At 72.7% G+C, this 230,686-nt stretch carries 196 protein-coding genes, 2 tRNA genes and 1 riboswitch (2 of these 199 running past the window's edge); of the genes, 69 read left to right on the top strand and 129 right to left on the bottom strand.

What is annotated here, in order from left to right; translation table 11 throughout:
* Positions 1–245, top strand: the 3' portion of a protein-coding gene (locus FVE25_RS05495; protein WP_157245236.1) for an ABC transporter permease. 496 nt of this gene lie to the left of the window's left edge; only the last 245 of its 741 coding nucleotides appear in the window; its start codon lies off the left edge, out of view; its stop codon occupies positions 243–245.
* A 109-nt stretch (positions 246–354) separates the two neighbouring features.
* Here the strand turns inward: FVE25_RS05495 and FVE25_RS05490 are convergent, their stop codons facing one another.
* From FVE25_RS05490 to lon, 9 genes are all read right to left on the bottom strand, one after another.
* Positions 355–1,575: a S1C family serine protease gene (locus tag FVE25_RS05490; RefSeq protein ID WP_157245235.1), complete on the bottom strand. Its 1,221-nt coding sequence runs from the start codon at positions 1,573–1,575 to the stop codon at positions 355–357.
* Between the two features lie 151 nt (positions 1,576–1,726).
* Positions 1,727–3,262: an AMP-binding protein gene (locus FVE25_RS05485; protein ID WP_157245234.1), complete on the bottom strand. Its 1,536-nt coding sequence runs from the start codon at positions 3,260–3,262 to the stop codon at positions 1,727–1,729.
* A gap of 17 nt (positions 3,263–3,279) precedes the next feature.
* A complete protein-coding gene (locus FVE25_RS05480; RefSeq protein ID WP_157245233.1) occupies positions 3,280–4,311 on the bottom strand; it encodes a C39 family peptidase in 1,032 nt (343 codons plus the stop codon).
* 106 nt (positions 4,312–4,417) lie between these two features.
* Positions 4,418–5,251, bottom strand: coding sequence for a MetQ/NlpA family ABC transporter substrate-binding protein (locus FVE25_RS05475; protein ID WP_157245232.1), 834 nt, complete (start codon positions 5,249–5,251; stop codon positions 4,418–4,420).
* Between the two features lie 12 nt (positions 5,252–5,263).
* Positions 5,264–5,920, bottom strand: a complete 657-nt coding sequence (locus tag FVE25_RS05470) for a methionine ABC transporter permease (RefSeq protein WP_181019452.1) — start codon at positions 5,918–5,920, stop codon at positions 5,264–5,266.
* Complete coding sequence (locus tag FVE25_RS05465; RefSeq protein WP_157245231.1) at positions 5,917–6,864, bottom strand: methionine ABC transporter ATP-binding protein; 948 nt, start codon at positions 6,862–6,864, stop codon at positions 5,917–5,919. Before FVE25_RS05465 ends, FVE25_RS05470 begins: the two co-directional genes overlap by 4 nt.
* A gap of 280 nt (positions 6,865–7,144) precedes the next feature.
* Positions 7,145–8,413: an MFS transporter gene (locus FVE25_RS05460; RefSeq protein ID WP_219825311.1), complete on the bottom strand. Its 1,269-nt coding sequence runs from the start codon at positions 8,411–8,413 to the stop codon at positions 7,145–7,147.
* 36 nt (positions 8,414–8,449) lie between these two features.
* A complete protein-coding gene (locus FVE25_RS05455) occupies positions 8,450–8,833 on the bottom strand; it encodes a hypothetical protein (RefSeq protein WP_181019451.1) in 384 nt (127 codons plus the stop codon).
* 124 nt (positions 8,834–8,957) lie between these two features.
* The gene (lon, locus tag FVE25_RS05450) at positions 8,958–11,318 is read right to left on the bottom strand and encodes an endopeptidase La (protein WP_157245230.1); all 2,361 of its coding nucleotides are present in this window, start codon (positions 11,316–11,318) and stop codon (positions 8,958–8,960) included.
* A 153-nt stretch (positions 11,319–11,471) separates the two neighbouring features.
* Here lon and FVE25_RS05445 point away from each other — a divergent pair, with 153 nt between their 5' ends.
* Together FVE25_RS05445 and FVE25_RS05440 are read left to right on the top strand one after the other, a co-directional pair.
* The gene (locus tag FVE25_RS05445; RefSeq protein ID WP_157245229.1) at positions 11,472–12,737 is read left to right on the top strand and encodes a sensor histidine kinase; all 1,266 of its coding nucleotides are present in this window, start codon (positions 11,472–11,474) and stop codon (positions 12,735–12,737) included.
* Complete coding sequence (locus FVE25_RS05440; RefSeq protein ID WP_157245228.1) at positions 12,734–13,393, top strand: response regulator; 660 nt, start codon at positions 12,734–12,736, stop codon at positions 13,391–13,393. The genes FVE25_RS05445 and FVE25_RS05440 overlap by 4 nt, the downstream gene beginning before the upstream one ends.
* Positions 13,394–13,460: 67 nt before the next feature.
* Here the strand turns inward: FVE25_RS05440 and FVE25_RS05435 are convergent, their stop codons facing one another.
* The 6 genes from FVE25_RS05435 to FVE25_RS05410 form a co-directional block, all read right to left on the bottom strand.
* Positions 13,461–15,395: a CBM35 domain-containing protein gene (locus tag FVE25_RS05435; protein WP_157245227.1), complete on the bottom strand. Its 1,935-nt coding sequence runs from the start codon at positions 15,393–15,395 to the stop codon at positions 13,461–13,463.
* Positions 15,396–15,626: 231 nt separating this feature from the next.
* Entirely contained in the window at positions 15,627–16,619 is a 993-nt protein-coding gene (locus tag FVE25_RS05430) for a LacI family DNA-binding transcriptional regulator (protein WP_157245226.1), read from the bottom strand.
* Positions 16,616–18,511 carry a glycoside hydrolase family 36 protein gene (locus FVE25_RS05425; protein ID WP_219825310.1) on the bottom strand — a complete coding sequence of 632 codons (1,896 nt, stop codon included), beginning with the start codon at positions 18,509–18,511 and terminating at the stop codon, positions 16,616–16,618. The genes FVE25_RS05430 and FVE25_RS05425 overlap by 4 nt, the downstream gene beginning before the upstream one ends.
* Positions 18,508–19,317 carry a carbohydrate ABC transporter permease gene (locus FVE25_RS05420; RefSeq protein WP_157245225.1) on the bottom strand — a complete coding sequence of 270 codons (810 nt, stop codon included), beginning with the start codon at positions 19,315–19,317 and terminating at the stop codon, positions 18,508–18,510. The genes FVE25_RS05425 and FVE25_RS05420 overlap by 4 nt, the downstream gene beginning before the upstream one ends.
* Positions 19,314–20,195 carry a carbohydrate ABC transporter permease gene (locus tag FVE25_RS05415; protein ID WP_219825309.1) on the bottom strand — a complete coding sequence of 294 codons (882 nt, stop codon included), beginning with the start codon at positions 20,193–20,195 and terminating at the stop codon, positions 19,314–19,316. The genes FVE25_RS05420 and FVE25_RS05415 overlap by 4 nt, the downstream gene beginning before the upstream one ends.
* Positions 20,192–21,523, bottom strand: a complete 1,332-nt coding sequence (locus FVE25_RS05410) for an ABC transporter substrate-binding protein (protein WP_157245224.1) — start codon at positions 21,521–21,523, stop codon at positions 20,192–20,194. The genes FVE25_RS05415 and FVE25_RS05410 overlap by 4 nt, the downstream gene beginning before the upstream one ends.
* Before the next feature lie 140 nt (positions 21,524–21,663).
* Between FVE25_RS05410 and FVE25_RS05405 the strand changes: the two genes are divergently transcribed.
* From FVE25_RS05405 to FVE25_RS05385, 5 genes are all read left to right on the top strand, one after another.
* A complete protein-coding gene (locus tag FVE25_RS05405; protein ID WP_157245223.1) occupies positions 21,664–23,007 on the top strand; it encodes a phenylacetate--CoA ligase family protein in 1,344 nt (447 codons plus the stop codon).
* Between the two features lie 1,374 nt (positions 23,008–24,381).
* On the top strand, positions 24,382–25,023 hold the full coding sequence (locus FVE25_RS05400) for a biliverdin-producing heme oxygenase (RefSeq protein ID WP_157245222.1): 642 nt from the start codon (positions 24,382–24,384) through the stop codon (positions 25,021–25,023).
* A 27-nt stretch (positions 25,024–25,050) separates the two neighbouring features.
* The gene (locus tag FVE25_RS05395) at positions 25,051–25,635 is read left to right on the top strand and encodes a TetR/AcrR family transcriptional regulator (RefSeq protein WP_157245221.1); all 585 of its coding nucleotides are present in this window, start codon (positions 25,051–25,053) and stop codon (positions 25,633–25,635) included.
* A gap of 89 nt (positions 25,636–25,724) precedes the next feature.
* A complete protein-coding gene (locus tag FVE25_RS05390; protein WP_157245220.1) occupies positions 25,725–26,054 on the top strand; it encodes a hypothetical protein in 330 nt (109 codons plus the stop codon).
* Between the two features lie 22 nt (positions 26,055–26,076).
* Positions 26,077–27,492 (top strand): DUF6745 domain-containing protein, encoded by a 1,416-nt coding sequence (locus tag FVE25_RS05385; RefSeq protein ID WP_219825308.1) that lies wholly within the window; start codon positions 26,077–26,079, stop codon positions 27,490–27,492.
* 391 nt (positions 27,493–27,883) lie between these two features.
* Here the strand turns inward: FVE25_RS05385 and FVE25_RS05380 are convergent, their stop codons facing one another.
* From FVE25_RS05380 to FVE25_RS05360, 5 genes are read right to left on the bottom strand one after another with little or no spacing between them, the layout of a single operon-like run.
* Positions 27,884–28,750 carry an STM4011 family radical SAM protein gene (locus FVE25_RS05380; RefSeq protein WP_157245219.1) on the bottom strand — a complete coding sequence of 289 codons (867 nt, stop codon included), beginning with the start codon at positions 28,748–28,750 and terminating at the stop codon, positions 27,884–27,886.
* Positions 28,737–30,035 (bottom strand): STM4012 family radical SAM protein, encoded by a 1,299-nt coding sequence (locus FVE25_RS05375; protein ID WP_157245526.1) that lies wholly within the window; start codon positions 30,033–30,035, stop codon positions 28,737–28,739. Before FVE25_RS05375 ends, FVE25_RS05380 begins: the two co-directional genes overlap by 14 nt.
* Positions 30,036–30,058: 23 nt before the next feature.
* Positions 30,059–30,859, bottom strand: a complete 801-nt coding sequence (locus FVE25_RS05370) for an STM4013/SEN3800 family hydrolase (RefSeq protein ID WP_157245218.1) — start codon at positions 30,857–30,859, stop codon at positions 30,059–30,061.
* On the bottom strand, positions 30,856–31,995 hold the full coding sequence (locus tag FVE25_RS05365) for an STM4014 family protein (RefSeq protein ID WP_219825307.1): 1,140 nt from the start codon (positions 31,993–31,995) through the stop codon (positions 30,856–30,858). Before FVE25_RS05365 ends, FVE25_RS05370 begins: the two co-directional genes overlap by 4 nt.
* Entirely contained in the window at positions 31,992–32,924 is a 933-nt protein-coding gene (locus FVE25_RS05360) for an STM4015 family protein (protein WP_157245217.1), read from the bottom strand. Before FVE25_RS05360 ends, FVE25_RS05365 begins: the two co-directional genes overlap by 4 nt.
* 61 nt (positions 32,925–32,985) lie before the next feature.
* Between FVE25_RS05360 and FVE25_RS05355 the strand changes: the two genes are divergently transcribed.
* Entirely contained in the window at positions 32,986–34,410 is a 1,425-nt protein-coding gene (locus tag FVE25_RS05355) for an MFS transporter (RefSeq protein WP_157245216.1), read from the top strand.
* On the opposite strand, the gene FVE25_RS05350 is transcribed toward FVE25_RS05355, so the two are convergent.
* From FVE25_RS05350 to FVE25_RS05340, 3 genes are read right to left on the bottom strand one after another with little or no spacing between them, the layout of a single operon-like run.
* Entirely contained in the window at positions 34,401–36,941 is a 2,541-nt protein-coding gene (locus FVE25_RS05350; protein ID WP_157245215.1) for a hypothetical protein, read from the bottom strand. The two genes, FVE25_RS05355 and FVE25_RS05350, sit on opposite strands and share 10 nt — an antisense overlap.
* Complete coding sequence (locus FVE25_RS05345; RefSeq protein WP_157245214.1) at positions 36,938–38,704, bottom strand: HSP90 family protein; 1,767 nt, start codon at positions 38,702–38,704, stop codon at positions 36,938–36,940. The genes FVE25_RS05350 and FVE25_RS05345 overlap by 4 nt, the downstream gene beginning before the upstream one ends.
* A gap of 43 nt (positions 38,705–38,747) precedes the next feature.
* Entirely contained in the window at positions 38,748–40,010 is a 1,263-nt protein-coding gene (locus FVE25_RS05340) for a cytochrome P450 (RefSeq protein WP_219825349.1), read from the bottom strand.
* 34 nt (positions 40,011–40,044) lie between these two features.
* Here FVE25_RS05340 and FVE25_RS05335 point away from each other — a divergent pair, with 34 nt between their 5' ends.
* Positions 40,045–41,433, top strand: coding sequence for an FG-GAP and VCBS repeat-containing protein (locus tag FVE25_RS05335; RefSeq protein WP_157245213.1), 1,389 nt, complete (start codon positions 40,045–40,047; stop codon positions 41,431–41,433).
* Positions 41,434–41,624: 191 nt separating this feature from the next.
* On the opposite strand, the gene FVE25_RS05330 is transcribed toward FVE25_RS05335, so the two are convergent.
* The 4 genes from FVE25_RS05330 to FVE25_RS05315 form a co-directional block, all read right to left on the bottom strand.
* Entirely contained in the window at positions 41,625–43,118 is a 1,494-nt protein-coding gene (locus FVE25_RS05330) for an alkaline phosphatase D family protein (RefSeq protein WP_157245212.1), read from the bottom strand.
* Positions 43,119–43,225: 107 nt separating this feature from the next.
* On the bottom strand, positions 43,226–44,311 hold the full coding sequence (locus FVE25_RS05325; RefSeq protein WP_157245211.1) for a hypothetical protein: 1,086 nt from the start codon (positions 44,309–44,311) through the stop codon (positions 43,226–43,228).
* 32 nt (positions 44,312–44,343) lie between these two features.
* Positions 44,344–44,931 (bottom strand): HAD family hydrolase, encoded by a 588-nt coding sequence (locus FVE25_RS05320; protein ID WP_157245210.1) that lies wholly within the window; start codon positions 44,929–44,931, stop codon positions 44,344–44,346.
* Positions 44,928–45,743 (bottom strand): hypothetical protein, encoded by an 816-nt coding sequence (locus FVE25_RS05315; protein WP_157245209.1) that lies wholly within the window; start codon positions 45,741–45,743, stop codon positions 44,928–44,930. The genes FVE25_RS05320 and FVE25_RS05315 overlap by 4 nt, the downstream gene beginning before the upstream one ends.
* Positions 45,744–45,882: 139 nt before the next feature.
* Between FVE25_RS05315 and FVE25_RS05310 the strand changes: the two genes are divergently transcribed.
* Positions 45,883–46,131: a helix-turn-helix domain-containing protein gene (locus FVE25_RS05310; protein WP_157245208.1), complete on the top strand. Its 249-nt coding sequence runs from the start codon at positions 45,883–45,885 to the stop codon at positions 46,129–46,131.
* Here the strand turns inward: FVE25_RS05310 and FVE25_RS05305 are convergent, their stop codons facing one another.
* Positions 46,132–46,782 carry a hypothetical protein gene (locus FVE25_RS05305; protein WP_157245207.1) on the bottom strand — a complete coding sequence of 217 codons (651 nt, stop codon included), beginning with the start codon at positions 46,780–46,782 and terminating at the stop codon, positions 46,132–46,134. It abuts the gene before it with no gap.
* Between the two features lie 261 nt (positions 46,783–47,043).
* Between FVE25_RS05305 and arfB the strand changes: the two genes are divergently transcribed.
* A complete protein-coding gene (gene arfB / locus FVE25_RS05300; protein ID WP_157245206.1) occupies positions 47,044–47,451 on the top strand; it encodes an alternative ribosome rescue aminoacyl-tRNA hydrolase ArfB in 408 nt (135 codons plus the stop codon).
* Between the two features lie 12 nt (positions 47,452–47,463).
* Here arfB and FVE25_RS05295 read toward each other — a convergent pair whose 3' ends face one another.
* From FVE25_RS05295 to FVE25_RS05275, 5 genes are all read right to left on the bottom strand, one after another.
* Positions 47,464–48,498 (bottom strand): S66 family peptidase, encoded by a 1,035-nt coding sequence (locus tag FVE25_RS05295; protein WP_157245205.1) that lies wholly within the window; start codon positions 48,496–48,498, stop codon positions 47,464–47,466.
* Positions 48,495–50,456: an ABC1 kinase family protein gene (locus tag FVE25_RS05290; protein ID WP_157245204.1), complete on the bottom strand. Its 1,962-nt coding sequence runs from the start codon at positions 50,454–50,456 to the stop codon at positions 48,495–48,497. Before FVE25_RS05290 ends, FVE25_RS05295 begins: the two co-directional genes overlap by 4 nt.
* 8 nt (positions 50,457–50,464) lie before the next feature.
* Entirely contained in the window at positions 50,465–51,394 is a 930-nt protein-coding gene (locus tag FVE25_RS05285) for an acyl-ACP desaturase (protein WP_157245203.1), read from the bottom strand.
* An 85-nt stretch (positions 51,395–51,479) separates the two neighbouring features.
* Entirely contained in the window at positions 51,480–52,106 is a 627-nt protein-coding gene (locus FVE25_RS05280) for a hypothetical protein (protein WP_157245202.1), read from the bottom strand.
* Positions 52,107–52,141: 35 nt separating this feature from the next.
* A complete protein-coding gene (locus tag FVE25_RS05275) occupies positions 52,142–52,921 on the bottom strand; it encodes an HAD-IIA family hydrolase (protein ID WP_157245201.1) in 780 nt (259 codons plus the stop codon).
* 60 nt (positions 52,922–52,981) lie between these two features.
* On the opposite strand from FVE25_RS05275, the gene FVE25_RS05270 reads away from it, so the two are divergent.
* Complete coding sequence (locus FVE25_RS05270; protein ID WP_157245200.1) at positions 52,982–54,178, top strand: M20 metallopeptidase family protein; 1,197 nt, start codon at positions 52,982–52,984, stop codon at positions 54,176–54,178.
* Positions 54,179–54,224: 46 nt separating this feature from the next.
* Here FVE25_RS05270 and FVE25_RS05265 read toward each other — a convergent pair whose 3' ends face one another.
* On the bottom strand, positions 54,225–54,536 hold the full coding sequence (locus FVE25_RS05265; protein WP_157245199.1) for a hypothetical protein: 312 nt from the start codon (positions 54,534–54,536) through the stop codon (positions 54,225–54,227).
* A 69-nt stretch (positions 54,537–54,605) separates the two neighbouring features.
* Here FVE25_RS05265 and FVE25_RS05260 point away from each other — a divergent pair, with 69 nt between their 5' ends.
* The 8 genes from FVE25_RS05260 to FVE25_RS05225 all read left to right on the top strand — a co-directional run bounded on the left by FVE25_RS05260 (position 54,606) and on the right by FVE25_RS05225 (position 63,130).
* Complete coding sequence (locus FVE25_RS05260; protein WP_157245198.1) at positions 54,606–55,388, top strand: aminotransferase class IV; 783 nt, start codon at positions 54,606–54,608, stop codon at positions 55,386–55,388.
* Positions 55,364–56,371, top strand: a complete 1,008-nt coding sequence (locus FVE25_RS05255) for a zinc-dependent alcohol dehydrogenase family protein (RefSeq protein ID WP_157245197.1) — start codon at positions 55,364–55,366, stop codon at positions 56,369–56,371. Before FVE25_RS05260 ends, FVE25_RS05255 begins: the two co-directional genes overlap by 25 nt.
* A gap of 131 nt (positions 56,372–56,502) precedes the next feature.
* A complete protein-coding gene (locus tag FVE25_RS05250; RefSeq protein WP_181019450.1) occupies positions 56,503–58,332 on the top strand; it encodes an ABC transporter substrate-binding protein in 1,830 nt (609 codons plus the stop codon).
* Positions 58,333–58,339: 7 nt separating this feature from the next.
* Positions 58,340–59,347: an ABC transporter permease gene (locus FVE25_RS05245; protein ID WP_157245196.1), complete on the top strand. Its 1,008-nt coding sequence runs from the start codon at positions 58,340–58,342 to the stop codon at positions 59,345–59,347.
* A complete protein-coding gene (locus FVE25_RS05240; RefSeq protein WP_157245195.1) occupies positions 59,344–60,237 on the top strand; it encodes an ABC transporter permease in 894 nt (297 codons plus the stop codon). The genes FVE25_RS05245 and FVE25_RS05240 overlap by 4 nt, the downstream gene beginning before the upstream one ends.
* Positions 60,238–60,239: 2 nt before the next feature.
* Entirely contained in the window at positions 60,240–61,250 is a 1,011-nt protein-coding gene (locus FVE25_RS05235; RefSeq protein WP_246266626.1) for an ABC transporter ATP-binding protein, read from the top strand.
* Positions 61,247–62,257 (top strand): ABC transporter ATP-binding protein, encoded by a 1,011-nt coding sequence (locus FVE25_RS05230; RefSeq protein WP_157245194.1) that lies wholly within the window; start codon positions 61,247–61,249, stop codon positions 62,255–62,257. The genes FVE25_RS05235 and FVE25_RS05230 overlap by 4 nt, the downstream gene beginning before the upstream one ends.
* 6 nt (positions 62,258–62,263) lie before the next feature.
* Entirely contained in the window at positions 62,264–63,130 is an 867-nt protein-coding gene (locus FVE25_RS05225; RefSeq protein ID WP_157245193.1) for a GNAT family N-acetyltransferase, read from the top strand.
* Here the strand turns inward: FVE25_RS05225 and FVE25_RS05220 are convergent.
* Positions 63,109–64,227, bottom strand: coding sequence for an exo-beta-N-acetylmuramidase NamZ family protein (locus tag FVE25_RS05220; protein ID WP_157245192.1), 1,119 nt, complete (start codon positions 64,225–64,227; stop codon positions 63,109–63,111). The genes FVE25_RS05225 and FVE25_RS05220 overlap by 22 nt on opposite strands.
* A 57-nt stretch (positions 64,228–64,284) precedes the next feature.
* Here FVE25_RS05220 and murQ point away from each other — a divergent pair, with 57 nt between their 5' ends.
* Positions 64,285–65,187 (top strand): N-acetylmuramic acid 6-phosphate etherase, encoded by a 903-nt coding sequence (gene murQ, locus FVE25_RS05215; RefSeq protein ID WP_157245191.1) that lies wholly within the window; start codon positions 64,285–64,287, stop codon positions 65,185–65,187.
* 104 nt (positions 65,188–65,291) lie between these two features.
* Complete coding sequence (locus FVE25_RS05210; RefSeq protein ID WP_181019449.1) at positions 65,292–66,347, top strand: serine hydrolase domain-containing protein; 1,056 nt, start codon at positions 65,292–65,294, stop codon at positions 66,345–66,347.
* Between the two features lie 17 nt (positions 66,348–66,364).
* Here FVE25_RS05210 and FVE25_RS05205 read toward each other — a convergent pair whose 3' ends face one another.
* Positions 66,365–67,249 (bottom strand): TIGR03619 family F420-dependent LLM class oxidoreductase, encoded by an 885-nt coding sequence (locus FVE25_RS05205; protein ID WP_157245190.1) that lies wholly within the window; start codon positions 67,247–67,249, stop codon positions 66,365–66,367.
* A gap of 47 nt (positions 67,250–67,296) precedes the next feature.
* Between FVE25_RS05205 and FVE25_RS05200 the strand changes: the two genes are divergently transcribed.
* Together FVE25_RS05200 and FVE25_RS05195 are read left to right on the top strand one after the other, a co-directional pair.
* On the top strand, positions 67,297–68,154 hold the full coding sequence (locus FVE25_RS05200; RefSeq protein WP_157245189.1) for a phosphotransferase family protein: 858 nt from the start codon (positions 67,297–67,299) through the stop codon (positions 68,152–68,154).
* A gap of 46 nt (positions 68,155–68,200) precedes the next feature.
* Complete coding sequence (locus tag FVE25_RS05195) at positions 68,201–68,467, top strand: TFIIB-type zinc ribbon-containing protein (protein ID WP_157245188.1); 267 nt, start codon at positions 68,201–68,203, stop codon at positions 68,465–68,467.
* Between the two features lie 58 nt (positions 68,468–68,525).
* Here FVE25_RS05195 and FVE25_RS05190 read toward each other — a convergent pair whose 3' ends face one another.
* The 5 genes from FVE25_RS05190 to FVE25_RS05170 all read right to left on the bottom strand — a co-directional run bounded on the left by FVE25_RS05190 (position 68,526) and on the right by FVE25_RS05170 (position 74,417).
* Positions 68,526–69,482 carry a hypothetical protein gene (locus FVE25_RS05190; protein ID WP_157245187.1) on the bottom strand — a complete coding sequence of 319 codons (957 nt, stop codon included), beginning with the start codon at positions 69,480–69,482 and terminating at the stop codon, positions 68,526–68,528.
* A gap of 56 nt (positions 69,483–69,538) precedes the next feature.
* Positions 69,539–71,125 carry an ABC-F family ATP-binding cassette domain-containing protein gene (locus tag FVE25_RS05185; RefSeq protein WP_157245186.1) on the bottom strand — a complete coding sequence of 529 codons (1,587 nt, stop codon included), beginning with the start codon at positions 71,123–71,125 and terminating at the stop codon, positions 69,539–69,541.
* Positions 71,126–71,350: 225 nt separating this feature from the next.
* Complete coding sequence (locus FVE25_RS05180) at positions 71,351–72,160, bottom strand: carbohydrate ABC transporter permease (protein ID WP_157245185.1); 810 nt, start codon at positions 72,158–72,160, stop codon at positions 71,351–71,353.
* On the bottom strand, positions 72,160–73,062 hold the full coding sequence (locus tag FVE25_RS05175) for a carbohydrate ABC transporter permease (RefSeq protein WP_157245184.1): 903 nt from the start codon (positions 73,060–73,062) through the stop codon (positions 72,160–72,162). Before FVE25_RS05175 ends, FVE25_RS05180 begins: the two co-directional genes overlap by 1 nt.
* Positions 73,059–74,417, bottom strand: a complete 1,359-nt coding sequence (locus FVE25_RS05170) for an extracellular solute-binding protein (RefSeq protein WP_157245183.1) — start codon at positions 74,415–74,417, stop codon at positions 73,059–73,061. Before FVE25_RS05170 ends, FVE25_RS05175 begins: the two co-directional genes overlap by 4 nt.
* 62 nt (positions 74,418–74,479) lie before the next feature.
* On the opposite strand from FVE25_RS05170, the gene FVE25_RS05165 reads away from it, so the two are divergent.
* Positions 74,480–75,697, top strand: coding sequence for an ROK family transcriptional regulator (locus FVE25_RS05165; protein ID WP_157245182.1), 1,218 nt, complete (start codon positions 74,480–74,482; stop codon positions 75,695–75,697).
* Here the strand turns inward: FVE25_RS05165 and FVE25_RS05160 are convergent.
* Positions 75,687–76,208: a CGNR zinc finger domain-containing protein gene (locus tag FVE25_RS05160; RefSeq protein ID WP_157245181.1), complete on the bottom strand. Its 522-nt coding sequence runs from the start codon at positions 76,206–76,208 to the stop codon at positions 75,687–75,689. The genes FVE25_RS05165 and FVE25_RS05160 overlap by 11 nt on opposite strands.
* A gap of 25 nt (positions 76,209–76,233) precedes the next feature.
* Here FVE25_RS05160 and FVE25_RS53720 point away from each other — a divergent pair, with 25 nt between their 5' ends.
* Complete coding sequence (locus tag FVE25_RS53720) at positions 76,234–76,392, top strand: hypothetical protein (protein WP_181019448.1); 159 nt, start codon at positions 76,234–76,236, stop codon at positions 76,390–76,392.
* A gap of 69 nt (positions 76,393–76,461) precedes the next feature.
* Entirely contained in the window at positions 76,462–78,216 is a 1,755-nt protein-coding gene (locus FVE25_RS05155) for an AMP-dependent synthetase/ligase (protein WP_157245180.1), read from the top strand.
* On the opposite strand, the gene FVE25_RS05150 is transcribed toward FVE25_RS05155, so the two are convergent.
* From FVE25_RS05150 to FVE25_RS05130, 5 genes are read right to left on the bottom strand one after another with little or no spacing between them, the layout of a single operon-like run.
* Positions 78,204–78,833, bottom strand: a complete 630-nt coding sequence (locus FVE25_RS05150) for a phosphatase PAP2 family protein (protein WP_246266624.1) — start codon at positions 78,831–78,833, stop codon at positions 78,204–78,206. The genes FVE25_RS05155 and FVE25_RS05150 overlap by 13 nt on opposite strands.
* A gap of 31 nt (positions 78,834–78,864) precedes the next feature.
* Complete coding sequence (locus FVE25_RS05145; RefSeq protein ID WP_157245178.1) at positions 78,865–79,392, bottom strand: hypothetical protein; 528 nt, start codon at positions 79,390–79,392, stop codon at positions 78,865–78,867.
* Between the two features lie 48 nt (positions 79,393–79,440).
* On the bottom strand, positions 79,441–80,511 hold the full coding sequence (locus FVE25_RS05140; RefSeq protein ID WP_157245177.1) for an acyltransferase family protein: 1,071 nt from the start codon (positions 80,509–80,511) through the stop codon (positions 79,441–79,443).
* Positions 80,508–81,119 (bottom strand): TetR/AcrR family transcriptional regulator, encoded by a 612-nt coding sequence (locus tag FVE25_RS05135; protein WP_157245176.1) that lies wholly within the window; start codon positions 81,117–81,119, stop codon positions 80,508–80,510. Before FVE25_RS05135 ends, FVE25_RS05140 begins: the two co-directional genes overlap by 4 nt.
* A 39-nt stretch (positions 81,120–81,158) precedes the next feature.
* A complete protein-coding gene (locus FVE25_RS05130) occupies positions 81,159–82,658 on the bottom strand; it encodes an MFS transporter (RefSeq protein ID WP_157245175.1) in 1,500 nt (499 codons plus the stop codon).
* A 115-nt stretch (positions 82,659–82,773) separates the two neighbouring features.
* Between FVE25_RS05130 and FVE25_RS05125 the strand changes: the two genes are divergently transcribed.
* Entirely contained in the window at positions 82,774–83,589 is an 816-nt protein-coding gene (locus FVE25_RS05125; RefSeq protein WP_157245174.1) for a TetR/AcrR family transcriptional regulator, read from the top strand.
* Here the strand turns inward: FVE25_RS05125 and FVE25_RS05120 are convergent.
* The 5 genes from FVE25_RS05120 to meaB form a co-directional block, all read right to left on the bottom strand.
* Positions 83,586–84,524 carry an acyltransferase domain-containing protein gene (locus tag FVE25_RS05120; RefSeq protein ID WP_181019447.1) on the bottom strand — a complete coding sequence of 313 codons (939 nt, stop codon included), beginning with the start codon at positions 84,522–84,524 and terminating at the stop codon, positions 83,586–83,588. The genes FVE25_RS05125 and FVE25_RS05120 overlap by 4 nt on opposite strands.
* 6 nt (positions 84,525–84,530) lie before the next feature.
* Positions 84,531–86,597: a CehA/McbA family metallohydrolase gene (locus FVE25_RS05115; protein ID WP_157245173.1), complete on the bottom strand. Its 2,067-nt coding sequence runs from the start codon at positions 86,595–86,597 to the stop codon at positions 84,531–84,533.
* Between the two features lie 136 nt (positions 86,598–86,733).
* Positions 86,734–87,162, bottom strand: a complete 429-nt coding sequence (locus FVE25_RS05110) for an acyl-CoA thioesterase (RefSeq protein ID WP_246266622.1) — start codon at positions 87,160–87,162, stop codon at positions 86,734–86,736.
* A gap of 2 nt (positions 87,163–87,164) precedes the next feature.
* Entirely contained in the window at positions 87,165–87,794 is a 630-nt protein-coding gene (locus tag FVE25_RS05105) for a TetR/AcrR family transcriptional regulator (RefSeq protein ID WP_157245172.1), read from the bottom strand.
* A gap of 90 nt (positions 87,795–87,884) precedes the next feature.
* A complete protein-coding gene (gene meaB, locus FVE25_RS05100) occupies positions 87,885–88,844 on the bottom strand; it encodes a methylmalonyl Co-A mutase-associated GTPase MeaB (protein ID WP_157245171.1) in 960 nt (319 codons plus the stop codon).
* 57 nt (positions 88,845–88,901) lie between these two features.
* Between meaB and FVE25_RS05095 the strand changes: the two genes are divergently transcribed.
* On the top strand, positions 88,902–89,681 hold the full coding sequence (locus tag FVE25_RS05095; protein ID WP_157245170.1) for an enoyl-CoA hydratase/isomerase family protein: 780 nt from the start codon (positions 88,902–88,904) through the stop codon (positions 89,679–89,681).
* 14 nt (positions 89,682–89,695) lie between these two features.
* The gene (locus FVE25_RS05090) at positions 89,696–90,730 is read left to right on the top strand and encodes a methyltransferase (RefSeq protein WP_157245169.1); all 1,035 of its coding nucleotides are present in this window, start codon (positions 89,696–89,698) and stop codon (positions 90,728–90,730) included.
* 9 nt (positions 90,731–90,739) lie between these two features.
* Here FVE25_RS05090 and FVE25_RS05085 read toward each other — a convergent pair whose 3' ends face one another.
* Complete coding sequence (locus tag FVE25_RS05085; protein WP_219825306.1) at positions 90,740–92,290, bottom strand: amidohydrolase family protein; 1,551 nt, start codon at positions 92,288–92,290, stop codon at positions 90,740–90,742.
* A 228-nt stretch (positions 92,291–92,518) separates the two neighbouring features.
* On the opposite strand from FVE25_RS05085, the gene FVE25_RS56175 reads away from it, so the two are divergent.
* The 5 genes from FVE25_RS56175 to FVE25_RS05060 all read left to right on the top strand — a co-directional run bounded on the left by FVE25_RS56175 (position 92,519) and on the right by FVE25_RS05060 (position 97,899).
* On the top strand, positions 92,519–93,868 hold the full coding sequence (locus tag FVE25_RS56175; protein ID WP_181019446.1) for a serine/threonine-protein kinase: 1,350 nt from the start codon (positions 92,519–92,521) through the stop codon (positions 93,866–93,868).
* Positions 93,869–95,665, top strand: coding sequence for a serine/threonine-protein kinase (locus FVE25_RS54285; RefSeq protein ID WP_219825305.1), 1,797 nt, complete (start codon positions 93,869–93,871; stop codon positions 95,663–95,665).
* The gene (locus tag FVE25_RS05070; RefSeq protein ID WP_157245167.1) at positions 95,662–95,832 is read left to right on the top strand and encodes a hypothetical protein; all 171 of its coding nucleotides are present in this window, start codon (positions 95,662–95,664) and stop codon (positions 95,830–95,832) included. The genes FVE25_RS54285 and FVE25_RS05070 overlap by 4 nt, the downstream gene beginning before the upstream one ends.
* Entirely contained in the window at positions 95,833–97,350 is a 1,518-nt protein-coding gene (locus FVE25_RS56170) for a serine/threonine protein kinase (protein ID WP_281367808.1), read from the top strand.
* 66 nt (positions 97,351–97,416) lie between these two features.
* Complete coding sequence (locus tag FVE25_RS05060; protein ID WP_157245166.1) at positions 97,417–97,899, top strand: GNAT family N-acetyltransferase; 483 nt, start codon at positions 97,417–97,419, stop codon at positions 97,897–97,899.
* Positions 97,900–98,058: 159 nt separating this feature from the next.
* Here FVE25_RS05060 and scpA read toward each other — a convergent pair whose 3' ends face one another.
* The 5 genes from scpA to FVE25_RS05035 form a co-directional block, all read right to left on the bottom strand.
* Entirely contained in the window at positions 98,059–100,224 is a 2,166-nt protein-coding gene (gene scpA, locus FVE25_RS05055) for a methylmalonyl-CoA mutase (protein WP_157245165.1), read from the bottom strand.
* Positions 100,221–101,915, bottom strand: a complete 1,695-nt coding sequence (locus tag FVE25_RS05050; protein ID WP_157245164.1) for a methylmalonyl-CoA mutase subunit beta — start codon at positions 101,913–101,915, stop codon at positions 100,221–100,223. The genes scpA and FVE25_RS05050 overlap by 4 nt, the downstream gene beginning before the upstream one ends.
* A gap of 61 nt (positions 101,916–101,976) precedes the next feature.
* On the bottom strand, positions 101,977–102,741 hold the full coding sequence (locus FVE25_RS05045; RefSeq protein WP_157245163.1) for a peptidoglycan recognition protein family protein: 765 nt from the start codon (positions 102,739–102,741) through the stop codon (positions 101,977–101,979).
* A gap of 90 nt (positions 102,742–102,831) precedes the next feature.
* Positions 102,832–103,770, bottom strand: a complete 939-nt coding sequence (mtnA, locus tag FVE25_RS05040) for an S-methyl-5-thioribose-1-phosphate isomerase (protein ID WP_246266620.1) — start codon at positions 103,768–103,770, stop codon at positions 102,832–102,834.
* A gap of 8 nt (positions 103,771–103,778) precedes the next feature.
* Positions 103,779–105,644 carry a CASTOR/POLLUX-related putative ion channel gene (locus FVE25_RS05035; RefSeq protein WP_157245161.1) on the bottom strand — a complete coding sequence of 622 codons (1,866 nt, stop codon included), beginning with the start codon at positions 105,642–105,644 and terminating at the stop codon, positions 103,779–103,781.
* 92 nt (positions 105,645–105,736) lie between these two features.
* Between FVE25_RS05035 and FVE25_RS05030 the strand changes: the two genes are divergently transcribed.
* Positions 105,737–107,140: a serine/threonine-protein kinase gene (locus tag FVE25_RS05030; protein ID WP_157245160.1), complete on the top strand. Its 1,404-nt coding sequence runs from the start codon at positions 105,737–105,739 to the stop codon at positions 107,138–107,140.
* Here FVE25_RS05030 and FVE25_RS05025 read toward each other — a convergent pair whose 3' ends face one another.
* Positions 107,141–108,334, bottom strand: a complete 1,194-nt coding sequence (locus FVE25_RS05025) for an amidohydrolase (protein WP_157245159.1) — start codon at positions 108,332–108,334, stop codon at positions 107,141–107,143.
* Positions 108,335–108,414: 80 nt separating this feature from the next.
* Between FVE25_RS05025 and FVE25_RS05020 the strand changes: the two genes are divergently transcribed.
* Positions 108,415–109,494 carry a DUF5925 domain-containing protein gene (locus FVE25_RS05020; protein WP_157245158.1) on the top strand — a complete coding sequence of 360 codons (1,080 nt, stop codon included), beginning with the start codon at positions 108,415–108,417 and terminating at the stop codon, positions 109,492–109,494.
* On the opposite strand, the gene FVE25_RS05015 is transcribed toward FVE25_RS05020, so the two are convergent.
* From FVE25_RS05015 to FVE25_RS05000, 4 genes are read right to left on the bottom strand one after another with little or no spacing between them, the layout of a single operon-like run.
* Positions 109,491–110,756: a M20/M25/M40 family metallo-hydrolase gene (locus FVE25_RS05015; RefSeq protein WP_157245157.1), complete on the bottom strand. Its 1,266-nt coding sequence runs from the start codon at positions 110,754–110,756 to the stop codon at positions 109,491–109,493. The genes FVE25_RS05020 and FVE25_RS05015 overlap by 4 nt on opposite strands.
* Positions 110,753–112,606 carry a prolyl oligopeptidase family serine peptidase gene (locus FVE25_RS05010; protein WP_181019445.1) on the bottom strand — a complete coding sequence of 618 codons (1,854 nt, stop codon included), beginning with the start codon at positions 112,604–112,606 and terminating at the stop codon, positions 110,753–110,755. Before FVE25_RS05010 ends, FVE25_RS05015 begins: the two co-directional genes overlap by 4 nt.
* 4 nt (positions 112,607–112,610) lie before the next feature.
* Positions 112,611–113,606, bottom strand: coding sequence for a C39 family peptidase (locus FVE25_RS05005; protein ID WP_246266618.1), 996 nt, complete (start codon positions 113,604–113,606; stop codon positions 112,611–112,613).
* Between the two features lie 44 nt (positions 113,607–113,650).
* Complete coding sequence (locus FVE25_RS05000) at positions 113,651–114,238, bottom strand: TetR/AcrR family transcriptional regulator (RefSeq protein WP_157245155.1); 588 nt, start codon at positions 114,236–114,238, stop codon at positions 113,651–113,653.
* Between the two features lie 78 nt (positions 114,239–114,316).
* Between FVE25_RS05000 and FVE25_RS04995 the strand changes: the two genes are divergently transcribed.
* A complete protein-coding gene (locus tag FVE25_RS04995) occupies positions 114,317–115,627 on the top strand; it encodes an MFS transporter (protein WP_219825303.1) in 1,311 nt (436 codons plus the stop codon).
* Positions 115,628–115,631: 4 nt separating this feature from the next.
* Here FVE25_RS04995 and FVE25_RS04990 read toward each other — a convergent pair whose 3' ends face one another.
* Genes FVE25_RS04990 through FVE25_RS04980 form a run of 3 tightly spaced genes read right to left on the bottom strand, consistent with a single transcriptional unit; the run spans position 115,632 to position 117,945 of the window.
* Positions 115,632–116,543 (bottom strand): helix-turn-helix domain-containing protein, encoded by a 912-nt coding sequence (locus FVE25_RS04990; protein ID WP_157245154.1) that lies wholly within the window; start codon positions 116,541–116,543, stop codon positions 115,632–115,634.
* Positions 116,544–116,592: 49 nt separating this feature from the next.
* On the bottom strand, positions 116,593–117,309 hold the full coding sequence (locus FVE25_RS04985) for a DUF427 domain-containing protein (protein WP_219825302.1): 717 nt from the start codon (positions 117,307–117,309) through the stop codon (positions 116,593–116,595).
* A gap of 51 nt (positions 117,310–117,360) precedes the next feature.
* The gene (locus FVE25_RS04980) at positions 117,361–117,945 is read right to left on the bottom strand and encodes a hypothetical protein (protein ID WP_157245152.1); all 585 of its coding nucleotides are present in this window, start codon (positions 117,943–117,945) and stop codon (positions 117,361–117,363) included.
* A 98-nt stretch (positions 117,946–118,043) separates the two neighbouring features.
* On the opposite strand from FVE25_RS04980, the gene FVE25_RS04975 reads away from it, so the two are divergent.
* A complete protein-coding gene (locus FVE25_RS04975; RefSeq protein ID WP_157245151.1) occupies positions 118,044–119,003 on the top strand; it encodes a helix-turn-helix transcriptional regulator in 960 nt (319 codons plus the stop codon).
* Here FVE25_RS04975 and FVE25_RS04970 read toward each other — a convergent pair.
* On the bottom strand, positions 118,992–119,420 hold the full coding sequence (locus FVE25_RS04970) for an ATP-binding protein (protein WP_157245150.1): 429 nt from the start codon (positions 119,418–119,420) through the stop codon (positions 118,992–118,994). The two genes, FVE25_RS04975 and FVE25_RS04970, sit on opposite strands and share 12 nt — an antisense overlap.
* 161 nt (positions 119,421–119,581) lie before the next feature.
* Between FVE25_RS04970 and FVE25_RS04965 the strand changes: the two genes are divergently transcribed.
* From FVE25_RS04965 to FVE25_RS04945, 5 genes are all read left to right on the top strand, one after another.
* Positions 119,582–120,049, top strand: a complete 468-nt coding sequence (locus FVE25_RS04965; protein ID WP_246266617.1) for an adenylyltransferase/cytidyltransferase family protein — start codon at positions 119,582–119,584, stop codon at positions 120,047–120,049.
* 143 nt (positions 120,050–120,192) lie between these two features.
* Positions 120,193–121,368 (top strand): threonine--tRNA ligase, encoded by a 1,176-nt coding sequence (gene thrS, locus FVE25_RS04960; RefSeq protein ID WP_157245149.1) that lies wholly within the window; start codon positions 120,193–120,195, stop codon positions 121,366–121,368.
* 102 nt (positions 121,369–121,470) lie between these two features.
* On the top strand, positions 121,471–123,432 hold the full coding sequence (locus tag FVE25_RS04955) for a TRAP transporter permease (RefSeq protein WP_219825301.1): 1,962 nt from the start codon (positions 121,471–121,473) through the stop codon (positions 123,430–123,432).
* Entirely contained in the window at positions 123,429–124,373 is a 945-nt protein-coding gene (locus FVE25_RS04950; protein WP_157245147.1) for a TAXI family TRAP transporter solute-binding subunit, read from the top strand. The genes FVE25_RS04955 and FVE25_RS04950 overlap by 4 nt, the downstream gene beginning before the upstream one ends.
* Positions 124,374–124,441: 68 nt before the next feature.
* Positions 124,442–124,921 (top strand): DUF1850 domain-containing protein, encoded by a 480-nt coding sequence (locus tag FVE25_RS04945; protein ID WP_157245146.1) that lies wholly within the window; start codon positions 124,442–124,444, stop codon positions 124,919–124,921.
* Here FVE25_RS04945 and FVE25_RS04940 read toward each other — a convergent pair.
* The 5 genes from FVE25_RS04940 to FVE25_RS04920 all read right to left on the bottom strand — a co-directional run bounded on the left by FVE25_RS04940 (position 124,816) and on the right by FVE25_RS04920 (position 129,856).
* Positions 124,816–125,784 (bottom strand): magnesium transporter CorA family protein, encoded by a 969-nt coding sequence (locus FVE25_RS04940; protein WP_157245145.1) that lies wholly within the window; start codon positions 125,782–125,784, stop codon positions 124,816–124,818. The genes FVE25_RS04945 and FVE25_RS04940 overlap by 106 nt on opposite strands.
* 20 nt (positions 125,785–125,804) lie before the next feature.
* Positions 125,805–126,998 (bottom strand): kynureninase, encoded by a 1,194-nt coding sequence (kynU, locus tag FVE25_RS04935; RefSeq protein ID WP_157245144.1) that lies wholly within the window; start codon positions 126,996–126,998, stop codon positions 125,805–125,807.
* A gap of 109 nt (positions 126,999–127,107) precedes the next feature.
* Positions 127,108–128,337, bottom strand: a complete 1,230-nt coding sequence (locus FVE25_RS04930) for a YibE/F family protein (RefSeq protein ID WP_157245143.1) — start codon at positions 128,335–128,337, stop codon at positions 127,108–127,110.
* A gap of 66 nt (positions 128,338–128,403) precedes the next feature.
* Positions 128,404–129,366, bottom strand: a complete 963-nt coding sequence (locus FVE25_RS04925; RefSeq protein ID WP_157245142.1) for an NAD(P)-dependent alcohol dehydrogenase — start codon at positions 129,364–129,366, stop codon at positions 128,404–128,406.
* Between the two features lie 43 nt (positions 129,367–129,409).
* Positions 129,410–129,856, bottom strand: coding sequence for an AAA family ATPase (locus FVE25_RS04920; protein ID WP_157245141.1), 447 nt, complete (start codon positions 129,854–129,856; stop codon positions 129,410–129,412).
* Positions 129,857–129,897: 41 nt separating this feature from the next.
* On the opposite strand from FVE25_RS04920, the gene FVE25_RS04915 reads away from it, so the two are divergent.
* Positions 129,898–130,761 carry a MerR family transcriptional regulator gene (locus FVE25_RS04915; protein ID WP_157245140.1) on the top strand — a complete coding sequence of 288 codons (864 nt, stop codon included), beginning with the start codon at positions 129,898–129,900 and terminating at the stop codon, positions 130,759–130,761.
* 115 nt (positions 130,762–130,876) lie between these two features.
* On the opposite strand, the gene pruA is transcribed toward FVE25_RS04915, so the two are convergent.
* The gene (gene pruA, locus FVE25_RS04910) at positions 130,877–132,502 is read right to left on the bottom strand and encodes an L-glutamate gamma-semialdehyde dehydrogenase (protein WP_157245139.1); all 1,626 of its coding nucleotides are present in this window, start codon (positions 132,500–132,502) and stop codon (positions 130,877–130,879) included.
* The gene (locus tag FVE25_RS04905) at positions 132,503–133,420 is read right to left on the bottom strand and encodes a proline dehydrogenase family protein (protein ID WP_157245138.1); all 918 of its coding nucleotides are present in this window, start codon (positions 133,418–133,420) and stop codon (positions 132,503–132,505) included.
* A gap of 76 nt (positions 133,421–133,496) precedes the next feature.
* Here FVE25_RS04905 and FVE25_RS04900 point away from each other — a divergent pair, with 76 nt between their 5' ends.
* From FVE25_RS04900 to FVE25_RS04890, 3 genes are read left to right on the top strand one after another with little or no spacing between them, the layout of a single operon-like run.
* Positions 133,497–134,567 carry a PucR family transcriptional regulator gene (locus FVE25_RS04900; RefSeq protein WP_157245137.1) on the top strand — a complete coding sequence of 357 codons (1,071 nt, stop codon included), beginning with the start codon at positions 133,497–133,499 and terminating at the stop codon, positions 134,565–134,567.
* A 22-nt stretch (positions 134,568–134,589) separates the two neighbouring features.
* On the top strand, positions 134,590–135,762 hold the full coding sequence (locus FVE25_RS04895) for a FecCD family ABC transporter permease (RefSeq protein WP_246266616.1): 1,173 nt from the start codon (positions 134,590–134,592) through the stop codon (positions 135,760–135,762).
* The gene (locus FVE25_RS04890) at positions 135,759–136,829 is read left to right on the top strand and encodes a FecCD family ABC transporter permease (protein ID WP_157245136.1); all 1,071 of its coding nucleotides are present in this window, start codon (positions 135,759–135,761) and stop codon (positions 136,827–136,829) included. Before FVE25_RS04895 ends, FVE25_RS04890 begins: the two co-directional genes overlap by 4 nt.
* Here FVE25_RS04890 and FVE25_RS04885 read toward each other — a convergent pair.
* Positions 136,816–137,847 (bottom strand): ABC transporter substrate-binding protein, encoded by a 1,032-nt coding sequence (locus tag FVE25_RS04885; RefSeq protein WP_157245135.1) that lies wholly within the window; start codon positions 137,845–137,847, stop codon positions 136,816–136,818. The genes FVE25_RS04890 and FVE25_RS04885 overlap by 14 nt on opposite strands.
* A 79-nt stretch (positions 137,848–137,926) precedes the next feature.
* Here FVE25_RS04885 and entS point away from each other — a divergent pair, with 79 nt between their 5' ends.
* On the top strand, positions 137,927–139,177 hold the full coding sequence (gene entS / locus FVE25_RS04880) for an enterobactin transporter EntS (protein WP_157245134.1): 1,251 nt from the start codon (positions 137,927–137,929) through the stop codon (positions 139,175–139,177).
* A gap of 145 nt (positions 139,178–139,322) precedes the next feature.
* Here the strand turns inward: entS and FVE25_RS04875 are convergent, their stop codons facing one another.
* The 7 genes from FVE25_RS04875 to FVE25_RS04845 all read right to left on the bottom strand — a co-directional run bounded on the left by FVE25_RS04875 (position 139,323) and on the right by FVE25_RS04845 (position 159,054).
* Positions 139,323–139,532, bottom strand: a complete 210-nt coding sequence (locus FVE25_RS04875; protein ID WP_157245133.1) for an MbtH family protein — start codon at positions 139,530–139,532, stop codon at positions 139,323–139,325.
* On the bottom strand, positions 139,529–150,934 hold the full coding sequence (locus FVE25_RS04870; protein ID WP_181019443.1) for a non-ribosomal peptide synthetase: 11,406 nt from the start codon (positions 150,932–150,934) through the stop codon (positions 139,529–139,531). The genes FVE25_RS04875 and FVE25_RS04870 overlap by 4 nt, the downstream gene beginning before the upstream one ends.
* Positions 150,931–153,975, bottom strand: a complete 3,045-nt coding sequence (locus FVE25_RS04865) for a non-ribosomal peptide synthetase (RefSeq protein ID WP_157245131.1) — start codon at positions 153,973–153,975, stop codon at positions 150,931–150,933. The genes FVE25_RS04870 and FVE25_RS04865 overlap by 4 nt, the downstream gene beginning before the upstream one ends.
* Complete coding sequence (locus tag FVE25_RS04860) at positions 153,972–155,258, bottom strand: lysine N(6)-hydroxylase/L-ornithine N(5)-oxygenase family protein (protein WP_157245130.1); 1,287 nt, start codon at positions 155,256–155,258, stop codon at positions 153,972–153,974. The genes FVE25_RS04865 and FVE25_RS04860 overlap by 4 nt, the downstream gene beginning before the upstream one ends.
* Entirely contained in the window at positions 155,252–155,824 is a 573-nt protein-coding gene (locus FVE25_RS04855; RefSeq protein WP_157245129.1) for a GNAT family N-acetyltransferase, read from the bottom strand. The genes FVE25_RS04860 and FVE25_RS04855 overlap by 7 nt, the downstream gene beginning before the upstream one ends.
* Positions 155,825–156,019: 195 nt before the next feature.
* Positions 156,020–157,129, bottom strand: coding sequence for a glycosyltransferase (locus FVE25_RS04850; RefSeq protein ID WP_157245128.1), 1,110 nt, complete (start codon positions 157,127–157,129; stop codon positions 156,020–156,022).
* Between the two features lie 98 nt (positions 157,130–157,227).
* Entirely contained in the window at positions 157,228–159,054 is a 1,827-nt protein-coding gene (locus FVE25_RS04845; protein WP_157245127.1) for a SpoIIE family protein phosphatase, read from the bottom strand.
* A gap of 60 nt (positions 159,055–159,114) precedes the next feature.
* On the opposite strand from FVE25_RS04845, the gene FVE25_RS04840 reads away from it, so the two are divergent.
* Complete coding sequence (locus FVE25_RS04840) at positions 159,115–159,813, top strand: ANTAR domain-containing response regulator (RefSeq protein WP_157245126.1); 699 nt, start codon at positions 159,115–159,117, stop codon at positions 159,811–159,813.
* Here FVE25_RS04840 and FVE25_RS04835 read toward each other — a convergent pair.
* Positions 159,810–160,139: an STAS domain-containing protein gene (locus tag FVE25_RS04835; protein ID WP_157245125.1), complete on the bottom strand. Its 330-nt coding sequence runs from the start codon at positions 160,137–160,139 to the stop codon at positions 159,810–159,812. The genes FVE25_RS04840 and FVE25_RS04835 overlap by 4 nt on opposite strands.
* 172 nt (positions 160,140–160,311) lie before the next feature.
* Here FVE25_RS04835 and FVE25_RS04830 point away from each other — a divergent pair, with 172 nt between their 5' ends.
* Genes FVE25_RS04830 through FVE25_RS04820 form a run of 3 tightly spaced genes read left to right on the top strand, consistent with a single transcriptional unit; the run spans position 160,312 to position 162,976 of the window.
* On the top strand, positions 160,312–161,082 hold the full coding sequence (locus FVE25_RS04830) for a SigB/SigF/SigG family RNA polymerase sigma factor (protein WP_157245124.1): 771 nt from the start codon (positions 160,312–160,314) through the stop codon (positions 161,080–161,082).
* Between the two features lie 13 nt (positions 161,083–161,095).
* On the top strand, positions 161,096–161,512 hold the full coding sequence (locus FVE25_RS04825; protein ID WP_157245123.1) for an ATP-binding protein: 417 nt from the start codon (positions 161,096–161,098) through the stop codon (positions 161,510–161,512).
* 3 nt (positions 161,513–161,515) lie between these two features.
* Positions 161,516–162,976: an NAD(P)/FAD-dependent oxidoreductase gene (locus FVE25_RS04820; protein WP_157245122.1), complete on the top strand. Its 1,461-nt coding sequence runs from the start codon at positions 161,516–161,518 to the stop codon at positions 162,974–162,976.
* Positions 162,977–162,995: 19 nt separating this feature from the next.
* Here FVE25_RS04820 and FVE25_RS04815 read toward each other — a convergent pair whose 3' ends face one another.
* The 7 genes from FVE25_RS04815 to FVE25_RS04785 all read right to left on the bottom strand — a co-directional run bounded on the left by FVE25_RS04815 (position 162,996) and on the right by FVE25_RS04785 (position 168,631).
* Complete coding sequence (locus tag FVE25_RS04815) at positions 162,996–163,553, bottom strand: hypothetical protein (protein ID WP_157245121.1); 558 nt, start codon at positions 163,551–163,553, stop codon at positions 162,996–162,998.
* On the bottom strand, positions 163,543–164,112 hold the full coding sequence (locus FVE25_RS04810) for a hypothetical protein (RefSeq protein ID WP_246266614.1): 570 nt from the start codon (positions 164,110–164,112) through the stop codon (positions 163,543–163,545). Before FVE25_RS04810 ends, FVE25_RS04815 begins: the two co-directional genes overlap by 11 nt.
* 51 nt (positions 164,113–164,163) lie before the next feature.
* Positions 164,164–164,589: a helix-turn-helix domain-containing protein gene (locus FVE25_RS04805; RefSeq protein WP_157245120.1), complete on the bottom strand. Its 426-nt coding sequence runs from the start codon at positions 164,587–164,589 to the stop codon at positions 164,164–164,166.
* Between the two features lie 177 nt (positions 164,590–164,766).
* Positions 164,767–166,125, bottom strand: coding sequence for a PepSY-associated TM helix domain-containing protein (locus tag FVE25_RS04800; RefSeq protein ID WP_157245119.1), 1,359 nt, complete (start codon positions 166,123–166,125; stop codon positions 164,767–164,769).
* 332 nt (positions 166,126–166,457) lie between these two features.
* Complete coding sequence (locus FVE25_RS04795) at positions 166,458–167,030, bottom strand: hypothetical protein (RefSeq protein WP_157245118.1); 573 nt, start codon at positions 167,028–167,030, stop codon at positions 166,458–166,460.
* Positions 167,031–167,372: 342 nt separating this feature from the next.
* Positions 167,373–167,591 (bottom strand): hypothetical protein, encoded by a 219-nt coding sequence (locus tag FVE25_RS04790; protein ID WP_157245117.1) that lies wholly within the window; start codon positions 167,589–167,591, stop codon positions 167,373–167,375.
* A gap of 29 nt (positions 167,592–167,620) precedes the next feature.
* Positions 167,621–168,631, bottom strand: coding sequence for a GTPase family protein (locus tag FVE25_RS04785; protein ID WP_181019442.1), 1,011 nt, complete (start codon positions 168,629–168,631; stop codon positions 167,621–167,623).
* A gap of 106 nt (positions 168,632–168,737) precedes the next feature.
* On the opposite strand from FVE25_RS04785, the gene FVE25_RS04780 reads away from it, so the two are divergent.
* Entirely contained in the window at positions 168,738–172,175 is a 3,438-nt protein-coding gene (locus tag FVE25_RS04780; RefSeq protein WP_181019441.1) for an AAA family ATPase, read from the top strand.
* Here FVE25_RS04780 and FVE25_RS04775 read toward each other — a convergent pair.
* The 11 genes from FVE25_RS04775 to FVE25_RS04725 form a co-directional block, all read right to left on the bottom strand.
* Positions 172,172–172,948 (bottom strand): ABC transporter ATP-binding protein, encoded by a 777-nt coding sequence (locus FVE25_RS04775; protein ID WP_157245114.1) that lies wholly within the window; start codon positions 172,946–172,948, stop codon positions 172,172–172,174. The two genes, FVE25_RS04780 and FVE25_RS04775, sit on opposite strands and share 4 nt — an antisense overlap.
* A complete protein-coding gene (locus FVE25_RS04770; RefSeq protein ID WP_157245113.1) occupies positions 172,945–173,979 on the bottom strand; it encodes a FecCD family ABC transporter permease in 1,035 nt (344 codons plus the stop codon). Before FVE25_RS04770 ends, FVE25_RS04775 begins: the two co-directional genes overlap by 4 nt.
* Positions 173,976–174,950, bottom strand: coding sequence for an ABC transporter substrate-binding protein (locus tag FVE25_RS04765; RefSeq protein WP_157245112.1), 975 nt, complete (start codon positions 174,948–174,950; stop codon positions 173,976–173,978). The genes FVE25_RS04770 and FVE25_RS04765 overlap by 4 nt, the downstream gene beginning before the upstream one ends.
* A 32-nt stretch (positions 174,951–174,982) precedes the next feature.
* A riboswitch (cobalamin riboswitch) is annotated at positions 174,983–175,189 on the bottom strand.
* Entirely contained in the window at positions 175,190–175,804 is a 615-nt protein-coding gene (gene narJ, locus FVE25_RS04760; RefSeq protein WP_157245111.1) for a nitrate reductase molybdenum cofactor assembly chaperone, read from the bottom strand.
* A 117-nt stretch (positions 175,805–175,921) separates the two neighbouring features.
* The gene (locus tag FVE25_RS04755) at positions 175,922–176,173 is read right to left on the bottom strand and encodes a hypothetical protein (protein ID WP_157245110.1); all 252 of its coding nucleotides are present in this window, start codon (positions 176,171–176,173) and stop codon (positions 175,922–175,924) included.
* A gap of 329 nt (positions 176,174–176,502) precedes the next feature.
* A complete protein-coding gene (locus FVE25_RS04750) occupies positions 176,503–179,205 on the bottom strand; it encodes a fumarate reductase/succinate dehydrogenase flavoprotein subunit (RefSeq protein WP_157245109.1) in 2,703 nt (900 codons plus the stop codon).
* Positions 179,206–179,940: an ABC transporter ATP-binding protein gene (locus FVE25_RS04745; RefSeq protein WP_157245108.1), complete on the bottom strand. Its 735-nt coding sequence runs from the start codon at positions 179,938–179,940 to the stop codon at positions 179,206–179,208.
* A complete protein-coding gene (locus FVE25_RS04740) occupies positions 179,937–180,698 on the bottom strand; it encodes an ABC transporter permease (protein ID WP_157245107.1) in 762 nt (253 codons plus the stop codon). The genes FVE25_RS04745 and FVE25_RS04740 overlap by 4 nt, the downstream gene beginning before the upstream one ends.
* On the bottom strand, positions 180,695–182,065 hold the full coding sequence (locus FVE25_RS04735; protein WP_157245106.1) for an ABC transporter substrate-binding protein: 1,371 nt from the start codon (positions 182,063–182,065) through the stop codon (positions 180,695–180,697). The genes FVE25_RS04740 and FVE25_RS04735 overlap by 4 nt, the downstream gene beginning before the upstream one ends.
* A gap of 11 nt (positions 182,066–182,076) precedes the next feature.
* Complete coding sequence (locus FVE25_RS04730; RefSeq protein WP_157245105.1) at positions 182,077–182,304, bottom strand: 4Fe-4S dicluster domain-containing protein; 228 nt, start codon at positions 182,302–182,304, stop codon at positions 182,077–182,079.
* A 2-nt stretch (positions 182,305–182,306) separates the two neighbouring features.
* Positions 182,307–183,026: a GntR family transcriptional regulator gene (locus FVE25_RS04725; protein ID WP_246266612.1), complete on the bottom strand. Its 720-nt coding sequence runs from the start codon at positions 183,024–183,026 to the stop codon at positions 182,307–182,309.
* 488 nt (positions 183,027–183,514) lie between these two features.
* Here FVE25_RS04725 and FVE25_RS04720 point away from each other — a divergent pair, with 488 nt between their 5' ends.
* Positions 183,515–184,168, top strand: coding sequence for a PepSY domain-containing protein (locus FVE25_RS04720; protein WP_157245104.1), 654 nt, complete (start codon positions 183,515–183,517; stop codon positions 184,166–184,168).
* An 89-nt stretch (positions 184,169–184,257) separates the two neighbouring features.
* On the opposite strand, the gene FVE25_RS54280 is transcribed toward FVE25_RS04720, so the two are convergent.
* Together FVE25_RS54280 and FVE25_RS04710 are read right to left on the bottom strand one after the other, a co-directional pair.
* Positions 184,258–185,496: an NAD(P)H-dependent flavin oxidoreductase gene (locus FVE25_RS54280; protein WP_246266610.1), complete on the bottom strand. Its 1,239-nt coding sequence runs from the start codon at positions 185,494–185,496 to the stop codon at positions 184,258–184,260.
* Between the two features lie 2 nt (positions 185,497–185,498).
* The gene (locus FVE25_RS04710; RefSeq protein ID WP_157245103.1) at positions 185,499–186,098 is read right to left on the bottom strand and encodes a flavodoxin family protein; all 600 of its coding nucleotides are present in this window, start codon (positions 186,096–186,098) and stop codon (positions 185,499–185,501) included.
* Between the two features lie 50 nt (positions 186,099–186,148).
* Here FVE25_RS04710 and FVE25_RS04705 point away from each other — a divergent pair, with 50 nt between their 5' ends.
* Entirely contained in the window at positions 186,149–186,706 is a 558-nt protein-coding gene (locus FVE25_RS04705) for a TetR/AcrR family transcriptional regulator (RefSeq protein WP_157245102.1), read from the top strand.
* Here FVE25_RS04705 and FVE25_RS04700 read toward each other — a convergent pair.
* Positions 186,698–187,255, bottom strand: coding sequence for a TetR/AcrR family transcriptional regulator (locus FVE25_RS04700; protein ID WP_157245101.1), 558 nt, complete (start codon positions 187,253–187,255; stop codon positions 186,698–186,700). The genes FVE25_RS04705 and FVE25_RS04700 overlap by 9 nt on opposite strands.
* 62 nt (positions 187,256–187,317) lie before the next feature.
* Here FVE25_RS04700 and FVE25_RS04695 point away from each other — a divergent pair, with 62 nt between their 5' ends.
* The 3 genes from FVE25_RS04695 to FVE25_RS04685 are packed head-to-tail and all read left to right on the top strand — an operon-like array spanning position 187,318 to position 190,954.
* Positions 187,318–187,803, top strand: coding sequence for a (2Fe-2S)-binding protein (locus FVE25_RS04695; RefSeq protein ID WP_157245100.1), 486 nt, complete (start codon positions 187,318–187,320; stop codon positions 187,801–187,803).
* Positions 187,800–188,777 (top strand): FAD binding domain-containing protein, encoded by a 978-nt coding sequence (locus FVE25_RS04690; RefSeq protein WP_157245099.1) that lies wholly within the window; start codon positions 187,800–187,802, stop codon positions 188,775–188,777. The genes FVE25_RS04695 and FVE25_RS04690 overlap by 4 nt, the downstream gene beginning before the upstream one ends.
* Positions 188,774–190,954, top strand: a complete 2,181-nt coding sequence (locus FVE25_RS04685; protein WP_157245098.1) for a xanthine dehydrogenase family protein molybdopterin-binding subunit — start codon at positions 188,774–188,776, stop codon at positions 190,952–190,954. Before FVE25_RS04690 ends, FVE25_RS04685 begins: the two co-directional genes overlap by 4 nt.
* Here the strand turns inward: FVE25_RS04685 and FVE25_RS04680 are convergent.
* The 3 genes from FVE25_RS04680 to FVE25_RS04670 are packed head-to-tail and all read right to left on the bottom strand — an operon-like array spanning position 190,947 to position 194,805.
* Positions 190,947–193,199 carry an ATP-binding cassette domain-containing protein gene (locus tag FVE25_RS04680; RefSeq protein ID WP_157245097.1) on the bottom strand — a complete coding sequence of 751 codons (2,253 nt, stop codon included), beginning with the start codon at positions 193,197–193,199 and terminating at the stop codon, positions 190,947–190,949. The two genes, FVE25_RS04685 and FVE25_RS04680, sit on opposite strands and share 8 nt — an antisense overlap.
* Positions 193,196–193,999, bottom strand: a complete 804-nt coding sequence (locus FVE25_RS04675; RefSeq protein WP_157245096.1) for an ABC transporter permease — start codon at positions 193,997–193,999, stop codon at positions 193,196–193,198. The genes FVE25_RS04680 and FVE25_RS04675 overlap by 4 nt, the downstream gene beginning before the upstream one ends.
* Positions 193,996–194,805, bottom strand: coding sequence for an ABC transporter ATP-binding protein (locus FVE25_RS04670; RefSeq protein WP_246266609.1), 810 nt, complete (start codon positions 194,803–194,805; stop codon positions 193,996–193,998). The genes FVE25_RS04675 and FVE25_RS04670 overlap by 4 nt, the downstream gene beginning before the upstream one ends.
* A 59-nt stretch (positions 194,806–194,864) precedes the next feature.
* Here FVE25_RS04670 and FVE25_RS04665 point away from each other — a divergent pair, with 59 nt between their 5' ends.
* From FVE25_RS04665 to FVE25_RS04650, 4 genes are all read left to right on the top strand, one after another.
* Complete coding sequence (locus FVE25_RS04665) at positions 194,865–195,626, top strand: TetR/AcrR family transcriptional regulator (protein ID WP_157245094.1); 762 nt, start codon at positions 194,865–194,867, stop codon at positions 195,624–195,626.
* Positions 195,627–195,722: 96 nt separating this feature from the next.
* The gene (bioB, locus tag FVE25_RS04660; RefSeq protein ID WP_157245093.1) at positions 195,723–196,784 is read left to right on the top strand and encodes a biotin synthase BioB; all 1,062 of its coding nucleotides are present in this window, start codon (positions 195,723–195,725) and stop codon (positions 196,782–196,784) included.
* The gene (locus tag FVE25_RS04655; protein ID WP_157245092.1) at positions 196,777–198,072 is read left to right on the top strand and encodes an adenosylmethionine--8-amino-7-oxononanoate transaminase; all 1,296 of its coding nucleotides are present in this window, start codon (positions 196,777–196,779) and stop codon (positions 198,070–198,072) included. Before bioB ends, FVE25_RS04655 begins: the two co-directional genes overlap by 8 nt.
* Before the next feature lie 53 nt (positions 198,073–198,125).
* Positions 198,126–198,824 (top strand): ankyrin repeat domain-containing protein, encoded by a 699-nt coding sequence (locus FVE25_RS04650; RefSeq protein ID WP_157245091.1) that lies wholly within the window; start codon positions 198,126–198,128, stop codon positions 198,822–198,824.
* Here the strand turns inward: FVE25_RS04650 and FVE25_RS04645 are convergent.
* Positions 198,806–199,522, bottom strand: a complete 717-nt coding sequence (locus FVE25_RS04645; protein WP_157245090.1) for a heme oxygenase-like domain-containing protein — start codon at positions 199,520–199,522, stop codon at positions 198,806–198,808. The two genes, FVE25_RS04650 and FVE25_RS04645, sit on opposite strands and share 19 nt — an antisense overlap.
* Positions 199,519–200,376: a hypothetical protein gene (locus FVE25_RS04640; RefSeq protein ID WP_157245089.1), complete on the bottom strand. Its 858-nt coding sequence runs from the start codon at positions 200,374–200,376 to the stop codon at positions 199,519–199,521. The genes FVE25_RS04645 and FVE25_RS04640 overlap by 4 nt, the downstream gene beginning before the upstream one ends.
* Positions 200,377–200,555: 179 nt before the next feature.
* On the opposite strand from FVE25_RS04640, the gene FVE25_RS04635 reads away from it, so the two are divergent.
* Entirely contained in the window at positions 200,556–201,179 is a 624-nt protein-coding gene (locus FVE25_RS04635) for an AAA family ATPase (protein ID WP_157245088.1), read from the top strand.
* 16 nt (positions 201,180–201,195) lie between these two features.
* On the opposite strand, the gene FVE25_RS04630 is transcribed toward FVE25_RS04635, so the two are convergent.
* The 9 genes from FVE25_RS04630 to FVE25_RS04590 are packed head-to-tail and all read right to left on the bottom strand — an operon-like array spanning position 201,196 to position 212,657.
* Positions 201,196–203,193, bottom strand: coding sequence for an alpha/beta hydrolase family protein (locus tag FVE25_RS04630; protein WP_157245087.1), 1,998 nt, complete (start codon positions 203,191–203,193; stop codon positions 201,196–201,198).
* The gene (locus FVE25_RS04625; RefSeq protein WP_157245086.1) at positions 203,190–204,563 is read right to left on the bottom strand and encodes a serine hydrolase domain-containing protein; all 1,374 of its coding nucleotides are present in this window, start codon (positions 204,561–204,563) and stop codon (positions 203,190–203,192) included. The genes FVE25_RS04630 and FVE25_RS04625 overlap by 4 nt, the downstream gene beginning before the upstream one ends.
* Positions 204,539–205,543: an ABC transporter ATP-binding protein gene (locus FVE25_RS04620; RefSeq protein WP_157245085.1), complete on the bottom strand. Its 1,005-nt coding sequence runs from the start codon at positions 205,541–205,543 to the stop codon at positions 204,539–204,541. Before FVE25_RS04620 ends, FVE25_RS04625 begins: the two co-directional genes overlap by 25 nt.
* Positions 205,540–206,493 (bottom strand): ABC transporter ATP-binding protein, encoded by a 954-nt coding sequence (locus FVE25_RS04615; RefSeq protein WP_157245084.1) that lies wholly within the window; start codon positions 206,491–206,493, stop codon positions 205,540–205,542. The genes FVE25_RS04620 and FVE25_RS04615 overlap by 4 nt, the downstream gene beginning before the upstream one ends.
* On the bottom strand, positions 206,490–207,365 hold the full coding sequence (locus tag FVE25_RS04610; RefSeq protein ID WP_157245083.1) for an ABC transporter permease: 876 nt from the start codon (positions 207,363–207,365) through the stop codon (positions 206,490–206,492). Before FVE25_RS04610 ends, FVE25_RS04615 begins: the two co-directional genes overlap by 4 nt.
* On the bottom strand, positions 207,362–208,330 hold the full coding sequence (locus FVE25_RS04605; protein WP_157245082.1) for an ABC transporter permease: 969 nt from the start codon (positions 208,328–208,330) through the stop codon (positions 207,362–207,364). The genes FVE25_RS04610 and FVE25_RS04605 overlap by 4 nt, the downstream gene beginning before the upstream one ends.
* Entirely contained in the window at positions 208,327–209,988 is a 1,662-nt protein-coding gene (locus FVE25_RS04600) for an ABC transporter substrate-binding protein (protein ID WP_157245081.1), read from the bottom strand. The genes FVE25_RS04605 and FVE25_RS04600 overlap by 4 nt, the downstream gene beginning before the upstream one ends.
* Positions 209,989–210,004: 16 nt before the next feature.
* Positions 210,005–211,579 carry a hydantoinase/oxoprolinase N-terminal domain-containing protein gene (locus tag FVE25_RS04595; protein WP_157245080.1) on the bottom strand — a complete coding sequence of 525 codons (1,575 nt, stop codon included), beginning with the start codon at positions 211,577–211,579 and terminating at the stop codon, positions 210,005–210,007.
* Positions 211,566–212,657 (bottom strand): S-methyl thiohydantoin desulfurase family protein, encoded by a 1,092-nt coding sequence (locus FVE25_RS04590; RefSeq protein ID WP_157245079.1) that lies wholly within the window; start codon positions 212,655–212,657, stop codon positions 211,566–211,568. The genes FVE25_RS04595 and FVE25_RS04590 overlap by 14 nt, the downstream gene beginning before the upstream one ends.
* A 73-nt stretch (positions 212,658–212,730) precedes the next feature.
* Here FVE25_RS04590 and FVE25_RS04585 point away from each other — a divergent pair, with 73 nt between their 5' ends.
* Complete coding sequence (locus FVE25_RS04585; protein WP_157245078.1) at positions 212,731–214,218, top strand: PucR family transcriptional regulator; 1,488 nt, start codon at positions 212,731–212,733, stop codon at positions 214,216–214,218.
* Between the two features lie 123 nt (positions 214,219–214,341).
* Here the strand turns inward: FVE25_RS04585 and FVE25_RS04580 are convergent, their stop codons facing one another.
* From FVE25_RS04580 to FVE25_RS04560, 5 genes are all read right to left on the bottom strand, one after another.
* On the bottom strand, positions 214,342–215,826 hold the full coding sequence (locus tag FVE25_RS04580) for an amidohydrolase (RefSeq protein ID WP_157245077.1): 1,485 nt from the start codon (positions 215,824–215,826) through the stop codon (positions 214,342–214,344).
* Entirely contained in the window at positions 215,823–216,419 is a 597-nt protein-coding gene (locus FVE25_RS04575) for an FMN-binding negative transcriptional regulator (RefSeq protein ID WP_157245076.1), read from the bottom strand. Before FVE25_RS04575 ends, FVE25_RS04580 begins: the two co-directional genes overlap by 4 nt.
* 83 nt (positions 216,420–216,502) lie before the next feature.
* Positions 216,503–217,087, bottom strand: a complete 585-nt coding sequence (locus FVE25_RS04570) for a hypothetical protein (protein ID WP_157245075.1) — start codon at positions 217,085–217,087, stop codon at positions 216,503–216,505.
* A 147-nt stretch (positions 217,088–217,234) separates the two neighbouring features.
* Complete coding sequence (locus tag FVE25_RS04565; RefSeq protein ID WP_157245074.1) at positions 217,235–220,195, bottom strand: NACHT domain-containing protein; 2,961 nt, start codon at positions 220,193–220,195, stop codon at positions 217,235–217,237.
* Positions 220,196–220,435: 240 nt separating this feature from the next.
* Positions 220,436–221,650, bottom strand: coding sequence for a sodium:proton exchanger (locus tag FVE25_RS04560; protein ID WP_157245073.1), 1,215 nt, complete (start codon positions 221,648–221,650; stop codon positions 220,436–220,438).
* 115 nt (positions 221,651–221,765) lie between these two features.
* Here FVE25_RS04560 and FVE25_RS04555 point away from each other — a divergent pair, with 115 nt between their 5' ends.
* Both FVE25_RS04555 and FVE25_RS04550 read left to right on the top strand, forming a co-directional pair.
* Positions 221,766–222,371 carry an acyl-CoA-like ligand-binding transcription factor gene (locus FVE25_RS04555; RefSeq protein WP_157245072.1) on the top strand — a complete coding sequence of 202 codons (606 nt, stop codon included), beginning with the start codon at positions 221,766–221,768 and terminating at the stop codon, positions 222,369–222,371.
* 19 nt (positions 222,372–222,390) lie between these two features.
* Positions 222,391–223,893, top strand: a complete 1,503-nt coding sequence (locus tag FVE25_RS04550; protein ID WP_157245071.1) for an FAD-dependent monooxygenase — start codon at positions 222,391–222,393, stop codon at positions 223,891–223,893.
* 54 nt (positions 223,894–223,947) lie between these two features.
* Here FVE25_RS04550 and FVE25_RS04545 read toward each other — a convergent pair whose 3' ends face one another.
* On the bottom strand, positions 223,948–224,709 hold the full coding sequence (locus FVE25_RS04545; RefSeq protein ID WP_157245070.1) for a hypothetical protein: 762 nt from the start codon (positions 224,707–224,709) through the stop codon (positions 223,948–223,950).
* A 143-nt stretch (positions 224,710–224,852) separates the two neighbouring features.
* Between FVE25_RS04545 and FVE25_RS04540 the strand changes: the two genes are divergently transcribed.
* Entirely contained in the window at positions 224,853–225,878 is a 1,026-nt protein-coding gene (locus FVE25_RS04540) for a serine hydrolase domain-containing protein (protein ID WP_157245069.1), read from the top strand.
* Position 225,879: 1 nt separating this feature from the next.
* On the opposite strand, the gene FVE25_RS54275 is transcribed toward FVE25_RS04540, so the two are convergent.
* The 5 genes from FVE25_RS54275 to FVE25_RS04510 all read right to left on the bottom strand — a co-directional run.
* Positions 225,880–227,436: an SDR family NAD(P)-dependent oxidoreductase gene (locus FVE25_RS54275; RefSeq protein WP_219825300.1), complete on the bottom strand. Its 1,557-nt coding sequence runs from the start codon at positions 227,434–227,436 to the stop codon at positions 225,880–225,882.
* A gap of 2 nt (positions 227,437–227,438) precedes the next feature.
* Positions 227,439–227,511: transfer RNA gene (locus tag FVE25_RS04525), tRNA-Gly, on the bottom strand.
* Between the two features lie 9 nt (positions 227,512–227,520).
* Positions 227,521–227,592, bottom strand: a tRNA-Asp gene (locus FVE25_RS04520).
* The gene (locus FVE25_RS04515) at positions 227,577–229,670 is read right to left on the bottom strand and encodes a bifunctional copper resistance protein CopD/cytochrome c oxidase assembly protein (protein WP_157245068.1); all 2,094 of its coding nucleotides are present in this window, start codon (positions 229,668–229,670) and stop codon (positions 227,577–227,579) included. Before FVE25_RS04515 ends, FVE25_RS04520 begins: the two co-directional genes overlap by 16 nt.
* A 54-nt stretch (positions 229,671–229,724) precedes the next feature.
* Positions 229,725–230,686 carry the 3' portion of an esterase-like activity of phytase family protein gene (locus FVE25_RS04510; protein ID WP_246266607.1) on the bottom strand. 205 nt of this gene lie beyond the right edge of the window, so only the last 962 of its 1,167 coding nucleotides appear in the window; its start codon lies off the right edge, out of view; its stop codon occupies positions 229,725–229,727.

Below are 230,686 nucleotides of genomic sequence, written 5' to 3'. Positions count from 1 at the left end.
AGGTGGCCTTCTTCCCCCTGGCCATCCTGGGCGGAATCCTGCTGCCGATCCAGGCGATGCCCGGCTTCGTCCAGACCCTCTCGCTCTACCTGCCCAGCCGGGGCAGCGGCGAGCTGATGTGGTGGGCCATCGCCGGGATATCGCCCGACCCCGTCGCGCTGGCGTCCCTGGCCGTCTGGACCGTGGTCATCGCCGCCCTCGCCGTCTGGGCCTACCGGCGCGACGAGGGCCGTCGCTTCTCCTGACGGTACGGCGGGCGGAAACGGGGGCACCGCCCGCCCGGCCGTACCAACGGGTGGGGTGCGCCGCCGAGTCCGCAGCGATCTCGACGGCGCACCCGTCCGTGAGGGGGCTCTATTTCTTCTCTTCGAGAGTAACGGTCGCTTCGCTCTGCGTCCCGCCCCTCATATATGTGATCTTGACCTGTTGGCCCGGTTTGAAACCTCTGACCTGTCCGACCACAGTATCTCCACCATCGACGGCCTTGTCGCCGATCCTGGTGATGAGGTCGCCTTCTTTCAGTCCGGCCTTGGCGGCGGGGCTGCCGGCGGTCACCTGGCGCACCAGCGCCCCGGGCACGTCGCCGGTGGCGTCGGTCACGCTCACCCCCAGGAAGGCATGCCGTACCTTGCCGTCGGTGCTCAGCTGGTCGGCGACCTGCTTGGCGGTGTTCACCGGGATGGCGAAGCCGAGGCCGATGCTGCCGTTGCTGCCGTTGGTGGCGATCGCGGTGTTGATGCCGACGAGCTGACCGGCCGCGTTCACCAGCGCGCCGCCGGAGTTGCCGGAGTTGATCGAGGCGTCGGTCTGGATGGCGCCGCCGATCGTGGCGGGCGGCGCGGAGTCCTGGCCCTGGCCCTGGCCCCAGCCGGGCGGCATCTGCTGCTGCTCGCCGCCGACGTTCAGCGTGCGGTCGAGTGCGCTGACGATGCCGGAGGTGACGGTGCCGTCGAGGCCGAGCGGGCTGCCGATCGCGAGTACGGCGTCGCCGACCTTCAGCTGGTCGCTGTCACCGAGCTCGGCCGGAACCAGGCCGGAGACGCCCTCGGCGCGGATCACGGCCAGGTCCGTGGACGGGTCGGTGCCCACGACGGTGGCCTTGGCGGTCTTGCCGTCGCTGAACTTGACCGACAGCTCGCCGCCCTGGCCGTTGGCGGCGACGACGTGGTTGTTGGTGAGGATGAGGCCGTCCTTGGACAGCACGACCCCCGAGCCGCCGGCCTGGCGGCCCTGGATCATGACGACCGACGGCTGCACCTTGGTGGCCACGTCGGCGATGGTCATCGCGTTGGCGGCCGGCTTGAACGACGGGCTCGGCGCCGACTGCACGATCTGCGGCGCCTGGAAGGCGTTGGCGATGGCCGCCCCCGCGACGCCCCCGCCCAGCGCCATGGCCGCCAGGGCGAGTCCGGCGATTGCCTTCTGCCCCCCGGTGAATCCCGTCTTCTTCCCCTCCGCCGGCGGCGGGGGCGGTGGGGCCAGGATCGCCGTGTCCTGCTGGGGGAAGCCCCCGGCGGCCGGCGGCTTGGCGCCGAACTGGGTCCAGCCCTGCTCGCGAGGCTCGTTCGCGTCCATCGTCATCTCCCTGAAGTCCCGATGACTCAAGGGTGCCAACTCCGCTGTTAAGGCAGGTTAAGGCCGTGATCGGGAGATCGGGAACGGGCTGACGCGGGCTTTATCGGCGCTGGTCGGGCAGGTACCCGGAGGGGGCATTGCCAGGGAATTTTCAGCTTTTCGCGGGCCGGTATTCGTCGCGGAGCAATCGTTTGTAGAGCTTGCCGGTGGGGTGGCGGGGCAACTCCGCGCGGAAGTCCACGGATCTGGGGCACTTGTAGTGGGCGAGGCGGTCGCGGCAGTAGGCGATGAGCTCGGCCGCCAGCCCCGGTCCGGCGTCCTCCGGGGAGACCGGCTGCACCACGGCCTTGACCTGCTCCCCCATCTCCTCGTCCGGGATGCCGAAGACGGCCACGTCGGCCACCTTGGGGTGCATGGACAGGATGTTCTCCGCCTCCTGCGGATAGATGTTCACCCCGCCCGAGATGATCATGTAGGAGCGGCGGTCGGTGAGGTAGAGGTAGCCGTCCTCGTCCAGGTAGCCGATGTCGCCGAGCGTGGTCCAGCCGCGTCCCCGCGGATCCCCGGCGGCGGCGGTCTTGCCCGGGTCGCCGTGGTACTCGAACCTCGGGCCGTCGGCGAAGTAGACGGTGCCGTGCTCGCCGGGCGGCAGATCGTTGCCCTCCTCGTCGCAGATGTGCACCGTGCCCAGCAGCGAACGGCCCACCGTGCCCTTGTGCGCCAGCCAGTCCTGCGAGCCGACGTAGAGGAACCCGTTGCCCTCGGTGCCCGCGTAGTACTCGTGGACGATCGGCCCCCACCACTCGATCATCCGCTCCTTGACCGGCACCGGGCAGGGGGCGGCGGCGTGGATGGCGCAGGTCAGGCTGGAGACGTCGGGCTTGAGCCGGTCCTCCTCCGGCAGCTTGAGCATTTTGATGAACATGCTCGGCACCAGCTGGGTGTGCGTGACCCGGTACTTCTCCACCAGTTCCAGGTAGCGAACCGGCTCGAACCTCTCCATCACCACGATCGTCGCGCCGAGCCGCTGGAAGGTCATGCAGTAGCGCAGCGGCGCCGCGTGGTAGAGCGGGGCGGGCGAGAGGTAGACGCTGTCGTTCCCCGGCGCGAACAGGAACGAGACCAGCTTGAACAACGCCCCCGGCTCCTCCAGCGCGACATGGGAGAGCCTGGACTTGACGCCCTTGGGCCGGCCCGTGGTGCCGGAGGAGTAGAGCATGTCGGCGCCCTGCGACTCGTCCGCGATCGGCGTGTACGGCTGGGCCGCGACGGCCTCCTCGTAGGAGTCGAAGCCGTCGGCCACGCCGTCCAGCATGAGGCGCAGCCGTACCCGCGGGGTTCTCGCGGTGATCGCCCCGGCGACGCCGGCCAGTTCGGCGGCGGTGATGAAGACCTGCGCTTCACAGTTGTCGATGATGTAGGCCAGTTCGTCGGCCTGCAGCCGGGAGCTGACGGCCGTGTAGTAGAGCCCCGACCGATGGGCCGCCCAGGCCACGGCCATGAAGAGGGGGTGGTTGGGCAGCATGAAGGCGATGTGGTCGCCCGGTCTGAGCCCGGCGGAGCGGAACAGATGGGCCAGCCGGTTCGACTCCTCGTCCAGGCGGCGGTAGGTGACGACCTCCCCGGAGCCCGCCATGATCACAGCGGGCTTGTCGGGGGTGACTGCTGCGATGGCTCCCGGATGCATAACCGAACGATATTCGGTTAGCTGTGCGCCCGGAAGGGCCTGATGACGTAGGCCGTGCCGGTGCTGGAGCGCTGCCAGGCGCGCTCGAAGGCGGCGCGCGGGTACACGGCGCGCACGCCGCGGGCGGCCGGATCGTTGACGACGACGTCGCCGTCGCGGGTGAACCCGGTGATCACCATGAGGTGACCGCCGGAGGCGTAGCCGAGCTCCTCACGGGTGAAGGCCAGCGAGGCCGCCACCGGCGTCTCCGCCGCGATCAGCGCCTCGGCCTCGGCCAGCGAGCGCAGCCGGGTCACATGGGCGTCCAGCCCGAACGTCCCTGCGTAGGCGGTGTTGAAGGCCCAGTTGCCGGTGCCGCGGTAGGCCCTGTCGTAGACGTGCCGGGCCGCGTGGTCGACCGCCGGATCGGGGTCCCCGGGCGGCGCCCAGGTCATCTCCTCCGGCCGCGGCCCCTTCTTCCAGTAGGCCAGGATCATGGCGGTGGCGGTCGGGCTGCACCACGCCCTGCCGCCGTGGCCGGCGTGGGCCAGTTGCGACTTGCGTGGCACCGCCAGCTCACGCCCCCACGCCACACCGCCGCGCGCCCGCGCCCCGCCGGGCCGCGAGGCGACCGCGCCCAGCGTGCTCACTCGGGGCGGCGGTGCTCCCGGTCTGCGGTAGAGGGAGACTCGGAGCCGGTAGGCGGTGACCGTGCGCCGGGCCCGGAAGACGTCCACCGCGACGCTGCCCCGGTCGCCGGCCTGGCCGGGCACGCTGGTCCGCACGCCGGCGTACGACCAGCGGCCCATGGTGTACCACGGCGATCCGGGCACCCGCAGGTCCACCCGGATCCAGGTGCCGGGCGGGGTCTCGGCGGTCCACGACGGCACGATCTCGGTGGCGGCGAAGCCGATGCGCCGCAGGGGCCCGGTCCAGCGGGCCACCTCCCACGCGCCCTCACGGGTGAAGGTCGCGGCGGTCACGGGAGCCTCACGCCGGTAGGCGACCTGCCCCTCCCCCGCCATCCCCTGTCCCGGCATCGCCAGAAATATCGTGATCAGAATGCGCATGCCGTGATAGGTCGCCCGGTCCGGGCATGGAGCAACCCGGGATTTCGTCCGGGTACGGCGAAGCCGCGACCCCGTTCTCCGGGATCGCGGCTCCGTGAAGCGGGGACTACTGGGCCGGGATGACCGCGCCCTCGTACTTGCTCTTGATGAACTCCTTGACCTTCGGGTCCTGCAGCAGCTTGCCCAGGGTCACGACGTTGGCGTCCTTCTCGTGCCCGGTCTGCACGACGAGCCCGTTGACGTACGGGTTGCCCTCGGTCTTCTCCAGCACCAGCGCCTGCGAGGCCGGCTTCAGGCCCGCCTCGATGGCGTAGTTGCCGTTGATGACGGCGGCGTCGACGTCGCCGAGCGCGCGCGGCAGCAGCGGAGCCTCCAGCGGCTTGAAGGTCAGCTTCTTCGGGTTGCCGGTGACGTCACGCTCGGTCGCGGCGGTGCCCACACCGTCCTTCAGCGTGATCAGGCCGTTGTCGGCGAGCAGCTTGAGCGCGCGGCCGAGGTTGGTGGCGTCGTTCGGCACCGCCACGGTCGCCTCGTTCGGCAGCGCCGCCACGTCCGTGAGCTTCTTGGAGTACAGGCCCAGCGGCTCCAGGTGCACCGGGGTGACGAAGCTCAGCTTGGTGCCCTTCGACTTGTTGAAGTCGTCCAGGTACGGCTTGTGCTGGAAGAAGTTGGCGCCGAGCTGGCCCTCGTTCAGCTGCACGTTGGGCTGCACGTAGTCGGTGAACTCCACCACTTCGAGGTTCAGCCCGGCCTGCTTGGCCAGGTTGTCCTTCACGAAGGTGAGGATCTCCCCGTGCGGCACCGGGCTGGCGCCCACCTTCAGCACGGTGTCGGCCGACTCGGCGGCCGGCTTGGCGGAGCCGGTCGCGGACTGCGACGTTCCGCATGCGGCGAGCAACAGGGACAGAGCGGCGACGCCCGCGAGAGCACGAATCTTCATGGTGTGGTTCCTTTACTTGTGTGACAGGCGCCGGGCGACGAGGTCGCCGAGGCTCTGGATGAGCTGCACGATCACGATGAGCACCACGACCGTGGCGATCATGACGGGCACCTCGAAGCGTTGGTAGCCGTAGCGCACGGCCAGGTCGCCGAGGCCGCCGCCGCCGATGGTCCCGGCCATGGCCGAGTACCCGATCAGCGCGACCACGGTGACGGTGATCCCCGCGATGATCCCGGGCAGCGCCTCGGGCAGCAGGACCTTCCTGACGATCGTCAGCCGCCCGGCGCCCATGGCCTGGGCCGCCTGGACGACGTCGCCGCCCACCTCGCGCAGCGAGGTCTCGACCAGCCGGGCGAAGAACGGCACCGCGCCCACGGTCAGCGGCACCACCACGGCCGTGGTGCCGATGCTGGTGCCCACGACGAACTGGGTGAACGGAATGATCGCGATCATCAGCACGATGAACGGCAGCGACCGCCCGACGTTGACGACGACCCCGAGGACGCTCTTGAGCGCGGGCAGCGGCTTGAGTCCCCCGCGGTCGAAGGCGACCAGCGCGACGCCGAGCGGCAGGCCGAGCAGCACGGTGAACACCGTGGACAGCCCCACCATGGCCGCGGTCTGCCCGGTGCCCTCCCACAGCAGCGGGGCGATCTCGTCCCAGGTCACGATGCCACCTCCACCAGCAGTCCCTTGTCACGCAGGTAGTCCAGGGCAGGGGCGGGGTCGCCCGAGAACGTCACGCGCAGCCGTCCGACCCGCGAGCCGGCGAGATCCTCGATCGCGCCGCCGAGCACGTTCACGTCGGTGTCGAACTTGCGCACGACCTCCGAGATGACGGGCTCGTCCGCGTGGCCGGTGAACGTCAGCGTGATGTCGCCCGGCGCCGGGGCGGGCAGCGGGAAGATCTCGCGGGTGAGCCGGGCGCCCGGGGTGCGGATGAGCTCGGCGATGGTCCCGGACTCCTCGATCCGGCCGCCGGACATGATGGCGACCGAGTCGCAGACCGCCTTCACCACGTTCATCTCGTGGGTGATGAGCAGGATGGTCAGGCCGAGCTCGCGGTTGAGCCGCTTGAGCAGGTCCAGGATGGAGGCGGTGGTGGCCGGGTCGAGCGCCGAGGTGGCCTCGTCCGACAGCAGCACCGAGGGGTTGCCGGCCAGCGCGCGGGCGATGCCGACCCGCTGCTTCTGCCCGCCGGACAGTTGGTTCGGCCGGTCCCCGCCGCGTCCGCCGAGCCCGACCAGGTCGAGCAGCTCGGCCACGCGTCGCTCGCGCTCGGCCCTGGCGACCCCCATGACCTCCAGGGGAAAGGCCACGTTGCCGGCCACCGTACGCGAGGACAGCAGGGCGAAGTGCTGGTGGATCATGCCGATGCGCTGGCGGGCCTGGTTGAGCTCGCGGTCGCCGAGCCGGGTGAGGACCTGGCCGTCCACCGTCACGGTGCCGGCGCCGGGCCGCTCCAGAAGGTTGACGCAGCGCAGCAGCGTGCTCTTGCCGGCGCCGCTCTGGCCGAGCACGCCGAAGATCTCGCCCCTGCGCACGTGCAGGTCGACGCCGTCGAGCGCGACGGTGTCACCGTACTGCTTGCGCAGGCCGGAAGCCTGGATCACGAAATTTCCCCATCAAGCGGAGTTGCCGACAACAAGCGGTGAGCGGGGGAAGGGCTAGCGCGTGCCGGGGTGGAAGGGCAGGTGGCTGAGCCTGCGCAGCACGTAGCTGGGTGCGATCATGTGGGTTTCGACCTTCATGGAGAACGGGGCGGGCGGTTTCGCTCAGCGGGCCTGACAGGCCATCGCCGGCATTCGGCGCATGCCGCGGCACATGACGGCGCCCATGGCGGTCATGTCGTTCGCATATGCCTCGTTCACGCTGGTGACAACGACCCCTTTACTACGCCCTATTCCCGACATTTCCTGTGATGTGACTCACGGCTCCCCGCGTCCTCCCGAACACCAGCACCGCCAGCGCACTGACCAGCGCGACCGCCGCCGCCACCGCCAGAGGTACGGCGAAGCCGCCCGTAGCCTCCCGCAGCCGCCCGGTCACCATCGGCCCGAAGATCGCCCCGATGTGCGCCAGCGAGTTCACCAGCGCGATCCCCGCCGCCGCCGCGCGCCCGGACAACATCAGCGTCGGCAGGGTGTAGGTCACCGGCACCATCGCATGCCCGCCCACGGCCGCCAGCGTCAACGCCCCCAGTACGAGCAAGGGCTGCTGCTGCACCACCGCGGCCAGCGCGAACCCCATGGCGCACAGCAGCGCGGGCAACGCCACATGCCAGATCCGCTCCCCCGACCGATCCGAGTGCCGCCCCCAATACACCATGGCCACGGCCGCGAAGCCGTACGGAATGGCGGACGTCAGCCCGACCGCGGTCGCCCCCGCCTCCGGCCAGAGCTGAGCGATCATCTGCGGCAGGAAGAGGCTGAGCAGATAGGCCGCGTGAACGGTCCCGGAAGCCACCACGGCGATCAGCAGCACCGGCGTGCTGACCAGCGTGCGCCGGACCGCCACCGCCGGCGGCGCCTCGGCCGCCAGCTCCACGGTCAGCAGCTCGCTCTCCCGCTGCGTCAGCCACCGCGCGTTGACCGGCCGGTCCGGCAGCACCCGCCACACCACCACGCCCAGCACCACCGCCGGCAGCCCCTCGACCACGAACATCGCCTGCCACCCGGCGTGCTCCACCAGCCACCCGGACAGGGGATTGGCGATCAGGAACGACACCGGGATCCCCGCCATGAGCAACGCGATGATCCGCGCTCGCTCCCGCTGCGGAAACCAGTACGTGAAGTACAGGATGATCCCCGGATAGAACCCCGCCTCGGCCAGCCCCAGCAGGAACCTCACCAGATAGAGCCCCTGAGGACTGCCGACCAGCGCCGTCGCCGCTGACAGAAGCCCCCAGGTAACCATGATCCGGGCAATCCACACCCGCGCCCCCACCCGGTGCAGGATGAGGTTGCTGGGCACCTCGAACACCACGTACCCCACGAAGAACGCCGCCGCCGCCAGCCCGAACCCCGCCGGCCCGAGCCCGAGGTCCGCGCCCATCGTGAGCTGGGCCATGCCGATGTTGGTCCGGTCGACGAAGCAGATGACGTAACAGGCGACGATCAGGGGCAGGATGCGACGGCGGGCCTTGGCGAGCGCAGTGTCCACGGAAGTCCTCTACCTGGGGAGATCACCGACAGTGACTTACCCGGTACTGCGGTAGGGATCACGCGGCGGCCCCCGCCTTTCGGCGAACTCCGCCTTGATGGCCGCCATCCGCGGCCCGGGCGCGTAGAAACGCCCTCTTGGGGTACGGCGCAGCCACCGGTTGACGAAGACCTCGTACAGGGCGGATACGACACGAGGGTTGAGGCCGTCCACCTGTTCTTCCAGGAGCGCCCAGACCTCCTCCGCCTCACGCAGCCGCTGAGCCTGCGTGTGGTGGGCCCGCAGGCAGAATCGGACCCAGGGCAGGGTGCTGCCGTGCGGGCTCCACCACTTCCGGCCGACCTCGCCGAGAACGGCGTAGTACTCGCGTTGAGCAGACCTACGTCGTAGATGAGCCTCCCGGCCTCTGGCGGCCGGCACCGGGCGGCACCTGTGCCAGGTCCTGCCGCATGTCCTCGAGGTCCCGCAGCACGGCGATTCGTCCGCATAAAGCTGCCCCGCCGTACCAGATCCAGCTGGCACGGCGGGGCAGGCGCGGGAGGCGTCAGGCAGCCGCGGAGGCGGCGACCTTGGCCGGGGTGAGGGCGATGTCCAGGACCTCGCGCACGTCGCCGACCGCGTGGATGGTCAGCTCGTCGCGGATCTCCTTGGGCAGGTCGTCCAGGTCGGGCTCGTTGCGGGCCGGGATGAGCACCGTGGTGATGCCGGCCCGGTGGGCCGCGAGGAGCTTCTGCTTGACGCCGCCGATCGGCAGGACCCGCCCGGTGAGGGAGATCTCGCCGGTCATCGCGACGTCGTTGCGGACCAGGCGCCCGGACAGGAGCGAGGCCAGGGCCGTCGTCAGCGTGACGCCCGCGGACGGGCCGTCCTTCGGGACGGCGCCGGCCGGGAAGTGCACGTGGATCGAGCGGTCCTTCAGGGCGGTGACGGGGAGTTCGAGTTCGGCGCCGTGGCTCCTCAGGTAGGACAGGGCGATCCTGGCCGATTCCTTCATCACGTCGCCGAGCTGGCCGGTCAGGGTCAGGCCGGTGTCGCCGGTCTCGGGGTCGGCCAGGGACGCCTCGACGTAGAGGACGTCGCCGCCGGCTCCGGTGACCGCCAGTCCGGTGGCCACGCCGGGCACCGAGGTGCGCTGCTTGGACTCCGGCAGGGACGACTCGGGGACGAAGCGCGGGCGGCCGAGGTAGTCGACGAGGGACTCCGCGGTGACCGTCACCGGCACCTCGTCCTTCGCGGCCACCTTGCGGATGACCCGGCCCACCGAGCGCTCCAGGGAGCGGACGCCGGCCTCGCGGGTGTACTCGGCGGCCAGGCGGCGCAGCGCGCCCTCCTCGAAGGTGATCTCCTCGGTCTCGAAGCCGGCCTGCTTCAGCTGCTTGGGCAGCAGGTGGTCGCGGGCGATGGCGAGCTTCTCGTCCTCGGTGTAGCCGTCGAGCGTGACGACCTCCATGCGGTCGAGCAGCGGCCCCGGGATGGCTTCCAGGACGTTGGCCGTGGCCAGGAAGAGCACGTCGGACAGGTCCAGCTCGACCTCGAGGTAGTGGTCGCGGAAGGTGTGGTTCTGCGCCGGGTCCAGGACCTCGAGCAGGGCGGCGGTCGGGTCGCCGCGGTAGTCGGCGCCGACCTTGTCCACCTCGTCGAGCAGGACGACCGGGTTCATCGAGCCGGCCTCGCGGATCGCGCGGACGATGCGGCCGGGCAGCGCGCCGACGTAGGTGCGCCGGTGGCCGCGGATCTCCGCCTCGTCCCGCACGCCGCCGAGGGCGACGCGGACGAACTTGCGGCCCATCGCGCGGGCCACCGACTCGCCGAGCGAGGTCTTGCCGACTCCGGGAGGACCGGCCAGGGCGAGTACGGCTCCGCTGCGCCGGCCGCCCACCACGCCGAGGCCCTTGTCCTGGCGGCGCTTGCGCACGGCCAGGTGCTCGATGATGCGGTCCTTGACGTCGTCGAGGCCGGTGTGGTCGGTGTCCAGCACCTCGCGGGCGCCGGAGATGTCGTAGGTGTCCTCGGTCCTGGTGCTCCAGGGGATGTCCAGGACGGTGTCCAGCCAGGTGCGGATCCAGCCGGTCTCGGGCGACTGGTCGGAGGTGCGCTCGAGCTTGTCGACCTCCTTGAGGGCGGCCTCGCGCACCTTGTCGGGCAGGTCGGCGGCCTCGACGCGGGCGCGGTAGTCCTCCTCCTCGCTCTCGGCGGAGTCGCCCTTGAGCTCGCGCAGCTCCTTCTGGACGGCGGCCAGCTGCTGGCGGAGCAGGAACTCGCGCTGCTGCTTCTCCATGCCCTCCTGGACGTCCTTGCGGATCGTCTCGGCCACGTCGAGCTCGGCCAGGTGCTCGCGCGACCACTCGACCAGCTTGTCCAGCCGGTCGGCCGGGTCGGGCGACTCCAGCAGCTCGACCTTCTGGGCGGTGCTCAGCCAGGGGGTGTAGCCGGAGCTGTCGGCCAGCACGGAGGGGTCGTCGATCTGGTTGACCTGGTCGACGACCTGCCAGGCGCCGCGCTTCTGCAGGATGGTCGTGGCCAGCGCCTTGTACTCCCGGGCCAGTTCCTGGGCGCGCTCGCCGGCCTCCACGCGGTCCACGGTGTGCGCCTCGACCCACAACGCCGCGCCGGGGCCGGTGGTGCCGGTGCCCACGCGCACCCGGTTCACGCCGCGCACGACCGCCGCGGGCTCGCCGCCGGGCAGGCGTCCGACCTGCTCGACAACCGCCTGCACGCCGATCGCGCCGTATCGGCCGTCGATCCGGGGAACGAGAAGGACCCGCGGCTTGTTGCCACCGGATGCCTGGGCCGCGTCGATGGCAGCCCGCACCTCGGAGTCGGACAGGTCCAGCGGTACCACCATTCCGGGCAGGACGACCTCGTCGTCCAGCGGAAGCACCGGAAGGATCAGGCTCTCACTCATGCGAACTCCAAAGGGTTGAGTTATACGGACTCAATTCATTGGAGCCCGTGAATGTTCCCAAGCTTGCCGGTGTTCGCTCACGGCGATCGTAATCATGTAAGTCACCCTTGAGAGTGACGTCGGCTACCCCTGGCCCCCCTTAGGGTCGTGATGATGTTCCCCGCCCTGGTGCGGCCGCTCAAGCTCGCACTGTTCACGGGCACGGCCGATCCCGCCCCGCTCGCCGGCCGCCGCCTGCGCTACGCCGCGCCGGAGGCCGTCTTCCCGTTCACCTTCGACGCGGTACGGCTGGCGGACGCGATACTCGCGCTGGTCATCTACCTGACCACCTCCTCCGACCTCTGGGCCAGGCTCGAGGAAAGGGGCATCACCCAGCCTCCGCAGCTTCCCTTCATCCTCACGACGCTGTGCTACTCGCTGCCCGTGCTCGTGCGCGATCGCTGGCCGATGGCCGCCTGGCGCCTCGCGATCGGGCTGCTGCCGGTGGCCCTGTACCTGGACAGGTGGATCGACGGCTTCAGCCCCCAGGGCATCACCTACACCTGGCCCATGATCACGATGTACGTGCTGGTCCTCTACACCGTGGCCTCCAGGACCGAGATGCCCGTCGCCGTCGCCACCTGGGTCGTGTCCATCGTCTTCCTCGCCTCGATCAACGTGTACGTGCTGGCGGTGGGCGGGATCATCTTCGCCGTGCCGATCGTGCTCGGCTACAACGTGCGGGCCCGGCGGCAGGCCGCCGTCAAGTTGGCCGAGGAGGAGAAGCTCAAAGGGGCGGCGGAAGGGGCGCAGGCCGTCCTGGAGGAACGCGCGCGCATCGCCCGCGAGCTGCACGACGTGGTCGCGCACCACATGTCGGTGATCGCCATCCAGGCGGAGGCGGTGCCGCTCAAGGCCCGCGGGAACGCCAAGCAGCTGGAGGAGGGACTGGCCGAGATCCGCGCGCTCTCGCTGGAGGCCATCGCCCAGCTCCGCCAGGTGCTCGGCGTGCTGCGTGACGCCGACGGCCGCAAGGAGACCGCGCCCCAGCCCGATCTCGAGCGCGTGAACGAGCTGGTGGCCAACGCACGGGCGGCCGGGCTGGCCGTACTCTTCAGAAGATCGGGAACCACGGAAGGGGTGCCGCAGGCCGTGGCGCTGTCGGCGTACAGGATCGTGCAGGAGTCCCTGAGCAACGTGATGCGGCACGCGCCGGGCGCGACCGTGTCCCTGGAGGTGGCGCGGACCGGGAGCGAGCTCGTGGTCCGGGTCGCCAACGGGCCGTCGAAGCATCCCGTCGCCCGGCCCGCGGCGAAGTCCGCCGGGCACGGGCTCGTGGGCATGCGCGAGCGGGTGGAGATGCTCAGCGGGAGCCTGGAGGCCGGGCCCATCGACGACGGGTTCGAAGTGGTCGCGCGGCTTCCGGTGGGTGCGGCGTGATCCGGGTTCTCATCGCCGACGACCAGGGCATGGTCAGGACCGGCTTCACGGTCTTCCTCAGCGCGCAGCCGGACATCGAGGTGGTGGGCGAGGCGGCCGACGGGCGGGAGGCCATCGAGCGGGCCGTCGAGCTGCAGCCGGACGTGGTGCTGATGGACATCCGAATGCCGGTGATGGATGGCCTGGAGGCGACACGCCGGATCTCCGAGCACGCCGAGATTTCGGCGAAAATCCTGATCCTGACGACGTTTGATCTGGATGACTACGTGTACGAGGCGCTGCGGTCCGGGGCCAGCGGGTTCCTGTTGAAGGACGCCTCCGCCGTTCAGCTCGCCGAGGCGGTCCGGGTGGTGGCCGCCGGCGAGGCGTTGCTGGCTCCGGCCGTCACCCGGCGGCTCATCCGGGAGTTCGCCCGGCTCGGCGGGCCGCGCGCCCCGTCCGCCCGGCGGCTGGGCGAGCTGACCGAGCGGGAGACCGAGGTGCTCGTGCTGGTCTCGCGGGGGCTGTCCAACCAGGAGATCGCCGGCAAGCTGGTGTTGTCGGAGCAGACGGTCAAGACCCATGTGGGGCGGTTCCTGACCAAGCTGGGGCTGCGCGACCGCGCTCAGGCCATCGTCTACGCCTACGAGAGCGGGCTCATCCGGCCGGGCGACTGAGACCCGGACAACCCGGCACGGGCGGGCGGCGGGTTGCGTTCTGCCCGCCCGTGCCCGGCGTGGGGTGTCAGCTCGCGACGGTGACGTTCGTGCTCCGGCCGTCGGGGACGTTGACGACGGTCACGGTGTACGTGACGCCGTCGATCACCTTCTGGGTGCCCGGCTTGCGCCGGCCGTCGACGGTCAGCCACCGGTGCCCGGCGGGGAAGCGGGCCTCCCAGGCGATCTTGGCGCCGGTGCGGTTGGTGAACGTGGTCGAGGCCCGGCCGTCGTGGCGGACGTCCACGGTGCCCGCGCCGACGGGGATCGCGGCCACCTGGAGCCAGGGGATGTCGCCGGGCAGGCGGGACTGCGTGGCGACGGCTCGCCTCGGGGCGTCGGGCTGGACGCCCATCAGGCCCTCGACCGTCTGGCTGACCAGGGTGAACGGAACCTCCGGGTAGTCGCCGTTGAGGCCCTGGCGGTTGCTGACGTGGCGGGTTTCACGCTCGTCGTAGACGTGCTGCATCCACTTCCAGGCCGTCTCGTTGCGGTTGTGGCGGAAGAAGGTGTCGGGCAGGTAGGTGATGGCCTCGATGTTGGCCGGCCGCCCTGCGCCGGTGGCCTCGGTGTCGATGAAGTCCAGGTACGCCTCGTTGCGCGGGCCGGCCTCGACGATGCCCTTCATCGGCATGAACCAGCTGTTCTCCTTGCCGAAGCCGGTCAGCGGGGTGCCATCGATGGTGTAGGCGCGGACGAACTCGCCGGTGCCCGGCTTCACGCTCCAGGTCTGGTTGAAGTACCGCTTGAGGTCCGTGGCCTGCCGGGCGGTCGTGCGGGCAAGCCGTACCTCGTGCTTGTCCTGCGCCATCTCGGCCAGGGCGCGGAATGCCTGGTACTGGGCGCCGATGCCGTCGCCCGCCTCGGCCAGGGGCTCCCGGCTGACCTCGTTGTAGCTGGCCACGCCCTGGAAGATGCCCTTGCCGGTGCCCTCGGCCACGCCGTTCGGCCTGGCGCCGTCGTGCTGGGCGACGAAGCCGGTGGTGGCGTTGCGGTAGTAGTCCCAGAAGACCGGGTCGTCGAGGTAGGAGCGGTCGCCGGTCCAGCGGAATGCCTGGTTGGCCTTCTCGACCAGTTCGAAGGTGGCCGGGACCTCGCGCACGAAGTTGACCGGGGACTTGTAGTCGATGGTGTGCCAGGTCTTGGCGTCGAAGTTGATCGCCCACACCGGGTAGTACTTGTGCTCGGGCGTGGCGGAGGCGGCGAAGGAGCGCAGCATGTTCTTGTTCTCCGCGGAGAAGCCCAGAATCTGGGCGCCGGCGAGCTGGTGGGCCAGGTCGCGGGAGTAGTAGGCGGTGCGGTGGGCGTAGCCCGCCCAGTAGGTCGGGGTGTACGGGGCTTCGCCGGGGTCGACCGGGTTCGTGGCGCCGATGTTGATGGGGCCGACGACGCCGTCCTGGTGGACCCAGCTCGCCGCCTTGGCCTTGGCCCAGTCGAACATCGCGACGATCTTGGTGTTGCCCGAGGTGATCACCGGGCTTGCCGGGGCGGCCGGGGAGATCATGAGGTCGTCGGCGTTGACCCAGCCGTTGCCGGAGCCGAAGGCGATCTCCAGGGTGTCGCCCGCGGTCAGACTGAGGCCGGTCAGGGTGTAGCGGCTGTAGATGCTGCGGGCTGGGAGGGTCACGGAGTCCGCCTGGGCGCCGTTGACCGTGGCGGTGAAGGTGCCGCCCGCGCCGCCGGTGGCGATCCAGGCGGAGATCGAGTAGCGGCCGGTGGCGGGCACGGTGATCGTCTGGCGGACGCTCTTGCCCGGGCCGGAGTCGAGGTAGATGAGGCGGGTGCCGCCGTGCGGGTTGTTGGTGGCCACGCCGGTGCCGGGGGTGAAGGTCCAGGCTTCGGCGCCCTTCTCGAAGCCGGGGTTGAGGATGACGAGCGGGGGTGTGGCGGTCCGGGCCTGGGCTTGGGCGGGGGTGACGAGGGCGGCGGCGAGCAGGGTGGTGGTTAACACGATGCGTTTCATGGGGTCTCCCGATGATCGGATGAATCGTGCGTGTATCAGAGGTCTGGATATGTCGCTCTATGTCGTGTTCGTGGCGCTTATCTGGGCGTAGGGCGGTTAGCTGGGCATAGGGCGGTTAGCTGGGCGTAGGGCGTGCTCGTGGTGGTGGTACGGCGTGGCCGCGCCGTACCGGCTGTGCGGACGGCCGTGCCATGCCGGCTGACTGGCCGCGCCGTACCGGCTGCGGGGACGTCAGGCGCGCGGCGGGGCCGTGGAGCCGCGCACGACCAGGTCGGGGCTGAACAACAGCTCGCCCGAGGGCACCTCGCGGTTGCTCACCAGGGCGACCACGCCCCTGGCGACCTCCTTGGCCAGGCGGTCCACCGGCTGGCGGACCGTGGTCAGCGGCGGGTCGGCGAACTCCATGATCATGGAGCCGTCGTGGCCGACGACCGAGAGGTCCGCGGGCACCGACAGGCCCTCGCGGCGGGCACCGCGGATCACCCCGAGCGCCATGAAGTCGCTGGCCGCGACGATCGCGGTGACGTCCTGTTTGAGCAGGCTGAGCGTGGCCGACTGGCCGCCCTCGATGGTGTAGTGCTGGCGCACGATCCACGGCTCGCAGTCGGGCACGCCGCGCCGGGCCAGCGCCGCGCGGAAGCCCTTGACCCGCCGGTCGGCGGGCTGGTTGCCGGCCGGGCCCGAGGCGATGCCGATCCGCCGGTGGCCCAGCGCCCACAGGTGGTCGACGGCCAGTTCGGCCGACTGGTAGTCGTCCGTGGAGTACACCGGCGCGTCGTGGCCCTCGAAGCCGCCGTTGACGCCGACGAACGGGATGCGCCGGGCGGCGAGGATGTTGAACGTTTCGGGGTCGGCGCCTTCGACGGTGTTGCTGGCCGACAGGAACACCACCGCCGCGACCCCGTGGTCGGCCAGCGAGGTGACGAACTCGCGTTCCTGTATGCCGCCGGGCAGCGCCGGGCAGAGCACTCCCTTGAGCCCGTGGGGCGCGAGCGCGGCCTCCATCAGCTCGGCGGCGTCGGAGAAGAACGGGTTGGACAGCCAGGGCGTGATCACGGCGACGATCTGGCCGCGGGTGGAACGTTCGTATCCGAGCTCGTTCATGGCCCGCTCGACGGCCTCGCGGGTCTTGGCGGCGACGCCGGAGCGCCGGTTGATCACCCGGCTGACCGTGGCCTCACTCACGCCCGCCCGGGCGGCCAGCTCGGTGATGCCGATCTTCACGGGGTCCCCTCCAGAATCGCCAGCCCCGAGGGTGGCACGCTCAGCACGCTCAGGCCGGGCTCGAGCCGCCGCTCCGCCCGCTCGATGATACGGCCGGCGGCGTCGTGGACCACGGTCGCGAAGGCGCCTCCCGGCCCGGTGACCTCGAGGACGAGCCGTGGCGCCGCCGTACCGTTGACCAACGTGATCTTACGGTGCCGCGCGGTGTCCAGGGCCGCCACGCGCGCGGCGCTCACGGTGATCACGCAGGCGTCGCCGCGCTCGGCCCGCACCACCGGATACAGCTCGTCGGGCCGCCCCGGCTCCACCTCGCCGTCCAGCAGCAGCGGGCGCAGCCGCCGCCACTGCGCGAGCCAGAAGCGCAGCATCGCGCGGTGGTCCGCGCTGAGCCCCGCGAGCCGCGCGGAGATCTGCGGTACGGCGTGCAGCGCGCCGATCAGCTGCCTGGCGGCGCTCGCGGGCGGCGCGGCCGGGTCCCACATGAGCATGTCGGCGTGGACGGCGCCGCCCACGGCCAGCAGCCCGACGTCGATCGTGCGCACCCGGTTGGCCACGGCGTCGGCCGGGCAGTCGTCGGCCCGCAGCATGGTGCCGAACCCGGCCATGCCGGGCCCGGTGTACGGCTGGCGCAGCTCGGTGAGCTTCCCCGGCCCGAGCGCCTGCCGTACCTCGGTGAGCAGGAGGCGCATGGCCACGCCCACGTCGGTGACGTCGCCGTGGGCCGGTTTGCCGGCGTAGACCATGGCCTCGTCGAGAAAATCGATTTTCAGGCCGTCGAGGCCGTAGTCGCGTACCAGCCGGGCACAGGTCTCCACGACGTGGCGGCGGACCTCGGGGTGGCGGGGGTCGAGAACGCGGGCGCCGGGCGAGCCGCCGGACGCCGGGGCATACTGGGCAAGCCGGTCGAAGCAGTCGGCCTCGGCGCCGAGCAGCAGGGGCGCCACCCAGAGCATGTAGGTGAGCCCGAGCGCCTGGACCCGGGCAACATGCCCCGCCAGATCCGGAAATTTCGTGACATCCGGACGCCAGTCGCCTACGCCCGCATAACCGCGCCCGTTCCCCTTCTCCTGCCACCCGTCGTCCACGATGACCACACCGCACCCCAGCTCGGCGGCCAGCCGCGCCTCCTCCTCCACGGCCGCCGCCTCGACCGCCTGGCTGAAGCCGTACCAGGTCGAGTAAACCGGCACCCGAGCCGCCTCAGGCACCGGCGCACGCCCCGCCCCCGCCGTCTCGCCCGCGAGTCCAGCCCGCGGCACCGCCGTCCCAACCGCAAGCCCCGGCGGGCCCTCCGCAAGCCCCGGCGGGCCCTCCGCAAGCTCCGGCGGGCCCTCCGTAAGCCCTGGCGGGCCCCCCGCAAGAGCCGCTGGCCCCTCCGCAAGACCCGCTAGCCTCTCCGCGAGTTCCGACCGCAGGAGCCGCATCGCCGTCGCCACGCTCGCCGCGCGCGGCGCCAGCAGCAGCCGGTACGGCAGGCCGCCCGGAACCCTCAGGTGAACCACGAAGACCTTGTTCTCCTCCGACACCCCGAAGCGCATCGAGGATTCCGGCACCGGGTCGGCGGCGGCGAAGGTCAGCATGGTTTCCCCTGCGCTGTCGTACAGGCACCCCGCGGCCGCCCCCTTGACCAGCGACGTCTCGGCCCGTCCCGCCCAGTCGGCGACGATGGTGCGGCTCCAGCGGCAGTCGGGGTGCCAGAAGCCCACCGCGTCCCCCAAGGGGACCGACAGCCTGATCTCCAACTCCTCCTCGGAGTGGATCTCGAGGACGGCGGCGCCTCCGGGCCCGGGCGTCAGCTCCCAGCGGGCGGAGGCGGGCAGGACCGCCAGCCGTACGTCGTCGAGCAGGGGCGCGGTGGGCGCGGGGGCCAGCCCGGCCGTGGTGACGCTCACTCTTTCACAGCTCCAGCGAGAAGTCCGGACACGAAGTGTCGTTGCAGCAACAGGAACAGCACGGCCATCGGCAGGGCGGCCACGGCGGTGCCGGCGAGGATCTGGCCGTAGTCGGTCTCGGTGGCGCCCTGCAAGGAGGCGATGGCGAGGGGGATGGTGTAGGCGTCCTTGGTCCGCAGGGCGATGAGCGGCCAGACGAAATCGTTCCACTGGTAGAGGAACAGGTAGATGCCCAGGGCGGCCAGCGCCGGGCGCATCGGCGGCAGCACGATCCGCACGAACAACCGCAGCTCACCGCAGCCGTCGGCGCGCCCTGCGGCCAGCAACTCGTCCGGCAGGGCGGACATGCTCTGCCGCATCAGGAAGATGCCGAACGGCAGCGCCAGGTTCGGTAAAACGATCGCCTGGTAGGTGTTGAGCCAGTCGAGCGCCAGCATCATCTTGAACAACGGCACCAGCGTCACCTGGCTGGGGATGACCAGGCCCAGCATGAGCAGGCCGAAGAGCGGTTCCCTGCCCCTGAAGGAGTACTTGGCGAAGCCGTACCCGGCCAGTGTGCAGACCGCGCCGGACAGCACCGTATAGACGAGCGAGATCAGCAGGGAGTTGAGCACGGTCCGGCTGAAGCCGATGCCCTGTTCCAGGTTGGCGAGGTTGTCCAGGAGGTGGCCGCCGGGGAGCAGGGGCGGCGGGCTGCCGAAGATGTCGCCGGTGTCGTGCGTGGCGCCGACGGCCAGCCAGTAGAACGGCACCAGGACGACGGTGACCGTGATGAGCAGCGACGAGGTCAGCATCACCCTTTTCATGATTTGTCACCCAGGAACCTGAACTGGACGATGCCGAGGATCGCGATGATGACGGCCAGCGCGTAGGCGATGGCCGAGGCGTAGCCGAAGTCGAAGTAGCGGAAGCCGTTGACGTACAGGTACATGCCGAGCGTCAGAGTGGCGTTGTCGGGGCCGCCGCCGGTGAGCACGTACGGCTCGTCGAACAGCTGCAGGGTGCCGATCGTGGACATCACCACCGTCAGCAGCAGCACCGGCCGCAGCCCAGGCAGCGTCACGTGCCGGAACCGCCGCCAGGCGCCCGCCCCGTCCACGGCCGCCGCGTCGTAGTGGTCCTTGGGCAGCGACTGCAGCCTGGCCAGGTAGATGACCGCGTTGTAGCCGGTGTAGTGCCAGGTCAGCGCCAGGCCCACGGCGATGCGCGCCCACAGGGTGTCGGTCAGCCAGGGCACCGCGGGGATGCCGAGCAGCCCGAGGAACCAGTTGACCAGCCCGCCCTGCGGGTTGAGCAGGACGCCGAACAGGATCCCGTACGCCACCAGCCCGGTCACCATCGGCAGGAAGAAGCCCAGCCGTAGAAACGATTTAAGCGCGAGCAGCCGGGAATTGAACGCCACCGCCAGCCCGATCGCGATGCCCAGCATGACCGGCACCTGCACAACGAGGATGAGCGCGGTGTTGCGCAGCGCCGTCCAGAACAGCGGATCGTTCACCAGCCGCGCGTAGTTGGCCCCGCCGGCGAACGTCTGCAGCGCGCCGTCGGTCCGGAACAGGCTCAGCACGAACGACCAGGCGATCGGATACAGCTTGAAGATCGCGAACAGCGCCACGGCCGGCAGGACGAACAGGTACGGCGCCGCCTTCCACACGGCGGGGCGGCGCGCGGCGAACGCCGTCACCGGAGGACCTTCCTGCCGGTCTGCTGGCCGATCAGGTCGGCCGCCTCCTTGAGGACCGCGGCCGGGTCGGCGCCCTTGAGCAGCACCTTCGTCTGGGCGTCGGTGACCGCCTTGAGCGCGCGGGGGTAGTCGGCGGAGTAGTTGGTGACGTACGAGGGCTGCTTGAGCGCGCCGAGGAAGATCTCGCCCTTCTTCTGGCCGCCGAAGAACGCCGACTCCTCGTGGAAGACCGGATCGTCGTAGGCGGCCATGAGCGCGGGGGCGATGCCCTTGCCCTTGTAGATCGCGACCTGGTTGCCGGGGCGGGTCAGCACGTACTCGGCGAAGGCGAAGGCCGCCTCCCGGTGCCTGCTGGTGCCGGCCACGGCCAGGTGGGTCGAGTTCACCACGGCCGCGACCTTGCCTCCGGCGGTGACGGCCGGCGGCAGCCGTACCCTCCATTTGCCCTTCTCGGCGGGGACGGTCTCCTCGATGATGCCGCCGAACCACGTGGGCATCGGCTGGACGGCCACGCTGCCCTTCTTGATCGAGCCGATCATCGCCTCCCAGCCGCCGCCGTAGTCGGCGACCAGGCCGGCGTCGTTGAGCTTCTTGACGATCGTCATCGCGGTGACGCCGGCGGGCGAGTCGAGGGTGATGTTGCCCTGCATGTCGAAGTAGAAGGCGTCCTGGAGCTGCATGAGCGCCTGGAAGAGGTTGGCGGAGTCGGCCTGGGTGGCGGCCTTGTCGATGCCGAGGAGCTGGACTCCGGTCTTCTCCTTGAGCTTGGCGCCGGCGTCGATCAGCTCGTCCCAGGTGGCGATGGCCTCGACGTCGACGCCGGCCTTCTCGAAGAGGTCGGCGCGGTAGTAGAAGCCGGCCGAGTTCGCCTCCCAGGGCAGGGCGTAGACCTTGCCGCCGCGGCTGACGGTCTCCCACATGCCCTGGGCGAACCCGGTCTTGTGCCGGCCGGCGCCGAGGGGGGTGAGGTCGGCGAGGCCGTCCGGAAATTTCTCGATATACGCGGGCAGATAGTCGACGCCGATGTGCAGCACGTCACCCAGCCCCTGCCCGCCCGCCGCCAGCCCGGTCGTGATCTTGTCCCAGATGGCCGGGTTGCCGATGTCCTGGACGTCCACCTTGATCCTGGGGAACTCCTTGGTGAACGCCGGGACCAGCTCCTTCATCATCGCCGCCGGCCCCTGCCAGCTCCACACGGTGATCTCGCCGGACGCGGCGGTGCCCGTGGGACCGGGCCGAGCCGATTGACCGCCGCCTCCCCCGCACGCACTGAGCAGAGTGCCCCCGGCGGCCAGGGCGCTGAGCTGGAGGAAACGGCGACGGTCCATGGGCGTGTCTCCTGTGGGGGTGCGAGAGGACGTGCCGGGGACGCTACCGGGGCATTTCCGGACTTGCAATCCTTCAATGAAAGTTTTCGTGATTCTGTGACTGCCACACCGCAAGCCACCGGTGGCGTACAGTCGGCTTCGTGGATCCGGTCGAGCTGTTCCATGACGTGGCCGCAACCGTGCCCGCCTACCGCGCCTTCCTGGCCGAACACGGCATCGACCCCCACAACACGGCCTTCCACGACCTCCCCCTGACCGGCAAGGACGCCTACACCCGCCGCCACCCCCTGCCCGACCTGTGCCGGGGCGGCGTGCTCGGCGACATGATCGCCGTTTCCTCCGGCTCCACCGGCGAACCGTCGTTCTGGCCCCGCTCGGCCGCCGACGAACGCGTCATCGCCGACCGCTTCGCCGAGGTCTTCGACACCTTCGACGGCCGCTCCCGCCGCACGCTCGCCGTGATCTGCTTCGCCCTGGGCACCTGGGTGGGCGGCCTGTTCACCCTCAACTGCCTGCGCCACCTGGCCGAACGCGGCTATCCGATCACCGTCGTCGCCCCCGGCAGCGACAAACGGGAGATCCTTCGCGTCATCCCGCCCCTGGCGCCCTGCTTCGACCAGGTCGTCCTGCTCGGCTATCCGCCGTTCCTCAAGGACGTCATCGACGCCGGCACCGGCTGGGACGCATGGGACCTCAAGCTCGTGACCGCGGGCGAGGTGTTCAGCGAGGAGTGGCGCACGCTGGTGTGCGAGCGCGCCGGCATCGCCGACCCCGTGCGCGGCACCGCCAGCCTGTACGGCACGGCCGACGCGGGCGTCCTGGGCAACGAGACGCCGCTGTCCATCGAACTACGCCGCTTCCTGGCCGCCCGGCCCTCGCTCGCCCGGTCGCTGTTCGGCGAGTCCCGCCTGCCCACGCTGGTGCAGTACGACCCCGGGGTGCGCTACTTCGAGGAGATCGACGGCACCTTGGCGTTCACCGGGGACAACGGCATCCCGCTCATCCGCTACCACATCGCCGACGAGGGCGGCGTCATCCCCTACGCCGACATGCTGCGATTCGCCGCCGGCCACGGCTTCACGCCCGCGTCCACCGGCCCGGAACGCCCCTTCGTCTACGTCTTCGGCCGCAGCCATTTCACCGTGTCGTACTACGGGGCCAACATCTACCCGGAGAACATCGCCGTCGGCCTGGAGCAGCCGGAGATCAGCGGGTCGGTGACGGGCAAGTTCGTGATGGAGATCGTGGAGGACGGCTCCCACGACCGCCACCTGACCATCACCGTCGAACTCGCCCCCGGCACCGCGCCCTCCACCGACCTCGCCACCCTGGCGGGGACGTCCATCCTCACCCAGTTGCGGCGCCTGAACAGCGAGTTCACGGCGTATGTGCCGGCCGTCCACCAGAACCCCTTCATCCGCCTGCGCCAAACAGCCGACCCCGAGTATTTCCCGCCGGGCGCCAAACACCGCTACACCCGGTAGCTGCGCGCACCTGATTGGCTGCGCCGTTAATGTCGGCGCGTTTCTTGCGGCGCGTTTCTTGCGGCGCGTTGTTTCAAGCGTTGTTACGGCGGAGCCGAGCAGACGCCACCCGCCGTCGCGGGCGGGCGCCGATCGTGGGGGTCGCTTCTCACGTCGGACGTGGTCCCCGCCGTCACGGCCCCCGTCGGCCACCCACGGGGTTTCCTCCTCCTGACCCGTGGCTTGGCACGTGCCAACAGCCGACCAGCCCCGAGGGCGTACTGGACCGGAGGCGTACTGGCTGAAGGCGTGCCGGCAGGGGGCGCTGAGCGGCAGTGTGGCGAGCCCTGGCCGAGTGGGATCGGGAGCCGAGTGGGATCGGGAGCCGGGTGAGGTGGGAGCCGGGTGAGGTGGAAGCCGGGTGAGGTGGAAGCCGGGTGAGGTGGGATCGAAGTAGGTGGGTGAGCCGGTGGCGGGGTGGTGGGTAGGGGGTTCGGGGCCGGGGAGTCCGGGGATGGGGAGGCAGGTGGGGTGGGGCGCCGGTCGGGGCGGTGGCGGGCGGCGCGGCCCCGCGGGGGGATGGACGCCCGGTGCCGGGAGCGTGCCTGGGCGGTGGGGTGTGCGGCGATGGGGTGTGCGGCGGTGGGGTGGGGCGGGGTGAGGTGTGAGTTCGGCAGGGCATGTCAACCGCCGGCGCCGCTCCGGCGTCTCCTGACGAGCAGTGGCCATTGCCCTTACCTGTCAAGGAGTTCACCGGGGTTCCGGTCGACTCCTGAGCCGGAACCGGGCATCCTGGGGACCGGGCGGGTGACCGTACGGGCACCTTGGGCGAGCCTCGGGGTTGCGCGTAACAGGGCAACTGCTCGCGATGATGAACATCTGACGATGATGTTTCGTCATCACTCGACTCCTTACCTTCACTTTGGTGAGTCGAAGGGACGAGAGGGTCCGCGTCGTCCTGCGGGAACAGCACGCCGCGGGTGTTTCCCTCTCGTCCCCTAAGGGGTACTGGGGCCCCGAAATGTGAAATCGAGAAATCGCCCCGAGGTTTCTTCCCGGGGTGATTCTTCGGGTGGGAGCGCGGCCTGGGACGCGGTCGTTCTCACGTCTGCCGTGCGCGCTTGAGCCAAGAGCGTATCCGACTTCTCCATGCCACGGTGTTCAGAGGCGACACCCCACTGGTCGACAAATATCTCCCGCGTCACTCGGCATGCGAAAGTAAGGAGTGATCTTTTTCGTGGGGCATTCGCCGGCGCGCTTCTGGAATGCGACTCGGCAGTTTTCCGCGGCGGGAGCCGTACCGGCCAGGGGTTAATGACACAGTGTCAGCTTGACGACGGCCCCGCAGCTTTGTGACACTGTGTCGTGAAACATCAGTCCAGTGCGGGGTGAGCCGTGACGTCGTTCTCCGAGATCCTGAAGACCGCCACCTGGGCCGACCACGAGTCGGCCGAGGACGAGAGTTACCTCAAGGAACTCATGGGCGGGCGCCTGAGCACGGAGGAGTACGGCGAGATGGTCGCCCAGCACTACTTCGCCTACCTGGCCCTCGACGGGGCGTCCAAGGCACTGGCCGGGCACCCGGTCGCGGGGCGGTTCGTCTTCCCCGAGCTCTACCGGCAGGAGGCGCTCGAGCGCGACCTGCACACCGTTTACGGGCGTAACTGGCGGGCGCGAATCGGACCGTCGATGGCCACCCAGACGCTCGTGGCCCGGATCAACCAGGTCGCCTCCTGGCCGGGCGGGTACATCGCCCACCACTACACCCGGTACATGGGCGACCTTTCCGGCGGCCAGTTCATCCGGATGGAACTGCAGAAGATCTACGGGTACGGCAGGGACGGCGGCGTCGACTTCTACATCTTCGACGAGGTAGGCAGCCTGCCCCGGTTCAAGAACGAGTACCGGGCTCGGCTGGACGCCCTTGACCTGGACGAGCGCGAGCAGCAGCGGATCATCCGCGAGGTGAAGCTGGCGTACCAGCTCAACACCGAGGTTCTCGCCGAGCTACTTCACTCGGTCAAGGCGGCGGCCTAGGCCGCGCCGTACGCCTAACATGAGCTTATGCCCCGGATATCCGCCGCGACGATCGGTGAACACCGCGCCCAGACGCAGGACCGCATTCTGCAGGCGGTTTCTCGTCTCTCCAGGGTGCAGGGAATCGACGCCATCTCGATGACGGACGTGGCCGGCGAGGCGGGGATCACCCGTACCGTGCTGTACAACTACTATCCGGACAAGGCGGCGCTGCTGCTGGCGTTCACGGAGCGGGTCACGCAGTACTTCCTGGACAGCTACGAGCGTGAGCTGCCCGAGGACGCCTCGCCCGCCGACCGGCTGCGGGCCTTCATCCGGCTGCAGCTCGCCGGGCTGCTCGCCCACCCGCATCCCGGCGCCGCCGATCTGAGCGCGACCCTCGGGCCCGACGCCTACCAGCAGCTGGCCGAGCACGTGGCGCCGATGCAGCGGGTGCTGGAGGAGATCCTGGACAGCCGGGCCTTCCAGGTCGGCGACGTGGCGGCGACCGCGCGGATGATCCTGGCGGTGATCGGGGCCGAGCGGGTGCCGCTGCTGTCGGGGGCGCTGACCCTGGACGAGGCGGAGAAGCTCGTGTCCGGCTTCGTGCTGAGGGCGCTGGGCTCCGCCTAGAACGCTCTGACCTGGCCCTCCTCCGCGATCGCGGAAACTGTCGTACCTCCTCGCTACCGTTCCCGGTAGATCATCGCAGAGGAGGTTCCATGTTCCGCCAGGGTGACATCCTGATCTTGCCGGTGGCCGAGGACTCGGTGCCGGAGCACGTGCGATCGACGCCGCCGGAGGCTCGCGACGCGCGGGGGCGGCTGGTGCTGGCGCTGGGCGAGGCCACGGGGCACGCGCACGCCATCCCCGGCCCGGGCACGCTCGTGCTCGAGCGCGACGGCGGCGGCTTCCTCCACCTGCCGTCCGGCGGCCGCCTCGTGCACGAGGAACACTCCGCCATCGCGCTGCCCAAGGGCTGGTTCCAGGTGGTCAGGCAGCGTGAGTACGTTCCCGGAGCCGTCCGTTCCTTCCAGTACGTCGCCGACTGAGCATCGCCGGAGCCCCCCTTCCATGACCGACATCCTGTCCCTCGACGCCGAGGCCGCCCTGGTCCGGGCCGCCTCCGCCTGGGAGACCACCGCCTTCGCCACCGGCCCGGCCGCCCGCGCGGAGGCCGAGTCCGCGGTCCGCGCCGCCTACCGGGCCGCCGGCCTTCCCGGACCCGAGCGCATCCTCTGGTTCGGCTCCCCCGCCCGCGCCGCCGTCGCCGCCGCCGTCCTGTCGGGAGGCGCCGAGGCCGTCGCCACCCTGACCGCCGCCGGCCTGAACGCCCTAGTCACCGAGATCCTGACCCGCCTGACCACCACCGACGTCCACACGCCCGGCCGCCCGGTCCGCGACCTCGTCCGGACCCGGCCCTGGGAAGCGGCCCGCGCCAAGGCAGCGGCGGCACTGGGGCCCGCCGCATGGTCCCGCGTATGGGCGCTGACCGGAGGCCACCTCTGGCCGGACGTCAACCGGCTCACCACGCAACTCCGCACCGCCATCGGCGACCAGGCCGCCCCCGGCGTCCGGGACGCCGGCGTCCCGGACGCCGGGGTAGCGGTCACCGGGGCGGATCCGACCGTCGCGGTGGCCGGGCAACCGGGTCCGAGCGCCGCCGGGCAGAGGCCAGGCGGAGCCGGGCAGCCGGGTCCAGGGGCGGCCGGGCAGCTGACGGGCGGAACCGGAGTCGGCCGAGGGGAGCAGCCCACCGACGAGGCGGTCGAGGAGGCCGAGAGGTTGCTGCGCCAGGCCACTCTCGACGCCGTCCTGGGCCAGCACGAGGCCGCGTGGCTGTCCACATTCGACGGCCTCGAGCAGCTGACCGCCACGACCACGTGGGATCCGGGCGAGGGCCGGGCTTCGGCCGTGGGCCGGGTGCCGCGCGGGGGCGGGGAGGCGGTGGCGCTGGAGGCGGTGGCCCAGGTGGCGAGGGCGGCTGGGTGGTGGTGGCCGTTCGAGCGGGTGGCGCTGATGTCGGAGCGCCCCGTGTGCCTGCACCGCGACGACCTGGGCCGCCTGCACCGTGCGGACGGCCCGGCCATGGCCTACCCCGACGGCTTCGCGCTGCATGCCTGGCACGGGATGCCGGTGCCGTCCTGGTTCGGGGAGACGATGACCGGGCTGGACGCGAAGCGGATCGCGAGCGAGCGCAACGCCGAGCTCAGGCGCGCCATGGTCGAGCACTACGGCATCGACCGCTATCTGGCCGAATCGGGCGCACGGCCGACACATCGCGACGCGACCGGGGTGCTGTGGAGGGTGGACATGCCCGACGATGAGCCGATCGTCACCGTGGAGGTCATCAACGCCACCCCGGAGCCCGACGGCACGAGCCGCACGTACTTCCTCCGGGTCCCGCCGTGGGTTCAGACCGCCCGCCAAGGGGTCGCCTGGACCTTCGGCCTCACCGAGGAGACCTACCAGCCCGACCAGGAGACCTGACCCGCTTCCCCCGGGCCAGGCCCCGATGCCGCCATCCAGCCGTTCCCGCGCCCCACCGCTCCCGTCCCGGGGTGTCCCGGCCAGCAGGGCCGGCCACTACGCGGTCACACGTCCCCGCCGCGTCCCCCGGGACGGGTCCTTCCACGCGACCGGGGCAACCTTGGCCCTACGGAGCCACGGCCCGGGGCGGCCCGGCAGAGGGCGGGGCCAGCGGGTAGACGGCCAGGTAGCGCCTGGTCGTGGGCGGTGGCCGACTGGAAACACGTGGTCGAGGACGGGGCCGGTCATGGGGGCCGGTCGGGAAGCAGGATGCCGGGGCAGGGGTTACGCCGCGGTGGGCCAGATGGGAAAGCTCTCGGCTGAGGACCGGTGGTGGGCGGGTGATTAGGGGTTAGGTCGTGGGAGGCCAGGTGGCGGGGATGCGTTCCAGGATGCCGCCGGCGAAGGTGTCGTACAGGCCCAGCGGCTCCAGATGCACGTAGCCGATGTGGCAGTCGCACGTCTCCAGCGGGCAGGTGCGCGGGCGGAGGGCGGCCAGGGCGGTGCCGTCGTAGAGGTTGCCCAGGCGCCGGGGGACGAAGTGGCAGCGCCGTACCTCGCCGTCGCCGTCCACCGAGATCACGGTGTCTCCGGTACGGCAGGCCAGGCCGAGGCTGCGGTGGGGATGGCGGCTCAGGGGAAACAGGGGGTCGAGGGCGGTCCATTCGGCGGCCTCGTCATCGGTGTAGGTGTGGCCCTCGGCGGCGTTGATCCAGAGGTAGGTCGACGGGGGCAGAGCGGTGCGCAGGTGGCGGGCGGCGGGCAGGTGCTCGGGGAGGCCGACCACGCCTACGCTGAAACGCACTCCTTGCCCCGCCAAGTCGTGAGATTTCGCGATGAAGCGGTCAGCGGACACCTGGCCCGGATGGTAGGTCGCCCACAAGGCGAGCTTCGACAGGTCCGCCCCGGCCAGCCACGTGGTCCGGCCGCTCAGGTTCGTCTGGATGGCGACCCGGCGCACGTGGTCCAGGTGACTCAGCTCGACCATCGCCTCCCGGTACCACGACCGGACCAGCCCTTCACCCCAGGGCGTGAACAACACCGACACCTCTCTGCCCGCCGACGCGGCCCACGCGGTGAACCGTCCCAGCGCCGCGCGGTCGGCCCGCAACTGCGCGGGCGTGTCGCGGCGCTTGGCGAACGGGCAGTACGGGCAGTCGTAGTCGCAGCTGGCCAGCGGCCCCCGGTACAGGATGGTGAGGTGGTCAGCGGTGGTCATAGGCGTCCATCAGCTCCCTGACCCGGCCGGAGAACAACGCGGGCCCGATGGCGTCGGAGTGGGCCAGGCCCTCCGGGGTGAGGCGGACCGTCTCGGCGTCGTCCTCGAGCCAGCCGGCGGCGGCCATGCCGTACAGGTCGAAGTCGTCGAGCACGTCGGCGCCGAAGCTCTCCTTGTACAGCGCGCGGTCGAGCCCTTCGGCCTGCAGGAGCGACTGCAGCAGGTGGCGGCGGCGCCGCTCGCCGTCGTCGAGGCGGAAGCCGACGTTGGCCCGGGTGAAGTCGGCGGTGGCGACGTACTCGTCGATGATCGCCCGCACATGGCGCACGCCCACGGCGTACTCGAAGGAGTAGTGCAGGTCACGGGTGTAGGAGCGGGCGCCGCAGCCGAGGCCCAGCATGCCGTCGCGCTGGCAGTGGTACTCGGTCCCGGCGCCGGTCCCCGGCAGGCGGAACATGCGCATGGAAACCTGCTCGTACCCGGCGGCCAGCAGGTGGTCGCGGCCCTGGCGGTACAGGGTCAGGCGCTGATCGTCCCAGTCCCGGTCGCGGCCGCGCAGGCCGAGGCCGGTCAGCGGCCGGACGTACAGCGGGTAGAGGTAGAGCTCCTCGGGCCGCCAGGCCAGGGCGGCGTCGAGGGAGTACCGCCAGGAGGCGGCGTCCTGGCCGTCGATGCCGTAGATCAGGTCGATGTTGAGCGCGGCGGTCGTGGTGTCGCGGATGGCGGCGAGGGCGGCCTCCACCTCGGCGCGGCGCTGGGGACGCACCGCGGCGCGGGCTTCGGCGTCGATGAAGCTCTGCACCCCGATCGAGATCCGGCTCACCCCCCGCTCCCGCAGTACGGCGAGGCGGCCGGGCGTGGCGGTGGCCGGGGAGGTTTCGATGCCGATGGGGATGCCGGGCGGCAGGCCGGCGAGGTCGAAGAGGCGTTCCAGCTCGGCGGGCGCCAGGTAGGTGGGGGTGCCGCCGCCGATGGCCGCGGCGGCGAAGCGGGCCCCGGGCACGGCCTCGCGGGCGGCGGCGGCCTGGCGGGCCAGGGCGTCGAGGTAGGCGGTGACGAGTTCCTCCGGCGCGCCGGTGCGGGTGAACAGGTTGCAGAAACCGCAGCGCATCTCGCAGAACGGGATGTGGAGGTAGAGGAAGAGCGCGCCGGTGCGCTCGCCTGACCACACGTCGGTGAGCGCGGGGCGGTCCTCGAGCGGCCGGTAGGCCGTCTTGTGCGGGTAGGCGTAGACGTAGCCCTGGTAGGGCCCGGCCGCGCGAGCCTCATCCGGGCGCTCGGCCATCTTGCCCTGGTACGGCCCGGCGGTCACGGCCGGCCTCCCTTCGGGATCACGAACTCGGCGTAGGGCACGGTCCAGACGACCTCGTGGCCGATGCGGTGGCCGGTGTGGCCGTCTTCCCCGTAGGCGGTGCCGTGGTCGGAGCAGACGATGGCCAGGCACGGGCGGCGCTCGCTCATCAGGGCGAACAGTTCGCCGATGTGCCGGTCCACGTAGGCGAGGGCGGCGGCGTGGCTGTCCAAGCCGTCGTGGCCCGAGCGGCCGGGCAGGTAGAAGTGGTTGGGCTGGTGGAGGGCGGAGACGTTGACCAGGAGGAAGACGGGCTCCTGCCGGGCGGCCACGGCCCCGCGGGCGCAGGCGATCTGCCGTTCGAAGGAGTCGGGGGCGGTGACGCCGAAGCCGGGTTCCCAGTGGGACTCGGCGAACAACGACGGCAGCGCCGTACCCAGCGGGGTGAGCTTGTTGAAGAAGCCGACACCGCCCACGCACACGGTGTGGTACCCGGCCCGGGCGAGGCCGGTGGGCAGGTCGGCGGCGGCGAACCGCCAGGTGCCGGGGGCGGTGGTCTCGCTGCCGGGGAAGTCGGCGGCGAACAGCCTCGGGTGCGGCCCTGGCGCGGCCGGGGTGGGCAGGAACCCGGCCAGCATCGCGGCGTGGGCGGCGTAGGTGAAGCTGCCCGGGGTGTGCCGGCGTTCCCAGACGCCGCCGGGCAGGAACCGGGCCAGCGTGGGCAGGCGGCCGTCGGCCAGCAGGCGTTCGGCGACGTCGTAGCGCAGGGTGTCGAGCGTGACGAGCAGCAGGTCGTGGGTGCCGATGACGGCGTTCATGTCCCGCACATGACCTCCGCACCCGGAGAGCACACGACCTCCGCATTCGGAGAGCACGAGACCTCCGCGCCAGGCAAGCGGGCCACCTGCGCGTCGTAGGTGTCCAGGCCCTCGGCACCGCTGCCGGGCAGGCCGGTCAGCCCGGGGAGCAGGTCGCCGAAGGCGTTGACCTCGGCGACGGCGAAGCGGCGCAGGTCGCTCCCGGCCATGAGGTCGACTCCGACGGAGGGGGCGGCGGGAAAGCACGCGGCCGCGCGGGCGCACACGCGCAGCGCCCGCGCCCAGCGCTCCGGGCCCAGCGCGGCGCGGAACGCGGCCAGGTCGCCGCGTGAGCCGCCGAGGTGCAGGTTCGTCATCGGGCTCGCCGAGGACCGGACGACGGCATGGGTGGGCACCCCGCCCACCACCACGACCCGTAGATCGACCACCCGCCCGCCCAGGGACGCCTTGGGGAACCACCGCTCCACGTGCAGCCCCTCGGGGGCCAGCGCGTCCACGATGGCCGCGACCTCCCGCTCACCGGTGTAGGAGCGCACCCGCAGCGAGTTGTGCAGTTCCCCGGAGGAGTCGAGCTCCACGGACGTGGTCGCCTTGAGCCGCGCCCCCGCCGCCTGGAAGGCGAGCACCCCGGAGGCCGAGGACCCGTGGGCGGGCTTGACGAACACGCGGTTCCACCCGGCGGCGGCCATCCCGGCCCGCAGATCGGCGTAGCCGCCCACGGGCCCCGGCAGGGCGGGGGGAACGGGCACCCCGGCCCCGGCCAGGAGCGCGTGGCAGCGCCGCTTGTCGAACAGCACCCCGATCTCCGCCACGTCCCCCAGCAGCCGGGCCCCGGGGGTGGCCGCGACCGCCCGCCGTACCGTGTCGAGGGCCCGGAGGAAGGCGAGGTACCAGGCCCGCCCGCCCCCGGCCCGCGTGGCCGGGCCGGGACCGCGCAGCAGCGCGCCGGTCGCGGCGTCCTCGCCCGGCGACTCGACGCGCACGAGCGCGCCCGGGGGCAGCGGCGGCATCCCCTCGGTCAGGACCTGCCGCCACGCCACCACCAGGGGTACGGCGTGGCCGCCCCGGACCAGCGCCTCGCCGAACAGCCGCACCCGCCGATCCCCCGGCACGCCGACCACGACCACCGGCGTCACTCCGACACCGCGATGTACCGCCAGCCGTCATCGTCGTCCCCGTCCTGCGGATCGCCGAGATCGACCTCGACGCCGTCGAGGGCGGCGAGGAGGCGCTTGCGCATGGCCTCGGAGACGTAGTGGTGGCTCAGGTCGAGCCTGCGCAGGTGGGTGAGCGGCTGCCCGGACAGCAGCGCCTCGGCGCCGGCGTCGGTGAGGATGCCCATGGACAGGTTGAGCTCCTCCAGCCGGGCCACGATCGGCGCGGCCGCCACGGCGGCGGCCACGTCGTCCTGGATCTGGCTGTCCTGCAGCCCGAGCTCGACCAGCGCGGGCAGCCCGGCCCCGGCCAGGACGCCCGCCCAGTCCTCGGGCCGGGAATCGCCGCCGTAGTTCTCCTCGCCGAGCCACATCTCCAGGGTGCGCAGCACGGGGAGGTCGCTCTCCCCGACGGCCCGCACGACGCGGCCGGGCAGCCCGCCGGACTCGAAGCGCAGCACCTCCAGCGCCGCATGCCGGACCGGCCGCAGCACCAGCCCGGAGCCTCCGCGCACCTCCAGCCGCCGCAGCCGCGGGAAGGACTCCAGCAGCGGCGTGATGTCGCCGTGCTCGATCCAGGAGATCTCGGACTCCTCGCTGGTGATGTCACCGAGGAAGATCGCCTCCAGCGCGGTCAGCCGCGAGGCGGCGCCGGTCAGCGCCGAGACGGCCACGCTGGAGGTCACGTTCTCCCATCCGGGCCCCCAGTAGCCGATCACGAGCGCCTTGACCCGGCCGGGATCGAGCTGGGACAGAGTCTCGTCCAGGGCGCTCTGGAAGCTCTGCCCCGACTCCTCGAGGGAGTCGGTCGAGATCCCCCAGGCGGCCTGATCGGACGGCGGCGCGCCGGGATCGCCCGCCATGTGGACGGGCAGGCCGTGGAAGGTTGTCAGGTGCTCGTGGATGGACAACGGATCTCCTCGTGGCGGGGGGAGACCAGGTGTACCAGATACCGATGACAAGATTGGCAACATGGACAACGGCCTTATCACTCTCAAGTCCGCTCAAGGCAGGTGGATCCTCGCGGCGACCGTGCTCGGCTCGGGGCTGGCCATGCTCGACAGCACCGTGGTCAACGTCGCCCTCCCCCGCCTGGGCGACGAGTTGAAGGCCGACATGGCCGGTCTCCAGTGGACGATCAACGCCTACACGCTCACGCTGGCCGGCCTGATCCTGCTCGGCGGCTCCCTCGGGGACCGCTACGGCAGGCGCAAGGTCTTCCTCATCGGCACGGTCTGGTTCGCGCTGGCCTCCGCCCTGTGCGGGCTGGCGCCCAACATCGAGGTTCTCATCGCCGCCCGTGCCCTGCAGGGTGTCGGCGGCGCCCTGCTCACCCCCGGCTCACTGGCGATCATCCAGGCGTCGTTCGTCCGCGGCGACCGGCCCCGCGCGGTCGGCGCCTGGTCGGGGCTGGGCGGCGTGGCCAGCGCGATCGGCCCGCTGCTGGGCGGCTTCCTGATCCAGACGGCCGGCTGGCGCTGGGCCTTCCTCATCAACCTGCCCTTCGCCGCGCTGGTGGTGCTGGTGACGCTGCGGCACGTGCCCGAGACCCGCGACGAGCAGGCGGCGGGCCGCTTCGACGTGCTCGGCTCCGTGCTGGCGGCGCTCGCGCTGGCCGGCATCACCTACGGGCTGATCGAGACGGGCATGCCGATCCCGCTGATCGCCGGTCTCGTGCTGGGCGCCGCGTTCGTCTGGGTCGAGGTACGGCGCTCGCCGCAGGCACTCGTGCCCGTGGGGATCTTCCGCAACCACGTGTTCACCGCGATCAACGTGGTCACGCTGATCATGTACGCGGCGATGGGCGTGGTCTTCTTCCTGCTGGTGGTGCAGCTCCAGGTCGTCTCCGGCTTCAACGAGATCGCGGCCGGGTCGGCGATGCTGCCGGCGACGATCCTCATGATGCTGCTGTCGGCGCGGGCCGGCGAGGTGGCCAAGCGCGTGGGGCCGCGCTGGCCGATCACGATCGGCATCCTGGTGTCCGGCGCCGGCTTCCTGTGGATGGCCACGATCGGCGAGGGCTCCTCCTACTGGCTGCACGTCATCCCGGCCGTGTCCGTCTTCGGCCTGGGCCTGTCGGCCGCCGTGGCGCCGCTGACCGCGACCGTGCTGGCCACCGCGGACGAGCGCTATGCCGGTACGGCCAGCGGCGTGAACAACGCGGTGGCCAGGACCGGCAGCCTGTTCGCGGTGGCCGCGATCCCGCCCGCGGTGGGGCTGGTCGGGAACGCGTTCAAGGACAAGGCGCTCTTCGACGCCGGGTTCGAGAAGGCGATGCTGATCAGCGCGGTCATGATGGGCGTGGCCGCGCTGATCACCGTCGTGTCGATCCGGCAGAACGTCCTGGCGGCGGACGAGCCCGCCGCCCGGCCGAGTCCCGCGAAGGGTCAGATGTAGCCGAGCAGGTCGGTGGCCGCCTCGGCCAGGTCGGGAAGGCCGAGCGCGGTGAAGGCGGCGGCCGCCTGCCCGGCCCGCTCGGCGGCCTCCTCCCCGCGCTCCTGCGACAGCAGCATCCTGGCCTCGTCGTAGTCGAGCGCGGCCCGTTCGAAGGGGGCGTCCGGGCCGTCGAGCGTGCGCAGGAACTCCCTGACCGGCTCGACCGCCTCCAGCGCCGCCGCCGTCTTGCCCGACCAGTGCAGCGCCGACAGCTGCCGGCGCATCGCCGCGCCCGCCTCGTCCCGGGCGCCGGCGGCCAGGTATGCCTCGACGGCGTCGCGGAAGCCGGCCGCGGCCTCGTCGTCGCGATCCAGGTCGGACAGGATGACGGCGGCCGACTCCCGCGCGCGGGCGACGCGCAGCGGCTCGGCGTAGCGCCCGGCCAGCTCGGTGAAGTCGGCCAGTGCCGCCTCCATCTCGCCGAGCGCACGCCGGGCGCAGGCCCGCAGCCACTGGACGTTGACCCGGTTGTCGTAGTCGTCCGGGTCGAGCAGGCCGAGCGCCTCCTCGGCGGTGATGGCCGCCTCGACCGGCCGGTCCGTGGCCAGATAGGCGGCGGCCAGGTCCACCCGGGCCAGGGCGGCGTTGCCCGTGCTGCTCAGCGCGGTGAACAGGGCGACCGCCTCGATGAGGTCCTCGGCGGCCTCCTCCTCGCGCCCGGCGGCGACCAGCAGCTCGCCCCGCACGGCCAGGGCCACGGCCCGCTGCTCGGGGTTGGCGGTGACCGCGGCCGCCTCGGCGTAGGCGCCCGTCACCTCCTCCGGGTCCGGTTCGGCCAGGCCGTCGGCCGCCAGGCGGCGCAGCAGCTCGCCGTGCGCCAGCGCGGCGTCGGCGAGCTGGACGTGGACGCCTTCCGCGCGCAGCGCCGCGCGCGCGAGCGGCAGCGTCGCGGCGGCCGTGACCGGGTCCTCCATCCGGGCGCGCAGGAACAGCAGCATCCCGTCCTCGGCGCCGGCCAGCAGGTCGAGCGCCTCCTGCCGGCGCCCGGCCGTCACGTACGCCTGCGCCAGCCGCGACAGCGCGGCCGGGCGCTGGCCGGGGGCGCCGTGGGCGAGGAGGTAGCGCGAGGTCTCCTCGACGACCGCCAGCCCGTCCGGCCCGGCCATCGCGGCCCGCCCGCGGGACGCCTGCCGCCGGGACTCGTCACCGGCCCGCCGGTGCAGCTCGGCCGCGTGCTCCCAGTGCTTGGCCGCCGTCTCCAGGTCGCCCTGGGCCGCCGCGGCCAGCCCGTGCCCGTCGGTCCTGCGGCCGCCCGGCTCGCCGCCCGCCTCGTCGTAGCGCTCCCACGCGGCCAGGGCCGCCGCGTGCTCACCGCGCCGCCAGGCGTCCTCGGCCGTGTCCAGCAGCTGCTCGGGCGTCTCGTGCGGCGCCGCCTGCGCGGGCGGCCGGGCCGTACCGGGGAGGGTGGTACGGCGGGCGTGCGGGACCAGCGGCAGGTGCTCGGCCAGCGGCTCGGCGGCCAGCCTGGCCTCCACGCGGGCGCTCTGCTCGCCGGTGCCGTTGCGGGCGTCGAAGGCGGCGGCCAGCTCGCGCGCCCGCCGGGTGGTGTCGTCGCGCAGGGCGGCGACCGTGGTCTGCCCGACGGGCAGGCCGCCGTGGCCCGTCTCCTCCAGGCGGCGCAGCAGCAGCCCGGCGGCGCTCAGGAACGTCATCAGCGTGTGCGGCGCGGCCCGCTCCTCCAGGCGCGGCAGCTCACGCTGCAGGATCTCCAGGCCGCGGTGCTCGTTGCCGGTCCTGGCCAGGAACTCCAGGTGGAGGTCCAGGTCGCTGGTGTAGTGCGGCAGCGCCTGGATGAGGCGGTACGCCTTCAGGTGGGCCTGGGCGGCCTCGGCGTGCCGACCGGTGCGCACGTACGGCAGCAGCAGGCAGCTCAGGATGCTCTGCGGCTGGTTCTCGCAGGTCAGGTGCCCGGCGACGACGGGCGCGGCCAGCTCGACGGCCTCCTCGTCGCGGCCCGTCCAGGCCAGGTGGACGACCTTGCCGTCGGGGTCGCAGCCCTCGCAGTCGGACATCTCGTCGCGGGGCGTGGTGCTCCAGCGGTGGAAGTGCTCCTCGGCGGCGGCGCGGTCGCCCACGTGCTCGGCGACCGCGCAGCGCTGGGCGTGGACGGCGTGCAGGCCGACGCCGGCCGCGCGGTAGCGGCGCTCCATCTCGGCCAGCGCGTCGTGGGCGCGGCTGAGCGGGATCTGCGGGAAGTCGCGCATGGAGTCGACGATCCACTTGTACTGCCACAGCAGCGTGTGGGTCTGCCAGTCGTCGAACAACCCGGGGTCGGCGTCGTAGTCGGCCACGCAGCGGGAGAACGTGGCGAACGACTTGGCCGGCTCGGAGCCGAACTGGTACGCCTCGGTCAGCTCCATGCGCACGGTGAGGACCTGGCCGCGGTCGCCGCCCGTCTCCGCCTGCCGCAACGCCTGCTCCAGCAGCAGGGTCTTGGCCTCGCCGTAGGGCAGGTCGGCGGCTTCGTCCATGAGGTCGTCGAGATCGATCACGAGGTGGCCCAATCGAGGAGTCCGAGGAAGGAGCGGTTGAGGGCGGCGCTGTCGGCCGGGCGCAGGGGGTGGTGGCCGTGCAGCAGCGCCATGCCGTACAGCGCCTCGACGGCGGTGCCGGCGAGGTTCAGGTCGCTCAGCGACAGCACCTTGCGCACCAGCGGGTTGCGGTGGTTGAGCACCAGGCGGGGACGGTCGGCGGCGAGGGAGCGCTCCATCGCGCCGAGCACGTCGGCCCACAGCTCGTCGCCGGCCTCCTTGGCCTCCAGCAGCTGGGCGTGGTGCGCGGCGGCGCGGCTGGTCAGGTAGAGGGCCGAGAGCGAGGCGGGGTCGAAGTCGCGCAGCACGACCTCGCAGCCGAGCGGGTCGAGGGCGCGGGCGGCGGCGTTGAGGAAGGGGCGCGCGGCCAGCTCGGCGGCCGGGTCCACGGGGGCGAGGTGGGTGGCCAGCTCGGCCGGGTCGAGCGGCTCCAGGCGGACGCCGGGGTCGATGCGGGTCAGGGCGCGCAGGATCTCGCTGTCGTAGACGTAGCCGCCGTTGATCAGGCCGACGCCCTGGGCGCCGGAGACGCCGGCGAGCTGGCGGAACTCGTCGACGCTGGCGGTGAAGCGGCCGCGCGGGTGCAGGGCGCGGAACTGGGCGAGGGTCATCGGGCCCGAGCTGGTCTCGTACTCCAGCCAGCGGTCCACCAGGCGGAGCATGTCGTCGTCGTGCAGGGCCAGCGCCTTGACGCCGAGGTGGTGCAGGCGCAGGAAGGCGCGCAGGCCGTCGGGGTCGGTCTCGGCCAGCCGTACCAGCCACTCGCGCAGCTGTCGGCCGAGCTGCTCGCGCACGTGCTCGAGCAGGTCGTCCTCGTACAGCGCCTCGCGGGAGGCGGTGGGGCGCAGCTCGCCGGCGTCGACGACGCAGCGGGCGAAGAACGCCCAGCCGGGCAGCAGTCCCTCGGCGTGCTCGGTGAGGAGCATGCGCTTGAGGTAGACGCGGTGGGCGCCCTTGACGGCCGGGTTGGCCTGGGTGGGCAGGATGAACGCGACGCCGGTGAGCCCGGCTTCCGGGACGTTCAGGTCGAGGACGTCGAACGGGGTGAACCCGAACAGGTCGCGGCCGTAGCCGAGCAGGGCGGCCCGGCGCTCGGCCGGGTTGCCGTGGCGGGCCAGCCACGGCGGGCCGGCGACGGTGGCGGGGCGGCCGTTGACGGTGACCTCGACCGGCAGCAGCGAGCCGTAGAGCGCGGCCAGCTCGGCGACGGTGCGCTCGGTGACCCATTCGGCGGCGTCCGGGCGGACGGCCAGCGTGACGGTGGTGCCCGGCTCGGCTCGCTCGGCCGCGGCCGGTTCGACCTGGTAGACGCCGTCGGAGCGGCCGGTCCACACGACGGTGGGGGCGCCGGTGACGGACCTGGTCTCGACCCGGATCTCGTCGGCCACGAGGAAGCCGGACAGCAGGCCGATGCCGAACTGGCCCAGGAACTCGTGGCGGGCGAAGCCGAGCTCGTCGCGCTTGGAGGAGCGGCCGATGGTGGCCAGCAGGATGTGCACCTCGTCCTCGGTGAGGCCCACGCCGCTGTCGCTGACCTGGATCCGCCCGTCGGCGACCTCGATCGTGACCTCGGCCTTGGCCCCGGGGTCGCCGGTACGGCGGGCGGTGATGGCGTCGGCGGCGTTCTGCAGCAGCTCACGGACGTAGACGCGTGGGCTGGAATACAGGTGACGGCTCAGCAGATCGACGACACCGCGCAGGTCAACTTGAAAGGCGTTCTCCACGCCCAGTCACCCTAGTTGCCCCAGGGGACAAAGTCCGAATTGTTTAGTATGTAAACGCTTGCCTTCGGACACTGTTATCGAAATTGGACAGCAGCAGCTCCGGCTCCCCCACCGACCGGATCTCCGGCAGCCGCGTGAACAACTCCCTGAACATCGTGCGCATCTCCTGCCTGGCCAGGTTCGCGCCCAGGCAGAAGTGCGGCCCCGGGCCGCCGAACCCGACGTGCGGCTTGGTGTCGCGGGTGATGTCGAAGACGTCCGGGTCCGGGAAGACGCTCTCGTCCCGGTTGGCCGAGCCGTAGAAGAGCACGACCTTGTCGCCCTTGCGCAGGTGCAGGCCGCGCAGCTCGTAGTCCTCGGTGACCGTGCGGCGGAACTGGATGATCGGCGAGACGTGCCGCACCATCTCCTCGATCGCCCCGCCGATGTGGCCGTCGAAGTCGGCCCGCAGCAGCTCGCGCTGCGCCGGATGCTCGGTGAGCAGCTTGATGCCGTGGGCCATCGTGTTGCGCGCGGTCTCGTTCCCGGCGACCAGCAGCAGCGAGAAGAACGAGCCCAGCTCTTTGTCCGTGAGCCGCTCGCCGTCGGGATTGGCGTTGACCAGCAACGACACCAGGTCGCCTGCGGGCTCGCGCTGGCGCTCGTGGCCGAGCCGGATGACCAGGCGCTGCAGGGCCAGCAGGGCGAGCATGTTCTGCCCGGCCAGCGTGACGCTGCGCAGCAGGCTCGGGCGCACGCCGGTGTAGGCGGTGGAGACGTCCACGTGCTCGTGCACCTTGGCGCGGTACTCCGCGGGGATGCCCATCATGTCGCAGATGACGTGAATGGGGAGCCGGGCCGCGACCTGGCCGACGAAGTCGTGCGGCCCCTCGGCCTGGAGGTCGTCCACGATGCGGGCGCAGGCGGCCGCGATGTCGTCCTGCAGCCGCTCCAGCATGCGCGGGCTGAAGGAGCGGGTGACGATCCGGCGCAGCCGCGCGTGCCGGGGATCGTCCATGTTCACCATGGACTCGCCGAAGACGTGCTTGACCCAGCCGGGCGGCTCCGGGTTCGTGACCGCGGGCTCGCTGGAGAACACCTTGGCGTTCCGGCTGGCCTCCACCACGTCGGCGTGCCGGACCAAGGCGTAGAAGCCCGTGCCCGAGCGCAGGAACGGAACCTTTTTCTCCGGGAAGAACACCGGCCGCTCCTCCTGGCGGAGCCGGGCGAACGCCTCATGGCGTTCTTTCAGGGGTCTGCGCCAGAAGTCCAGGTCCGCGAGGTCGATGGCCACGTGCCTATCGTGGCACGTTCCCGCCCTGTTCATACCGGGTTCGGCCGGTGCGGACATGACTGGATACATGAATGCCTTGGTGGCCGCATGCCTGGTCATGCCCCTGCTCTCCCCTGCCTCGGCGGGCGCCGCCCCCGGGTGCGGCGGCCGGCCCGCCGACTTCGACGACGACGGCCGCGCCGACCTGGCGGTGGCCGCGCCGTACACCGGCTCCAGGGCCGGATCCGTGACCGTGCTCTACGGCTCCGGCCGCAAGGCCACCCTGCGCCAGGACGGCGCCGAGCGCGGCGACTCGTTCGGCTCGGCGCTGGCCGCCGGCGACTTCGACGGCGACCGCTGCGCCGACCTGGCCGTGGGGGTCTCGGAGGAGTTCTCGGGTACGGCCCGGCCCGGCGCGGACGGCGACGGGGCCGTGCAGCTCTACCGCGGCGGCCCGCGCGGCCTCACCCCCTGGCGGCAGCTCACCCCCGCCCGCCCCGGCGGCGACCGGTACGGCGCGGCACTGGCGGCCGGCGACCTCGACGGAGACGGCGACGACGAGCTCGCGGTCGGGGCTCCCGGGCAGGGGCGAGGTGGCGGGGTCACGGTGCACTTCCTCGGGAAACGCAAGCCGTATCAGATCACTCAGCAGGCCGGGTGGGTCGGGCAGCGGGGGAACGCCACCGACCAGTGGGGGGCGGCCCTGGCGACCGGCGACTTCGACGGGGACGGCCGGGCCGAGCTGGTCGTGGGTGCGCCGGCCGACAGTGTCACCACCGACGGGCAGGGGTCCGTCACCGTCCTGGACCCCCTGCGGAAGCGGGCGTCGTTGCTCACTCAGGACAGTCCCGGGATCAAGGGGTCCGCGGAGAAGTGGGACGCGTTCGGCGCCTCCCTCGCGACCGGGGACTTCAACGCCGACGGGCGGGCGGATCTGGCCATCGGGGCGCCCGGGGAGGGGCTCAGCGCCAACCAGCGGGCCATGGATTACGGGGATGGGATGGTTCATGTCGTCTACGGGACGGGCTCGGGGTTGCGGACCACGCGGAGCGAGGCGTGGACGCAGCGGGTTCTCCAGGGGGAGCCCCGGTACTACGACCGGTTCGGGGCCGCGCTGGCCGCCGGGGACTTCAACGGGGACGGGGATTCCGAGCTGGCGATCGGGGTGCCCGGGGAGCGGGCCGTCCAGGTGCTGGCCGGGACCCGGTCCGGCGGGCTCACGCGGAAGGGGAACCTGCTGATCACGGGCAAGGGGCGGGACTTCGGCTCTTCGCTGGCGGCGTTGGGCGCCGCGCCTCGGTATCGGCTCCTCGCCCGTTCGCGGCCGGTGTTCGGGCTGGTGGTGGCGGCGCCCGGGGACGGGGTGCTCACGCTGGTGCCCGGGGGGCGGCGGCCCGGGGCATATCCGGGGCTGCGTGCCGGGGAGGCCAGGAAGTTGAGCTCCGGGTCTGGGCTGTACGGGTATGCGTTCGGCTGAACCGTCGTGAGATATCCGGATACGCTCGCCGGATGGCACTCGCCGGGGGAACCGTCAGTGGTCTCATCGTCGACGTCATCAGGCTGACGGTGCAGCGGCGGCTCGGCATCGACGCCGAGCTTGCCCCCTCCCGGTCGGTCCGGTCATGCAAGAGCTGTTCATCAGCTGGGCCTGCCAAGAGATCAGCTTCGTCAACGAGCAGCCGTCGGAACCGTGACCCGGTGCGTCGTCCTGGCCGGAGCCCCCTTGCGCGAGATGTACTCCAGCGTCCGGAACTCCGCCGAGAGCTCGGTCAAGGTCAGCCGGGCCATGATGTACCCCCGCCGCTGGTCGATGTACGAAATATGCGGATTCTCCGCCAGTCCCTCGGCGATCCACACCTTGTCCCGATACCCGTCCCCGTCACTGGCGATGGACGACGTGACGAGCTCGGGAGCGATCACCGGCGAGTCCGGGTCGTCGAAGTCGAGCTTGAGCGAGGCCGAGTGGTGCATGTGGGCGTCGCCGGTCAGCACCACGGGGTTCGAGGTCCCGCGCATCAGCTCCAGCAGCCGGGTGCGCTCGGCCGCGTAGCCGTCCCACGCGTCCAGGTTGACCTCGCGCCCCGGCCCCCGCTTGTAGTCACGCTGCATCATGAGGATCTGCTGGCCCAGCAGGTTCCACTGGGTGTCGGACGAGGCCAGCCCCTCCGACAGCCACCGCCACTGATCGCCCCCCAGCAGGGTCCGCTTGGCCGACAGCCGCTCGTCGCACCCCGCCCGCACCCCGTCCAGGCACGCCTGGTCGTCGCGGAACTGCCGCGTGTCGAGGATGTGGAAGCGCGCCAGCTTCCCCCACGAGACGCGCCGGTTCACCCGGAGCACCGTCCCCTGCAGCGTCTCGCGGCGCAACGGCATGTTCTCGTAGTACGCGCGGAACGCGCTGGCCCGGCGGCGGGCGAAGGCGGGGGCGCCGGTGCTGGAGACGGGGCCGGCCCAGTTGTTCTCCAGTTCGTGGTCGTCGAAGGCCACCAGCCAGGGCGCGGTGGCGTGGGCGCGCTGCAGGTCGGGGTCGCTCTTGTACTGCGCGTGGCGCAGCCGGTAGTCGGCCAGCGTGGCGCACTTGCCCGGCGTGTGGGTGCGGACCCGGCCGGCCAGGGCGCTGTATCCGCTGGGGCCGTATTCGTAGAGGTAGTCGCCGAGGAAGAGCACCAGGTCGGGCTCCTGCTCGGCGAGGCGGCGGTAGGCGGTGTAGAAGCCGTGCTCGTAGTGGGCGCAGGCGGCCACGGCGAAGGCCAGCGGCTGGGTGGCGCCGGTCGGCGTGGTTCTGGTACGGCCGGCGGGCGAGACCCGGCCTTCCGCGCGGAAACGGTAGAAGTACTCCCGGCCCGGCTCCAGGCCCTTCAGCTCCACGTGGACGCTGTGGGCGTCCTTCCAGCGGGCGGTAGCCGTACCGGATGTGGTGATTTTCGCGAAGCGTTCGTCCGTGGAGACCTGCCACTCCACGTCGAGGTCGCGGGAGGGCATGGCGCCGCGCCCGTTGGCGCCCAGGGGGTCCTGGGCCAGGCGGGTCCAGAGCACGAGGCCGTCGGCGGACGGGTCGCCCGAGGCGACGCCCAGGGTGAAGGGGTCGCGGGCCAGCGTGCGGGAGGTGGCGGGGAGGGCGAGGGTGGCGGCTGCCGCTGCGAGGAAGGATCTGCGGTCCACAATCCAGATATGTCCGGCTCCGCTGACCCGGCCGTGACTGCGGAGTCAAGGCCAGATGAACAGCGTCGGTCGTCCTCTGGCCGGGTGAGCGGGGATGACCCCGGCGTTCACCGCGGTGCCGGCGGGAGCCGGTCGGTGTACGGCCGGGCCGCCAGGACCCCCTCCAGCTCGCGGGTGTGTTCACCGGTGCCGTTGCGGGTGTCGAAGGCGGCGGCGATCTCCCGGGCGCCCGCCTCCATCGACGCCCGCAGCGCGGCGACCGGGACGTCGGCCTCGCCCCGCCGGATCGGGGTCCCGGCGTGGCCCAGTTCCTCCAGCCTGGCCAGGAGCACCGCGGCGCCGGCCATGAAGGAGCCGGCGGCGCTGGGCGAGGGCGGGCGCTCCAGCAGGGGCAGTTCCCGTTGCAGGAGCTCCAGGCCGTGCGCCTCGTTGCCGGTCAGGGCCAGGAACCGCAGGTGCGTGCCCATGTCGTCGAGGTAGGCGGGCTTGCCCCGGGTGATCTGGTACGACCGCCGGTGGGCGGAGGCGGCGTCCTCCAGGCGGCCGGTGCGCAGGAACGGCAGCAGCAGGATCTCGAGGATGGAGTGCGGCTGCGACGTGCACGACATGTGACCGGACAGGACGGGCGCGGCCAGCTCGATGGCCCGCTCGTCGTCGCCGACCCAGGCCAGGTAGGAGACGACGCCGCCCACGTCGCAGGCGGCGCAGTCGGACAGGTCGTCGCGCGGGGTGGTGGTCCAGCGGTGGTACCACTCCTCGGCCGCCTCCCGGTCGCCCACGTGCTGGGCGATGTGGCAGCGCCGGGCGTAGACGGCGTGCAGCCCCTCACCGGCGGCGCGGTAACGGCGTTCCATGTCGTCCACGCCGTCGAGGGTGCGGCGCAGCGGGATCTCGGGGAAGCGCCGGAGGGTCGCCACGATCCACTTGTACTGCCACAGCAGCCGCCACAGCTCCCGCTCGCCGAACCTGCCGGGGTCGCGGTCGTGGTCGGCGAGGTTGCGGGTGAAGACCGCGAAGGACTTGGCCTGCTCGCCGCCGAAGTGATAGGCGCTGGTCAGCTCGAAGCGGGCGCGCCGGATCAGGTCGTGGTCGCGGGCCGCCTCGGCCGCCCGCAGCGCGCGCTCGGTGAGCACGGTCCTGGCCTCGCCATACGGCATGCCGTCCGCTTCCTCGAGCAGGCTCTCGACGTCCATGGCGGCCACCCTAGATCATTCTGCGCACTGGCCTACAAGAGCGGCGCCAGGTCGGCGCGCAGCGTCTCCGGGTCGCGGTAGTGCAGCCCGGTCATGCCCGCGCGCTCGGCTCCGGCCACGTTGAGCTCGCGGTCGTCGATGAAGACGATCTCGTCCGGGGCCGCGCCGAGCCGCCCGGCCATCTGGTCGAAGATCTCGCGGTCCGGCTTCACCAGCCCGAGCCGGCCGCTGAAGAAGCGCCGCTCGATCGCGGCGATCCACGGCAGCCGCTCCAGCCCGTCGCCCATGGAGGCGGGGGCATTGGACAGCAGCGCCACGTTCCGCCCTTCGGCCAGCAACTCCCCCAGCAGGGTCACCGTACCCTCGCACGGGTGCGACCAGCTGGCCACGTCGAGCGCGACCAGCCGGGTCACCTCCCCCGCGCCGGGCTCGCGCCCGAGCACCTGCTCCCAGTACTGCTCGTCGCTCAGCGCGCCGCGGTCGAACTCCAGCCGGTGGGCCCAGTAGCCGCGCGTGAAGGTGTCCAGATCCTTGCGCGCGGCCCGGGCCAGGGCCTCGACCTCGGCGTCCGGCTGCGGCGTGGACAGGACGTCACCGTAGTCGAAAACTATCCAGTTCATGCCAGATAGGGTCGCAGATACGGGCCGATCGCCTCGCAGCCGAGGTACTTGCCCGCGGTGTGGAAGTCCAGCCAGTCCAGGTTGACCAGCCGCTCCTCGTCGATGCCGGCGAAACTGTCGCACAGCTCGGGCGGGATGGCGGCGATGTCGTCCTTGTCGGCGATGTTCACCCAGCGGCCGACGCCCGGCGGCCGCTCGCCCCTGCCGTTGACCGGCGCCGGCAGTAACCGCTCGAAGATGACGTTGCGCATCCCGAGCGGGCTGCCGAGGGTGATGAGCAGGTCGGTCTCGAGGTCCGGGTTGGCCCAGAACGCCTCGTAGGCGACGACGCTGCCCAGCGAGTGCGCCACGACGACCCCGGGCCGGCGGCGGCGGATCACCTCGGCCACGACCTGCCGCGCCTTCTGCCGGCGGGCGGAGTCGGTGAGGTAGACGGCCACCTCGGGGCAGAACAGCTTGGCGAAGGCCGACGCCCGCCCGTCGAGGCGGCCCAGCAGCCAGCCGGCGAACGCCTTGAGCGCCCCCGTCAGGTGCTCGCCGACGCCGAGTTCCTTGGCCCATCCGGCCAGCACCATCTGCGCGGGCGCCGACAGGGGCTCGGCCTCGGGAGCCTCGGGCGGGCGGGGGTCGTTGATCAGGTGGGCGAAGTAGGCGATCTCGGCGAAGTACGGCTTGGCCTCGCCCCCGATGGCCGCGTGCAGGTAGCGATCCCACTTGACGCGCATCGCCTCCGCCGCGCGAGCGACGTCGTTCCCCGCCTCCAGGTAGTAGCGGAACTTCCCGATTCCGTGCACGCCGACGATAGCCGTCACAGCGCCTCCCCACTCAGCCCCGTTGTGTTTGCCGGAGATCGTGGCATAAGTGGCTTGCAGTTGGATTAACCACCTTTAGGGTTGCCTAAAGGTTTAGGTAGAGCTAAAGTGAGGACAGACGGCAGAGAGTGAGCCCAAGATGGCGACGAGACACGAGGACACCTCGACGTTCGCGCAGGACGTAGTGGACGAGATCACCTGGTACATGCGGGAGCACAAGATAACCCGCGCCGATCTGGCGGCCACGATGGGTGTGTCCGCGGGCCGCGTCAGCCAGATCCTGTCCGGGGACGAGAACCTCACGTTGCGCACTCTGGGCTCCGTCATCACGGCGCTGGGCGCCCGTCTCGACTTCACGCTGTCCGACGCCGAGGACCGGCAGCCCTAGCTACGGATGCGAGCGCAGGCTCTCCGCCGCCGGCCGGCGGGAGGGCGGCGTGAAGCGGGGCAGTGAGCGATAGCCGGCGCGATAGGCGGCGGCCAGCAGGCGCAGCAACTCGCGTTCCGCGTCGTGGCGCAGGTTGCCGTGCAGGCGGTTCAGGTCGTTCAGGTAGCGCTCGTAGCGGGCCAGGCGGGTGTGGCGGGAGCCGTTCAGCGCGGTGACGACCTTGGCACGCGGCGCGCCGTCCTCGATCAGCGCCGCCACGTCGAGTTTGCGGTCGATGGCCTCCAGCCGCACGTTGATCCGCTCGCGGCGGCGCTCCTCGGGGTTCAGCCGCTCGCCGATGCGGTCGTGGTAGCGGTGGGCCGCCAGGCTCAGCTCGTAGATGCTCCACTCGTCCTCGATACGGCGTTCGCACCAGATCCACTGGTCTTCGGCCATCGCCTGGTCCAGCCTGGCCAGCAGGGTCACCAGCCAGAACGTCGCCGCCTCCCGGCCCAGCGAGCGTTTCTCGTCCTCGCGCGAGCGCACCTGGCTCAGCCACAGTCCGCTCGGCGCCACCGCGCCGAGCGCCGTGGCCAGCATGTCGTCGAGGAGCGTGCCGAACACCAGGGCCACCGCGGCCGAGATGGTCCCGGTCAGCAGCACGATCGTCACCGCCAGCCGGCGCCCCCCGGGACCGAACGGCCGCCCCTTGCCCTGACATCGCAAGAGCAGAAAGCCTGTCGCCGAAACCACCGCTAATCCCACCGTCAGAGCAATTTGCCCGGCCAGGCCCATGGAATCCGCCTCTCCCGCTGAGCGTTCATCCCATAGTCACATGACCACCCCGTTCAGCACATCCGAAAAATCCCTTGCTGGCGGCATGTGCCAGTCTCATACTCGGATCCGGCCCGAAGACACGAAGGAGCACCCGTCATGCCCGCCCCGCTGGTCGTCAACGACTCGGTCGTCATCCCGGACGCCGAGCTCGTCTGGCGTTTCTCCCGCTCGTCGGGGCCGGGCGGCCAGGGCGTCAACACCACCGACAGCCGGGTCGAGCTCACCTTCGACGTGGCCGCCACCGGCGCCCTGCCGCCCGCGCTGAAGGACCGCGCGCTGGCCCGCCTCGGCCACTCCGTCATCACGATCGCCGCCTCCGAGCACCGCTCCCAGCTCCGCAACCGCGAGGCCGCCGTCCAGCGCCTGGCCCAGCGCCTGCGCGAGGCCATCGCGCCCCCGCCCAAGCGGCGCCGCCCGACCAAACCCAGCAGGGGCTCGGTCGAGCGCCGCCTGGCCGCCAAGAAGGCCCGCGCCGACGTCAAGCGCCTGCGCCGCGAACCCTGACCGCGGACGTCTTCAGTAGGTGACGGTGATGGACCTGGCGGCGCCGTCCACCCGGATCTGCCCGCCGTACGGGATGACCACCTGCGGGTCGGTGTGGCCGAGGTCGACGTCGAAGACGGCCATGGCCGCGGGCGCGTACTCCCCCAGTGCCTTCAGTACGGCGGCGCGCTGGTCACGGGCGTAGGCGGCCTTCTCCTGCGGGGAGGTGCGCCGGTGCAGCGACCACGCCTTGGCCCGGCCGACGAGGACAGCGGGGAAGCGGGCGAGCAGGCCGCGTTCGCCCATGGTGCGCAGGATCCTGAACACCTCCTCGGCGGAGGGCAGTTCCTCGCTGGTCTCGATGACGAGCACCATCCCGTCGTAGGCGGCGGGGGCCTGGACGCCGCGGTCGGCCATGAGCAGCCAGGACAGGATCTCCAGGTTGCCGCCCCAGGTCCGGCCCTCGACGACCGCGCCGGGGTTGTGCCAGAACCAGCCCTCGCACGGCTGCTCCGGCGGGGCCGTGGTGAAGGAGGCGGGGTCGTCCCACGGCAGATCGACGTCGCTGTAGGAGAACACCTGCGGGAGCGTGTACGGGCCCGAGGTGAACATCGCGGCGCGCAGCGAGCCGGCGCTGACCGGGTGCATGCCGCCGCACCGGCCGAACTGGCACATCACCGAGCCGCCGTGGTAGGCGACCAGGCCGAGGTTCCACAGGTGCACGAGCAGGTTGGTGTTGTCGCTGTAGCCGAAGAACGGCTTGGGGTTGGCCCGGATGACCGCGTCGTTGAGGTGCGGGGTGACCGTGATCTGGTCGTCGCCGCCGATGCTGGCGACGATCGCCTTGATCGACGGGTCGGCGAAGGCGGCGTTGATGTCGTCGGCCCGCCGCCGGGCGCCGGCCCCCATGACCCGGGTGACGGGGAACTCCACCGGCACCAGCTCGAACTCCTCCCGCAGGGCCCGCAGCCCCGCGTCGAAGGGCAGCGGCAGGATGCCGGGCAGGCCCGCGGAGGTGGACAGGACCGCGATCTTGTCGCCGGGCCGCGGTTTGGGCGGATACATCATGACGGGGATTCCTCTCGGCGGCGGAAGATCAGGACCAGCACCCGCAGCACCAAGATCGCGCAGATGACCAGCAGGTTGTAGCCGATGAGCTCGAACAGGCTCAGGTCCAGCGCCGCCACCGCCACCGGGCCGCCGTCGGTGCCCAGCAGCATGACCGCCATCAGGCCCGCGGTCGCGCCCAGCACGGTCAGCAGGATCTGATGCAGGATCCCGGTGAGGTAGCGCCGGTCGCGATCGTCGTTGAAGAGCCGGACGTTGACCGTGAAGCGCCCGTGCTCGGCGGCGCTGGCGATGCGCTCGATGCGGCGCGGCAGGCGGCGCACCATCGGCAGCAGCGCCACCGCCTCCTGGGCCACCGCCTCCTTCAGGCCGGTGCCCGACATCTGCTCGGCCAGGTAGCGGCCGGCGAAGCTGCGCGCCTCGGCGATGAGGTTGAAGCCGGGCGCCAGCCGTACCAGCGTGCCTTCCAGCGTGGCCAGCGCGCGGAAGACGGCGGCCACCTCCGGCGGGATCGACAGGCCGTACTCCGAGACGATCCTGAACAAGTCGGTGAACATGGCCACGCTGTCCATGCCGGGGCCGAGGTGGCGGGCCATGAACTGGCCGAGGGCACGTTCCAGGGCGGCCTCGTCGATGTCCTCCGGGCGCGGGACCACCTCCAGCAGGGCGTCGGTGACGCCGAGCGGGTCCTGGCGGTTGAGCGCGAGCAGGAAGCGCTGCAGGGCGGCGCGCACCGAGGCGTCCAGGCGGCCGACCGAGCCGAAGTCGAGCAAGCCGAGGCTGCCGTCGTCCAGGACCATGATGTTGCCCGGGTGCGGGTCGGCGTGGAAGACGCCTTCCAGCAGGATCTGGCGCAGCAGGGTGTCGAGCAGGTCGCGGGCCAGGCGGGCGCTCTCCCCCGGGACTCCGGCCAGCGGCTTGCCGCTCAGGCGCTGCATGACCAGCACCCGGTCGGTACACATCCGGGTGTGGGGCACGGGGTAGGTGACCTGGGCGCTGGGCGTGGCCGAGACGGCGGCCATGTTGGCGGCCTCGATGCGGAAGTCGAGCTCCTCGCGGATGGCCACGGCGAAGCCCTCGGCCAGGTCGCGCACGCCCAGCGCGCGGCCCCACTTGGTGCGCGCCTCCAGCGTGGCGGCCAGGCGGCGCACGATGTCGAGGTCCTTGGCCACGACGGCGCCGATGCCCGGCCGCTGCACCTTCACCACGACGTCCTCGCCGGTGTGCAGGCGGGCGGTGTACGCCTGGGCGATGGAGGCGGCGGCCAGCGGCACCCGGTCGAAGGCGGCGAAGACCTGCTCGACCGGGCCGCCCAGCTCGGCGGTGAGCACCGGCTCGATCTGCTCCCACGGCAGCGGCGCGACCTGGTCCTGCAGCTTGCCGAGTTCCTCCACGAACTCCGGCGGCAGCAGGTCGCGCCGGGTCGAGAGGATCTGGCCGAGCTTGACGAAGGTGACGCCGCCGTCGTCCAGGGCCTGGCGCAGCGAGCGGGCCAGCCGTACCTTGCCGGAGCGGTCCTCCAGGCTCTCGCCCCGGCCGCGCAGGTAGGGGCCGAGGCCGTGCCGTACGGCGATGCGGGTGATCTGCGAGTAGCGGCGGCCGCGCGAGACGCGGCCGCGCAGCCCCCGCAGGACCTCGATCGGGCCGGGGATGGAACCGGGCGGGACCAGCGCCTCGGCCAGCACGAGGATCACCATCGGGATGAGCACGGCCAGCATGGCCACCATGACCATGACCCAGACGGCGCCGAAGCCCGGGTCGTCCCCGGGCTTCAGGTTCTCGAATCCGGCGATGATCGGACCGGCGATCGCCGGGGCGATGGCGAAGCCGACCACCGCCGCCACGAACACGCGGAACCCGCCGAAGCGGACGCCCAGCAACCGCTGCGCCAGCCTGGCCACGATCAGCACCATGACCAGGCTGGCGATGGAGACAAACAGGGAGGTAGGGACGTCCATGCGGGAGATCATCCCATGGTCGCGGACCTGGCTCTGCGCTCCTCCCTGCGGGCGACGAAGCGGGCGGCCACGGTCTCGGTCTTCTCCAGGAACCCGGCCAGTTCCTCGCGGGCCTTCTCGCCGTCGGCGTCCAGGCCGGACTTGTCGAAGACCGACCACTGGCGCAGCACCGGCATGAGCACGTCGTCCAGGTGCAGGCGCAGGTCGTAGATGCCCTCGTTGGCGATGATCATGGCCTTGCGGGCGAAGCCCTGGATGCTGGAGCCGGGCATCTGGAAGGTGGTGACCACGTCGGTGACCGCGCGCATCGTCTGGTTGGGGTCCAGCTCGAAGGCGGCGTTCAGCAGGTTGCGGTAGAAGAGCATGTGCAGGTTCTCGTCGGCGGCGATCCTGGCCAGCAGGCGGTCGCAGCCCTCGTCGCCGGCGGCCCTGCCGGTGTTGCGGTGGGCGATGCGGGTGGCCAGCTCCTGGAAGGAGACGTAGGCCAGCTGCTGCAGCATCGTGCCGTACTCGGTCTGGAAGCCCTGCTCCATGTGGATCATCCGGGCCCGCTCCAGCGCCACCGGGTCGACGGCCCGGGTGACGGTGAGGTAGTCGCGGATGGCGGTGCCGTGCTTGTCCTCCTCGGCGGTCCAGCGGTGGACCCACGTGCCCCACGCGCCGTCGCGGCCGAACGTGGTGGCGATCTCGTGGTGGTAGCTCGGCAGGTTGTCCTCGGTGAGGAGGTTCACGATGAGCGAGATCCGGGCCGCCTCGGGGATCTTGGAGTCGCTCTCCTGCCAGGCTTCGCCCTGATAGATGCCGTCGAAGTCGCGTCCCTGACTCCACGGGATGTACTCATGCGGGAACCACTCCTTGGCCACCTTGAGATGACGGTCGAGCTCGCCCGCGACCACGGGCTCCAGCTCGTGCAGAAGTTCCGTCTGAGTCATCGCCATACAGATCGTCTCCTTGAAGTTACGGCACCGTAGGTTAGGCTACCCGATGGGCAAAACCCACTTTTCTGTGCGAAACCCACAAGGATCAGGCCGAGCGGTCCTCCATTTCCCACAGATGGTCGAGCACGTGCCAGGTGATCCGGCGCACCCCGTAGCGCGGGGTCCACTTCGTCTCCCAGGGCCCCTGCGACGGCCCGCCCAGCACCGCGGCCAGTTCCTCGCGCAGCGCGTCGCGATCCGCGATCGACGTGTACGGCGGATGCCGCACCCCCAGCTGGCGGGCGTAGTTCCGCTCGGCCTCGGTCACGTGGGCGGCCATCTTGGTCCGGTCGCGCCCACCGCCCCGCGGGCCCTTGCGCAGTTCCTCAGGCGAGATCGCCACGGTCTCGTCGAACAACTGCCAGGCGGCCCGCATGAGAGCGACGTCACGCGCGGCCGTCTCCGCGCTCACCGGCTCGTGGTCGGCCCGCGCGTGCTGCTCGATCGCCCCGAAGTCGGTGGTGGCGCCGCCCTTGACGCGCTCGGTCACCACCGGCTCCCCCGGCGCGAACGGCAGCCCTGCGCGCCCGGCCACCACGGCGTAGCGGGGCGCGTAGTGCGCCAGGGCCTCGATGGCCAGTTCCTCCGACTTGCCGCTCCGGCACCAGCCGGGCCACTCCAGCGAGCAGGCGAAGACCTTCTTGGCGCCGGCTTCAAGGTAGATGCGGGTCATGGGCTCAGCCTCACATCCATACCTGTCAGGGAGTGTCAGATCAGGTCGATCAGATCGGCCACCGACTCCACCACGAGCGACGGGCGGTAGGGGTAGCGGTCGACCTGGTCACGCTGGGTGACGCCGGTCAGCACGAGGATCGTGAAGAGGCCGGCCTCCATGCCGGAGACGATGTCGGTGTCCATCCGGTCGCCGATCATCGCAGTGGTCTCGCTGTGGCCCTCGATCGCGTTGAGGGCGCTGCGCATCATGCGCGGGTTCGGCTTGCCGACGAAGTACGGCTCGACGCCGGTCGCCTTGGTGATCATCGCGGCGACCGCCCCGCAGGCGGGCAGCGAGCCCTCGGTGGAGGGGCCCACCGGGTCGGGGTTGGTGGCGATGAAGCGGGCGCCGCTCTCGATGAGGCGGATCGCGCGGGTGAGCTGGGTGAAGCTGTAGGTGCGGGTCTCGCCCAGCACGACGTAGTCGGGGTCGAGGTCGGTCAGGATGTAGCCGACCTCGTGCAGCGCGGTGGTGAGGCCGGCCTCGCCGATGACGTAGGCGGAGCCGCCCGGGCGCTGGTCGTGCAGGAACTGGGCGGTGGCCAGGGCCGAGGTCCAGATCGACTCCGGGGGCACCTCCAGGCCCGCCGCGCGCAGCCGTACCGACAGGTCGCGCGGGGTGTAGATCGAGTTGTTCGTGAGCACGCGGAAGGGCTTGCCCGACTCGTCGAGCCTTTTGATGAACTCGTCGGCGCCGGGCACCGGCAGTCCCTCGTGCACGAGCACGCCGTCCATATCGGACAACCACGAATCAATTCGCTTACGCTCAGTCACGATCACATCGTAGCGAGCCCCAGATATCGACAGGGCAACCGGGATGTGAAGAATGACGACATGTCGTCGTTCACGGATTCCGCCCAGGAGATGCGGGACGAGCTCATCCAGCTCCGTCACTCGCTGCACACCACCCCAGAAATCGGCCTGACTCTGCCCCGCACGCAGGAGAAGGTGCTGGCCGCGCTCGACGGCCTGCCGCTGGAGATCACCACGGGCGCCGCGCTGAGCTCGGTCACCGCCGTGCTGCGCGGCGGCAAGCCCGGCCCCGCCGTACTCCTGCGCGGCGACATGGACGCGCTGCCGGTCGCCGAGCGCAACGACCTGCCCTACATCTCGCAGAACGACGGCCGGATGCACGCCTGCGGTCACGACCTGCACACCGCGATGCTGGCCGGCGCCGCCCACCTGCTGGCCGCGCGGCGCGAGGACCTGGCCGGGGACGTGGTGTTCATGTTCCAGCCCGGCGAGGAGGGTTACGAGGGCGCCAAGTACATGATCGACGAGGGCGTGCTGGACTCGGCCGGCGAACGGGTCGTCGCGGCGTACGGCATGCACGTCGTCTCCGCGATGCTGCCGCCGGGGCTGTTCGCCAGCCGGCCCGGGCCGATCATGGCGGCGGCCGACACGTTCCTCGTCACGGTGAAGGGCCGCGGCGGCCACGGGTCCACGCCGTTCCGCGCGCTGGACCCGATCCCGGCCGCCTGCCAGATGGTGACCGCGCTGCAGACGCTGGTGACCCGGGAGTTCGACGTGTTCGACCCGGTCGTCATCACCGTGGGCAGCTTCCACGCGGGCACCGTGGACAACGTCATCCCCGACGACGCCTGCTTCCAGGCGACCATCCGCACCTTCAGCAAGGACAACAGGACGCGGGTCAAGCGGCGTGTGGTGGAGCTGGTCGAGGGCATCGCGGCGGCCAACGGGCTGAGCGTGGACGCCTCGTTCGGGATGGGGTACCCGGTGACGGTCAACACCGAATCGGAGGCGGACTTCGCCGGGCGGACGGTCGAGGGGCTGTTCGGGCCGGGGCGGTTCTTCGTCTCCCCGCAGCCGGTGATGGGCTCGGAGGACTTCTCCTACGTGCTGGAGAACGTGCCGGGGGCGTTCGTCTTCCTCGGCGCCTGCCCGGCCGGCCGGGATCCGGCCAGCGCGCCCTACAACCACTCCCCCGAGGCGCAGTTCGACGACGCGGTGCTGCCGGACGGCGCGGCCCTGTACGCCTCGCTGGCCTTCGAGCGGCTCGCGGCGTACTAGGCGAAGGGTGATCCCGCCCGGAATCGGGCGGGATCGTCGCAGCGCGTCAGCAGTACTTGGCCTTCCTGACGCTGCCGACCGCGGTGGGGGCGGTGATCCTGGCCGTGACGCCGTTGCGGATCTCCCGGCACAGCGGGTCCGGGCCCCAGGAGATGTCGAGCGTCACCAGGCCGGTCCGGCCGCAGTTGAGCACGTCCGCCCACGCCTTGCCCTGGGTCTCGCCCTTGGCCATGATGGTGAGCCCGGACCTGCCGGTGCACGGGGCGGCGGCGGAGGCCGAGGCGGAAGCGGCGCCGAGTCCCACCAGGAAGAGAGAGCCGGCCGCAAGAGTGAAGGCCGTGCGCTTGATCACAGACATCTGTTCCCATTTCTCACGTTTGATGTAAAGATCACTCGACGCGGCATTGTAGGCCCCTAAGCTGGGAGCGTGACCTCTCAGGAGCGCGCGATCGTCGACGGCAGGCCCGCCACCGGCGCCGACCTGGGCCTGGCGCTCGCCGCCCGGGGCGGCCACTTCACCGCGATGCAGGTGCGCGGCCACGCCGTACGCGGCCTGGAGCTGCACCTCGAGCGGCTGGAACAGGCGACGCGGGAGCTGTTCGGCCAGCGCCTGGACCGCGCCCTCGTGCTGGACGGCATCGCCGCCGCGCTCGGCGGCGACCCGGACGACGCCTCGGTCCGGGTCAACGTAACGCTGACCGACCGGGTGCACGTGATCGTCTCCACCGGCGCCCCGGTGGACGCGCCCACGACCCCGCGGCGCCTGATGACCGTCGCCTACCGGCGCTTCCTGCCGCACATCAAGCACGGCGGCGGCTTCCCCTCCATCCACCTGGGCCGCCGGGCCGCGGCCGAGGGGTTCGACGACGCGCTGCTGGTGGCCGAGGACGGGACGATCTCCGAGGGCACGATCACGAACCTCGGCTGCTTCGACGGCGAGCGTGTCGTGTGGCCGAAGGCGCCCATGCTGACGGGGATCACCCTGCGGCTCCTGCGGCGCGAGCTGGCCCGGGCCGGGATCCCGCAGGAGACCCGGCCGCTCAAGGCCGGCGACCTCGCCGGGTTCCGCGCGGTCTTCCTGGCCAACTCCTGGGGTATCAGTCCGGTGGGCGAGGTGGACGGCGCGGCCGTGCCGTACTCGCCCGAGGTCCTGTCTCGCATCCTCACCGTTTATGAGGCCACACCATGGGATCCGATACCCCGTCGCTGATGCGCGCCTGGGCCGTGGCCGCGCCCGGCCCGATCTCCTCCGGGCCGCTGGTCCTGGAGGTGCGCCCGGTCCCGGTGCCGGAGCCGGGTGAGGTGCTGGTCAAGGTGGAGGCGTGCGGCGTGTGCCGTACCGACCTGCATCTGGCCGAGGGGGACCTGCAGCCGCGCCGCCCGCGGACCACGCCGGGCCATCAGGCGGTGGGGCGGGTCGTCTCCGCGCGCACGGAGCTCGCCGGGCGGCGGGTGGGGGTGGCGTGGCTGCGCGGCACCTGCGGGAAGTGCCGCTACTGCGCGCGCGGGGACGAGAATCTGTGCCCGGAGTCGGTCTACACCGGGTGGGACGCCGACGGCGGCTTCGCCGAGTACCTGACCGCGCCCGAGGCGTACGTGTATCCGCTGCCCGGCGACGTCGCGCCGGAACGGCTGGCGCCGCTGCTGTGCGCGGGCATCATCGGCTACCGGGCGCTGCTGAAGACGGGGCTGCGGGAGCCGGGCAGGCTGGGCATCTACGGCTTCGGCGCCTCGGCCCATCTGACCGCGCAGGCGGCGCTGGCCCTGGGGCACACGGTGCACGTGGTGACCAGGTCGCCGGCGGCGCGGCGGCTGGCGCTGGAGCTGGGGGCCGCCTCGGCCGGGGCGCACGAGCCGCCGGAGCCGCTGGACGCGGCGATCCTGTTCGCGCCGGCGGGCGAGCTGGTGCCGCCGGCCCTGGAGGCCCTCGACCGCGGGGGGACGCTGGCGGTGGCCGGGATCCACCTGAGCGACGTGCCGGTGCTGGACTACCGGCGCCACCTGTTCCAGGAGCGGGTGCTGCGCAGCGTGACGGCCAACACGCGCGAGGACGGCCGCGCCTATCTCCGGCTGGCCGCCGAGCAGCCGCCGAGCGTGACCACGAGCGCCTACCCGCTGCAGGAAGCCGCCCGCGCGCTGGAGGACCTGGCAAACGGGCAGGTCAGCGGGGCGGCCGTCCTTATCATCGGGTGATGGAGCCAAGCGCCACCCGCAGGGTCAATGAAGGAAAGTTACATTAGCCTCACAACAGCTGGAGATTATTGACGCAACTTCCGCGTGCCCATAAGGTCCGGACAACCCCAGAACTATCTCCGGAGCGGTAAATGAAGCGACTAGCAGCGGTAGTGACGTTGCTGGGCCTTGCAGCCGGCGTGTCCGCGTGCGCCGGCGGCGGCGCCACCAACAAGTCCAGCTCGGGCGGTGGTGGCGGGCTCTTCACCACAATCGACGTGAACAGGCCGGGAATCGACGCGAGCGCACCGCCCAACCCGTACAACCCCAAGGGCAACGCCTTCCCCGGCTACACCACGATGAAGCTCGGCTTCGTGGTCAACCACCTGACCGATCCCAACAAGGCGCTTCCCGGCATGGCGGCGAGCTGGGAGATCCCGCCGGACAACTCCTCCATCACCCTGAAGCTGCAGCCGAACGCCAAGTGGTCCGACGGCAAGCCGGTGACCGCCGAGGACGTGAAGCTGTCCATCGCCATCGCCTACACCCAGGGCAGCACGGCCTTCGCCGTCACCCCGGGCGCCGCGGGCGCGGCGGCCGACGTGACCGTCGTGGACGAGAAGACGGTCAAGGTCACGCAGGACCTCGCCAACCCCAGCCCCAAGTTCGCCCGCGGCGTGCTGGACACCACCGTCCTGCCCTCGCACATCTGGAACACCGCGGTCCCCGCCACCATCTGGGACACCATCAAGACCGCCCGCGGCGACGGCCCCGAGGCCGAGAAGGCCCGCGAGGACATCACCAAGCTGGGCCAGCAGGTCATCGCCTTCGCCCCGCAGAAGGACGTGGCCGGCGGCCCGTTCGTGCTCGAGCGCGCCAATCCCGGCGAGGCGCTGCTGGTCAAGAACAAGCACTTCTTCAACGTCGCCAACGTCGTGCCCGACCAGGTGAAGGTTCTCAACTACACCGGCAACGAGCAGATCTGGAACTACCTGAGCCAGGGCAAGCTCGACCACTCCGGCTTCGTGGCCGCCCCCACCGACGTCATGACCCGCATCAAGGCCGCTCCGGGCAGCGAGGTCATCAAGGGCTACTCCCCCGTCGCGGTCAGCATGGCGTTCAACCAGAGCAAGAAGCCCTACGACAACGTCCACGTACGGCGCGGCCTGGCCTACCTGATCGACCGCGACCAGGTCACCAAGGTCGCCTCCCCCGAGGGCGGCACCGCGGCCACCACCACGAGCGGCATCCACCAGAAGGCCGCCGACGCCTGGATCGCCGAGACCCTGCCCAAGCTGGAGCCGTACAAGCCGGACGCGGCCAAGGCCGAGGAGGAGTTCAAGCAGGCCGGCCTGACCAAGAAGGACGGCAAGTGGACCCTCGCCGACGGCACGCCGTGGAAGGTCTCCATGCACGCCCCGGCCGGCTTCTCCGACTGGCTGTCGGCCCAGGAGAACATCAAGAGCCAGCTCGTCAAGGCCGGCGTCGACGCCGAGGTCGTCACCACCGCCGACTACCCGGTCTACCTCGAGGAGCTGGCCGCCGGTAAGTACGACGTCGGCTTCTGGCTGATCGCCCTCGGGCCCGCGCCGTACGACATCTTCCAGCGCCTCTACGGCGTCTCGAACGGCTGGGCCAACGTCGGCGGCAAGGTCAAGCACTCCGCGCCCGGCAAGAACAACAACTGGATGGGCGGCCCCGAGCAGATCGAGGTCGACGGCACCAAGGTCAACCCCGGCGAGCTGACCGCCAAGCTGAACTCGGTCGGCCCCGAGGAGGCCAAGCCGATCATGAGCCAGCTGGCCCAGGCCGCCAACCAGGACCTGCCGGTCATCCAGCTGTGGGACTACATCAACAACCAGTTCGTCAACAACAGCCGCTTCACCGGCTGGCCGCACGACGACGAGCTCCTGCGCATGGGCCAGGGCGTCCTCCCCTCGGGTGTCTGGATCCAGCAGGGCCTGATCAAGAAGAAGCAGTAACGCATCCATGACGGTTATCGCTCGGCGACTCGCGGGCCACCTGGCCCGCGGGATCGTCATGATCCTCGTGGTCGCCACGATCAGCTTCTTCATCGTCAACAACATCCCCGGCGACCCCGTCGCCGCGCGGTACGAGAAGCTCATCGAGGGCGGTATGTCGCCCGAGGCTGCCCGGCAGGCCACCGCGGTGATGTACGGCTTCCTGCCCACGGGCTCGATGTGGGAGCAGTACCTCAGCTACATGGGCGGCCTGTTCCGGCTCGACCTCGGCATCTCGATCACCCGGCCCGGCACGCCGGTGCTGGACGTGCTCACCGACGCCGCGAAATGGACCGTTCTTCCGGTGCTCATCGGCACGCTGCTCAGCTTCCTGGTCGGCGTGATCTTCGGCGTGTACGCGGCGATCAAGCGCACCAGCAAGCTCGGTGACGCCCTGGCCGTCTCCGGCTCGCTCCTGCACGGCATCCCGCAGTACATCCTGGCGATGCTGCTCGTGGTCATCTTCGCCACGCTGATCCCGATCCTGCCCGCCGACAGCCCGGTCGACATCCTGTTCGACCCCGGCTGGAACGCCGGCTACATCGGCTCGCTGGCCGAGCACGCCGTGCTGCCGGTCCTGACCTACGCGCTGTCGGCGTACGGCGGCTGGATCCTGGCCATGAAGTCCAGCGTGGTGACCGTGCTGGGCGACGACTTCATCCTGGCCGCCGAGCTGCGCGGGATGAAGCGCTCGATCGTCTTCCGCTACATCGCCCGCAACGCGATCCTGCCGCTGTTCACGATCCTGGCGCTCTCGCTGGGCCTGCTGCTCGGCGGCGCGGTCTTCATCGAGAAGATCTTCAACTACCCCGGCCTGGGCCTGCTGCTCATCGACGCGGTCAGCCTGCGCGACTACCCGCTCATGGGCGGCGCGTTCCTGCTCATCACCGCCGCGGTCATCGTCGCCAACATCGTGGCCGACCTGTTCTACACCGTGATCGACCCGCGGGTTCGCAGTGGGGAGGAGGTCTCATGAGCATCGTGCTGGAGAGCACGACCGCGACCATGCGCCGCAACTTCTGGAGCGGCGTCTGGCGGGTGATGAAGCGCAAGCCCAGCCGCATGGCCGGCGCGATCATCCTCCTGGGCTTCGCGTTCATGGCCGTCTTCGGGCCGATGTTCTACCCGGACCTGCTGCCGGGCGACGCCGACCTCATCAGCAAGCCGCCGAGCTGGGCGCACTGGCTCGGCACCGACCCGCAGGGCCGCGACGTCGTCGCGCTGGTCGTCAAGGGCTCGCGGTACGTGCTGCTCAGCGCCGCGGTGACCGCGGTCATCACGGTCGTGGTCGGCACCGGGCTCGGACTGTTCTCCGGGTTCAAGCGGGGCCGCTGGGACACCGTGCTCATGCGGATCACCGACATGAAGCTGACCATCCCGGGCCTGCCCCTGCTGCTGGTGCTGGCCACCGTGTGGAAGTTCGGCAACCCGTTCCAGATGGGCCTGGTCCTCGGGCTGCTCGGCTGGGGCGGCGTGGCGCGTGCCGTACGGGCGCAGACGCTGTCGCTGCGCGAGCGCGGCTTCATCGAGGCGGCGCGCGGCCTGGGCCTGTCCACGCCGCACATCGTCGGCAAGGAGCTGCTGCCGAGCATGGCGCCCTACATCGCGATGAACATGCTCATCGCGGTCACCGGCGCCGTCTACGCGCAGGTCGGCCTGTTCTTCCTGGGCGTGCTGCCCTACGAGTCGGACAACTGGGGCGTGATGCTCAACCTGGCCGTGTTCCAGGCCGGGGCGATGATCCAGCCGCTCGCGCTGGGTTACCTGCTGGGGCCGCTGCTGGCGATCCTGCTGCTCACGCTCGGCATCGTGCTCGTGGTCGACGCCATGGACGAGATCTTCAACCCCCGGCTGCGCGAGGAGTAGAGGTGGCCAAGCAAGCGCCGGGAGTGCGCATCGACGGCCTCACGGTCGTCTACAAGACCGCGGCGGGCGAGCTGCCCGCCGTCCGCGACGTCAGCCTGGAGCTGAAGCCGGGCACGATCACCGGCATCGTGGGCGAGTCCGGCTCGGGCAAGTCCACGATGGCGCTGTCGCTGCTCAACGCCGTGCAGCCGCCGGGCCGCATCGCGGCGGGCCGGGTGGACATCGACGGGCTGGGCAACGTCGCCGAGTTCAAGGGCGAGCAGCTGCGCAAGGCCCGCGGCCGGCACATCGGCTACGTCTTCCAGGCCGCCCAGAACTCCCTGAACCCCCTCAAGACCGTCGGCAAGCAGCTGCTCGACCTCGGCCGCTCGCACGGCGTGGAGGACCTGCGCGCCCTGGTCAGGGAGGCCAAGGAGCTGCTGGGCCGGATGGGCCTGGACGGCGCCCGGGTGCTCGACTCCCACCAGCACGAGCTGTCGGGCGGCATGCGCCAGCGCGTCGGCATCATGCTCGCGCTGGTCCTGAACGCGCACCTGGTCGTGCTGGACGAGCCGACCACCGCGCTCGACATGATCACGCAGGCCAACATCCTCAAGATCGTGCGCGAGGTGCACGCCGAACGCGGCCTCACGACGCTGGTCATCACCCACGACATCGGCGTGGTGGCCGAGGTCGCCGACAGGCTCGCGGTCATGTACGGCGGGCGGCTGGTCGAGCAGGGCCCCACCCGCGAGGTCCTGGCCGACCCGCGACACCCCTACACCAAGGGCCTGATCCGGGCCATCCCGCGCCTGGTGGGCGACATCAATGAGGCTCAGGCCCTGCCCGGCCGCCCGCCCACGCTGGCCACCGTCCCCAAGGAGGGCTGCGTGTTCCGCGAGCGCTGCGCGCTGCGCATGGACGTCTGCGACACCGCCGACCCGGCGGCACGGGCGTACGGCGCCAGGATCGTGGCCTGCCACGCCGTCGACCAGGCCGTCAAGGTGCCGTCCAGGGAGGGTGAGCACGCGTGATCACGGGGACCGGCATCACCAAGACCTTCAAGCAGCGCGGCAACGTGCTCGGCGGCCGGGAGGTGCAGGCGCTGCGCGGGGTGGACTTCTCCATCCCCAAGGGCGGCGCCGCCTCGTTCATCGGCGAGTCCGGCTGCGGCAAGACGACGCTCGGCCGGATCATCGCCGGGCTCGAGTCCTACGACGGCGGCCGGATCAGCATCAACGGCACCGAGATGTCGTCGCTGAAGCCGAAGGATCGCCAGCCGCACTTCCGGCGCATCCAGATGATCCACCAGGACCCGTACTCGGCGCTGAACCCGACGCGGACCATCCATCAGACGCTGCACGCGCCGCTGAAGCTGCGCGCCAAGCAGACCGGCCGCGACGCCAGGTGGATCGAGGAGCGGGCGGCGGAGGTCCTGGCGCTGGTCGGCCTGGACCCGGGCTCGGTGCTGTCGCGCTATCCGCACCAGTTGTCCGGCGGCATGCGCCAGCGCGTGGTCATCGCCCGCGCGCTCACCGTGGACCCCGACATGCTCGTGGCCGACGAGGCGGTCTCCATGATCGACGTCTCGCTGCGGCTGGGCATCCTGGCGCTGCTGAAGGACCTGCGCGAACGGCTGGGCGTCAGCGTGCTGTTCATCACCCACGACGTGGCGACCTCCCGCTACATCGGCGACGACGGCGAGATGTACGTCATCTACCGCGGCCAGGTCGTCGAACGCGGACCCGTGGACACGGTGATCGCCGACCCGGTGCACCCGTACACGCAGTCGCTGCTGTCGGCGATCCCGGTGCTGCACGGCCTGGAGGAGCCCGGTGCGCAGCCGGTCGTCCCGGTGGAGGCGCTGGACGGCAGCCAGGAGCCGACCGGCTGCCTGTTCGCCCGCCGCTGCCCGTTCCGGCAGGACCGCTGCGAGTCGGAGCGGCCGGCGCTGCAGATCACCGAGGGGTCGCCGCAGGAGCACGCCTGCTTCTTCCCCGAGCGCCGCGACGTGATCGCGCGCCCGATGAGCGGGGTGTGAGGGACCGTGGGGGGAACGCACACCGCGGACCTGGCCGAGGCCGGGCGGATCGCGCGCGCGGCGCTGACCTACGACGCCGGCGAGGGCGAGGCGCTGGTCCGGCGGCTCGCGGCGCCTCCGGCCGACCGGCGGTGGACGGCGATCGCCGAGGGCGGAGGGGTCGTCTTCGCCTCCATGTCCACGCGTGATCCCGGGCTCGGGCACATCGATCTGCTGGCCGTACACCCCGATGAGCAGGGCAAGGGATGCGGCCGGGACCTGGTGGGCGCGGCCGAGCAGTGGCTGCGCGCCCAGGGCGCGACGCAGGCGCGGATGGCCGGCAACCCGCCGTGCTATGCCTGGCCGGGCATCGACGTGCGCTACACGCCCGCCGCCGCGCTGGCCGAGCGCCTGGGCTACGAGCGCTACCACGTGGCCTGGAACATGACCGCCGACCTCACCGCGGACCTCTCGGTCGAGAAGGACACGGTACGGCTGGCCGAGCGGGGCGTCCGCATCGCCGTCCACCGGAAGGACGCGGAGGGGCCCGGCCGGGCGGCCGTCGTGGAGTTCACGCGGCGGCATTGGAACGATGCGTGGGCCTGGGAGGCCGAGACCGCCGACGGCGTGGCCTACGCCGAGCGGGACGGGGAGATCCTGGGCTTCGCCGCCTGGGGCGCCCGGCCGGGCTGGTTCGGCCCGATGGGGACCGCGCCCGCCGCGCAGGGACTGGGCGTGGGCCGGGTGCTGCTGCGCCTGGCGCTGGCCGGTCAGCGGGCGGAGGGACAGACGAGCGCCCAGATCGGGTGGGTGGGGCCGCTGCGGTTCTACTCGCGCGCGGTGGGCGCGCGAGCCGAACGCGTTTTCTGGCTCTACCGCCGCGAGCTGGTGTAGAGCAGGTGACCGTCGGGGAAGCCGGGGTCAGGACACAGCTCGCGCGGGTCGCCGCCGTCATCCAGGCAGCGCGTGAGCGTGTCGGAGCCCCACAGGTGTTCCATGAACAGGTTGGGCCCCCACCAGGCGAAGTCGCCGGGGTAGAGGGCCCGGGCCAGGTGGAGCATCGACAGGCCGGTGAGCACGGGCCGGAAGGCCGTCCGGTCGTGCACGTGCAGCTGGACTCCGTGGCAGACGGTCCCGGCGTGCTTCTGGAACGTGGGCGTGAAGGACACCTCGCGGAAGCGCACGCCGGGCAGGCCGAGGGCGTTGAGCTCGCGGGCGTAGCGCTCGTCGGCGTACGGCGCGCCGATGAGCTCGAACGGGCGGGTGGTGCCGCGGCCTTCGGAGAAGGTGGTGCCCTCGAACAGCCCGGTTCCGGGGTAGACCAGGGCGGTGTCGGTGGTCGGCATGTTGACCGACGGCATCACCCAGGGCAGGCCGGTGTCCTCGAAGGCCATCTCGCGCCGCCAGCCGTCCATCGCGACGACGGTCACGCCGGGGTCGAAGCCCAGCGCCAGCTCGCCGGCGGTCTTGCCGTGGCGGATGGGCAGCGGCGCGCGGCCGACGAAGCTGGCGAAGGCGGGCTCCAGCAGCGGGCCTTCGGTGAGGGTCCCGCCGAGGGGGTTGGGCCGGTCGAGTACGGCGAAGCGCACGCCGAGCCGTTTAGCGGACATCAAGAGGTCGTACAGCGTCCAGATGTAGGTGTAGAACCGGGTGCCGACGTCGGCGATGTCGAACACCAGCGTGTCCACCCTCGAGGCGGACACGACGGCGTCCAGCTCCGGTCCGGAGATCTGGTGGGTGTCGTGGACCGGCAGCCCGGTCCTGGGGTCGGTGGCGTCCTGTTCGCTGAAGCCCGCCTGGGCGGTGCCGCGCATGCCGTGCTCGGGGCCGAACAACGCGGCGATCGGCACGCCCGCGGCGAGCAGCGCCTCCAGGGTGGGGGTCAGGTCGGGCAGGACGCCCGTCGGGTTGGTGATGAGGCCGATGCGCTCGCCCGGCACGAGCGAGGGGTCGGCAACCAGCCGTTCCGCTCCGGTTCGTACGTGTTGCATGAACCCATTGTCTGAAAGTTATTTACAAGAGAGAAGTAGATGGTGGAAATTAGCGTCATGAGTGATCCGGAGCTGTCCACGGAACAGAGCGATCCGCGCTACAGCCAGATTGACCGGCTGCCGACGGAACAGATCGCCCAGTTGATGAACCAGGCCGACGCGTCCGTGCCCGCCGCGGTCGCCGCCGCCGTGCCGGACATCTCCGCCGCCATCGACGCGATCGCCGCGCGGATGGGCGCGGGCGGCCGGCTCCTGTACGTCGGCGCGGGCACCTCGGGCCGCCTGGCCGTGCTCGACGCCTCGGAGTGCCCGCCCACCTTCGGCACCGACCCGTCGCTGGTCCAGGGCATCATCGCCGGCGGCCACGAGGCGCTGACGCGCTCCATCGAGGGCGCGGAGGACGACGCCGGGGCAGGCGCCGCCGCCATCGCCGATCTCGAGGTCGGCCCCAGCGACGCTGTCGTCGGCGTCTCGGCCAGCGGACGCGCCCCTTTCGTCATCGGCGCGCTCGGCGAGGCCGCCGGGCGCGGGGCGCTCACCGTCGGCCTGTCGTGCAACCGGGCGGCGCCGCTGTCGGCGGCGGCCGAGCACGGCATCGAGGTCGTCGTGGGGCCCGAGGTGGTCACCGGCTCCACCCGGCTCAAGGCGGGCACCGCGCAGAAGCTGGTGCTCAACATGATCTCCACCATCTCGATGATCCGCCTGGGCCGTACCTACGGCAACAAGATGATCGAGATGTCCGCGATGAACTCCAAGCTGGCCGGCCGCGCCGTCCGCATGGTCGGTGACATCACCGGCGCCGACCCCGAGACCGCCCGCAAGACCCTGGCGGCGGCCGACGGCCAGGCCAAGGTGGCGGTGCTCATGATCCGGCACGGCCTCGGCGCCGACGCCGCCCGCGCCCTGCTGGAGGAGCACGGTGAGCGGCTGACCGACGCCCTGGAGAGCGCGCAGAGCTGAGAAAGGGGGGCGGACATGACGGCGAGCGGAGGGCGGGCGATGGACGGATGTGCGCGGAAGGCCGCGAGACCGAGGTCCGAGGCCGGGAAGGGCGGGGGTTCCTGATGTCGGATCGGCTGGACGAGATCCTGGCCGGAGGTGTGCCCGGCACGGCCGCGGCCGCCGTGGCGCTCGTCGCCGTGGACGGGGCCGTGGTCGCCTCGTCGGTCGCCGGAGAGCTGGTGCGCTACGACGACGCGGAGTTCACCCTGGCCGAGGAGCGGCCGCCGGCCCGCCGGGACTCCATCTTCGACCTGGCCTCGATCAGCAAGCTCTTCACCACGGCCGTCCTGCTGTCGCTGAGCGAGGACGGGCTGCTGGGGCTGGACGAGCCGATCGCCGCCTGGCTGCCCGGCCGCGATCCGCGCATCACCACGCGACGGCTGCTCACCCACACCGCCGGGCTGCAGCCGACGCGGCGCATCGACCTCGAGCTCCCCGGCGCCACCCCGGCGGCCCGCATGGCCGCCATCCTCGACACGCCCATCACCTCACAGACCGGCGGGCCGTACCTGTACACCGACGTCGGCATGGTCACCGCCGGGCGCGTGGCCGAGCTGGCGGGCGGGGCGCCGCTGGACGAGCTGGTCCTGGCGCGCGTCACCGGACCGCTCGGGCTGTCCGACACCGGCTACACCCCCGGGCCGGACAAGCTGCCCAGGATCGCCGCCACCGAGTGGAAGCCGGAGCGCCCCGGCCCCGGCTGCGTGCGCGGGCAGGTGCACGACGAGACCGGTTACGGGCTCGGCGGCGTCGCCGGTCACGCCGGGATCTTCGCCACCGCCGACGACGTCCTGCGCTTCGGCGAGACCCTCCGGCAGGGCGGCGGCCCGATCCTGCGGCCGGAGACCGTCGCCGAGATGCTGCGCGACCAGGGAGCCGAGGGCGCCGCGTTCCGGCACGGGCTCGGCGTGCGCCTCGGCGACCCGGCCATCGCGGGACCGCTGCACGGCTCGTTCGGGCATTCCGGCTTCACCGGCACCTCGCTGGTCGTCGACCCCGCCCACCGGCTGACGGTGGTGCTGCTGACCAACGCCGTGCACCCCGTACGCGGCCGGGACGACATCCGCGCCCTGCGCCACGCGGTGGCCGCCGAAGGACTGCGCCTGGCCCTCTCCTAGGTGCCTGCGGGGCCGTCTCAGCGGGGCGCCAGGGCCTCCAGGGCCTCCTCCGCGCGGCGCATGGCCTGCGCGGGCTCGGCGGTGACGATGGCGGGGTCGAAGTTGAGGTCGTGGAAGACCTCCGTCACCCCCTTGGCCGCCAGCGCGTCCACGTCGGCCCGGATCTCCTCGTAGGTCCCCGCCAGCGGCCCGCGCCCGGCCCCGATCCGGGTGACGCCTCTGACGACGAAGCGCAGGGCGCCCGGGTCGCGCCCGGCTTTCTCGGCCGCCGCCTTTACAGTGTAGATTTTCTGGTCGATCGCGGCCAGGTTCTCCCGGCTGGCGCTCATCCAGCCGTCCGCGAGCCGCCCCGCCCGCTCCAGCGCCCGCTCCGCCGCACCGCCCATGAGGACCGGCGGTGGTCCCGGCTCGGGCTTGGGATCCATGTGGGAGGCCGGAATCCGGTAGAACTCCCCCTCGTGCGCCACGACGTCCTCGCTCCAGCACGCCCGCAGCACCTGGACGAACTCCTCTCCCCTGCGCCCCCGCGCGGCGAAGTCCACCCCCGCGGCCGTGAACTCCTCCTCCAGCCAGCCCAGCCCCACCCCGGCCGCCAGCCGTCCGCCGGAGAGCGTCTGGAGCGTGGCGAGCTGCTTGGCCAGCACCACCGGCTGCATGAAGACGTTGACCACCGCCAGCCCGAGCTCGATCCGCCGGGTGACGGCCGACACGTGGGCCAGCGTCATCAGCGGATCGTGCACGCTGCGGTAGACGGGTCCCATGGCGTGGCCCTCGGGGTAGAGCAGGCGCTGAAAGGTCCACAGGCCCGCGTACCCCAGTTCCTCGGCCCGCTGGGCCACCCGCCGCATGTTCTCCGCCCGCGCCCACGGACCCGACAGCGGCACTCCAAAGCTGATCTTCATGACGACTCCCGTGAAGAACGACCTCCGGCGACACCTAGTCTTATCAAGTGAGTCTCACGGAAGAACTGGCCGGGGTCGCCGCCGCCTACGGCGGCACGGGCGAGATCGCGGTCCATCCCACCCGCACCGACGTGGTCGTGGTGCGCAGGGGCGAGGTCGTGGTCAAGGCGCACTCCGAGCGTGACGACCCGCTCCTGCTGCCCGCCCGCCTGCGGGCCGCCGGCGCCGCGGCGCTGAGCGGGATCATGCTGGCGCCGCTCGAGCCCGAGATGCTCACCGTCTCCGGGCGCGCGGTCACCGTCTGGCCCGCCGGGACGACCGTGGACCCGGACACCGCCCCCTGGGAGGAGGGGGCCAGGCTGCTGGCGCGGCTGCACGCCGTACCGCTGCCGACGCTGGGGCCGCTGCCCGAGGCGGGCGGTCCGGCGCGCGCCGCCCGCGCGGTGCGGCGGATGCCGGGTGACGGCCCGGTCGAGCAGCTGGTACGGCGGGCGTTCGAGAGCCTGCCCGAGCCGGAGCCGCACCCCGGCCTGCTGACCCACGGCGACTGGCACCTGGGCCAGCTGGTGTGGCGCGAGCGCTGGCTGCTCATCGACATCGACGACGTGGGCGTGGGCGACCCGGCCTGGGACCTCGCCCGCCCGGCGGCGTGGTTCGCGGCGGGGCTGCTGGCCACCCCGATCTGGGAGCGGTTTCTCGGCGCCTACCTGGCTTCCGGCGGCCCCGCGCTGGACCCTTCCGACCCGTGGGCCCGCCTCGACGTCCCGGCCCGTGCGCTGACCGTGCAGCTCGCCGCGGTGGCCGTGGTGAACGCCACCCGCGACGGCCGGGAACTCGACGAGGTGGAGCATTCGTTGATCGAGGCGTGCGGCAGAATTGTCGGGCTCCCTCAGAGCCTGCCATAGTGGCGCACGCAAGGAGTTTTCCCCTGACGGCAAGGAGATCAAGCGGATGCAGTGCCCCAAGTGCCGCGGCAGCATGCGGACATATGAGCGCAACGGGGTCCACATCGAGCAGTGCGACAACTGCCGGGGAATCTTCCTCGACTATGGCGAGCTCGAGACCCTGACCCGGATGGAGTCCCAGTACCACGCTGCGCCGCCGCCCGCGCCCGGCGGCCCGGCCTGGGGCGCGCCGTCACACGGCGGCCACCACGGTGGTTACGGTCACGGCCGGCGTCGCAAGGACAGCTTCATGGGCATGCTGTTCTCGTCCTGACGCTGGAACGTGCGAAGGGCCGCGCGGCCGCCGCGCGGCCCTTCGCCGTGTTCCGGGCCTACTTGGGGAAGCTCTCCGGGTCCACCTCGTCGGTGGGCGCGTTGCCGCCGGTGATGGCGTGCAGCGTGATCTTCCAATCGTTCCAGCGGATCTGCGTCGCGGTGTAGGTGGTCTTGAACCGCACCGACGACTGGAAGCGTTCGAAGCTGCAGTCGCGGGTGAACGCCTTGCTCTTGCCGTCCCAGTCCACGCCATGGGTGAAGTAGATCCGGTACTTGCCGTCGCGCACGCCGCTGACCTTGTACTTCTTCTTCTTGCCGACGTAGACGCTGAACGCCTTGGTGTCCCCGCGCATCAGGGTGACGACCGCGTCCCGGGAGGCGCCGTTGTGGATCTGCATCGAGCTGCGGCCGGTGAGGCTCTCCTTCTTGAGGAACTGCCCGGTCTTCAGCCGCCGGCTCTGCTTGGCCGCGGCCTTCACGGTGACCACGTCGGCCGGGTAGTCGCCGGCGGCCTGCAGCGCGGCGCCGGCCTCGTCGAGCTGCTTGAGCGGGGCGCCGAGGTCGGTGAGCACGCCGCCCGCGGTGCACACGTCGCGGCTGCCGACCTTGCCGAGGGTGGCGCCGAACTGGGCGGCGGCCGCGCGCAGGCTGCCGACGTAGGCGTCGTGCTGGGCCTTCACCTCCGGCGGCGGGCTCACCAGGGCCAGCGCGTCGGCGGCGCCGCGCAGCGCCGCCTCGGCGCGTTCCATCCGCTGGTCCAGGGTCTTGACCGACTTCGCGCCCATCATCGAGCCGATGGCGGCGGTCAGCTCCTGCTTGCGGGTGGACAGTTCGCTCTTGTAGCCCTCGGGGGTGAGCGCGGTGCCGCTGGGCGGGGCGGAGCTCGTTCCCGTGCTCGGCGGGGCGCTGCCGGGGCCGCCGGCCACGCCCCGGGCGACGGGTTCGCCACCGGTCAGGGTGCCGCCGCCGGAGGAGCAGGCGGTGAGGGTCGCGAGAGCGAGTACGCAGGTCATCAACCGGGGGGCAGCCACCTGCCACACTATCGCCCGGTTGATCCCCTTGCGTCAATTCACGATTCCGACAGTCCCGTCTCCCTGTCCTGCACCAGCCAGCGGGTGATGCCGAGTTCCTCCAGGAAGGGCAGGTCGTGGCTGGCCACGATCAGCGCTCCCCGGTAGGCCGACAGCGCCTGAGTGAGCTGCCGCACACTGGCCAGGTCCAGGTTGTTGGTCGGCTCGTCGAGCAGGAGCAGCTGCGGCGCAGGGTCGGCCGACAGCAGCGCCGCCAGCGTCGCCCGGAACCGCTCGCCGCCCGACAGCGTGACGACCGGCTGGTGCACCTTCTGCCCGCGGAACAGGAAGCGGGCCAGCCGCGAGCGCACGTCGGTCACGCTCGCCTGCGGCGCGAAGGCACGCACGTTGTCCAGCACGCTCATGCTCTCGTCCAGCAGGTCGAGCCGTTGCGGCAGGTAGCGCAGCGGCACCGGCACGCCGTGCGCGGCGATGCGCTTGAGCAGGGTGGTCTTGCCCGAGCCGTTCGCGCCGGTCAGCGCGATCCGCTCGGGCCCCTGCACGAGCAGCTTCTCCAGTACGGCGGCGCCGTCCCCGGCCTCCGGGGCCGGATCGAGCGGCAGCTCCAGCACCACCCGCCCGGCGGGCACCGCGGTCTCCGGCAGGGAGATGCGGATCTCCTTGTCGTCGCGGACGGCCTGCTCGGCCTCGGTCAGTTTGTCACGTGCCTCCTCCAGCTTGTCCTGGTGCATGGTGCGGTGTTTGCCGGCCGAGACCTGCGCCTCGCGCTTGCGGGCGTTCATGACGATCTTCGGCTCGCGCTTCTGGGCGTACATCTTGTTGCCGTACCGCACCCGGCGATCCAGCTTGACCAGGGCGTCGGCCAGCTCGCGCTTCTGCTTGCGCATGTCGGCCTCGGCCACGCGGACCAGCCGCTCGGCCGTGTCCTGCTCGGCGGCGAGCATGCGCTCGTAGTCGGCGAAGTCGCCGCCGAACATGCGCACCCGGCCCTCGCGCAACTCGGCGATCTGGTCGGCGAGCGCGAGCAGCGCCCGGTCGTGGCTGACCACGACGAGCACGCCCGGCCACGCCTCGACCGCCGCGTACAGCCGGGTGCGGGCGTCCAGGTCGAGGTTGTTGGTGGGCTCGTCCAGCAGCAGCACGTCCGGCCGGGACAGGAACTGGGCCGCGAGCCCGACCATGACCACCTCGCCGCCGGACAGCGTGCCGACGGTGCGGTCGAGGTGCACGTGGTCCAGGCCGAGCCGGTCGAGCTCGGCCCTGGCGCGTTCCTCGACGTCCCAGTCGTCGCCCACGGCCTCGAAGTGCGCCACGGCCACGTCACCGGACTCGATGGCGTGCAGCGCGGCCCGGATCGGGGCGATCCCGAGCAGATCCGCGACCGTGCTCTCCCGGCGCAGGGTGAGATTCTGCGCCAGGTAGCCGACCCGTCCGGCCAGCGTGACGCTGCCCCCGGCGGGTTTCAGCTCCCCGGCGAGGATCTTGAGCAGTGTGGACTTGCCCGACCCGTTGGTCCCGATCAGACCGGTACGGCCGGCGGGAAAGGCGGCCTCGAGCTGGTCGAGCACCAAGGTGCCGTCGGCCCAGCCGTACGAGACGCGGTCGATTACCACGGAAAATGACATAAGGCGGCTCCCGTCACAAAGATCAGCATGAAATGTGACTTGGCGGGAATCACCGCGAAAACGCCCGTGTGAGGTGGCGAACGCCGAGGTCCAGGAGTGCGCGCGTGCCCACGACGGGGCGGAACGGCGCGGTGCCCGCGACCTCAGACCCTCACGTCAACTGCCCCCTGGGCTCGGCGATAAGACGTCGGGAACTGTACCCCGGCCACGGATCGGTTGGCAAGCCTAGCCTTTGACCGCCCCGCCGAAGCTGAACGATCCGGCCAGATACTTGTTGACCGCGACGTACAACGCCACGGCCGGCGCGGTGTAGATGATCGAGAAGGCGGCCAGCTCGCCGTAGGCCACCTGCCCGTACTGGGAGAAGAACGTGTAGATGGTCACCGCCGCCGGCGCCTCGCCCGGCTCGTCCAGCAGCACGAACGGGGCGAAGAAGTTGCCCCACTGCCCGACGAAGACGAAGATGCCGACCACCGCGACGCCGGGCGCCATCAGCGGCCCGACCACCCGCACCAGCGACTGCACCCATCCGGCCCCGTCCACCCAGGCCGCCTCCTCCAGGCCGACCGGCACGCCGTCCATGAAGTTCTTCATGAGCCAGATCGCGAACGGCAGCGCGCTGGCCGTCAGGAAGAGCACCATCGCCGGCACCGAGCCGTAGAGGTTGAACCGGTAGAACAGGGAGTAGACCGGCACGATGATCGCGGTCAGCGGCAGGCCGGTGGTGAACAGCAGCGTCAGCATGAAGGACCGCTTGTACCGCAGCTCGTAGCGCGAGAGCGGATAGGCGGCCGGCACGGCGACGGCCACGGTGAGCAATGCGGTCCCGCCGGAGATCACGATGGAGTTGATCACCGGCAGCACCGTGGTCTCCCAGGTGAGCACCGCCCGGAAGTTACCCAGCGAGAACTCCCCCGTCGGCTGCGCCGACAACCCCGCGCCCGGCTGGACCGAGGCGATGACCACCCACAGGAACGGCGCGGCGAACGAGATCGCCACGACCAGCAGCGCGAGCCGTGCGGCCAGGCGGCCCATCAGTCCTCCACCTTGATCAGCCGGAGATAGATCAGCGAGAACAACGCCCCGATCACCAGCATCACCAGCGCCATGGCGGAGCCGTAGGCGATCTCGCCGTATCTCAGGGCCTTGTCGTACATGTACAGCGGCGTCGTCTGGCTGGCGTTGCCCGGGCCGCCGCCCGTGAGGGTGTAGATGAGGCCGAAACTGGCCAGCGTCTGCAGGGTGATGAGCATGAGGTTGGCCATGATCGAGCGGCGGATCAGCGGCAGCGTGATGTGCCACAGGCGCTGCCACCTCCCCGCCCCGTCCACGGCCGCCGCCTCGACCAGGTCGGCGGGCACCTCCGACAGCGCCGCCGAGTACACCAGCATCGAGAAGGCGGTGCCGCGCCAGACGTTGGCCAGGATGACCGCGACCATCGGCGCGGTGTAGAGCCACTCCTGCCCGAGGCCGGTCAGCGTGTTGAGCGTGCCCTCCTCGGCCAGGAAGGAGAACCAGCACAGCGCCGCCACGACCTCGGGCATCACCCAGGCCGCGATGACCACGCCGTTGACCGTGCTGCGCGTGAACCGTGAGCGGCCCCGTTGCAGCAGCGCGATCATCAGGCCGAGCGTGTTCTGCCCGACGACGGCCGAGCCGACGACGAAGACGAAGGTGAGGGTGAAGGAGTTGAGGAAGTCGGCGTCGGCGAACATGCGCACGAAGTTGGCCGGGCCGACGAACCGCGGGCTGACCGAGTTGGTGCCCGTCAGCGTCTCGTTGGTGAAGGCGGCGTAGAAGCTCCACAACACCGGCCCGGCCAGGAAGAGCACGAGCAGCACCAGCGCCGGGACCAGCGGCGCCAGGCGGCGCAGGGCCCGGAACCCGCGTCCCGGCGGGCGTGTCCCGGCCACGCCCGCGACCGCCGTGGCCGTCATCCGCCCGCGACGACCTTGTCCGGGCCGCCGACGACGCCGGGCAGCCGGTCGGAGAACGTCCTGGCCGCCTCCTCGGGGCTGCGCGTCCCGGTGGTGACCGCCTCCATGGCCTCCTGGACCTCGGCCGAGACCTTCGGGTACTCCTCGAAGGCCGGCCGGTAGTGCGTGACGGCGGCCAGGTCCGTCCAGAACTTGATGGAGGGGTTGTCGGCGTTGTAGGCGGGGTCGGCGGCGACGTCCTTGCGGGTGGTCAGGTCGCCGGTGCCGATGGAGTAGAGCATCTGGTTCTCTTTGTTCGTGGCGGTGGCGATGAAGTCGAACGCCTCCTTCTTGTTCGGCGTGTAGGAGCTCATCGCCATCACCCAGCCGCCGGACATGCTCACCGCGCCCGGCTCCTGGCCGTTCTGCGTCGGCATCCTGGTCCAGCCGATCTTCTGCTGCCACTCCGGCCACGGCTTGGGGCTGGTCGGCTTCCAGGCCGCGGCGGTCCAGGCGCCGTCGAGCGAGATGCCGAGCTTGCCCTGCGGGAACCACTCCAGGTTGTTCTTGTCGGCCAGCTTCGCGTTGTGCGCGTCGGCGAGCTTGGGGCCGAGGTTCTCCCGGTAGAGCGTGTTGACGAAGGCCAGGGAGTCGGTGAAGCCCTTGCCGGCCGCCGCCCACTTCTTCTGCGCCTGGTCGTAGAGGGTGCCGCCGGGCGTGCCGTACAGGAGCATCTCGAAGCCCTGCATGGTCGTGGCCTCGCCGTGGATCTTGGTGGAGTACATGCTGAAGGGGACGACGCCGGGGACCTTCTGCTTGATCGCGCGGGCCGCCGCGAGCACGTCCGCCCAGGTCTTGGGCTCCCACGGTACGGCGATGCCGGCCTTGGCCAGGACGTCCTTGTGGTACCACAGGCCGCGGGTGTCGGTGCTGATCGGGACGCCGTAGATCTTGCCGTCGCCGCCCTTGGCCGCGGCCTTGACCGAGTCGGGGAACTGGGTGCTCCAGTCGGCCCAGCCGGCCAGGTACTCGTCGAGCGGGGCCAGTTTGCCCGCGGCCACGTCGGCGTTGACCTGGAAGGTGTCGTGGTAGTAGAGGTCGGGCGCGGAGTCGGCGGAGCGGTTGAGCAGGGCGAGCTTGGTGTAGTACGCCTCGTTGTTGCCCTGCACCGGGGTCAGCTTGACGGTGACGCCCTTGTGCGAGGACTCGTACTGTTTCTTGGCGTTCTGGAGCATCTTCTCCAGGTGCGGCCAGGTGGTTTCGACCTTGTAGAGGACCTCGAGCTCCTTGGCCCCGGAGGCGGCGGGCTCCTTGGCGCCGGATCCGCAGGCGGCCAGGCCGATGACGAGGGTTGAGGTGATCAGGACATGTTTCATCGGGGCACCCCCGGGATGTCGCTGGTTCCCCGAACGTAAATCAATTTGATTTACATGACAACATGGGTCTCATGCGAATGGGCACCAATCTGCCCAAGGTTGGCGACTACAACCGGGCGGTAGTCCTGGAGGCCGTGCAGGTCTCCGACGGCATCAGCAGGGTCCAGATCGCCGAGCGCACCGGCCTGACCCCGCAGGCCGTCTCGGTCATCGTCAGGAAGCTGCTGGAGGACGGCCTGGTCGTCGAGGACGGCTCCGCGCCGGGCACGGGCGGCAAACCCCGCACCATCCTGCGGGTGGACGCCGCCGCCGGGTACGCCGTCGGCATCCACTTCGACCCGGAGTCGGTCTCCTACGTGCTCGCCGACCTGGCCGGCCGCCCGCTGGTCAAGATCCACCGCCCGGTACGGCGGGCCGAGCCGGAGCCGGTGGTCAGGAGCCTGGCCCGCACCGCCCGCCGCCTGCTGAAGGAGGCCGGCGTCCCGGACGGCAAGGTGCTCGGCGTGGGCCTGGCCTCCCCCGGCCCGCTCGACCCCGACGGCGTCATCGTCAACCCGCCGCGCCTGGCCGGCTGGGACGGCGTGCCGATCAGGAGCCTGCTGGAGCGGCACGTCGGCTACCCGGTGACCGTGGACAACGACGCGACCGCGGCGGCGATCGGCGAGCGCTGGGCGGGCCTGGCCCGCACGGTGCCCAGCTTCGTCTACCTCTACCTGGGCACCGGGATCGGCGGGGGCCTGTTCCTGGACGGGCAGGTCTACCGGGGCCGCACGCTCAACGCCGCCGAGTTCGGCCACATCACGGTCATGCCGGACGGCCCGGCGTGTTACTGCGGCAACCGCGGCTGCGTGGAGGCGCTGTGCTGCCCGGACGCGATCGTGGCCACCGTCAGGGAGCGGCTGGCGCTGGGCGCGGAGTCGGCGCTGACCCGGGGGCGGCTCAGCCACGCCGCCGTCTGCGCCGCCGCGGCCGCCGGTGACCCGCTGGCGGTCTCGGTGACGGAGGAGGCCGCCGACCGGCTGGCCGACGCCGCGGTCTCGGTGGTCAACATGCTCGACGTGGACCTGCTCGTGGTGGGCGGGCCGGCCGTACGCGAGCTGGGCGGGCTCTACCGGGAGGTGATCGGGCGGGCGGTGGCCACCCGGGTGCTGGCCCGGGGGCTGCAGGCCGTCCGGGTGGCGGTCTCCCCCATCGCCGCCGACGCGGCGGCGATCGGCGCGGCCTCGCTGGTCTTCCACGTCACCTACGCGCCGCGCCTGGACCGGCTGATCAGGGAGTGACCCGGCGGGCCCGGTGGTTGGCCACGTTGACCCGGTTGGCGCAGGCCAGCGTGCAGAAGCGGCGCCGGCCGTTGCGGGAGGTGTCGACGTAGACGGTCGAGCAGCCCTCGCGGTCGCAGCGGCCCAGGCGGCGGCCGTCGGAGAAGGAGATGGCCATGGCCAGGCCGCCGGCGGTGGTGTCCTTGGCGCGGTTGACGATGTCGGCGTCGACGGAGAAGAAGTGCAGGTGCGGCTTGCGCCCGTCGTGCGCGCTGATGTACGGCGTGGCGGCGGAGATCTTCAGCAGCGCGTTGACCAGCTCGATCTGGACGTCCTGGTCGCGCTCGCCGAAGACGGGGGCGAGCCGCTCCGCCCACATCCGCAGCTCCTCGGCCTGGGCGGGGGTGAGCTCGGGCCGGAGCATCGAGTGGGCCGCCAGGATGCGCTCCAGCGTGCGCGGCGCGTGGTCGCGGGTGTTGACCAGGTCGGCCGACAGGGCCGCCCCGTTGCCGCCGTAAGTGTTGAAATGCACAAGGCCATTACATCAGGTTGGAGCCATGCACTCCACTCACCTGCACGACCTGACCGCCGCCTCCGCCCACCACACCTCGGAAGGACTCGTCACGTACTACCGCTGCGCCTGCGGGGCGTGGGAGGTGCGCACCACCGCCGGCCTCGACGCGGCCATCGCGGCGACACGCCCGGGAGGTGACTGACCGGCGCCATCGACTCTCCGAGGGTGTTCGTCCTATTGTCGGCACCAACACCCCCTCAGGAGGTCACGCATGTCCAGCATCCCCGCCTTGCTGCGCGACCGGGTCAACGCCACCCCGGACGCCGAGGCATACCGCACCCCGTCCGAGAACGGCTGGACCTCCCTGTCGTGGCGGGAGACCGGCGACCGGGTCAGGGAACTGGCGCTCGGCCTGGCCGGGCTGGGCGCGGGGCCGGACACGCGGGTGGCGATCCTGTGCTCCACCCGGCTGGAGTGGGTCCTGGCCGACCTGGCCGTGCTGTCCACGGGCGCGGCCACCACGACGATCTACCCGTCCAACACCGCCGCCGAGTCCGCGTTCGTGATCAACGACTCGGGCAGCTCGATCGTCATCGCCGAGAACGACGACCAGGTGGCCAAGCTGCGCTCGGTCCGGGAGGAACTGCCCGGCGTGCGCACCGTCGTGGTCGTCGACGGCACGGCGAGCGACGACGGCTGGGTCGTGCGCATGGACGAGCTGGCCGGCGAGGGCGACTACGACGCGATGGTCGAGGCCATCTCCGAGAACGACCTGGCCACCCTCATCTACACCTCCGGCACCACCGGCCGCCCCAAGGGCGTGGAGCTGACCCACGACAACTGGCTGTTCACCGCCGCCTCCGTGCGTGAGCTCGGCCTGCTGAGCCCGGCCGACCTGCACTTCCTGTGGCTGCCGCTGTCGCACTCCTTCGGCAAGCTGCTGGAGGTCGTGATGATCGACATCGGCGTGCCGACCGCCATCGACGGCCGCCTGGACAAGATCGCCGACAATCTCGGCGTGCTCAGGCCCACGTTCATGGCCGCCGCGCCGCGCATCTTCGAGAAGATCCACAACACGGTCGCGGCGAACATGCGCACCGAGGGCGGGCTCAAGCTGCGCATCTTCACCTGGGCGAAGGCGACCGGCCTGCGCGTCGCGCGGGCCCGCCAGCGCGGCGCGGCCGTCCCCTTCACCACCCGCGCCGAGTACAAGCTGGCCGACCGGCTCGTCTTCGCCAAGCTGCGCGAGCGCTTCGGCGGGCGCATCCGCTTCTTCATCTCGGGCGCCGCGCCGCTGTCGATGGAGATGGCCGAGTTCTTCGACGCCGCCGGGCTGACCATCCTGGAGGGGTACGGCCTGACCGAGTCGTCGGCGGGCAACTTCCTCAACCGGCCCGCCACCGTCAAGTTCGGCACCGTGGGCCCGCCGCTGCCGGGCACCACCGTGCGCATCGCCGAGGACGGCGAGGTCCTGATCGGCGGGCGCGGCGTCATGCGCGGCTACCACGGCCTGCCCGAGGAGAGCGCCGACGCCCTCGAGGACGGCTGGCTGCACACCGGCGACATCGGCGAACTCGACGAGCAGGGTCGCCTGCGCATCACCGACCGCAAGAAGGAGCTCATCAAGACCTCGGGCGGCAAATACGTCGCGCCCACCTACCTCGAGGGCCGGATCAAGGCCGCCTGCCCGTACCTGTCCCACGTCTTCGTCCACGGCGACCGCCGCAACTACTGCACCGCCCTGGTCACGCTCGACATGGACGTGGTGCGCCCCTGGGCCGAGGCCGAGGGGCTGCCCGCCGACGCCGACGCGCTGCGCGGGCACCCGCGGATGCTCCAGGAGGTCCAGACGGCGATCGACCAGGTCAACGCCACGCTGGCCACCTACGAGACGGTCAAGAAGTTCGCCGTCCTGCCCGCCGACTTCACCGTGGAGACCGGGGAGCTGACCGCCAGCCTCAAGATCAGGCGCAAGGTCGTCGAGGAGCACCACGGCAAGGTGCTCGACGGCTTCTACTCCGGCTGATCCGCACTCGCGGGCGGGTCCTCCCGCTCTTCCCGTACGGCCGCGCGCGGCGGGGTCTTCCTCAGCACGAGGACGGCCTCGCCCGCCCTGGGCCACAGCCACCGGGTGAACAACCCGGCGGCCACGCCGATGGCCGCCCCGGCCAGCACGTCGCCCGGGTAGTGCACGCCGGTGTACACGCGGGAGAAGCACACCGCGCCGGCGACCACGCCCACGGGCACGCTGACCCGCCGCGGCGCCTCCATGGCCACGGCGGTGGCGAAGGCGGCGGCCGCGGCCGAGTGACCGGACGGGAAGGAGGCCGACAGCGGCGTCTTCAGGACCCTGGACAGCGGGAGCATGTCGGCCAGCGGGCGCTTGCGCTTGAAGGCGGGCTTGCCGGCCAGGTTCGCCAGCGGGCTGGCCAGGCTGATCGCCAGCATGCCGCGGGTGGCGGCGCGGCGCAGCCTGCGGCGGCCGGTGAAGGCCAGCCCGCCCGAGATCACGCCCCAGAGCACCCAGTTGTCGGCCGCCCGGGACAGCGGCGGGAGGACGCCCTCGAGTCCCGGCAGGTGCGCCTTGGCCACGGCCTTGAACAGGCGCTTGTCCCAGCGGTGCAGGCGGGAACGGAGTCGCATACACCCCATACTGCCCAATCGCCGCCGGGCATCACCGTCTCTCGTAGGCGGTGACCGTGATCTCGCGGACGGCCGCGCCGTACCGGATGGTGAGCGAGACCGTGGCCGGGCCGGTGGTCAGGATGCTGCCCACCCACAGCGCGCGCCGGTCGGGGCAGCCGGTGAAGCGGTAGGAGGGGGCGCCGTCGGCCAGGGTGTAGGTGTTGTCGGCGCGGTACCTCGCCCGGTCGAACAGCAGGGCGGTGCCGGACGTGCCCGTGGTGACGGTGAAGTCGGCGCCCGGCTCGGCGCGCACGGCGAGCTTGAAGCTGCGCACCGTCGCCGTCGGGCTGGGGCGCTGGGCCAGGACGAAGGCGAGCAGGGCGGCCGGGCCCGAGGTGACGATGCGGGAGCCGAGGCCGGGGTCGAAGTCCTGCTGGTTGGCGCCGGCGCAGATGCGCTGCCCGGGGGGCTCACGCACGGCCGCGGCCGTCGTGGGTGTCGTGGAGAGCGTGCCGCCGGTGGCGGCGGTGCAGCCGCTCAGGAGCAGCGCCGCGGTGGCGAGGGTCGTTCGTCTCATGTCTGCGATACACCGGCGGGGCACGGGGGGTTCCGGGTCAGGGCGCGCTCACAGGATCCTCCTGGCCGCGGGGATCTTGCGCACCAGCGAGGCCAGCTTCCAGCACACCGGCAGCGCGATCAGCACGAGGACGGCGAACTTGACCACCGCGAGCGTGTGCAGGCCGGACAGCAGGAGGGCGACGCCGACCAGCACGAGCGGGTGGATGATGTAGACGGTGAACGCGTTCTCGGCCAGGAACCTGCCGATCGGGCCCTGGGTGTTGAAGCGCTCGCGGAACCACACGCTCAGCCCGATGGCCATCGAGACGGCGAAGGACGTCTCCCAGGCCGCGCTCGCCAGCTGGGCGGCCCAGCCCTGGGTCAGCACCTGCCCGACCGGTAGCAGCACCGCGGAGGTGACGCCGGCCGCGATGAGACCCCACGTGGCCGCCGCCGGGGGCAGCGAGGTGTACCAGCCGCGCCGGTAGGCCAGGGCGCCCACGGCGAACATGGCGGCGTACTGCGGCAGGAAGGACGGGGTGGGCAGGCCGACGATCGGCCAGTACTGCCCGACCGGCACCAGGAACCGCCAGGCGAACACGGCCAGGGACAACGCCGCGGTGAACACCACGATCGCCCGCAGGCTCAGCGGGCTCTGCCGTACCTCGGCCGGGCGCCCGGAGCGTCGCCACAGGACGTAGCAGGCGGAGAAGACGAGCAGGACCTCCACGAACCACATGGGGCCCGGGTCCCAGGAGCCGATGTAGAAGAGCCAGTACGGGATGGAGCCGTCGTAGAAGCCGAGCATGACCCACGGGCGCAGCACGAGCAGGTAGACCAGCAGCGGGATGCCGAGCCGCTTGAGCCGGTCGCGCAGGAACGCTCCCGAGCCCTTGCGGTCGTGGGAGGCCGGGGTGAAGAAGCCGGCGATGAGGAAGAAGAAGCCCATGAAGAACGCCTGGTTGAACATGACCAGGACGTCCAGGACGAGGCCGGTGCCGTCCCGGGCGGGCTCGTGGTGGTACCAGGCGGGGATGTTGCCGTAGGTGACCGCCGCGTGGTGGATGACCACGAGTACGGTGAGCACGATGCGCAGGTTGTCGATGCCCAGGAGCCGGGTGCGCGTCGAGGTTGTCACGTGACAGCCCTTTCGAAGAGGTCGGCCAGCTCGTTCGCGTGTGCGTCGAGGTCGTGCCCAGGGGTGATCACCCAGTAGGCGAACATGGCGTTGACGGCCGCGTTGTGGGTGACGGCCATGATCCGGCGATCGAAGGGGCGGAACTCGCCGTTCTCCTGACCCCACTGGTAGATGGTCTCCAGCCCCTGGTAGAGCACTTCATCGGTGTGCATGCCGTAGCGGAGCCCGCCCTTGTCGTCGCGGAGGTTGGTGAAGATCTCCCCGAGCGCCTTGACCTGGGCGCGGTTGTCCCGCATGTGTTCGGCGACGGCCAGAATGTGCGTGCGCAGCAGCTCCTTCGCCGTGGTCCCGCTCTGCATGCGGGACACGACGTGCTCGGCGATCCGGGTGTAGACCTGCTCGACGACCTCCTCCATCAGCTCGTTCTTGCCGGCGAAGTGGTAGGAGATGACGCCTTTGCTGATGCCGGCGTGCTTGGCGATGGCCGCCAGGGACGCGCCGGCGAAGCCCGCCTCGGCCAGGACCTCGATGGTGGCGGCGATGATCTGCGCTCGCCTGGCCTCCTCGATGAAGGTTCTCTGACCTTCGGGCTTATTTTCTGACCGCATGGCCAGAATTTAGCACATGCGGCCAGAGGATTGCGCGGGCTATCGGACCCGGAGGACGGCGAGCCCCATGATCAGCATGGTCGCCGCGCCGGCGTAGGCGGCGGTCTGCATGCCGTCCACGTACGCGGCGCGGGCCGCGGCGGCCAGGGCCGTACCCACGTCTCCGGCGAGCTCACCGGCCACCGCCAGCGCGCCGCCGAGGGTCTCCCCCGCCACCGCGGCGCTCCGCTCCGGCACTCCCGGCGGCACGGTCGCGGCCAGCGAGGACCGGTAGACGGCCATGCCGACGCTGCCGAGCACGGCCGCGCCGAGCGCCTGCCCGAACTCGGTGGCCGACTCGAACAGGCCGGAGGCCGCACCCGCCTTCTCGGGCGGCGCCGCGGCCAGGACCCGGGTGGAGGCCAGCGCCTGCACCGCGCCGATCCCCCAGCCGAGCAGGAACAACGCGCCGAACAGCAGGGGCAGGCCGCTCTGGCCGTCCAGGCGGGCGATCAGCAGGAAGCCTCCGGCCCCCAGGATCATGCCGGAGCCCATGACGTGGCCGGGGCGGATCCACCGGGTCAGCGCCGCACCGAGCACCGATCCGGCCGCCGAGCTGAGCGCCGCGGGCACGGTCATCAGCCCGGCCGCGAGGGGGCTCAGGCCGAGCACGGACATGAGGTACTGGGTGATGAAGTAGAACGTCCCGACCAGGGCGAAGACCGCGAGCGTGGCGGCCAGGAGCGCGAGCGTGAAGTCCCGCCGCCGGAAGAGCGCCAGGTCGAGCATGGGGTCGGCCAGCGCCCTCTGGCGGCCCAGGAACGCCGCCAGAAAGACCAGCCCGGCCACGGCGGCGCCCCACGTCGCGGGCGTGTGGTCCTGCTCGGCGGCCTTCTTCACGGCGTACACGATCGGCAGCGCGGCCAGGAGGACGAGCAGCGCGCTGAGGAGGTCGAACCTGCCCGGCTCCGGGTTGCGGTACTCCGGCAGCAGCGGCCCGAGCAGCAGAAGCAGGAGCATGATCGGCACGTTGACCAGGAAGACCGCGCCCCACCAGAACGTCTCCAGCAGCCAGCCGCCGACGATCGGCCCGGTCACGCTGCCGAGGGTGAAGACGGCTGCCCAGACGGCGATGGCCAGCTGAAGCCGGCGTGCATGGGTGAACAGCACCCGGATGAGGGCGAGCGTGGGCGGCATCAGCGTGGCCGCGGCGGCGCCCTGCAGGCCGCGGGCGACGATGAGCAGCTCGGCGCTGGGCGCGTAGGCCGCCAGGGCCGAGGTGAGGCCGAAGGCGACCGCGCCGGTCAGCAGCAGGCGCCTGCGGCCGATCCGGTCGCCCAGGTTGCCCATGGGGATGAGGAGCCCGGCCAGCAGGAAGGCGTAGACGTCCACGATCCACAGCTGCTGCGTGCCGGTCGGCTCCAGGGCCGCGGTCAGCGCGGGCAGGGCGAAGAAGAGCACGGTCACCGTGATCGAGATGAGCAGGACGGGCAGCATGAGGATCGCCAGCCCGGCCCACGGCCGCCATCCCGCTCTGGCGCCGCTTTCTGTGACGGTCATATCCATTCCTCCATACGCTGTACGTGATATTTCACAACACCATACGGATAGCCCTATCTCGGCCTTTTTCATCACGGATACTATGATTTCGTCACAAGTAGAGAGGTGTGATGAAATGGCGTCATGCGTGGAGTGCGGGAGTCCGCTCGACGTCCCCGCCCGCGGCCGCAAGCCCCGCTACTGCTCCCGCGCCTGCCAGGCCCGCGCCTACCGGGCCCGCCTCCACACGCGCGCCACCCCGGCGCCCCCCGCCCGCCGCCCCGCCGACCCCGGCCTGTCCCGGGACCGGATCGTGCGCTCGGCCATCCTGATCGCCGACGCGCACGGCCTGGAGAGCCTGTCCATGCGGCATGTCGCCACCGCGCTCGGCGTCAAGGTGATGTCGCTGTACACCCACCTCGCCGGCAAGGACGAGCTGACCGGCCTGATGGTCGAGGCCGTCTTCCGCGAGCAGGACCCCGGCGCACGCGAGCACGGCGGCTGGCGGGCCGCACTCGAGTCCGCCGCCCGCTGGGAGTGGGCGCTCTACTCCCGGCATTCGTGGGTCCTGGAGATCATCGCGACCGTCCGGCCGCCGCTCGTGCCCAGCCTGCTGGCCCAGTTCGAACGCGGGCTCGGCGCCTTCGACGGCCTCGGCCTCGATCCCGTGACCGTGCACCGCCTCTACCTCGGCGTCAGCGGCCTCCTGCAGGGCCTGGCGCTGCTGCGGGTCAGCGAGATCACCGCCGAGCGGCGCGGCACGCTCGGCCAGTGGCGCACGGTCCAGGTGCCCGCCGCCCTCGCCGAACTGGGCCCCGGCCGCTATCCGAGGCAGGCCGCGCTGGGCGGCGACCCCGGGGTCATGGCCGACCTCTCCGACCTGGACGAGATCTTCGAGTTCAGCCTCCGGCTGCACCTGGACGGCATCGCCCGGCTGCTGGAGGCCCGTTAAAGGGCCAGCCAGCCGGCTGTGCCGTACCAGGTGCCGCCCGCGGCGAGGTGGTCGCCGATCGCGCGCTCCAGGCTGGTGCGGCGCGGCAGCGGGTCGGCCTTCGCGTCCGCGCCGAAGACGAACTCCATCATTCCGCTGTCGTCGAAGCGGTGCAGCAGGCGGAAGCGGCGCTGGAAGGCGAGGATGTTGGACGTGGCGGGAAGGTGGCGCCCGAGCTGGTCGTCGAGCATCCACGAGTGGCAGGTCGCCACCCGCAGGTCCTCCTCGGGGAAGTGCTTGGGGAAGAACACCCGGGCCCGCTCGAAGGAGTCCGTGCAGGCTGCCGGGGTCACCGGCCCGTGGAAGTCGGGGATGTGCACGGCCACCGCCAGCCCCTCCGGCCCCACCGGCGCCCCGTCCTCCACCGCGCGCCGCAGCGTGGTCTGGCCCAGCCGCGCCCGCTCGAACTGCAGCCGCCCGAGCTGGTAGAGCAGGCCGCGGGTGTGCAGCATGAACCAGAACGGCGCGTGCAGCCCGGCCGTGCCGTGCCGCTTGCGGTGCACGGCCATGTTGCGGCCGAGGTCGGCGAAGGTCGCCTGCGACACGTCCTCGGGGACGCCGTGCTCGCGGTGATAGTCGCGGGTGTACGGCAGGGCGGCCATGAAGGCGTGCACGAAGAAGTACGGGCCCAGCTCGGGCACGTAGGGGAAGGCCGGCGGGCGGTCGAAGCCGCCCATGGTGGAGACCAGCGAGTGCACGCAGCGTTCCAGCAGCCACCGGTGCGAGGTGCCGGGCTCGGGCACGCTCGCGAGCACGCCCGCGACGTCCTCGTGCGGCACGGTCAGCCGCATCAGCTCGGTCATCGGGTCGGCGGGGAAGCGGGCCTCGATGCTCCCCAGCGATTCGAGGTGCGCCAGCCAGGCGGGATGCTCGCGCAGGAGGTTCTTGACGTCCATCGTTGATCAGCTTAGCCGGGCGCGGTAGACCTCCCTGGCCCGCTCGATCACCGTCAGGTGGTCGCCGAGCTGGCCCGGCTTCGGCAGCCGGGCCCGGGTTCTGACCAGATCCTCCAGCAGGTCCAGCCAGTCCAGGCACCAGCGCACGTCCGGGCCGCGCGCCACCCGCCGGCCCGCCACGTCCACGTGCACGGGGCTCGTCAGCGCGTACCCGCAGGTGGTGAGCGTGCGCGGGTGGGCCTCGCACAGGGCCTCGGCCAGCACGTACGTGGGCTCGGCGACGTCCAGCTCGGCGGTGACGGTCAGCGCGTCGTCACCGCCGCCGAGCCGGCCCGCGCCCGCGCGCACGCCGTCGGCAGTGCGGATGCGCACCGCGCTCACCTCCGGGCCGATCGCGGTCGCGGTGACCGACAGCCGCCGCCCCGGCTCCGCCTCGATCACCGCGCCCGGGCCGTGGCCGTCCACCGACAGCTCCAGCCACGGCCCGGTCGTGGCGAACGTGCGGCGGGCGCGGACGGCGGCGGCGAACGACTCGGCGCTCAGCACGCCGTCCACCCGGGCGTAGACGCGGGCCCAGCCCGGCGGGTTCGACTGGTTGTCCGAGCGGGTGAAGGAGATCATCGTGTCGGTGCCCGCGGTGACGGCGAGGAGGTTGCCCGCCCCGAGCAGGCGGCGGTAGACGGCGGCCGTGGCCGGGATGGAGGCGTGCGTGAGCACGTCCAGGCTGTCCACCAGGCCGAGTGCGGCGTCGGCGACGAGCTCCCTGGCCGTGCAGTCGCGGGCCACCGGCCCGAACAGCGCCCCGGCCGGGTCGTCGTCGCGGACCGGCAGGCCGAACGGGTGGCTGTAGCCGAGCAGCGCCCCCAGCTCGCGCAGCTCGGCCAGGCCGGCGGAGTTGGGCGGCCAGTCGGCGTCGCCGTCGAAGCCGGAGTGCAGGCGGCCGGGGCGGCCCGTCAGGCCGAAGGCGTAGGCGTGGCCGAGCAGGTCGTTGCGGTACTCCGCGCCCATCCTGGCGATGTGGGTGGCGTCGGACCAGGGCAGGTCGCGCCCGATCCAGTGCTCGAGCGCCTCGCGGTCGTACACCCTGGCCCCGGCCACGTTCCCGGCGAGCAGGTTGAGGATGTGCAGGTCCTCGCCGTGCTGGGCGGCCGCCGCCGCGGCGGGGGCGGCGACCAGGTCACCGGCCCAGTTGAGGTGGGTGTGCAGGTCGCCGCCGTACCATCCGCGGGCGGCCGCGTGGTAGATGCGGTGCGGCGTCAGCCGTACCAGATGCTCCTGGCCCTGGCGCGGGGTCAGGCCGGTGCCGGCCTCGTCGTACTCCATGCCGCGGGCGGCGGTGACGGTGAGCGGCTCGGCGGGGACGTCGAGGGCCAGGTCGTCGCCGTGGAAATAGGGGCGGCCGTGGAAGTCGTGGCGCTGGGGCACGCCGTGGGGAAACCAGCCCTGGCCGTTCTCACCGGTGACGCTCCATCGGCAGGGGTACGGCGAGCGGAGCCGGAGCCGGGCCGCTGGAGCGATCCTGAGCAGGGGCGCGAGGTCCACCGGGGCGCCGTCGAGGGTGAGGTCGGCGTCCGGGGTGATCTCGGCGAGCCAGGCGCCGCGGGGCGGGATGTCGCGGCATAAGCCGCCGATCCGGACGGTGGCCGGTTCGTCGCGCCGGGAGTCGACGAGCAGCGGGATCCGGACCGGGTCCACCGGGCGGCGCGGGTGCGCGCGCAGGACGACCCGGGGGCCGCCTTCCAGCAGGTGGCCGCCCGGATCGAGGCGCAGGGCCGCGGCGTGGGCGGGCAGGTCGCCGCGCAGGGTGTCGCGCAGGACCTCGTCGTAGTCGGGTTCGGCCAGGCGGGCGCCCAGGTCGTTCGGTGATTCGCCGGGGTGCCGCTCGGCCAGCCGGTGGAAGGCCACCCGCCAGAAGCGGCCCATGAGGTGCGGCGGGAGGATGCGCCTGCGGGCGAAGAGCCGCACGTAGTGGACCTCCGGTTCGCCCCAGGTGATGCCGTGCTCGCCCAGCAGTCCGCAGTACTCCCGCAGCGCCCCCGCGACCGGTTCGGGCAGCATCGGGTCATCACACATGCGCGGTCTCCCCGTCGTCGACTGCGCGCCATGGTGGCACACGCCATCGGATCGGGCAGGCGCACGTGCGGAAACCAGTAACGATATTTCCCCTGAGAGGGAAACATCGGTCACCCGGTGGGATGTGCCTCTTCCCTCACAGCGCGGCCGGCTCGCGCAGCAGGACCGCGGCCGCCGCACGGATCTCGTCGGAGAACGGCGCGGGCCGGAACGTGGCCGGGTCGAGGTTGACGTTGACCCGGTGCCCCTCGGCGTGGACCACCGAGCCGTCGGCCGACAGGACGCGGAAGCCGTACACGCCGCTGGTGCGCCCCATGCGCTCCAGCCAGAACTCCACGAGCACCTCGCCCGCCCCCAGGACCGGCGCGTTGTACACGATCTTGAACTCCCGCACGGCCAAGAAGACGTCCTTGAACGCCGACTGCGCCGGGTCGAAGCGCCAGCCGAGGTCGGTCCAGAAGGCGGAGACGGCGCGCTCGACGAGCAGGGCGTAGCGGGAGTTGTGCAGCATGCCCATGGCGTCGAGGTCGTCGAAGTACACCTGGACGGGCTGGAGCTGGGTCACGGTCAGGCCTCCGGGAGGAGTTCGGGGTCGGGGCAGAGAGCACGCAGGCGGTGCAGGACCGCGGCGCGGGAGTAGGCGTACGCCTCGGCGGAGCCGATGAGCCGGGCGTGGGCGACGGTCGCCTCGCCCAGGGCGTTGATCTCGAAGGCGAGCAGGCCGGGGTCGGTGCCGGGGAGGAGCTCGCCCAGGGCGAGGGCCTCCTCGGCCATGCCGCGGACCGCCTTGAGCCAGTCGGACATCGCCTTGGCCACCTTGTCGCGCACCGGACCCGGCCGGTCGTCGAACTCGGCCTGGGCGACGAAGAAGAAGCAGCCGCCGGGCAGCACGCCGTCCTCGTAGAAGCGCAGGCGGGCCTCGTGCATGGCCAGCAGCCTGCGCACGCCTGCGGGGGCGTGCATGGCCGGGCGGACGATGTGGTCCACCCATTGGCGGGCGGCCCAGTCGACGGCGTCGAGCTGGAGTTCCTCCTTGTCACGCCAATGCGCGAAAAATCCGGACTTGCTCACTCCGGCCGCCTCGGCCAGGCGGCCCAGAGTGAGGCCGCTCAGGCCGTCCACGGAGGCCAGGGCGACGGTCCGCGCCAGGATCGACTCCCTGCTGCGCTCGCCGCGCAGCCTGCGTCCATCGGTCATGGGAGCCACTATATACGAACGACCGGTCGTTTAGTTTTCTGGGCGGCGGTCAAGGGGCGGCTGCCCGTTGTCAGGGGCGGTCGGCGGTCGTCAGGGGCGTTTGAAGGCGGCGAGGAGCCGGTCGGCGGCCAGTGCCGGGGTCAGCTCGCCGGCCAGCACCTCGCGCTCGACCTCCCTGGTGAGGCCGGCCACCCGGGGGTCGGCGTGCAGCTCGGCCAGCAGCCGGTCGCGCACCAGCGTCCACGTCCACCGGACCTGCTGGGCCCGCCGCCTGGCCGGCACGTCCACCCGCTCGCGGTGGGCGCCGATCTGCCGCCACAGCTCCTCGAGCCCGGCCCCGGTCAGCGCGCTGCAGGTGAGCACCGGGGGCGGCGCCGTCTCGGACCGGAGCATGCGCAGCGCCCCGGCCAGCTCCCTGGCCGCCTTGCGGGCCGCCACCTCGTGCTCGCCGTCGGCCTTGTTGACCGCGATCACGTCCGCGAGCTCCAGCACGCCCTTCTTGATCCCCTGCAGCTGGTCGCCGGTCCGCGCCAGGCTCAGCAGCAGGAAGGTGTCGACCATGTCGGCCACCGCCGTCTCCGACTGCCCGACGCCGACGGTCTCCACCAGCACCACGTCGAACCCGGCCGCCTCCACCACGACGATGGCCTCCCGGGTCGCCTTGGCCACGCCGCCGAGCGTCCCCGACGTGGGCGACGGCCGGATGTAGGCGTGCGGATCGGCCGCCAGCCGCGCCATCCGGGTCTTGTCCCCCAGGATGCTCCCGCCGGTCCGGGTGGAGGACGGGTCCACCGCCAGCACCGCCACGCGGTGCCCCAGCCCGGTGAGCATGCTCCCGAAGGCGTCGATGAACGTGGACTTGCCCACCCCCGGCACCCCGGAGACCCCGATCCGCCACGTCCGGCCCGCCAGCGGGGTGAGCGCGACCAGCATCTCCTGGGCCATGCGCGCGTGATCGCCCTTGGTGGACTCCACGAGCGTGACGGCCCGCCCGATCCACGTCCTGGACCCGGCCTTCACGCCCTCGACATAGTCCTCGACCGATCGCATCCCCCGATCGTACGGCCCTACCATGGGCGATCATCGAGAGCCCGGGAAGGGAGCGCCGTGATCGAGGTCGAGACCTCCGGCGACGTCACCGTGGTACGGCTGGCCCACGGCAAGGTCAACGCCCTGGACCTGGAGTTGTGCCAGGAGATCACGGCGACGGCGCGCGAGGTGGACGCCGGGCCGGCCGGGGCCGTCGTGCTCACCGGCTCCGGGCGGGCGTTCTCGGCCGGGGTCGACCTGGAGCGCGTGGTGTCGGGGGGCGCGGACTACGTGGAGGCGTTCCTGCCGGCGCTCTCCGAGGCGTTCCGCGCCGTCTTCGACCTGGGCAAGCCCGTGGTGGCGGCGATCAACGGCCATGCGATCGCCGGTGGGTGCGTGCTGGCCGCCGCCTGCGACCACCGGGTGATGGCCGGGGGGACGATCGGGGTGCCCGAGCTGCTCGTGGGGGTGCCGTTCCCGGCCGCGGCCCTGGAGATCATGGAGTACGCGCTGGGCCCGGTAGGCGCCCGGCGGGCGATCCTGGACGGCCGCAACCATGCCGCCGCCGAGGCGCTGGCCCGGGGTTTCGTCGACGAGGTGACGGCGCCGGAGACCCTGCTCGAGCGGGCCATGGCCGTAGCCGGCCGGCTGGCCGCGGCGATCCCCGCCGACGCCTTCCGGCACACCAAACGGCAGCTGCACGCCGATGCGGCCGGCCGCCTCGCCGCCGAGCCGGCGACGGCGCGGCTGTGGCGGACCGCGGCGGCCGACGGCCGGATCCGGGCGTTCATGGACCGCACGGTGGCCGCCCGCCGGAATCATCCCGCGAGTGATATTGGCCAGCCCGGCGCCCGATGACCAAGACTGGGACGATGACGGCTAACCCATCGCAACCGCCGGACGCCGCCCCGATCATGATCCTCGGCCGGGCGTTCTGGGGGGCGAGAACGCTGATCAGCGCCGTGGAGCTGGGTGTCTTCACCGAGCTGGCGCAGGGCGGGCTGACGCTGGAGCAGCTCCGCGAGCGGCTGCGCCTGCACGAGCGCGGCGCGCGCGACTTCCTCGACGCCCTCGTGGCCCTCGGCATGCTCCAGCGCTCCGGCGGCCTCTACGCCAACACCCCCGCCACCGCCTACTACCTCGACCGGGCCAGGCCGACCTACATCGGCGACCTGATGGAGCTGGCCGGCGACCGCGGCTACGGGTCCTGGGCCTCGCTGACGACCGCGCTGCGTACCGGCCGGGCGCAGAGCAGCGAGACGGCGGGGGGCGAGGACCTGTTCCAGTCGATGTACACCGACGAAGAGGCCATGCGCCGCTTCCTGAAGGGCATGACCGGCCTCACCCTGCCCACGGCCAGGGCCATCGCGGCCGCCTTCCCCTTCGAGAAGTACACGACGTTCCTGGACGTGGGCGGGGCCCGCGGGGCGCTGGCCGTACAGCTCGCCGAGGCGCACCCGCACCTGACCGGCGGCGTGTTCGACCTGCCGCAGGTCCGTCCGCTGTTCACCGAGTACGTCACCGAGCACGGCCTGTCGCACCGGCTCAGCTTCTACGCCGGCGACTTCCTGACCGGGCCGCTGCCCCAGGCCGAGATCCTGGTGATGGGTCACGTGCTGCACGACTGGGATCTGGAGACCAAGCGGCTCCTGCTGCGCAAGGCGTACGAGGCCCTGCCCGAGGGGGGCGCGCTGATCGTCTACGAGACCCTCATCGACGACGAGCGGGCCACCAACGCCCCCGGCCTGCTCATGAGCCTGAACATGCTGGTCAACACCCTGGGCGGCTTCGACTTCACCGGCGCCGACTGCGCGGAATGGATGCTCGAGGCCGGTTTCGCCTCCCCGTCGGTGACCCGGCTGCCCGCGCTGGACGGCATGGTGGTGGGCATCAAGGGCACCCGCTGAGCCGAGGCGTCAGCGGCAGGCGCAGGCGGCCGCGGCCGCCTGCGCGGCGGAGTCCGGGGCGGCGGAGTCCGGGGCGGCGGAGTCCGGGGCGGCGGGGTTCCGGGCGGCCTTCTCGACCTCGGCCAGGATGCGTTCGCGGTCCCTCGGGCCGAGGTAGCGGCCGCGGGTCATGACCGCGTGGATGCGGCGGACGTTGCGGATGTCGGCCAGCGGGTCGGCGTCCAGGACGACCAGGTCGGCGAGCTTGCCGGGCGTCACGGTGCCGGTGGTGGCGGCGCGGCCGAGGAAACGGGCGGCGTCCCTGGTCATGGCCTGCAGGGCCGCCATCGGCGGCAGTCCGGCGCGGACCAGGAGCGAGAGCTCGTCGTGGGCGCTGAAGCCCGGGATGACGAAGGGGCTGTAGCTGTCGGTGCCGCCGAGCAGGCCGGCGCCCGCCCGGTGCAACCGGCCGGTCAGCGTCAGGAGCTGCCGGAAGAAGCGGCGATCCCGGGCGATCTCCTCCGGGGTGTCCGGAGCGGCGGCCTTCAGGGTCGCCAGCCACTGCCGCCGGTCGGCCGCGGGGATGTACTTCAGGCGCGGGTCGCCGGTGCAGGCGTCGGCGGGCTGGGAGAACACCTTCAGCACCGCCAGCGTGGGGGTGTGCCAGGTGCCGTTGCGGATGAGCTCGGCGTACAGGCGGCGGGCCTTGGCCGGGTCGTAGCCGGCGGCGGCCTGCCGTTCCAGGTCGCGGGCCATGGCGTACCAGGAGAAGGGGTCGGTGATCGGGGTGGACTCCAGCCGGCTGCGGAACTCCGCCTCCCGGCTGGAGGTGGCCAGGGTCAGGCCGGTCAGGTGCTCGATGCTGCGCTGGCCGAGCCTGCTCGCCTCCTCCATCGGCACCAGGTACGGCAGGTGGCCGTCCATGGGCAGGCCGAGCTTCGCGGCCTCGTCTGCCAGCACGCGCAGGAGGTCGCGGGGCAGGTAGGAGTAGACCTTGAGGAACTCCGCGCCGCCCGCCTTGGCCTCGCGTACGGCCTGCCGCGCCTCGGCCTCGGTGCCCACCTTGACGGGCAGCGGTCCCAGCACGGAGACCGGGCCGTCGACGATGGCGCTGCCGATGACCATGCGCGGCCCGAGCACCTCGCCGCGGTCGATCCTGGCGCGGAGCGCGTGGTGGCCGGGCAGGCCCATCATCTCGCGGATGCCGGTGACGCCGTTGACGACGTACAGCGGCGGGGCGATCTTCTCCTGCAGGCTGCCGTGGGCGTGCATGTCCCACAGGCCCGGGATGACGACCTTGCCGTTCAGGTCGATGACCAGGGCGTTCCCGGGACGGGGCGCCTCGTGGCCGGGGCCGGTCCAGGTGATCCGCTCGCCGATGATCACGATGGTCGTCGCCGGTCGCGGAGGCGCGCCGGTGCCGTCGATCAGGGTGGCCCGCCGGAGGACCGTGATGGCCTCGCCCGCGGCGGCCGCGGCCGGCGGCACGGCCGATGCGAGGACGGCGCCCGCCCCGGCGAGTGAGACACCGCGCAGGAAATCGCGGCGGCCCGCGGGCGCGCTCAGAATCATCCTGGACATAGGACTTTCTCCCGTTCACCCGATCCGATCTTTGCCTCGCCAGTAGACAACGGGCGAGGTGCACAGGGGACGTGTCATATGTCATGGATTCGCGTGCCGGGTCAGGCGGAGTTTGACCTGACAGTTAGCGTCGTTGACGCATTTATCGGACTAACTTCCGACAAAGGATGTGGTTTGGCGCTAGGGTCTTGGAGATCCATCTCAGCCGTCACAGGAGTCACTCCCCTCATGCCTCAGGTAGACCCGTTGCGCGAGGGCGACCCGGCGGTCGTGGGACCCTACCGCCTGGTCGGGCGGCTCGGCGCCGGCAGTCAGGGCGTGGTCTATCTGGGCCAGGCCAGGAACGGCGTGCCGGTCGCGGTCAAGGTGCTGCGCGACGACCTGGCGGGGGACGACCGCGCCGCCGCCCAGATCGCCGCCGCCCGCCGCGTGGAACCGCTCGGCGTGGCCCGGGTGCTCGACGCCTCCTTCCACGGCCGGCCGTACCTCGTGACCGAGTACGTGGACGGGCCGTCGCTGCAGCGGGTGGGACGGCACAGCGGCGCCGAGGTCCAGCGGCTGGCCAACGCCACGGCCACCGCGCTGGCCGCCATCCACCAGGCCGGGGTCGCGCACCTCGACTTCAAGCCCGCCAACGTGCTGCTCGGGCCCGGCGGGCCGCGGGTGGTGGACTTCGGGATCACCGCCGGCGGGCAGACGCTCAGCGCCGGCGGCGGGATCTCCGGCACGCCCGCCTACATGGCGCCCGAGCAGCTGTCCGGCCTGGAGGCGGGGGCCGAGGCGGACGTGTTCTCCTGGGGCTGCGTCGTGGTCTTCGCCGCCACCGGCAAGCCGCCCTTCGGCGACGGGGCGCTGCCCGCGGTCATCCACCGGATCCTGCACGAGGAACCCCGGCTGGGCGACCTGCCGCAGCCGTTGCGCGCCATCGTCCAGAGCTGCCTGGCCAAGGATCCGGCGCTCCGGCCCGCCATGCGCCAGGTCGTCGTGCAACTGCTCGGCGGCGAGCAGCCGCTGCCCGCCCCCAGGAAGCCCAGGTCGCCTATGCGGCGCACGGTCCGCCGAGCGCTGATCGCGGGCGTGTCCGGGGTGATGGTGCTGGCGTTGTCCGGAGCCATCGTCTGGCTGACCTCCGACGACCCCCGGGGCGAGGCCGGCCCCCGCGTCACCGCCACGGTCACGCCCGCCGCCGTCTCCTCCACCAGCCCCAAGCCCAAGCGCACCCGCCCCACCCCCAGCGCCTCCTCCTCCGCGCGCGACGTCGGCAGCATCAGGGTCCTGTACGTCCGCGCCCAAGGGGCCAGAACCGCCCAGAGCCGCGACTGCCAGGTCGGCGACACCGTGGTCAGCGGCCTGGTCGAGGGCACCCGGTGGCCGGTCCGCTTCCGCTACGCCTGGATCGTCGACGGCCAGGTGGTACGGCGCGGCGCCGCCTACATCACCCAGGCCCGCACCCGCGCCATCGCCGCCCCGCCCGCCATCACCGCCCCCGGACGGCACACGGTCACCCTGCGCGTCACCTCCCCCGTGCCCGCCCGCGAGTCGATCGCGGTCGAGGTCTGCCCCGCGGGGACCGAGTAGATGAACCCTCCGGCCGAGCCGCTGCGGGCCGGCGATCCCCCGGCCGTCGGCGGGTACCGGCTGCTCGGCCGCCTCGGGGAAGGCGGCCAGGGCGTCGTGTACCTGGGCGAGGGGCGCGACGGGACCCGGGTCGCGGTCAAGGTGCTGCGCGGCGGGCTCGGCGGCGACGACCGCTTCGCCAAGGAGATCGCGGCGGCGCGGCGGGTCGAGCCGTTCTGCATCGCCCAGGTGCTCGACGCCTCCGCCGCCGGCCGGCCGTACATCGTGACCGAGTACGTCGAAGGGCCCTCCCTGCACCAGGCCGGCCGCCACAGCGGCGCCGACCTGCAGCGCCTCGCCGTCGCCACCGCCACCGCGCTGGCCGCCGTCCACGCGGCCGGGGTGGTGCACCGCGACTTCAAGCCCGCCAACGTCCTGCTCGGGCCCGGCGGGCCGCGGGTGATCGACTTCGGCATCGCCCGGGCGGTCGGCGCCGTGGCCACCGCGACCAGCGGGATCGTGGGCACCCCCGCGTACATGGCGCCGGAGCAGCTCGCGGGGCAGGAGGCCGGGCCCGCGGCGGACGTCTTCGCGTGGGCCGGCGTCATCGTCTTCGCCGCCACCGGGACGCCGCCTTTCGGGGACGACACCCTGCCCGCGATCATCAACCGCATCCTGCACAACGAACCTCACCTCGGCGACCTGCCCCGGCAGTTGCGCGGGGTCGTGTACGACTGCCTGGCCAAGGACCCGGGTGCGCGGCCGCCGATGCGGGAGGTGCTGTTACGGCTGCTGGGCGGTGACCGGGAGGCGGCCGGCGCGGAGGGCACGCCCGCGTGGGAGCGCTCCCCCGCCGCTGCCCCCGCTCCCGCCGCGACGCACTCTCCAGGACCCTTCACCGATCCCGCGGGGCGGGATCGGACGGTCGATCGGGTACGGCACGGCCGCGGCGGCCGCCACGCCGACGGCGACCTGGGTGGAGCCGGTGGCCGTGAAGCCTTTGGGCGACCGGGTGGATCCGGCGGATCTGGCGCCTTCGCGGGGCCAGGTCGATCCGGCGGATCCGGCGCCTTCGCGGGGCGCGGTCGATCCGGTGGCCCTGAAGCCTTCGCGGGGCCGGGTGCTTCCCGCAGGGCGGGCGGGCCGGTCCGGGCGGGGGTGGTCGTGCCGCTGGCGGCGGCCGCTGCGGTCGTGGTGACCGGTGGGCTGGTGTACGGGGTGACCTCGTTCCGGCCGGGCCTGCCGGACGCGGGGGCCGGGCCCGCGGTGGCGATGTCCCAGGGGCCGACGCCGGTCACGCCGGGGCGGAAGCCGTACGCCAAAAGGACGCCCAAGCCGAAACCCGCCACGCCGAAGCCCCCGCGCACCACGCCCTCGCCCGCGCGCACCCCGACGCCTCGGCGCACCACCCCCGCACCGGTGCGTACCACCCCTGCGGCTCAGCGGACCACCCCGGAACCCACCACGTCCACCACCAGGCCCGCGGCCGGGGGCGCGAGGATCCGGATTCTCGGCATCGACCTGCGCGGCGGCCCCGGCCAGGATCACTCGGCCAGTTGCTACATGCCGCCGGTCGGGTTCTCGGGCTCGATGGAGTCCTCGCGGTCGGAGGTGTGGATCAGCTACGCGTGGGTCGTGGACGGCGTGGTCAAGATGCGCAACCGCAGCTGGGTGCCCAAGGGGGAGTTCACGGCGCCGGCGCTGGCCCACCAGTACATGCTCAAGACCGGAGGCCACTCGGTCACGCTGAAGGTCACGGCGCCGGGAAGCGCGGCCAAGACGGTGCCGTTCAGCGTCTGCCCGATGGAGGAGTATTGATCCCGCCGGACGTCGGGCCGAAGCGCATCGTCAGGCGGTTCGGCGAGGGTGGCCACGTCTTCTCCGAGAAGCAGGTGTCCCTGTCCTACGGGCCGCGCACCATCACGTACCGGGTGGCCGGCGGCGGCTCCGCCTCCGTGTCGCTCACGATGTGCGCGACGGCCTAGATGCGGCCGCTGCGAGACGACGACCCGCCCGCCGTCGGCGCGTACCGGCTGATCGGCCGGCTGGGTGAGGGCGGGCAGGGTGTGGTGTACCTGGGTGAGGGGCGCGACGGGACCCGGGTGGCGGTCAAGGTGCTGCGCTCGGGCGGGGACGGCCTGGCCAGGGAGATCGCGGCGGCGCGGCGCGTGGAGCCGTTCTGCATCGCTCAGGTGCTGGACGCCTCGGCGGGCGGCACGCCGTACATCGTGACCGAGTACGTGGAAGGGCCCTCTCTGGCACAGGCCGGCCGGCACACGGGCGCCGGCCTGCAGCGCCTCGCGGTCGCCACCGCGACCGCGCTGGCCGCCGTCCACCGGGCGGGAGTGGTGCACCGCGACTTCAAACCGGGCAACGTTCTGCTCGGGCCCGGCGGGCCAAGGGTGATCGACTTCGGGATCGCGCGGTCGGGGACGGCGCTGACGATGACCAGCGGCATCGTGGGCACGCCCGCCTACATGGCGCCCGAGCAACTCGCCGGGGTGCCGGTGGGGCCCGCGGCGGACGTGTTCGCGTGGGCCGGGGTGATGGTGTTCGCGGCGACCGGCCGGCCGCCGTTCGGCGACGACTCGCTGCCCGCCGTCATCACCCGCATCCAGCGGGCCGGCCCGGACCTCGGCGACCTGCCCGCAGCCCTGCGGCCCATCGTGACCCGCTGCCTGGAGAAGGATCCCGCTCTGCGGCCTTCCATGCAGGATGTGCTGTTCGAACTCATCGGCGGCAGCCACGTCCCGCCGGCCGCGCCCACACCCGCGAGCGGGGGCACGGGCCATCGGACTCTGGATGGTCAGACCTCAGGTGGGCGGATGCTGGTGGTGGGTGGCGCGATGTTTGGCGCGGTGGTGGTGGCCGGGCTGGTGGTGGTGCTGGTGACCCAGGTGTCCTGGCCGGTTGGCCGGTCGCCGGTGGCGCTGCCGTCGGCCGGGCCGGGGACCACGGGGCCGGCACCGGCGAAGGACGGCAAGACCGCCACGCCGGCCGCGGAGCCGGGGGCCACGACGACGCGGAGCCGTACCCCGGGGTCCGCGACAACGCGCGGCCGTGCCTCGGAGCCGACCGTGACGCGCACCCGGAGCCGGGAGCCCACGGCGGCGCGCACCCCGTCGTCAAGGCCGACGCCCACCACGTCCTCGAGCCCGGTGGGCACCCCTGCCACGACCTCGAAGACCGCCCGCCCGGCCGGCCGGATCGGGGCGGTGAGTCTGCGGTCGGAGGGGCTGCTGACCGGCACGTGCTACCGGCAGTCCAACATCGCCGCCTCGGTTGCGGCCTCCGGTAGGACGCCGTTCACCTATCGGTGGATCCTGGACGGCAGGGACATGGGCAAGGCCGCCGCCACCGCGCCGGTCAAGCTGGTTCTCGGCTATGCGCACATCCGCTCGGACGGGCCGCACACCGTGCGGTTCAAGGTGTTGTCCCCCAACGCCGTGTCCCGCTCGTTCTCCTTCAGCACCTGCGACGGCGCCCCCTGGCCCGAGGAATAGTGGTCGGCCGCTTGGAGCGCCGAGTGGCTCTCCCACCTGCGATGACGTATCCGTAAATTTCCGGGCATGGTGCAGGACACACTGACAGTCGAGAAGCTACACCCCGGCGACCGGGAAGCCTGGGAAGAGCTGTTCCGCGGCTACATCGCCTTCTACGGCCGCGCCGAACCCCAGAGCATGTACGACAGGGCGTGGGCGGAGTTCCAGGAGGACACCCGCCTGCACGCCCTCGGCGCCCGCCTGGACGGCCGCCTGGTGGGGATCACCCATTTCCTGCTCCACGGCAGCACCTCTGCCCCCGACGCCCGGATCTGCTACCTCCAGGACCTCTTCACCGCCCCGGACGCCCGCGGCCACGGCGCCGGACGGGCCCTGATCGCGGCCGTGACCGGCTGGGCCGCCTCGCGCGGCTGCGCCCGCGTCTACTGGATGACGCAGGAGACGAACGCCACGGCCCGCCGCCTGTACGACCAGGTGGCCGACAATCCGGGTTTCATCAAGTACCAGATCGACCTGACCCTCCCCGGGTCATCCCGGGGAGAGTCATAGCGGACCTATCGGAGCACGAGGCTCCCCCAGCCGACGCCGCAGTGCGCCGGGGCCTCGGTGTTCTCGGTCAACGACATGGACACCACACGTCCTTCCCGTCATGGCTGACAAGACGGGATTCAACCGCCAGGCACATGCATGTCGCTTGCGAGATTCTTGTCAGTGGCCGAGACGCGTGGTCAGGTCCTTCAGCAGTCCGAGCGCGGCGTCGGCGATGACGGTGCCGGGCGGGAAGATCGCGGCGGCCCCGGCGGCCCGCAACTCGGCGAAGTCGCCCGGCGGGATGACGCCGCCCACCACGATCATGACGTCCTCCGCGTCCAGGCCGGCCAGCGCCCGGCGCAGCGCGGGCACCAGCGTGAGGTGGCCGGCGGCCAGCGAGGAGACGCCCACGATGTGCACGTCGGCCTCGACCGCCTGGCGGGCGACCTCCTCCGGCGTCTGGAACAGCGGGCCGACGTCCACGTCGAAGCCGAGGTCGGCGAAGGCGGTGGCGATCACCTTCTGGCCGCGGTCGTGGCCGTCCTGGCCCATCTTGGCGACGAGGATGCGCGGGCGGCGGCCTTCGGCGCGCTCGAAGTCGGCGCACGCCGCGCGCACGCGCTCGATGTCGGCCGCGGGCCCGGCCTCGTCTCGGTACACGCCGGAGATGGTACGCACCTGACCGGCGTGCCTGCCGTACACCTTCTCCAGCGCGTCGGAGATCTCGCCGACCGTGGCCTTGGCGCGGGCGGCGTCCACGGACAGCTTCAGCAGGTTCTGCTCCAGGCCGGGGTCCCGGGTGCCGTTCTGGGCGGCGTCGGCGGCCTTGGTCAGGGACTCCAGCGCCTGCCCTACCGCCTCGTCGTCGCGTTCGGCGCGCAGGCGGCGCAGTTTGTCGATCTGCTGGGCGCGCACGGCGCTGTTGTCGACCTTGAGGACGTCGACGGGCTCGTCGGCGCCGGGGCGGTACTTGTTGACGCCGATGACCGGCTGGCGGCCGGAGTCGATGCGGGCCTGGGCGCGGGCGGCGGCCTCCTCGATGCGCAGCTTGGGCAGCCCGGCGTCGATCGCCTTGGCCATGCCTCCGGCCTGCTCGACCTCCTGGATGTGCGACCAGGCGCGCTCGGCGAGGTCGTGGGTGAGGCGTTCGACGTAGTAGGAGCCGCCCCAGGGGTCGATGACGCGGGTGGTGCCCGATTCCTGCTGCAGGAGCAACTGGGTGTTGCGGGCGATGCGGGCGGAGAAGTCGCTGGGCAGGGCGAGGGCCTCGTCGAGGGCGTTGGTGTGCAGCGACTGGGTGTGGCCCTGGGTGGCGGCCATGGCTTCGACGCAGGTGCGCACGACGTTGTTGTAGACGTCCTGAGCGGTCAGGGACCAGCCGGAGGTCTGGGAGTGGGTGCGCAGCGAGAGTGACTTCGGATTCTTCGCACCGAATCCGGAGACGAGCTTCGACCACAGCAGGCGCGCGGCCCGGAGCTTGGCCACTTCCATGAAGAAGTTCATGCCGATGCACCAGAAGAACGACAACCGGGGCGCGAAGACGTCGATGTCCAGCCCGGCGCCGACGCCCGCGCGGAGGTACTCGACCCCGTCGGCCAGCGTGTAGGCCAGCTCCAGGTCGCACGTGGCCCCGGCTTCCTGGATGTGGTACCCAGAAATGCTGATGGAGTTGAATTTCGGCATCTTCTCGCTGGTATACGCGAAAATATCCGAAATAATCCGCATGGAGGGTGCCGGGGGATAAATGTAGGTGTTGCGGACCATGAACTCCTTGAGGATGTCGTTCTGAATGGTCCCGGCCAGGTGCTCCGGCGCCACCCCCTGCTCCTCGGCCGCCACGATGTACAACGCCAGGACCGGCAGCACCGCCCCGTTCATCGTCATCGACACCGACATGCGATCCAGCGGAATCCCCTCGAAAAGCTGACGCATGTCATAGATCGAGTCGATCGCCACCCCGGCCATGCCCACGTCACCGGCGACCCGCGGGTGATCGGAGTCGTACCCCCGGTGCGTGGCCAGGTCGAACGCGACCGACAGCCCCTTCTGCCCCGCCGCCAGGTTGCGCCGGTAGAAGGCGTTGGAGTCCTCGGCCGTGGAGAACCCCGCGTACTGGCGCACCGTCCACGGCTGATTGACGTACATCGTGGGATAAGGCCCCCGCAGGTACGGCGCCGCCCCCGGATACGTGCGGAGGAAGTCAAGCCCGTCCACGTCCGCGGCCGTGTAGAGCGGTTTGACCTCGATGCCCTCCGGCGTCTCCCACGCCTCCCCCTCGACCGCGTCCTGCGGTACGGCGGAGCCGCCCGCCAGCGGCACCGTGGTGAAGTCCGGAATGCTCATCGAGCCACCTCCAGGTCCTCGAAGGTCGTCCTGAGCACGGCCAGCGCGTCACACCCGGCGAACAGGCGCCCGTCCACGTGCTCGTACTCCCCCTTCCCCGCCAGCCAGACCCGTCTCGCCCCGGCCCGTTTCAGCGCGGCGGCCACGGCCTCGGCGTGCTCGCCGTACAGCCTGTCGGTCGAGCACAGGCAGGCCACGCGGGCCCCGCTGACGGCGAAGGCGGTCGCGATCTGCCCGGGATCCGTCCCCGGCCCCGCGCTCTCGGTGGCCAGCCCGCCGGCCTGGAACAGGTTGGCCGCGAAACTCGCCCGCGCCGTGTGCGCCGCGACCGGACCGATCGTGGCCAGGAACACCGTGGGGCGCTCCGGCTGCGCGTCGGCCAGATCCCGCAGCTCCTCGAAGGCGTCCGCGTAGTGGAGGTCCGGTCCCGGCCGGGCCGCCCGGGTGCTCCGCAGCGGCTCCTCCGCCAGGTTCGGGAACTCGCTCACCCCCGTGATCGGGAACCGCCGATGCGCGATGTCGCCGTCGCGCATCGCCCGCACCCGCGCGATCCCGGCCGCCACGACCTCCTCGCCGCCGCCGGGCAGCCCGCCGGCGGCCTCGATCTCCTGGAACCACGCCCACGCCGCCTCGGCCAGCTCCGCCGTACGCCGTTCCACGTACCACGAGCCGCCCGCCGGATCGGCCACCCTGGCCACCCCGGACTCCTCCATCAGCAGCGCGTGCGTGTTGCGCGCGATCCGCCGCCCGAACGCGTCCGGCGCCCCGAACCGCGCGTCGAACGGCTGCACGGTCACCGCGTCGGCCCCGCCCACCCCGGCGGCGAAGCAGGCCAGCGTGGTCCGCAGCATGTTCACCCACGGATCCCGCGCCGTCATCATGGCCGAGCTCGTCACCGCGTGCTGCAGCTGCCCCTTGGCCGGAGCACCGCACGCCTCGGCCACCCGCCGCCACGTCACCCGGGCCGCGCGCAGCTTCGCGATGGTCGCGAACTGATCGGCCGTCGCCGCGTACCGGAACTCGAGCTGGCCCAGCGCCTGCTCCACACTCAGCCCGGCCTCGGTCAGCACCCGCAGATGGGCCACCCCGAGCGCCAGCGAGCACCCGAGCTCCTGCGCGTCACCGGCCCCGGCATCGTGGTACGGCGTGGCGTCCACGACCACCGCCCGCAGCCCGGGATGCTCCCGCGCACACCGGGTGGCCAGCGCCGCGACGACCGCCGGCCCCGCCGCGCCCAGGGACGCCCCCAGATTCCCCCGCACGGACCCCTGACCCGCGGCGGCCGGCCCCAGCAGGACCTCCGCCGCGGCGGAAACCGACTCCCCCGCCTCCAGCACGACCGGCGCGAGGTCCAGGTAGACGTCCTTGAGCACCCGGGGCAGTTCCCCGGCCGGGATCCCGTCGTCACCGACGACCAGCCAGAGCGAGGTGACGCCGTTCTCCAGGTCGGCGAGCACCGCCTCCGGGTCGGCCACGGCGTGCCGCTGCCGCACGTCCCAGCCCCGCGCGCCCAGCGGCGGCCGGGGGCCGGCGGGCAGGTCGGCGGCGTCGTAGAGCGGCTGCAGCGTGAGCCCGTCGTAGGTGCGGCTGGTCAGCGCGTCGAACTCGAGCCCGGACCTGCTCAGCACCGCGACCGCCATCGCGTGCCAGTCGTCACGGGTGGTGGGGGGATACCCGGCTGCCAGTTTCATGTCTCGGATAGTAAGCGGAACCGAACCCCCGCAACGCCGCGGGGCACGGTTTGGCGGCTCCTCAGGGCAGGGGTGCCTCCCACGCCAGCCGCCAGGTGAGCGGCCCCACCACCCCGTCGTCCTCGATGCCCTGGTTGCGCTGGAACCGGCGGCACACGTCCCGCGACGCCGGCCCGTAGGCCCCGTCGACCTCGATCTCGAACGCGCGCGTCTTCATCTGCTCCTGCCACGTGCGCACGTCCTGCCCGGTCATCACCGGCGGATACTTCAGCAGCCGCCCGGGGAAGGGCGGTGCGGCAGGCGGATTGGGCGTGCCGCCCGGCCGTGGCGCGCCCCGCCGTACCCATGCGTAGAGGGGTTCACCCGGGCAGTCCGTGGCATAACCGTCGCGATGCCCCTTGACCTCCCGCCCCGCGTTGCCCTTGGCCCGCAGGTGCTCGATGGCGTCGACGATGCCGTGCAGCATGGCGTCCGGCGGCTGCACCAGCCCGGCGTTGCCGACGAGCCCGAGCACGGCGTAGTGGCCGGCGTTGAGCCCGGCGCCGTTGGCCGCGGGCAGGTGGTGCGGCCCTCGCCCTTCGAACACCTTCTGATGGGGGCATACGGCGTAGCTGTAGCCGATGTCCATCCACCCGTTGCCGTCCATGTGATGGTTCTGGATGGAGCGCACCAGCGCGACACAGCGGTCGTGGTCGGTGACCAGCGCGGGTTCGACGCGGCCGCCGGTGTAGTGGACCTTGACGCCGCGGGTGCGGTCGAGGTTGGTGTAGTCGCCGCGCGGCGGGCGGGCGTTCCACTCGCGGCGCAGGATGAGGTCGATGGCCACAGTCGCTCCCGGGTGCGGGGGATCACAAGGAGTTGACGACTGAGCGTAACGCGGGATGTGCGGACAGGTCCGGGAGTTGGGCCGATTGGCCTAAGGCTTGATCACGCGCTTCTCGGTGACGATGGCCGTGATGAGGTCGTGGGGGGTCACGTCGAAGGCGGGGTTGAGGGCCTGGGTGCCTTTGGGCGCCAGGCGCACGCCGCGGACGCGGGTCACCTCGGAGGGGTCGCGGTCCTCGATGGTGATCTTGTCGCCGTTGGGGGCGGACTCGTCGATGGTGGACTCGGGGGCGACGACGATGAAGGGGACGCCGGCGCGCTCGGCGCCGAGCGCCAGCGCGTACGAGCCGATCTTGTTGGCGACGTCGCCGTTGGCGGCGATCCGGTCGGCGCCGATGAGGACCGCGTCGATGCCGCCCCTGCCCAGCAGGTACGGCCCGGCCGAGTCGATGATCAGGCGGTGGGGGGCGCCCATGCGGGCCAGTTCCCAGGTGGTGAGGCGGGCGCCCTGGAGCAGGGGGCGGGTTTCCAGGGCCAGGACCTCTTCGAGGCGGCCGCGTTCGTGGAGGGTCTGCACGACGCCCAGGGCGGTGCCGCGTTCGACGCAGGCCAGGCCGCCGGTGTTGCAGACGGTCATGACGCGCACGCGTTCGCCTTCGAGGAGGGCGGCGCCGCGCTCGCCCATCGCGACGCAGGCGGCGATGTCGTCGTCGCGGATGCGCAGCGCGGCGGCCAGCGCCTGCTCGGGCGGGAGGGCGCTGACCTGGTCGACGGCCCAGGCGAGGTTGACGGCGGTGGGGCGGGCGGCGCGCAGGCGGGCGATCCGGGCGGCGTCGCCGCGGGCCAGGACGACGCCGAAGGCGCCGGCCACGCCGAGGGCGGGGGCGCCGCGCACGGCCAGGCGGCCGATGGCGCCGATCAGGGTGTCGACGTCGGTGATGCGGAGGGTGACGAGTTCGTCGGGGAGTTTGGTCTGGTCGACGAGCTCGATGGCGTCGTCCACCCAGTCGATGGTCCTCACCCTTCCCATTGTGACCGCTAGCGCTCCGAAAGCACGATCACGGAGTCGTGGGGGCCGAAGGAGATGCGCCGGGTCTTGTCGGGGTTCAGGACGATGCCGTAGTGCGGGGGCTTGTTGCGGGCGTAGGCCATGCGGTAGCCGATGGCGGTCTCGCCGCGGCGGCGGGCGGCCTCGACGACGGTGGGGAACCCGATCTCCTCGCCGGTCGTGACGTAGGCGGAGGCGGGGCGTGGGTAGATCTCGGAGCCGCGGGAGTCGAAGAGGTAGCCGAAGACGTCGGCGAGGTGCTGGTTCTCGGCGAGCTGGGCGAGGAGGAGGCCGATGACGGTGTCGCTGATGACGATGTCGTCGGCTTCGGTGACCTCGGCCAGGGCGCGGTTGTTCTCGTCGTGCATCTCGCTGACGATCGAGTAGTGCTCGCCGAGCTTGGTCTGCATGTCGCGCAGCTGCAGCAGCGTCATGAGGGTGCGGGTGTCGGCGTGGTGGGCCGGGTAGCGGTCGTCGGAGAGCACGATGACGTGCTGGAACAGGCCGAGCCCGAGTGCTTCGAGGGCGAAGCGGTCGGTGGTGTCGCAGTCCTTGACGTTGATCGTGAGGTTTTCCAGGCCGGACAGGCCGTTGCCGGCCTTGGGGTGGTCGGCGGCGATCTCCAGGACCGAGCCGGGGGCGACGTAGCCGTCGAGGTAGCGGACGATCTGCTCGGCGCGGCCGTTCCAGTTGAGCAGCAGGGTGCGCTCGGGGGCGTGCTTGGCGCGCTCGGCGGTGACGACGGCGGATTCGGTGATCGCGGGGGCGCCGGCGGCGGGCCAGATGGAGGAGTCGTCGTGGGCGATGACGATGACCTCGTCCCTGGGGCCGATGACGGTGTCCATGGGCGGGTTGAGCGCGATGCCGGCCTTGGTGCGCAGGCCGATGACGGTGGCGGAGTGGTAGCCGTGCAGGGCCTCGCCGTACGTCTTTCCGTCGAGCAGCCCGGCGGGGCGCAGGTAGATCTCGCCGCCGTCGAAGTTGAGCAGGTCCATGCAGACGACGGACATGCCGGACTGGCGGGAGGACTGGACGATGAGCCGGGAGGCGGTGTCGTCGGAGTCGACCAGGTGCACGAGGGGGCCGCCGGCCAGGCGGGCGGCGGCCATGTTGCGGCCGGAGGCGAGCGCGGCCACGACCGGCGGGTGGATGCCGGCGCGCTTGGCCAGGGCGAGCAGGATCTTGATGACGTGCGCGTCGGGGTCTTCGCCCTCGGGCGAGAGCACGACGACCGAGCGGGCGGCGGCGAGGTTCATGAGGACGAGGTCGCGCGGCTCGGTGGGGCGGCCGGTGCGGCAGACGACGCGGGTTCTGCCGAGGTCGCCGACGCGCTCGCGGATCTCCTCTTCCATGGCGAGCTTGTCCCGGTCCGCCAGGACGGCGATGACCGAGCCGCGCTGGCTGGCGTGGGCTTTGACGAGTTCGCCGATGATGGTGAACACCTGGTCGGACCAGCCGAGCACGACGGTGTGGCCGGATTCCGCGATGCGGGAGCGTCCGCGGCGCAGGCGCTCGACCTTCATCTTGACGCCGTTGGACAGCAGGCCGACGAGCAGGCTGACGATGAACAGGCCGCCGAGCGAGCCGGCGAACATGACCGCCATGTACCAGATGCTGCCCTTGTCGCTGGCGAGCTTGCCGGGGGTCAGGGCGTGCATGAGCGCGATCCAGAGCACGCCGCCCGGTCCGCCGGCGCCGTCTGGCTCGCCGGGGGCCAGCCAGAGCGTGAGGCCGGTGACGATCAGGATGAGGGCCAGCGATATCAGGGCCAGCCAGCCGATCAGCGACGCGGTGCCCTTGGACATGGTGTTGTCGAACCAGTACCGAGCCCGCTCGCGGAACGTCACCCTGGACACCCAGATACCTCCACCAATAAGGGGATATTTGCCAACGACACAAGGTACCTGGCGATCTGCCGTCGCGCATGCCGACCGGTAACGTAGCGGCCATGGTGAGCCCCCTGACAGCCGGTGATCCGGAGACTCTGGGCGATTATGCGCTGGATGCCCGTCTTGGCGAGGGCGGGCAGGGCATCGTGTACCTCGCCCGCACCCGCTCCGGGGACCAGGTCGCGGTCAAACTCCTCAGCGCCGGCGACGCCCACACCCGGGCCCGTCTGGCCCGCGAACTCGAGGCCATGGAGAGCATCGCCTCGTTCTGCACCGCCCGCGTCCTGGACGTCTCGCTGGACGGCGGCCGGCCGTACGTGGTGAGCGAGTTCGTGGACGGGCCCTCCCTCGCCGACCGCGTGAGCATGCGCGGGCCGCTGCGGGACGGCGAGCTCGAGCGCCTGATCGTCGGCACGGCCACCGCGCTGGCGGCCATTCACGCGGCCGGGATCGTGCACCGCGACTTCAAGCCCGCCAACGTGCTGCTGGGGCCCGACGGGCCGCGGGTGGTGGACTTCGGCATCGCCCGCGCGGAGGGCGCCGCGACCATGACCTCCGGGCTGATCGGCACCCCGGCGTACCTGTCGCCCGAGCAGATCCACGGCACCCCTGCCGCGCCCGCCTCGGACGTCTTCGCCTGGGGCGCCACGATGGTCTTCGCGGCCAACGGCGCGAGCCCGTTCGGGGCCGAGACGGTGCCGGCGGCCATGCAACGGGTGCTGACCCTCGAGCCCGACCTGTCGGCGCTGCCCGCGCGGCTGCGCGGGCCGATCGCGGCCGCCCTGTCGAAGGATCCCGCGCACCGCCCGACCGCCCGCGACCTGATGGTGGCCCTGGTGGATCCGAGCCCGGCCGCGGTGAACACCGCGGGGCCGTACGGCGGGCCGCCCCATCGGACGGGCCCGCAGCACTCGGCCCTGACCACCCAGAGCGCTCCGCGCAACCGCGGGCGGGGCGCGCTCCTCGGCGGCATCGCGGCCGTGGTGGCGCTGGCGGTGACCGGGGGCGCGCTGGTGCTGTTCAACCAGCGCCCGGACGACGTCAGGAGGCAGACCGCGACCACCACGCCGCCCAGCGTCGCCCAGACCCGGGAGGTCACCCAGCCGTCCACTCAGGCGCAGACCGGCCTGAAGATCCCGGAGGCGTTCGCGGGCACGTGGGCCGGTCACACGAAGTCGGAGAACCCGGCGGACACCAACGGGGCCGACAACACGATCGTGCTCAAGGCGGGCCAGGCCGCCGCCGCCTGGACCGAGACGGACCAGGCGGTCAGGTGCACGTCCCGGATCAGGCTCAGCGGCGTCGAGGACAGGCGCCTGACGTTCGCGCTGGAGAACATCAAGGGCGACTGCATGACGGGGACGATCTGGCTCGACCTCGACGGCGACGTCCTCAAGTACACCTGGCGCGACGTTCCCGGCTTCGGCCTCGACACCCAGACCGGCGACCTCAGGAAGAGGTGATCACACCAGCCGCCCGTCCCTGGCCACGACGCGCCCGCCCTTGACCACCAGCGAGCGCACCGGCCGCACGCACACCGCCTCGGCCGCCGTGCGCGCGGGAACGGCGGCGAAGTCCCCCGGGTCCCCGGGAGCGAACCCCGCGCGCCGCCCGGTCACCCGGGCCCCGCCCAGGGTGGCCGCCTCCAGCGCGATCTCGATCTCCTCGTCGCGCACGAACCGCCCGCGCTGGGCCAGGAACAACGCCCGCTCCAGCATGTCCCCGTCGCCGTAGGGGCTCCACAGGTCCCGCACCCCGTCATTGCCCGCCCCCACGGGCACCCCGGCCTCGCGCAGCGCCACGAGGGGCAGCGGCGCGGCCGCGGCGGGCGCGACGGTGGCCAGGCTCACCCCGGCCTCCGCCAGCCCCGCGATCACCCGCTCCTGCACGGCGGGCGCGGCCTCGCCGAGCGCGAACCCGTGGGAGATCGTCACCTTCCCCCGCATCCCGAGGGCCCGCGCCCGCTCGATGATCAGCTCGTACTGCCACACCCCCAGCGGCCCGCCGTCGTGCAGGTGGATGTCGACGCCGGCGCCGTGCTTGCCGGCCAGCCCGAACACCACGTCGAGATGCGCGACCGGATCGTTCTCCAGCCCGGCGGGGTCGATGCCGCCCACCAGGTCCGCGCCTTCGGCCAGCGCGGCGTCCATGAGCTCGGCGGTGCCCGGGGCGGTGAGCAGCCCGGCCTGGGGGAAGGCGACGAGGTCCACGGTGATCCGCCCGTCGAGCCTGGCCACGGCCTCGCGGACGGCGTGCACGGCGGCCAGTCCCATGGCGGTGTCGACGTCCACGTGGGTGCGGGCGTGCGTGGTGCCGCAGGCGACCATCTGCTGGAGCAGCGCGGTGATGTAGCCGGGGTTCGGCAGCCCGAGCGCGGGCCTGGCCTCGACGCCGTTGCGGATCTTGCCCTGGAGGCCGGGCCCGGCGTCGTGCGGCACCCAGGGACCGCCCCACAGGGTCTTGTCCACGTGGGCGTGCGCGTCCACGAACCCGGGCAGCAGCAGCCTGCCCCCGAGCCCTTCCACGGGCACGTCCCCGGCCTCGAGGCCGGGACCGACGGCGGCGACCCGGCCGGCGCGGATGAGCACGTCGGTCAGGGAGTCGCCGGCGGAGCCGGGGTGCCAGAGCAGGGCGTCACGGAGCAGCAGATCGGTCATGTCGGAAAGATTAGTGGTATACCGCTATTTCCAGCAAAATACTTCGACACTGGATGGCTCTGACCAGGATCATTGACCACATGTCCTCCGGCCTCCCTATGAATCTGTGGCTCGATGACGCCGACTCGGCGATCGACGTCATCGACGCTCTCGCGCTGTCACCGTTCGCCACCGGCACCCAGCCGTGGTCGCGCTCGGCCGACCTCGAGCGCGTCCGCCCCGACGCCGTCCTCCAGCCCGCCACCGGCCAGATCGTCCGCACCGCCAAGGTCGAGGACGGCTCTGAGTCGCGACTGGTCACCGGCGAGGGGTGGACGCTGCGCGTGGTCCGCCACCGCAACCGCACGGCCACCGTCTCGGTCACCGCCGTCAGCGAGGACCTCGCCCGCTCGGTGCTACGGGAGTGCACCGACGGGGCCGAGGAGCCCGAGCCGGCCGACGACCACACCCGGATGGGCTTCTGGTGGCGCGGCCCGCACGGCGGCCACCGCTCCGAGAAGCCCATCACCACGCAGTCGTGGTCCGAGATCGGCCGCAACTACTCCGGCACCGCCCGCACCTCCATCGACGCGCTCATGGCCATCACCCCGGCCGAGGTCAGCGGCCGGCTCATCCTGCTGCACGGCCCGCCGGGCACCGGCAAGACCACGCTGCTGCGCACGCTGGCCGGCCAGTGGCGCGAGTGGTGCCAGGTGGACTGCGTGCTCGACCCCGAGCACCTGTTCGCCGAGCCCGGCTACCTCATGGAGGTGGCGGTCGGCTACGACCACGAGGAGGACGAGGGCAACCCCCGCTGGCGCCTGCTGGTCCTGGAGGACTGCGACGAGCTCATCCGCTCCGGCGCCAAGGAGGTGACGGGCCAGGGCCTGTCGCGCCTGCTCAACCTCACCGACGGCCTGCTCGGCCAGGGCCGCGACGTGCTGGTCGCCATCACCACCAACGAGGACCTCGCCCGCCTGCACCCCGCGGTGGTACGGCCCGGCCGCTGCCTGGCCCAGATCGAGGTGGGCGCGCTGTCGCACGCCGAGGCGGCGGCCTGGATGGGCTCGCCCGCGGGCCTGGGCCCGGAGGGGGCGACGCTGGCCGAGCTGTATGCCAAGCGCAACGGCGCCGCCCTCGCCCCGGCCGCCGTCCGCGAGCCCATCGGCCCCTACCTCTAGGCCGCCAGCAGCCGGGTCAGCACGCGGGTGCCGAACTCCAGGCCCTCCACCGGCACCCGCTCGTCCTTGCCGTGGAACATGCCGAAGTAGTTCAGATCCGGCCGCAGCATGAGCGGGGCGAAGCCGTAGCCGTCGATGCCGATCCTGGCGAACGACTTGGCGTCGGTGCCCCCGCTCATCACGTACGGGACGGGCCGGGCCACGGGGTCCTCGGCGAGCAGCGCCGCGGCCATCTCGTCGAAGAACGGCGCGGGGTACGGCGCCGCCGGCGCGTCCTCCAGGTTGACGAACTCCCGGGCCACCTTGGGCCCGAGGAGGTCGTCGATCGTGGCCAGGAACTCCTCCTGCAGCCCCGGCAGGTAGCGCCCGTCCACGTGGGCCGAGGCCGTGGAGGGGACCACGTTCACCTTGTAGCCGGCCTCCAGCATGGTCGGGTTGGCGGAGTTGCGGATCTGGCCGGCGAACAGGGTGCCGAGGGCGCCGAGCCGTACCGCCTCCTCGTCGAGCCGGTCCAGGTCGATCGGCTGCCCGGTGATCTCCGACAGCGCCTGGACGAGCGCGGCGACGGACGGCGTGAGCCGTACCGGCCATTGATGCGAGGCGACCCTGGACAGTGCGTGGACCAGCGTCGCGACCGGGTTGTCGACCGCGGGCCTGGAGCCGTGGCCGGCCACGCCGCGGGCGGTCAGCTTCATCCAGGCGGTGCCGCGCTCGCCGACGGAGATCGGGTAGACGCGCTCGTCGCCGGCCGGGACGCTGTAGCCGCCGGACTCGCTGATGGCCTGGGTGACGCCGTCGAACAGCTCCCGGTGGGCGGTGACGGCGTGGCGGGAGCCGTACTCGCCGGTGGCCTCCTCGTCGGCCAGGAAGGCCAGCACGAGGTCGCGCCTGGGCCGCTGCCCCCGGGCGGCCATGCCGAGCACGGTGGCCAGCGTCATCGCGCAGGAGCCCTTCATGTCCACGGCGCCGCGGCCGTACACGCAGCCGTCGGTGATCTCGCCGGAGAAGGGGTGCATGCGCCATTCGGCGGGGTCGGCGGGGACGACGTCGAGGTGGCCGTGGACGAGCAGGGCGTCGGCCGAGTCGCCGTCGATGCGGGCCACGACGGTGGTGCGCCGGGGCGCCGGCTCGAAGACGGCCGGTTCGATGCCGGCGTCGGCCAGCAGGGTCGCGACGTACTCGGCGGCGGGGCGCTCCCCCTTGCCCGGGTTGGTGGTGTCGAATCTGATCAGATCCGAGCAGATCTCGGCGACGCTCTTCACTTGGCCCCCCGGAGTTCGATCGCGGCGACGTCCGGCGTCTCGACCCCGAACAGCCTGCCGTAGAAGGCCAGCTCGGCCTCGAGCGCCGCGACGATAGTCTCCTCCCGGCGCCAGCCGTGCTGCTCACCCTCGAAGGTGAGCAAGGCCCACTCTTTGCCATGCTTGTCCAGTTCGGCGACGAAGCGCTCGGCCTGGCCCACGTCCACGATCCTGTCCTCCAGTCCGTGCAGCATCAGGCACGGGCCCGACGCGCGATCGGCGTGCAGCAGCGGGGAGCGCTCGCGGTAGCGCTGCTCGGTCTCCGGCAGCGGCCCGATGAGCCCGTCGAGGTAGCGGGACTCGAAGTCGTGCGTCTCGGCCGCCCATCCCGCCGGGTCGGTGATCGCGTAGTGGGCGACGCCGCCGGCGAAGACGTCGCTGTGCACGAGCGCGGCCACGGTCGTCCAGCCGCCCGCGCTGCCGCCCCTGATCGCGATCCGCCCGGCGTCGGCCAGGCCCTGCTCCACCAGGCCGCGGGCGACCTTGGCGCAGTCGTGCACGTCCACGACGCCCCACTGGTGCCGCAGCCGTTCCCGGTAGGCCCTGCCGTACCCGGTGGAGCCCCCGTAGTTGACCACGGCCACGCCGAGCCCGCGCGAGGTGAAGTAGGCGATCTCCAGGTCGAGCATGAGCGGGTGCGCGCCGGTCGGCCCGCCGTGCACGAAGACCACGTACGGCGCGGGCCGCTCGCGCGGCGGGTACACGTGCGCGTGCACGCCCTCGATCACGGTGACGCGGGGGGCGGGCAGCAGCTCGCGCGGCGGCAGCGGCTTGGGCGCCGAGACCACGGTGTGCGCGCCGTCGGCCAGGCTGACCGCCGTCACCTCCATCGGCGTGTACGGCGAGGCCGCCACCCCGGCCGCGATCCCGCCGGCGGCGGAGACCGACGCGGTCCAGTGGGTGGCCGCGCCGCCCAGATCGCGGATCTCCCCGGTGGCCGGATCGAGCAGCCCGAGCCGCCGGTCGTCGGCGGTGCCGTAGACGGCCGCCACCCGCTCCCCCGCGAACGCGAACCAGGTGGCGCCCGGTTTCCACACGGCGTTGCCGAACTCCAGCTCCAGCGGCGTCAGGTTGCGCCGCCGGACGCCGTCGCGGCCGATCTCGTGCAGGTTCCACCAGCCGGTGGGGTCGGTGACGGCGTAGAGGGTGTCCGGGTCGCGCCATTCGGCCTGCACGACCGATTCGTCCGCGCCGCCGGCGATCACCCGGTACGGCCCGGCCACGCCCTCGGCGTCGAGCTCGGCCACGCACAGCTCGGTGCCGTCCCAGGGCATCTGGGGATGCTCCCAGCCGATCCAGGAGACGTGCCGCCCGCCGGGTGAGAGCCGGGCGTTCATGAGGAAGTGGTGGGCCTTGAGCACGACCCTCGGCTCGCCGCCGGTCAGGGGGACGGCCACCAGGTCGCGGGCGGCCCCATGGGTCTCCCTGACGGCCCACACCTCCTCCCGGCCGGGCGGCGCGTACAGGTCGCCGTAGTGCCACGGGCCCTCGGGGGTCAGCGGGACCGGGTCCGTGCCCGGGTTCACGAGGTAGAGGCGCTGGTCGGCCCAGTGGGTGAACACCAGCGCGCCGCCGGGCAGCGGGCGCCAGGACCGCCCGCCGTACTCGATCAGCCGGTTGCGCGCGTTCCACCCCGGGGGCAGGACGTCGCGGCGCGAGCCGTCCGGCAGGCGGCGCACCACGCAGCGGCGCCCGCCCTCCCGCGGGCGGGGCTCGTCCCACCACACCTCGGCGCCGTCCGGCGTCTCGACCGCTTCGACCCATTGGGCGCCGCCGTCGGTTCTGGCCACGTCTGTCGCGCTGATGCTCATTCACTCACCAATTGCCGTCGGATGGGGGAAGCCGGTGCCCGGGCGGGTGCAGGATGTAGACGATGCCGGCGCTGCCCGAGCTGCGCAGCCACACGTTCTCGAATGCTGCCCGCGGATAGACCTTCCGCACCTGCGGGTCGGCGGGGTCGTTGGCCACGATGTCGCCTCCGGCGGTGAACCCGGCCACGACCATGAGGTGGCCGCCGGTGGAGAAGCCGGAGCCGGGCAGCTCGTGTTCCTTGAACGACAGCGACGTCACGACCGGGACGCCCGCCCTGACCAGGCGTTCCAGCTCCACGGCCGAATGGAGCCTGGTGACCAGGCCGTCGAGGCCGTAGCGGCCGGCGTAGGCGACGTTGAAGGGCCAGTTGCCGGTGCCCTGGTAGCTGCGGTCGTAGGTGCCGCGGGCGGCGTGGTCGACGGCCGGGCAGGGGTCGTCCGGCGCCACCCAGGCCAGTTCCGCGGGGCCGGGGCCGCGGCCCCAGTACGCCAGGACCATGGCGACCGAGACGGGGCTGCACCAGTGGGCGCCGCCGCCGTCCCATTCGGGGTGGTGGCCGGTGTGCGCGCGCTGGGAGTAGCGGGGGACGTCGAGGGTCACCGGCTCGGCGGAGCTCGCGGGGCTGGGCGGCACGCTGGGGCGGTGCGGGACGGCCGAGGCCATCAGGCCCAGCGACCTGACGCGGGCGCCGGCGCCGTGCGCGGCCGCGCGCACCCGGCAGGCGGTGACCGGAGTCTTGGCCACGAAGGTGTCCACGGCCACGTCGCCGTGCTCGTCTCCCTGGCCGGGCACGGAGGCGCGGCCCGGCTCCTCCGACCAGCGGCCCATCACGTACCACTTGGTCAGCTCGCCCGTGGCCAGCCTGGCCTGGAGGGAGACCTCGATCCACGTGCCCTCGGGCGCGTCGGCGGTCCAGGAGGGCACCAGTTCGGTGGCGGCGAAGCCCAGCTCGACGAGGGTGTCGTGGCCGGGGGTGAGCCTGGTGTAGGAGACGGGCACCGACACCATTGTGGTTTCGTGCCGCTTGTCGCACATCGGATGGTTTACGTACTGCGGAGGGTTCCGACCCAGGCAGTCAGCATCTCCACCACGTCGGTGAAGGAAAGCCCGGCCTCCGCCTCCGCCTCCGGGCGGTGGGCCGTCGCCCGGCCCAGCCAGCGCTCGATCTCGCTGTGCCCGGCCACGACCGCGATCGTCTGCCGCCAGGCGCGTTCGGCGTCGTGCGGGCTCAGCCCGGCGGCGGTGAAGAAGGCGCGCATCGCCTCGTTGCCGCGCCGGGTGTTCTCGTGCTCGTCGAGGGCTGTGGTCTCGGCCAGGCGCAGCGCGGCGGGATGGCGCCGGTAGAGGCCGAGCAGGGTGTGGCAGAGGGTGCCCAGGCTCGCCCGCCAGTCGCCCGGGTCCAGCTCGGGCAGGGTCCAGGCGGCCTGGAGCTGACCGGCGGCCAGCCGTACGGCGTCGTCGCGGTCGGCCACGTACTTGTACAGCGCGCGCGGCGTGACCTGCAGGTGCGCGGCGAGGGCGCGCATCGTGAGCTCGGCGTCGCCGAGGTCGAGGACGGCCCGCCCGATCGCCTCGCGCGTGAGCGTGGGCCGCCCCTTGCGGAACTCGGGCCGTTTCCTGGTGCGCTCCATCGCGGGCAGCCTATCAGCCTTGAAGTTCACACATGTGGACTTTAATGTTCAGGTAAGCCTTACCTAAGGAGTTGTCCCTTGGCCGTCCTGATCATGACGATCGCCGCGACCGCGCTGCTCGTCATCGACATCACGATCGTCTCCATCGCCCTGCCGGCCATCCAGGCCGACCTGGGCGGCAGCCTGGCCGCCACGCAGTGGATCATCATCGGCTACACCGTCACCTTCGGCGCCCTGCAGCAACCGGCCGCCGCGCTGTCGGACCGCCTCGGCCGGCGCACGATGTTCACCGCCGGCATCACCGTGTTCACGCTCTCCTCGCTGGCCTGCGGCATGGCCCCGACCGCCCTGGCGCTGGACCTCGCCCGCCTGGCCCAGGGCGCCGGGGCCGCGCTGATCATGGCCAATGCGCTGCCGATGCTCGCCCAGACCTACGAGGGCCAGCGCCGCAACATGGCCATCGCCGTCTGGGGCACCACCCTGGGCGCCGCCGGAGCCGCCGCCCCGGTCATCGGCGGGCTGCTGCTGGCGGTCGCGGACTGGCGGGCGTTGTTCCTGGTCAACGTCCCGGTCGGGGTGGCCGCGCTGGTGCTGTGCCGGCGCGTGCTGCCCGCCGACGCCGCCCGCGGCCGGGCACCGATCGACTGGCTCGGCGCCGGCCTGCTCGTGCTGCTGCTCACCGCGGCCAACCTCGGCCTCACCCTCGGCCAGTGGTGGTACGGCGCCGCCGCCGCGATCCTGCTGGCCGCCTTCCTCGCCGCCGAACGCCGGGCCGAGGCGCCCGTGCTCGACCTGTCGTTGTTCCGCATCCCGACGTTCGTGGCCGCCTCCCTGCTGGCCTTCGTCTCCCGCGTGGCCACGATCGGCAGCTCGGTCTACTACGTGCTGTCCTTCGAGCGGCAGCTCGGCCTGACCCCGCTGGCCACCGGCCTGCTGCTGAGCGCGATCCTCATCCCCCAGCTGCTGACCGGCCTGGCGGCGGGCCGGCTGCAGGCCCGCTTCTCCCCCTCGGTCCTCATCGCCGCCGGCTCGGCCGTCCTGGCGGCGGGCGGCGTCCACCTGGCGCTGGCCTTCTCCTCCACCGCCTCCGCCCCCGGCTTCCTGCCCGGCCTCATCCTGTGGGGCGTCGGCGGCGGGCTGGCGGCCACCCCGAAGACCACGCTCGCGGTCAACGTCGTGGAGAAGGAGCGCGCCGGGATGGCCTCGGGCATGGTCAACACCATGCTGGCGATCGGCGCCGCCGCCGGAGTCGGCCTGCTGAGCCTGCCGTACACCGCGGGCGGCACCTCGCTGGTCATGTACACCGCCTCGGGGCTGGCGGTGCTGACCGCGGTCATCGCGCTGGTCCTGGTCCGCCAGAAGGACCTGGTCACCGGGGCGCCCGCCTGACGGCTCAGATCCAGCCCAGTTCCTTGGCCTTGGCGCCCGCCTGGAACCTGTTGGCCACCTGGAGCCGCTCCAGGACCTCGGCCACGCGCCGCCGGTAGCTGCGCAGGCTGACGCCCAGCTCGCGGGCGGCCACCTCGTCCTTGTCCGTCGCCAGCAGCAGGTGCAGCACCTGCCGCTCCACCGCCGACAGCGGATCGGCGGGCGGCTCCAGGTCGGCCGAGGCCGCCCACGTCTGCTCGAACAGGTGCACCAGCGTCGCCACCACCCCCGGCTGGCGGATGATGAAGGCCCCGGAGCCGGCCCGGTCCGGCTCGGTCGGCACGAAGGCCACCTCACGGTCCAGGATGACCATCCGCTGCAGGGGCGCGGGGTTGCTCCGGTGCAGGTCGCCCGCGCGGTGCAGGGCCGTGCAGTAGGCCAGCACCATGGGGTCGCGCAGGCACTCCAGCCCGATCACGGTGCGCCACCGCACCCCGTCCTGCAGCCTGGCCAGCGCCCGCGGCAGCTGCTCGCCCGGCTTCGGCGGGCGCCGGACCGGATGGATGCTCAGCGCCTCGCGCGCCTGCAGGGCGAGCGAGTCGACGCGCTGGCCGACCTGGTCCTGATCGTCGACACGCTCGATCGTCTCGACCTGCTCGGCCCGCGCCGCCGCCTGCAGCCGGGCCAGATCCTGCCAGGCCGAGGCCAGATGCCGCATCTCGGAGAACGTGTCGCTGATGCGCCGCTTGACCAGCTCGCTGAGCGCCGTCTCCGGGTCGGTCACCACCAGCCCGCCGTCGCGCTCGGTGACCAGCCCGAGCTCGGCCAGCCTGGCCACCGCCGCGGCGTCCTCGACCGGCGCCGACGGGTCCGCCAGCAGCGACCGGTAGACCCGCGCGTCACCCTCCGCGATGCCCAGTTGCCCCAGACTCACCACGACCGCGACACCCCCTCAGAGATGGCGACCACCTTACGGCGTCCGGGCTCTAGGAGAACTGGGTCCTGGGCCGCTCCTCCAGCTTCTCGTCCACGTAGACGTCGAGCTTCTCGTTGTAGAAGGCGATGAGCCCGGCGACGCGCTCGCTCTCCGGCAGCGGCGTCCGGTAGGACCAGGCGAGATCGGCCCGCCCGTTGACCGTCCAGTACTCGGCCGTCCCCTTGTACGGGCATCGGGTGGCCGTGTCGGTGGACTCCAGCAGGTCAATGCGCACGTCGGTCTTCGGCAGGTAGTACCGCGCCGGCAGCCCGGTCTCGAACAGGATCATCGCGTGCGTGGAGTCGGCCACGGTGACGCCGTCCACCTCGACCCGGATCCGCCGCGAGCTGGGCAGGATGTCGACGCGGGTGTAGGGGTCACGCGCGTGCACGTACACCTCCTCGTCCTCCTCGAACCAGGCGTCCATCGCGCTCCACTCGAGACGCACGTGCCCGCGCAGCTCCTCGATCGGCGAGTCCGGATAGGTCAGCGCCGCCTCCGCCGCCGTCCTGCCGCCCGCGCCGACCGTGTGCACGACGCCCTCGCCCCGGCTGGGCGAGTGGCTGGTCGCCCCCGTGGCCGTGAGCGTGGCGGTGACGTCGGCCAGGGGCAGGTAGTACGTCGGGTAGTGAGGGCTCTCCCAGACCAGCAGGGCCCGGGTGGTGTCGGCGACCGGATGCCCGCCCAGGTAGGCGCGCACCCGCTTGGCCGTCGGCTCAACTCGCAACCGGCTCTTCATGGCTGGCCCAACCCGGCCCGCCCACGGGATATTCCGGCCTCACACCCCGAACGCGGTCAACGTGGCCAGGGTGGTGAGCAGGCCGGCGGCGGCGCCGGCGAGGACCTGGGCGGTCGTGTGGTGGGTGAGCCGGACGCGGGCCCAGCAGACCAGGGCCACCACGAGCGCCCCCGCCAGTGCCGTCGGGGCCGGAGGCAGGACGTGGGCCAGGACCACGACCGTGCCGGCGCACACGGCGGCGTGGAAGGAGATCTTCCAGCGCAGCGTGATGGGGACGGTCACGGCCAGGGCGGCGAGCATGGCGGTGACCGTGGCCGTGAGCAGGACCGGGGCGTCCAGCAGGATCAGCAGCACGAGCGCGGCCAGGACGGCGGCGACGGCGCTGATCAGCGGGCCGGTGCGGCGGGTCCGGTCCACGATGTGGTGGGAGTCGAGCCGCCCGGCGCGTACTCCTGAGGCGATGACCAGGGCGGGGACGCCGCCGCACAGGGCGGAGGCGAGCAGGCCCCAGGCGGCGCCGGTCCAGCCCTGGGCGAGGACGCCGACGAGCGGCGGCATCGCGATCACCAGCACCTGCGGCGCGAGCAGGTTGGTCACCTTTCGGGCGACAAGGTCGGCCGTCATGCCAGCGATCATGACATGGCGGCCGAATCGGTCATCCGCCGGGCCCGCGGCGTTTGGCGGTACATCCGGGAAGATTTACGCGGATGATATAAAGAGCCGTGGCCGAGATCTCCCTGCTGCAGGCGTTCGCCGAGGTCGGCTACCAGGTGGCGGGGGGTGGCGGGGCGCACGGCGCCATGACGGCCCTGCGGCGGGTGCTCCCGGTCGAGGGGTACGAGTTCGTCGCCTACGACCCGGCCACGGGCGGCCATCACAGCGTCGCCGCCGCCGGGCACGAGCGCATCGACCATGACGCCGCCGAGGAGTACGCCACGCTGGAGGCATACCGGCGGGCCATCGCCACCCGCAGCCCGGTCGTGATGCCGGAGCCGGGCACCCGCCGCTACTTCCGCCGCCACCTGGAGCCCTACGGCTGGCGCTGCGGCCTGACCGCGCCGCTGTTCCTGCCGGACGGCCGCTACACGGGCCTGCTGCACCTGGCCTACCGCCGGGAGCCGCCGCGCACGGCCCCGGCGCTGGTGTCGGCGGCCGCGCCCACGCTGGCCCACGTCACGGACCTGTCGCGCTGCGTGCTCACCCCGACCGCGCTGCCGCCGGGTTATCGCGCGGTCGCCTTCGACCGGGCCGGCGTACGGCGGGCCGTCCCGGGGGCCGAGCACTCCCCCGCCCTCTTCGGCGAGCCGGGGATGGCCGCCTTCGCCCGCGCGTTCATCGACTCGCGCGAGCTGAGCCGGCGCGGCCTGTGGCTGGACGCCTCCGGCCAGTGGCGGGACGTGCGGGTGGTCCGGGCGGGAGTGGGGTTCCAGGGGGGCCTTCAGGGCGCGGTGGTGGCCGAGCGGCCGTGCGCCCTGCCGTACGAGCTGACCGGGCGGGAGGTGGAGGTGCTGACCCGGGTGGCGGCGGGCGACTCCAACCCGCAGATCGCGGCGGCGCTGGTGCTGAGCGTGCGGACGGTCACCACGCACCTGGAGCACATCTTCACCAAGCTCGGCTGCGACAGCCGGACCCGGCTGACCACGAAGGCGCTGGCCGAGGGGTTGTGCCGATTAGACCTCTAGGACCCATCCGGCGGGGACGGTGACGAGCAGCAGCTCGAACCAGACGCGGTTGACGCCGTTGGAACGTTCGAAACCCCAGCGATGGCTGAGCGCCTCCAGCAGCGGCAGCCCGCGGCCGCCGGTGGCCAGGGCGCCGGAGTGGCAGGCGCACGGCGGCGCGTCGGAGCCGGCGTCCTCGACGCAGACGCGCACCAGCTCGCCGGTGGCCTGGACGGTGACGGAGAAGGTGCCGCCGGCGCCCGACTGGGTGTGCAGGACGGCGTTGGTGGCCAGTTCGCTGGTGAGCAGGACGGCCTCGTCGTGCAGGGGATGACCCCGGCCCACCGCGTCCGTCACGGCGTGACGGGCCCGGGCGACCTGGGCGGGCACGCCCGGCAGCACCACGTGGGCATGGGTATGAAAGTCCGGCGCTGCCATGGCAACCTCCCCGATTCCGGCATCGTCATGAGACGCGCCGCCCGGGGGTCGCAGACTATCGCGAAAAGGTAGGAATGCCCTTTCCCATGGTCGCCTGCGCGGGTGCTCCCGAAGACCAAGTACGCTGCGATCGACGAGTCCGCGGACGGAGGAGAGCACGGGTGAGCAGCCTCGAGGCCGTGTGGGTGCGCCCCTACGACCAGCCGGGAGCGGCGTACGTGACCGGTGTCTTCGACATCCTGCACGTCGGCCACGTCCGCTATCTCGAGGAGGTGGCGGCGCGCGGGCTGCCGCTGGTCATCGGCGTCGAGGACGACCCCCGGGTGCGTGCCTGGAAGGGCCCGACCCGCCCGGTCAACCCGGCGGCCGAGCGTGCCGAGGTGCTGGCCGCGCTGCGCTGCGTGAGCGGCGTGTTCATCGTGACCGGGCCGCCTGAGGCGCACGGCCCGGAGGACTACATCGACCTGATGGCGCCGATGCGCCCGGGCGCGCTGGCCCACACCGCCGGCGACCCGCACGCCGGCGGCCGGTGCGCGGCGGCGGCGCTGCTCGGTGCCGAGTGCTGGGAGCTCGAGGCCATCCCCGACCGCTCGACCACCCGAATCGTGAATGCGGCCCGCGGCGGCTGATGCTACGGTGAGCCGCATGCAGCGCGCCTTCGTCACGACGACGCCGGACACCGTCCCGGCGCGCTGATTCCTGCACTCCGGGCGAACGCCCGGAGACGCGCCGCGACGGTCGTTCGCCCCCTTTCCTGACAAGGGGAACCACGATGAACGACCATCGCAAGCTGGGCCGCGAGCTCGGCCTCTTCGGCACCGACCCGCTCATCGGCTCCGGCCTGCCGTACCTGCTCCCGGCCGGGGCGGCCATCCGCAAGGCCGTCGAGGACTACGTGCACGAGCTGGAACGCCGCAACGGCTACCAGCACGTCAACTCCCCCGTCCTCGGCAAACGCGAGCTGTACGAGCGCTCCGGCCACTGGGACCACTACGCCGAGGACATGTTCCCGCCGATGGAGGTCGGCGGCGAGCAGTTCGTGCTGCGGCCGAGCCTGTGCCCGCACCACGCGCTCATCTACCGCTCGCGCGGGCGCAGCCGCCGCGAGCTGCCGCTGCGCCTGGCCGAGCTGGGCGGGCAGTACCGCTCGGAGCTGTCGGGCGTGCTCGGCGGCCTCAACCGGGTGCGCGCCATCCACCTCAACGACGGCCACGTGTTCTGCCCGCCCGAGCAGGCCGCCGCCGAGGTCTCGGCCGCGCTCGACCTCATCGAGGCCGCCCACGCCCAGCTCGGCATCGAGGCCGCGCGGTACCGCCTGTCGCTGGGCGGCTCCTCGGGCAAGTTCGTCGACGATCCCGCCCTGTGGGCGCACGCGGAGGGCGTGCTGCGCGCGGTGCTGGCCGAGCGCGGGCGGCCCTATGACGAGGAGTACGGCGAGGCCGCCTTCTACGGCCCGAAGATCGACATCCAGATAGCCGACTCCGCGGGCCGCGAGTCCACCCTGTCCACCGTCCAGGTGGACCTCTACATGCCCGGCCGCTTCGAGCTGTCCTACGCCGGCGGCGGGCGCCCGGCCATGGTCCACCGCAGCGTCGTCGGCGGCGTCGAGCGGCTGCTGGGCCACCTCGTCGAGGTGCACGGCGGCGCGCTGCCCGCCTGGCTGGCGCCGGTGCAGGCGGTGGTGGTGCCGCTGTCGGAGGCCGAGCTGGCGGCCGGGCACGACCTGCTGCGCCGCTGCCTGGCCGCCGGGCTGCGGGCCGAGCTGGCCGGCCCCGGCCGGGGCAGCCTCGGGGCCAGGATCCGGGCGCATCGGCTGGTGCCGTACCAGCTGGTGGTGGGACCGCGGGAGGCGGCCTCCGGCGGGGCGGCGGTGCGGCTGCGCGACGGCGGGCAGGCGGGCGACGTGCCCGTCGCGGAACTGATGGCACGCGCGCGGCCGGTTTTCTGACCGGGGAATTGTCGGCGAGAAACCAATGAGATAACGGCCTCTTCCCACGGACCTAAACAGCCTCGTAAAGTCCCCCCGAAAGCCATGACGGGGAGGCCAGTGTTGACAGAAGTCAGTGGCGAGCGAACGGCCGAGCTCGTCTCGGCCGCCGAAGGGGAACGCCCCGCCCGCCAATTGTCCGGGCCCCTGCGGCTCATGGTGTGGACCGCCGGCGGGCTGCTGTCGGCGTACTCCGTCGTCGTGGTCTTTCAGCCGATCGAGCCGGTCCAGCACCGGATGACGTTCCTGGCGGTGGCGTTGCCCCTGGTCTTCCTGTGCTACCGCTCGGGGCTGGCCTCTTTCGTGCGGCGCCGGCGCGGGCAGGAGGCCCCTGAGCAGCGCGACGAGCGGCCGTCCGCGCTCGACTGGGTGCTGGCGGCGCTGGCGCTCGGGGTGCTGCTCTACCCGCTGCTCGACATGGACGCCTTCCGTGACCGGGGCTCGAGTTCGAGCCTGAACGCCTGGGACGTTCTGGGCGGCGTCGGGCTGACCGTGCTGCTTCTGGAGGCGGTGCGGCGGACGGTCGGCAGCGCCCTCAGCATCATTTGCGGAATTTTCCTGGTATACGCCTACTTCGGGAACTATTTGCCCATCAGCTGGCCGATCTCGCATCGTGGATTCGACCTCGACCAGATCGTCTCGCAGCTCTACACGGGCACGGAGGGATTCTTCGGCGTCCCGATGCAGGTGGCGGCCAGTTACATCGTTCTGTTCACCATCTACGGCGCCGTCCTCGACTACTCGGGCGCCAGCAAGTTCTTCATCGACCTCAGCTTCGCCGCCTTCCGAAACTCGCGGGCCGCCCCCGGCCGGACCGTCACCACCGCCGGGTTCCTGCTCGGCACCGTCTCCGGCTCCGGCACCGCCACCACCGTCAGCCTCGGCAGCGTGGCCTGGCCGGTGCTCAAGCGCGCCGGCTACCCCAGGGAGCCCGCGGGCGGCATCCTGGCCGCCAGCGGCATCGGCGCGATCCTGTCGCCGCCCACGCTCGGCGCGGCGGCCTTCATCATCGCCGAGCAGCTCCAGGTCGGCTACCTGCAGGTGCTGCTGTACGCGATCATCCCGACGCTGCTGTACTACCTGGGCATCTTCCTGGCCATCGAGATCGACTCGCGGCGCTTCGGCACGCACGCCGTGGACGTGAACGCGCCCAAGGCCGGCCGGCTCCTGCTGCGCTTCGGCTACCACTTCAGCTCGCTCATCCTCATCGTCGTGCTGATGGCGCTGGACCGCTCGGCCTTCCAGTCGGTGGTCATCGCCACCGCCGTCGCCTTCGCCCTGTCCTTCCTCGACCCCGAGCACCGCATGGGACCCAAGCGCATCGCCCAGGCGCTGGCCAAGGGCTCGCTGGACGTGCTGCCGGTCACCGCGGTCTGCGCGGCGGCGGGCATCATCGTCGGCGTCATCACCCAGACCGGGCTCGGGCTCAACCTCAGCTCGATCATCGTCGACGTGGCCGCCGGCAACCTCATCCTCACCACGCTCATGGCCGGGCTCGCGGTCATGCTGCTGGGCCTGGCCGTGCCGGTGACCGCCAGCTACATCATCGCCGCCGTCATCATCGCCCCCGCCCTCATGACCCTCGGCGTCACCCGGCCCGAGGCGTACATGTTCATCTTCTACTACGCGGTGCTGTCGGAGGTGAGCCCGCCCACGGCGCTGTCGGCCGTCGCGGCGGCGGCCATCACCGGCGGCAACAGCTACAAGACGATGATGATGACCTGGCGCTACACCCTCCCGGCGTTCCTCGTGCCGTTCGCCTTCGTGCTCACGCCCAACGGGCAGGCGCTGCTCGGGCAGGGGCCGATCGGGACGGTGCTGGCGCTGAGCGCGGTCTCGGCGGTGGCGGTCGCGGCGCTGGCGATGGCCACCGGAGGCTTCACCGGCGTGCCGGAGCGGGTGATCGCCGCCGTCGCCGGCGTGCTCCTGCTCTTCCTCGAACCCGTTCCGATCGTCGCAGGTTTCGCGGTGCTCGCAGTGGCGACAGCCGTACATGTCATCAGAAGAAGGAGAACACCCGCGTGAAACGAGTGCTCATCACCCTGGCGGCGGCTGTCGTGGCGCTGGCCACGGCCGTGGGCTGCGCCGGCGGCAACCGGCTGTCCATCGCGACCGGCGGCACCACCGGCGTCTACTACGTCTACGGCGGCGGCCTGGCCAAGCAGCTGTCGTCCGGCATCGCCAACACCCAGGCCACGGCCTCGGTCACCTCGGCGTCGGTGGACAACATCAAGCTGCTGGTCAGCGGCAAGGCCGACATCGGCTTCTCCCAGACCGACACGGCGGCCGACGCGGTCACCGGCACCGGCTCCTTCACCGAGAAGCAGCCGATCAAGGCGATCGCCCGCATCTACGACAACTACGCGCAGGTCGTCGTGGCGCCCGGCGTGACCGCCACCAAGATCTCCGACCTGAAGGGCAAGCGGGTCTCGCTCGGCCCGCCCAACTCCGGCACCCAGGTCATGGCCCGCCGCATGATGGAGGCGGCCGGGCTCAACCCCGATACCGACGTCAACAAGTCGCAGCTGTCGATCAACGACTCGGTGCAGGCGGTCAAGGACGACACCATCGACGCCTTCTTCTGGGTCGGCGGCGTGCCCACCGCGGGCATCGTGGACCTGGCCACGAGCAAGCCGGACATGAAGATCCTCGACACCAGCGACGTGCTGAGCGCCATGCAGACCAAGTTCGGCAAGCAGTACGTGACGCTGGACATCGATCTGGCCGGCTCCTACAAGCTCGAGGGCGCGATCAAGACCATGGCCGTGGGCAACGTGCTGCTGGTGCCGGACAAGATGGGCGAGCAGCTCGCCTACGACATCACCAAGACGCTGTTCGGGAAGAAGGCCGAGCTGGTCAAGGTGCACAGCGAGGCGAACAAGCTGGACCCGAAGCTCGGCCGGCAGGTCGAGCCGGTCGCGCTGCACCCGGGCGCGGCCCGCTGGTTCAAGGAGACGCAGGGCTGATCAGGCTCGCACTCTCGCTGCTCGCGGCGCTGGCGCTCGGCTCGGGCGCCGCCGCGGGCGGCCCGGCCGTGCACGGCCTGCCCCTGGGCGGGGGCGGCTTCGCCCTCGCCTACGTGCATTCGATGTACCGTGTGCCCGCCGCCGAGCTGTTCTCGGTGGAGGGCCGCCGCTTCACCATGCGCGCGGTGCTGTCGGAGAGCGCGGGCGTGCTCGACTACTACGCCCTCGACGGCGTCCGCTCGCGCACCCCCGAGGGCCTGTGGCTGCTGCGCCTGGCCACGCCGGTCGGCTACGACCGCCTGGACCTGATCGCCTCCGCCGTCGGGCGCCGCACGCTCGTCGCGGGCGGGCGCTGCCTGCCGCTCCATCCCGCCGCGGGATCGGCCGAGGTACGGCTGGCCGTGGGCGTCAGCCCGCCGGGGGCTCCGTCCGGCGACCCGTGCTACAACCAGTCCTTCTTCTTGAAGATCGTGTACAGGGCCACCGAGGCCCCCGCCACGGTCACCGACGACATCCAGAAGCCCCAGGGCTGGCCCTCGCCCGGGTAGGGCACGTTCTGCCCGTAGAACCCGGTGATCGCGGTGGGCACCGCGATGATGGCCGCCCAGCCGGTGAGCCGCTTCATGATCTCGTTGAGCCGGAAGCCCTGCTGGGCCAGGTGCGTCTCGCGCAGGTTGCTGATGAGCTCGCGCAGCGAGTCCACCCAGTCGGTGACGCGCAGCACGTGGTCGTAGACGTCCTGGTAGTACGGGCCCATCTCGGCGTTGACCACCTGGGTGTCGCGCCGCACCAGCGTGGAGACGACCTCGCGCATGGGCAGCGTGACCTTGCGGAAGCGGACCATGTTCTTGCGCAGCCGGAAGGTTCGGCGTTGCACTTCCCTGGTGCTGCCGCCGTCCCCGCCGAACAGCGCGTCCTCCAGCTCCTCGACCTGCCCGTCGAGCGTCTGGACGAGCTCGAACTGCCCGTCCACGACGTAGTCGAGCAGGCCGTGCAGCAGGAACGCGACGCCGTGCCGGGCCGTCTGGGTGCTGGCGTCCCATCGGGCGACCACCTCGTCGATGTCGAAGCGGTCGTTCTCCCGGACGGTCACCAGCGCGTTCTTGGTCACGAAGACGTTCATCTCCACCGGGTCGAGGTCGCCCGCCTCGTCCAGGTAGATGCCGTAGACCGTGATGAACAGGTGGGTGTCGTAGACGTCCAGCTTGGGGCGCTGGTGGTCGTTGAGCACGTCCTCCACGGCCAGCTCGTGCAGGCCGAGTTCCTCGCTGATCACGCCGAGTTCCTCGGGGGTGGGCGAGCACAGGTCGAACCAGACCACGCAGTCGTCGTCGCAGATGTAGTCGGAGACGTCGGCGATGGGGAAACCCTTCTTGACGACGGCTCCGTCTTTGTACAACCTCGTGCGCATTTACCGAATTATGGCGTATATCAGGTCACGGCCAGCCGCACCGCGTACTTCTCGTCCCGCCACAGCTCCTTCTCCAGCACCTCGGCGATGATCTGCGTGGCGTCCCAGACGTCCGTGAACCGCGTGTAGAGCGGGGCGAAGCCGAAGCGCAGGATGTCGGGGGCGCGGAAGTCGCCGTGCACGCCGCGGTCGATGAGGGCGCGCATCACCGGGTAGCCGTCGGGGTGGTAGAAGCTCACCTGGCTGCCGCGCCGCTCGGCCTCGCGCGGGGAGGCCAGCTCCAGCCGGTCGCCGACGAGGTCGATGAAGAGCGAGGTCAGTGCCATGCTCTTGGCGCGCACCCGGTCGAGGTCCACCCGGTCCCACATGTCCAGGGCGGCCTCCAGCGCGGCGAACGACAGCACGTGCGGGGTGCTGACCGTGAAGCGCCGGATGCCCTCGGCCGGGCGGTAGCCGGGCTCGAACGCGAACGGCTCGGCGTGGCTGTACCAGCCGGACAGGACGTTCTCGGCGGCCTCCTGGTGCCGCGGGCTGACCCAGAGGAAGGCGGGGGCGCCGGGGCCGCCGTTGAGGTACTTGTAGGTGCAGCCGACGGCCAGGTCGGCGGCCGAGACGTCCACGCGCAGGGCACCGACGCTGTGGCAGACGTCCCAGATCATCAGCGCGCCGGCCGCCTGCACGCGGGCGGTCATCCCGGGCACGTCGTAGCGGGCGCCGGTGCGGTAGTCCACCTCCGACAGCAGCACGGCCGCGGCGTCGTCGAAGCGGCCCTCGCTCACGTCGCGCAGCTCGGCCAGGCCCTCGATGACGTAGTTGTCGGTCGGGAAGTTGCGCCGGTCCACGACGATCACCCGGCGGCCGGGGCGCAGCCGCAGGGCGGCGCTGACCGCCTGGTAGACGGCGATCGAGGTGGTGTTGCCGGCCACGACCTCACCGGGTCCCGCGCCGATCAGCGGGGCCAGGCGGTCGCCGGTGGTCAGCGGCTGGGCGTACCAGCCCGACTCGTTCCAGCCGCCGACGAGATGGCGGCCCCACTCGTCCTCGACGGCCTGCCGTACTCTCTCCGCGGCCGTGCGGGGCGGGGCGCCCAGCGAGTTGCCGACCAGGTAGATCTCCTTGTCGGGGAGCACGAACTCAGCGCGGAACGCGCGAAGCGGGTCCTCTTGGTCCATGGCTTCGCAGGCCAGGCGGTCAACCACAGGGCAACTCCTCATAGACGGCACTTTGCAGCCTATGTTGGTATATGTCCCACTTCCGGGGATAGACCGGTCGCCCACAAGCGACACCGCCCTGTTTGTCCTACCGGCCAGGGCGCCCCCGCGCCTAGGAATGCGCCGCGTGGCGCGGGCGGTGGGCCTGCGGGGCCGGTTCGGCCTCCGTGGTACGGCGGGCCACGAGCGCGGCCAGGGCGGTGGTGATGGGGACGGCCGAGATGAGCCCCAGGGTGCCGACCACGCTGCGGACGATCTCCTGGGCGATGACCGGATTCGTCAGGACCTGGCCCAGCGGCTCGCGGCCCACGCTGATCAGCAGGAGCAGCGGGAGGGAGGCCCCGGCATAGGCCAGGATGATCGTGTTGATGACCGAGGCGATGTGCGCCCGGCCCACGCGCCCGCCCGCGCGGTACAGGCGGCGGAAGCCGTACGTCGGGTTGGCGTGGGCGAGTTCGCCGACGGTGACCGCCTGGGTGACGGTGACGTCGTCGAGCACGCCCAGCGAGCCGATGATGATGCTGGCCAGCAGCAGGCCCTGGGTGTCGATGTGGTAGCTCATGCCCAGGTTGAAGGCGGCCTCGTCGGTGATGCCGGCCAGGTGGGCCAGGTCGAGGGAGACGTAGGACAGGGCGCCGGTGATGACGAGGGCGGCGAGCGTGCCCAGGACGGCCATGGCGGTGGCCAGAGTGAAGCCGTGCGTGAGGAAGAGCACGGTCAGCATGATCGCCGAGGCGCCGGCGATGGCCACGAGCAGCGGCGGCTTGCCGTCCAGGATGCCGGGCAGCACGAACAGCAGCAGGATCGCGAACGTGATGCCCAGCCCGAACAGGGCCGACAGGCCCCGCCAGCGGCCGAAGGCGATCACCGCCAGGGCGAAGGCGAGGCCGAACAGCCACAGCGGGGTGGAGCGGTCGTGGTCGGACAGCCGGTACGGCGGGGCGTCGAGGGTGGGTTCCGGGGCGTACAGGACGATCACCGCGTCACCGGGGTGGAAGACCTGGGCGCCGGGGCCGCTGGGGAGCTGGAGCTTGGTCTCGGTGCCGGCGTTCGGGCCGCTGGTGAGCTTGACGACGGCCTCGCCGCAGGTGGCGGGGTCGGGCGGCGGGAGCCGGGGGCCGCCTTCGATCGGGGGTTCTTCCTGGCACGGGGTCAGGGTGACGGCCTGGACGGCGGCGGTGTAGCGGGCCAGGCCGCTGTCGGGCGCGGCGGGCGCCTTGGGCGGCGAGGGCCAGAGCCACACGAGCGCGGCGACGGTGGCGAGGGCCAGCGGGACCAGGACGGCGGCCGCGGCGAGCGCGGCACGTCGCGAGGTGGGCACGTGGGTGTGATTGGCGCCCATGGGCTCCTCGACCGGGGGTGGGTGAACGGGGTTTCGCCTGGAAGGGTACCGGTCGCGGCGGGCGGGTCAGGCGGAACCGAGCGTGACGACCACTTTGCCGAGCGTGTGCCCGCGGGCCACGTGGGCGACGGCGGCGGCGGCCTCCTCCAGCGGGTAGGTCGCGCTGACGAGCGGCCGCACCTGCCCGGAGGCGAGGTATCCGGCCAGTTCGTCCAGGTGGGCGGCGGTGGTGAAGACGAACAGGGCGTGCAGGCTCTGGCGGGTGAAGGGGTTGAGCAGCGCCGCCCGCAGTTGCCGGTGCATACCCCCGAGCCACGGGCCGCCCCGCTCGCTGCCGACGATCACGAGGGCGCCGCCCGGGGTGAGAAGGCGCCGCAGGCGGCGCAGCGGGCGGCCGCCGGCCGTGTCCACGACGAGGTCGTAGCGGCCGGTGACCTCCTCGCGGGTGTAGTCGACGACGTGGTCGGCGCCGAGCTCCCGCACGTGATCCGCCTTGCCGGGCCCGCACACGCCGGTCACGTGCGCGCCCCGCGCCCTGGCCAGTTGCACGGCGAAGCCGCCGACCCCGCCGCCCGCCCCGATGATCAGCGCCTTCTGCCCCGCGGCCACCCGGCCGCGCACCGCCATCAGCGCCGTGGCCCCCGACGTCGGCACGGCAGCGGCAGCCTCGAAGCCGATCCCGCCCGGCATCGGGGCCAGCTTGCCCGCCTGGGCCACCGCGTACTCGGCGAAGGCGGCGTCACAGGAGCCGAACACCGCCTCCCCCGGCCGGAACCGGGTGACGCCCGCGCCCACGGCCTCGACGGTCCCCGCCACGTCGGTGCCCCGCACCTGCTTCCTGGGCGCGCGCAGGCCGGTGGCCGGGCGCATGAGGTACGGCCGGCCGGTCATGAGGTGGATGACCCCGGTGTCCACCCCGGCGGCGCGGACCCGGACCAGCACCTCGCCTTCCCCGGGGGCCGGGATGGGCAGGTCGGTCAGGGCCAGCACGCCGGCCGGGCCGTACCTCTGGTGGGCGATGGCTTTCATGCCCCTCAATGTAAAACATCGCCGACATCATGTCTACTTTTCTTTACATGAGCCGCTCCAGGCGGCGGACGACCTCGTCGAGAGGGGCGCGGGTGTCGATCTCCAGAGAGGCGCTCTGCCGGAGCAGGGGCTCGATCTCGGCCAGGTCGTCCAGGATCGCCTGGCGCTCCCCGGGGCTCTTGCCATACGGGTTGCCGGTGCGCGCCTCGATCCGGGCCAGCATGACCTCGGCCGGGGCACTCAGCAGGACCACGTGGTCGAAGCGCGGATAGAACCGCACCTGATTGGACATGCAGCCCGCCACGAACACGCTCCCCTCCTCGTCCAGAAGGCCCGCGATCGCGTCCTCACGCCAGATCCACTCGTCGTCCACCCGGTGGGACCAATCGCCGTAGTCGGTGTCGACCGCGCGGTGACCGCGCTCGCCCAGCCTGCGCACGACGGACGACTTCCCGGTGCCGGACATGCCGGTGATCAATACTTTGGGCATAGCTTGAGTCTCCACCAAGGGGAGACGCGAAGGTTGAGGGCATGCGTTACACGATCGGCGACCTGGCCAGGAGGACCGGGCTATCGGTCAAGACCATCAGGTTCTACTCCGACGCCGGCATCGTGCCGCCGATCGGACGCACCGCCGCCGGCTACCGCCTGTACGACCCCGGCGCCGCCGCCCGCCTCGACCTCGTGCGCACGCTGCGCGACCTGGGCCTCGACCTGGCGACCATCCGCAAGGTCGTGGACCGGGAACTGCCGCTGCCCGAGGTCGCCGCCGCCCACGCCGAGGCGCTGGACGCGCAGGTGCGCGCCCTCCGGCTGCGGCGGGCGGTGCTCCGGGTGGTCGCACGGCGGGGATCCAGCCCCGAGGAGATGGACATCATGCACAAACTCGCCCGCCTGTCCGAGGACGAACGGCGCCGGCTCGTCGCCGACTTCCTCGACCACGCCCTGTCCCAGCCCGAACTCGCCTGCATCCGCAGCTCGCTCACCCCCGAACTGCCGGAGGATCCCACGGACGAGCAGGTCGAGGCGTGGGTCGAACTGGCCGAGCTGACCCGGGACCCGGACTTCCGCGCCGCCGTCCACCGCATGGGCGACCTGCATGTGGCCGGCCACTCCTACGGGGCGGCTCCGCCGTACCGTGACCTCGTCGCGGTCGTGCGTGAGCACGTACGGCCGGCGCTGGCGGCCGGGATCGGCCCGGACGCGCCCGAGGCGGCCGGGGTGGTGGCCGCGGTGCGGGCCGGGCACGAGCGCGTCGACACGGACCTGCTGGCCGCGGCGGCCGACCCGCGCTGGGCCCGCTACCTGCGGCTGCTGGCGATCGTCAACGGCTGGCCGCCTCCGGAGGACCAGCGGCCGGTGATCGACTGGCTCCTGCGGGCGCTGGGCTCGTAGTCGTCACGGCGAGTCGTCACGGTGGGAACGCCTGAGGCGCCGCACATGGGCGGTGATCCTCCGGACATGACGACGCCCCCGGCGTGGCAGGCGCCGGGGGCGTCGGATGGGCTGGTCAGCCCATGTGCGGATAACGATGGTCGGTCGGCGGGACGAAGGTCTCCTTGATCGTGCGGGCGTTCACCCAGCGGATCAGGTTGAAGATCGAGCCCGCCTTGTCGTTGGTGCCCGAGGCGCGGGCGCCGCCGAAGGGCTGCTGGCCGACGACGGCGCCGGTCGGCTTGTCGTTGACGTAGAAGTTGCCGGCGGCGAAACGCAGCTTGTCGGCGGCCGAGGCGATGGCGTAGCGGTCCTGGGCGATGATCGAGCCGGTCAGCGCGTACGGCGAGACCGACTCCATCTGCGTGAGCACGGAGTCGAAGTCGGCGTCGTCGTAGACGTGGACGCCGAGGATCGGGCCGAAGTACTCCTTGACGAAGATCTCGTCGGTGGGGTCCTCGGAGACCAGGACGGCCGGCTTGACGAAGTAGCCGGTCGCGTCGTCGTAGGAGCCGGTGAGGACCTCGATGTTCGCGGCGGCGCGGGCCCGGTCGATGGCCGCCTTGTGCTTGGCGAACGCGCGGTCGTCGATGACGGCGCCCATGAAGGTGGACAGGTCCGCGGCCACGTCGCCCACGGTCAGGGACTCGGCGGTGCCGACCAGGTCGTCCTTGATGCGGGTCCACAGGGAGCGCGGGACGTAGGTGCGCGAGGCGGCCGAGCACTTCTGGCCCTGGTACTCGAAGGCGCCGCGGACCAGCGCCGTCAGCAGGACGGCGGGGTCGGCCGAGGGGTGGGCCAGGACGAAGTCCTTGCCGCCGGTCTCGCCGACCAGGCGCGGGTAGCCGTGGTAACCGGTGATGTTCTCGCCGACGGTCTTCCACAGGTGCTGGAAGGTCGCGGTGGAGCCGGTGAAGTGGATGCCGGCCAGCGCCGGGTGGGTCAGGGCGACCTCGGAGACGGCGGCGCCGTTGCCGGTGACCAGGTTGATGACGCCCGGCGGCAGCCCCGCCTCCTCCAGGAGCTTCATGGTGAAGTGCGCGGCGAACTGCTGCGTGGGCGACGGCTTCCAGACGACGACATTACCCATCAAAGCGGCAGAAGTCGGCAAATTTCCGGCGATGGCGGTGAAGTTGAACGGCGTGATCGCCAGGACGAAGCCCTCCAGCGGGCGGTACTCCATCCGGTTCCAGACGCCCGGCGAGGAGATCGGCTGGTCGGCGTAGAGCTGCCGGGCGTAGGCCACGTTGAAACGCAGGAAGTCGATCAGCTCACAGGCCGCGTCGATCTCCGCCTGCTGCGCCGACTTCGACTGGCCGAGGATCGTGGCGGCGTTCAGCGTGGCCCGCCACGGCCCGGCCAGCAGGTCGGCGGCCTTGAGGAAGACCGCGGCCCGCTCGTCGAACGACAGCGCCCGCCAGGCGGGGGCGGCGCGCAGCGCGGCGTCGACCGCGTCCTGCACGTCCCGGGACGTAGCGTCGTTGGTACGTCCCAGGACCGAGGCGTGGTTGTGCGGCTGCACCACGTTGATCGGCGCGCCGCCGCCCATGCGGGACACGCCGTCGATGGTCATGGGCAGGTCGATGGAGCTGCCGGCCAGCTCCTTGACCCGGTTCTCCAGCGCCGTGCGCTCGGCGCTGCCCGGCGCGTAGCCGTACACCGGCTCGTTGGCCGGAGCGGGAACGTTGCTGATGGCGTCCATCTATTTGCCTCCAAGGGCGCGAAGGAAGAAGGCGACGTTGGCGGGGCGTTCGGCGAGGCGGCGCATGAAGTAGCCGTACCAGTCGTCGCCGTACGGCACGTAGACGCGGACCGTGTGGCCCGCTCCGGCCAGTGCCTCCTGCCGGTCGGTCCTGATTCCGTAGAGCATCTGGTACTCGTAGTCGCCGATCGCGCGGCCGAAGCGGTCGGCCAGCAGTTCGGTGATCGAGATCAGGCGGTCGTCGTGCGTCCCCACCATGGGGTACCCCTTCCCCGCCATGAGGATCCGCAGGCATCGCACGTACGCCTTGTCGACGTCGGCCTTGCCCTGGTGGGCGACGGAGGCGGGCTCGTTGTAGGCGCCCTTGACCAACCGGACGCGGCTGCCCTCGTGGGCCAGCTCGCGGCAGTCGTCCTCGCTGCGGTGCAGGTATGCCTGGATGGCGACGCCGGTCGACGGGTATTCCTCGCGCAGCTTGCGCAGGATGCTCAGCGTCGAGTCGACGGTGGTGTGGTCCTCCATGTCGAGCGTGACGTGGGAGCCGTTGGCCGCGGCGGCCGCGCAGATCTCCCGCGCGTGCTCCAGCGCCATGTCGTCGGAGAGTTCCTGGCCGACGGCCGACAGCTTGACCGAGACCTCGCCGCGCTCGCCCAGGTTCAGGGGGCGCAGGGTCTCCAGGAGGGTCACGTATGCCCGGGCGGTGGCCGCGGCGGCGGAGGCGTCGTGGGTCTCCTCGCCGAGATGGTCCACGGTGACGGTCAGTCCGCCGTCGACGAGCCGCTCGATGGCGGCACGGGCTTCGGCGGCGCTCTCACCGGCGACGAAGCGGTTCACCACCTTGCGGGTGAGCGGGAAGCCGGACACGGAGCGGCGCACCAGCTTGCTCCGTGACGTGGCGAGTAGGAGTTGACCGAGCATGTATCCAGCCTAAAACCGCTGTTCAGACGCCAGCCATCGACGCGCGTAACGCGGGATGTGGCAGGCTGTCATACAAATGCACAACACTGCCGATCTTCAGGAGACCGTCGACGAGATCGCCCGCGTGCTCGGGGCTTCGGCGACGCTGGAGGACCGCTCGTTCCGCCTGCTGGCCTACAACGCGCAGCACGACGAGATCGACACGGTCCGCCAGGAGGTCATCCTGCGCCGCCGCGCCTCGGGCGCCGTGCGTGACTACTTCGAGGGCTTCGGCATCGCCAAGGCGCTCGGCCCGGTCCGCATCCCCGCCGACCACGACCATCACCTGAAGGCCCGAATCTGCTGGCCCCTGCGCCATCGCGACGTGACCTACGGCTACCTGTGGCTGCTCGACTCGGGCAACCTGACCGACGACGTCCTGGCCCGCGCCGCGGGCCTGGTCACGCAGGCGGCGCTCGCCCTGGCCCACGAGGCGCGCAGCCGCCAGGACGCCGGCCGGGTGCTGCGCGCGCTGCTCTCGGGCGACCCGGAGGAGCGCGGCGGCGTCTCGGTCGACATGCCGGGACCGGTCGCAGCGGTGGCCGTCCGCGAGTCCCCCGAGCGGGTGGCCACGCTCTGGACCCTGCCGCGCGGCGTCCTGGCCCGCACGGGCTCGCCGGTCGCGCTGCTGGCTCCGGCGCAGCTGGCCGCGGAGGTCGCGCAGACCCTTCAGGGGGTGTACGGCACGGCCGCGGGCATCGGCGGGCCGCGCCGGGACCCGGCCGACGCCTGGCGGAGCTGGCGTGAGGCGCAGCAGGCGCTCCGGATCGCCGAACACTTCCCCCGTTTCGCCCCCGTCGCCCGCTGGGAGGACCTGGGGGTGCACCGGCTGCTGGCCCGCCTGGGCCGCGACGACCTGCGGGAGCTGGCCGCGGAGGTGGCCGCGCTGGAGGCGGAGCAGGCCAGGACCGTGGAGGTCTACCTGGACCTCGGGGGGCACGCCCAGAAGGCGGCGGCGGAGCTGGGCGTGCATCGGCAGACGCTCTACTACCGGCTGGGCAAGGCCGAGCGGGCGCTCAACCGGGATCTGGACGACGGGGACGACCGGCTGGTCATCCATCTGGGGCTCAAGGCCGTTCACCTGCTGGGAGACTCGATGAACGGATAAGGCTAGGCTAGCCTAAGACCCCGTGACCTCCCCGACGGCCCCCGACGGCCGTGCCGCCCCTTTGGACGCCCCTGCGGACACCCATGCGGACGCCCGTCCGGACACCCCTGCGGACGCCCATGCGGACGCCCGTCCGGACGCCCGTCTGGACGCCACTGCGCACGCCCGTGAGGGCGGCCCACCTCAGAGGCCCAGGGGCCGGGCCCGCCACGTCCGCAACCTCACCCTGGCCGTGCTCGCGCTCCTGCTCATGTGCGCCCTGAGCGTGGCCCTGGGCTCGGCCGAGTTCTCCCCGTCCGCCCTCGCCGACGCGCTCCTGCGCCGCGAGGGCGCGGAAGGCGTCACGGCCATCTGGGACCTGCGCATCCCGCGCACGCTCGTCGGGCTCGGCGTCGGCGCCGCCCTCGGGCTGGCGGGTGCGATCATGCAGTCGCTGACCCGCAATCCCCTCGCCGACCCCGGCATCCTCGGCGTCAACGCGGGCGCCGCCACCGGGGTGGCGCTGGCCTTCGCCTTCTTCGGCCTGACGGACCTGCGCGGCTCGGTCTGGTTCGCGTTCGCGGGCGCCGCCGGGGCCACCGTGCTGGTGTACACGCTGGGCTCGCGAGGGTACGGCGGAGCCACCCCGATCCGGCTGGCCCTGGTGGGCACGGCGGCCGACGCCGCGCTGCTGTCGATCGTCTGGGCGGTGCTGCTGCTGGACTCCGACACCCTGCACCGCTACCGCTTCTGGTCGGTCGGCTCCCTGGCCGCGGTGGACGCGGCCACCCTGAGCCAGATCTGGGTCTTCCTGGCGGCCGGGGCGCTCTTCGCCCTCAGGCTCGGGCCCTCCCTCAACGCGCTGGCGCTGGGCGAGGACACCGCCAGGTCGCTCGGGGTCGACGTCGGCCGGGCGCGCCTCCTGGCCGTGGCCGCCGTGACCCTCCTGTGCGGGGCCGCCACCGCGGCCGTGGGGCCGGTCTTCTTCCTCGGGCTGGCCGTACCCCACATCGTGCGCGCCCTGATCGGGGCCGACCAGCGGTGGCTGCTGCCGTACTCGATGCTGCTGGCGCCCACCCTGCTGCTGGCCTGCGACGTGCTCGGGCGGCTTCTGGTACGGCCGGCGGAGCTGGAGGTCGGCATCATCACGGCCTTCGCCGGCGCACCGGTGCTGATCGCGCTCCTGCGCGGCCGGAGGAAGGTGGGCGAGCTGTGAGCGGGCGTGCGACGGCCAAGGCGTGGCACCCCGGCGCGCGCCGGCGGCTCACCCTCAGGGCGTACGGGTGGTCGTATCCGCTTTCCGTGCGGGCGGCCGTGGTCACCTGCCTGCTGGTGGTGGCGGCGCTGGCCGTGGGGGTGGTCAGCCTCGGGAGCGGCGACTATCCGCTGTCGCCCGCCGAGGTGGTGCGGACGCTGACCGGCGAGGGCGGCGCCGCCGGGCAGTTCGTGATCATGCGGTTGCGGCTGCCCCGCCTGCTGACCGCGCTCGGGGTCGGGGCGGCGCTGGCCGTGGGCGGGGCGGTCCTGCAGACGGTGACCCGCAACGCGCTCGGCAGCCCCGACATCATCGGGCTGGACCGGGGGGCGGCCACCGGGGCGCTGATCGGGATTCTGGTCCTGGGCGGCGGGTCGTGGGCGGTGTCCGGGTCGGCGATGGCCGGGGGCGCGCTCGCGCTGGTGGCGATCTATCTGCTGGCCTTCCGCGGCGGGCTGCGCGGGGCCAGGTTCGTGCTGGTCGGGGTGTGCGTGGCGGCGATGCTGGGGGCGGTCAACGCCTACCTCATCACACGGGCCAACCTGTGGGCGGCCAACCAGGCGGCGACCTGGCTGGTCGGCAGCGTGGCCGGGAGCCGGTGGGCGCACGTGGCGGCGATCTGGGCGGCCTGCGCGGTCGTGCTGCCGGTACTGGCCGCGCTGGCCTCCCGGCTGCGGCTGCTGGAGATGGGCGACGAGGTCGCCACCGGGCTGGGGGTGCGCGTGGAGCGGACCCGGCTGGTGGCGCTCGTCTGCGGGGTGGGGCTGACCTGCGTGGCCATCGCGACGGCCGGGCCGATCCTGTTCGTGGCGCTGACCGCGCCGCAGCTGGCCCGCCGGCTCACCGGGGCGGCGGGGCCGCCGGTGTGGGCCAGCGCGGCGATGGGGGCCCTGCTGATGGCGGTCAGCGACCTGGCGGCCCAGCGGCTGTTCGGCGTGGCCCAGCTGCCCACCGGGGTCGTCACGGGCGCGATCGGCGGCGGCTACCTGCTGTGGATGCTGGGCCGCAAGCGGGTCACAGCGGCTTGAAGCCGGACAGCTGCCCGTCGAGCTTGTCCAGCCAGGCTGCCTGCCGCTGGTAGCTGTAGGGGGTCTCCACGGCCCAGGGGATCACCTGGCCCGCCTTCACCGCGGGCATCTCGGCGAAGGTGGCCTTCTTCTTCATGTCCGCCAGCGTCAGCCACTGGCTGCGGGCGTCGTAGAGGATCACGTCCGCCTTGTACTTGCCGGCCTGTTCCCAGCTCAGCGTCTCGTACAGCGGGTCGTCGCCGGCCCCCTTCTCCAGGCCGAGGCCGAGCGAGGCCAGGTACGTGAGGTCGGTGTAGCCGCCGGCGCCGGCCCTGGCCACCCAGAACTGGTCGGGGCCGCCCGCCACGGCCAGGACCTTGAGGCCCTTCTTCGCCGTCTGCGCCACCTTGGCCGAGGCCGCGTCGAAGGCCGCCTTGGCCTGCGCGACGGCGGGCGCGGAGACGTCGGCGCCCAGGGAGACGGCCAGCGCCTCGAAGCGGGCCAGCACCTTCTTGAGGTCGGTGTCCTTGACGGTCTCGATCGCGACCAGCGGCGCCAGCGCCTCGATGTCGCCCATCTGCTTCTCCGGCACGTACCAGACCAGGTCGTTGAACTTGGTGGTGACCAGGAGCTCCGGCTGGAGCGAGGCGTACTTCTCGACGTTGAACTCGCCGTACCCGGTGCCGATCGAGGTGGCCTTGGCCAGGTCCACGTCGCCGGCCAGCGGGTCTTTGGAGCCGTCCTTCAGCGTGGTGGAGCCGAACAGGCCGACCGGCGGCACGCCGAAGTCCTGCAGCGCCGCCGCGGCGCCGACGTAGGCGACGATGCGCCGGGGCGGCTTCGGGGCCGTCACCTGCTTGCCCCGGTCGTCGGTGAAGGTCCAGGGGCCGGCGGGAGTGCCGGCCGTACCCGCCGGCGACGTGGCCGGGGCGGCGGCCGGGCCGCCGGGGCCTGCCGTGCCGCACGCTGCGGCCAGAGCGCCGAGCGCGAGGAACGATCCGCCTCTGAGCGCCTGACGGCGAGTGATGCCGGATGCCATGAAGAGCCCCTTTGTCAGTTAGGTAAGGCTAACCTTTTTTACGGTAATCTAGCCTCATCTTGACGATCTGGGGAGACTCGTGCGCCTAGGGCAGCTCGCCATCGACCTCACGCCGTTACGTGACAGCCGGGACTTCCGCTACGTCTTCGCCGCCCGGGTGGTCTCCCTGCTCGGCATCGGCGTCACCGGGGTGGCGCTGGCCGTGCAGGTGTACACGATGACCGGGTCGTCCTTCCACGTCAGCCTCGTCAGCCTGGCCCTCGGCGGGCCCCTGCTGGCGGGGACGCTGGGCGGCGGCGTCCTGGCCGACCGGATCGACCGGCGGCTGCTCATCGTGGGCTCGCGGGCCCTGGCCGGGGCCGGGTTCGCCCTGCTGGCCGTCAACGCCTTCACGCCGTCGCCCGCCCTGTGGGCCATCTACGCGTGTGCCGGGCTCATCGGGCTGGCCGACGGGATCAGCGAGACCGCGCTCATGGCGGCCGTGCCCGCGCTCGTCGGCCGCGGCAAGCTGACCGCCGCCGAGGCGCTGACCTCCATCACCACCCAGGTCGGCACCATCGCGGGGCCCTCGCTCGGCGGGCTGCTCCTGGCCGGGCCCGGGTTCGGGGCCTGCTACGCGATCACCTGCGCCACCACGCTCGTGACGACGCTGCTGCTCCTGCTGCTGCGCCCGCTGCGGCCCGACGGCCCGGCCGCCCGGAGCCATCCGCTACGCTCGATCGCCGAAGGGGTGCGGTTCGCCAGGCGCGATCGGGTCATCGCCGGGGTGATCCTGCTCGATCTCAGCGGGACGCTGTTCGCCACGCCGTACGCGCTGTTCCCCGCGTTCGCGGCCGAGCGGCTGGGCGGGGACCCGGCCGCCCTCGGGCTCCTCTACAGCGCGCCCGCCGCGGGGGCGCTGCTGGCCGCGCTGGCCAGCGGGTGGACCGGGCGGGTACGGCGGCCTGGCGTGGTCCTGCTCGCCGCCATCGGGCTGTGGGGGGTGGCGATCGCCGGGTTCGGGGCCAGCGCGTGGCTGCCGGCCATGCTGGCGTTCCTGGCGTTGTCCGGGGTCGGGCAGGTGATCTCCGAGGTGGTGGCCGGGGCGGTCATCCAGTCGCGCACGCCCGACCACCTGCTCGGGCGGGTGTCGAGCCTCTGGCTCACCGAGGCGACCGTGGGCCCCGCGCTGGGCAACGTGGTCGCGGGCGGGCTGGCCAGAGTGGCGGGGCCCGGGGGCGCCGCGGTGGCCGGTGGGCTGGCCTGCGTGGCCGGGGTCGCCGGCCTCGCCCTGGCGGTCCCCGCCCTGCGCCGCGCCCGCCCGATCACGGACCCGGCCGCCACCTCCTGACCCTCGGGGCATCGTGCCCGTGCCTCCAGAAGGACCGTCACCAGGTCCGTGGAAGAGGCCCGTGGAAGCAGCCCGTGGGGAGCGCGGGCCTGCGCGTTGCGGTCTCCCGGCCCGTCCGGGCGCGGGCCGGGAGTACGGCCCGCGGTCAGCCGCCCATGGCGCGGATGAGGCTGGCCGGGCGCATGTCGGTCCAGTTCGCCTCGACGTACTCCAGGCAGGCCGTGCGGGAGGCCGGGCCGTACGCCTGGGTCCAGCCGGCGGGCACGGGCAGGCGCTGCGGCCACAGGGAGTGCTGGTTCTCGTCGTTGACGAGGATCAGGTAGACGCCGTCGGCGTCCTCGAAGGGGTTGGTCATGACAGCTTCTCCTTCAGGATGTCGGCGATGCGGGCCAGCGGAACGGGGTCGGCCAGCTCATAATGCTCGCAGTCGATCGGGTGATCGTCGATGGCCCCGGTCACGAACGGCCGCCAGCGCCCGGAGTCCAGCGTGGTCCCGGCCTTGCCGGCGGTCGCGGTGAAGAACAGCAGGTCGCCGTCGAAGACGGGGTGCGCGCCGGGACGGATGAGGTCCTCGGCGTTCACCGCGGCGTCGATCATGGCGCCGACCGTGGGCTCGTCCAGCTCGGCCAGGACGCCGCCCCGCTCCTTCAGCGCGGCGACCACATGTGCGCGCTCCACCGGGCCGGTGGGCTCGGGGTGGCCGGACAGGCGCAGCAGGAAGCGCAGCGCGTCCTGCTCGTCGTCGCCGCTCTCCGGCTCCTCGCCGGGGTGCAGGGGGTAGGAGTCGAGCATGGCCAGCAGTTCCACCCGCTCCCCCGCCCCGGTCAGCGCGGCGGCCATGGCGTGGGCGACCACCCCGCCGAACGACCAGCCGAGCAGCCGGTAGGGACCCTCGGGCTGGACCGTGCGGATCTGCTCCACGTAGTCGGCGGCCATCGCCTCCAGCGTCGCGGGCAGCGGGTACGGCCCGGCCAGCCCGCGGGCCTGGACCCCGTAGACGGGGCCGTCCACGAGCCCGGCCAGGCCGATGAAGCACCAGGCCAGCCCGAACAGCGGATGCACGCAGAACAGCGGCGCCCGGTCCCCGCCCGTCCTGATGGGCAGGATCACCTCGAGCGCGCCGCGGTCCTCCTGGGGTACGGCCAGCCGCCCCGCCAGCCCGGCCGGGGTGGGCGCCTCGAACAGCGTCCTGATCGTGACCGGCGCCCCGAACTCGGCGCGGACCCGGCCGACCAGTTTGGCGGCCAGCAGCGAGTGGCCGCCCAGCTCGAAGAAGTTCTCCCGCGGGCCGGGGGCGGGCCCTCCGAGCACCTCGGCGAACAGCCCGGCCATCCGCTCCGTCACCGCCGGGTCGGCGGCCACGTCCGCGGGCGCGCCGGGGAGGGAAGCGGCGGTCTTGGCGGGGAGCAATTCCCTGGCGCCGGGCACGAGGTCCGACAGCCTGGCCTCCGGGTCGGCCGCCACCTGCTCCAGGAGCGCGGCCAGGGCGCCGGCCAGCGCTTCGGCCCGTGGCCGGGTGAACAGGTCCGTCCGGTACTCGATGACGCCGCCGCCGTCCTCCGCCAGGGCGATGGCCAGGTCGAACTTGGCCGTGCCGGTGCCCGCCTCGACGGGGGTGACGTCGAGGCCGGGCAGCGGTTCCAGCGGCGGCTGGGCCGGGTGGTAGGCGATCATGACCTGGAACAGCGGGTGCCAGGCGAGGCTGCGGGCCGGGGCCGTCGCGCGGACGACCTCGTCGAAGGGGACGTCGGCGTGGTCGAAGGCGGCCAGGTCGGCGGCCCGGACCCGCTCCAGCAGCTCCAGGAACGCCGGATCCCCGGCGGTGTCGGCCCGCAACACCACCGTATTCACGAAAAATCCCACCAAATCAGCCAACGCCTCATCCGAACGCCCCGCCACCGGCGTCCCCAGCGCGATGTCCGTCCCCGCCCCCAACCGGGACAGCAACGCCGCCACCGCCGCATGCACCACCATGAACATCGTCGACCCCGAGCGCCGCGCCAGCCCGGTCAGCCCGTCGAGGACCTCCGCGCCGAGCTGGAAGCCCGCCGAGTCGCCGCCGGTGCCGGCCACGGCCGGACGCGGCAGGTCGTGCGGCAACGGCAGGCACTCCGGCAGCCCGGCCAGCGCCTCCCGCCAATGGCCGAGGTCGCCGGGCCGCCCCTGCTGCCACAGCGCGTAGTCGGCGTACTGCACGGGCAGCGGCGCGAACTCCGGCGCCCGCCCGTCCACCCGGGCCGCGTAGGCCAGCGACAGGTCCGCCCACAGCGGCCCGGCCGACCACTCGTCGCTGGCGATGTGGTGCAGCACCAGCATGAGCTCGCCGTCCGACGCCCAGGCCCGGATCGGCAGCTCGGCGCTCAGATCGAAGGGCAGCTCCGGCTCACCCGGCCCCTCGAGGAGGTTCAGCCGCCGCACCGCCTCCCCTGCGGGGAGGATCACCTGGTACGGCTCGCCGTCGCGCTCCCCGATGAGCGTGCGCAGGGCCTCGTGCCGGGTGACCACGTCGCCCAGCGCCGCGCGCAGCGCCCCGCGGTCCAGGTGGCCGCGCAGCCGTACCGCGAACGGCACGTTGTAGGTGGCCGAGGGGCCCTCCAGCGACTGCAGGAACCACAGCCGCCGCTGCGCCGCCGACAACGGCACCGTCTCGGGCCGTACGGCGGGCGTCAGCGGCGGCCGTTCGCCGCCGGGCGAGCCCGCCAGGACGTGCCGGGCCAGCCCGGCGACGGTCGGCGCCTCGAAGACGGTCCTGACGGTCGCGGGCACGCCGAACTCGGCGCTGATCCGCCCGGCCAGCCGTACGGCCAGCAGCGAGTGCCCGCCGAGGTGGAAGAAGTCGTCCAGCGCGCCGGCCTCCGGCACGCCGAGCACGGCGGCGAAGATCTCCACCACGCGCTCCTCCGTCGCTCCGCGGGGCGCCCGGCGCAGCGCGGCGGCCACCCGCCGGGCGGCCCTGCGAGGCGCCGGTCCGGCGCCGGGCGCGGGCAGGTCCAGCTCGCCCAGGCGCAGCCCGGGGTCGGCGGCCACCTGGTCCAGCAGCGCGGCCAGCCCTTGGGCGAGGAGATCGCCGGGCAGGCCGTCCCGGTACTCGATCTCCACCTCGAGGGCGTCGCCGGTCTCGGTGAAGGCGAAGGCCAGGTCGAACTTGCCCGGCTGGGCGAGGTCGTCCGGCTCGGTCACCTCGAGCGGCAGGTCTTCGGCCCGCTGGTAGGCGATCATGGTCTGGAACAGGGGGTGCCGGCCGGGGGCGCGCTCCGGGTTGACCGCCTCGACGACCTGGTCGAAGGGCACGTCGGCGTGGTCGAAGGCGGCCAGGTCGGCGGCCCGGACCCGCTCCAGCAGCTCCAGGAACGCCGGATCCCCGGAGGTGTCGGCCCGCAACACCACCGTATTCACGAAAAATCCCACCAAATCGGCCAACGCCTCATCCGAACGCCCCGCCACCGGCGTCCCCAGCGGAACATCCGTCCCCGCCCCCAACCGCGACAGCAACGCCGCCACCGCCGCATGCACCACCATGAACATCGTCGACCCCGAGCGCCGCGCCAGCTCCTGCAACCCGCCCGGATCGGCCCGGAACGCGACGACCCCGCCCTCGGACTCCCCGCCGGGCAGCGGGATCTCGAGCGGCAGCCCGGCCAGCGCCCGCGTCCAGAACCCCAGGTCGGCGTCCTGACCGGCCTCCCAGAGCGCGTAGTCGGCGTACTGCAGCGGCAACGGCGCGAACTCCGGCTCCGCCCCGGCGGCCCGGGCGGCGTAGGCGGTGGCCAGATCCCGCAGCAGCGGCCCCATCGACCACTCGTCCACCGCGATGTGGTGCAGCACGAGCCGCAGCTCGCCGTCCGCCGCCCAGGCGCGCACGGGCGGTTCGGCGGCCAGGTCGAAGGGCCGCACCGGGTCCCGGCCGACCAGGGCCAGCGCCTCGGCCGGGGGAAGGACCACCTGGTACGGCTCGCCGTCCGCGTCCCGGACGACCGTGCGCAGCACCTCGTGCCGGGCGAGAACGTCGGCCAGGGCGGCCAGGGCGGCGGAGGCCACCGGCAGCCGAACCCGGAGCGGCACGTGGTAGGCGGAGTCCTCCTCGAGCCGGCTCAGGAACCACAGCCGCCGCTGCGCCGCCGACAGCGGCACCCGGTCGGGCCGCTCCACCGGCGCCGGCCGCGATCGCGCGGGCGCCCCGCCGAGCCGCTGGAGGGCGGCCGCCAGCCCGGCCGCGGTGGAGGCGGCGAACAGGGTGCCCAACGGCACCTCTGCCCCCAGCCGGGCCCGGATCCGGGCGGCCAGCCGTACCGCCAGCAGGGAGTGCCCGCCGAGCGCGAAGAAGTCGTCGTCGATGCCCACGCGGGCGACCCCGAGCAGGTCGGCGAAGATCTCGCACAGGGCGCGCTCGGCGGCGGTCCGCGGCGCGCGCGAGCTCACCGCGGCCCCGCCGGACGGCGCGGGCAGCGCCTTGCGGTCCACCTTGCCGTTGACCATCAGCGGCAGGGCGGCCAGCGCCACGTAGGCGGCCGGGACCATGTGCGCGGGCAGCCGGTCGGCGACATGGCCGCGCAGCACGGCGGGGTCGCTCTGCGCGCCGGTGACGTAGGCGACCAGCCGCGTGTCACCGGGCGCGTACTCGCAGGCCACCACGGCGGCCTCGCGCACCCCGGGGCAGGACAGCAGCGCCGACTCCACCTCGCCGGGCTCGATCCGGAACCCGCGGATCTTGATCTGCCCGTCGGCCCGGCCGCCGAACTCGACCGCGCCGTCGTGCCGCCAGCGGGCCAGGTCACCCGTGCGGTACATCCGCTCGCCCGGCTTGCCGAACGGGTCGGGCACGAACCGCTCCGCGCTCAGCCCCGGCCGGCCGAGATAGCCGCGGGCCAGCCCGGCCCCGGCGACGTACAGCTCGCCGGTGACGCCCGGCGGCACCGGCCGCAGCTCGGCGTCCAGGATGTAGACGCGCTTGCCGACGTCGGGGTGGCCGATCGGGACGCTGGTCAGGGTGTCCAGGTCGCCCCGCGCCTCCCAGAGCGTGGAGTTGACCATGGCCTCGGTGGGCCCGTAGGCGTCGAAGAGGCGGTGCCGCCCCGACCAGCGGCGGACGAGTTCCGGGGTGACGGTCTCGGTGCCGACGAGCAGCGTGGATCCCTCGGGCAGGTCGCACCCCTCCGGCAGCGCCGACAGCAGCGCGGGCGGCAGCGCCAGGTGGGTGATGCGGTTGCGGCGGACGTAGCCGGTCAGCTCGGGCCCGGCCACCCGCCGCTCGGCGGGGACCACGACCAGCGTGGCGCCCGTGCACAACGACATGGTCAGCTCCCAGAACGCCACGTCGAAGCTGATCGAGGCGAACTGCAGCACCCTGCTGCCCGGCCCGACCCCGAACCGCTCGACGGCCGTGGCCACGAGCTGCCGCACCCCCGCGTGCTCCAGCACGACGCCCTTGGGACGCCCGGTGGAGCCCGAGGTGAAGATCACGTACGCGGGGTTGCGCGGCAGCGGCGCCACGCCGCCGCCGGGCTCCTCCGCCGGGCCGCCGCCGAGCTCGTCCAGCAGCAGGTACGGCACGGCCGCCGGGGGCAGCGCGGCCACGGTCTCCCTGCTCGCCAGCACCAGCACGGGCGCGGCGTCCTCCAGCATCATGGCGATGCGCTCGCCCGGGTAGGCGGTGTCGATCGGCAGGTAGGCGGCGCCCGCCTTGGCGATGGCCAGCACTCCGGCGACCATCCCGGTGCCCCGGGGCAGGGCCATGGCCACGACCCGCTCCGGTCCCGCGCCGCGGGCGGCCAGGGCGGCGGCGACCCGGTCGGTCCAGGCGTCCAGCTCGGCGTAGGTGAGGCTCTCGTCCTCGCAGACGAGCGCGAGCGCCTCGGGCGTCGCGGCGGCCTGGGCGCGGAAGAGCTCCGGCAGGGTGGCGGGGTCGCCGTCCCGGTCGGTGTCGTTCCACTCCAGCAGGATCCGGCGCAGTTCGTCGCCGGGCATGAGGTCGAGCTCGCCGATCCGGCGGCCGGGGTCGGCGGCGACCTGCTCCAGCAGGCGGGTCAGGTATCCGGCCAGCCGCCGGGCGGTCTCCGGGCGGAACATGCCGCTGCGGTACTCGACCAGGCCGCCGAGCCCGTCGCCGGTCTCGGTGAAGGCGAAGGTCAGCGGGAACTTGGCGGTGGCGTGCCCGACCGGTTCCTCGGTGGCGCTCAGGCCGGGCAGCCGCAGGGGCGCCGGCGGCGCGGCGTGGTGGGCGATCATCACCTCGAAGAGGCTGTCGGCCCGGCCCGGTGCCAGGGTCTCGACGACCAGGTCGAACGGGACGTCGGCGTGGTCGAAGGCGGCCAGGTCGGCGTCGCGCACCCGTTCCAGCAGCTCCAGGAACGCCGGATCCCCGGAGGTGTCGGCCCGCAACACCACCGTATTCACGAAAAATCCCACCAAATCGGCCAACGCCTCATCCGAACGCCCCGCCACCGGCGTCCCCAGCGCGATGTCCGTCCCCGCCCCCAACCGGGACAGCAACGCCGCCACCGCGGCATGGATCACCATGAACATCGTCGCTCCCGAGCGCCGCGCCAGCCCGGCCAGCGCCTCGGCCACTCCGGCGGGCACGGCGAACTCCACCGTCCCGCCCTCCTGGCCGGCGGTCCTGGGCCGGTCGGCGGGCAGCTCGATCCGGTCGGGCAGCCCGGCCAGCGCCTCGGCCCAGAACTCCAGGTCACCGCCCCGGCCTTCCTGCCAGACGGCGTAGTCGGCGTACTGCAGCGGCAGCGGCGCGAACTCCGGCTCCCTGCCCTCGGCCCGCGCGGCGTAGGCGTCGGCCAGATCGGCCATGAGCGGCCCCATCGACCACTCGTCCCCGGCGATGTGGTGCAGCACCAGGGTCAGCACGTGCGCGCCGTCGCCCTCGGCCCGGATCCACGCCCGGACGGGCAGCTCGGCGGCCAGGTCGAAGGCGTGCGCCGGATCCCCGGCCCCGGTCAGCACGAGCAGCCGCGCCCGCGCCTCCTCCGGCGGGAGGATCAGCTGGTACGGCTCGCCGTCCACGTCCCGGATGAGCGTGCGCAGCACCTCGTGCCGGGCGACCACGTCACCCAGCGCGGCCCGCAGCGGCCCGGTCTTGAGCGGTCCGCGCAGCCGCAGCCGGATCGGGATGTTGTAGGTGTCCGACGGCCCCTCCAGCCGGTGCAGGAACCACAGCCGCCGCTGCGCCGCCGACAGCGGCACCCGCTCGGGCCGCTCCACCGGCGCCGGCCCCTGCCGCCGCGCGGGGGCCAGCCGCGCGGCCAGCCCGGCGACGGTCGGGAACCGGAAGACCTCGCGCAGCGCGACCTCGGCCCCCAGATCGGCGCGGATCCGGCCGGTGAGCTTCACCGCCAGCAGCGAGTGCCCGCCGAGCGCGAAGAAGTCGTCGTGGACGCCGGCCCGCGGCACGTCGAGCACCTCGGCGAACAGGCGGCACAACGCGCGCTCGGCGGCGGTGCGCGGCTCGTGCCCGCCGTCCGCCGCCGCCACGGCGGGCACGGCGGCCGAGTCCATCGCGGGCACGGCCAGCTCGCCGATCGGCCGTTCCGGCTCGGCCGCGACCTGCTCCAGAAGCGCGGCCAGCCGGTCGGCCAGCCCCTCGGCGGCGGCCCGGCCGAACAGGTCGGTGCGGTACTCGACCTGCCCCTCGATGACCTCGCCCGTCTCGGTGAAGGCGAAGGTGAGCTCGAACTTGGCCACGTCCAGCCCGACGTCGGCCACGCCGGAGTCGCCGTGCTGGTAGGCGATCATGACCTGGAACAGTGGATGCCGCCCGGGCTCCCTGGCCGGGCTGATCGCCTCGACGACCAGGTCGAACGGGACGTCGGCGTGGTCGAAGGCGGCCAGGTCGGCGTCGCGCACCCGTTCCATCAGTTCCAGGAACGCCGGATTCCCGGAGGTGTCGGCCCGCAACACCACCGTATTCACAAAAAATCCCACCAAATCGGCCAACGCCTCATCCGAACGCCCCGCCACCGGCGTCCCCAGCGCGATGTCCGTCCCCGCCCCCAACCGGGACAGCAACGCCGCCACCGCCGCGTGCACCACCATGAACGTCGAGGACCCGGTCCGCCGTGCCAGCTCCCGCAGCCCGGCCGCCCGCACCCGGAACCCGGCGCTCGCCCCCCGCCACGAGATCTCGGCCGGATAGGCCCGGTCCACCGGCAGCCGCACCGCCGCGGGCGCCCCGTCGAGCGCGTGCCGCCAGTAGGCGAGCTGCCTGGCCAGCGGGCTGGCCGGATCCTCCGCGGACCCGAGCCAGCGCCGCTGCCACAGGGCGTAGTCGGCGTACTGCACCGGCAGCGGCGCCAGGTCGGCGGCCCGCCCCCGGTAGGCCGCGGTCAGGTCGTTCACCAGCGGGCGCACCGACCACTCGTCCCCGGCGATGTGGTGCAGCACCAGCAGCACCCGGGAACCGTCGGCCCACGCCCGCACGGGCAGCTCGGCCGACAGGTCGAAGGCGTGCGCCGGATCCCCCGCCCCGGCCAGCACGAGCAGCCGCGCCCGCGCCTCCTCCGGCGAGAGGATCACCTGGTACGGCTCGCCCCCCTCGTGGCCGATCAGCGTCCGCAGCACCTCGTGCCGGGCCACGACGTCACCCAGCGCCGCGCGCAACCGGGACACCTCGGCCGTCTCACCCAGCGAGAGCACCAGCGGCATCGTGTAGGTGGCCGACGGCCCTTCGAGCTGGTGCTGGAACCACAGCCGCCGCTGGGCGTGCGAGAGCGGCAGCCGTACCGGACGCTCGCCCGCCACCAGCGCGGGACGGTCGCCCGCCGGGCCCAGCCGCCCGGCCAGCGCGGCCACGGTCGGGGCCGCGAACACCGCGCGCACCCCGAGCGACGAGCCGAGCTCGGCCCGCACGCGGCTGACCAGCCGCGCGGCCAGCAGCGAGTGCCCGCCCAGCTCGAAGAAGTCGTCGTCGATGCCGACCGGCCCGGTGCCGAGCACCTCGGCGACCAGCTCGCACAGCCGCCGTTCGACCGCCCCGCGCGCCTCCCGGCCCTCGGGCGCGGCGGCCGCGCCCGGCGCGGGCAGCGCGGCGCGGTCCACCTTGCCGTTGGGCAGCAGCGGCAGCGCCTCCAGCAGCACGAACGCCGACGGCACCATGTACGCGGGCAGCCGCGCGGCCAGATAGGCACGCAGGTCCCGCTCCACCGCCGCCCCGGACGGCACGGCGTAGGCGACCAGCCGGCGCTCCCCCGGCCGGTCCTCCCGGACCGCCACCACCGCGTGCGCCAGCAGCGGATGCCCGGCCAGCGCCGACTCCACCTCGCCCGGCTCCACCCGGTGCCCGCGGATCTTCACCTGGTCGTCGGCGCGCCCGGCGAACTCCAGCACGCCTCCGGCGCTCCAGCGGGCCAGGTCGCCCGTCCGGTACATCCGCTCGCCCGGCGCCCCGAACGGGCAGGCGACGAACCGCTCCGCGCTCAGCCCGGGCCGCCCCAGGTAGCCGCGGGCCAGCCCGGCGCCCGCGAGATAGAGCTCGCCGGTCACCCCGGCGGGCACCGGGCGCAGGTGCGCGTCCAGCACGTAGACCCGGTCGCCGGGGATCGGGGCGGCGCTGCCGTCCTCGCGGCGCAGATAGGCGTCCACGGCGCACTCGGTCGGGCCGTACAGGTCGCGGGCGACCAGCCCGGGGACGTCGCGCAGCCGCCGCCACAGCGGCTCGGGGATCGCCTCGCCGCCGACGGCCAGGACGGCGGGCCGATGCCCGTCGCCGAACACCCCGGCCGCCAGCAGCGGCGGCAGGTACGACGGGGTCACGTCGAGATAGTCGACCCGCTCGCGCGCCACGTAGGCGGCCAGCAGCTCGGGGTCCTGGCAGGTGTCCTCGTCCAGGACGTGGAGCTCGTGCCCGGCCAGCATCCACAGCAGCGGATCCAGGGAGGCGTCGAAGGAGAACGAGGCCGCGTGCGCCACCCGCAGCCGCCGCCCGCCCACCGCGTCCTCGCCGCGGGCGATCACGTCGGCGCGGTGGGCGGCCAGCAGGTTGACCACGGCGGCGTGGGGCACCGAGACGCCCTTCGGCCGGCCGGTCGAGCCCGAGGTGTAGATGACGTAGGCGGGGTGGGCGGGCAGCAGCGGCCGCACCCGCTCGCCGGGCGCGAGCGGCCCGGAGTCGTGGCCCTCCTCCGGCAGGCCGGTGAGCACGAGCGCCGGACGGGCGTCGGCCAGCATGTGCGCGATCCGGTCGGCCGGGTAGCGGGGGTCGACCGGCAGGTAGGCGGCGCCCGCCCGCCAGACGCCGAGAACGGCCGCGACCATCCCGGTGCCGCGCGGCAGTTGCAGGGCGACCAGGTCCTCCGCGCCGATGCCGCGGGCGATGAGGGCCCTGGCCAGCCGGTTCGCCTCGGCGTCCAGCTCGGCGAAGGTGAGCGCGGCCCCGTCCGCGCCCACGGTCGCGACGGCCGCCGGCGTCTTGCGCGCCTGGGCCCGGAAGGCCGCGTCGAGGGTGTCCTCGGGGGCCGCCGCGACGGCCCCGGCCCACTCGCCCAGGATCACGCCGGACTCGGGCAGCACGTCAAGGAGCCCGATCGGCTGCCCGGGGTCATCGGCCATTCCGGTCAGCGCCCGCACGAAGTACCCGAGGAACCGGCCGGCCGTCTCCCGGTCGAAGGCGCCCTCCCGGTAGGAGAACTCCACCCGCAGCCGCGCGCCCGGCCGCACGCACACGGTCAGCGGATAGTGGGTGGCATCGCGCTCGGCCGCCCCGGCGACCTCGACGCCCCGGGCGCCGCTCAGCCCGCCGATCGGGTGGTTCTCGAACAGCAGCAGCGTGTCGAACAGCGCCCCCGCCCGGATCTCGGCCGGCGACACGTGCGAGAACCCGCTCACCCGCGCCTGCTCCGCCCGCAGCCCGGACAGCTGCTCCCCCACCGTGGCGCCGGGCCGCAGCCGCACCCGCACCGGCACGGTGTTGATGAACAACCCCACCATCCCGTCCACGCCGGGCAGCTCCGCCGGGCGGCCGGAGACCGTGGTGCCGAACACCACGTCGTCACGCCCGGTCAGCACGCCCAGCACGACCGCCCAGGCCGTCTGGACGACCATGTTCAGCGTGCACCCGTGCTCCCTGGCCAGCCCGGACAGCCGCGCGGTCAGCTCCTCGGGCAGCTCCGTGACCACCTCCCCCACGGCGCCGCCCGGCTCGCCCGGCCCGCCCGCCAGGAGCGCGGGCCCCGGCAGCCCCGCCAGGTGCTCTCGCCAGGCGGCCACCGCCGCCTGCCGGTCCTGCCCGGCCAGCCAGGTCAGATAGTCCCGGTACGGCACGGCCGCGGGCAGGGCGGCGCCGCCGTACAGGGCCATGAGCTCGCGCAGGAGCAGGGTGAGCGACCACCCGTCGAGCAGCAGGTGGTGGTTGGTGACCAGCAGGCGGTGGCGGCCCGGCGCCAGCCGCAGCAGCGCGAACCGCACCAGCGGCGGCGCGGTCAGGTCGAAGCCCGCCGCCCGTTCCTCCTCCGCGATCAGCGCGGCCGCCTGCTCCGGCTGCCCGCTCAGATCCGCCTCCCGCCACGGCAGCCTCACCTCGGCGGCGATGACCTGCACCGGCTCGCCGTTCCTGCGGTGGGTGAAGGCGGCGCGCAGGTTGTCGTGGCGGCGCAGCAGCTCCTCGGCCGCGGCCCGCAGCGCGGCGGCGTCCAGCGGGCCGTGGAGGTCCACGGCGGTGTGCACGACGTACGGGTCGGCCTCGTCGCCCAGGGCGTGGAAGAGCAGTCCTTCCTGCAGGGGGGTCAGTGGCCAGACGTCCTGGACGCGGCTCAATGGAGCATCTCCTCGAATTCGGCAAGTTCGTCCTGGTCGAGGGTGACCAGGGAGGGCATCCGGCCCGTGCCCGCCAGCCCGCCCAGCGCGGCCGCCCAGGCGCCGGCCAGGTCGCGGGCGCGCTCGTCGTCGAAGGCGCCGGCGGCCCAGGTGAAGGTGAGGTCGAGCTGCGGCCCGGCCGCGTACTCGACCACGGCGGCGTCGATCGTCAGCTCGTGGGCGGGCCGCAGCCGCTCCTCCACGGCGTCGGCCAGCGAGCCCGGCTCGGGCGCCATGGCCCAGTCCGCGCCGGAGGCGGTGAAGCGGCCCAGGTAGTTGACGCAGATCCGGGGCCTGCCGGCCAGCTCGGGCGCGCGGTCCAGGTGACGCAGGACGCCGTACCCGGCGCCCTTGCCCGGCACCGCCCGCAGCCGCCCGGTGACCCGCTCCAGCGCCCGCCCGGCCGCCGGCCCGCCCGCGACCAGGTCGGCCCAGTCGAGCGGGCCCGGGTCCAGCCGGACGGGGAAGATGCTGGTGAACCAGCCGACCGTGCGCGACAGGTCGGCGTGCTCGTCCTCGCGCCCGTGCCCCTCGAGATCCACCAGTACGGCGGAGCCGTCCCTGGACAGGGCGGCGGCCAGGGCGGTGAGCAGGAGTTCCGCGGTGCTCTCCGCGCCCTCGTAGCCCAGGAGCGGCGCGGTCTCCTCCGGCGGCACGCTCACGGTCAGGCGTCCCACCGGGCCACGCGGCTGCCCGGTGGGCGCTCCGGCGAGCGCCGCGACCCAGTGGGGCAGCTCGTCCCGGTGCTCGCGCGCGGCGAGGGCGCCGGCCCAGGTCCGGAAGGAGGTGGAGCGGGGCAGTTCGGCGCCGGCGTAGGCGCGGGCGAGGTCTTCGGCCAGGATGCGCCAGGAGACGCCGTCGATCACCAGGTGGTGGGCGACCAGGCGCAGCTCCCGGGCGCCGCGTGACCACACGGCCTGAAGCATCACGCCCTCCCGCGGCGCCAGCCGCTTCCTGGCGTCCTCGGCCTCCTGCGCCAGGCCGCGCGCGGGGCCGGCGTGGCGCAGGATCGCGGCGGCGTCCACCGTGCCGGGCGGCGGCACCTCCAGGGTCTCGCCCGCGAGGCGTGCGCGCAGCAGGTCGTGGTGGTCCACGACCCGCTGGAGCGCGGCCGTGAGCCGGTCGGCGTCCACGTCGGCGGGCAGGCGCAGGGTCACCGACTGGCTGAACCCGTCGATCGGGTCGCCGCGCTCCAGCAGCCAGCGCATGATCGGCGTGGCCGGGACGACGCCCAGCGCCGCCCCGGGCGGCTCGTGCGCCACGCCTCGCCCGGCCGCGGCGGCCAGGGCCCGGACCGTGCCCAGTTCCAGCACCTGCCGGGCGGTCAGCGTCAGGTTCTCCGCCCTGGCGCGGCCGATCAGGGTCAGCGCCAGGATGCTGTCGCCGCCGAGCCGGAAGAAATCGTCCTCGGCGCCCACCTCGGGCAGCCCGAGGATCTCGGCGAACAACCCGGCCAGCGTCCGCTCGGCCGGGGTGTCCGGGGCGGCCTCGCCGGTCTCCCGCTCGGGCTCGGGCAGCGCCGCCCGGTCGAGCTTGCCGTTGACCGTCACGGGCAGCGCCGCCATCGGGACGAAGGCCGACGGAACCATGTGCGCGGGCAGCCGCGCGGCGGCGAACTCCCGCCAGCCCTCCGCCCACGCGGCGAAGGCCCGCGCATCCGCCTCGGGCGTGACCCCGGAAACCTCCGCCCCGGCGCCACCGGTCTCGGGCACCACGTAGGCGACCAGCCGTACCAGGTGCGGCCGGTCCTCGCGGGCGACGACCGCGGCGTGCCGGATCCCGGGGCAGTCCGCGAGCACCGCGGCGATCTCCCCCGGCTCCACCCGGAACCCGCGGATCTTCACCTGGTCGTCGGCCCGGCCGGCGTACTCCACCACGCCGCCGGGCCGCCGCCTGGCCAGATCCCCTGTCCGGTACATCCGGCTCCCCGGAGGCCCGGAGGGGTCGGCGGTGAACCGCTCGGCGGTCAGCCCCGGCCGCCCGAGGTAGCCGCGGGCGAGCTGGATCCCGCCGATGTACAGCTCCCCGAGCTCCCCGTCCGGCACCGGCCGCAGATCGGGCCCCAGCACGTGGATCCGGGTGTTCCACACCGGTAGCCCGATGGGCACCGTCCCGCCCTCACCCGGCCGGCACGCCCACGAGGTGACGTCCACGGCCGCCTCGGTCGGGCCGTACAGGTTGTGCAGCCGATCGCCCAGCACCCGGTGGAAGGCGGCGGCCAGGTCGGCGGGCAGTTCCTCGCCGCTGCAGATCACCCGGCGCAGTGAGGCGCACCCCGCCGCGGAGGGGTCGGCGAGGAAGGCCCGCAGCATCGACGGCACGAAGTGGACGGTGGTGATGTGCTCCCGCTGGATGAGCGCGGCCAGGTAGGCGGGGTCGCGGTGCCCGCCGGGGTCGGCCAGCACCAGCGTCGCCCCGGCGATCAGGGGCCAGAAGAACTCCCACACCGACACGTCGAAGCTGGACGGCGTCTTCTGCAGGACCCGGTCGTCCGCACCGAGCCCGTACTCGGCCTGCATCCACCGCAGCCGGTTGACGATGGCCTCGTGCGCGACCATGACGCCCTTGGGGCGCCCGGTGGAGCCGGAGGTGTAGATCACGTAGGCCGGGTTCCCCGGCGCGGCCCGCCCTCCGGTCTCCCGCGGCGCGCCGGCGCCGGGCGTCACGGAGCCGGGGCGGACCACGGCCACCGGACGGGCGTCGGCCAGCATGTACTCCACCCGCTCCGCCGGATAGTCCGGGTCGAGCGGCAGATAGGCGGCGCCCGTCTTCAGCACGGCGACCAGGGCGACGACGAGGTCGGGCGAGCGCGGCAGGCAGACGGCCACGGTCCGCTCCGGCCCCGCGCCGAGCGCGGCCAGGCGCCCGGCCAGGGCCCCGGCGGCATGGTCCAGCTCGGCGAAGGTGAGCTGGACCGTGCCATGCCGGACGGCGGGCGCCTGCGGCGTGGCCGCGATCCGGTCCTCGATGAGGTCCAGGAGGGTGCGCGGTGCGCTGGTCACCGGGCCGGCTCCCCGACCCCGGACCTGGCGTGCGCGCGCACCGAGCGCAGGATCTCGCCGGAGCGCACGGCCGTGGTGGACAGCAGCGTGGAGGTGATCCCGTGGGTGTGCTCGGTGGCGCCCTGAAGGTAGATGCCGCAGATCATCTCGGGCGAGGTCTCGACGCGGTGGTCACGGCCCACCTTCAGCTCGCCGGACGCGTCGCGCAGGCAGTACTCGCCCGCCGCGCCGAGCAGGTCCAGCGGGTCGGTGGGGCGGTAGCCGGTGGCGTAGACGACGGCGTCGGCATTCAGGGTCGCGGACTCTCCCGACACCAGCGAGCGCACCCCCACCGACACGCCGCCGGGGCGGGTCTCCAGCCCGGCGGCCCGGCACATGTTCATGATCCGCAGCCGCGGCCGCCCGGCCACCTTCTCCTGGTAGATGCGCCGGTACAGCTCCTGCAGCAGGTCCAGGTCGACGACGGAGTAGTTGGTGTTGGCGTGGTAGCCCATGAGCTGGCGCTTGACGTCGCCGGGCGCCTCGAAGAAGTGGTCGACGGCCGCCGGGTCGAAGATCGAGTTGGCGAAGGGGCTGTCGTCGGCCGGGCTGTAGCCGTACCGGGAGAAGACCGCGCAGATCTCGGCCGACGGGAAGCGGGTGTGCAGGTGCTCCACGACCTCCGCGGCGCTCTGCCCGGCGCCGACCACGACGAACCTGCGCGGGTACGGCTCGGCGAAGGCGTCCAGGCGGTGCAGGAGTTCCTGGCTGTGCCAGACCCGGTCGCCGGAGATGACGCCTTCGGGCAGCACGGGCCGCAGGCCGGCGGCGATGGCGACGTTGCGGGTGCGGTGGGTGAGCAGTTCGCCGTCGGCGCGGCTGACGATGTCGAGGCCGCGGACCTCGCCGTCGCGCACGACCGGGTCGACGGTGATGACCTCGGTGCCGTAGCGCACGACGTGCTCGAAGTGGGCGGCCACCCATTCGAGGTAGTCGTGGAACTCCAGCCGGGTCGGGTACATGGTCTTCTGGTTGATGAACTCGGCCAGGCGCTCCTTGGCGTGCAGGTAGCCGACGAAGCTGTAGGCGCTGGCCGGGTTGCGCATGGTGACGAGGTCCTTCAGGAAGGACACCTGCATGGTGGCCCCGTCGAGGAGCATGCCGCGGTGCCAGCCGAACGCCTCCTGCTTCTCCAGGAACAGCGCGTCGACGCCGGCGCCCTCGGCCTCGTTCAGGGCGATGGCCAGGGCCAGGTTGGAGGGGCCGAAACCGATCCCCACCAGGTCGTGAACGGTGTTCACCATCGGGGGAGGTCCCCCTCGGTGCGCGGGAAGACCATGAGCGCGGCGGTCTTGTGCGGCATGGTGACCTCGCCGGCCCGCCGGTAGCCGGCGGCGGTGAAGGCGCGGATGGAGGCGGTGTTGAGGACGTTCGGCTCGGCGACCACGCGGGTGCAGGCGGGCTCGGCGGCGAGCAGGCCCTCGGCGACGGTGCGCAGCAGGTCGCGGCCGAGGCCCCGGCCGATGTTGCCCGGCGCGCCGATAGCGATGTGCACGCCCAGGTCGTCGCGGCGGAAGGGATACAGCGGCGCGAGGCGGTCGCGCAGCACGCGGTAGATCTCCAGGTAGGCGACCGGCTCGCCGCCGAGGTGGGCCAGGCAGGGGCGGGAGTGCTCGCCGCCGAGTTGCCGGTCCAGCTCGGCGGTCCAGCGATCCAGGGGCCAGGCCTGATCCCAGGCGGTGGCCACGTGCGGCGCGTTCATCCACGCGTGGACGAGGTCGGCGTCACCGGCGCGGGGATCGACCACCGACACCTGCCACCGTCCGTCGGTCGCGGGCAGCGGCGGCGGCCCTGTGAGCTCCTTCAGCACTTACCTCTCCAAAAAGTTAGGCATGCCTTACCAAACTTAGGCAAGGCATGCCTAAATAAACATCAGCCAAGAAACCTCGTCAACACCGGAAAAAGTGTGGTGTATGCCACTTAAATCGCTCATACCATGCCTGACGTGTGGGAATAGGACGGCGCCGCCCGGGAGACCCGTGCGGCGCCGCCGTACCCTGAAATTTCAGGATCTGACCAGAGCGTCCTCGTAGACCCGCACCAACTCCTGGCCGATGCGCTCCCACGAGTAGCGCGAACGGACCCGGTCGGCCCCGGCGTACCCGAGGGCGGTGCGCAGCGTCACGTCGGTGAGCAGCCTGCGGGCCAGGCGCGCGGTGCGGGCGGGGCGGTCCGGCGGGACGAGCAGGCCGGTGACGCCGTCCACCACGGAGTCCAGGTGGGCCCCCACGGCGGAGGCGATGACCGGGACGCCACAGGCCATGGCCTCCAGCGCCACGATGCCGCCGGGCGCCTCGCGCGGCAGCGTGATGACCACGTCGGCGCTGCGCATGAGCCGCGGCATCTGCGCCCTGGGCACCCGGCCCAGGAGGCGGACGCGGTCCCCGACGCCCAGGCCGGCGGCCAGACCGGCCAGGCGGCGGGCGTCGCGGTCGGTGGCCAGGTCCGCGGGGTCGGGGCCGCCGGCCACGACCAGTTCCACCTCCGGGAGGGCGCCCAGCGCGCGCACGGCGGTGTGGGCGCCCTTGTCCGGCGTGAGGTCGCCCACGTACAGAATGCGCTGACCGGCGCCGCGCGCGGCCACCGCACCGTGCCTGCGGAACCTGTCCACGTCCACCCCGGCCGGGATGATCGCGATGCTGCGGCGCGGCACGCCCAGCCGGATCAGCTTCGACTCCTCGTCGCCGGACCCGGCGATGACGGCGTCGGCGCGGCGGCCGAGGGCCTGCTCCAGCTTCAGGCGGGCCGGGCCCGAGGGCCGCAGGGTCTGCGTCACCGGCACGCCCAGCCCCTCCGAACCGGCCACCGCGGCCAGGCCCGACGTCCAGGAGTGGGCGTGGATGACGTCCGGCGCCTCGGCGCTCCACGTGCGCATCAGATAGCGGCTCAGCTCCGGCAGGTAGGAGACGACGTCGACGTCGGCCAGTTCGCGGGCGGGGCCGGCGTCGATGGTCTCGAGGGTGACGCCGGAGGCCAGGCGCGTGCGCGGCTTGTCCTCGGCGTTCGTGCGGCGCGCGTAGATGGTGACGCGATGGCGGTGCCCGAGCTCCCGGGCGATGGCGAGCATGGAGTCACGGCGGCTGCCGGTGGGGGTGGCGACAAGGGCGATGTTCATGGCACACCTCAGCGAAACAAGCGCGGTAAAGGTGTGCCTGCGTCTTAGGCACGCGAACTCTGCGCATCAAGCTTACCCAAACCAGTGGAAAAGCAAACCTAGGCCGGTCTGAGGGCCATGACCACGATCTCGTCCCACACCTGCCCGCCGGAGAAGGTGTGCCGGTCGTCCTCCACGGCCTTGGCCAGCGTGGCCGGGGCCTCCCCCGCGTGCCGGGCGAGCACGTCGGCCAGCCGTTCCTCGCCGTACGGCTCGCCGTGATCGTTCCTGGAGGAGATCAGGCCCTCGGAGAAGACCACCAGCGTGTCCCCCGCGGCCAGCGTGACGTCCTCGCAGGCGGTCTCGGCCTCGTGCGCGATGCCCAGCGGCACCCCGCCGCCGGAGGTGAAGCGGACCATGCCGTCCGCCGTCACCAGCGCCGCCGGATGATGGCCCGCCGACGACAGCCGCAGCGTCCTGCCCCGCACGAACCCGGCCAGGGCCATCACGAACATGCCGCACCCCTGCCGCACCAGCGCCTCGCCCACCCGCTTGACCACCCGGTCCGGATCGGACTCCCACACGCTGAGCACCCGCAGCCCGCCCCTGACCATCGCGCTGACCGAGGCCGCCTCCTCCCCCTTGCCCATGGCGCCGCCCAGGGCGAAGCCCCAGCCGCCGGAGACCGGGAAGACGTCGTAGAACTCGGCGCCGACGAGGGCGCCCGGATGGTAGACGGCCGCCACGTCGAAGCCCGGCAGCGCGGGCAACGTGCGCGGCACCACGCTCGCGGTCAGCGCGTCGGCCGCCCGCGACTGGGACTGGAACCCCTGCTGAGCCCGTACGGCCAGGCCGAGCTGGACCCCGATCTGCTCCATCAGCCCCAGGTCGCCCAGCGTGAACGGCGGCCGCTCGTGCGTCCTGACCAGCGTCAGCACGCCCTCGCCCGGGCCGATCGGCACGCTCATGACCGAGCCGGCGCCCATCGCGGCCAGCAGCGGCCCGCCGGAGTCCGACCCGAGCAGCCCCTCGTCGTCGACCATCTCGTGCAGCACCCCGGTGCCCTGCTCCAGCACATGGGTCACCATCGGCCCCGCCAGCGGGTCGGCACGTTCCACCAGCCGCACCAGCTCGCCCAGCGGCTCGTCCTTGGGGGCCAGCACGGTGACGCGGCGCAGCCCGCCGGGCCGCAGCACGTCGGCGATCACCCAGTCGGCCCAGTCGGCGGCCAGCAGCCGGGCCACGCGGGCCAGGGCCACCGGGCGGCGCATGCTCTCCTCCTCCAGCAGGGTCCTGGCCGTCTCGGCCAGCAGCTCCTGCCTGCGCGCCGCCGCCATGAGCAGCGCCCCCTCGGGCCGGGTGGGCGCTACGGCGGCGCCGTACCCGGAGACGTCGGTCTCGGTGGGCAGCGCGACGGCGGCGACCAGCGGCTGCGGCTCGCCCGCGAGTGTGAGGCGGGTCAGCGCGAGCTGGACGGTGTGCGTGCGGCCCTGGTGGCTCAGCCGGGTCTCGAACGAGGCGGGCTCCCCGCTCCGGAGCACCGCGGTGAGGTGCGAGCGGAAGGCGGCCCGGCGCGGCGCGTCCACGAGCAGCGGGAACCCGCGCCCGACCAGGAAGCCGTCGGAGCTGCCGAGCAGCCGGGTGCTCTCGGCGTTGAGGCGCCGGACCACGGCGCCGCCGTCCAGCACGAACACCGGGACCGGGAAGGCCCGGAACACCTGGCGCAGCAGCTTGAGCTCACGCTGCGCGCCGCTCTTGCCGCCCTGCTTGGGCGCCTTGCGCAGCTCCCTGCGGGCCCCGGCGAGCAGTTCGAGGGCGGTGCCCAGCTCGGCCAGCGCGGCGTCGAGCGTCTGCCCGGCCTCCGCGGGATAGGCCGTGCGGGCCGCGCGCAACGACGACACCCGCTCCGTCAGCGCGTCCAGAGCATGTTCGAGCGAGGCCGTCATGGTGCCGACGCTACGCCATCATGGATTAACCCGGCCATACGGGGAAGGTGTGCAAGCGTTATGGACACAATGGTTCTCGCCCGGGAGCTCTCCGCCCTCGGGCGCCTCGGAGACGAGCCCTCCGCCGAAAGCGTGCTGCGCGGGCTGACGACCGCGCTGGCGGCCGGGGTGCCGGGCTGCTCCGGCGGCTCGGCCGAGCAGTGGCTGGGCGACCGGGTGCTCGTCTCGGGCTCTCACAGCGAGCTGATCGCGCTCGTGGAGGCCGAACGCGAGCTCGGCGCGGGCCCGAGCGTGGAGGCCCGCCGCACGGGGCAGCCGGTGAGCGCCCCCGACCTGCTGCGCCATCCGCCCTGGCCGGAGTACGCCCCGCTGGCGGTCGGCCAGGGCGTGCGCTCGGTGCTGGCGCTGCCCGTCCCCGTCGAGCCGGTCCTGCTGGTGGTCGTCCTCTACGCGGTACGGCCCGGCGTCCTGCCCGAGCACGACGCGCCCGCGCTGGCCGCCATGCTGGCCGGGCAGGTGGGGGTGGCCATGGCCAACCTGGGCGACTTCGAGCAGATGCGCACCGACGCCGCCCAGATGCAGGAGGCCCTCGCCGGCCGGGCCGTCATCGACCAGGCCAAGGGGATCATCATGCAGTCCCGCGGCTGCTCGGCCGAGGCCGCCTTCGAGGAGCTGCGCCGGATCTCCCAGCACCACCAGGTGAAGGTGGCCGACCTGGCCAGGCTCCTGGTGGAGGAGCACAGCCAGGGCGGGGGTTAGGCCAGGGCGCGCTTGGCCTCGTCGAGGGTGTCGTAGAGCGGCAGCCGGGTGGCCAGGCCGGTGATCCACATCACCTTCGAGGTGGTGTACTGCACGCCGATGAGGGCGAAGCGGCTGCCCTGGGTGACACTGGTCTGCCACTGGTGCACGATCAGGCCGAGCGCGCGGGAATCCATGAACGTCACGCCGGCCAGGTCGAGGACCACGTCGGGGCCGGCGGCCGCGAGGTAGTCGGCGAACTGCTCGCGCGTGGTGGCGTCCAGGACACCGTCAACTTTGATCACCGTGAAGCCGTCCTCGGACGACGACGCCAAGGTCAATGTCACGAGGCAACCTTACTGTCACCCGGTGGCCCAGGAATACTTCCGGCGAAAGCGGGGATACTAGGAAGCGAAGTCCAGCAGAGGGCTTCCCTATGCAACGCCGCAAGGCGTGCCTCTGCCTGGGCTTTTTTGCATGTGGCAGCCGGCCGCCTTGCGACTTCATCTAGGAGCAGCGATGGCTGTGAAGGAATACGCTCTCGAGGAGCTGACCGCAGAGCAGCTTCTGGGCGAGATGACTCACCCGGACACCCCCGACAGCGCCAAGGAGCGCCTGCGCGAGCGCCTGGTCGAAATGCACCGCCCGCTCGCCATGGAGATCGCCCGCCGCTACCGCTACCGCGGCGAGCCCGCGGAGGACCTTCTCCAGGCCGCCTACGTCGGCCTCATGAAGGCCATCAACGGCTTCGACCCCGCGCTCGGCCACGCCTTCAGGGGCTACGCCGTCGTGACGATGACCGGCGAGGTCAAACGCCACTTCCGCGACCGCACCTGGGCGATCCGGGTGCCCCGCGTCTACCAGGAACGACGCTCGGAGCTCAACCGGCTGGTCGCCGAGCTCAGCCAGGACCTCGGCCGCTCGCCGACCGTCGCCGAACTGGCCGCGAAGATGGACATCAGCGAGGAGGACGTCCTGCTCACCCTCGACGCCTCCGCCGCCTACAGCACGCTCTCGCTCGACGCCCCGCTCGGCGGCGACGACGACGCCGCCTCACTGGGCGACATCATCCCCGAGGACGACGACTCGCTCAGCAAGCTCGTGGACAGCGAGTCCGTCAAACCGCTCATCGACGCCCTCCCGCACCGGGAGAAGAACATCCTTCTGCTGCGCTTCTTCGGCAACCTGACCCAGGCCGAAATTGCGGCCGAATTCGGCATCTCCCAGATGCACGTCTCCCGCATCCTCAGAAAGGTGCTCGACCACTTGCGCCAGGAACTCACCCGCTGATCGGCAGACGGGGGTGAATGACAAGCCGTGGAACGGCCCGCCACCGGGAGTGCCCGTGGCCGGGTTCGAGTTCACCCTGGCCGGCCTGCCCGGAGTCCGGCACTTCGCCGAGGTCGTGGCCCGGCGGGCCGGGCTCCAGGACGACGAGGTCGGCGACCTCGTGCTCGCGGTCAACGAGGTCGCCACCAACGCCGTCACCCACGGCTCCCCCGCCGCCCGCGTGCGCTCCTGGACCGAGCGCGGCGACCTGGTCATCGAGATCCGCGACCACGGCGTCTGGGCGGGCCACGCGTTCGGCCAGCACCCACCGGCCCGGCACGCCACCAGCGGCATGGGCCTGTGGGTGGCCCGGCTGCTGGCCGGGCAGGTGGACTTCCGGCTCGGGGAGGAGGGCAGCACGGTGATTCTCCGCTTCGCGGGGAAAGGGTGACGTATGAAGCACATCATCATCGTCGGCGGCGGATACGTAGGGATGTACACCGCGTTGCGCCTGCAACGCCGCCTCAGACCCGGCGAGGCCCGCATCACGCTCATCGGCGGCGACTCCTACATGACCTACCAGCCCTTCCTCCCGGAAGCGGCCGCGGGCAACCTCGAACCCCGCCACGTCGTCGTACCGCTGCGGCGCATCCTGGCCAAGTGCGCCATCCTCAACGGCTTCGTCACCCACATGGACACCGCCGCCCGCAAGGTCACCTTCCAGCCCGACCGGGGCGCCCCCCGCGACATCCCCTACGACCTTCTCGTCGTCGCCGCCGGATCCGTCTCCCGCACCCTGCCCATCACCGGGCTGGCCGCGACCGGCATCGGCTTCAAAACCGTCGAGGAGGCCATCCACCTGCGCAACCACGTCCTCGCCCAGCTCGACCTGGCCGCCTCCACCGACGACAAGGCCATCCGCGACCAAGCCCTCACCTTCGTCTTCGTCGGCGGCGGCTTCGCCGGCGTCGAAGCGCTGGCCGAACTCGAGGACATGGCCCGCGACGCCTGCCGCTACTTCCCCTCCATCAGCCGCGAGGACATGCGCTGGTACCTCGTCGAGGCCACCGGCCGCATCCTGCCCGAGGTCGGGGAGGACATGGGCCGCTGGACCCTGGAACAACTGCGCGCCCGCGCCATCGACGTCCGCCTCGGCACCCGCCTCGAATCCGCCGAGGACGGCCACATCGTGCTCGACGACGGCACCGCCTTCGACGCCGCCACCCTCGTGTGGACCGCCGGCGTCAAACCCCACCCCACCGTGCGCTCCGGCGACCTGCCCATCGACGACAAGGGCCGGGTCAAGGCCACCGCCGCCCTCGCCGTCGAAGGCCGCCCCGGCGTCTTCACCGCCGGGGACTGCGCCGCCGTACCCGACCTCACCCGCCCGGGCGAGTTCTGCGCGCCCAACGCCCAGCATGCCGTACGGCAGGCCAAGGTGCTGGCCGACAACGTCATCGCCACCCTGCGCGGGCGGCCGGGCCGGGACTACCGGCACGCCTACGCCGGCTCGGTGGCCAGCCTCGGCCTGCACAAGGGCGTCGCCCAGATCTACGGCCGCAAACTGCGCGGCCCGCTGGCCTGGTGGGTCCACCGCAGCTACCACCTCTCCCGCGTGCCCACCTTCAACCGGAAGGTCCGCGTGCTCATCGACTGGACGCTCGCGCTCTTCTTCCGCCGCGACGTCGTGGCGCTCGGGGCGCTCAGTCAGCCGCGGCGGGAGTTCGAGTACGCCTCATCGCCGGGCGCGGCCCCGCCAGGAACCGGTGCCGCGGAAGCTCGCCGTACCGATGCCGGCCTGGTGAAGGGCCAGCAGGCACAGGCCGAGCAGCATGAACGTGGTGCCCGAGATTCCGCCCGCGATCCTGGTGCCGAGCAGGTCGAGCACGAAGCCGAGGCCGAAAATGATCGCTGAGACTATCGCCAGCATGTCGTCACCTTCTCTCTGAGAACGCCATCAGGTGTTCCATCGCCGACCGGTACTCGCGCAGGGCCAGGCGGAGCTGCTCGGTGTCGTTCTCGCTCGTCCAGCGCTCGCGCATCTCGCCGGTCTGCCGGGTCACCTCCTGCAGCAGGTCCTTCAGGAGGTCGTCGGCGCGTTCCACGGCGGCGCGCGGGTCGTCGACGAAGCCCGCCTGCACGTCCCGCCACCGATCGTCGGCTGCGGGCCGCAGGCTCTCGCCGTCCGGGCTCCCGTTGTACGGCGCGGCGGCTTCGGGGCTGGTCACCCCGGTGAGGCCGGGCTCACGCATGTCCGGCTCACGCATGTCCGGCTCTCCCATGTCCGGGTCCCGCATACCGGGTTCGGCCATGTCGGCCTCGCGCATGTCCGGATCGCGCACGTCCGGCTGGTCGGTGACCAGGTCCGGGGCGGTGTCCCCCCTGCCGGATCCCTCGTACCTGTCGTTCGGGTCGTTCGGGTCGTTCGGGTCGTCTTGGCGCGGTCCCGGGACGAGCATCTCGTCCTCGTGGCGCCGGTTGTCAGCGTGCATGTCGGCCTTCCGGGGTCGTTTCGGCCAGCAGTTCCTCGAACAGCGCCCGGTAGTGCACCATCGCCTGGCGCAGTTCCTCGGTCGAGGCCTCCTTGTGGGCGGCCCTCCTGCTGATCGTGTGAGCCTGCCGGTAGTGGTCCAGCGTCGCGGCGTGCCCCACCGACAGGTCGGCAAGCCGCTGCTCGTAGTCCTCCGTCGGATACCCGCGCTCGGCCATCACCGCGGTGACCAGCTGGTCGGCCTCGGTCACGGCGAACCCGGGCGTGTCCACGAAGCGCTCCTGCACCTCGGTCCACCGCGCGGCGTAACCGTCGCGCGCCTGCGGGGTGAGCGGTTTGATATCCAGCTCGGCAAGCCGCTGCTCGCGGGCGATCATGTCCTGCTCGCCCGCGCGCCGGCTCTCGTGCCCGGCCATGATCCGCTCATATTCGGGCCCGAACCGCGAACGCAGCCTGCTGCGCCGCTGCTGCTGGAGCACCAGGTAGCCCACGGCTGCGAGCGCCGCCAGCACGACCACGACAACGGCCACCCAGATCCACGTCTCGGCGGTCATCTTCATCGCCTCCGGTCTCTTTGGTTGAGACCTGGCGACTGCCCTGAAAGGCCGGGGTTATTCCCCGCCCATCCCCCGCCGGGCCGCTTCCAGCACCGTGCCCACGTGCGAGTACCCGCCCGAGGCCGCCACTTCGCGGAACCCGCCGGCCGGGTCGTAGGCCACGTCAAGCCCGCTGTCCACGAGCCGCTGCGCCCACCGCAACGCCGTGTTGAGCCGCTCCGCCTGCGGCGCCCGCCCCTGGGCCGCCGCCGACAGATTCCGCAGGTTGGTGGCCGGCCCCGACTGCGCGTGCTCGCGCGCCACCTTCCAGGGCAGCGCCGCCTTGTGGTCCAGCATGTCCCGCGACAGCCCGGCGGCCCGCTTGGCCTGCAGCACCCCCGACTCGCTCACCCCGAAGTGCTGCGCCAGCTCCGCCACGCTGAGCCCCCGCCCGACGAGCCGCGCCAGCTCGTCCCGGTCGATGGTCGGCCTCCGCCCCACCCCGCACCTCCCTGTGTGCCCAGGGTCCAGGCTAGCGGCGCCCCTCCCCCGGCCCGGCGGGTTTCCCACCGGACGGTGACGGGCCGCTGACGGCGTCGTGGGACCGCGGCGGCGACCGTGGCCGGTGACGCTGAAGCCGGCGCCCGCGTCACCGGGCACCGGCTCCATCCCGCGTCGTCAGCCGCCGGAAGCGCGCCCGCGCAGGCCGAGCAGGGCGTCGAGGACCAGGAAGGCGGCCAGCGAGATGCCCATCAACGGCAGGAAGTAGCCCACGCCCACGGTGACACCCACCAGGAGCACCAGAACGGGCCAGGGCACGCGCCGCCAGCCGCCTCGTGGGTACGGCCGGCCGAAGCCGCGGGTGGGCCGGCGCTGCCACCACATCCGGTAACCCAGGACGATCATCGTGATCACGCCGATCGCCAGCGCGGCCAGCACGATCTGGTTGGCCAGGCCGAACAGCAGGCCCATATGGGCGTCGATGCCCCATCGGGTGAGTTTGGCGGCCAGCGGGTGGTCGGCGAAGCGCAGTTCACCGGTGACCTGGGCGGTGGCGGGGTCCACGGCGACCTGGTCCAGGCGGGTGGGGGCGGTCTTGTCGATCTCCTTCACCAGGTAGGGGGCGCCGGGCTCGGCGGGCCAGGTGACCTCCAGGGGGCCGGACAGGCCCCTGGCCGACGCGGCGGTGACGATCTGGTCGATGTCCGCGGCGGGCCCGGCGGCGTGGTGGCCGCCGCCGGAGTGGGCCGCGTGGTCGCCGGCCGAGGCGGTGAGCTTGGGGGTGGTCCAGCCGAAGGCGGCGCGGAGCTGGTCGACGTTCTCCCCGGCGTACTTGGACCAGGTCAGGCCGGTCGCGGACAGGAACAGCAGGCCGAGCACGGCCCACAACCCGATCGAGCCGTGCCACGACAGGGTACGGCGCGGCCCGCTCGCGCCCCGGAGGCGGCGGGACCTGCGGCGCCGGGCCAGCCAGAGCGTCACCCCGCCGAGGGCGACCACCCACAACCAGCTCGCGGCCAGTTCGCTGTAGATACGGCCCGGTTCGCCGAGCTTGAGGTTGCGGTGCAGCCCGGACAGCCAGGTGCGGAGGGGCAGCGCTCCGGAGCTGCCGTAGCTCTCCAGGGCGCCGCGGACCTCGGCGGTGTACGGGTCGACGAAGACGGCCAGCTGGGTGCTCTCCGGCAGGCCGGGGGTGTCCATGAGGACGCGGGTGGTCGCGCCCGGCTCGGCGGCGGGGCGGACCGCGGTGATCGTGCCCTTGGGCTGCGCCGTCTGGGCGGCGGTGATCTGACGGGCGAGAGGGAGCGGCGCGCCGACCGGCCGGGTGGTGAGTTCGTGCTGGTAGACGAGGTTCTCGAGCTGGTAGGAGGCGGCGTAGAGCAGGCCGGTGGCCGCGGCCACCAGGAGGAAGGGGGCGATGAGGATGCCGGCGTAGAAGTGCAGCCGCAGCACGAGGGGGCGCAGCGCGGTCCAGGTGGTCTCCCGGGGCGGCGCGGCGTCGGTGGTGGTACGCCGGAGGTCGGCGGTGGAGGTCATCGGACGGTCTCTCCGTTCAAGGGTGATCGCGCGCATGGGGAGCTACGCGTCACCGGGGTTAAGGGTTCAACCGCAACCCGGTGGCGGGTACGGCGAAAAAGCACACGGCAGTGCGGAGGCCGCGGCTGCACGCCAGGCAAGGCCCAGATCAGGGGCAACCAGAACGTGGACAGGGCAGGGCCGACCAGGAACGTTGCCAGGCCACAGGCGACTGGGACCTGGCCGCGTCACGAGCGGCCGGGATGTACCCGGGTCACGGGCGATCGGGCAGGCGCCTGGGTCGGAGACGGCCAGGTGGCGCTGGGCCGGGGATGGCCGGGCGGGCAGCCGCGTCAGAGAACGGAGGAGAACGCCGGAGGCCCCCGGCGGGTGTGCCGCGCGGTGCGCAGGAGGCGGTCGCGCGGGGTGTCGCGCTCCGGCCAGGCGGGGCGGCGGGTGCCGTACCGGATCGTGACGGGGATTCTCACCAGCAGCCGCAGGGCGGTCCACAGGCGGCCCAGTGAGGCGGCGAGCAGCCGGATGACGGTGGCCAGGGAGGATTCGCCGCGTTCCAGCCACCATGCGGAGATCACCGCGACCATGGCGTGGACGAGCAGCATGCCCAGACCGGTGCCCATGCCGGCGCCGTGGCCGTGCTGGCCGGGTACCGGGATCGCGCCCCAGGTGAACAGGTGGTGCATGCCGTACTGGGCGGCGAAGCAGGCGGGGAGCAGGACGTTGACGCCGCGCTGGCGGCGGCCGAGCAGGTACGCTCCCGCCCAGGCGGCGGCGATGGCGCCGTACAGCGTGACGGGGCGCACGGGTGCGCCCCCTGCCAGGACGTGCATGGCCAGCGACGACAGCACGCAGGCCACGGAGAAGACCGTGGCGCGGGCTGCGCGGGGAAGTGGCCGGCCGAGGTGCACGCGGCAATCGTGCCATGTGTGGCGGATGGTCACCAGTTGCCGCAGGGCCCGGCTCGGAGCGCAGCCCGAGCCGGGCCTGCTGCCCCAGGGGCGGCAGCGGAGGGCCCCAGGGCGGGAGATGGTCCGTCGATCACCACTCGTCGCCGAGCGTCGCAGGCCACCCGGCGGCGGCAAGCCGGGTGCGGGTGGAAATCCGCGTTTCGGCGGCAAGCCGGGTGCGGGTGGTCGGTCTGGTGGGGGTGGCCAGTCTGGTGCGGGTGGCCAGTCTGGTGCGGGTGGCCAGTCTGGTGGGGGTGGTCGGTCTGGTGCGGGTGGTCGGTCTGGGGCTCGCGGGGCGGGGTCTCATGAGCGGCCTCGGCCGCCCAGGAGGATCTCGATGATGTCGAAGGTCACGTCGACGATGATCCCGAGGATCTTCTTGACCGCCTTGCGCACGAGGCGGGCGATGTCGTCCTCGTCCTTGCGCTTGATGGCCCGGTCGAGCTGGCGCCGGTATTCGGCGTCCTGGCGGCTGCGCTGGCTGACCGCGTACAGGATGTCCTCGTCACTGATCGTCGGCATGGTCGTGGTACCTCTTTCGGGGTTGGGGATCACAGGGTGGGGGGTATGGCGGGGTCGGACAGGTCGAGCAGTTTGCGGACGCCGTCCCAGATCAGGAAGTTGCCGAGGCCGCGCATGGTGTCGACGGGCACCTCCGCCAGGTGCTCGGCCTCGCCGAGCAGGCGGCGGAAGCGTGCGGTGGCGCCGACGCCGAGCTTGTTGACCACGGCCACCAGGACCTGGGCGAGGTTGAAGCGGAACAACGCCGAGCAGGCCAGGACGCGGTGGTTGTCGCGCAGGCGGGCGAAGACGTCGGCGTCCTCGGGGTAGCGGCTCTGGTAGTCCGCGCACACGGCCTCGCTGACGTAGCCGCGGTAGCGGACGGTGTAGTCGTCGAAGGTGAGGCGCTCGTCGCCGACCGCGAAGCCGCCGGGGTTGTACGTGCTGGCGGTGAGCAGGCTCGCGAAGGGGCGGATGAAGACCTCCTCGTAGTGGAGGGCTTTGTCCGACAGCTTGGCGGCCAGGCGGGTGCCGGGCGCGAAGACGCCGCTGCCGCCGTGCAGGGCGAAGATCCAGGAGGGCGGGGTGAGGAGATCGACCTTGGTCATGGCGAAGGTCAGCTTGTTGACCAGGGCTGCGTCGTCGTCGCCTTCCAGGATCCGGCGCAGGCACATGGCCTCGTAGGTGGTGGACCGGTTGTCGGAGTGGAGGGCCCAGATGACGACGTCACAGGCGGTGAGCTTTTCCCGATACATCGCCAAATAATCAGCATCCGCCAGGACCGATTCCCCTATTCCCGGCATATCCCAGAATGTAAGAGAATGGCCATCTTTGCCGGATATGTTGACAGGCAGGGTGATGGCCTCGGGAGCCTTGGTCACCGGGCGGATGTCGCCGGTCGGGAGGTCCGCGCCGAAGAGAACGTTGAGCAGAGACGACTTCCCCGCGCCCGTCTGTCCCATGATCGCCACGGACAGCGGCCTGGAAGCCTCTGTTTCGTATTTATGCCATACATCCGCTTTGATGCGTTCCAGTTGCTCTGCGGACAAGGGGCTGGACACCCGCACGTAACACCCTCCCGAAAATCTGGAATCTTGCTGGGTCGGCGTGTTTACTACTGTGCGGGCCGCTCATTGCAATGATCTTGCATTGATGGGTGGAGAAGACGTGACCTTTGAGATCCGGGTGCTCGGCCGTACCACCGTGCTCGTGGACGGGCTCCCGCAGAACGTGCCGGGCAAGACCGCCAGGGTCCTCACGCTGCTGATCGCGGCGGGACGGCCCGTCTCACGCGAAACCCTCACCGACGCCCTCTGGGAGACGGGCAAGGCACCGGCCAGCGAGGGCATCGCGCCGCTGGTGTCCAGGTTCCGCTCCGTCCTCGCCAGGGGCGGGCTCACCATCACCTCCCGGCGGGGCACCAACGAGTACATCCTCACCGGGGACGCCACCGCCGTGGTCGACGCCCACCGCTTCGAGCGCGGCGTCAAGGAGGGCCTGCGCCTGCTCGGATCCGGCCAGGACGAGGCGGCGCTGGCCCGGCTCACCGCGGCCGCGGGCGAGTGGCACGGCCGGCCGTACGCGCTGTGGGAGGACGGGCCGCCGGAGGCGTGCGCCCGCCACGCGCGCCGGCTGGAGACGCTGCGCGCGGACCTCGTGCGCAACCTCGCCCAGACCGCGCTGCGCCTGGGCCGCTACGACGAGGTGGCGGCGCTGCTCTCCGGGCCCGTCGGTGAGGGTCACGGCGAGGTGAGCGCGGTCTGGCTGCTGCGTTTCATGCGCATGCTGCGCGAGCAGGGCGGGGCGGCGGCCGAGCGCGCACTCAACCTGCGCGCCGCCGAGGTCCGCGACGAGGCCGTGGACCGCGCGTTCACGCTGCTCATGCTGCACGAGCACGGCGTGGACGTGCACCGGCCGCCGGACGGCACCCGTGCCGAGGTGCGCGGGCCCGAGGTCCCGCGTGACCTGGTCGGCCGCGAGGAGCACCTGAACACCCTGCTCGCCCTGCGCGCCAACCTGCCGGGGCTGCTGGCCGTGCGGGGCGTGCCCGGCGTGGGCAAGAGCAGGCTGCTGTCGGAACTGGCCGCGCGCAGCGCCGACAGCAGGCCGCGCACGGTCGTGGTGAGCTGCCAGGACAGCGGCGAGCTGCAGCCCTGGCGCTCGCTGACCGGCATGCTCTACGCCCGGCTCCAGCGCGACCTGGCCACCGGCGTCAACCCGCTGGGCCGCGCCGACCACAAGACGCTCGTGGACTTCGTCTCGGCCATGCCGGGCTCCCCCGCCCCGCCCGGGCTGGAGGACTTCCGCCAGCGCCTGCTGTCGCTGCTGTCCGGGCTGCTGCGCTGGGCGTCCAGGGGCGGCGGGCTCGTGGTCGCCTTCGACAACGCCGAGCTGTTCAGCCGCGCCGCGTGCGAGCTGCTGGCGGAGGTACGCCGCGGGCTGGGCGAGGCGGCGGTGGGCTTCGTGCTGGCCGGGCGGCCCGAGGGGCCGTGGCGCGAGATGCCCGCGGCGCCGGTCACGCTGGTCTCGCTCACCACGGACCACGTCCGCGCGTGGCTGGGCGAGGTGTGGGAGCGCCCGCCGTCCGAGCGGGAGGTCGCCAAGGCGTTCCAGCTCACCGGCGGGCTGCCGCAGCGGCTGTGCGAGGTACGCGCCGCCGACGGCGAGCTGTCGGTCCTGCCCGGGCTCGGCCACCGGCCGGGACCCCTGCTGCCGTGGCTGGCGGCGGCCGCCATCACCTGCGGCGGCGGCGAGATCGACCCCGCGCTCCTGGCCGACATGCTGGACCTCGACTCCGCCGAGGCCGACCGCCAGCAGGCGGCCGCGGTCACCCTGGCGGCCGTGGAGGCTCACAGCGGCGTGCGCTTCCGCCACGAGCTGCGCCGCGAGGAGGTCCTGGCCGCGCTCGAAGAGGACCCGGCCCTGGCCAGGCGGCTGCACCGGCGCGCCTTCGAGGTGCTCGGCGAGCGGCTGCGCACCGCCGAGCAGGTCACCGCCGACCTGCCCGTGCGCATGGCCATGCACGCCCGCGCCGCCCGGCCCGCCGTCTCCGACGAGCAGGTCGCCACCGCCTGCCTCACCGCGGCGCGCGCGGAGCTGTCGGCCTTCGGCCTCGGCTCCGCCCGCTCCTGGGCGGAGTACGGCCTGCGGCTGCCGTCCGGTCCGGTCACCCGGTTCGGCCTGCTGATGACGCTCGGCGAGGCGCGCATCGCCGGGAGCGACATGCACACGGCGGGCGTGCACTACCGGGAGGCGTACGACGCGGCCGCCGACCTGCCCCGGCTGCGTGCCGTCGCCGCCATCCAGCTCGCCCGCCGCTGGACCGACCCCGGGCAGGTCGACGAGCAGCTCCTCGGCCTTCTGGAGGACGCGCTCGCGGCGCTGTCGGGCGACGACGAGGAGGAGGCCGCCGACCTGCGCGTGCAGCTCAGCGCCCACCTGGCGCACAAGTCGACGATGGCGGTCGGCGAGGGCCCGGTCGGCGAGGGCGGCCAGGCCCTGACCCACCGGGGCCCGGAGCTGGCCCGCCGTGCCCTGGCCGAGCTGCGTGCGGACTGCCCGCCCGAGGTGCGCTGCGAGGTGCTCAACGAGTGCCGCATGGGCATGTACGACTTCGCGCCGCCCGCCGAGCTGCTCGGCATCTCCAGGGCGCTGCACGACGCCGGCATCCGCGCGGGCTCGTCCTACTTCCACAGCGAGGCGCTGGTGGCGCTGGCCGTCGACCATCTCAGGCTCGGCGACGTGCACAAGGCCGCCGCGCTCGTGGACCGGCACCGCGCCCAGATCGCCCACCACCCCCGTGTGCTCGGCGACTGGCTGCAGACCGCGTTCGACACCCTGCTCGACCTGTGGCGGGGCCGGTTCGACGAGGCGGCGGCGCGGTTGTTCGGCGAGCAGGAGCGCTCGGTCAAGGACCTCGAGGAGGCGCGCGTGCTGCCCGCCGGCACGCTGCGCATGACCTGGGACGCCCAGGTGTTCTGGCTGCTGTTCGAGCGCGGCGAGCTGGAGGTGCTGATGCGCTCCGACCTGGCCGGGCGGGTGGAGCAGCACGGCTACTGGCCCATCTGGCGGGCGGCGCTGGCCATGGCCCTGGCCCAGACCGGCCACCCCGGCGAGGCGTGGGACACGCTCACCGAACTGGCCGCGCACTCCGACCGGTTCGCCGCCTTCCCGCCGCACGGCTGGCGGGCGCCGGCGCTGGCACTGGTGGCCGAGACCTGCTCGTTGCTGGACGAGGCGGGAGCGGGCGGGCGCGAGCTGACCGCCCTGGCCGCGCACGTGTCCAAGCTGCTCGTGCCGCACGTGCGGGAGGTCGCGCTGGCGGGGTGGCCGGCCGTGCTCATGGGCCCCGCCGCCCGGTACGGCGCGGCCGCGGCCACCGTGGCCGGGCAGACGGACCTCGCGCTGCGCCGGCTGCGCGTCGCCGAAGGACTCGTCACCGGGTCCCGCACCCAGCTGGCCCGGGTGCGCTACGACCGGGCCAGGGCGCTCATGCTGCGCGGCGAGCGGGCGGAGGCGGCCGAGCTGGTCGAGCAGGTGCTGGAGACGGCGATCGGCAAGGGGATGACCTCGCTGGCCCAGCGCGCCAGGGCCCTGATCGGCTAGGTTCCCGGGTGCACGCTGATCTGGGGCAGGCCGGTGGCGGGATGCGGGCGGACCTCGGCGGCCACGCCGTACACCTCGGCGAGGAGCCGTTCGGTGAGGACCTCGCCGGGCGGCCCGTCGGCGACGAGCCGCCCGGCGTCCATCACGCACACGCGCCCGCAGAAGGCGGCGGCCAGGTTGAGGTCGTGCAGCGCGACGACGGCGGTCACGCCGAGCCGCCGCACCAGGCGCAGGGCGTCGAGCTGGTGGCGCAGGTCGAGGTGGTTGGTGGGCTCGTCGAGGACCATCGTCCCGGTGCCCTGGGCGAGCGCGCGGGCGATGAGCACCCGCTGTTTCTCGCCGCCGGACAGCCGGTCGAAGGGGGCGCCGGCGAGCTCGGCCACGTCCAGCTCGGCCAGCGCGTCCATGACGATGCGCCGGTCGGCGGCCCCGTCGCGCTCGAAGGGCCGTTTGAAGGGGGTGCGGGCCATGGCCGCCACGTCGTAGACGGTCAGCTCGAACTCCCCGGGCGCCTCCTGCAGGACCGCGGCCAGCTTCCTGGCCAGCTGCTTGCCCGGCATGCCCCAGACGTCCTGCCCGTCGAGCGTCACCCGGCCCGCGCTGGGCCGCATCGCCCGGTAGAAGGTGCGCAGGAGCGTGGACTTGCCCGCCCCGTTGGGCCCGACGAGCGCGACCACCTCCCCTGGCGCCGCGACGAGGGTCACCTCCTCGACCAGGGCGCGGCCGTTCACCACGACGCTGACGGCGTCGGCACGCAGATCGCCGGGCGTCATCGTGCCGCCCTCCTTCGCATGAGCCACAGGAAGAACGGCCCGCCGGTGACCGCGGTCAGGATGCCGATGGGGATCTCCTCCGGCGCGATGAGGCTGCGGGCCGCCAGGTCGGCGGCGATGAGGAAGGCCGCGCCGAGCAGCGCCGCCGCCGGGAGCGCCCGCCGGTGGTCGGCGCCGACCAGCAGCCGGACCACGTGCGGCAGCATGAGCCCGACGAACCCGATCGAGCCGCTGACCGCGACGATCGTCCCGATCATCAGCGCCACGAGCACGAACATCGCCGCCCGGAAGCGGTGCACGTCCAGCCCCAGGGCGGCGGCCGCCTCCTCCCCGGCCAGGAGCAGGTTGAGCGGCCGGCTCACACCCAGCAGCACGCCGGTGCCCAGGAGCACCGCCGCCGCGGGGATCCAGAGCAGGTCCCACGTGGTGCCGGCCAGGCCGCCGAGCATCCAGCGCAGCGCGGAGTCGGCCTTGTGCGGGTCGTTGGAGGTGACGATCAGGAAGCTCGCGAGCGCGGACAGCACCTCGGCGGTCGCCACCCCGGCCAGCACCAGCCGGACCGTGGTCAGCCGGCCGCCCGCCCCGGCCAGGCCGTACACGAGGACCAGCGCGAGGAACGACCCGGCGAAGGCGGCCAGCGGCAGCGAGAACGCGCCCAGGAACGTCACGTTGAACACCATCACCAGCACCGCCCCGACCGTGCCGCCGGAGGAGACGCCGAGCAGCATCGGATCGGCCAGCGGGTTGCGCACCAGAGCCTGGAGCGCCATCCCGCACACCGACAGCCCGGCGCCGACGATCGCGCACAGCAGCACGCGCGGCAGCCGCACGTCCATGACGATCGTCTCGCGCACCGCCGTCCACGTGGGCTCGGCGAGCGGCAGCCGCATGCGGTGCAGCAGGATCCCCCACACCTCGGCGACCGGCATGCCCACGGACCCGGCCACGATGCCCGCCGTCCCCGCCGCCAGGACCGCGGCGGCGAAGGCCGCCAGGACCAGCGTGTACGGCAGGCGCCGCCGTAGCGTCACCTGACCCGGTCCGGGTGGATCTGCCTGGCCAGCGTCTCCACCCCGGCGGGCACCCGCACCCCGAGCACCGCCGAGGACAGCGGCAGCACGGCGAAGCGCCTGTCCTTGATCGCCGGCACGTCCTTGAGCGCGGGGCTGGACAGCAGGAAGTTCTTCTTGGTCTCCAGCGGCGTGTCGCCGTAGTCGTAGATCACGATCAGCTCGGGGGCGCGCTCGGCGACCTGCTCCAGGGAGACGTCGCCCCACGCCTTGGGCAGGTCGGCGAAAAGGTTGACGCCGCCGGCCAGCTTGATCATCTCGTTGCCGATCCCGGTGCCGCCGGCGGTGAAGGCGGTCTTGTCGCCGCTGTCGTAGACGAACACCTTGACCGGCTTCGCCCCGGCCAGCGCCTCGCCGACCCGGTCGAGGGTGGCGCGCATGGCGGCGACCTGGCGTTCGGCGCGGTCCTGGACGCCGAAGATGCGGCCGATCGTGCGGATCTCCTCCTCCGCCTGCGCCGCCGTCACCGGGCCCGCGGGGCACTCCTCGATGTTGACGTGGGTGTCGATGCCCGCCTTGGCCAGCACGTCGCGCCCGCGGCCTTCCTTGGCGGCGAAGCCGCTCTCGAAGCCCGCGTAGACGAAGTCGGGCTCGGCCGCGAGCAGGGCCTCGTAGCTGGGGTACTCCTCGGCCAGGACCTTGATCCCGTCGTAGGCCGCCTTGTACTCGGGCAGGATGGCGTCGTCCAGGTAGGCGGTGCCCGCCATGGACTTCTCCAGGCCGAGGGCCAGCATGATCTCGGTGGCGTGCTGGTTGAGGGTGACGGCGCGCTGGGGCGGGCGCTCGTAGGTGATCGTTTCGCCGCAGTTCGTCACCGTGACGGGGAAGCCGGGGGCGTTCTGGGCGGGCCGGGCCGCCGGTCGGGTGCCTCCGCAGGCCGCCGTGGCCAGGAGCACGGAGACCAGCGCACAACGGCGCAGGGGGACGCGCATGCCGTTCCTCTCATGGGGAGATCCGCCCCAAGGTCGTGAGGTGGCGACCGCGTGAGTCTCCTGGCTCTCGGGTCAACGCTCGTCCCGGCCTTCCCGCCCCCGGTGGGAGGGCGGTGGCGTTCGTCGGGATCCGCTCGCCGATCACAGTGGCGGGACCGCGCCGGATTCACACCGGCTTCCTCGTTCCGCCGTCGCCGCACTTTTCTTGAAATTTGCGGACCTATCGTGACATATCCGCGTCAGTGGTGAGATGCCCGCCCCGGGAAGGGCGGCAGCCCCACCTGCTCGACACGCGGCCCCGCCGCCGCCAGCGCGCGGGCCTCGGCCCGGTCCCTGGGCGAGGGCCCGGGCAGCGTGGCGCAGACGGCCTCCACGACGTGCCGGTACGGCGAGCCGTTCTCCCCGAGCGCCAGCCGCAGCAGTTCCAGCCCCGGCCGGTGCTCCAGCAGCAGCCCCGCCGCACCGGTGGCGGCCGTGAACTCCAGCACCACGGGCAGGAAGTCGGGCAGTTCCCCGTCGCGGAACTCCAGCCCGTGGGCCCGGTACACCTCTTTGATCGCCACCAGCGACGCGCCCCGCCGCCGGGTGTCGCCGTCGAGCCACCAGCTCAGGTAGAGGCTGTGGCGGCTCCTGAAGTCGAAGACCTCGACGTAGTGCGCGGCCAGGGCGGCGGGCGGGACGCCTTCGGCGTAGGCGAGAAAGGGCCACAGCCTCGCTCCCGCGGGATGCGGCGCGGCGGTCAGCGCGTCCCGCAGCAGCGGCAGTCGCCCCCGGAACTCCTCGTCCGGGTGGACCAGGCAGTGAGCGGCGGCCTGGTGCAGCACCCGCGCACCTCGGGTGAGTGTGTACGCCATTTTCCCGGGATACCCGTTCAGCCGGGCGGGGCGTGGTTCCTGGCGGAGACTTGACCCAGTGACGCGATGAACCCCCGCCCGTGCGGGCGGGGGTGGCGCGGACCTTGTCCGCCGCCGTCAGTGCTTGTTCTTATCCCAGTGCTTGCACCACTTCTTCTCCCAGTGGTGGTGGTGCCAGCAGTACCAGCACTTCTTGCCGTGCTTGTTCCACCGCCAGCGGCATTTCTTCGCCGCCGTGGTGACCTTGCCGGTTGGAGCCGAACAGACGGCCTGCGTCGAGGCGCTTGCCGCCTGTGTGGTGATGACCGTTCCGGTGACCGCGAATGCCGATGCCGCGATCATCGTGCCGATGAAAAGGCGCTTGAGCATCAGAGATCACTCCCCGATTGACGGCCCAGCGGATGTCTGGGCAGGTGGATGGCGCCGAATTCCGGGTCAACAGGACGCACGGAAACGGCGCTGATGAACGTACCCGACGTTAACCGGCGGCACCCCGCCAGGTCTCCCGCTAGGAAGCAAAGCCTTATTTCCCAACATGTCACCATTTATCCGAAAAGCCAGCTTTTTCGGGAAATAGGGCATTTATCGGACGGTCGTCGCAGACATTAGCCGCCGAGCCGGCGCGGCGGTGTACCCAGGTGTCACCAAAACCACCGTAAGTGTGATGACAAATGGTGGAAAAGCACCGCCACGACGGCTCACCCGTGCCCGGCCAGCGCCCGCCGGGCGTAGGCGCGCACGTCCGCGTCGGAGTCGCCCAGAGCCGTTTCCAGCGGGGCCGTGACCTCCGCCAGCGCGGCCCAGCGGGTCAGCGCCAGCACGGCGGCCTTGCGCACGTCGAGGTTGGCGTCGGCCAGTGCCGCCACGAGCGGCGGCACCGCCGTGCCCGGTCCGGCCGCGGCCAGCGCCCGGGCCGCGCCCACCCGCACCTGCCACGCGGGATCGTCCATCGCCCGTACGGCAAGCGTCTCCAGCGGCGCGCCCACGGCCCCGGACGACTCCAGGGCGGCCGCCCGCACGAGGGGGTCGGCGTCGGCGGCCAGCTTCTCCAGCACGGGCAACCGCATCAGGACATCGGCACGCGAGGCCGGCGCCGCCGGGGTGGAGACCTGCTTTCCGATGAGGCCGAGGCCCCTGGCCACCCATACGCGTACCTCGCGCGAGGAGTCTGCCGCGGCGGCGGCCACCGGGCCGGCCTCGTCCAGCGAGACCAGGCCGCGGATCGCCTCGATGCGAACCCGGCGGTCCGGATCGCCGAGCGCGGCGGCGAACACCTCGGCGCCGCCCAGGCGCAGCGCCCGCAGGACGTCCAGGGCGGTGGCGCGGACCAGCGCGTCGGGGCTGTCCAGCGCCGGCTCCAGGGCGAGCGGCGGCCGCAGCACCTCGACCAGTTCGCGCAGCCCGGTGGCGGCGGCCCGCCGTACCGTGCCGTGGGGGTCGGCGAGCGCGGCCGCCAGCGCGGGACCCGCGCCGTCGGGCACGGTCTCGGTGAGGGCGGCGATGGCGGCCCGGCGCACCTTGGGGTCGGGGTCGGCCAGGTAGGGGGCGAGCTGGGCGGCGGTGGGCTGTTCCTCGGCGAGCCGGTGCAGCTCCAGGATGCGCGGCGAGCGGCCGACGCCGGTGCGCTCGGCCGGTCTGACGGCGGCCCGCCGTACCGTGGTCGTGGTGCGGGCGGCCAGGACGACGGGTTCGGCGGGACGCGGCGTGAACTCCGCGACCGGCACGAGGTAGGGCTCGACCGGGCGCTTGACGAACTCCATCGCGCCGTCGGCGCGTTTGCGCAGGTTCAGGTGGAACAGCCAGCCGGCGTCGTCGCGGGCGGGCAGGTCGGCGCGGTCGTGGTAGAGGCCCCAGCGGCTCTCGGTACGGGTGAGGGAGGCGCGGGCCGCCATTTCCGCGCAGTCGCGGATGAAGTCCACCTCGGCGCAGCGCATCAGCTCGTGCGGGGTGCGGGCGCCCATCTGGGCGATCTCCTCGCGCATGCGCTCGAACGACTCCAGGGCCAGGCCGAGCTTGGCGGCGGTCTTGGGCGGCGCCACGTAGTCGTTGACGAAGCGGCGCAGCTTGTACTCCACCTGCTGCTGCGGCGGGCCTTCCGGGTTGCGCAACGGCCGGTAGATCAGCGCGTGCGCGGCGGCCACCTGGTCCTCGGGCAGCGCCTCCGGCACGGGTACGGCTGCCGCCGCGGCGTCGGCCCCGGCCAGGTCGCCGTAGACGAAGGCGCCGATCATGTAGTTGTGCGGCACGCAGGCCAGGTCGCCCGCGGCGTACAGGCCGGGCACGGTGGTGCGGCCGTGCTCGTCCACCCACACCCCGGAGGCGGAGTGCCCGCCGCACAGCCCGATCTCCGAGATGTGCATCTCGACGTCGTGGGTGCGGTAGTCGTGCCCGCGCCCGGCGTGGAACGTGCCGCGCGTGGGCCGCTCGGTGGTGTGGAGGATGTTCTCCACCGCGGTGATCGTCTCGTCGGGCAGGTGGGTGAGCTTGAGGTAGATGGGCCCGCGGGCGGAGGCGATCTCGGCGGCCACCTCGGACATCATCTGACCGGACCAGTAGTCGGAGTCGACGAAGCGCTCGCCCCGGTTGTTGACCTGGTAGCCGCCGAACGGGTTGGCCACGTAGGCGCAGGCGGGCCCGTTGTAGTCCTTGATGAGCGGGTTGATCTGGAAGCATTCGATCCCGCTGAGCTCGGCCCCGGCGTGGTAGGCCATGGCGTGGCCGTCACCGGCGTTGGCCGGGTTCTCGTAGGTGCCGTAGAGGTAGCCGCTGGCGGGCAGGCCGAGCCGGCCGCAGGCGCCGGTGGCCAGGATGACCGCGCCCGCCCGGACGGTGACGAACGCCCCGGAACGGGTGTCGAACCCGGCCACGCCGACGGCCCGGCCGCCGGCGACCAGGACGCGCACGGGCATGACCCGGTTCTCGATGCGCACCTTCTCCCGGATCTCGCGCCGGCGCAGCACCCGGTAGAGCACCTTCTTGACGTCCTTGCCCTCGGGCATCGGCAGCACGTAGCTGCCGGAGCGGTGCACCTGGCGCACGGCGTACTCGCCGTACTCGTCCTTCTCGAACTTCACGCCGTACCGCTCCAGGCGGGCGACCATCTCGTGGCCGCGGGCAGCCGTCTGGTAGATCGTCTTCTGGTTGACCACGCCGTCGTTGGCGCGGGTGATCTCGGCGACGTAGTCCTCGGGGGTGGCCTTGCCGGGGATGACCGCGTTGTTGACGCCGTCCATGCCCATGGCCAGGGCGCCGCTGTGCCGTACATGGGCCTTCTCCAGCAGCAGGACGCGGGCGCCGCGCTCGGCGGCGGTGATCGCGGCCATGGTGCCCGCGGTGCCGCCGCCGACGACGAGGACCTCGCACTCCAGTTCCTGGCGCGCGGCGAGCGCGGGGATCTCCATCTACAGCTCCTTCAGCACGCGGGCGCGCAGATCGGCACGGTCGGCCCCCTCGCCGGCCTCGATCACGGTGCGGACGGCGCCGTCGCCGATGACCGCGACGCGGTCGCCGAGCAGCAGCGCCTCGTCCACGTCGTGGGTGACGAAGACGACGGTGGCGCGGGTGTCGCGCAGCACGTCGAGCAGGAGCCGCTGCATCTCGGCGCGGGTCTGCGCGTCGAGCGCGCCGAACGGCTCGTCCATGAGTACGGCTCGCGGCGCGCCGGCCAGGGCGCGGGCGAGCTGGACCCGCTGCCGCATGCCGCCGGACAGCTCGCGGGGCAGCAGATCGGCGGAGCGGGCCAGGCCGACCCGGTCCAGCCAGGCCAGCGCGGCGGCCCGGCGGACGGCGCGCGGCGTCTTCCTGAGGGCCAGCGGCAGTTCCACGTTGCGGCGCACGGTGCGCCAGGGCAGCAGGCCGTCGTCCTGGAAGATCATCGCGCGGTCGGCGGAGGTGGCCGCGACCTCGACGCCGTCGGCCAGCACGCGCCCGGCGACCGGGGCGAGCAGCCCGGCCAGCGCGCGCAGCAGCGTGGACTTGCCCGAGCCGGAGAGCCCGGCGACGGCCAGCACCTCGCCCGGCCTGATGGCCAGGTCCAGCTCACGCAGCACGGGCGCGCGGCCGTACCCGAGGCTGAGCCCCTCGACGTCGAAGGCGAGCCCGCGTACGGCGGGCGCCCGCTCGGCCAGCGTGGTCATGCGCCGCTCCCCTCTGCGCGCGGCAGCCACCGGGTGACCCGGCGGCCGGTCAGTTCGACGCCGGCCGAGGTGAGCCAGCCGAGCAGGCCGATGGTGGCCATCCCGACGATCACCGCCGGGTAGTCGACCAGGGTGTAGGCGTTCCAGGTGCGGTAGCCGACGCCGAACTCGCCGGAGATCATCTCGGCCGAGATGACGCAGATCCAGGCCACGCCCATGCCGACCGACAGCCCGCCGAACACGCCGGGCAGGATGCCGGGCAGGACGACGTGCCAGAGCACGTGCCGCCGCCCGGCGCCGAGGGTCCTGACCGCGTCCTCCCAGAGCGTCGGCAGCGCGCGTACGGCGTGCCGGGTGCTCACCATGATCGGGAAGAAGGCGGCGGCGAAGGTGATGAAGACGATGCCCTGCTCGTCGGCCGGGAAGAGCAGGATCGCGATCGGCACCAGCGCGATGGCCGGGATGGGCCGGACGACCTCCAGCAGCGGCAGCAGCCAGGGCCCAGCCCGGCGTGAACGGGTGACGAGCACCCCCGCGGCGACCCCGGCGACGGCGGCGACGGCGAAGCCGGTGAGGATGCGCAGCAGGCTCTGCGCCAGGTCCAGGTAGTACAGGGAGGTGGTCAGCTCGTGGGCGAAGCGCACCGCGATCTCGTCGAGTGTGGGCAGCCGGTCGAAGCGCAGCCAGAGGCGGGCGTCGGTGACGGTGAGCACCTGCCAGAGCGCGGCGGCGGCGAGCAGGGAGCCGATCCTCTTCATCGGGCGTCCGTCTCGAGCGCCCGGGCGTAGGTGACCGGTTCGGCCCCGGGATGGGTCTTGCGGTAGGCGTCGGCGCCGGTCTGGGTGGTGAAGGGCAGGTAGGTGCCCTTCGCCTTCAGCCAGACGGCCTTGTCGGCGAACCAGCGGGTGCCGGTGACGGTGTCGGGCACGTACGCGGCCCGCACGGCGGACGGGCCCGCGGCGGCGATCTGGCGCAGCAGGCAGGTGGGGGTGGCGGCGGGCTGGGTGGCGGCGGCGCCTTCGAGCCACAGTTCGGAGGCGGTCCCGGGGTCGGTGACCTGGGTGCCGCAGGCGGGGTCGGCGCCGGTGATCTTCGCCGGGTTGCCGGTCCTGGCGACGTCGGCGTCGTAGCCGGGCCCGTATGCCCGGCGCAGGTAGGAGTCGTTGACAAACCGGCCCAGATCCACCCCCGAGAAGTCCTGACTTATCCGCTTCAGGTAGGGGATGTCGTGCTGGTGGGCGGCCCTGAGCTGCGGCTTGAGCGTGGCGTCGAAGGTGGCGATGCCGCCCGGGCCGTTGTACAGGTAGACCACCTCGGCGGGCAGTCCCGTCTCCTTCGCCACCAGCTCCGCCGCCTTCAGCGGCTGCTCGTGCAGGAACCGGGTGGCCTCCAGCTGCGCCTTGAGGAAGGCGTCCACGACGTCCGGGTGGTCCTTCGCGTACGGCCCGCGGACCACGACCCCGTGAAAGGTGGGCACGCCGAGGGCGGAGCCGTCATAGAGCAGCCGGCCCTTGCCCTGGAAGACCAGCAGCCCCGGCCAGGCCACGAACTGCGCGTACCCCTGCACGCCGCCGGACTCCAGCTGGGAGGCGCCGACCTGCGGCTGATGGTTGACCACCTCGACGTCCGCGGACGGGTCCAGCCCGGCCTTCTCCAGCGCCTGCACCAGCGTGCCGTGCCCGGCCGAGCCGGCGCTGGCGGAGATCTTGGTCCCCTTGAGGTCGGCCAGCGTCCTGGCGGTGGAGCCGGGCGGGACGAGCACCATGTTGAGCCCGCCGCGCAGGTTGTAGCCGGTGATCGAGACCAGCTCGGTGTTCTTGGCACGGGCGGCGTTGATGAGCAGCGGGTAGTCGCCCATCGAGCCGATGTCGATCTTCCCGGCGACCATCTTGGCGGTGATCGGGGCGCCGGTGTCGTGGTCCTGCCATTCGACCGCGTACCTCCCGCCCAGGCGCTTCTCCAGGTAGCCGAGGGAGCGCAGCAGGGTACCGGCGGTGACGGTGTTGATGGTCTTGGACTGGTAACCGATCACCAGTTTCGCCTTCGCCGTACCGGAGCCTGCCGTACCGGAGAGGGAGCAGCCGGAGACCGCCAGCAGGAGGGCGGCGGCGAGCAGCTTGCGCATGGCCCGTCCTTTCAGCGCAGCAGGTAGGGGATGTTGATGGTGACGGCGTCGACGGGACAGCGGGCGGCACACGGGCCGCAGTACCAGCACTCGTCCACGTACATGAACGCCTTGCCCGTCTCGTCGCTGATCGCGAGGGAGTCGAGCGGGCATGCCTCCACGCAGAGCGTGCAGCCGTCGATGCAGAGCGACTCGTCGATGGTGACGGGCACCTCGACCCGCTGGGTGATCAGGGCCATGGCTACTCCCGGTTGAGATGACCGCGCATGGTGAGCCGGTCGCCCCTGAAGCGGATGTACTCCAGATCCACGGGGCGGCCGTCGGACAGGTGGGTCAGCCGCTCCACCATGAGCAGCGCCGCGCCGCGGGGGGCCTCGAGCGCGGCGGCGGTGTGGGCGTCGGCGTTGACCGCCTCCAGGGTGAGCTCGGCCGTGCCGAGCGGCTGCCCGGCGATGGCTTCGAGCAGGACGAAGATGTCGTTGTGCGCCAGATCCCTGTCGAACAGCGGATACCCGACCTCGCGCACGAGATAGGTCAGGTCCAGCGAGAGCGGCACGCCGTTGAGCCGCCGCAGCCGTTCCAGGTAGACGACCTGCTCACCGGGCGGCACGCCGAGCCGCCGGCTCACGGCGGCGGGTGGTTCGATGAGCGTCATCGTGCGCACGAGGTTGACCACTTCGCCGTGCTCGTGCAGGGTCTCGGCCAGGCCGAGGAGGCGGTGCAGGCCGTGCGGGTACTTCTCGGCCGCCACCGTGGTGCCGACGCCCGGACACCGGTCGACCAGTCCTTCCTCCCGCAGCAGGTCGAGCGCCGCGCGCACGGTGTTGCGCGAGATGCCGAAGTCACGGGCCAGGGCCGCCTCGCGGGGCAGCCTGCCCTGTCCGAACTGTCCGTGCACGATCTGGCCACGCAGCAGATCGGCCACCTGCCGGGCCCTGTCGGCCCGTCGCCGTGTCTCCACACACCGTAACCTAGCAATCCGGTAGGGAAATGGGGATAACGGCTGGGTTGCGCCACCTGAAAACCCCCGCCACCTGGCAGACCGGCCAAGATCTGCCACCCGCCCGCGGCACAGCGCGCCCCGTCTCCGGCCCGACGGTCTCCAGGTACGGCACGGCCGCCCAACTCCACCTCACGGCCTTCAGGTACGGCGCTGCCGCCTCCGCCCTACAGGTACGGCACGGCCGCCCAACGCCGCCCCCGGCCTACAGGTACGGCACGGCCCGCCCTCCACCGCCTCCCGGCGGCATGCCTCACCGATGCCCGGCGGTTCGCCCGGCCCTCCCAGGCCACCGCGCCGGGTGCCGATCACGGGACGACCGGCCCGCCTGCGCCTTCCGGTCTGCTCTGGCTGGGTTTACCCGCAGAGGGGCATGCCTGGAGGTGATATGGGGGACTATGCGCCACATGGGGGAAATAGCATCAAATAACACAGTTCGGGCGGCGGCCGTGGCTGCCGCCCTGCTCGCCGCCGCGGCCTGCGGGACGACGGGCACCACGGGAACCAACTCCGCCGAAGGCGCCAAAGCGGCCGCCGGTGCACAACCATGGGCCGGGTCCGCGGCCAGCCCGTCCGGGCCCACGGACGCCCCGCTGGAGTCACCGGACGCGACGGGCACGCCCAGCGCGTCGCCGGGCACGGGCGGAGCCGTCGCCGCGGGGGCGGCGGCGCTGGCCTCGGTGAGCGGCACCGTCACGGAGATCGACCGCGCGGGCGACACCGGCGTCTGGCGGGTCGTCGTGGTCGGCGACGACGGAACCGAGAACTACGTCCGCGTGGACGGCACCGGCAAGGTCGTCGCCGGCCCCAGCGCCGAGGCGAACGACCCCATGGAGAAAGCCGCGTACAAGGCGCTGGTCGAAGCGGCCAAGGTCACCTACACCGAGGCCGCCGACAAGGTCACCGCCGAGGCGCCCGGCGCCGAGATCACCGAGCTGCAACTGGACATGGACAAGGGCGTCGCGGTCTGGGAGGCCAAGACCGTCACGCCGGACGGGGCCAGGAAGAAGGTCAAGATCAACGCCGCGGACGGCAGCGTCGTGACCCCGTCACCGGAACCGGACGGGGACTACTCATCACCCTGGCCGACGTCCACCGGCTGACCCACCGGGCGAAGCGGCGTGCCCGGAACTCCGGGCACGCCACTCACCCGCGGCGCCTTGCCGGACATCCGGCTCGGGCCGCCGCTCGCTCACCGCTCGCCGGCGAGGGCGGCCAGGATGTCGGCCGCCTTCGCGGCGCGGGCCAGGGGCGCCGCCTGTCCCGACCACAGGTTGACCAGCCCCGGCTGCCCGCCCGCTCCGGCCGCGCGGCGGATGGGCAGCATGAGGGCGTTCTGCACCGGGTAGGGCGGGACGCGGTCCTCGTGGGCCTCCATCTCGCGCAGGAACCGGTTCGGGATGGCGCGGGCCGTACGACCCGAGAACAGGCGGGTCAGCACGGTGACCCGCGCTTCGGGGCCCAGCAGCGCCGCCTTGTGCACGGCGCTCGCGCCCGACTCGGCGGCGGCCAGGAACGCGGTGCCGACCTGCACGCCGTCGGCGCCGAGCGCGAGCGCGGCGCGCACCCCGCGCCGGTCGGCGATGCCGCCCGCCGCGATCACCGGCACCTTCACCGCGTCGGCCACCTGCGGCACCAGCGAGAACGTGCCGACGAGCGACTCGCGCACCGGGCGCAGGAACGCGCCCCGATGCCCTCCTGCGTCGCTGCCGGAGGCGGCGATCGCGTCCAGGCCCGCCTCCTGCAGCGCGAGCGCCTCCTCGACCGTGGTCGCGGTGCCGATCGTGATCACGCCCGCCCGCCTGGCCCCCTCCAGAACCCAGGCGGGCGGCACGCCCATCACGAAGCTGATCACCGGCGGCGCCGCGGCCAGCAGCGCCTCGGCCTGCTCGGCGAAGTCCGGCTGCGGGTCCAAACCGGGCAGGACGCCACCCGGGAAGCCGGGCCGCACGGCGGCACCACGCGAGCCCGGCCCGGAGCCCGGCCCTGAAAGGGCGCCCGGCCCTGGAGCGGTGCCGGCAGAGTCCACACCCGGCTCGGCAGCGCCAGACGGGAGCGCACCTGAGCCCAGCCCCGATGCGGCGCCCGGGGGTGCGATAGCGGAGTCCGGGGGTGCGGGCAGGTTGGGTGGGGTGACGCCGAGTTCGGTGTAGTACGGGCGCAGCCGTTCGACGTCCTCCGGTACGGCTCGCGCCTCGGCCTCCCCCGGCTGCGGCACCCACAGGTTGACCGCGAACGGCCGGGCGGTGGCCGCCTTCAGTTCGGCGACCAGGGCGCCCAGGGCGGCTGGGGTGAGGATGTGCCCGCCGTACGAGCCGAGGCCGCCCGCGCCGGAGACGGCCGCGGCCAGGGCCACCGAGGACAGGCCGCCGCCGAAGGGGCCCTGGACGACGGGGTGCTCGATGCCGAGCAGGTCCGTGAGCCGGCCCATGGTCAGGCCACCGCCTGCGGGCTGCGGCCTAGGGCGAAGCGCAGGGCGGTTTCGGCGACGCGGCGGCCGAGGTGTTCGGCGGTGCGCAGGTCGGCGTCCGGGGGCGCGGCCTCGGGGCCGAGGTCGGAAGGCGACTGGGCCATGGCGCCGAGGAAGCCGCCGAGCCGGTTGAGGTCTTCTGGGGTGCCGCCGGAGGTGTAGAGCCAGCCGGGCGGCAGGCCGAGCGAGACCCAGTGCATGCCGTGCTGGGCGGCGAAGACGGCCAGGGAGGTCAGGGTGTTGAGCTTGTCGCCGTTGACGCCGGCGGAGTTGGTGAACGCGGCGCCGATCTTGTCCCGCCAGCCCATCTGGCTCCAGACCTTGACGCTGGCCTCGGCGAACGTCTGGAAGGCGGCGGACTGGCTGCCCATGTAGGTGGGGGTGCCGAAGATGATGGCGTCGGCTTCGGCCAGCGCCTGCCAGAGGGCGTCGTCCAGCACCTGGATGTCGCGCAGGTCGGCGCGGACGCCCGCGACGGAGGCGGCTCCGGTGGCTACGGCCCGGGCCTGGCGGGCGGTGTGGCCGTAGCCGCTGGCGTAGGCGATCGCAACTGTTGTCGTCATGAGCGCCAAAGTAGACGACCGGTCAACTATTTTTCAAGTAGACTGCCGGCATGGGACGACAGAGCGACGCCCGCGACCGCCTCCTCGACGCGGCCTGCAGGCTGATCCACAGCCGGGGCTACTCGGCGATCGGCGTGGCCGAGATCTGCGCGGAGGCCGGCGTGCGCAAGGGCAGCTTCTACCACTTCTTCGACTCCAAGCAGGCGCTCACACTGGAGGTCATCGACTCCCACTGGAGCGCCCAGCGCGCCTCCTGGACCGCCCTGCTCACCGCCGACGCGCCCGTCCACGACCGGCTCGAACGGCTCTTCCGCACCCAGGCCGAGGCCCAGCGCGCGGCCAAGAAGGACACCGGCGCGGTCAACGGCTGCCTGCTGGCCAACCTCGCCCTGGAGCTCAGCAACCAGGACGAGGCGGTCAGGGCCCGGCTGGAGCAGGTCTTCGACGAGCAGGTGGAGCTGGTCAGGACGGCCATCGGCGGCTCGCGCGAGACGGCCAGGGCGATGGTGGCCCAGCTGGAGGGCATGGTGTTGTTCGCCAAGCTCGGCAACGACCCCGCGCTGCTCGACGGCGTCTGGGAGCAGGCGAAGCGCCTCCTGTCAGCCTGAGCGCAGCACGGCCGCGGCCGCCGCCACGACGGTGGCCCGCCGTACCTCGCGGCTCACCTCGTCGCCCATCGTGGGGGCGAGCATGCTCTGGCTGAGCGACAGCAGGATCATCAGGTCGCGCAGCTCGCCCGCGGGCAGGGTGCTGGTGATGACGCCGTCGCGCTGGGCCTGGGCGATCAGGGCCGCCTTGGCCTCGTGCGAGGCGAAGACGTTCTTCGGGATCTCGTGCTCCGGCCGTTCCAGGAGCCGCCAGGCGGTCAGCCGTACCACGTGGGGGCGCTCCTCGTAGAAGTCGTAGAGCCGGCCCACATAGCCGGGCAGATCCCGCACGTCCAGCGGCACGGCGTCGACCACTTCGGCGACCAGCCCGCTGAGGACGGTGTCGAACAACTCCAGCTTGCTGCCGAAGTAGCGGTAGAGCAGGGCGTTGTTGACGCCGGCGGCCTTGGTGATGCGGTCGACCCGGGCGCCGGCGATGCCGTGGCGCGCGAACTCCTCGGTCGCCGCGTCAAGAATCTTCCGGCGGGTGACTTCAGCGTTGCGGGCCATGGACGTAGCCTACCGAGTGATGTAGGTAGGTACCTACATACACAATCCTGAAAGGTGCGGCCATGGCCGAAGTGCGAATGCGCGTCAACGGAGAGCCGCGGAGTGTGGTGGTCGAGCCACAGGTCAGCCTGCTCGACACGCTGCGTGAACGACTCGGGCTCACCGGCACCAAGAAGGGCTGCGACCAGGGCGCCTGCGGCGCCTGCACCGTCCTGGTGGACGGCACGCGGGTGCTGTCCTGCCTGACCCTGGTGATGCAGTGCGAGGACCGCGAGGTCACCACGATCGAGGGGGTGGCGCACCCCCTGCAGGACGCCTTCGTCGAGCACGACGGATTCCAGTGCGGGTACTGCACCTCCGGCCAGATCTGCTCGGCGATCGGCATGCTGGACGAGCACAAGTCCGGCATGCCCAGCGCGGTCACCGAGGACCTGGAGTCCCCCGGCGAGCTGACCGAGGAGGAGATCCGGGAGCGGATGAGCGGCAACCTGTGCCGGTGCGGCGCCTACAACGGCATCGTCGCGGCGATCGCGGAGGTGGCCTCATGAGGCCCTTCGACTACGTCCGCGCCCCCGACGTGGCCACCGCGCTGGAAGCGGTCGCCACGCGTCCCGGCGCGAAGTTCCTCGGCGGCGGCACCAACCTCGTCGACCTCATCCGCGAGAACGTCGAGCGCCCCGGCACGCTCGTGGACATCAGCCGCCTGCCCCTGACCGAGGTCGAGGAACTGCCCGGCGGCGGCCTGCGCGTCGGCGCCCTCACCCGCAACAGCCACCTGGCCGCGCACCCGCTGGTCCGCCAGCGCTATCCGATGCTCACCCACGCGCTGCTCAGCGGCGCCTCCGGCCAGCTCAGGAACATGGCCACCGTCGGCGGAAACCTGCTGCAGCGCACCCGGTGCCCGTACTTCTACGACACCGAGGCCCGCTGCAACAAGCGCGAGCCCGGCTCCGGCTGCGACGCGCGGGAGGGCTTCCACCGCTCCGCCGCCGTCCTCGGCACCAGCCCGAGCTGCATCGCCGCCCACCCCTCCGACATGTGCGTGGCCCTGGCCGCGCTCGACGCCGAGATCGAGGCGGTCAGCTCGCGCGGCACCCGGCGCATCCCGATCACGGACTTCCACCGCCTGCCCGGCGACACGCCGCACGTGGAGACCGAGCTGGCCCCCGACGAGCTGATCACCGCCGTCGAGATCCCGCGCCTGCCGATGGCCGCGCGTTCGCGCTACCGCAAGGTCCGCGACCGCGCCTCCTACGCCTTCGCCCTCGTCTCGGTCGCCGCCGCCCTCGAGGTGACCGACGGCGTCGTCTCCGGGGTACGGCTGGCGCTGGGCGGCGTGGGCACCAAGCCGTGGCGGGCCACGACCGCCGAGCGCCTCCTGTACGGCGAGGCCGCCACGCCGGAGTCCTTCGCGCTGGCCGTACAGGAGGAGCTCGCCCCGGCGGAGGGCGGGGACGAGAACGCCTTCAAGATCGAACTGGCCCGGCGCACCGCCGTCGCGACCCTGCGGAGCCTGACATGACCTCGACCGCCATCGGCGCCCCCGTCAACAGGCTGGACGGCCCGGCCAAGACCACGGGGCAGGCGCGCTACGCCGCCGAGTTCCCCTACGAGGGGCTGGCGCACGCGGCGCTCGTGCACGCGGCCGTGGCCCGGGGGCGCATCACCGGGATCGAGACCGCGGCGGCCGAGGCCGTCCCCGGCGTGCTGGCGGTGATCACCCACCTCAACGCCCCGCCGATGAAGCCGCCGCCCAAGCGGAGCATCCTGAACCTGGAGACCCTGGCCGGCGGCACCTCGGTCAACTACCTGAACACCGGCGAGGTGCACTGGGACGGCCAGCCTGTCGGGATCGTGGTCGCCGAGACGCCGGAGGCGGCCCGGCACGCGGCCGGGCTGGTGCGGGTGAGCTACGAGCCGCTGCCGTTCGAGGCGGACTTCGCCGCCGTGGAGCACACCGCGGCCCGGGCCAGGGGCAACCCGCTGATGCCGACGGCGGGCAGCAAGGGCGACGCCGACGGCGCGCTGGCCGCCGCGGCGGTCTCGGTGGACCTGCGCTTCACCACGCCGCGCCACCACCACAACGCGATCGAGCCGCACGCCACCACCGCCGTGTGGGACGGCGACCGGCTCACCGTGCACGACGCCACCCAGAACGTGTGGTGGCTGCGCGGCCACCTGGCGCACAAGTTCGGCGTGCCCGCCGCCGGCATCCGGGTGATCTCGCCGTTCGTGGGCGGCGCGTTCGGCGGCAAGTCGAACGTCTGGCCGGGCACGATCCTGACCGTGCTGGCCGCGCGGGTCACCGGCCGCCCGGTGCGGATGATGCTCTCGCGCGAAGGCGTCTACCGGGCGACCGGCGGCAGGCAGCCGTCGGCGCAGCGGGTGGCGATCGGCGCCGGGCGCGACGGCCGCCTGACGGCGCTGATCCACGTCAGCACCGCGCCCCTCGCCAAGGTCGGCGGCTGGGCCGAGCAGATCACCTCCATGGCCCAGCACATGTACGACGCCGCCGCGATCCGGCACGAGCAGCGGACGCTGCAGCTGGACACGATCTCCACCAGCGTGTGGCGGGCGCCGGGCGAGTCCATCGGCTCCTTCGCGCTGGAGTCGGCGATGGACGAGCTGGCCTACGGGCTCGGCCTGGACCCGGTCGAGCTGCGCCGCCGCAACGAGCCCGCGCGCAGCCCGATGGACGGCAAGGAGTTCGCGCACCGGCGGCTGAGCGAGTGCTTCGCCGAGGGCGCCGAGCGGTTCGGCTGGGAGGGGCGCTCCGCCGAGCCCGGCTCGATGCGCGACGGCCGCTGGCTGGTCGGCTGGGGTACCGCCGCCGCCTACCATCCGGCCTGGTTGTTCCCCGCCAACGTGACGGTCCGGCTCAACGCGGACGGCACCGCCGCGGTGCGCTGCGGCTTCCACGAGATGGGCATGGGCGCGGCCACGGCCCAGGCGCAGGTCGCCGCCGACGCCCTCGGGCTGGACGTGGCGGCGGTCACGGTCTCCTACGGCGACACCGACCTGCCCAGCGGGCCCGGCGCGGGCGGCTCCACCCAGACCGCCAGCGTGGCGCGGTCCGTGGTGGCGGCCTGCGAGAAGCTGAAGAAGTCCATCGGCACGCCGCGTCCCGGCGAGTCGTACGCAGATGTGCTCGCCCGCACCGGCCGGGCCCACGCGGAAGGCTCCGTGGGCTCCGACAGCGCGTTCGGCCGGTTCGCCGGCCGGGTCGGGTTCCTGGCCAGGACCGTCCGTGACGGGCGCCGGTGGGTGAAGGCCGCGTGCGGCGCCCACTTCTGCGAGGTCCGGGTCGATCCCGAGACGTTCGAGGTGCGCCTGACCCGCTGGACCGGGGTCTTCGACGTCGGCCGGGTGATCAACGCCAAGACCACCGCCAGCCAGCTGCGCGGCGGCATCGTCATGGGCATCGGCATCGCCCTGCAGGAGGAGACGCTGCTCGACCCGCGCACCGGCCGGATCGTCAACCCGAGCCTGTCGGAGTACCACGTGCCGGTGCACGCCGACGTGCCGCCGATCGACATCCACTGCCTGGCCGGCGCCGACCCGACCATGCCGCTGGGCATCCTGGGCGCGGGCGAGGTGGGCGTGGTGGGCGTCGCGGCGGCGGTCGGCAACGCCATCCGGCACGCCACCGGCGTCCGGCTGTGCGACCTGCCGATGAGGCTGGACCGGCTGCTCACCTGAGCTGCTCGAGATGCCTGCGCAGGTGGCGGGCGGTGTGCCCGGCACCCGTGGCCGCCATCTGCGCGGGCGTGCCCTCGAACACGACCCGGCCGCCGTCGTGCCCGGCCTCGGGGCCGAGGTCGACGATCCAGTCGGCGGCCCGGATCACGTCGAGGTCGTGCTCGATGACCACGACGGTCGAACCGCCCTCGACCATGCGGTCGAGGAGCCCCACCAGCCGCTCGACGTCGGCCAGGTGCAGGCCCGTCGTCGGCTCGTCGAGGATGACGGTACGGCCCGGCGTCGCCAGCTCGGCGGCGAGCTTGAGCCGCTGGCGTTCCCCGCCCGACAGGGAGGTCAGCGGCTGCCCGAGGCTCAGGTAGCCGAGGCCCACGTCCGCCAGCCGATCGAGCGCCCGGTGGGGGAAGAACGCCGCGGCCTCGGTGACGCTCATCTCGAAGACGTCGGCGATCGTGCGCCCGTCGACCCGGTGCCGCAGCGCCTCCGGGGTGAAGCGGCGGCCCCGGCAGGTCTCGCACCGGGTGGTGACGCCCTCCATGAACGCCAGGTCGGTGTAGATGAGCCCGGTGCCCTCGCAGGCCGGGCAGCCGCCGGTGGAGTTGGGCGTGAACAGGCCGGGCGGCTGCCCGGTGGCCTTGGCGAACTGCTGCCGGACGGCGTCCAGCAGCCCGGTGAAGGTGGCCGGGCTGGAGCGGCGCGAGCCGCGGATGGGCCGCTGGTCGACGACGACCGTGTCCGGCGCCGCGGCGGGCAGGTGGCCCAGGACGAGGCTGCTCTTGCCGGACCCGGCCACGCCGGTGACGACGGTCATGACCCCGCGCGGGATCCGGACGGTGACGTCGCGCAGGTTGTTGGTGCTCGCGCGCTCGATCAGCGTCCAGCCGGTGGCGGTGCGCGGCTCGGGCCGCGCGGCCCGCTCCGCCCGCAGCCCCGCGCCGGTCGGGGTGCCGGCCTTCCTGAGGTCGTCGTAGGCGCCCTGGAAGACGACCTGCCCGCCCGCGGCTCCGGCGCCCGGTCCCATGTCGACGATGTGGTCGGCGATCTCCATGACGGCGGGCGCGTGCTCGACCACGATGACCGTGTTGCCCCGGTCGCGCAGGGCCAGCAGCATCCGGCCGAGCATGTCCACGTCGCGCGGGTGAAGGCCCGCGGTCGGCTCGTCGAAGACGTACAGCATGTCGGTCAGGGCGCTGCCCAGGTGGCGGACCATCTTGACGCGCTGCGACTCGCCGCCCGACAGCGTCGCGGTGGCGCGGTCGAGGCTGAGGTAGCCCAGGCCGAGCGTGACCATGCGGCGCAGCTGCCCGCGCAGCGCCCGCACCAGCGGCGCGACCTCCGGCCGGTCGAAGTCCTCCGTCGCCGCCAGCAGGTCGTCGGCCTGCATGGCGCTGTAGCCGGCGATCGAGCGGCCGGCCACGAGGCTGGCCCGCGCCGCCGGGGCCAGGCGGGTGCCGCCGCAGCCCGGGCAGGTCCGCCTGGTCACGATGCGGTCGAAGGCCGCCTTCTGGGCGCCCTTGAAGGATTCGGGCTCCTTGTGCAGGTAGAGGCGGGTGAAGCGGGTCAGGACGCCTTCGTAGGCGGTGCCGGCGGCGTCCATGCCCGCGGGCGGCTTCAGCGTGCCGGCGGGGGCGTGCAGGAGGAGCTCGCGTTCCGCCGGGGTGTAGTCGCCGACCTTCTTGTCCACGTCGAAGAAGCCGGAGCGCGCGTACGCCTTCCACAGCCACTGGCCGGGCGCGAAGGCGGGGAACGTGATCGCGCCCTCGGCCAGCGAGCGGCCGTCGTCGACCAGTTCGGACTCCACGACCGTCGCCGCCACCCCGAGGCCCTGGCAGTCCGGGCACATGCCGGCGGGGTCGTTGAAGCTGTAGGCGTTGGAGTAGCCCGCCGGCGGCTCGCCCAGCCGGGAGAACAGCAGCCGCAGGCGGGCCCCGATGTCGGTGGCGGTGCCCACGGTCGAGCGCGGGCCCCCGGACAGCCGCCTCTGGTCCACGACGATCACCGCGGAGAGGTTGTCCAGGTGGTCCACGTCCGGCTGGCCGTAACTGGGCAGGCGGCCCTGCGCGAAGGTGGTGAACGTCTCGTTGAGCTGGCGCCCCGACTCGGCCGCGAGCGTGTCGAAGACCAGCGACGACTTGCCGGAGCCCGAGACGCCGGTGACCACGGTGAGCTGCCGCTTGGGCAGGTCGAGGTCGATGTTCTTGAGGGTGTTCTGGCGCGCGCCGCGCACCCGGATGACCTCGCTCATCGGCTCAGGCCCTGGAAGGCGCGTACGGCCAGCGGGCAGAAGACCGCGGTGAGCAGGAGCGGCGCGGCCAGCGCCAGGGGCAGGGCGTGCTCGGCGGCCCAGGTCAGCCCCTGCGCGGGCGCCCCGGTGAACAGCCCGCGCACCGCGCTCGCGGTGGCCGACAACGGGTTGAACTCGGCGACGGCCCCCAGCCAGGCGGGCATCGTGACCGGCTGGACGAACACCGTCGACAGGAACCCGACCGGCCACACCAGGATCTGCGCCGCGCCGACCGCCTCCGGCGAGCCCGCCCTCAGCCCGACCCACACCCCGAACCACAGCAGCCCGAACCGCAGCCACAGCAGCAGGCCGTAGGCCGCCAGCACGGCGCCCGGGCCCGTCTCCCACCGCCAGCCGAGGGCCAGGCCCGCCAGCGTGATGACGACCAGCTCCGCGGCCGAGGTCATCAGGTCGGCCAGGACCCGCCCGAGCAGCACCGAGCCGGGCGAGATCGGCAGCGAGCGGAAGCGGTCGGTGACGGTCTTGGCCGCGTCGGTGGTGATCGCGATCATGGTCGTCTCGACGCCGAAGAGCATCGTGAGCGCGAGCATGCCGGGGACGACGAAGACGATGTAGTCGCCCGCGCTGCCCGCGATCGCGCCGCCGAGCAGGCCGCCCATCAGCAGCATGACGAGCACCGGGAAGAGCAGCTGGACGGCGAGGGACACCGGCCTGGCCCGCCAGTGGCGGACGGTGCGGCCGGCCAGGATCAGGCCCTCGCGCAGCGGATGCGTGCGCACGGGCACGGACGTGGTCGTCATGCGACTCGACCCCCCTCGGTGTGCGGGTTCTCTGTGTGCGGGTTCTCTGTGTGCGGGTTTTCTGTGTGCAGGTGCAGGTAGACGTCCTCGAGAGTGGGCTCGCGCAGCTCCATGCGGGGTTCGCCGACCAGTTTCTTGAGGTCCTGCGGCGTGCCCTGCGCGATGACCCGGCCCTCGCGCAGGATGACCACGTCGTCGGCCAGCGCGTCGGCCTCGTCGAGGTACTGGGTGGTCAGCAGGACGGTGGTGCCGGAGCGGGCCAGCGACGTCACCGACGCCCACAGCTCGCGCCTGGCCTGCGGGTCGAGGCCGGTGGTCGGCTCGTCGATGAAGAGCACGCCGGGGGTGGTGATCAGCGAGGTGGCCAGGTCGAGCCGGCGCCGCATGCCGCCGGAGAACGCCCCGACCGGCCGCCGCCCCGTGCCGGTGAGGCCGGCCGTACCCAGGAGTTCTTCCGCGCGCTCGCGGGCGCGGCGGCGGCCGAGGCCGGACAGGCGGGCGAACAGCTCCAGGTTCTCCCGCGCGCTCAGCACCTCGTCGAGCGCGGCGTACTGGCCGACCAGGCCGATCGCGGCGCGCACCCGGGTGCCCTCGGTGCGCACGTCGTGCCCGGCGATGTGGACGGTGCCGGCGTCGGCCCTGGTCAGGGTGGTCATGATGCGGACCATCGTGGTCTTGCCCGCGCCGTTGCCGCCGAGCAGCGCGCAGACCCGGCCCGTGCCGACGGTGAGGTCGACGCCGTCGAGCGCGGGCCGTTCGTTGCCGGGGAAATGTTTGCGCACTCCCCGGGCGTGGATGGGTGTCACCTGCACTCCCTTCGTTTTAGACAATGTATAATACATAGTAGATCGAAAGGAGACGCCGAATGGCGAAGCGAGCGGAACGGCCCGGGGACCCGATCAAGCTGATCGGCCTGCTGTGGCGGCCCGCGGAGGCGGTGAGCAGGTCCGGGCTGACGCCCCGGCGCATCACCGAAGCGGCGATCGCGGTCGCCGACGGCGAGGGCATCGACGCGCTCACCATCCGCAGGATCGCCGGCGACCTCGGCGTCAGCCCGATGGCGCTCTACCCCTACATCGCCGGCCGCCCCGAGCTGATCGAGCTCATGCTCGACGCCGTCGCCGCCGAGGTGTACGCCGCAGGCCCGCTGCCCGCGCAGGCGGGCGCGTGGCGGGAGCGGGTGGAGCGCGTCGCCCACGCCAACTGGGCCTGCCACATGGCCCACCCGTGGACCGTCGAACTGCCGCCCGGCCGCCCGGTCCCCGGACCCGGCGTCTCCGGCAAGTACGAGGCCGAACTGGCCGCCTTCGAGGGGATCGGCCTGGGCGACATGGAGATGGACCAGGCGCTCGTCGCCGTCCTCGGCCTGGTCTCGAGCACGGCCCGCCAGGTGCTGTCGCTGCGCCGGATCAGGGAGGAGAGCACGCTCACCGACCGGCAGTGGTGGGAGAGCGTCGGCCCGGTCCTGGCCACGGCGATGTCGGGCGCCTCCTATCCGATCGCCGAGCGGGTCTCGACCACGGTCGGCGAGGCCACGGGCATGGCCAGCGACCCGGAGGGCTCGCTGCGCTTCGGCCTGACCACGTTCCTGGACGGCCTGGCCCGCCGCGTCGGCGCAGCCGGCTGAATCGGTGTTTCACTCCGGGCTCGACAAAATCAGCCCCCCGCTGTTTGTGTACTTCGACGGTTGGCCGGGCCCGCCCTCTTGGCGAAGATCGGCGGCATGGAGATGCTGACCGAACTGGTCGACAAGGGCCTGCGGGCCGAGCCGCCCACACGCGAGCAAGCCCTGGCCGTCCTGGCCACCGGCGACGACGACCTGCTCGACGTCGTGGCCGCCGCCGGCAAGGTGCGCCGCCGCTGGTTCGGCCGGCGGGTGAAGCTGAACTACCTGGTCAACCTCAAGTCCGGGCTGTGCCCCGAGGACTGCGGCTACTGCTCGCAGCGGGTGGGCGGCCAGACCGGCATCCTCACCTACACCTGGCTCAAGGCCGGCGAGGCCGCCGCCGCGGCCGCCGCGGGCACCGCCGCCGGGGCCAAGCGCGTCTGCCTGGTCGCCAGCGGCCGCGGGCCCACCGACCGCGACGTCGAACGGGTCGCCACCACGATCGCCGCCATCAAGGAGGCCAGCCCGGACGTCGAGATCTGCGCCTGTCTCGGCTTCCTCACCGGCGCCCAGGCCGAGCGGCTGCGCGAGGCCGGCGTGCACGCCTACAACCACAACCTCAACACCGCCGAGCAGTCCTACCCCGAGATCTGCAGCACGCACACCTTCGCCGACCGCGTGGACACCGTCCGCACCGCGGGCGCCGCCGGCCTGTCCCCCTGCTCCGGCCTCATCGCCGGCATGGGCGAGACCGACGCCGACCTCGTGGACGTCGCCTTCGCCCTGCGCGAGCTCGACGTGGACTCGGTGCCGGTCAACTTCCTCATCCCCTTCGACGGCACCCCGCTGGCCGGGCGGTGGGCGCTGACCCCGCAACGCTGCCTGCGCATCCTGGCCATGATCCGCTTCGTCTGCCCCGACGTCGAGGTACGGCTGGCCGCCGGCCGCGAGATCCACCTGCGTACCCTGCAGCCGCTGGCCCTGCACATCGTCAACTCGATCTTCCTGGGCGACTACCTGACCAGCGAGGGCCAGCCGGGCAAGGCCGACCTCGACCTGATCGCCGACGCCGGGTTCGAGGTCGAGGGGGCCGGCGAGGTCACCATGCCCGCGCACCGGCACGAGCCCGTGGCCCTGCGCAAACGCGGCGCCGGAACGGACCTGCCGCCCAATGCCTGACACCCTGCTGCTCCAGGATCTCGACCGGGCCCACGTCTGGCACCCGTACGCCCCCATGCCGGGCCGCGACGCCCCTTTGCTGGTGGAGTCCGCCTCGGGGGTACGGCTGCGCCTGGCCGGCCCGGTCGAGGGGCACGACGAGCTGATCGACGCCATGTCCTCGTGGTGGGCCGCCATCCACGGGTACGGCCACGCCGTCCTGGATGCCGCCGTGCGCGACCAGGTGGGCAGGATGAGCCACGTCATGTTCGGCGGCCTCACCCACGAACCGGCCATCCGGCTGGCCACGCGCCTGGTCGAGATCACGCCGGAGCCGCTGGAGCACGTCTTCCTGGCCGACTCCGGCTCGGTCTCGGTCGAGGTGGCAGTCAAGATGTGCCTGCAGTACTGGCGCTCGCGGGGCCGTACGGGCAAGACGCGGCTGCTGACCTGGCGCGGCGGCTACCACGGCGACACCTTCCAGCCGATGTCGGTGTGCGACCCGGACGGCGGCATGCACGCCTTGTGGACCGGGGTGCTGCCGCGGCAGGTGTTCGCCGACGCGCCGCCCACGGGCTTCGCGGCCGATCCGGACCCGGCCTACTGCGCCCACCTGGCCGACCTGGTCGAGCGGCACGCGCACGAGGTGGCCGCGGTGATCGTCGAGCCGGTGGTGCAGAACGCGGGCGGCATGCGGTTCCTGTCCCCCGGGTATCTGCGGGTGCTGCGGGAGCTGTGCGACCGGCACGAGGTGCTGCTGGTGTTCGACGAGATCGCCACGGGGTTCGGCCGCACGGGCACGTTGTTCGCGGCCGGGCACGCCGGGGTGGCGCCGGACGTGATGTGCGTGGGCAAGGCGATGACCGGCGGCTACCTGAGCATGGCGGCCGCGCTCTGCACCGGGGAGGTGGCGCGCGGGATCGGCCGCGGCGACTTCCCCGTGCTGGCCCACGGCCCGACCTACATGGGCAACCCGCTGGCGGCCGCGGTCGCCGGCGCCTCGATCGACCTGCTGCTGGGGCAGCCGTGGGAGGCGGAGGTGGCCCGCATCGGCGCCGGGCTGCGGGCGGGCCTCGCCCCCGCCCGGGAGGTGCCCGGCGTGCGTGACGTGCGGGTCCTGGGGGCGATCGGGGTGATCCAGCTCGACCGTCCGGTGGACGGGCCCGCCGCCGCCCGCGCCGCCGCGCGGCACGGGGTGTGGATCCGGCCGTTCCGCGACCTCGTCTACACCATGCCCCCTTACGTCATCGGCGACGACGACCTTTCCACGGTGTGCGCGGCACTCGTGGCCGCCGCGGAGGCCGGGTAGTTTGTCCGCAAATCGGGTTGATCGCCGGACAGAATCCTGATCAAACTGGAAGCATGAGGGACGACGATCAGATACCTGGGGAGACCGCGCGGGACGGCGACGCCGCCCTTTACCAAGCGGCCGTCCAGGGCCGGGCCGGAGTCGTCCGCATGCTGGTGGACGCGGGCGCCGACCCCGACCACGAGAGCGGCGAAGGGCTGCCCCTGTGCGCCGCCGCGAGCTGGGGACACGCCGAGACCGTGCAGGCGCTGCTCGACGCCGGGGCCGACCCCGACCGGCGCGAGGACGCCGGCCGCAGCGCGATGGCCGCCCTGCACTGGGCGGCCTCCGGCGAACATCTGGCCGTGGTGCGGGCGTTGCTGGCCAACGGGGCCGACCCGGACGCCATCGACGCCGCCGGGCGCACCGCGCTCTCGCACGCCGCCGGCCGCGGCGCGCCCGCGGTGGTCAAGGTGCTGCTCGAGCACGGCGCGGACCCGGCCGCGGCCGACGCCCGCGGCCTTCGCCCCGTGGACCTCGCCCGCGAGTACGCCGGGCGCGACCTCGAGGCGGAGCTCCTGGCTCAGGCCGGCGAGCACGCGCCGGAGGGCTCGCGGGTCACGGTGCGCCGCGAGCGCTCGGAAGGCGGCGACGAGCGGCTCGTGGCCGAGGTCTACGGCCCCGACGGCCGGCTGCGCTCCGAGCGGCCGCTCGGCACCGGGCACGCCGAGGTGGTGCGCCTCCTGGAGGACCCTCAGCCGACCGCGAACTGAGCGTAGAAGCCCAGCTTGACGGCCAGCGCCCGTTCCTCCACCTCGCGGAAGCTCGCCGCGCCCCCGTCGCGGGCCAGCAGGTCGGCCAGCCGTACGGCGAGGCGGTCGGAGTGGGTCGTGGACAGGAGCGAGACCTGCGACAGCGGGGTCGTCTTCTCGTCGTGAACGTAGTGCGGATGGTAGAAGCGCGAGTGGTTGCGCCCGTCGCGGACGAAGACCGGCTTCATCCTGGGCCAGAACGCGCCGTACTCCACCGAGACCAGGATCTCCCCCCACAACCGCAACATCGTCACCAGCCGCAGATCGCTGTCCGGGGCGGCGCCGCAATCGGCGATGAGCTCCATCGTGGCGGTGATCGCCTCGGCGGTGGCCGGGGTGGGCCGGGTGGTGACCAGGCGTCCCCGGCTCACGCCCAGGGCGAGCAGGTCCTCCTTCATGTCCTCGCGGTGCGAGGGGGTGCGGCCGGTGCCGTCGGGGTACTCCTCGCGCAGGATCACCCGCGCCGCCTGCTTGGCCGCCTCGTCGGTGAGCAGGTCGATGGCCAGGTCGTAGGCGGGGGTGAACGCCAGCGACACGAAGCGGCGCTGCAGCAGCAGGCCGGTGAACTCCTCCTCGCCCAGCGACGGGACGAGCTTGAGCACCGGGTGCTCCTTGAGCCGCAGGATGAGGCCGTCTTCCCACGCGTCGAGGTCCTTCACTCGTGCTCTCCCATGCGCCAGGTGATGTTGTTGATGCAGGTGCGCCAGTCGTCGAGGTCCACCCGGCGGCTGATCGACCAGATGGTGTCGAGCTCGCGCTGGACCTCGCGGCCCATCTCGGTGTCGCCGCCGTCGATCTCGATCTGGGCGCACCTGATGGCGAGCTTGCTGTGCAGGAAGGAGCTGACGAAATAGCGGTCGTCGACCTTGTAGGCGGCCACCGAGGGCAGCGAGTTGTACACGTGCACGCGCAGCCGGCCGCGCAGGTCGCCGGGCAGGCGGGCGTGGACGGCGGCGAAGGTGTTGAGGCAGTCCTCCACGCCGGGTCCGACCGCGGCGCCGAGGGGCTCGGCGCCGCCGGTGCGCAGCGCCTCGTCGCGCAGCCCGGCCACGGGTGAGGTGGGGAACAGCAGCATGACCCGCACCTGGACGGCGCGTTCCTCGATCGCCCGGCGCAGGTCGCCGGCGAAGTCGTCCAGGTTGGGGATCCACGTCTGCAGGATCACCACCTCGCTGCGGACCGTGGCGAGGTGGCCGACGAACGGACCGGCGGCGAAGTCGCGGTGGACGCGCGTGACACCGCCGTAGCGGTCCTGCAGCCGGTCGCGGGCGATGGCGTCGACGTCGAGCCGCGTCACCACCTGGTGGATGTCGTCGACCACCTTCAGCCGGTCGACCTCCATGAGCAGGAAGACCGTGACCGTGCTGAGGATGAGCAACGTGATCTTGGGCAGGTTGTCGCTGATCATCGTGCCGTCGAGCCAGCCGAACAGGCCGGCCAGAGGGATGATCACTCCGGCCGCGGCCATGAGGGCGAGGACGGTGCGCTCCGCGATGCGGCGGGCGGTGACCAAGGGTCCGCTCCGTGGGGGTCGGTGGGGAGTACGCCTGTCCCCTCCATCATGCAGCGCGCCGCCCCTCCGCGGCGGTGAAACGGCTGATCAAGCACGGTGACCGGCTATATACTGAAAAGTCCCGAACGGCGCCGCCTCCCCGGGCCGCGACCATCCACCCCGACCCCGAGGGGCTGCCGTTGACCAGCCGTGCCATCGACGGCGTCCTGACCTTCCCCGAAGGCTCGCTCGTCATCCTCACCGGCCTGCCCGGCGCGGGGAAGACCACCCTGCTCACCCGCCTGTACGGCCTCACCGGCGCCGAGACCGCCCCCGTGCCGGCCGGCGACGGGGTCCGCGTCATCGACTCCCGCCAGGCGCGCAACACCTGGGCGCGCCGCCTGTCCTCGGCCCCGAAACCGCTGCGCACGCTGATCGTCCACCTCACGCACGTCTCCCGCATCGCCCGCGCGCTCGCCGCGGGCCACACGGTCGTCGCGCACAACCGCGGCGCCTGGCCCCACGTCCTGTACGGCTTCGCCCACCTGGCCAGGCGGAACCGCCGCGAGTTCCACCTGATCATGCTGGACGTGGACGCCCGGACCGCCCTCGCCGGCCAGCACGCCCGGGGCCGGGTGGTCGGCACCGCCACGTTCCGCCGCCACGGCCGCCGCTGGCGGCGCCTGGTCTCCAAGGTACGGCGGGGCGACCCGGCCCCCGCCACCAGCGTGACCCTCCTGAGCCGCGAGCGCGTCGACGCGCTGCGGCTGATCCGGTTCGTCCCCGGGGGACGCTCCGCCGTGCCGCGGGCGGTGGATCGGTAGGGGTTTTCCGGGTTCGTCAGGGGCTGATCCAGGCGGTCAGCCAGCGGACGATCTGGTGGCTGTAGTCGATGCGGTTCGACGGCTTTCCGTCGGCCATGAACTGATGGGACTCATCCGGATAAAGCACCATCTCGGTGGGGATGCCGAGGGTGCGGAGCGCGGTGAACCACTCCTCCGACTGGCCCACCGGGCAGCGGTCGTCGTTGATCGCATGGACCAGCAGGGTAGGCGTGCGCACGTTTCCCACCCGCTCGATGGGCGACTGGGCGCGCAGGAGTTCGCCGCCGGCGTATATGTCGCCGCCGAACTCCAGCGCGGCGAAGACGTGGCTGTCGTCGGAGCTGCCGGACATGCTGAGCAGGTTCGTGACCGGGCCTCCGGCCACGGCGGCGGCGAAGCGCGTGGTGCGGGAGGTCAGGTGGCAGGCGGTGAAGCCGCCGTAGCTGTAACCGCAGACCGCCAGCCTGGCCGGGTCGGCGCTGCCCTCGGCGACCAGTTCGTCGATCGGGTCCAGGAAGTCGCGTTCGTCGCCCCTGCCCCAGTGGCCGACGCTGGCGGCGTAGAACTCCTCGCCGTAGCCGTCGCTGGCCCTGGGGTTGAGCAGCAGGACGGTCCACCCCCGGGCGGCCAGGAGCTGGTGGTACGGGTGGGCGGGCTCCAGGTGCGGCCCCCAGGCCAGGTGCGGGCCGCCGTGCGCGTCCAGGAGGAGCGGGCCGGTCCGCCCGGGTTCGCGCAGGATCCAGCCGCTGACGGTGGAGCCGTCGCCGATCGTGAACGTGCGCGGCTCCGGCTGGATGAACTCCACCTCGGGCAGGGCGGTCGCGGTGTGCGCGGTCAGCTCACGGGTGCGGCCGGTGCGCAGGTCGGTCAGGGCGATCTCACCGTGGGAGGACGTGCCGGCCAGGACGAGGGCGGCCACGTCACCTGCGACGGAAAGCCCCGCCACCGACAGCCCGGCCCCAGGCTGACCGGCCCCGGACTGACCGGCCCCAGGCTGACCGGCCCCGGACTGACCGGCCCCAGGCTGACCGGCCCCGGACTGACCGGCCCCGGGCTGACCCGGCTCGATCGGGACCGGTTCCGGGTCCCCGCCGCCGGGGCCCACGCGGTACAGGCGGGTGCTGCCCCGGTCGCGGGCGCAGAAGAGGATGTCGCCGCCGGGGGTGAACTGCGGCGTGCCGCCGGGCCACTCCGGTCCGCCGGGGAGCACGTTGCGGTCCAGCGACCCGGCCAGGTCGGTGATCGGGCCGCCGTCCAGGGGCAGCTTCATCAGCCGCGTGTGCCCGATGCGCACCTCGGGCAGCCCGGTCAGGAGCAGCGCCGAGCCGTCCGGGTACCAGTGGACGCCGCCGATCCACCCCTTCTCCTCCCCCACCGGCTCGGGCTCGCCGCCGTCCGCCGCCACCAGGTACGGCATGGCGACGTGGGTCAGGTCGGCCTGCGTGCCCGAGGAGGAGGTGTAGGCCAGCCGCGTCCCGTCCGGTGACCAGGCGGGCTCCCCGGCGTCCCAGTCGCCGGAGGTGAGCTGCGTCACCTTGCCGGTGCCCAGGTCGAGGACGTGCACCTGGCGGCGGAAGCCCGCCCGCAGGCCCAGTCCGTCGGCCTTGTAGCCGAGGCGGCCGATGACGACGGGGCCGCCGGGCGGGCCGGTGCGCACCGCCGCGGTGAACGCGATCCTGGTCCCGTCCGGGCTCCAGTGCGCGGGCCCGGCGCCGTGCGGCAGTTCGGTGAGGCGTTCCGGCTCGCCGCCCGGCCGCAGGGTGAACAGGTCGCCGCCGCGCAGGAACGCCAGCCGGGTCCCGTCGGGCGACCAGGCGGGCGCGGTGTCCGCGGGGCCGTCGGTCAGCTGCGCCGTACCGGAAAGGTCCGCGCACCACAGGGCGCGCACGTTGCGGTCCTGCCCGCGCTCGGCGGTGCGCAGGACGTAGACCACGCGGGAGCCGTCGGGCGCGAGGGCCGGGGAGCTGGGGATGGCGAAGTCCCAGAGGTCGTCCAGGGTGAGGCGGCGCTTCATGCGGCACCGCCCGTGCGCGGGAAGACGCGGCCGGCGATGCGCAGGCCGAGCAGGTCACCGTCGGAGGTGCGGAGAAAGGTCACGGGTTCCCCTTGCCATGTGCCGTCGATCAGGGTGAAGTCGTCGCCCTCGACCCGGCCCGCGCTCATCTCCAGGGGCCGTCCGAGGTGGACGCGCAGGCGTAGTCCGCCGGGTGCGGCGGTCACCTCCACGTCTGCGTCCGGGGTGGTGTAGCGGCCGGCGTATCCGGCCAGGTCCTCTTGCCGGGGTGTGCGGTCGACCGGGCGCTCCGGCCGGCCGATCCCGGCCAGTTCGGCCAGCAGCCGGTCGCTGATCTCGCGGTGGACGAGCTGCCCGTCGTCCACGTTGGTGAGCACCACGACGGCCAGCCCGGCCTCGGGCACGAACCGGCAGACCGTGGCCGTGCCCTCGAGGCTGCCCTCGTGGTAGACGGCGCTCACCTGAGCCGGGCCGCGGGGCAGGTCGTCGAGGTGCCAGCCGAGCCCCGTCCCGGCCCCCGCTCTGACGGGGACCGGGTCGGCGATCATCGTCTTGCGCGTCCCGGGCGACAGCGGCCCGCCCACGTCGAGCTCGCCCAGCCACCAGCACAGCCACCGGAGCTGGTCGCCGGCGGTGGAGATCAGGCCGCCGGAGGGGTTGACGCCCCGGGGCAGCAGCCACGCCTCCTGAACCGGGCGTACGCCGCCGTCGCCGTCACGCAGGTGCCCCGCGGCGGCGGGCGCGGAGATCACCCGCTCGGCGAAGAACGCCGAGTCCGTCATCCCGAGCGGCGCCAGGATCTCCTCCTCCACGAACGCCTCGTACCCGCGCCCGCTGACCACCTCGACCAGCCGCCCGGCGACGTCCAGCCCGGTGTTGCTGTAGGAGAAGGCGGTGCCGGGCGGCAGGATCTGCGGCAGCGTGGCGAAGGCCGCCACCTGCTCGGCCAGCGCCCCCTCGCCCCTCCCGCCCACGAGCCCGGGCTCGTCCCCGAGCCAGCCGCTCAGATGCGTGAGCAGGTGCCGCACGGTCACCGCGGCCGTGGCCGCCGGGTCGGCGACGCGGAATCCCGGCAGATACGCCACCACCGGCGCGTCCAGGTCCACGAGACCCCTCTCGACCAGCGCCAGCACGGCGGTGGCGGTGAACGGCTTGGTCATGGACGCCACCGGGATCCGGGTCTCCGGCAGGAACGGCATCGCGGGCTCGGTCCTGGCCAGGCCGTACGCGCCGGTCCAGTGCCGCCCGCCGTACGCCACCGCGACCGCGCAGCCCGGGGCGCGATGACGGGCGAGCGCGGACAGGACGATCTCGTCGAGATCGGCCGGCAGCACGGGCGGCGGGTTCAGCGGGGACGGGACGGGGCGCACTGATCCTCCTCGGTCGGTACGGCGGGCGGATTGCCGACCGGGCAGGCGGCACGGTGGTGAGCGGAGGCGACCGGGGTCAGGCCCGGGTCGTGGCGTTTGCAGTCCTCCTGGGCGATCGGGCAGCGGGGGTGGAAGCGGCAGCCGGCGGGGACGGCCGACGGGTCGGCGGGCTCGCCCGGCAGGATCGGGATCGGCCGGCGTTCCTGCCCGGCGCGGGGGACGGCGGCGACGAGGGCCCGGGTGTAGGGGTGGACCGGGTTGGCGATGACCTCGGCGGCCGGGCCCTCCTCGACGATGCGGCCCAGGTACATGACGGCGATGCGGTCGGCGTGCCTGGCGGTGGTGGACAGGTCGTGGGTGATCATGAGGATGCCGAGCCCGGCGGCTCTGAGCTCGTCGAACAACGCCAGCACGCCGGCGCGGACCGAGACGTCGAGCATGGAGACGGGCTCGTCGGCGATGAGCAGGTCGGGGCCGAGCACGATGGCGGCGGCGATCGCGGCGCGCTGGCGCTGGCCGCCGGACAGCTCGTGCGGGAACCGCTCGGCGAAGGCGGACGCGGGCGCCAGCCCGGCCCGCTCCAGCGCGTCCAGCACCATCTCGCGGCGTTCGGCGCGGGTGCCGACGCCGTGGACGGCCAGCGGCTCGGCGACCGATCGGCCGATGCGGAAGCGCGGGTCCAGCGACTCGTAGGGGTCCTGGAAGACGACCTGCATCCGGCGGCGCACCGCCTTGAGCCGGCGCCGGGGCAGGGTGGTGATGTCCTGCCCGGCGAACCTGATCGTGCCCGCGGTGGGGTCGGCCATCCGCAGGACGGTCTGCGCGGTGGTGGTCTTGCCGGAGCCGGACTCGCCCACCAGGGCCAGCAGTTCGCCGGGCCCGACGGTGAACGAGACGCCGTCCACGGCCCGCACGACCCGGCGCGGGCGGCCCCGCAGCGGGAAGTGCGTGGCCAGGTCCTCGACGTCGAGCAGGCTCATGCCGTACCTCCTGAGAGTGACGCGGCCAGGTGGCAGGCGCTGTCGTGGCCGGAACTGAGGGAGAGCAGCGGGGGTGTCTCGGTGCGGCAGCGGTCTTCGGTCAGGGAGCAGCGGGGGGCGAAGGAGCAGCCGGGCGCCTCCTCGTCCAGGCGGGGAGGGGCGCCGGGGATGAAGTGGCCCTCTCCGGCGGCGAACAGGGCGCGGCTGTAGGGGTGGCGGGAGTCGCGGTGCAGGTCGCCGATGGGGGCGCTTTCCGCCACCCGGCCCGCGTACATCACCGCGGCCCGCCCGCAGACGCGGCCGACCACGGGCAGGTCGTGGGTGACCAGCACGACGGCCAGGCCCAGTTCGGTGCGCAGCCGGTCGAGAAGGTCGAGCACCTGGGCCTGCACGATCACGTCGAGGGCGGTGGTGGGCTCGTCGGCCAGCAGCACCTTCGGCCCGCAGGCCAGCGCCATCGCGATGGCGGCGCGCTGGCGCATGCCGCCGGAGAACTCGTGGGGGTAGCGCCGGGCCCGGTCGGGGTGGATGCCGACGAGTTCCAGGAGTTCGTGCACGCGCCGGGTGGCGGCCTTGCCGTCGGCCACGCCGTACAGGCGCATCGGCTCGGCGATCTGGTCGCCGATGGTGGCGACGGGGCTGAAGGCGTTCATGGCGCCCTGGAAGACCATGGCGAGGTCGGTCCAGCGGTGCCGGCGCACGCTCGCCTCGCCCCTGGCCAGGATGTTCTCGCCGTTGAGCAGGACCTCGCCCGACAAGGTCGCCGAGGGCGGCAGCAGGCCCATCATCGCCAGGATCGCGGTGGTCTTGCCGCAGCCCGACTCGCCGACCAGGCCCAGGCCCTCGCCCGCCGCGAGCGTGAGGTCCAGGCCGCGCAGCGCGTGCACCCTGCCCTCGCGCAGGCCGAACCACACGTGCAGGTCGCGGACCTCCAGCAGCGGCGCGCTCATCGGCGCTCACCTCCCGAGGGGGCCAGGCGGAAGGTGCGCACGGACAGGTGCCCGGTGCGCAGGCGCGGGTTGAGATGTTCCTCCAGCGCGCGGCCGATCAGCGTGCACGACAGGATCAGGCAGCCGACGGCCAGCCCCGGCGGCACGATGGCCCACCACGCCTGCCGGGAGACGGCCTGCCCGGCGAATGCGTTCTGGATGAGCCGCCCCCAGGAGATCGCCGACGGGTCGCCGAGTCCGAGGAAGGCGATGGCGGTCTCGACCAGGATGGCGTTGCCGACCGCGAAGATGGCCAGGGTCAGCAGCAGCGGGACCACGTGCGGGAGCACATGGGCGGCCACGACGCGCACGTTGCCCGCGCCGATGGTCAGCGCCCGCCGGACGTAGGCGCGCTCGCGCACGCTCAGCGTCTCCGCGCGCACCACCCGGGCCAGCCGCGGCCAGGACAGCAGCCCGATGATGGCGATCACGCCGGTCATGCTGCGCCCCCAGATGGCGGCCACGATCAGCAGCAGCGGGATGTCCGGGATGACCAGCATGTAGTCGGTCAGCCGCATGAGCAGCGCGTCGGTGCGCCCGCCCGCGTACCCGGCGGCCAGGCCGATCGCGCCGCCGGCGACCACGGCGATGAGCGCGGCGGCGAAGCCGACCAGCAGGGAGGTCCTGGCGCCCTGCAGCAGCAGCGTGACCATGTCGATGCCGGCGTCGTCGAGGCCGAGCGGGTGCGCGGGCGAGGGCGGCTGGTAGACCGCGCCCGCCTTCTCGTGCTCGCCGTAAGGGGCGAGCCACGGCGCCAGCACCGCCAGGATGACGATCGCGCCCAGCATCGCGGCGCCTAGGGCGCCGCCCGGGTACCTTCGCAGCACGTTCACGTCCTGATCCTCGGGTCGAGCTTGAGGTAGAGCAGGTCGGCCAGCAGGTTCGCGAGCACGATCGCCACGGTCAGGAGCAGGAACCCGCCCTGGAGCACGGCGTAGTCGCGGTTCTGGACCGCCTGGTAGAGGGCCAGGCCGATGCCCGGGTAGGAGAACACGGTCTCCACCAGCAGCGACCCGGCGACGATGTAGCCGAACGTGAGGAAGATCAGCGTGGAGATCGGCAGCAGTGAGTTCGGTACGGCATAGCGGCGCACGATCCGCCAGCTCGACAGGCCCTTGGCGCGGGCGGTGAGGATGTAGTCCTCGCCGAGCGCGCCGACCAGCGCCGAGCGGGCGATGAGCGCCCACGAGCCGCACCAGGCCAGCCCGATGGCCAGCGAGGGCAGCGCCAGGTGTTCCAGCCGGTCGGCCAGCACCTGCCACCAGGACGGATCACTGAAGCGCAGGTACGGGTCGGCGATGCCGCCGGTCGGCAGGATGCCGCCGAACATCAGCAGCAGCATGAGCCCGATCCACTGGATGGGCAGCACCGACAGGAACATCGAGGCCGACACCGGCGCCCAGTCGGCCGCCGTGCCCCGCCGCCACGCGGCGACCACCCCGATGAGCAGCCCGAGCGCCAGCCCGAAGGCCAGCCCGAGCCCCACCATGGGCACGGTGTTGGCCAGCGGGCCCATCAGCTCGTCCCACACCGGGCGCCGCGTCTGGAAGGAGAAGCCGAGGTCGCCGCGGAGCAGCGCCGAGAGGTAGAGCCAGAACTGCTCCGGGAGGGAGCGGTCCAGGCCCAGTTCCGCGCGCAGGTAGTCGCGGAACTCGGCGCTGCACGTCCGGCACATCTGGTACTGCGTGGCGGCGTCGCCGGGCGCGGCGCGGAAGAGCACGAAGTTGATCGTGACCGCCGCCGCGATGGTGATCCCGGCCGAGGCCACCCGCCGGCCCAGGTAACCGCCGCGCCTCATGAGCCCTGCTGGATCTGGGTCCACAGACCCGGTCCGAAGCGCTGGGTCTCGATGCCGGCCCAGCCCTTCCTGACCACGTGGACGGTCTCGGCGTGGTAGAGCGGCAGGACGGCCCGGGTGTCGCGCAGCAGCGTCTTCTGCAGCGTGGCGACGGCGCCGGCCCGCTCGGCGGGGTCGAGCATGCCGCGCTGCTTGTTCAGCAGGGCGTCGAAGTCCTTGTCGCAGAAGCCGGCGAAGTTGACGCTGCCCCAGCTGTCGCAGCTGTAGACGCGCAGCATGCCGCCCGGGTCCGGGGACAGCGTCCAGTAGGAGTAGGCCAGGTCGAAGTCGAGGTACTTGCCCTCCGGCGCGGTGACCGCGGCCGTGTAGTCGGAGGCGATGTCCGGTTTGAGCTCGACGCCGATCTCCGCCAGGTTCTTCTGCAGGATCTCGGCGACCCTGCTGATCTCCTTCCAGACCACGACCTCGTACGCCATCCGCTCGCCCTTGGGGGTACGGCGGACGCCGTCGGATCCGCGCTTGTAGCCGAGGTCGTCGAGGATCTTGTTGGCCGCGGCCGGGTCGTGCGCGTCGGGCTGCAGGTCCTTCGGGATCCACTCGTCCTGGAAGGGGGCCAGCACGCTGCGGCCGGGCCTGCCGTACCCGTTGAGGACGACCTCGACGAGCTGGGCGCGGTCGAGCGCCAGCGACATCGCCTCGCGCACGCGGACCTCGCGCAGCTCGGGATGGTCCGGCTTCTTGGGGTTGGTGTTGACGTTGAGCAGGGCGACCTCCTGGGAGGGGGAGGTGACCACGTCGAGCCCGGCGCTGCCCTTGACCGAGGCGGCCACGGCGGAGCCGCCGCCGTAGCCCCAGGCGACGGTTCCGGCGCGCAGCGCCTGGGCCAGGCCCTCGTCGTTCTGGAAGACCTGGAGGCCGACGGCGCCGACCTTGGGCTTGGCGCCGAAGTAGCCCTTGTTGGGCTCGAAGATGGTGGTGCCGTCGCCGGCGAACTCGGTCACGGTGAACGGGCCGCCGGAGACGACGGGGAGCTTGTCCTCGGGGCGGAAGGCGAGGACCTTGGAGCCGTCGCCGCCCGCGTGGGGTTCGTAGACGTGCTTGGGCAGCACGTGGAAGTTGGCCAGGAGGGTCAGGACGCTTTCCGCGACGGGTTCGGCGTAGGTGACGACGAGGGTGGTGTCGTCGACGGCCTTGACGCTCTTGATCCCTTCGAGGGCGAAGGAGACCAGGCCCGCGGCGCCGCCGGCGTTCTTGAGCTCGAACTCGGCGGTCCAGGCGGCGTCGTGCGCGGTGAGCGGCTTGCCGTCGGACCAGGTGCCGGGCTGCAGGTGGAAGGTGTAGACCCGGCCGCCGCCGGACACGTCCCATTTCGTGGCCCAGGAGGGCTCGAGCTTGGTGCCGTTGAGCTGGACGAGCGCGGGGTAGATCAGCTGGCGGGCGATCCACGACCCGTACAGGTTGTCGGCGAGGGGGTTGAGCGAGGTCATCCGTCCCAGCGAGGCGGTGACGCCCACGCTGAGGATGCCGCCCGTGGAGGCGGACCCGGACGCGGGGGCGGGGGTTTTGCCGCCGCCGCATCCGGTGGCCGCCGCGGCCAGCACTGCTACGGCACACCACACCTGGGCCGCGCGACGGCGGCCGGGGAGCAAGGTGGACATGGTGTTCCTTTCGGTTTCACAACCAACCCAGGCGGCCTGCGGCCTTGACGTTGACGCGGACCGCGGGCTCGTGCAGGTACGACAGGGGTGTCTCGGTGATCTCGACCACCTGCACCGACTCGGGGTCGGCCCCTGCCTGGACGGCCCGGTGGACCGCCTTCTCGCTCGCTTCCTCGATCGCCTGGCGGCGGCCGTCCCCGGCGGGAGCCAGCGTTTCCCAGCGGCCGCTGACGAGGGCGATGGCGGCGCCCACGGCATTGGCCACATCAGCGTTGTCGGGGCGCAGCACCTTGGCGGCGCCCGGGACGGAGTCGGGGACCAGGAAGGCGCCGCCGCCGACGGCGACGACGGGCCGGTCCCTTCGGCCCAGTGACATCTGGTCGACCGCGTCGCCGATGATCGTGTCGGCGACCTCCAGCGCGGCCTCCAGCAGCGCCCGGATCCGGGCGGCCGGCCGTTCGCCGTCGCCGAGCGCGACCCGGCCCGCCAGCGCGCCCGCGTCGGTGAGCGTGGGGGTCTCGCCCCCGAAGGCCAGCCCTTCCGAGGTGATGCGGTAGCCGACCGAGACGGGGCCGACGACCGGGGCCTCGGGGGCGCCGCTCACGATGGTGCCGCCGCCGACGGCGACGCTGAGGATGTCGGGCATGCGGAAGTTGGTGCGCACGCCGCCGATGTCGGTGGCGAACGACGACTCGCGGGGGAAGCCGCGCACCAGCACGCCCAGGTCGGTCGAGGTGCCGCCGACGTCCACGACGATGGCGTCGTCCACGCCGGACAGGAACGCCGCGCCCCTGATCGAGTTGGCGGGGCCGGAGCCGATGGTCAGCACCGGGTAGCGGGAGGCGTACTCCAGGGCCATGAGGGTGCCGTCGTTCTGGGCGAAGAAGGCCGCCGCGTCCAGGCCGCGCTCGGCGAGCACGGCGTCCAGGGCCCGGGTCACCTCGCCGGCGGCGCGGTAGAGGGCGGCGTTGAGGACGGTGGCGTTCTCACGTTCCAGCAGCCCGAGCGAGCCGATCTCGTGGCTGAGCGAGAGCGCGACGTCGGCGCCGAGCTCCTCGCGGACGATCTCGGCGACCTCCTGCTCCTGCTCGCCGGAGGCCGGGCTGAAAACGCCGGTGACCGCCACCGCGTCCGCCCGCCCGGCCACCGAGCCGAGGAAGCGGCGGATGCCGTCGCGGTCGAGCGGGGCGATGGGCCAGCCGTCCACGAAGTGGCCGCCGCCGAGCATGACCGAGCCCGCCTCGACCACCGCGCGCAGGTCCGCGGGCCAGGTGGTCAGCGGTGCCACGGCCGTGGCGGCGGGGGCGCCGAGGCGGATCACCGCGACCCGGCCCAGTCCCCTGCGCTGCAGGACGGCGTTGGTGGCGTGGGTGGTGCCGAGCATGATCCGGCCGACGTGGCGTTCGCGCTCGCCGAGTTCGCCGAGCACCACCGCCAGCGCCCGGCGGATGCCGCCGGTGACGTCCTCGGTGGTCGCCTGCTTGGTCCTGGCCACGATGGCGTCCGAGCGGTCGAGGACGACGGCGTCGGTGTTGGTGCCGCCGACGTCGATGCCGATCTTCAGATCGCGCCGGGGGTCAGAGGCCGACATGCAGGTACTCCTCAACGGGGCGGTAGTCGATGTGGTAGCCGAAGGCGCGCGGGCCGACGACGGCCAGGCCCTGCGGGGTGCGCCAGAGAGGGTCGCAGGCCCAGGCCAGCACGCTGACCCGCTGGCCGTAGCGGAGGGTCTCCGTGGAGATGGCCTCGGCCGTCTGGGTGTCGACCACGGTGATGAGGTCGGGCACGCTGGCCAGGACCTCACCGGACTCGAAGACGACGAGGTTCTCGTTCTGGATCTCGATGCGGACCATGCGGCCGGCGTGCGCGCCGGTGCCGTCCACGACCACGGCGCCGCGGACGAAGCCGCCGCCGGTCTGCCGCTCGAGCTCGACGATCTTGCCGTCGAGCAGCCGCCTGGCCTTCAGCCGCTCGGTCAGCGCGGCGACCGGGTCGGCGTGGCCCTGGGTGCTGCGGCCGATGTCGAGCGCGGCCGAGACACTGCCCTCGATCACCGCTCCCCTGGCCTGGCGGGCCGGCATCAGGTAGTTGGCCATCATCGTGCTGGCGCCGCTGGCCACGCAGAGGGCGCGGGCCTGCCGTTCCGACCAGATCGCGCTGATCGGGCGCAGCGTGGCGACGTTGCCGACGACGTCGGAAAGGATCACGAGGTCGGAGGTGAGCCCGGCCACGTGCATCGAGACCATCTGGAGTTCGGGGAAGGCCCGGCCCATGCCGTCGGCGTCGAGCATGGGCAGGCCGAGCTGGGCGGCCCAGGCCAGCGGCTCCACGCCGTTGCTGCCGCCGATCTCGCCCGCCATGATCGCCGCGATCGGGCGGCCGGCGACCCGCTCGACCTCCTCGCGCAGCCGCATCGGCTGCTCGGCACTGGCCAGCATCTCGTGCCCGACGGTCGGGGCGCCGATGCTGGACATGGGGACGATGAGGGCGTCGTCGTCGAGGTCGGCCAGCCGTACGAGGGGGACGGGCCCGTGGTCGCGCAGTGCCTGAAGGGCGCTGGGGATGGCGGTCTCCACCGAGCCGCCGCCTCCTGTGCCGAGTACGGCGCAGCCACGTGCGAGTGCGGGGAGGTCACTCTCGGTCAGCCGGATCTCACTTGCTGCCTGCATGCGTCGAGTATGGCCATCGGTCCACCGGCTTCCCATATGGTGCAATCACAACGCTTGGCCCTAATCTGTGGCCATGCCACAGACGGCGACGGTCGCAGAGTTGCTGCGGCACCACGCGAGGTTCGGGCTGTCGCTCGTCGCCGGGCCCGCCGCGCAGGCGCCCATCCGGCACGTGGCCGGGGCCGACACCCTGGCCGCGATCGAGCGGGTGCCGGCCGACAGCCTGATCGTGATCCTGGGCGGGCCGTCCGGCTCCGGCTACGAGATCGACGTGGCGATCCGGCAGGCCGCCGCGCGGGGGCTGGCCGGGCTGGTGTTCGCGGCGCCGCTGCGGCTGCCGATCACCGCCACGCGCCTGGCCGACCGGGCGCACCTGCCCGTGCTGGCGCCGGAGAGGGCGCGCGACGGGGCCGGGCTGCTGCTGGACATCGACCGGTACGTCCGGGGCGGCGCCTCGGACTCGCTGGCCCGCGCGGAGACCGCGATCCGGCTGGCGCAGGCGGCCGCGGAAGAGGGCGGCGGTGAGGCGGTGCGCTCGCTGCTGGAGGCGGCCGCGCAGGCGCTGGGCTGCGGGCTGGTCCTGGACGAGACCGGGCCCGTGGCCGAATCCGACCCGGGCGCGGTGGTGGTCGGGCGGCAGCCGGTCGCGGCGGTGGTGGCCGATCTGGACGACGACGCCACCCGGGTCGCCCTGCCGGCGATCGCCGCGCTCGTCTCCCGGCTGCGCCAGCGCGAGCTCAGCCGCCGCTTCGCGCCCGCCATGACCAGGGCCGGGCTCATCGTCCAGATCGTGCTGTGCGACAGGGCGCAGCTGCCTCAGCTCGTCGACCAGGCGTTCCACCTCGACCTCGCGGTGGAGCAGACCCACGTGGTGGCCTGGCTCAAGGTGGAGGACGCCGCCGCCCGCGGCGAGGCGTCGATGGAGCGCGCCCGCCAGGTGCTCGACGAGGCGGAGCTGTCGGCGCTGCAGGTGCTGCACGCCAAGCCGGGCGAGTGGCACGTGGCCACGCTCGGCGGCGACCTGGTGGTCGTCTGCACCGGCCCGGCCGGGACCGATCCGCACCGCAGCGCGCGGGCCGAGCTTCAGCGGCTGGTCGAGGTCCTGACCGCGCGCGGCGACGTGGTGGTCACAGGCGGGATCGGCACGCCGCAGGCCGGGCCCGACGGGTTGCGGCAGTCGGCGGCCGAGGCACGGGTGGCGGCCGACTCGGCCCGCGCGGCCGGGCGGCACGGCACGCTGGCCGAGACCGACGCCACCGGGTTGCGCCGGATCCTGGCGGGCCTGTCGTCCTCACCGCTCAGCCGCGACCTGCTCAGCGAGATGCTGGCCCCGCTCGACGCGATGGGCGCGGCGCGGGCCAGCATCGGCGTGGTCACCCTGTCGGCCTACCTCGACGCGCAGAGCTCGCCCACGCGGACCGCCGAGGCGCTGCACCTGCATCCCAACGCGGTGGCCTACCGGATCAAGTGGATCTCCGAGGCGCTCGGCGCGGACCTGGCCGACCCGGACACCCGCTTCGCCCTGCAACTGGCCTGCCGGGTCCGCCTCCTCAACGCCTGAAAATGCCCGCCTCAACGCCTGAGCGGCCCGCCTTCTCAATGCCTGAGCGGCCCGCCTTCTCAGCGCGCGGAAAAGGCCGCGGCCGGCCCAGCGGGGCCGGCCGCGGCGTTCGGGGTCGGGTGCCTAGATGCCCTCCCGCCAGGTCCAGCGGCCGGCCAGCATGGTGCCCTCGACCGGCATGGTCCGCAGGTCGGCGCCGGAGGCGGTGTAGGGGTCGGCGCCGGTGACGACGAGGTCGGCCGCATCGCCCTCGGCCAGGCTCGCCCGGCCGGTGCGGGTGGAGGCGGCGATCGCGGCCTCGACGGGGATCGCCTGCTCGGGGTGCCAGGGCTCCCTGCCGTCCCGGCCGCGGTCCACGGCGGCGGCCAGTGTCACCCAGGGATCCAGCGGCGCCACCGGCGCGTCGGAGCCCAGCGCGAGCCGGGCCCCCGCGGCCAGCAGGGCGCGGAACGCGAACGCGCGGCCGGTGCGCCCCGCCCAGTGGTGGTCGGCCACGTCGCGGTCGTCCATCGCGTGCTCCGGCTGGACGCTGGCCACCACCCCGAGGGCGGCGAAGCGGGCGAGGTCGGCGGTGTCCAGGAGCTGGGCGTGCTCGATCGCCCCCTGGGCCCCCACGCGCTCGAAGGCGTCCAGGGCCAGGGTGTTGGCCCGGTCGCCGATCGCGTGCACCGCCGGGCGCAGCCCTGCCGACCAGGCCCGCTCCATCAGCGGCACCAGCTCCTCCGGCGGGACGAGCAGCATGCCCCGCGGCTGCGCGCCGCCGTCCAGGCCCGGATAGGGGTCGTGGCAGAAGGCGGTGCGGGTGTTGAGGGAGCCGTCGGTGATCACCTTGAACGGGCCCATCTCCACCAGGCCGCCGGTCCCCTCGATCACGTCGCCGGTCTTCAGCCCGCGCTCCACCGCCTCCTCCAGGAGCTCCGGCCAGACGCCGCAGACCACCCGCAGCGCCCGGTTGCCGTCGCGGACCCGGCGGGTCCAGGCGTCCAGCCGCCAGGGCGCCTCCAGTTCGACGACGCCGACGACGCCTCTGGCCGCCGCGGCGTCCGCGGCCTCCACGGCCCAGCCGTCCAGGAGGGCCTCGGGCAGGTCGGTGACGTCGGCGGCGATCGCCTCCTTCTCCGACTCGCGCAGGATGCCGGTCGGGTGGGCGGCCCAGCCGTACCGGGTGGCGGCGGCGCTGTTGATCCAGCAGCAGTGCAGGTCCCCGCTGAGCAGGACCACCGGCACGTGCGCGGCCTCGGGGGCGGCGGCGTCCAGGAGGTCGCGGTGGGGCGGGTCCGGCCAGAGGGCGTCGCGGAAGCCGTATCCGACGAGCGGCCGGCCCGGCTCCGGCGGCCTGGTGCGCAGCCGCTCGGCCACCAGCGCGGCGGCTTCCGCGGCGGAGGCGGCCGCGGACAGGTCCAGCCGCTGCCTGGCCGTGATCCACTGGTCGAAGTGCACGTGGTGGTCCCACAGTCCCGGCAGGACCGGACGGCCGCCGAGGTCGGCCACCTCCCAGCCGGGCGCGGGCGCGATGTGCTCGGCGATGCGGGCCACGCATCCTCCGGCCACGAGAATGTCGCGGAGCGCGCCGCCGGTGCGCGCCGCGCGCAGCAAGGTCACGTTCATCGGGTCTCCATCTCACGGGCCAGCGCCGGGTTGGCGTAGAACGGGTCGTGCTCGAGGGCGTGGATGACGTTGCGGACCACGTCCGGGGACTTGTCCTGGCTGAGCTTGGCCTTGGCCACCACCCGCTCCGGCCGCAGCCGGAAGCCGGTCACGCCGGGCGCGATGGCCCGTCCGTAGCCGTGCTCGATCCGGTACGGCTCGGGCCGCACGCGCTCGAAGCGGTCCACGGTGTCCATCAGGACCCGGTAGGTCTCCTCCGGGCCGAGCACTTCGGGCCTGCCGTACAGGTGAACGGCCAGATAGTTCCAGGTGGGCACGGCTGGGCCGGTGCCGTACCAGCCGGGTGAGATGTAGCCGTTCGGGCCTTCCACGATGAGCAGGACCTCGTGCTCGCCGAGTTCGTGCAGGTCGTCGTCGGGCCGGCCGAGGTGGCCGACCAGAGACAGCTCCGGGCCGTCCTCGAGCAGGACGGGCAGATGGGACCCGGTCAAGCCCCCGGAGCCGGCGCTGACCAGCGTCGCCCAGGGGTTGCCGGCGATCAGGGCGCGGATTCGGGTGTCGTCGTCGAGCAGGTAGTCAGGGTTGTGGCGCACGGCACGACTATCGCCGCCGGGGCTGGTGCGGCCAAGATGGCGTCGCCATAAAAACGGGTGCCGTTTTGGGTCGTCACCACAAGTCAGCGGCAGGGGCCGAGCCACCACCAGCCGCCGGCCAGCTCCATCCGGGGGCACAGCTCCATGCCGAACCCGTCGTACGGCCCGGCCTCCGGTGCGCCGGTGAAGTGCCCGTAGCCGACGGCGTCGTCCGGGATCCCGATCCAGTCGGGCACGAAGCGCACCGGCTGCCCGCCGCTGGTGCCGATGACCGCGACCTTGCAGTTGGCCGAGACGAAGCACAGGTGGCCGGGCAGCTCGGCGCCGTAGTAGTCACCGCTCACCGGGGTCGTGGCGACGGCGGTGAAGGCGGGGCGCTCGACCCAGAACCGGGTCCACGCCCTGGCCTCCGAGTCGAGGTGGAGGAAGACGCCGCCGCCCAGCCCGGCCAGCGCGAGAACGGCGGTGGCCACGACGGGCCACCTGCGCGGGTCCCGCGCGGCCCGCCACGCCGCGAGGCAGAAGAGCGCGAGGACGACCGCGAAGGCCACGGCGAACACCGGCAGGGCCAGGATCCAGAGCCGGGTCAGCAGCCAGCCGGTGTGCAGCGCGAAGCCGAGCGCGGCCAGCGTCAGGAGGGCGGCGGCCAGGACCGGTTTGGAGATCACCGGCTCACCCTAGAAGTCGCGCGTGCAGGTGCGGCCGGAGGGATGTGAAGATTCCATGCAGGTGGCGGCCTGTCAATACGCAGGCGGGCTGATGTGCGAATCCGCGCCCGCGCCGATGCGGGCCGCCCGCGGCCCCGGCCAGACTGGTCAGCACCCCGGCACGATCCGCACCAGCGTGGCGTGGTGCAGCGCCGAAAGCTGGATGAGCAGTCCGGGGAACCTGGCGTCGAACTGCTTGATCCAGTCGAGGAAGCCAGGATGCCGGAACGCGGGGGCCAGCTCCCAGACGCCGAGGGGGACCGTCTGGGAGCTGTCGGTGTTGACGTATCTGGTGATGTGCGCGACGGCCGCCTCCAGGTCGGCGAGGACCGGGGCGACGTGCTTGAGGGCGGCGGGCCCGGCGCTCTCGAGCGTGGTCAGCAGGCGGGCGACGGTCTTCAGCCTGGCCGCGCCCCAGCGGCGCCGGTGGTCGCGGGTGCCGGCCTGTTCCAGCAGGTCCAGGAGGTGCTCGGGGGTGAGGGAACCGGCACGCACCCGGGCGGCGACGTCCCGCCAGCGGTTCGCCTCCTTGCGGCGCATGATGACGACGTTGACGGCCAGGAAGGCCAGGAAGACCGCGACGCCCATGCCGACCTGCATCGGGGTGGACCACACCTCGTAGGTCACCTGCACGAAGACGCCCGCCGCCACGACGGGGACCACGATGCCCGCCTGCAGCAGCACGGCGCGCAGGCGGCGGGCGGAGGGGGCGGGGAACGTGATGCGCGGCCTGCCGTAGTGGCGGGCGAGGTCGGTGACCGGGCGCAGGTGCGGGAGGATCCAGTCGAGGGGCCGGTCCGGCACCCGGCCCGCGCACGCCAGGTGCAGCACCAGCGCGATGGGCCAGGTGAGGATCAGCGTGCGGGCCGCGAGGTTGACGGCCTCCACCGGGCTGCCCGTGAGGAGTGCGAACAGCGCCTGCCCGGCCAGGACGAAGCCGGCCGTACTCCAGAACGCGCCGAGCAGCACCGGGGCGAGCGCGCCGATGTACATCCCATCCCGGATCCGCCGCATCGGCACGCCGCCGGAGGCGATCAGGAACAGCCCCGACAGCAGGGCGAGCGCGCCGAACAGGACGGCGTTCTCGGGAAAGCCGCGGACGGCCCCGTCCACCATGGTGCCGAGGAACACGACGCTCAGCGCCTGCAGCACGCGGAGCGTGGCGCGCAGGGCCGGCGCCAGCCCGGCGGCGCCCGGCCGGGCCGCCGGGCCGGGGACCAGCCGGTTCAGGGTCGGCGCCGACAGCAGCGCCGTGCCGAGCAGCCTCAGCCTGGTCGGCGGCGGCAGGGTCGGGAACACCGTCTGGGCCAGCCCGACCAGCTCCGGATCGACGTCCCACGGTCCCTTGCGGGCCGTGAGCCGGGTGACGGTCCACGCGCCGACCTCCGGGGAGGCCAGGGGAAGGAGCGCCGCGGCGCGCCGTTGCTCGGTGGCGGTGCCGCGGGCGAAGGCGCTGACGATGATCCGGTCGACCAGCTCCGACAGGCGCGGGGCGATCGGCTGCCGGTCGGTGCTCGCCTGCCCCAGCACGCGCAGGATCTGGCGCATGGGCGCAGGCCAGCTGTACGGCATGCGCGGGTGACTGGCGGCGCCCTGCTGGGGGGTGCTCATGTAGGGGACGGGATCGGGGATGGCCCAGGTCGCGGCGGCGAGGTGGTCGCCGAGGGCGTCACAGGCGGCGCCGAGCAGGCGTTCGCGCAGGTCGGAGCCGGAAGCGCGCAGGTCGGGGCCGGAGGCGCGCAGGCAGGTGGCGGCGGCGCGCTCCCAGGCCGGGTTGGTGAGCACCTCGCGCAGGTCGGCGGCGCCGAGCCGGTGGCCGGTGCGTAAGAGCCAGCGGGCGGCGAAATGGTCGGCCAGGAGCGGGGTGACGAAGACCGGCGCGGCCGTCTGGGCCGGGCGCAGGATGCCGAGGGCGGTGAGGGTGGCGACGTCCGCGTCGTGCAGGACGTCGGGGGCGATGGCGATGCCGCCGATCGCGTGCGCGGCGAGGGCTTCCGCCGTGGTGACGAGGCCGGCCATGTCGCCGCCGAGACGGGCGGCGACGGTGCGTTCCATGAGGTCGTGGAGGGTGCTCGGCGGCCGGCCGTCGGCGGCCACGTCGAGGAACAGGCTGAGGTGGAGCGGGTTGCCGGTGTGCTGGGCGAGTTCGGTGTCACCGGCGAAGAAGCGGTCCTGGTCCAGCCCGCGGCGACCGGCCAGCCAGCTCTGCTGGGCGAAGGAGAGCGGCAGCAGGCGCAGCACCCGCTCGGCGCGCTCGGCGGGCGGCTCCTCGCGGGCGGCGATGACGCCGCGGTAGCTGTGGCCGGTGGACAGGAACCTGCGCAGCACCGGCAGGGCGGTCTCGACGTCGTCGACGCCGTCGATCAGGAACGTCACCTGCGGCCGGCGCAGGGGCCTGAGCACCCGGGCGAGCACCGCCTCGAGGTCGGAGTCCGCCCGGGTCAGCGTCGTGCGCAGATGGCCGCGCAGGAGGTCGACGGTGAGGTCGGCGGCGTCGTAGCCGCTCAGGTCGACGTACAGGACGAACGTCCGCGGCCGGCGTCGCCTGTCCCGCGTGCGCCGGGCGTGCAGGGTGGCCGTGTGGCGCAGGGTCGTGGTCTTGCCCGCGCCCATGTCGCCCACGAGGAAGCTCACCTTGGCGCCGGCCCGCAGGAGCTGGCGTCCGGCCGGGCGGTGCCGGGCGAGGCGGCGGCCGGCGTCGACGTACCGGGCGGCCAGGCCGCTGGGATGGGGGGCGCCGGCCTCGGTGAGCTCCATCGCCGCGCCGGCGATCCGGTGCAGGTCCTGGATCTCCTCGGGGTAGGCGCGCAGCGCGCGGGCGCCGCCGTACGCCGTGATCAGGACGGCGAGGCAGAGAACCGGCCAGATCGGCGCCTCGCTGCCCGCCAGCCACGCGACGACGCCGAAGACCGCGGACAGCGCCCCGGCCGCGACCACCGTCTTCCCGCTGTAGCGGCGGAATGCCTCCTCGCGGCCGTGGGAGTGGGTGAACGCGTCCCACGCGGCGGCCCCTCCTGCCACCAGCAGGGAGACGATCGACACGACGAGCGCGGCGGTGTCGGCGTCCATGGCCCCCATCTTGTCCAAAGATCACCTCGGTGCCTACACCCGTCGCGCGGTCACCGGCCGCCCGGACCACACCCTGGCGATCTCCCGCGCGGGCTCCCCCTTCATCCTGGCGAAGGAGCGGGTCCTCGGCAGCGGCCGCAGCACGGTCTTGGCCGGCCCCTGGACCGCGATCAGGGCGGTGTGCGCGCGCAGGCCGCGCGGACGAGCGCCTCCAGCGCCGCGTGCCGGAGCTTCTGGCCGTCAGTCCGCGTGGGGATATCTCCGGATAGCCGCGCGCAGGGCCAGGCCGAGGTCGCGGCGGCGCCGTACCAGGAACGCCACGCCCAGCACCAGGTACACCACGGCGAGCCAGAGCCGGACCCGCTCATCGGGCAGGACGAACTGCACTGCGAACAGGCCGAACAGCAGCACCGCCTCGACGCGGCGGAACACCAGGTCGACCAGCATCGCCAGCCCGAGGACCGTCTGGGACGCCGTCAGGAACACCTCCTCGACCTGCCGGGAGTCCAGCGGCAGGCTCCACTCCCCGCCGCCCGCCCGGTAGGCCAGGGGCAGCGTCCCCACCAGGAGCGTCCACTGGTTGACCTTGCTCGACAGCAGCGCGCCCATGGCGTCGCCGTCGCGCAGCCGCCAGGCGAAGACCACCGCCACGATCAGCTCGGGCGCCTCCGAGGCCAGCGGCCCCAGCCACTGCACCAGCAGGAACCGGTCCACGCCCAGCGTGGTCCCGGCGCTCACCAGGGCTTCGGCGAACGGCTCGGCCGAGGCGAAGACGATGAGCGCGCCGAGCAGGAACGCGCCCGCGGTGACGGCCCGCCGCGGCCCCTTGGGCAGGGCGGCCAGCCGGCCCGGGACGCCGGTCAGCTTCTCCAGGTCCTCGCCGCCGCACCTGGCGATCTTCACGATGTACCAGACGTAGAGGGCCACCATGAGCACCGACACGTACCAGGCGATGCTCGCCGTCAGCGGCATCAGGAAGGCCACCAGCGCCGCCAGGCACAGGAAGCCCAGCTCGATGCGGTGGTGATCGGTCAGGCGCACCTCCCGGGCGGGACGCCGCCCGCGCCCGAGCGCGAACGCCAGCACCACCAGCGCCCAGCCGACGCCGACCAGCAGCCGGTTGGCGCCGGTCATGTTGGCCGCCGTGTAGGCCGCGTACTCGGGCCGGCTGCCCGCGGTGTAGGCGTAGTAGAGATCCACCGCGTACTCGGGCAGCACCGCGATGAGCGCCAGCAGGGCCAGCGCCAGCGCCCCCGAGACGTCGGCCCTGGCCGTCTCCGACGCCCACATCAGCACCACGGCCGCCGCCAGCACGCCGGCCCCGAACACCGCGATCTGCGCCGGCGCGGGCAGGCTCGGGCCCGACAGCCGCAGCACGAGCGCGGGGGCGGCCAGCGCGAGCACCAGGAGACCCCGGGTGATCGCCGCGCGCGCCGGGAGCGTTTCGCCAGACATGGGGAGTCCGTGCCGCCGCACGTCCCTGGCCACACCCCGCGCTCCGCCAGAGATCGACAAATTTTGCGTGACCCGCATTATTGCGTGACCCGCAATTTTGAGTAGAGTGCTCCTCATGGGGTGGCGAGAGCGCAAGAAGCAGCAGACGCGGATCGCGCTCAGCTGGGCGGCGATCCGGCTGAGCGTCGAGCGCGGCTTCGACCACGTGAAGGTGGAGGACATCGCCGCCGCCGCGGGCGTCTCGCCCCGCACGTTCAACAACTACTTCTCCAGCAAGGCAGAGGCGATCGCCGCCCGGCACTTCGAACGGGTGGCCCAGATCGCGGAGGAGCTGCGTGCCCGGCCCGGCCACGAGCCCCTCTGGGAGGCCGTCACCCAGGCGGTGTTCGCCCGCTTCGCCCTCGGCCTGACCGGCGGCGAACAACCGGACGACAACGGGGAGTGGTCCGCCGGGGTCAGGCGGATGACGCGGCATCCGGCGGTCATGGGCGAGCTGCTCAAGGCCGAGCAGGCCGCGGCGGCCGAGCTGGCCGCCGCCGTCGCCGAGCGCACCGGCACCGACCCCGGACGTGACCTCTACCCCCGCCTGGTCGCCGGGGCGGTCGGCGCCGCCATCGACGCGGCGACGGAGCTGAGCCTGCGCGACGACCCCCCGGCTCCCCTGTTCGACCTGCTGCGCGACGCCCTCGCCCAGATCGCCGCCGGGCTGCCCACACCCTAGATCCCCGAGGAGGGATGTCATGGTCACCGACGTCGTCATCTCCGGAGCGGGCCCCAACGGCCTGATGCTCGCCTGCGAGCTCGCCCTCGCCGGCGTGCGCCCCCTGGTGCTGGAACGTCTCCCCGCGCGGACCCGCGAGAACCGCGCCAACGGCCTGGTCGGCCAGGTGGTGCGCATGCTCGACCGGCGCGGCCTGCACGAGCGGCTCACCGGGAACCAGGATCCGCCGACGCCGGCGCCCGGCTTCATGTTCGGCGGGATGCCGCTGGATCTGAGCGCGCTGCCCGGCAACCCGCTCTACCTCCTGCCCGTCCCCCAGACCAGGATCGAGCAGATGCTGGAGGAACGGGCGATCGAACTCGGCGCGGAGATCCGGCGGGGCTGTGAACTGACCGGGCTGGTCCAGCATGACGACCGGGTCGTCGCCGAGGTGTCCGGCGGGTCCGCGATCGAGGCCCGCTATCTGGTCGGCGCGGACGGCGGCCACAGCGTCACCCGCAAACGCGCCGGCATCGCCTTTCCCGGCGTGAGCAGCGACGACACCGTCGTTCGCAGCGCCCACGCCGTGGTGCCCGGCTCCCTCGCCGACCCGGCGACCGGCGGCCTGAACCTGCCCGGATACGGCCCGATCCCGCCGTTCCTGTACCAGCGCACCGAGCGCGGCCTGTTCGTCTACGCGCCCCTGCCGGCCGGGCCGTACCCGCTGATCACCACCCTGGAATGGGACAAGACCGACGCCGGCGGCCCGCTGACCTTCGCCGAGCTGCGGGCCAGCGTCCGCCGCGTGCTCGGCGCCGACCTCGACCTGCGCCCGCCGGAGGGAGAGGGCCCGTACCTGCTGCGCAAGCTCATCGGCGGCAACACCCGCCTGGCCGAGCGCTTCCGCGACCGGCGCGTCCTGCTCGTCGGCGACGCCGCCCACGTCCACTCCGCGATCGGCGGCCCCGGGCTCAACCTCGGCCTCCAGGACGCGGTCAACCTGGGCTGGAAGCTGGCTGCCGTCCTCCAGGGCAGGGCCGGAGAGGATCTGCTGGACACCTACGAGGCCGAACGCCGCCCGGTCGCCGAACGCGTCATCATGTCCGCGAGCGCCCAGGCCGCCCTCATCGCCCCCGGAGCCGAGGTCACCGGCCTGCGCGCGCTGTTCGCCGAACTCCTCGACGACCCCGGCACCGTCCACCGCCTCGCCCGCCTCATGGCCGGCGACGACATCAGGTACGCGGGGGACGGCCATCCGCTGGTCGGCACGTGGGCGCCCGACCTGGTCCTCCACGACGAGGTACGGCTGGCCGACCTGACCAGGAGCGCCCGGCCCCTGCTGATCGACTTCACCGGCGGCGACTGGGGACGGCCCCAGGTGAAGGGCGGCTCCGCCGTACCGTGCACGGCTCTGCTGGTGCGGCCGGACGGGTACGTGGCATGGGCGACCGACGCGCCGGAACCCGACGCGGCCTCGCGCGCCTCGCTGGAGGCCGCGATCGCGCGATGGTCCCTGGCGCCGGGGCCGGCCGCGGCCGCGTGACCGGCGGCACCTGACCACGGCCGCGTGCGCGGCGCCATGAACGGCGGCACCCGACTACGGCCGCGTGACCGGTGCCTTGAACGGCAGCACGAACAGCGGCCCCGTCACGACGGCCTGCTCGCTGCCCGGCCCGAACGGCAGGTCGGCGATCTGCCGGCACGTCCCGCGATCCTCGATCCCGAACACGGCGCCCTGACCGTCCCGCCCGGAGTTGAACCGGCCGACGAGCGAGATGCGATCCCGCACCCGCCCCCGCTCGTCGACGAACAGCCCGTGGATCGGCGCCGTGGCCGCGAAGCCGTCCGCGCTCAGCACTTCCTGCACCAGGTCGGAGATGAGGAAGCGCAGCGTCCGCCCGTCCGCGTCGGTGACCGTTCCCTCCAGCACGCCGGCGAAGGGGGTGAAGATGCCCGGCGCGGCGGTGGCGAACCCGTCGGTGTACGGCGGCGGCCGCTTGGCGAACTGAGAGACCCGGTAGGTGCGCTGGAAGGTGCCCGTCTTGATGGTGTAGGTGCCGTTGCGGCACTCGAAGGGCCTCAGGGTGCGCCCGGTGAGGTCGATGTTCTCGCGGACGATCGGGTTGCCCGTGCCGGGGTCGCCGAAGCGGTCCTCGTCGATGCGCAGGTCGATCCGGTGGGGTGACAGCTTGAGCACGAACCCGGGGCCGATCGCCCTGAGGTGGTCGCCGTGCTCCTTGATCCGCAGTCCGGGCGCCCCCGGCCGGCCGCCGGCGTGCGCCACCGCCGGGAACAGGGCGGTCAGCGTGGCTGCCAGCGTGATGACGACGATCCGTAAGACGGGTTTGCCAGATCTCATGGGCCCTCCCTCGCGGCCGCGGCGATCAGCTCAGGCTACCCGGCCGCACGGAGACCGACAATAAGCAACTCACGTTGACTATCGCGAAATTAGTCAACTACAGTTGCTTGTGCGGGACTCCCCGCCCTACCCCTGGAGGACACATGTCCATGCTCGCCGGCGCCCTGACCGCGGCGCTCGTCGCCACCCCCGCCCCGGGACTCCAGCAGGCCCTCGACCGTGCCGTGGCCGGTGGAGGCGGCCCCGGCATCGTCGCCGAACTGCGAAAGGACGGCTCGGCGCCCTGGTTCGGCACGGCCGGCGTCGCCAGCACCGAGACCGGTGCGCGGAGACAGCCCGGAGAGCACTTCCGGATCGGCAGCTTCACCAAGGCGTTCGTCGGCGCCGTCGTCCTGCGCCTGACGGCGGAGGGCAAGCTGAGCCTGAACGACACCGTCGCCACCTGGCTGCCCGGCGTGGTCGAGGAGCAACTGGGCGCGGACGGCACCAAGATCAGTGTCAGGCAGCTGCTCAACCACACCAGCGGCCTGCCCGACGCCTACCCCGGCCAGACCCCGCCCCCCGAGGAGCCGGGCAAGCGGTTCATCTACTCCAAGATCAACTACACCCTGGCCGGGATGATCGTCGAACGCGCCACCGGTGCCACGCTCACCGCGGAGATCGACCGGCTCATCGCCCGCCCGCTCGGGCTCACCGGCACGTACATGCCGGGCACCGGCAACCCCCTGCGCACCCCGCACGCCCGGCACTACTCCAAGTTCGACGAGCACGGCAGGCCCGTGCCCGTCCACGACGTGACCTCGGTCGAGATGAACTGGGCCTGGGCCGCCGGAGGCATGGTCTCCACCACCTCGGACGTGCACCGCTTCCTGAAGGCGCTGCTCTCCGGCAAGCTGCTGGCGCCGAAGCAGCAGAAGGAGATGTTCACCACCGTCTCGACCGAGGGCGCGGACTGGGTGCCGGACACCCGCTACGGCCTCGGCGTCTTCTCCCAGCGGCTGCCCTGCGGCGTCACGCTCTGGGGCGGCGGCGGGTACATCCAGGGCTCCATGACCTACGCCATGGGCGCGCGAAACGGCGGCCACAGCCTGGTCGCCAACCTCAACGGCGACTGGAACGACTTCGTGAAGACCTTCACCGGCCTCTACGGAAGCCGCTTCTGCCGCTGACCTACCAGGCGGCCTCCCGGTAGTTCCTGAGCAGCACGCCCGCCACCGGGTCGCCCGCCTCGCCCCGCACGATCGGGTCGTACACCCGGGCCGCCCCGTCCACCACGTCCAGCGGCGGGCGGAACCCGCGGGCGGCCATGGACACCTTCTTCGGCAGCGGGCTCTGGTCGGTGATCCACCCGGTGTCCACGGCGCACATGTACACCCCCTTCACGGCCAGGTCGGCGCCGCCGGTGCGGGTGAGCATGTTGAGCGCGGCCTTGGCCATGTTGGTGTGCGGGTGCGCGCCCGGCCTGCCCTCGGCCGCGAAGCGCCCCTCGGCCCCGGTCACGTTGACGATGTAGCGCGAGGGGTACGGCGAGGCCAGCAGCACCGGCAGCAGCCGGTCGCACAGCAGGGCGGGGGCGATGGCGTTGACGAGCTGCGCCTCCAGCACCTCGGCGGGGTCGAGACCGCCGAGCCGGGCGGTCCAGGAGTTCGTGGCCGAGGGGTCCGGCAGCAGCCCCGCCTCGTCCACCGCCCCGGCCACCGGGACCAGACCACCGGCCGCCCCACCGTCCCCGGCCGCCGGACCTGCCATGTAGGCCGGGCCGGGCGATGCCGCCGGACCTGCCGTGAAGGCCGGGCCGGGCGATGCCGCCGGGCTGCGCGCATCCGCCGGGTCGAGCGGCACCGCCGGACCGGCCGCGTGCGCCTGGTCAAGCGGCGCTGCCAGGCTGATCGCGTGCGCCTGGTCAAGCGGTACCGCCGGACCGGCCGCGTGCGCCGGGTCGAGGGGCGCTGCCGGGCTGATCGCGGCGGCCGGGTCGAAGCCCGGTGCGTAGGACACGCGGCTGCCCGGCGGCAGTGCCCGCCGCTCCCCCTCGGCCAGCGCCGCGTAGGCGGCCGCCGGCTGACGGAGCGTCTGGGCGGCGTTGTTGACCAGCACGTCCAGCCGGGAGACCCCCGCGCACAACCCCAGCACCTGCCGGGGATCCCGCAGATCGGCCCCGATCACCGACAGCCGATCGAACCAGGCGTCGCTCCCCGGCTCCCGCCGGAACCTGCGCACGGCGTCTCCGGGAAACCTGCTGGTCACCGTGACGTGGGCGCCGTCGCGCAGCATCATCAGCGCGAGCTGGAACCCGATCTTCACCCGTCCGCCGGTCAGCAGCACCCGCCGCCCGGTCAGGTCGGCGCCGGCCGTGCGGCGGGCCTTGTTCTCGCTCGCGCACGCCGGGCACAGCCGGTGGTAGAACGCGTCGAGCTCGCGGTAGCCGAGCCCGCAGACGTAGCAGGTGTGCCGCCGGTTGAGCACGCCGGCCTGCCCGTGGCGCGTGGCGAGGGGCGCGCCCTCGCGGCGCTCGGCGCGGCCGGTGGCGGTGGCGGCGACCAGGGCGGCGTCGGCCTCGGCCGCCCGGGAGCGCCGGTCCTGCCGGCGCCGCCGCTTGCCGTCGTGGACGAACGACGCGGCGACCTGCTCGGCGCGCAGCCGCTGCGGGTCGTCCGGCGGCAGGGCTCGGAGCCGCCCCACGAGCTGGTGGAAGGCGGCGATCTCCTCGTCGGGGATGGCGTTCATCGGGGTCCCGGCTGGATTCGAACCAGCGTCCCCCTCGATGGCGTCGAGGTGCGTCGGCCTCTGCGCTACGGGACCCGGGAGCTGCCCGGGCGACCGGAATCGAACCGGTGTCTCCTCCTTGACAGGGAGGCGAGTTTCCCCTACTCCACAACCCGGGCATTGCCCGCGATCTTACCGGTTCCGGACTGCTGGTGGAGGCGGGCCAGATAGTCGTTGTACGCGGCCAGCTCACCGTCGCCACGGCGGTCCCGGTCCAGTCGCCGGGCCTGCCGGTGGTCGCTCAGCGCCCACTGGGCGGCGATGGTGACCACCACGATCATGGTCGGGATCTCGCCGAACGCCCAGGCCATGCCGCCGGCGACGTTCTGGTCCACCAGCACGTCACTGCCCCACGGACGGGCAAGCTGCTCGTACCAGGACGACGCCACGGATTTGCCCATCATCATCATGGAAATCCCGAAGAACGCGTGGAACGGCATGGTCATCATGAGCGTGCCGAGCTTGGCCACGTACGGCAGGCGGCGCGGCGCCGGGTCCACCCCGATGACGACCCAGAAGAACAGCGCCCCCGACAGGAGGAAATGGGCGTTCATGAGGATGTGCCCGACCGGCTGCCGCATGGCGGTCTCGAACAGCGGGGTGTAGTAGAGGGCGTAGGAGCCGCTGATGAAGATCACCATCGCGGGCACCGGGTGCGAGACGATCTCGGCGGCCCGGCTGTGCAGCGCCGCCACGATCCACTCGCGCGGGCCCCGGTCGCCACGCCGTACGGCCGGCCGTACCGCACGCAACGCGAGTGTGACCGGTGCGCCGAGCACCAGGAAGATCGGCGCCAGCATGGCCAGCCCCATGTGCTGGATCATGTGCACGCTGAACAGGACGGGCGCGTAGGTGGCCAGGCCGCTCTGGGTGAAGACCAGGAGGAGCAGGACGCCGATCGCCCACGAGATCGACCGCCCGAGGGGCCAGGCGTCTCCCCGGCGGCGCAGCCGTACCACCGCGGCCGCGTAACCGCCCGCGGCGGCGAGCACCACGAGGGCGAAGAACAGGTCCAGCCGCCACAGCGTGGCCAGCCGCTCAGCCGTGAGCTCGGGTGGCATCGCATACCCGAGCAGGTCGCGGACCGGGTCGGGCGGCGCGGCGGGCAGCGGCGGGGAGGTCCGCGACAACGCCACCGCCAGCCCCATGGCCGCCGCCATGATCACCACCTCCCCGGCCGCCAGCCGGGCGAACGCGCCCGGGCGGCCGGAGCGCAGCGCGGCGAGCGTCCGCCGCCGGTGCACCAGCCCGGCGCCCGCCAGCAGCGCCAGCGCGCCGGCCTTGGCCAGCACGAGCCACCCATAGGCGGAGGTGACGAGCTGACCGGCCTCGGTCAGCCGGGCCGCCGCCCCCGCCACCCCGCTGACCGCCACCCCGGCCAGGCACCACCCCGCCACCCGCGAGAACCGCCCCGCGACCACCTCGAGCCCGGCTCGGCCGGCCGCGGCGTGCGATCGCACAGCACGGCCTTGCACCGCGTGCGACTGCACGAGCTGACCATGTGCGGCCTCCGGGCGCCCGGCCCCGTTCCGCGCCGCCCGGTCGCGTGCCGCGTGCAGGGTTACGGCGGCCAGGCCGCCGGCCCACAGGGCGAGCGTCACCAGGTGCAGGCCGAGCCCGGTGATGGCCATCGAGTGGTTCGGGGAGGTGGCCGAGTGGCCGGTCAGCACGGGTGGGAGCAGGGCCAGCAGGGCGAGGCCCAGCGCGCCGAGGGCGCCGGAGGCGCTCACCGCCCCGCGCGCGGCCCCGGCCACGACGAGCGCCAGGACCAGCACCGCCAGCAGCGTGCCGCCCTGCGGGATGGTGGTGACGAAGTCGAGCATCAGCGCCCCGGTGAGCCGTGGCAGCGGCACGGCCAGGATGTCCGAGACCGTGAACACCGTGGTCACCGCGGTGCTCACGGCCCAGGCCAGCGCGGAGCGGGAGGCCAGCCGCGCGTAGCCGCCGGCCTCCGGGGACAGCACCCCTTTGGCGGAGGGCAGCAGGACGGCGGCCATGAGCAGCAGGCCCACGGTCGCCACGGCGGCCAGGTCGGCGGCGAGCCGGGAGAACGGCAGGCCCCACCGGGTGACGGCGCCGGCGTCGGCCAGCCCGGCGATCCGTACCCCGAAGGCGGACCCGCCCGCCAGCATGCCGGTGACCAGGGCCACCGTCGCGGCGCCTGCCACACCGAGGAGCCACGCGCGCAGCGTCATCCCGAGCCTCCAGCCAGCTTCTACAACGGGTAGAACTTCTACCGATCGTAGAACCTATGCGGGACAGCCACGCACCGCATAGGCCAGGAACTGGGTGGCCTCGCCCGCGTCGAAGTTGTCGTCCGAGGCGATGACCAGCGTGCACTCGCCCGTCGCCAGCCGAGGGCCCCAGGCCAGCCCCTCGAGGTTCTGCGCGGGCGCGGGCGAGGTCACGTCGAGCACCAGCCGCTTGGTCACGGGCCGGTACGGCCGGCCGTCCACCAGGCTGTCGCGGCGCAGGATGTCCGTCGCCCCGCGCACGTCGAGCTGGTACACCTTGACCCGATACCCCACGCCTTCGAGCCAGGCGCGCTCGAGCGCCAGGTAGCGGCGGTCGTCGACGGCCAGGAGCTCCGAGACACCCGTGTCCGCGAGCCCGTCAGGCGGAACCGGGGTCCCCGGCAGCGGATCGACCGGATAGGCGTACTGGCCGAGCGGCCGCCCGCCCCGCGTCCAGAGGGTGAGGCGGACCGGCGCCCCGCGCCCGGCCGCGGGCGGCTCGCCGTCCTCGTAGCGCGGCCCTTCGGCGATCGCGGCGATCCGGCGCGGCGCCAGGGCCAGGCCCTCGATCCCGAGGTTGCGGCGGGGGCCGTTGGCCGTGGTGGTCAGGTGCAGGTTGCTGGGCACGGCCAGTTCGCCCAGGTGCCGCCCGCGGGTGTCCGCCCGGCGGATGAACAGGTCCGACAGCGGGATGCCCGGGTTGCGCTCATCGGGCCGGTCCCCCTCGTGGCCCCACAGCAGGGTACGGCGGCGCGGGTCGAACCTGATCGTCTCCGGGTCGGCGGACTCGGGCCGGCCGTAGGCCGGGTAGGGGCTGCCGTCCGGGCGCCGCAACGTGGTGACGCCGGTGATGCTCACGCCGGTGAACGCGCCGGTGGCCGGGTCGATGGCGAGTTCGCCGGTGTAGAAGCGGGCGGCGTTGTAGCGCCAGCGGTCGTCGGAGATCAGGTACCAGGCGCCGGTGCGCGGGTCGCGGT

It is taken from the genome of Nonomuraea typhae, assembly GCF_009760925.1.
Lineage (GTDB): Bacteria > Actinomycetota > Actinomycetes > Streptosporangiales > Streptosporangiaceae > Nonomuraea > Nonomuraea typhae.
The sequence above is the reverse complement of the archived record's forward strand: the minus strand, read 5'-3'. Positions and strand labels throughout refer to the sequence as shown.

Coding starts and splice junctions, on each gene's coding strand:
- FVE25_RS05490 (WP_157245235.1), bottom strand. CDS start 1,575: ATGGACGCGAACGAGCCTCGCGAGCAGGGCTGGACCCAGTTCGGCGCC.
- FVE25_RS05485 (WP_157245234.1), bottom strand. CDS start 3,262: ATGCATCCGGGAGCCATCGCAGCAGTCACCCCCGACAAGCCCGCTGTG.
- FVE25_RS05480 (WP_157245233.1), bottom strand. CDS start 4,311: ATGCGCATTCTGATCACGATATTTCTGGCGATGCCGGGACAGGGGATG.
- FVE25_RS05475 (WP_157245232.1), bottom strand. CDS start 5,251: ATGAAGATTCGTGCTCTCGCGGGCGTCGCCGCTCTGTCCCTGTTGCTC.
- lon (WP_157245230.1), bottom strand. CDS start 11,318: ATGAGTGAGAGCCTGATCCTTCCGGTGCTTCCGCTGGACGACGAGGTC.
- FVE25_RS05445 (WP_157245229.1), top strand. CDS start 11,472: ATGTTCCCCGCCCTGGTGCGGCCGCTCAAGCTCGCACTGTTCACGGGC.
- FVE25_RS05435 (WP_157245227.1), bottom strand. CDS start 15,395: ATGAAACGCATCGTGTTAACCACCACCCTGCTCGCCGCCGCCCTCGTC.
- FVE25_RS05420 (WP_157245225.1), bottom strand. CDS start 19,317: ATGAAAAGGGTGATGCTGACCTCGTCGCTGCTCATCACGGTCACCGTC.
- FVE25_RS05410 (WP_157245224.1), bottom strand. CDS start 21,523: ATGGACCGTCGCCGTTTCCTCCAGCTCAGCGCCCTGGCCGCCGGGGGC.
- FVE25_RS05395 (WP_157245221.1), top strand. CDS start 25,051: ATGCCCCGGATATCCGCCGCGACGATCGGTGAACACCGCGCCCAGACG.
- FVE25_RS05390 (WP_157245220.1), top strand. CDS start 25,725: ATGTTCCGCCAGGGTGACATCCTGATCTTGCCGGTGGCCGAGGACTCG.
- FVE25_RS05385 (WP_219825308.1), top strand. CDS start 26,077: ATGACCGACATCCTGTCCCTCGACGCCGAGGCCGCCCTGGTCCGGGCC.
- FVE25_RS05380 (WP_157245219.1), bottom strand. CDS start 28,750: ATGACCACCGCTGACCACCTCACCATCCTGTACCGGGGGCCGCTGGCC.
- FVE25_RS05375 (WP_157245526.1), bottom strand. CDS start 30,035: ATGGCCGAGCGCCCGGATGAGGCTCGCGCGGCCGGGCCCTACCAGGGC.
- FVE25_RS05370 (WP_157245218.1), bottom strand. CDS start 30,859: ATGAACGCCGTCATCGGCACCCACGACCTGCTGCTCGTCACGCTCGAC.
- FVE25_RS05355 (WP_157245216.1), top strand. CDS start 32,986: ATGGACAACGGCCTTATCACTCTCAAGTCCGCTCAAGGCAGGTGGATC.
- FVE25_RS05340 (WP_219825349.1), bottom strand. CDS start 40,010: ATGAACAGGGCGGGAACGTGCCACGATAGGCACGTGGCCATCGACCTC.
- FVE25_RS05335 (WP_157245213.1), top strand. CDS start 40,045: ATGAATGCCTTGGTGGCCGCATGCCTGGTCATGCCCCTGCTCTCCCCT.
- FVE25_RS05325 (WP_157245211.1), bottom strand. CDS start 44,311: ATGGACGTCGAGAGCCTGCTCGAGGAAGCGGACGGCATGCCGTATGGC.
- FVE25_RS05320 (WP_157245210.1), bottom strand. CDS start 44,931: ATGAACTGGATAGTTTTCGACTACGGTGACGTCCTGTCCACGCCGCAG.
- FVE25_RS05310 (WP_157245208.1), top strand. CDS start 45,883: ATGGCGACGAGACACGAGGACACCTCGACGTTCGCGCAGGACGTAGTG.
- arfB (WP_157245206.1), top strand. CDS start 47,044: ATGCCCGCCCCGCTGGTCGTCAACGACTCGGTCGTCATCCCGGACGCC.
- FVE25_RS05295 (WP_157245205.1), bottom strand. CDS start 48,498: ATGATGTATCCGCCCAAACCGCGGCCCGGCGACAAGATCGCGGTCCTG.
- FVE25_RS05290 (WP_157245204.1), bottom strand. CDS start 50,456: ATGGACGTCCCTACCTCCCTGTTTGTCTCCATCGCCAGCCTGGTCATG.
- FVE25_RS05285 (WP_157245203.1), bottom strand. CDS start 51,394: ATGGCGATGACTCAGACGGAACTTCTGCACGAGCTGGAGCCCGTGGTC.
- FVE25_RS05280 (WP_157245202.1), bottom strand. CDS start 52,106: ATGACCCGCATCTACCTTGAAGCCGGCGCCAAGAAGGTCTTCGCCTGC.
- FVE25_RS05270 (WP_157245200.1), top strand. CDS start 52,982: ATGTCGTCGTTCACGGATTCCGCCCAGGAGATGCGGGACGAGCTCATC.
- FVE25_RS05265 (WP_157245199.1), bottom strand. CDS start 54,536: ATGTCTGTGATCAAGCGCACGGCCTTCACTCTTGCGGCCGGCTCTCTC.
- FVE25_RS05255 (WP_157245197.1), top strand. CDS start 55,364: ATGGGATCCGATACCCCGTCGCTGATGCGCGCCTGGGCCGTGGCCGCG.
- FVE25_RS05250 (WP_181019450.1), top strand. CDS start 56,503: ATGAAGCGACTAGCAGCGGTAGTGACGTTGCTGGGCCTTGCAGCCGGC.
- FVE25_RS05245 (WP_157245196.1), top strand. CDS start 58,340: ATGACGGTTATCGCTCGGCGACTCGCGGGCCACCTGGCCCGCGGGATC.
- FVE25_RS05240 (WP_157245195.1), top strand. CDS start 59,344: ATGAGCATCGTGCTGGAGAGCACGACCGCGACCATGCGCCGCAACTTC.
- FVE25_RS05220 (WP_157245192.1), bottom strand. CDS start 64,227: ATGCAACACGTACGAACCGGAGCGGAACGGCTGGTTGCCGACCCCTCG.
- murQ (WP_157245191.1), top strand. CDS start 64,285: ATGAGTGATCCGGAGCTGTCCACGGAACAGAGCGATCCGCGCTACAGC.
- FVE25_RS05210 (WP_181019449.1), top strand. CDS start 65,292: ATGTCGGATCGGCTGGACGAGATCCTGGCCGGAGGTGTGCCCGGCACG.
- FVE25_RS05205 (WP_157245190.1), bottom strand. CDS start 67,249: ATGAAGATCAGCTTTGGAGTGCCGCTGTCGGGTCCGTGGGCGCGGGCG.
- FVE25_RS05195 (WP_157245188.1), top strand. CDS start 68,201: ATGCAGTGCCCCAAGTGCCGCGGCAGCATGCGGACATATGAGCGCAAC.
- FVE25_RS05190 (WP_157245187.1), bottom strand. CDS start 69,482: ATGACCTGCGTACTCGCTCTCGCGACCCTCACCGCCTGCTCCTCCGGC.
- FVE25_RS05185 (WP_157245186.1), bottom strand. CDS start 71,125: ATGTCATTTTCCGTGGTAATCGACCGCGTCTCGTACGGCTGGGCCGAC.
- FVE25_RS05180 (WP_157245185.1), bottom strand. CDS start 72,160: ATGGGCCGCCTGGCCGCACGGCTCGCGCTGCTGGTCGTGGCGATCTCG.
- FVE25_RS05175 (WP_157245184.1), bottom strand. CDS start 73,062: ATGACGGCCACGGCGGTCGCGGGCGTGGCCGGGACACGCCCGCCGGGA.
- FVE25_RS05170 (WP_157245183.1), bottom strand. CDS start 74,417: ATGAAACATGTCCTGATCACCTCAACCCTCGTCATCGGCCTGGCCGCC.
- FVE25_RS05165 (WP_157245182.1), top strand. CDS start 74,480: ATGGGTCTCATGCGAATGGGCACCAATCTGCCCAAGGTTGGCGACTAC.
- FVE25_RS53720 (WP_181019448.1), top strand. CDS start 76,234: ATGCACTCCACTCACCTGCACGACCTGACCGCCGCCTCCGCCCACCAC.
- FVE25_RS05155 (WP_157245180.1), top strand. CDS start 76,462: ATGTCCAGCATCCCCGCCTTGCTGCGCGACCGGGTCAACGCCACCCCG.
- FVE25_RS05150 (WP_246266624.1), bottom strand. CDS start 78,833: ATGCGACTCCGTTCCCGCCTGCACCGCTGGGACAAGCGCCTGTTCAAG.
- FVE25_RS05145 (WP_157245178.1), bottom strand. CDS start 79,392: ATGAGACGAACGACCCTCGCCACCGCGGCGCTGCTCCTGAGCGGCTGC.
- FVE25_RS05135 (WP_157245176.1), bottom strand. CDS start 81,119: ATGCGGTCAGAAAATAAGCCCGAAGGTCAGAGAACCTTCATCGAGGAG.
- FVE25_RS05130 (WP_157245175.1), bottom strand. CDS start 82,658: ATGACCGTCACAGAAAGCGGCGCCAGAGCGGGATGGCGGCCGTGGGCC.
- FVE25_RS05125 (WP_157245174.1), top strand. CDS start 82,774: ATGGCGTCATGCGTGGAGTGCGGGAGTCCGCTCGACGTCCCCGCCCGC.
- FVE25_RS05120 (WP_181019447.1), bottom strand. CDS start 84,524: ATGGACGTCAAGAACCTCCTGCGCGAGCATCCCGCCTGGCTGGCGCAC.
- FVE25_RS05115 (WP_157245173.1), bottom strand. CDS start 86,597: ATGTGTGATGACCCGATGCTGCCCGAACCGGTCGCGGGGGCGCTGCGG.
- FVE25_RS05105 (WP_157245172.1), bottom strand. CDS start 87,794: ATGACCGATGGACGCAGGCTGCGCGGCGAGCGCAGCAGGGAGTCGATC.
- meaB (WP_157245171.1), bottom strand. CDS start 88,844: ATGCGATCGGTCGAGGACTATGTCGAGGGCGTGAAGGCCGGGTCCAGG.
- FVE25_RS05090 (WP_157245169.1), top strand. CDS start 89,696: ATGACGGCTAACCCATCGCAACCGCCGGACGCCGCCCCGATCATGATC.
- FVE25_RS05085 (WP_219825306.1), bottom strand. CDS start 92,290: ATGTCCAGGATGATTCTGAGCGCGCCCGCGGGCCGCCGCGATTTCCTG.
- FVE25_RS56175 (WP_181019446.1), top strand. CDS start 92,519: ATGCCTCAGGTAGACCCGTTGCGCGAGGGCGACCCGGCGGTCGTGGGA.
- FVE25_RS54285 (WP_219825305.1), top strand. CDS start 93,869: ATGAACCCTCCGGCCGAGCCGCTGCGGGCCGGCGATCCCCCGGCCGTC.
- FVE25_RS56170 (WP_281367808.1), top strand. CDS start 95,833: ATGCGGCCGCTGCGAGACGACGACCCGCCCGCCGTCGGCGCGTACCGG.
- FVE25_RS05060 (WP_157245166.1), top strand. CDS start 97,417: ATGGTGCAGGACACACTGACAGTCGAGAAGCTACACCCCGGCGACCGG.
- scpA (WP_157245165.1), bottom strand. CDS start 100,224: ATGAGCATTCCGGACTTCACCACGGTGCCGCTGGCGGGCGGCTCCGCC.
- FVE25_RS05050 (WP_157245164.1), bottom strand. CDS start 101,915: ATGAAACTGGCAGCCGGGTATCCCCCCACCACCCGTGACGACTGGCAC.
- mtnA (WP_246266620.1), bottom strand. CDS start 103,770: ATGGGAAGGGTGAGGACCATCGACTGGGTGGACGACGCCATCGAGCTC.
- FVE25_RS05030 (WP_157245160.1), top strand. CDS start 105,737: ATGGTGAGCCCCCTGACAGCCGGTGATCCGGAGACTCTGGGCGATTAT.
- FVE25_RS05025 (WP_157245159.1), bottom strand. CDS start 108,334: ATGACCGATCTGCTGCTCCGTGACGCCCTGCTCTGGCACCCCGGCTCC.
- FVE25_RS05020 (WP_157245158.1), top strand. CDS start 108,415: ATGTCCTCCGGCCTCCCTATGAATCTGTGGCTCGATGACGCCGACTCG.
- FVE25_RS05010 (WP_181019445.1), bottom strand. CDS start 112,606: ATGAGCATCAGCGCGACAGACGTGGCCAGAACCGACGGCGGCGCCCAA.
- FVE25_RS05000 (WP_157245155.1), bottom strand. CDS start 114,238: ATGGAGCGCACCAGGAAACGGCCCGAGTTCCGCAAGGGGCGGCCCACG.
- FVE25_RS04980 (WP_157245152.1), bottom strand. CDS start 117,945: ATGACGGCCGACCTTGTCGCCCGAAAGGTGACCAACCTGCTCGCGCCG.
- FVE25_RS04970 (WP_157245150.1), bottom strand. CDS start 119,420: ATGGCAGCGCCGGACTTTCATACCCATGCCCACGTGGTGCTGCCGGGC.
- thrS (WP_157245149.1), top strand. CDS start 120,193: ATGAACGACCATCGCAAGCTGGGCCGCGAGCTCGGCCTCTTCGGCACC.
- FVE25_RS04940 (WP_157245145.1), bottom strand. CDS start 125,784: ATGCGCACGAGGTTGTACAAAGACGGAGCCGTCGTCAAGAAGGGTTTC.
- kynU (WP_157245144.1), bottom strand. CDS start 126,998: ATGAGGAGTTGCCCTGTGGTTGACCGCCTGGCCTGCGAAGCCATGGAC.
- FVE25_RS04930 (WP_157245143.1), bottom strand. CDS start 128,337: ATGGGCGCCAATCACACCCACGTGCCCACCTCGCGACGTGCCGCGCTC.
- FVE25_RS04925 (WP_157245142.1), bottom strand. CDS start 129,366: ATGAAAGCCATCGCCCACCAGAGGTACGGCCCGGCCGGCGTGCTGGCC.
- FVE25_RS04920 (WP_157245141.1), bottom strand. CDS start 129,856: ATGCCCAAAGTATTGATCACCGGCATGTCCGGCACCGGGAAGTCGTCC.
- FVE25_RS04915 (WP_157245140.1), top strand. CDS start 129,898: ATGCGTTACACGATCGGCGACCTGGCCAGGAGGACCGGGCTATCGGTC.
- pruA (WP_157245139.1), bottom strand. CDS start 132,502: ATGGACGCCATCAGCAACGTTCCCGCTCCGGCCAACGAGCCGGTGTAC.
- FVE25_RS04905 (WP_157245138.1), bottom strand. CDS start 133,420: ATGCTCGGTCAACTCCTACTCGCCACGTCACGGAGCAAGCTGGTGCGC.
- FVE25_RS04900 (WP_157245137.1), top strand. CDS start 133,497: ATGCACAACACTGCCGATCTTCAGGAGACCGTCGACGAGATCGCCCGC.
- FVE25_RS04885 (WP_157245135.1), bottom strand. CDS start 137,847: ATGGCATCCGGCATCACTCGCCGTCAGGCGCTCAGAGGCGGATCGTTC.
- FVE25_RS04875 (WP_157245133.1), bottom strand. CDS start 139,532: ATGACCAACCCCTTCGAGGACGCCGACGGCGTCTACCTGATCCTCGTC.
- FVE25_RS04860 (WP_157245130.1), bottom strand. CDS start 155,258: ATGGTGAACACCGTTCACGACCTGGTGGGGATCGGTTTCGGCCCCTCC.
- FVE25_RS04850 (WP_157245128.1), bottom strand. CDS start 157,129: ATGAACATCGCCCTTGTCGCCACCCCCACCGGCAGCCGCCGTGACTCC.
- FVE25_RS04845 (WP_157245127.1), bottom strand. CDS start 159,054: ATGACGGCCTCGCTCGAACATGCTCTGGACGCGCTGACGGAGCGGGTG.
- FVE25_RS04840 (WP_157245126.1), top strand. CDS start 159,115: ATGGACACAATGGTTCTCGCCCGGGAGCTCTCCGCCCTCGGGCGCCTC.
- FVE25_RS04830 (WP_157245124.1), top strand. CDS start 160,312: ATGGCTGTGAAGGAATACGCTCTCGAGGAGCTGACCGCAGAGCAGCTT.
- FVE25_RS04820 (WP_157245122.1), top strand. CDS start 161,516: ATGAAGCACATCATCATCGTCGGCGGCGGATACGTAGGGATGTACACC.
- FVE25_RS04815 (WP_157245121.1), bottom strand. CDS start 163,553: ATGCACGCTGACAACCGGCGCCACGAGGACGAGATGCTCGTCCCGGGA.
- FVE25_RS04810 (WP_246266614.1), bottom strand. CDS start 164,112: ATGAAGATGACCGCCGAGACGTGGATCTGGGTGGCCGTTGTCGTGGTC.
- FVE25_RS04800 (WP_157245119.1), bottom strand. CDS start 166,125: ATGACCTCCACCGCCGACCTCCGGCGTACCACCACCGACGCCGCGCCG.
- FVE25_RS04790 (WP_157245117.1), bottom strand. CDS start 167,591: ATGCCGACGATCAGTGACGAGGACATCCTGTACGCGGTCAGCCAGCGC.
- FVE25_RS04775 (WP_157245114.1), bottom strand. CDS start 172,948: ATGACGCCCGGCGATCTGCGTGCCGACGCCGTCAGCGTCGTGGTGAAC.
- FVE25_RS04765 (WP_157245112.1), bottom strand. CDS start 174,950: ATGCGCGTCCCCCTGCGCCGTTGTGCGCTGGTCTCCGTGCTCCTGGCC.
- narJ (WP_157245111.1), bottom strand. CDS start 175,804: ATGGCGTACACACTCACCCGAGGTGCGCGGGTGCTGCACCAGGCCGCC.
- FVE25_RS04755 (WP_157245110.1), bottom strand. CDS start 176,173: ATGCTCAAGCGCCTTTTCATCGGCACGATGATCGCGGCATCGGCATTC.
- FVE25_RS04750 (WP_157245109.1), bottom strand. CDS start 179,205: ATGGAGATCCCCGCGCTCGCCGCGCGCCAGGAACTGGAGTGCGAGGTC.
- FVE25_RS04745 (WP_157245108.1), bottom strand. CDS start 179,940: ATGACCACGCTGGCCGAGCGGGCGCCCGCCGTACGCGGGCTCGCCTTC.
- FVE25_RS04740 (WP_157245107.1), bottom strand. CDS start 180,698: ATGAAGAGGATCGGCTCCCTGCTCGCCGCCGCCGCGCTCTGGCAGGTG.
- FVE25_RS04735 (WP_157245106.1), bottom strand. CDS start 182,065: ATGCGCAAGCTGCTCGCCGCCGCCCTCCTGCTGGCGGTCTCCGGCTGC.
- FVE25_RS04730 (WP_157245105.1), bottom strand. CDS start 182,304: ATGGCCCTGATCACCCAGCGGGTCGAGGTGCCCGTCACCATCGACGAG.
- FVE25_RS54280 (WP_246266610.1), bottom strand. CDS start 185,496: ATGGGCCGGCTCACGGACCTGCTCGGCATCGAGCACCCCGTCGTCCAG.
- FVE25_RS04710 (WP_157245103.1), bottom strand. CDS start 186,098: ATGACGACAACAGTTGCGATCGCCTACGCCAGCGGCTACGGCCACACC.
- FVE25_RS04705 (WP_157245102.1), top strand. CDS start 186,149: ATGGGACGACAGAGCGACGCCCGCGACCGCCTCCTCGACGCGGCCTGC.
- FVE25_RS04700 (WP_157245101.1), bottom strand. CDS start 187,255: ATGGCCCGCAACGCTGAAGTCACCCGCCGGAAGATTCTTGACGCGGCG.
- FVE25_RS04695 (WP_157245100.1), top strand. CDS start 187,318: ATGGCCGAAGTGCGAATGCGCGTCAACGGAGAGCCGCGGAGTGTGGTG.
- FVE25_RS04690 (WP_157245099.1), top strand. CDS start 187,800: ATGAGGCCCTTCGACTACGTCCGCGCCCCCGACGTGGCCACCGCGCTG.
- FVE25_RS04685 (WP_157245098.1), top strand. CDS start 188,774: ATGACCTCGACCGCCATCGGCGCCCCCGTCAACAGGCTGGACGGCCCG.
- FVE25_RS04680 (WP_157245097.1), bottom strand. CDS start 193,199: ATGAGCGAGGTCATCCGGGTGCGCGGCGCGCGCCAGAACACCCTCAAG.
- FVE25_RS04675 (WP_157245096.1), bottom strand. CDS start 193,999: ATGACGACCACGTCCGTGCCCGTGCGCACGCATCCGCTGCGCGAGGGC.
- FVE25_RS04665 (WP_157245094.1), top strand. CDS start 194,865: ATGGCGAAGCGAGCGGAACGGCCCGGGGACCCGATCAAGCTGATCGGC.
- bioB (WP_157245093.1), top strand. CDS start 195,723: ATGGAGATGCTGACCGAACTGGTCGACAAGGGCCTGCGGGCCGAGCCG.
- FVE25_RS04655 (WP_157245092.1), top strand. CDS start 196,777: ATGCCTGACACCCTGCTGCTCCAGGATCTCGACCGGGCCCACGTCTGG.
- FVE25_RS04650 (WP_157245091.1), top strand. CDS start 198,126: ATGAGGGACGACGATCAGATACCTGGGGAGACCGCGCGGGACGGCGAC.
- FVE25_RS04630 (WP_157245087.1), bottom strand. CDS start 203,193: ATGAAGCGCCGCCTCACCCTGGACGACCTCTGGGACTTCGCCATCCCC.
- FVE25_RS04620 (WP_157245085.1), bottom strand. CDS start 205,543: ATGAGCCTGCTCGACGTCGAGGACCTGGCCACGCACTTCCCGCTGCGG.
- FVE25_RS04615 (WP_157245084.1), bottom strand. CDS start 206,493: ATGAGCGCGCCGCTGCTGGAGGTCCGCGACCTGCACGTGTGGTTCGGC.
- FVE25_RS04605 (WP_157245082.1), bottom strand. CDS start 208,330: ATGAGGCGCGGCGGTTACCTGGGCCGGCGGGTGGCCTCGGCCGGGATC.
- FVE25_RS04600 (WP_157245081.1), bottom strand. CDS start 209,988: ATGTCCACCTTGCTCCCCGGCCGCCGTCGCGCGGCCCAGGTGTGGTGT.
- FVE25_RS04595 (WP_157245080.1), bottom strand. CDS start 211,579: ATGTCGGCCTCTGACCCCCGGCGCGATCTGAAGATCGGCATCGACGTC.
- FVE25_RS04590 (WP_157245079.1), bottom strand. CDS start 212,657: ATGCAGGCAGCAAGTGAGATCCGGCTGACCGAGAGTGACCTCCCCGCA.
- FVE25_RS04585 (WP_157245078.1), top strand. CDS start 212,731: ATGCCACAGACGGCGACGGTCGCAGAGTTGCTGCGGCACCACGCGAGG.
- FVE25_RS04580 (WP_157245077.1), bottom strand. CDS start 215,826: ATGAACGTGACCTTGCTGCGCGCGGCGCGCACCGGCGGCGCGCTCCGC.
- FVE25_RS04565 (WP_157245074.1), bottom strand. CDS start 220,195: ATGGACGCCGACACCGCCGCGCTCGTCGTGTCGATCGTCTCCCTGCTG.
- FVE25_RS04560 (WP_157245073.1), bottom strand. CDS start 221,650: ATGTCTGGCGAAACGCTCCCGGCGCGCGCGGCGATCACCCGGGGTCTC.
- FVE25_RS04555 (WP_157245072.1), top strand. CDS start 221,766: ATGGGGTGGCGAGAGCGCAAGAAGCAGCAGACGCGGATCGCGCTCAGC.
- FVE25_RS04550 (WP_157245071.1), top strand. CDS start 222,391: ATGGTCACCGACGTCGTCATCTCCGGAGCGGGCCCCAACGGCCTGATG.
- FVE25_RS04545 (WP_157245070.1), bottom strand. CDS start 224,709: ATGAGATCTGGCAAACCCGTCTTACGGATCGTCGTCATCACGCTGGCA.
- FVE25_RS04540 (WP_157245069.1), top strand. CDS start 224,853: ATGTCCATGCTCGCCGGCGCCCTGACCGCGGCGCTCGTCGCCACCCCC.
- FVE25_RS54275 (WP_219825300.1), bottom strand. CDS start 227,436: ATGAACGCCATCCCCGACGAGGAGATCGCCGCCTTCCACCAGCTCGTG.
- FVE25_RS04515 (WP_157245068.1), bottom strand. CDS start 229,670: ATGACGCTGCGCGCGTGGCTCCTCGGTGTGGCAGGCGCCGCGACGGTG.